We start from the raw sequence: 230,686 nt of genomic DNA on the forward strand, positions 1-230,686 counted from the left end.
CGAAAAAGAAAAGTAGTGACCACCAATTCAAGGCATTGGATGCATAAATACAACAATCTAATTAAAAGACTGGTAGTTAACGGGCCTGAGCAGGTATGGGTAAGTGATATCACTTATATCCAGCTTAGAAAGCAATGGGGATACCTGAGCCTGATCACGGACGCCTATTCGAAGAAGATCATGGGCTGGGCTTTCAGGAAAGATCTGTCTGCACAGGGCTGCATAGATGCCCTGCGAATGGCTATAGCTGATCGAAAATATCCTCAGAACAAACTGATTCATCATTCTGACAGAGGATCGCAATATTGTAGTAAAAGCTATGTAGAGATACTTACAGATGGAAATATTGCTGTAAGCATGACTGAAAATGGAGATCCGTATGAGAATGCCATAGCGGAGCGGGTAAATGGCATACTAAAAGCAGAGTTTGACTTATATGGAGCACAAACAGGGCTAAGGGAAACCACGAGAAAGATCAGAGACAATATCCAGGTATATAATCAGATAAGACCACATGCCAGCTGTGACTATCTTACACCTGAACAAGCCCACCTTAAACAGGGAGAACTGAAAAAAAGGTGGAAGTGTAAAAAATATAAATCAGATCAAAACACAAATGTATAGTTCACACAGAATTACCAAATTTGGATGTATAGTCAATTCAAAATTAAATCAATAACCTGTATAGCTATATAAGGATAAGACACAGTTAATAACTAAATCTGGTCTTGTTCGTGTCTTGTTCATCTCTCGTTCGTCTCTTGTTCGGCAAGCTGCAATTAATATATGGATGAAATACGATCGAAAGATGTGTGAATTGTAACGTAGTTATAGCTTAATAAACTCTTTACCTTTTATATAACAGCTGCAATGTAAGCCCAAATAGAATTTAGGATCAGAAATTTAAGAAACGACACTAGATATTTGAACTAGAGAATAAAGCTATTGAAGCTAAAAGTGACTGGAATTGTATTCTACAATATATACCTAAAACTAAGTATTGTAGCCTCGTAATTTCCTAAAATTTGAGTGCAATCATTTAAAAAATTAATAAAAAAAATGTATAAAATTCATCTCAGGTTTGGATTTATGCTTTAATTATAGCTTTATTTGCACAAAAACGTATTCATGGCCAAAAATTTATTAATCGTCGAATCACCCGCAAAAGCTAAAACCATAGAAGGCTATTTAGGAAAAGATTTCCTTGTGAAATCTAGCTATGGCCATATTCGGGATTTAGCCAAAGGCGATATGGCTATCGATATTAAGAATAATTTTGCCCAAACCTACGAGGTGCCTGCCGACAAGAAAAGTATGGTTGCCGAATTAAAAAAATTAGCCAAGGAAGCCGAAATGGTATGGCTAGCATCCGATGAGGACCGTGAGGGAGAAGCCATATCGTGGCATTTATTTGAAACTTTAGGACTTAAAGCTGAAAAAACAAAACGTATTGTTTTTCATGAAATTACAAAACCAGCGATTTTAAAAGCCATTGAAAGTCCTAGAAGTATAGATTATAATTTAGTAAATGCACAACAAGCTCGTCGTGTTTTAGATCGACTTGTTGGTTTCGAACTTTCTCCAGTTTTATGGAAAAAAGTAAAACCGTCACTTTCTGCTGGCCGTGTACAATCTGTTGCGGTGCGCTTAATTGTAGATAGAGAAAGAGAAGTTCAGCAATTTAATGCGGCTGCCGCTTATAAAATAACAGCACAATTTTCTACTGGTAAAGGAAGGGAAGTTGTAAAAGCAGAATTACCACACCGTTTCGAAAGCGAAGTAGATGCAGAAAAATTCCTTCAGGATTGTGCTACAGCAAAATTCAACATTACCAGTTTAGAAACTAAACCTGCTAAACGAAATCCAGCTGCTCCATTTACCACCTCGACATTGCAACAAGAAGCTTCTCGAAAATTAGGTTTTTCGGTTGCCAGAACCATGCAAGTTGCGCAAAGATTATATGAAGCTGGAAAGATTACTTATATGAGAACGGATTCGGTAAACTTATCGGATACGGCTTTATCAGCTGCAGAACAAGAAATTAAATCGGCCTATGGTAATCAATACCATCAGCCAAGAAAATATAAAACGAAATCTGCTGGCGCTCAAGAGGCTCACGAAGCCATTCGCCCTACTTATTTCGACAGACACACAGTTGATGGTGATATTTCGGAAAAACGTTTATACGATTTAATCTGGAAACGTTCCATCGCATCGCAAATGAGCGAAGCATTGTTCGAAAAAACAACTGCTCAAATCACTGCATCGACCAGAAAAGAGCATTTAGTTGCTGAAGGCGAAGTGTTAAAATTCGATGGTTTCTTAAAAGTTTATTTAGAATCTACGGATGATGATGAGAGCGAAGAGAAAGAAGGTGGCTCTATCCTACCACCTTTAGCCAGAGGACAAGAATTATTTTTAAATGAAATGCAGGCGACAGAGCGTTATTCTCGTCCGCCAGCACGATATACAGAGGCCAGCTTAGTTAAGAAATTAGAAGAACTCGGGATCGGTCGTCCATCTACTTATGCGCCAACAATTTCTACGGTTCAAAATCGTGGATATGTGGTTAAAGAAGATAGAGATGGTAAACAGCGTAAATTTACAGCTATCGTTTTAGCAAACGGAACAGTTAAAAAAGATTTAAAAACTGAAATTACGGGTGCTGAAAAATCGAAGCTCTTCCCTACGGATATAGGCGAAGTGGTTAACGATTTCTTAGTTGAACATTTTAAAGGGATTGTCGATTTTAACTTTACGGCAAACGTTGAAAAAGAATTTGATGAGATTGCACAAGGTTTACAAGAGTGGACAAAAATGCTGCACTCTTTCTATAATCCTTTCCATTTAGAAGTAGAAAACACATTAGAAACCGCTGAACGTGCTACAGGCGAAAGGCTACTTGGACTAGATCCTGCAACTGGTAAAAACGTTTACACTAAAGTTGGTAAATTCGGACCGCTAGTTCAAATTGGTGAACAAGATGACGAAGAAAAACCACGTTACGCTAGTTTAATGCGAAGCCAATCTGTAGCAACCATTCAATTGGACGATGCTTTAGAACTATTTAAACTTCCATTTCCTCTGCCTGATTTTGAGGGTAAGGAGGTAATGATTGGGGTTGGTCGTTTTGGTCCATATGTTAAATGGGGCGAAAGCTTTATTTCTCTACCTAAAAACGAAGAACCATTATCGGTTACTTTTGAAAGAGCTGTAGAAATTATCAAACAAAAAATGGATGATGATGCACCAATTGCACATTACCAAGGCTTGGGTGTAACAAAAGGTAAAGGTCGTTTTGGCCCTTTTATTAAATGGAACGATTTGTTTATCAATATCCCTGCTAAAGGTTACGATTTCGATAATTTATCTCAAGAAGATATTGAAACTTTAATTGGCAAAAAAGTAGAAAAAGAAGCTAACCGTTTCATTAAAGTTTGGGATGCTGAAAAAATCTCTATTGAAAATGGCCGTTGGGGACCGTTTATCCGTTTTGGTAAGTTGATGCTAAAATTAAGAAACAACGAGTTAACTAAACAAAAATATACAGCAGAAGAGTTAGCTGATGTTGATTTGGAAATGATTAAAAAGATGATTGTAGAGCAAGTACCCAACGCTTTCGAAACCAAGAAAAAAGCGCCAGCTAAAAAGAAAGCACCAGCTGCTAAAAAAGCTGTGGTGAAAAAGAAATAGATTGTCGGTTTTTTAGTTGTTTGGTTTTTTAGAACATAATATATCTAAAAAACCAAACAACTAAAAACTAAAAAACAAATATGAAAGCCGATTTACCAGAAAATACAGTTGAAGATATTGCGATGGCCGTTGTGCTGATGGGCGAAACACCAGAGGTAAAAAACTGGACGGTTTATTTAGTTAACCTGAAAAACGAACCAATCAGTAATGTTTTAATTAGTTCCAAAGGTTACGGAGAAAAAGATGGGAAACAAGTTAAAACATCTGTTTTAAGGCATTTTATTGGCGATATGGCCGCTAATGATTTTAAAGGCGTTGAAGCAATTGACCCAGAAGTTTTCGGTTTAACTAATGAATACTGGCTAAGCTATTATATCGGTTCTACCATTTACGATAAGAAATTTATATTCCTGCCAGAAAGTATTGTTGATACCAATTTAATTAAAATCCCCTTGGTAAACAGACCTGGTGTTATGATAAAGTAAGTTATAAGTTTTAGGTTATAGGTTTTGAAAAACGTAAAACTTATCACTTAGAACGTACAATGTTAAAGCACCTTAACCGCTTGTCTGCCTAATAACTTCCAACCTGCCTTCTCTTTACTCCAGATTAGCAAAATATACAATTTAACATTTCCAGGAACATTTTTATCGTTAGTTTTCGCATTTAATGTATGGCGGACCAAGGCTGTTTTATTTTGAATAATAACTGTTTGATCCGTTAGATTAATATCGACAAAATCAGATTCAGCAGAAAGTAAAGAATGTAAAAACTCTTGTTTGCTCTGAATTTTTCCGCTCGAATGTCCATAACTTAAGTTAGGCAGAATTAACTTGTCCAGCGCCAAACTATCTGGTTTAATCATCAAATTAGTTAATTTAGTTACTGCCTCTTCTACTCCTGCATTCTGAGCAAAAGAAAAATTAGCACAAAAAATTAAGCTCGAAAAAATTAATAGCTTCTTGATCATATCTGGTTGAATTGGGTTGATTTTGTAAACATATCTAAATCAAAGCAAATGCGCAAACTCAATTTTAGATAAGTCTTATCATTTGGACTTTAGCGGGGTTATTCGAAATTAGGATTTGTATATTGACGAATAATCAAAAAACAGTTACGTATATCGTTTCTAACCTAGCAAATAGCAATCAGACATTTGTAGAATAAAAATATTTAACAGATTTACACATCCATTTAAATCTAAATCTATTGAATTCTTGAAGAAAAATGATATTTCAAACCAAATCTTCACAACCTCCTAATTTTCAACATAATTAATTTTAATGCAAATTTTAGTTAATTTTCAACCACATCTACTTTAAAATTTCAAAAATGGAACAACCATCTACTTACCAATCGTCCTCCAAAAAGAAATTTATTTTCATAGGCTTACTTGCAGTTTCAATTGCTGCAATCGCCTTTGTTTTTTTTAATCGAAAGAAAAAAACAAATGAGGATAATCAAGCTTATGCAAAATATATCGAAGCTTATACGTCTGGAACGATTTCAAAAAAGAGTTTTATTCGCGTTCATTTAGCCAACGCAGCAACGGGAATGCAAGATTTAGGCAAAGCCGATTCTCGTGATCTGTTTGATTTTTCGCCATCTATTTCTGGAAAAACGTATTGGATTGACCCGCAAACAGTAGAATTTAGACCTGATGAAAACTTAAAACCAGGTAAAGAATATGAGGCGACTTTTAAACTTTCTGATGTTTCGGATACAGAAAAAGGCTTGGAAGATTTCGATTTTGAATTCAAAGTGATTACACCTGGTGTAATGCTTTCGCAAAATGGTTTGGTGTCGCAAAACAATACTTCTTTAGATTATATGAAATTAACTGGAGAAGTGGCAACTGCTGATGTGGAGGAAACATCAAAGATTGAGAAAATTATTGAATTAGATTTTGACCAAAAATTAAAGGTAAAATGGCAACATGATCCTGCTAAAAACACCTCAAAGTTTACGATCGATAGTATTAAGAAAAAAGCATCTGATCAAAACTTAAAATTAAATTGGGATGGCGATGCCATTGATGCTGAACAAAAAGGTGAAGAGGAAATTCGGATTCCAGCTTTAAATAAGTTCGAAATTTTAAACATGAAAGCTATCCAGGGTGAAGAAGATTATGCTTTGGTACAGTTTTCTGAACCGATTGGTGTTGGTCAGGATTTAACAGGTATGATAACGCTTGGAAACCTGGGTGATTTGCGCTATACCATTGATGGCAGTCAGGTTAAGGTTTATGCTGCCGAAAAACTGAAGGGCAATTACACGTTAAATGTTAACAATGGTGTAGAAAATATCAATGCTAAAACCTTAACTGGTGGCAAAACAGCTAATCTTGTTTTCGAGGATAAAATTCCATCGGTTACCATTGCAGGCGGTGGAACAATTTTACCAAATTCGGGCAAATTGGTTTTACCTTTCGAAGCCATCAATTTAAAGGCTGTTGATGTTACGGTAATTAAGATTTATGAAAATAATATCCCTCAATTTTTCCAAACCAATAGTTATAAAGATGGTAACGAATTGCGTCGTGTTGCAAAGCCGATTCTACAGAAAACGGTACGTTTAGATGAAGATAAGGCATTAGACCTGCATAAAAAGAATCGTTTTACCTTAGATTTAGATAAAATGATTCGCACAGAGCCTGGCGCAATGTACCGCGTAACGATTGCTTTCAGGCAGGAATACAACGCTTATAACTGCAAAGTAAACGATGAAAAAGTGGAGGGTGATGACGAAGGTTATTATGACGAAGAAGGTGGTAATTACGGCGAAAAGATAGATGAAGATGATGATTTCTGGCAACGCTACAACAATTATTACCCACAAAATTACCGTTGGAATGATAAAGACAATCCTTGCACACCTTCGTTTTACACTAATGAACGTTGGGCAAGTAGAAATCTAATCGCATCCAATATCGGGTTAGTTGCAAAACGTGGCAACGACAACAGTATGCTTATTGTCGCTACCGATTTATTAACCGCAAAACCTTTGAGTGGAGTTAATTTAGAGCTTATGGATTACCAAAAGCAAATTATTTTCACCACAAAAACCGATGGCGATGGCTTTGCAAAATTTGATTTGAAACGTCAACCATTTTTATTAATTGCCAAAAACGGTTCAGAACGCGGTTATCTAAAATTAGATGATGGAAGTTCGTTACCATTAAGCCGTTTTGATGTTGGTGGTGATGTTGTACAAAGCGGTTTAAAAGGTTTTATTTATGGAGAACGTGGTGTTTGGCGTCCAGGAGATAGTTTATTTGTTTCTTTCGTTTTGGAAGATAAATTAAAAAAACTTCCCGCAAACTATCCAGTTACTATGGAATTTTACAATCCGAAAGGACAGCTTTATAAACGTTTAATAAATGGAAAGCCTGTAAACGGATTTTATACTTTTAAAACTGCAACCGAAAATACAGCGCCAACTGGTAACTGGATGGCTAAAGTTAAAGCTGGTGGCGCAACATTTACCAAAACATTGAAGATAGAAACGGTAATGCCGAACCGTTTAAAAATTGATTTTAATGTTGGTAACAGAACTTATTTAACCGTTGGGACTTCTGCATCTACCCTATCCGCAAAATGGTTATTTGGTACTCCTGCACAAAACCTAAAGGCTAAAGTTGATGTAAACTTAAATACTACCGAAACGAAATTTAAAGGTTTTGAAGGTTTTAGCTTTGATAACCCAACCGTTAATTTTGAATCTCAGGTAAAAACCATTTTCGAAGGCACATTAAATGGCGCTGGAACTGCTCAAATCAACACCAATTTAAACGAAAATAATACTGCTCCTGGTGTATTAAGAGCAAACTTTACCACTAAGGTTTTCGAACCTGGAGGCAACTTCAGCATCGATAACTTTAGTATACCTTATCATGTTTACAGTAGCTATTTAGGTATTCGTCCTGAAAAAGGTGATAAATTAAGTGGTATGCTGGTAACAGGCAAAGACCATAAAATTGAAATTGTAAATGTTAACACTGATGGAAAGCTTTTAAGCGGAAGTAAAACGGTACAAATTGAAGTTTACAAAACGCAATGGCGTTGGTGGTGGGAACAAGACAATCAATATACGTATGCAAATTTCACACAAAATCAATACAACAAACTTGTAGAAACACATCAGGTAAATTTATCAAATGGTAAAGGAAGCTGGAATTTACGTATTGATGAGCCAGAATGGGGGCGTTATTTAATCCTGGTTCGCGATTTAAATGGTGGGCATGTTACTGGAAAATCTGTCTATATAGATTGGCCAGGTTGGGCACAACGGGAACAAGGCGCTAATCCTACCGAGGCATCCATGCTATCGTTTACAGCTAACAAAGAGAAATTTACCGTAGGTGAAGAAATTACACTAACCATCCCAACGGCTAAGGATGGTAGAGCTTTAATTTCTATCGAAAACGGCAGCAGAGTTTTAAAAACATTCTGGATTGATACCAAAACTGGACAAACGCAATACAAATTTAAGGCAGAGAAAGAAATGGCGCCAAATGTATTTGCCAACATCACTCTGCTACAACCACATGCACAAACGGTTAACGATTTACCAATCAGAATGTATGGCGCAATTCCACTTTCAATTGAAGACCCACAAACAATTTTAAAACCAACCATTAAGATGTTGGATAAAATTAAGCCCGAAACTGAAAATACTATTACCGTTGGCGAGCAAAACGGCAAAGCCATGACTTATACAATTGCTTTGGTTGATGAAGGATTATTGGATTTAACACGTTTTAAAACACCAGACCCACACAGTGCTTTTTACGCCCGTGAAGGATTAGGCGTTAAAACCTGGGATTTATTCGACTATGTATTAGGTGCCTGGGGTGGTAATTTGGAACGTATTTTAAGTATTGGTGGAGATGGAAGTATCAACAAAAACTTAAATCCTGCTAAGGCAAACCGTTTTAAAGCCGTGGTTAAATTTATGGGGCCATTTACAGTTGGCAAAGGCGAAAGCAAAACACACAAATTCAAATTGCCACAATATATAGGGGCTGTAAGAGCGATGGTTGTTGCTGGGCAAGATGCGGCTTATGGTTTTGCAGAAAAATCTGTTCAGGTTAAAAAGCCTTTAATGGTTCTGGCTACGCTGCCTCGCGTTATTGGCCCTGGCGAAACTTTTACTTTACCTGTTACGGTTTTTGCTACAGAAAATAATCTTAAAAACGTTTCCGTTCAGCTCCAAGCTAGTAATTTAATTGTCCAAGGAACGAATAAACAACAGCTTTACTACGCAAAAACTGGCGAGCAAATGGCCTATTTCGAAGTGAAAGCTCCTAATACTGTTGGTATTGCAAAGGTTAAAGTAATTGCACAAAGTGGTGCTGAAAGAACTGATTACGATGTAGAAATGGACATTCGAAATCCAAATCCTTATGTAACCAATGTTGTTTCTGCAACAGTTCAACCTGGTCAAAAATGGGCGATAAATTATCAGCCTATCGGGATGACAGGAACAAATTCAGGGACCCTTGAAGTTTCTTCTATACCTGCAATTAACCTAAAAAAACGTTTGAGTTATTTAATTCAATATCCTCATGGATGTGTTGAGCAAACAACTTCGGGCATTTTCCCACAATTGTTTCTTGACAGACTAAGTCCACTAAACGAACAGCAAAAGGCGAAAACTGAATCGAACATCAAAGCAGGAATTACCCGATTAAAAGGTTTCCAGACTACAGATGGTGGGTTATCATATTGGCCTGGTGAAGGAAGCTCTGATGAATGGGGAAGTAACTATGCTGGTCATTTCTTGGTAGAAGCACAAAATGCAGGTTACACTTTGCCTGTCGGATTACTGGATGAATTGTTGCGTTACCAAAAAACAAAAGCTACAAATTGGGCACCGAATAGCAACAATTTTTATGGTGGCGATTTATCTCAAGCTTATCGTTTATACATGCTTGCACTAGCTAAAAAGCCCGAAATGGCGGCGATGAACAGGTTAAAAGCTTTCGAATATTTATCGGTAGCGGCGAAATGGAGACTGGCAGCCGCTTACAAACTGGCTGGACAAGGTAATGTTGCTCAAAATATGATTAGTGGTTTAGATACCTCCATTCAATCTTATAGGCAATTGGGTGGAACTTACGGATCCGATGTTAGAGATGAAGCCATGATTTTAGAAACCTTAACTCTTTTAGGTCAGAAAGCTAAGGCAGCAAGCTTATTGCAACCTTTGGCGGCTAAATTGGGAGAAACTACCTGGTATAGCACTCAAACGACAGCTTATAGTTTATTGGCTATTGCGAAGTTCTGTGGTTCAAATCAATCATCTAATAAATTGCAATATCAATATGTTTTGGATGGGAAATCAGCTCCTGTAAGTTCTAATCAATACATTAATAGCACTGCTGTTAACTTTAAAGGAGGCACGGCATCGGTTACCAATAGTGGCAGTAATGTACTGTTTGTACGTTTAGTTTTAGAAGGACAACCAGTTGCTGGTCAGAATAATTTCTTACCAAACCGCCCTGATGTTTTAGATATGAATGTGGCTTATAAACGTTTGAATGGTACACCTTTAGATCCAACAACTTTAAAACAGGGAACCGATTTTTATGCAGAAGTTACGGTAAAAAATCCTGGCAGAATGGGCTATTATGAACAAATGGCACTAACACAAAGTTTCCCATCGGGATGGGAAATTATCAATACCAGAGTAAATGATAACCAAAGTATGTTAGCATCCTCCCCTTTTACTTATCAGGATATTCGTGATGATCGTGTTTTCACTTATTTTAATATCCGTGAGAATGAAAGTTTGGTTTATAAGGTGTTATTGAATGCTTCTTACACTGGCAGGTATTATTTATCTGCTGTTCAATGTGAGGCAATGTATAACAATGATATTTCTGCTACGCAGGATGGAAAATGGGTTCAGGTGGTGAAATAAGATAAATTGACCTGCGGAGCTTTCATAAATAAACTTCGCAGGCTTCTCTAAGCTTATTAGAATTATTGTCATACTGAATTCGGCAACTTGATAATATGGTAAACTATAATAAACACAGATTGCTTCGTACCTCGCAATGACTTATATAACGGTCGTCATTGCGAGGCACGAACCAATCTTAAAGCGAATTACCTACGTTTTTATATACAAATAAAGAAATATAAATGCGAGGTTGAATACCAAAATCCACCGGCTCGGTTCTTTTCCTCACTAACTGAATTATAAAAAGAACTTACTTAATCGTTCGTGATGAGGAACTGAGATAAAAAAGTATTAAAATCAATGAATAAATCAACTGCCTCGGTTCGTGCCCTCACGAAACGAAACATAAACCACATTTAACTTAATTGTTCGTGAGGACACGAACCATGGCGGCACAACAAAACTATGCCACCAGAGTACGAAGCAAAATTTACAATCGCCTCGGTTCGTGTCCTCACGAAACGAAACATAAAACTAAGTTTAATTTAATGGTTAGTGAGGACACGAACCATGGCACATAACAAGACAATGGGCAACAGAGAGTACGAAGCAAAATTTACAACCGCCTTGGTTCGTGTCCCCACGAAACATAACATAACCAAATTTAACTTAATGGTTCGTGAGGACACGAACCATGGCACATAACAAGACAATGGGCAACAGAGTAAGAAGCAAAATTTACAACGCCTCGGTTCGTGTCCTCACGAAACGACATAAACCAAGTTTAATTTAATGGTTCGTGAGGACACGAACCGGTAACATAACATAACAACGGCAACAGAATACGAAGCAAAATTTACAACCGCCTCGGTTTGTTTACTCACGAAACGAAACATAAACCAAGTTTAATTTAATGGTTGTGAGGACACGAACCATGGCACATAACAAAACAATGGCAACAGAATACGAAGCAAAATTTACAACCGCCTCGGTTCGTGTCGCCACGAAACGAAACATATAAAACCAAATTTAAATGTTCGTGAGGACACCAACCATGGCAGCACAACAAAACAATGGCAACAGAATACGAAGCAAAATCTACAACCGCCTCGGTTCTTTTCCTCACGAAACGAAACATAAAACCAAGTTTAATTTATGGTTCATGAGGACACCAACCATGGTAACAAAACCATGCCACCAGAGTACGAAGCAAAATCTACAACAGCCTCGGTTCGTGTCCTCACGAAACGAAACATAAACCAAGTTTAATTTAATATAATTGTTCGTGAGGACACGAACCACGGCGGCATAACAAAACCATGCCACCAGAGTACGAGGCAAAATCTACAATCGCCTCGGTTCTTTTCCTCACGAAACGAAACATAAAACCACGTTAATTCAATTGTTCGTGATGATACGAACTGAGATAAAAAAGCACCAAAATCAATGAATAAATCCCCAAAAGCATTCCTTATTTCAGATATTTCTTGCGTTGCACTGCTTTTGGTATTTTTATTTTTACTTCCTGCGAAGCTTTTCAAATCACCAACTTCATTTATTATCGAAGCAAGTAATGGTAACTTACTAAGTGCCGCAATTGCGAGCGATGGACAATGGCGCTTTCCTGTTGCAGATTCTGTACCTGTAAAATTTAAAGATTGCATTATTGCTTTTGAAGATAAAAGATTCTACAATCATTTGGGAGTAGATTTTTTGGCAATGAGTAGGGCCATGCGACAAAATCTCAAAGCTAAAAGCGTAGTTAGCGGTGGAAGTACGTTGACCATGCAAGTTATTCGATTATCACGAAAGCAAGACCGAACCCTTTGGCAAAAATTGTATGAGATTATTTTAGCTTTTAGATTAGAATTAAAATATTCAAAAGAAGAGATTATTGGCCTTTATGCTGCAAATGCACCATTCGGCAGTAATGTTGTAGGCTTGGAAGCAGCGAGCTGGCGCTATTACGGACGTGATGCAAAAACACTTTCCTGGGGCGAAATGGCAACATTAGCTGTTTTACCAAATAGTCCGTCGCTTGTACATCCAGGTAAAAACGCTACTCGGCTAATTAAAAAACGAAACGATTTACTGGATAAACTCGTCAAGCTCAAATACATCGATCAATCTACAGCTAACCTATCTAAACTTGAACCTGTTCCGGGCAAGCCATTGCCCCTACCACAAAACGCACCTCATCTGTTGAACCGTTTTAAGGTAGAAAGAGCAAATTTAAAAATCAATTTGACCAGAATTAAATCGACTTTAAATGAAGATATACAACTAAAAGTAAATTCAATTCTGAAAAGATATAATAACCGTTACCGAGCAAATGATATCAATAACATTTCGGCTTTGATATTAGATGCAAAAACTGGAAATGTGGTTAGTTACGTTGGCAATATCTATCAACCAGAAAACGCAGATTTGCAGAGTCATGTAGATATGATTAAAGCACCGCGAAGTCCTGGTAGTACGTTAAAACCACTTCTTTACGCCAGTATGTTAAACGATGGTTTTATTTTACCACACACTTTGATTCCCGATGTGCCTACTCAAATTGCAGGCTACTCGCCACAAAATTATGACTTAGGCTATGATGGAGCAATTGCTGCAGATAAAGCTTTAAGTCGTTCGCTGAATATTCCTGCGGTTAAAATGCTGCAACAATACAAATATGAAAGGTTTTACGATAAACTTAAAAAACTTGGCATTGGAACTTTAAATCAACCCGCCGACCATTATGGTTTGTCGTTAATTTTGGGTGGTAGCGAGGTTACCATGTGGGATTTAGCCAACACCTATATGAGTATGGTTCGAACGCTAAACCATTTTAATACATACAAAGGTTTATACAATCCGGAAGATTATAAACAAGCTACCTATTTTGAAACCGATAAAAAAGAAAGCCAGGATTATCAGCGCAATTCGTTTTTAGATCATGGTGCAATTTGGGCAACTTTTAATGCTATGGAAGAAGTGATGCGTCCTGGCGATGAAGGGTTGTGGGAACAATTTTCATCATCGCAGAGGGTGGCTTGGAAAACAGGAACAAGTTTTGGCTTTCGCGATGCCTGGGCTGTTGGTTTAACGCCAAATTACGTGGTTTGCGTTTGGGTTGGCAATGCCGATGGAGAAGGTAGACCAGGTTTGGTTGGGATTGAAGCTGCCGCTCCTGTTTTGTTTGATATTTTTAAATTATTACCTAACGGAAAATGGTTTGAAACACCAAAAACTAAACTAAAAAAAATTAAAGTTTGTAAGCAAAGTGGTTATAAAGCTGGCGAAAATTGCATTGATATTGTAGAGGAATTGGTGCCCACGGCTGGAGAAAAAACCACTGACTGCCCTTTTCATAAACTAATACATTTAGATAGAACGGCCACTTACCGAGTTACCGACCAATGTGAAAGTGTAACCAATATGCAGCACAAAAGTTGGTTTATTTTACCACCAGCTATGGAGTATTATTACAAAATTAAAAACAGCGATTACAAGAGCTTACCTCCTTTTATGGCGGGTTGCGATATTTCTGGGGGCAATAACGTAATGGAACTTATTTATCCAAAAAATGGGGCAACTGTTTACATTCCTTTAGAATTGAATGGTTCGCGTGGCAAAATTGTATTAAATGCAGCGCATCGAAATCAAAGCTCGAAAATCTACTGGCATATTGACAATGAATATGTAGCTACAACGACAAACTATCATCAACTGGCAATTAGTCCACCACCTGGAAAACACACTTTAACGCTCGTGGATGAAAATGGAGAAAGGTTAGTGCAGGTTTTTACAGTTTTGGATAAGGAAAGAAAGCAAAAAGACTAAAGTATTAGAAATAACCACGCTTGAACACCGAAAAATTCAGATTTGGGTAGGTTAATTATACCTGGGAGAACAGTGCAGGGATTATCAGAGTTAAACATTATATCCAATCACCTAAGTTGAAAATTGGCTGTAGGGAATATGGAAGACTAACCAACTTGCGATTCATTGTCGTTGACATTAATAAGCGGTATCCGATATAGCATTGAGTTTCTTGCAAAAACTTGAGTTTAATAAACCTGATAGAGTGAAAATACTTTTAAATAGCAGTAACCTTGCATGCACGATCATGCTGAGGCACGAAGCAACTGCAACCTATAGAAAAGTTGCTTCGGGTTCAGTATAACAGAACTTTTTAAAAGATTGAAACGATAGCAGGACTGCTGTAACCGATTATTGCAGAACATTGCTTTCCAAAAAATCAGCAAGCTAAAAAAATTAAATCTCTGTTTTTGTTACCACCAATTTTCTTTCAATCGTGCCATAAACAATTAAATATTGTGCAATCATATAGGTTGCCATAATTAAAACGCCAGCTTGTGGAATGGGCTGTGCAAATTTATTTATTGCCAAAGCACTATCTGATAACAGAAAAAATAATGCACCATATAATATAAGTTTATAACTAAAAATATTCACCTTACCATAACGATTTGCAGCCATTATGGCCATAAAAGTGATGATAATAGCATAAATTAAAACTGCAAATTGCATTGCTCCTAAAAATGGTTGTAGATAAAAAAACAAGCCTACGCAAAATATAATTAACGCACCAACAACCCACAAAAAGAAGGGATTTTTATAATTTGGATTTGATTTATGGTCGAGAATGAATGCCCTAATGTAAAAAATATGGCAAAGTAAAAATGCAATTAAGCCAAAAATAAAAAAACTTGGTTGGCCCGATTGTAGCATAAGCAAAACATCGCCAGCAAGCCCAAAAATTAAACCTGTAAAAATACGTTTATGAAATTTTCCTTTTAAATTGGTACTGCTGTAAAGCCACACTAAAAGTGTTACTACAATTAGTGGTTTTGAGAAATTACGTAGCTGACTGTTTCCAGCGGCCTCAGCATATAGCTGAATGATGTAAACAACCGCGAAAATAAAAGAGAATAACTTAGTTTTCATTAGAATTGGGATTTTCCTTTTGCAAATTTACAAACCAAATTACAGATATTAACTGAATGGCGATGAATATTACCTGATAACCAATCGGGAATTTTAAAATTACAGCCAATGCTATGGCTAAACTTAACCTCGAAAATTCGAATTTAATTTGCCACTTTTTTTCTTCAAGCAAACCACCGCAGGTTATTAATGTTAAAATTGTAAATACTGTTCCAAAAATTACTGGAATAGTTTCCATCTGTGTATAAGAAAACAATATAGCCGAACCAGCAGCCAATGCAACAATAAATTGCACTAAAACATAACCAGTAAGTTTAGATTGATATTCGGGATTGTACTTTTTATATAGCTTCGCATTAATTTCTGGTGCTTGCTGAAAGCCTCCTAAATGTTGAGGAAACCATCCTGGAGGTTTTATAAATACTTTAATCTTATCGCTAATTTTTGGCGATTGTTTGGCTGTTTTTATTAAATCATCCCAATAATGCAAGTTGGCCCAAACAGGATTCCAGCTAGCTAAAGGTTTAGTGATGCCATAGTAAACTTCTTCTTCTTCCTTTTGAAAGGTACCAAAAAACCGATCCCAAATTATAAGCGTACCCGCGTGGTTTTTATCAATATATTTTGGGTTAGAGCCGTGATGAACGCGGTGATGTGATGGCGTGTTTAAGATGTATTCTAAAAACCCCATCGATTTTATGGCTCGGGTATGAATCCAGAACTGATATAATGTATTAAAAGAACTTAATGTTAAAAACATAATTGGGTCGAAACCAGCAAAAGCCAATGGCAAATAGAAAACCCAGCTAAACCAACCTTGAAACCAGCTTTGTCGCAAGGCTACAGTTAAATTATATTCTTCCGATTGATGATGAACGATGTGTGCCGCCCAAAGTGCGTTAACCTGATGGCTCATTCTATGAAACCAGTAATAGAAAAAATCTACGCCGATAAATAAAATAATCCAAATCCATATCGTTTTAGGCATATCGAAAAACCGCCAATGTTCGAAAATGTATTTATATCCAAAAAACAGTGCTGTTTTCATGAAAATACCCGTTAGCTGCTGCCCTATTCCCTGACTTAAATTTGCAATACTATCGTTTAAACGGTAATAGTTTAGTTTTTTATAAAAATTGTAAGCTAATTCTATCCCAATCAGGATAAAAAATACAGGCACAGATAACGCAATGTAATCCACTTTCATAGCAACAAGAAATATATTTGGTTAGAAATATTATTGTACAATTTAATAAATATCTGCCTAAGCCCAAACATTCTTCTTTAAACATTGTATTAGCATTGTTCATTTAGTTAATTAAATATAAATATCAATTGAAAAAGGTACTGGTTGTAGATGATGATCCCGATATTTTAGAAGTTTTTCAGCTTGCTTTAGAGTCTGAAAATTATACTGTTTACCCGCTATTATCGCCAAGATTTATTTTTAAAACCATTAAAGAGTTTAATCCAGATTTAATAATTCTGGATATTATGTTAAATGGAATGGATGGAAGAGAAGTTTTTAAACAGTTGAAATCTTCTCCAGAAACGGATAAAATCCCTGTAATAATGGCTTCGGCCAGGTATAAAGAAAGCTACATTTCATCGCAAAAGCATAATCCCGATGATTATCTAGAAAAACCTTTTAATATGACAGAGATGCTTCAGAAAGTAAACAGATTAACAGAAAATTAGAAAAACACATATGAAATTAAAATTATTAACGCCGATTGCGATACTATTAATAGCCCTATCGTTAAATGTTAAAGCGCAAACTGGCCGACCAGATAAACTTTACTCCTTAAGTGGAATCGGTTTCGCTTTTCCAATGGGAGAAACTGCTGATTATCTTAAACCTAAATTCTCCACATCTTTAGGTTTAAATTTAGGTTTAGGAGATGGAGGGTTGTTTCTCTATCCGAAGGTTAGCTTACATGCTTTCGAGTTTAATCAGATTACACCAGATGCAGGCTATACATATAATATAGAAAAAGGAAGAGCCACCACTTATTTACTAAACGTTGCTTTAGGTTATAGAAAAATTGTAGATAAATGGGCCTTTTATGGTTTCGCTGGTGGTGGTGGTGGTTTTATTCTAACTCCACAAGCAGCCGTAAATGCACAATCTTTACAAGTGACAATGGATAACAAAACCAACGGCATGGGGATGATCGAAGCAGGTGGCGGTATAGAATATAACCTGGGTGGTGCCAATTTGTTTGCTGAGGTTAGTTACATGTACGGATTTACTAAAATCCAAAACAGAACTTTTAATACCTTACCCATTAGCATTGGTATTAAACCTAATTTAAGCAAATTGTTGAGCAAACTTTAAGCTACAAGGACTCAAAATGATAATAAGCGATTACGGTAATACGTTGTCGCTTTTTTTGTTTTAAAAATATATTGAAAACACTTTTATTACTAATTATTTTAGCATAAATTTGTATTCAGATCATTTTGATGTTATACGCAATTGTAGATATAGAAACCACAGGAGGCCATGCTTCGGCAAATGGAATAACAGAAGTTGCCATAAATATTCATGATGGTAATCAAACTGTAGAGCGCTATACTACCTTAATTAACCCTAAGCGTGATATACCTGTATATATTACAGCATTAACAGGTATTGATAATGAAATGCTTCAAGATGCACCTATTTTTGAGGATGTAGCCTTACAAATCTATCAGTTGTTACACAATAAAATCTTTGTAGCTCACAACGTTAACTTCGATTATTCTTTCTTAAAGCACCATTTGGCAAACGCAGGTTATGATTTGCAATGCCGAAAACTTTGTACTGTACGCTTAAGTCGGAAGGTATTTCCTGGTAAGATTTCTTATAGTTTAGGGAAACTTTGCAATGCCTTACAAATTCCCATTAATAACAGGCACCGTGCATCGGGAGATGCAGATGCAACAAGCATACTTTTTAACTTATTGTTAGAAAACGATTCGGAAGGTATAATTGCAGAAATGCTAAAAAAAACATCAAAAGAACAAGTTTTACCTCCGAATTTAGATAAAGCCGCAATTATGAAGTTGCCTAATCAACCTGGCGTTTACTATTTTAAAGATAACAAAGGGAAAATTGTTTATGTGGGCAAAGCGAAAGATTTAAAGAAAAGAGTAACCAGTCATTTCACGGGCAACCAACCAAACAGACAAAGACAAGATTTTTTAAGAACCATACATCATGTAGATTATGTTACCTGTGGAACGGAATTAATGGCTTTAATTTTAGAAGCCAATGAAATTAAGCGCCTTTGGCCCGAAAATAACCGAGCCATGAAACGTTACGAGCATAAGTATGATTTATATATTTTCGAAGACCAGAATGGTTATTTGCGATTAGCCATTGATAAGCATAAAAAAAACAATAAAGCGTTTCAAAGTTTTAATAACTTATTAGAGGGTTACAACTACCTAAATATGCTGGTCGAAAAGTATCAGCTTTGCGCTAAACTTTGTTACTTGCAAAAAACGGCTTCTAAATGTATTGCTCATGAAAATGGACAATGTTTTGGTGCCTGTAGCGGTATAGAAACGGTTGCAGTTTACAACAAACGGTTAAATGCGGCTCTAGATGATATTCAGCGGTTACAACCTAGTTTTGCTTTGGTAGATGAAGGCCGAAAAGAGGAAGAAATGAGTTGTTTGGTTGTTGAAAAAGGAATATTTTATGGGATGGGTTATTTTACGGATAAAAACTATCTTAGTGATGGCCTGGCTCCAATAAAGGAGAGCTTATCCATTTATCAATCCAATAGTTATATTATTAACCTAATTCTGAATCATGCAGAACAACATCCGCAGAAATTGTATAAATTATAATTTTTGATAAATGTTTCTGTATTTCTAGTTTCAGAACAAGGATAAATAGGTGTAAATTTGTCGAATGAAATTTTCAATAGCAGCACTATTGAGACATTAATTTAAAATTATGAATATATTTAGTACAGAAGCATTCAGAGAACTTGCACTATCTTTTGATGAAGTAACAGAGGCACCAAACCTTGGTAAAAACACATTCAAAGTAGACGATAAAATTTTTATTACTATTGATAATACCAATGCAAAAGCCATTTTTAAGTTATCAGTAGCCGATCAAAATTTATTTTCTGATTATGATCCATCTGCCATCTACCCTGCTCCTGCAGGTTGGGGTAAGCAAGGCTGGACAATTTTTGAAATTAACTTTATCGAAGCAGAAAAATTAAAAGAAGCCCTTACTAAATCTTACTGCAGTGTTGCGCCAGAAAAATTTGCAAAAAAATACAGTAAATAGTAAAATCGTTTTGTCTCAAATACCCCTTTAAGTTTTCTTATTTTAGTATGCTATCCAAAAATCGGATGCATATCTTTACATACAACAAAATATAAAATGTTATGACAAAATCGCTTTGGATAAACCTTCCTGTAAAAGATGTAAATAAATCAAAAGAGTTCTTTACAAAAATTGGCTTCACTCCAAACGACAGGTATGGCGTTAGAGAAGACTCGGCCTCTTTAATGGTTGGAGAAGGTAATTTGATCATTATGCTATTCGAGAAATCACTTTATGAAACTTTTGCAGGATCTGAAGTATCCGACAATATTTCGGGAACAGAAGTTTTATTCTCTTTTGATGCAGAAAGCACCGAAGAAGTTGATGAACTGGCACAAAAAGTTTTAGATGCTGGAGGAGAGCTTTATGGCAAACCTGGCTATAAAGATGGTTGGATGTATGGCTGTGGTTTCGTCGATTTAGATGGACAAAGATGGAGTATTCTTTATATGGATATGGCTAAAATGCCATTGGGTTAATCTACCCGAATATTTTATTTTTAAAACAAAGTATGCTTAGTATTTGCTTGTTTTATTAAGAAACATCCGAAAATTTAGAAATAAATATCATGGAAAAGAAACCCTTAATCGTAGAAAGCATATATGATGTACCAACTGAAAAAGTTTGGAATGCATTAACAGATAACAGTGAAATTAAAAAGTGGTATTTTCAATTGCAGGATTTCAAACCTAAAGTTGGTTTTAAATTCGATTTTTTAGGTGGCCCTGATGAAGGTCCTCAGTTTTTGCATTTGTGCGAAATTACCCAAATTGAAGAAGGAAAAAAGATTGCTTACACTTGGAAATATGACAATTATCCTGGCAATTCAGAAATTACCTGGGAACTTTTTGAAGCTGGAGATAAAACCAGATTAACTTTAACGCACATTGGTTTAGAAAGCTTTGCCGAAAACGGAAAAGACTTCAGCAAGGAAAGTTTTAAAGGCGGCTGGAACTATTTTCTAAATGATGCTCTAAAAAAATACCTGGAACCAGTAGATTAAAAATTATTTAGGTCGCAGTTTATTAACTGCGACTTTTTTTATACTTCTCTACGAATCTCAAATTCGACAAAAACTTCTTCTACAGGCTCTACCTTCTGTTTTCTAATTAGCCAAACCAGATATAAAACTAAAATGAAGGTGCAGATAACCGAGCCTTCTATCCCAAAGTTTCCGCCAGAAAATGTTGCGTTTCCAACTGGCCTTGATACCATTAAGCCTGGAGCATCTATACCGCTAACTTTAAAACCTAGTAAAGTTCCCTGGCAAAAATTCCATCCAAAATGCATCCCAACACTCCACCAAATATTTCTTTTTTGCAAAGTAATTAATGCGAAAACTATACCACATAGTGTAATATTTATCATTGCAAATACAGAAAAATTGGGGTTTGAAATGTGAATTAAACCGAAAAGTAATCCGTTTAGAAATATTGAAACCCAGATTTTGTACCGCTCTGCAAAAACCACCAATGGAAAGGTTCTAAAAACAAATTCCTCAGAAATGCCTACAAAAATAAAAAATATTAGATAACTCAAAATTGAGCTCACTTCAAATTTGGTATAAAAGAAATCTACATTCCCGTTGATAAACATTAGGCCAGTACAAGCCAGAATTAAAGCTAGGCCGATTCCAGTACCTTTTAAAAAGCCTGATAGCAAATTGTTTTTAACGACAAATACACGTTCAAAATTTCTGGTTGGATAAGTTTGAAATATCATAAACAATGCTCCAATCGCCATAAACGTAAGTGATATTTCGCTAAAGAACAAACTCGGCAAACTTCCCTCTTGAAATTTAAAAAGCGGCAATTGGGCTAAAAAACCAACGGGTATCGCCCAAAGAAATAAGTAGAAAACAAAAAGTAAAAGCCTTAATATTGGTTTCAGAAGATAGATGAATTTATGCTCCATTTGAAGAGAATTGTTTTTTCAAAAGTTCGACAACAGTTTTGTCGGTTTTGAATGTAATTTCATCTATTAATAAATTTTCTATTTTAACCCAGCGAAAAGACTGTAGAATTTCACCCTTCTCATCAAAATCATAAATTTTTGTTTTAAAGGCAAGCTGAAGTGGCGCTTTCTCTTTAACCAAATAATAAACGCTAATAACCTGACTATCGTTAAATGAAGATTTCTCGAAAAAATCGGTAGTGTAAAAATGAGCGGTTACATCAATCTCTGCATTACATTCTTCAACAAATTCTCTTTTTAATCCATCAATTAATCCTTCACCAAGTTCCAAGCCTCCACCAGGAAATTTACTAAAGCGAAAGCCATACTCCTGTTCATCACTAACCAAAACTTCATTATCTTGATTAATTAGCAAACCATAAACCCTAACGTTAAAGTAACTCATTTTCGAAATGCTTTTTGTTTCTAATTACAATTTCTGGCGTCCAAACAATTTCATTTTTAAAAGCCTCGGCTCTTACAGGGCATTCGCTCATGTGGCAATAATGGCAGCATTCTGGCAAGCAAGGATCTGCATGAATAAACAGTTCTGCCTTACGAACGCCATTTTTATTAATTAATTCATCAATTTGAGAAATCTCTTTATGCACTTTATTCAAATCGAAATAATAGGGCAAGGTAACATGACAATCGATGTGAAATTCAGGTCCATATTGTTGTGTACGAAGGTTATGAACATCTATCCAAGGTTTATGTCTGTTTTTTTGTAAAACATCAACAACCTCCTCTAGCAAAGTAAAATCACTTTCATCCATCAAGCCACCAACAGAACCACGGGTTAATTTATAACCAGAATACACGATGTAAAACCCTACAATGAAGGACAATACACTATCAAACCAAATTATATTTGTCAGCTGAATTAAAATTAAGCCTATAACAATAGCCCCACTTGTATAAGTATCAGTAAGTAAGTGTTTTCCATCCGCTATCAAAGTTATAGAATGCTCGTCTTTACCAACATTAATCAGGTAAAATCCAACAATCATATTCACTAAGCCTGTGATCCCAATGATTAATGTTCCCTCCAGCAATTGCCCTACGGCGTGAGGATAAACTAAATTGTATGAAGATTTGAATATAATAATTACACCAGCAATCAAAATTAAAATCCCTTCTACAAAAGCAGAAAAGAACTCCACCTTGCCATGTCCGTAAGGATGATTTTCGTCTCTTGGTTGCGTGCTTAAATAGATGCTGTAAAATGCAAAACTGCCAGCTATAACATTAACAATACTTTCTGCAGCATCCGTTAAAATAGCGTTTGAGCCTGTTATAAAATAAGCTACAAACTTTGCAAGCATTAATACAACACTCACTACCAACGAAATAATTATAGCTTTCTTTTTAACTGTCACGAGGATTTTTTTTCAAAAATACGGTTATCATATAAATTAAATGATAAAAACTATTGCTTTTTTAGTGCAGAATAATATTTGGTTTATATATTTGCGCTCAAAGTAATTAACCATGAGCACCTTATCCAAAAGAATCAACAGTCTATCAGAATCTGCAACCTTAAAAATGACCAAATTAGGTCGTGAATTAGCTTCAAAAGGAATTAATATAATCAGTTTGAGCGTTGGCGAGCCAGATTTTAATACACCAGACCACGTTAAAAATGCTGCAAAAAAAGCATTAGATGAAAATTATACACGTTATTCGCCAGTTCCAGGCTATCCAGATTTACGCCAGGCAATCGTAAACAAGCTTAAAACCGAAAACAATTTAGATTACGACATTTCTCAAATTGTTGTTTCTACGGGTGCGAAACAATCACTTTCTAATGTGATCCTTACTTTAATCGATCCTGAAGATGAGGTAATTATCCCTACACCATATTGGGTATCTTATTCGGAAATGGTTAACCTTGCAGAAGGAAAGTCGGTTTTTATTGATACGGATATTGATAGTAATTTTAAAATTACACCAGCACAATTGGAGGCTGCTATAACCCCAAAATCAAAACTTTTCATGTTTTCATCGCCTTGCAATCCTACAGGTTCTGTTTACAGTAAAGATGAATTGGCAGCATTAGTAGAGGTTTTTGAAAAACATCCAAACATTTATATCCTATCGGATGAGATTTATGAACATATCAACTTTGTTGATAAACATGAATCTATTGCGCAATTTGACAGTATCAAAGACCGTGTAATCATTGTGAATGGTTTCTCTAAAGCATTTGCTATGACTGGCTGGAGATTAGGTTATATCGCAGCAAACAAGGAAATTGCAGCAGCTAACGATAAGCTACAAGGTCAAACTACCTCTGGAACTTGTTCTATAGCACAAAGAGCAGGCATTGTAGCTTACGAGCAAGGTTTAGAAAGTGTTTTAATAATGAAGGAAGCATTCCTTCGTCGTAGAGAACTTGTTTATAATTTATTAAATGAAATACCAGGTGTAAAAACCAATCTTCCAGATGGTGCTTTCTATTTCTTCCCTGAAATTAGTTCTTTCTTTGGCAAAAAAGATGCTGAAGGAAATGAAATCAAAGATTCATCAGACTTAGCTTTATATTTATTAAATGTTGGTCACGTAGCAACTGTTGGTGGCGATTCATTTGGTAATAACAACTATATCCGTTTATCATACGCAGCATCAGACGAGAGTTTGGTTGAAGCACTAAAAAGAATAAAAGAAGCATTAGCAAAATTGAAATAACTAACAGTTATTCTTAATAAAAGCCCTTCGTTATTGATTAGCGAAGGGCTTTTTTTGGTAATCATATCTAAATCGCATTAAAAACATTACTTTAGCAAAGGATTCCCTAATAAAAATGCCCGAAATTAAACCAAAAAAGCCCGAACGTTCTGGTTCACTAGATTTACTTAGATTTTTCGCTGTATTTATCGTTTTTTTTGCTCACTATGTTGATACGTTTAATTATGTTTATAAAATAGTTCCTGCCAATTTAAAGTGGCTACCGATTTCTTGTTATTCAACACTAGCTCTCTTAGTTTTTTTTATTGTAAGCGGTTATGTAGTTACTATGACTTCTTTGAAAAGGAATTTAAGGGAGTTTACAATAACGAGATTATCTAGAATTTATCCATTATTTTGGATAAGCTGCATTGTAGCCTTTGTTATTTCAAGGCTAATGAATCATTCTTTTTTACCTGTATTACCATTTAAGGCTTTTTTGATCAACCTAACAATAATGCCTTCAATTTTTGGGTATGAAATGTTAAATCCAGTTTTCCATACTCTTCTTTTAGAAATGGTGTTTTACTTCTTTATAGGGCTAGTAATAGGCTTTAAACTTTGGAATCGTATCATGATCATAATAAGCATGTTACTTACCTATTGTATATATGCTGCATTCAAACAAGTCGTTCATGTTAATTTTGTTATTCTTCCGTTTACAGCTGGCATGCTTTTTTATTTCATATATAGTAAATATGCTAGCAAATGGAAACTATACATTTTGCTTTTGATAAATTTCTTATGCCAGCTGGCTATGTCACAACCCTTAGAAAAACAGTTTGCACTTTTCTATAAAGAATCTGGAATTGTAAATATGTGGGTAATCGCAGCCTTAATCGCATCGATGTACTTAATATTTTTACTGATTTCTACGCGTAAACTACATATAAAGGGATCAAAATTACATCAAACCCTCGGAGAAATAGCTTATCCATTTTATCTTTTTCATATATATTTCCTATGTTTCTACTGGTTTTTTAGGGATAAGATTCAAGCCGATTTATTATTATTCTTAATTTTATTAGCCATAACATTAACTTCATATATTATTAATAAATTGGTCGAGAAACCATTATCAACATTAGCAACAAATATTTTAAATACAATATTCAATTTTTTTGAAAGGAGTGTTAGAATCAAAAAAATTAAACCGAAAACTAAAATAGGAATTTGATCTAAATCTTATGATCGTAGATTAATTACCTTTATACTTAAATCATCCTCCTTCAATGATAAAAACATTTACCCAAAAAGTACACAAGCTCAGCACTAATTTAAACATACTGAGAATTGTTAAATTGATCCTAGCAGCATCTAAAAAATGGGCTTTTATTTCAATTTTATTCATTGTAATTGAAAGTGCTTTATTCTATTCATCCTTCTACATGGTAAAGGTTTTGATTGATATGGTTTCAAAACATGGGGTAGGCAATTTAAAAGACGAACCTTTAGTAATTAAATATGTTATCCTTGCAGCTGTATCAACAATTGCTTATGTTGCATTAAAATCTATTTCAAGCTATATAATTGAAAAACAATCTGCCAAGGTAACAGAGTATGTAGATGACAAAATTCATAGAAGTGCAATCGAGCTTGACTTGTCATTTTATGAAAGCCCAGAATATTTTGATATATTAAAAAGAGCCAGAGACATGGGAAATGACAGACCCAATCTGATTGTTGCTACAATAATTGATATTGGTAAAAACTCCATTAATCTGGCTTTAATAACCTCAATGTTAATAACAATTGATTGGAGATTATTCCCCATTATGGCATTATTTATAATCCCTACACTATTTGTAAGAATTAACTTTGCCGATACTCAAAATATCCTCCGATTATCTCAAACAGCACTAGAAAGAAAATCTAGTTATTTTAGTTCTTTGCTTACCCTTGATACGCACGCCAAAGAAATTAAAAGTTTTGGTTTAGGCCATCATATACGAAAAATCTACGTCGATATTAGACTCTCATTATTAGATGCCAGATTAAAAATTAGTAAAAGAAAAGTATATCAGGAGGTTGCAACTTCGATACTAGCTACATCTGGTCTTTTTTGCTGCATCGCATATATTGTTATTGGTAGCATGCACGGTTCGACAAGTATTGGAGACATAACTCTATTTCTAATTATCTTACCACAATCTTTTACAGTAATGCAGACACTTTCTACAGGAATTGCAACACTTTATCAAAATAACGTTTATGTAAAAAGTATTTTTGAACTATTTGATTTAAAAAGTTCTTTATCCGAACCTCAGAACCCCCAATCAATACCAAATGATAAAAATATAGATTTAGAGCTAAAAAATATATCATTCACCTATCCTCACTCAAATCGACCTACTTTAACCAATATTAATTTAAAACTACCTGCTGGAAAAATAATCGCTGTTGTGGGCAGTAATGGAGCAGGAAAATCAACCTTAATAAAATTACTTTGTCGACTTTACGACCCTACCTCAGGATCAATTCTTTTTTTTGGTAAGGATATTCGAAATTTCATTAGTAAGGATTATCAAAAACAAATCTGCGCCGTTTTTCAAGATTTTGGAAAATATAACGTTTCAGCAGCAGACAACATTAAGTTTGGAGATATTGATGGAAAAAGCAGACCTGAAATAGATGTAATAGAAGCTGCAAAGAATTCAGGAGCAAACTTATTTATTGATAAATTTTCAAAGGGATACGAAACAACTATGGGTCGAATTTTTGAAGATGGACAAGAAGTGAGTATCGGCCAATGGCAGAAACTTGCCATAGCGAGGGCTTTTTACAGTCCATCAAGATTTATAATTTTAGACGAAGCAACAAGTGCTTTGGATGCTACATCAGAAAAAGAACTTTTTAATTCGTTAAGGGATAGAATTGGCAATAGGGCTGCATTAATTATCAGCCATCGTCAATCTGCAGTAAAACATGCCGATTATATATATTTTCTTTATGAAGGACAAATATCAGAGCATGGAACTCATGATGAGCTTATAGCACTAAAAGGTGGCTATTTTAATTTATTTAAAAATACATCTCTATAAAATTCTATGCGTAAAATATTAATTGTAACCACTTGTATAGATGATTGGGGAGGTAGTGAAGAGCTTTGGGGAAGAAGTACTCCTTTTTTACAAGAGGCTGGCTTCGAAATATCGATTGTTAAAGAAAATATTAATAAACAGCATCCAGAGTATATTAAACTAGCAGAAAATAATATAAAGTTAATAGAGATCTTTCCTAGAAAATCAACTGCTTTTAGGATTAAGAAAAAAGCAGGAAAACTATTCACCAAAATTGCTATTGGATTAAAAATGGCTCAATATGGAGGCGAAGATTTTAGTAATTATATTAAAATTTTAAAAAATAATACGCCCGAATTGGTAATTATATCTCAAGGAATTAACTTTGATGGCCTTAAATTAGCATATCAATGTTCGAAATTGGAAATTCCTTATGTTGTTATTGCTCAAAAAGCTGTTGATTTTTATTGGCCATATTTTACCGATCGGGATAGCATGTCTGAAGCCCTATCAAAATCTCAAAGAATTTTCTTCGTTTCAAAACATAATTTAAGGCTTACGGAGGAGCAATTTGGCAAAAGATTAACCAATGGTCATGTCATCTTTAACCCAATGAAGTTGTCAGGAAAGGTTGTACCTTTTCCTAAATCTGAAAAAATATTTAAGCTTGCTTGTTTAGGAAGACTTTTCTTATTAGATAAAGGTCAGGATATTTTGATTAGGATCATGTCCGAACAAAAATGGAAAGAAAGACCTATTATGATTTCTTTTATTGGAAAAGGAAATGATGAAAAAGCGTTAAAAGAAATGGCTGCACTTCTTGGCGTAAGTAATGTAGAATTTAAAGGTCAAATCGATGATGTAGAAAGCATGTGGAAAGACTACCATGCCTTAATTTTGCCATCTAGAAGTGAGGGTTTGCCCTTATCCATGGTAGAAGCCATGTCAGCAGGTAGACCAGTAATTATATCTAATGCTGGCGGAAATGCAGAACTCGTAGAAGAAGGAAAAACTGGTTTTATCGGGTATCCAAACGAACAGTCATTTTCAGATGCAATGGAGCGAGCTTGGGACGAGCGGCATAATTGGGAAGAAATAGGCTTAAATGCTGCAAAACACATAGCGCAAGTTGTTCCAAAGTTACCAGAAAAAGATTTTGCAAAAATTATTATCAAAATGCTTAATGTGAATTAGAATTGCAGATGTATGATTAGAACTGAAGATATTGACCAATCCATATTGAGAGGAGTAGATTACCTTCATCAACATCAATTCCCTAACGGCGAATTTTGTGTTTACATGGGTTTCGACGATAATTTAACTCATACCATTCCGTATAGCAACGTATTTCCTACATCGTTAATATGCTACTCTTTACTTCATTTAAGGCATTTATCTAAGGTGAAACAAATGTTGGAACTATCAAGTTTCTTCCTTCAGTTTCAATCGATGAGAGCTGGCGTATGGAATAATTTCACGTCATGGAATCCCCTATTCAAAACTTGTCCAGCGGATGTAGATAATACTTCTTGCGCATCTAAAGTTTTACAAGAGCTTGGAAAAAATTATCCTGAAAACAAAAGTATAATTCTGAAAAACCGAAACAAACTAGGTTTATTTTATACTTGGTATACACTTCGACCAAATCTTATTTTCGATAAAAATTACTGGTTACTGATCCTAAGAGAATATAAGAACCCTATTAAATCATTTATGTTTTGGCATAAGTTTGAGTGTAGTAGAAATGACATTGATGCAGTTGTTAATGCAAATGTCCTATTTTACCTTGGCCTTGATGATAATACAAAACCACTTATTAATTATATGATCAATATAATTGAGCAAAATAAGGAGAACGATTGCGATGAATGGTATCGAAATCCATTTTCTATTTATTATTTTTTTTCGAGAAATTACAAAAAGGCAATTGTTGAACTAGAGCCATTAAAGAAACCACTAATTGACCGAATTATTGAAACAGTTAAAGAAGATGGCTCAATTGGTGCAAGTATTTTAGATACCGCTTTCGGTGTAATATCCTTATTAAACTTAAACTACTACTCACTTATTATTGAAGATGCTGTTGCGTATCTAATTAAAAACCAACAAGATTATGGAAATTGGCAAAGATGGGTGGTTTATTACGGGGGAGCAAAAAAGCTAAGTTGTTTTGGTTCTGAAGAATTCACTACAGGTTTTTGTCTTGAAGCTTTAGCACTCTACAAAGAAACTCAAGATAAATGAAAATATTTAACGTTATAAGGTCGCATGAGTGGTGGGCATATAAATTGCCGCCTTTATTAGCTATAGGCTATGCTACAACAATAATGACAGATACGCCGCTATATAAAGTTGCTTTATGGTTAATTTTTCTTTTATGTTCACTGATAATTGGAGCAATTTACGTTAGTGTCATTAACGATATAACTGATATGGATGAGGATATTGCAAGTGGTAAATCTAATAGAATACAGCATTTGCCTAAACAATATAGGTGGATAATCCCTGCTATCTGTATTCTTTTAGGTATTTTTTTTGGATATTTTCTTTATCCTGATGTATTATCATGTTTTCTGTATTCACTTTCGTGGATTGTCTTTAGCCTATACTCGATAAAACCTTTTAGGCTAAAAAACAGAGGAATACTTGGTGTTATTGCTGACGGTTGCGGCTCGCATCTTTTTCCTAGTTTACTTATGGTTTCCAGTATGAGCTATGTTTCAAATCAACAAATAGATTACATCTGGTTTGCAGCAGTAGGTATATGGGCATTAGCTTATGGTTTAAGGGGTATTTTGTGGCACCAATTTTCAGATCGTGAAAACGATATTAAAGTTAATTTGAATACTTATGCAAGCGGAGTTGAGCCTACTGAATTTAACAACAAAGCCAGGTTTATTTTCATTGTCGAAATTTTTGCCCTAACGATCATGCTGCTTAAAATCCACCTAATCATCACCATAGTAGCATTGATTTTTTACTTTATTCTCATATTTCTTAGGTACAAGATAAACAAAACACAAGTTATTATTGTTTTAAAAAGCGATGATAGGCCCTATCAAATTATTATGGCAGACTATTATCAAATGTTTTTACCTATTTCTCTATTATTTGCAGCAATATTAATAAACATAATTAATGTAACAGTTTTAATAATACATATCTCCTTATTCCCATATTTGTTATGGTTAGCTATTTATGATTATGCCTTTTTTGCCAGAGCAATAGTTTTCAAAAAACACCGTAACTTTTAGTTTAAAAAATTAACAGGATTATTTAATAATGTAGTGGATATTGTTTCATTTAGTGTTTTTATTTACAATGCAAAATTCTATCTTTAGTTCATCTTTAAAATCTTCCATTCCCCCTATATAATATCAATGGCCAATCAAAAGTTAGTCACCATAATCATCCCGACTTATAATAGAGAAAAGAAACTTCCTGATGCCATTGAGAGTGCTATTAATCAATCATATAAAAACATCCAAATTGTTGTAATAGATGATGGTTCGATAGATCAAACAGCAGAATTAATCAAAAAATATCCTCAAATAGAATATCATTACAAACAAAATGGAGGTCAGGCCTCTGCCCGAAATTTAGGATTATCTTATGCAAAAGGCTCTATTATTGCCTCGCTTGATTCGGATGACATTTGGCATCCTGACTTTTTGGAGCAATGCATATCTAAATTGGAAGAAGAAAATCTTGATTTTGTATTTGCAAATTGGGAACAGGAAAGTAAAATTGGTAATCCTTGGGATTTTTTAAATAACGATCCGTTTTTAATCCCATACTTCCCAAAGGAACAGGATAATTGGGTTTTACTAGAATATAATGAACTTAGAGACTTATATCTAAAATCGTGTCCTTCGCCATCCTCGTCTGTTGTTATTAAACGTTCTTCAATATTAACAGGTTGGGATGAGGAAATGAATATTGGCGACGATTGGTGTATGTATCTAGAACTAATTTTATCAAAACCCTGCCGTGCTGCCTTTACACTGCAAAAATTATGGAAAAAGCGTGTTGATGAAATTAATATTTATGATGGCAGAAAATGGAGCGAGGTTTTAGAATTTTTATATATAGCTGATGTAAAAGCTAAAATTTTAAAATTTGAGAAACTTTTAAAACCAAATGAACGTAAAATTCTTGATGAAAGGTATATGAGTGGTTTAGTTGAATTTGCTAAGCACAATCTAATTCGGGAATTAAATTTTAAATATTCTCTTAATTTAATGGTAAAATCGTTTGCGATAAATATTCCATTTACATTGGGGCAAATTCCAAAAGTTTTTATGAAAGGTTTACAAAGAAAAATAAACCCTCAACAAAAACTCAATCCTTAAACCATTATCCGCATTCTAAGCCATAATTATTTCCTTTTAGAGTATTTTTATAGCTTAGAATATATCCTATCCTCTCTAGCTTCTAATTGCTTCAACAGGATCTAATCTCGATGCCGAATATGCAGGCCAGAAACCTGATATTGTGCCTATTATTACAGATATGCCAATGCCTAGTGTAATGTTATTTAAGCCAAGGATAATGTGAAAATCGGTTATAGCTCCTATTGCCAGGGCGAGTAAATAAACGAGTAATAATCCAAGCAAGCCACCCAAAATACATAGCGAAATTGCTTCGAATATAAACTGTAAAAGAATAAAATATCTTTTAGCACCAAGCGATTTTTGAATACCTATAATATTAGTGCGTTCTTTTACCGAAACAAACATAATATTAGCAATACTGAAACCACCGACAAGAATAGAGAAACCTCCGATTACCCAGCCAGCGATATTAACAACATCAAACATTTTATTAAGCTGATTAGAAAGGATTGTTGTTTTATTCAAGGCAAAATCATCTTCCTGGTTGGGCCTTAACCTGTGAATTGATCGCATTAAACCCTGCAACTCACTTTCTACTTCTTCTAATGATACATGATCAGATCCTCTAACTGTAATCTGTGGATTATAGCGCTCATTCTGTACATCCAAAATTCCCTTAGCAAAATTTATAGGCAGGTTAACACTTTTATCTAATGAGGTGCCTAACATATCTTCGCCTTCTTTTACGAAAACCCCAATTACGGTAACTCTCCTACCTAAAACTTGTACTTGTTTTCCAATAGGTTCTTCATCACCAAATAAACCTTCTGCAATTTCGGCTCCAATTAAGCAAACTGGCGTACCGTTATTGCTTTCATTTTCAGTAAAATAACGTCCAGATTGCAGTTCAAAATTCCATGTTTTATTAAAATCCTGAGAAGCTGCAGAAATAGAAACCCCTTCAACTGAACCACTTCTATATTTAATAGTTCTATTACCTGTAGAAATTTCAAAAGTTATACCATCAGCATTGCTCATTCTTTCTTTTAAGGTTTCGAAATCCCTAATTGATGGTTGCGGACGGTTTGCGTATTTCCACCATGGATAATTATCGCCAAAGCTCCATGGCCATTTCTGAATGTAAATTGTGTTCGAACCAAGCTTATCAACACTCGATTGCAATTTACCACGAAAGGTATCCACACCAGAAAACACAAAAATAATTACAAAAATACCAATAGTTATCGCCAGGAGCGATAACATTGTACGTAACTTGTTTTGGCGTAATGCATCAAATGCAAAACGAAAACTCTCGCCTATTAGCCTGAAAATTATCATAATTATCTGTTAGATGCAAAGAATTGAAAAAGGTTACAGTTCATTATCAAAACTAATTAATTTTATATCTATTAAACATTTTTTTAATTGTATAAGCATATTAAAACATAATACACTATAATTGCGTTTGATAAAATACGAAAAAGAAGAATTAAATTCGTATTTTTGCACCTCAAAAAATTCATCAAGAATGAAATTATCACAATTCAAATTCAACTTACCAGAGGCACTAGTGGCTAACAATCCAGCTGAACAACGCGACGAAGCACGTTTGATGGTTTTACACAAAGACAGCGGTAAAATTGAACATAAAATTTTTAAAGACGTTTTAGGTTATTTCGATGACAAAGACGTTATGATATTAAATAACACAAAAGTTTTCCCTGCTCGTTTATATGGCAATAAAGAGAAAACTGGTGCTACAATCGAGGTTTTCTTACTTCGTGAGTTAAATAAAGAACTACGTTTATGGGATGTTTTAGTGGACCCAGCTCGTAAAATCCGTGTTGGTAATAAATTATATTTCGGCGATGACGATTTGTTAGTTGCTGAGGTTGTAGATAACACTACATCTCGCGGCCGTACAATCCGTTTCTTATTCGAAGGAACTGATGAAGAATTCAGAAAAAACGTTGAAATTTTAGGCGAAACTCCACTTCCTAAATATATTAAACGTAAAGCTACTGCTGAAGATAAAGAACGTTATCAAACAATTTTCGCGAAACACGAAGGTGCAGTTGCAGCTCCAACTGCAGGTTTACACTTTAGTCGCGAATTAATGAAGCGCCTTGAACTTAAAGGTATAGAATTTGCCGAAGTTACCTTACACGTTGGTTTAGGAACTTTCAGAACTGTAGAAGTTGAAGATTTAACTAAACACAAAATGGATTCTGAGCAATTTATTATTGAGCAAAAAGATGCTGATATTGTAAATAAAGCTTTAGAAGAAAAAAGAAGAATTTGTGCCGTTGGTACAACTTCAATGCGTTCTATCGAATCGGCTGTTTCTGCAAACAGAACTTTAAAAGCTGCTAACGACTGGACAAGTAAGTTTATCTTCCCTCCTTACGATTTCAGTATTGCAAACTCGATGATAACCAATTTCCACACACCTGAATCTACTTTATTAATGATGGTTAGTGCTTTTGGCGGTTACGAAAACGTAATGAATGCTTACGAAGTTGCAGTAAAAGAAAAATATAAATTTTATAGCTATGGTGATGCCATGCTAATTATCTAAAATCGATTCAAGTATTAAGTATCGAGTATCGAGACTAAAGTCTATACTTGCTACTTGATACTAAATACTTGATACTTTTGATGATGAAATATTACGCTGTAATTGTAGCAGGAGGTTCGGGAAATCGAATGCAAACTGAAACCCCAAAACAATTTCTACTGCTTAATAACCTTCCGGTTTTAATGCACACGATAAAAGCTTTTGCGCAAAGCGATTCTCAACCAAAAATTTTAGTTGTATTACACACCGACCAGCACAATTACTGGCGAAGGCTTTGTAATGAATTTAATTTTAACATACCGCACGAAATTATTGCTGGTGGCTCAGAGCGATTTAATTCTGTTCAGAATGCCATTAAAACAATTAACGAAGATTGCTTCGTCGCAATACATGACGCAGTTAGACCATTAGTTTCAAAACAGCTTATAGATTATAGTTATAAGCAAGCTACTGAATTAGGAAATGTAGTTGTTGCAATACAATCTAGCGATAGTGTTAGGCTTTTAAGAAATGGCGAAACATCTGCTATTAAAAGAAATGAGGTTTATCTGGTACAAACTCCTCAGGTATTCGATCTATCAGTTTTGAGAAGTGCATACGAGCAAGACTTTGAATTAGCCTTTACAGATGATGCAAGTGTTGTAGAAGCACTTGGAGAAAAAATAAATATTATCGAAGGAGAAAGAAACAACATAAAAATAACCTACCCGATCGATTTAGAATTGGCAGAAATGTTAATTAATAAAAATACCCTTTAAATTATAAAGGGTATTTTTATTTTGTTTAGGCAGCTCTGCCTATAACCTTAAGTAATATTGCTATAACAGCTATTACGAGTAGAACATGAATAATTCCACCTACATCACCAAAGCCGTGAAATACAAAACCTATAACCCATAGTATTACCAATACTACCGCTACTAAATACAATAAATTCCCCATAGTGTTAATTTTTTAAGTAAATATTGAAGTATTAACACACACGATAATCTTTTGTTTAAAAAATGTAAAGATTTATTTTGATCTCACCATTTGCCTCTATTTTCATCGCTTATAAAATAAAATGCAAAAAAAAGCTCCCGATTTTCATCGGGAGCTTTTCAGGCTTTCTTTAGTATTCATCCTCATTAAAGAAGAAATCTTCTTTAGTAGGATAATCTGGCCAAATTTCTTCTATTGTTTCATAAGGCTCGCCGTCATCTTCTAATGCCTGTAAATTCTCGATAACTTCTACAGGTGCTCCAGAACGGATACCGTAATCAATTAACTCATCTTTTGTTGCAGGCCATGGTGCGTCTTCCAGGTGGGAAGCTAATTCTAGTGTCCAATACATATCTTCAATTCAATTAAATTCTTATTCTTAATATTTCGCAAAGTATATTAAAATTTCTGAGCAAAACAAACTTATTTTTCCACCATTAAACACGAGGTATCCAAATGTTTTCTTCTGCTCCGAAATCAATATTCAGTTTTCGTGCCAAAACAAATAAATAATCGCTCAAACGGTTTAGATAAACTGTTACGCGTTCATCTACAAAACTATTTCCTGCAAGTTCTACAGTTAAACGTTCTGCCCTTCTGCAAACACATCTGGCAATATGACAGTAGGAAACTACCGTATTACCGCCTGGTAAAATAAAATGCTTTAATGCTGGCAAGCTTTCGTTCATAGCATCCATTTCGTTTTCAAGCAAAGTAACGTCGCTATCATGCAAATCAGGAATCTTCATTTTAGATTTTTCAGGGTCGGCTGCCAAAGAAGAGCCTACCGTAAATAATCGATCCTGAATCTCTTTAAGTAATTGCTGATGATGGGCATCGATGTTCTGGCACATAATTAACCCGATGTACGAATTTAATTCATCAACGGTTCCGTAAGCTTCAATACGTAAATGATATTTTGCAACACGAGTGCCACCAATTAATGATGTCTGGCCTTTATCGCCAGTTTTTGTGTAGATTTTCATACCCTTAACCCCTAAAAGGGAAATTATTATATAAAATCCTAAAAGTCCCCGGTGGGGATTTAGGGATTAATTTATTTTTTCCCAATCGCTTCCGCTTTCTTTTAAAGCCTGCAAGCGTGGCGAAACATTTTTTATATCGGTATTCAAGTAATCATTCTCTATCAAACCATCACGCATACGTACAATTCTGTGTGCATGTTGAGCAATATCTTCCTCATGCGTTACCAAAATAATTGTATTTCCTTTGCTATGAATTTCTTCGAGCAAACCCATAATTTCGATAGAGGTTTTGGTATCTAAGTTGCCCGTTGGCTCATCGGCAAGAATAATAGAAGGATCGTTAATTAATGCTCTCGCAACAGCTACACGTTGACGCTGACCACCAGAAAGCTCGTTGGGTTTATGATCCATACGATTTCCTAAACCTACATTTTCTAACGCCTTAGCAGCGCGAGCATCTCGATCCTTTTTACTGTTTCCTGCGTAAATTAGCGGCAATGCTACGTTATCTAAAGAAGTGGAGCGCGGTAAAAGATTAAATGTTTGAAAAACGAAACCGATTTCCTGATTGCGAACTTCAGCTAAAGCATCATCCGTCATGTGGCTTACGTCAGTTCCGTTTAATATATAAGTTCCACTCGAAGGTGTATCTAAACAACCCAAAATATTCATCAACGTAGATTTACCTGAACCAGAAGGACCCATTAACGCCACAAACTCACCTTTGTTTATATCTAAACTTACTGATTTTAAAGCATGAATTACCTCTGAACCGATAACGTATTTACGTCCAATTTCTTTAATGGTGATGAGTGGTTGCGACATAGTTTTTATTTTTTAGACAAGGGTAATGGGTAAGATGTTACAAGCGATTTTAAAAAACATCTATTATGTTACTAAACGCAGCTTAAATTTTAACCAATTAATTGAAGCTTATTTCTCAATGATTTTTGGAACCATAAAAAACTCATCTGTATGTTTTGCTGCATTTTTCAAACCATCGGCAGTAGAAATTTCTTGTTTAAAAACATCCTCGCGCCACACATTTGTAGCTTCATTCATATAAACCAAAGGTTTAACAGCAGAAGTATCTAGTTCGTTTAATTTTTCCATAAACGATAAGATCTTATTCATTTCAGGAATGAGGGTTTCAACCTCTTTTTCATCAATATGAATCCTTGCCAAATCGGCTATTTTGTGAATGGTCTTTGCGTCTAAATTCATATTATAAAAGTTTGCTATCAATCAATTTAAAAACCTTTTCTTTTAATCCATCTGTATCACCATCTGTTAGCTGAGATGTATTAATTGGTTTGTGGACGTAAATATCGCAAATTCCAGGCTTACTTCCATACTTAGCACCGTCATCCCAGTTAATTTTCCAAACATTGGTTATACTTACTGGCACTAAAGGAATATTTTTTTCTATTGCAAGGCGAAATGGACCATTTTTAAACTCGCCAAGTTTTGGTGGGTAGTGATCATCTATTTTTCCCTCTGGAAAAATGATTAAACTCATCCCCTTTTCTAAATTTTCGCCTGCTTTTTTAAAAGCCCTGAATGCTGATATTTTACTATCTCGTTTTACAGATATATCAATAGTTTTAAAAAATATGCCTAATACAGGGTTATTTAATAATTCATCTTTGCCCATAAAATGATACCGCCCTTTTGCCAAAATGCAAAATATCATAATATCTAAATTAGATGTATGGTTGGCGCAGTAAATATAAGTTTGCTTGTTATCTAATGGCTCTTCAAATTTATAAGAGAAAAATACCCCAGCAAATAAACTACATAGAAAGCTATTTGCCATTCGGCAAAAATTTAATATCCCATAATACTTCGGATTTTTAGACGTAATTATATAAATCGGATAAAAGAGTGCAAAGAAAAACAGTATCCAGAAAAGGTACCAAACGCGATGTAATTGCCTAAAAAATTTTATCATAGATTGTCAAAAATATAAAATAGTTTGATAATTCATTATGATATAAGCTCACGATCTCAGTGCTGATCAGATCATAATCATTTTATTTTCAATTACATTAATCACATCAATAAAAGAGCACATTACTATAATAACTATCCGTAGTAAATAATATCTGTATCCAGTACTTAGCCAGGTGTTCGCCAGTATAAACCCAGTTCCTAACACCGACGCTAACCCAGAGATGACCTTAGAAATATTTGACGATAAAATGGATATGACCACAAGGTGCAGGTATTGATTAACCTAGGAGAAGATATTTTTTTATGATATAAAATTGAATCTATACTATAGTTTGATGGCTTTTTATTTTTAATTTCGTGCCATTATGAAAGAAACAGTGGTGAGTGGCATCAGGCCAACAGGAAAGCTACATTTAGGAAATTATTTTGGCGCAGTAACTAACTTTGTAAAAATGCAGTACGATTACAACTGCTATTTTTTTATTGCCGACCTCCATTCTTTAACTACACATCCAGTACCTGGTGATTTGCATGGTTATGTAAGACACGTTTTAGTAGAATATTTAGCTTGTGGCATTAATCCTGAAGAGGCAACAATATATATCCAATCTGATGTTCCAGAGGTTTCTGAGCTTTATTTGTACCTGAATATGAATGCTTATTTGGGCGAATTAGAACGCAGTGCATCTTTCAAAGAGAAAATTAGAGCAAATCCTGATAATGTTAATGCTGGTTTATTAACCTATCCGACCCTAATGGCGGCAGATATTTTGATTCACAAGGCTACAAAAGTTCCTGTTGGTAAAGATCAGGAGCAACATTTAGAGATGACCAGGAATTTTGGAAATCGTTTTAATAGAATGTATAATACCGATTTATTCCCAGAGTCGTTTGCGTTTAGTTATTCTGAAAATTTGGTAAAAGTGCCAGGTTTAGAAGGTAAAGGTAAAATGAGCAAATCTGACGGTGATGGAAATTGCATTTATTTGTCTGATAGTCCAGAAATTATTCGCAAAAAGGTATCTCGTGCGGTTAGCGATAGTGGCCCGACGGAAGAAAACCAGGCAAAGCCCGAAGCTATTCAAAACCTATTCGATTTAATGAAAATTGTTTCTACCCCAGATACGGTTGAGCATTTTGACGGTTTATACAACAAAATGCAAATTAGATACGGAGATATGAAAAAACAGCTTGCAGAAGATATGATTATTTTTAACTCACCAATAAGAGAACGAATTGAAGAGTTATCTAAAGATGATTTATATTTAAGACAGGTTGCTAAACACGGTGCTTTAAAAGCTCGAGAAAGTGCGCAGAAAACCATTAAAGAAGTTCGTAACTTAATTGGGTTTAAAAGTTTTTAATTTTATTTAATAGATTTGAGATAAGAGACTTTAGATGAGCGCTTAAAATCCTTCATTTTCCTTCTTACATATTTCACATCTTACATCATTATATATGCACATAGCAATAGTAGGAAATATAGGCGCTGGTAAAACAACTTTAACTGGTTTGTTGGCAAAAAATTATGGATGGGAAGCTTTATATGAAGCTGTTGATAACAATCCGTATCTCGAAGATTTTTATAGCGACATGAAACGCTGGAGCTTTAACCTTCAGATTTATTTCTTAAACAGTCGTTTTCAACAAATTACAGACATCGAAGTAAATAAACGTAATGTTATTCAAGACAGAACGATTTATGAAGATGCACATATTTTTGCTGAAAACTTACACGATATGGCTTTGATGACTACCCGTGATCACGATAATTACCGTGCTATTTTCGATAATATTACATCGTTTATTAAACCTCCAGATTTGCTGGTTTATTTACGTGCTTCTGTGCCAACGCTTGTAAATAATATACAACGCCGAGGCCGCGAATATGAAGCTGGTATTCGTATCGATTATTTATCTAAACTGAACGAGAAATATGAAGCCTGGATTAAAGGCTACGATCTTGGTAAATTATTAATTCTTGATAAAGATAAATTGGATTTCACTAACAATCCTGAAGATTTAGGTACGGTAATTCAATCTATAGAAGCCGAAATAAACGGATTATTTTAATTTTTTTAGCTGTAAGAAAAAACGATTCAAAATTGTTACCCTGAACTTTGTAAGAAATCTAAACTTTTATTTCACTTTAAAATACTCTTTATCAAACTCATAATTATGAAGAGTTGTATAATCAGTTAAGGTTTTTTTAAGTAAAATTATCAATCTATAAACGATGGAAAAAGATTTCGAACATGATAAACCAGAAAACTGGAAATGGGGTATTTTCTATTTTAATAGAAACGATTCAAGATTCATCATCAGAAAACGAATTGAAGTTTTGGGGTGGACACTTAATTTTGCACATCCAATTTCCTATATTATTTTGGGGTTAATTTTTGCTTTTGTAGCCTACAGGCTCTATCAAAAAAATATATGATAGATAAAAAATCAGTTATCGGGATAATTCCTGCTCGCTTTGCCTCTACCCGATTTCCAGGCAAGCCATTGGTAGATATTGCTGGCAAAAGCATGATACAAAGGGTGTATGAGCAGGCATCCAAAGCAGAAAGTTTATCGAAAGTTGTAATTGCAACCGACGATGAACGTATTGTTGAAGAAGTTAAAAGATTTGGTGGCGAGTATGTAATTACAGCTTCAACACACCAAAGCGGAACAGATAGATGCGCTGAAGTTATTGAGCAGCTTACTGGTTTTGATATTGTAATTAATATTCAGGGTGACGAGCCTTTTATAGAACCTGCACAAATAGATTTGCTTACCAGTTGCTTTGTTGAAGAAAAAGTTCAGCTGGCAACCTTAATAAAACCGATAGAAAGTCAGGAAAGTATTTATAATCCAAACAGTCCAAAGGTGGTAATTGATGTAAACGGCAGGGCAATGTATTTCAGTAGAAGCCCTATTCCTTTTATTAGAAATGGAGAACCAGGTGTTTGGGCAGAAAAACATCAGTTTTACAAACACGTAGGTATTTACGGTTACCGAACAGAATCTTTAAAAGAGATTACAAAATTAGCACCATCCTCATTAGAAATTGCTGAAAGTTTAGAACAGCTTCGCTGGATTGAAAACGGATTTTACATCCAAACAAAAATTACAGATTTAGAAACTGTTGCTATTGATACACCAGAAGACCTTAAAAAGTTGAATAAGCTTTTAAAGGCTTTGAAATTAGAGTAAATGGTACGAAGCAATTTCTTTATTTGAGATTGCTTCGTACCTTAAAATAGGGATTTTAGCTTACCACTAACTCCATTTGGATATTGCAACGCGTATATGGCGTAGGTTTGCCAGCAACCTTTTCAAAACCTAGTTTATGGTAAAGGTTAATGGCGGGCTTGAGGATAGTATTACTTTCTAAATAAATTTTAGAAGCACCCAATTTTTTTGCCAATTCTATAATTGCACTAGAAAGTAAAAAACCTATATTTTTTCCTTGTGCTTTCGGTGAAACAGCCATTTTTGCCAACTCGAAATCGTATTCCTCATCATCCATTTTAATCAACGCACACACACCTAAAGGTTCGCCATTGTAGAGCGCAACTAAAATATGTCCACCATTATCTAAAATATAGCCTTGCGGATGATCTAAAGCTTTGTAATCAGATTCTTCCATTTTAAAATACGCTGATATCCACTCTACGTTTAACGCCCTAAATACTTCCTGGTATTTTGGCTCATAAGCAACAATTTCAACTTGCTCGCTATCTCTAAGTTTTTTCTTGTCTTCCACTCTTTTTAATAATGTTTTTTGTTCTAATAAAAATTCCCACTCACCTATCGCTTCCCAAAGTTTGTTTTGCGTTTGTGCCGATAATTCTTCAATAGCCGCATTAACATCAATTAACTGGTTAGTAACCTTATCCGAAATGATCAAACCTTGTTTAGAAAGGCTAACTACATTCCGTCGCCCATCACTTTTATCTTTCTTTTCCAATACATAACCTTTCTTCAACATCTCGCTGATTATTTTGCTTACGGAGGGATGTGAATGACCAATCTCTTTAGCTAACTCCGTAATGGTTTTCTCCTCTCCTTTTGATAGAGAATAAAATACGGGGAACCATTTGGGTTGCATATCTATATCGTAAAGTTTATAAATCTGTGCTGCGTCTTCGGTAACCTTGTCTGTTAACATTCTTAATCTACTTCCAATAGCAACCTTACCTGTTTGTTCAAAAAAGCTCATATATTAAATTAATTACGTAACTGATTACGCAATATTACAAAAAAATGTTTTCAATTGGATAAATTAAATTATTTTTAGAAAACGATATACTATGAGGAAGTTTTTATACTTATTGCTTTTCTTATTTATAGCCAAAAACGGAATAGCTCAAAAGCCATACGGAATCTTTTTAAAAACAAATTTATTAAATCTGATTGCTAAGCGACCATCATTTTCTACTGAGAAAACTATCGCACTAAAATATGGCCTGGAACTTTCTTATAACACAGGAGTATTAAACTGGGGAAGAGATTATGAATATAACGGATTTTTACTGCGGGCAAAAATGTATGCTTATGAAATAAAACAACATGAGATTACGCCTTTTTTTGGAATATATACAGGAAACTTAAACAAAACAATTGTATCAAATAATGCCTACGTTCATCCTACTGGATATTTATCTTTTGGAAATGATAGAAACTTCAAGGCGAATTCCATCCGTTCGGGTATTAATATTGGGTTTCTGTATATTCCAGCTAAAAGATTTTTGCTCGAAACAACTACTGGAATAGGTTATGGAAAATATTTCAACATAGAAACATTTCAAGGAAGCGATGCTCCAAAAGGATATTTAGATTTTCAATTAACTTTATCAATAGGTTATTCTCTATAATTCGAACTAAAAATTTGATAAAACTCTAAAATTCGTATTTTCGACCATGAGAAAATTATCATTACTTATCATTACATGTGTTGTTGTTCTATTTGCTTGTCAATCAAATCAAAAAGAGAAAGCAGAATCCATAGAATTTAAGAATGTAAATTCGAGCATAGGTAAATCATTTTCAAATTTAAAGACATTAGATACATTTAAAATTGAATTAACTGGCAGAAAGCCAGAAGATATGGTTTTAAACTTCAGCATCAAAAATGCTGAAGGCATCGAAATTTACAATGCGAAACTAAAAGGTACTGAGCTTTTGGGTAGTACAGATCCCAACATCGATTTATCGAAAGAAAAAGATCAAATTATTTTTCTTAAAACAATAGCTAACGACTTTTTTAGTGATGATAATTTTCTAGAACCTGCAGTTATGCCAGATGATAAAGCTGATAATTACACCCCAGATAAAGCGCTTTATGAGGAATTAAAAAAATCGGGTTTAAATGGCTTTAAGTATCGTTTAGGAAAAGAGAACAACATTTACATTGCCTGGAGCGAAAAAGAAAAGAAGGTAAAGATTTATTACAATTGTTGTTAATTCACTTTTTATATCTACTAATTATCTTCTTAACCCCCATCACAAAAAGCACAAATTATCATCATAATTTAAAGCGAAAAACGAAACTGATCTTAATAATTGTTATCGACTAAGCTTTACCAAAAAAGATAATGCAACAAAACAATTTTATAATCCATTAAATAACATTGCTTTATCATTTTTAAAATTACCGAGTTTTATTTCTGCTTGAACGACTAATTTTACTACCTTTGTACCCCGTACAAAAAGCAACATTTTTTGCCTTTGTTGCATAAATTCACAAACATGACTAAGTATATTTTTGTTACGGGCGGTGTTACTTCCTCTTTAGGTAAGGGCATCATATCCGCTTCTTTAGCTAAACTCTTACAGGCACGAGGTTATCGTGTAACCATTCAAAAATTCGATCCGTACATTAATATCGATCCAGGAACATTAAATCCATACGAGCACGGTGAGTGTTTTGTTACGGAAGATGGTGCTGAAACCGATTTAGATCTTGGTCATTACGAACGTTTCTTAAATGTTCCAACTTCGCAGGCAAACAACATTACAACAGGTCGTATTTACCAAAACGTAATTAGCAAAGAGCGTAAAGGTGAGTATTTAGGTAAAACTGTACAGGTTGTTCCGCACATTACCGATGAAATTAAACGTAATATGCGTATTCTTGGTGATAGCGGTGATTACGACATTGTAATTACGGAGCTTGGTGGTACGGTTGGTGATATCGAATCTTTACCGTTTATAGAAGCTGTTCGTCAGTTTAAATGGGAAGAAGGCAATTCGAATGCAATTGTAATTCATTTAACTTTAGTACCATATTTAGCGGCAGCTGGAGAGTTGAAAACAAAACCAACACAACACTCGGTTAAAGCCTTGTTAGAATATGGTATTCAGCCCGATATCCTGGTTTGTAGAACCGAACATCACTTAGGCCCTGATTTGAGAAAAAAAATCGCCTTATTTTGTAACGTTAATATCAACGCAGTTGTCGAATCAATGGATGCATCTACAATTTATGATGTGCCTTTGCTGATGTTAAAAGAACAATTAGATAAAACTGTTTTAGCGAAATTAAAATTACCAACCAAAAACGATCCAGATATGGAAAGCTGGAAAGATTTTCTTGGTCGTTTAAAAAATCCTACAGCTGAAGTTAAAATTGGCTTGGTTGGAAAATATGTTGAATTACCTGATGCTTATAAATCGATTATAGAATCTTTTGTACATGCTGGTTCTAAAAATGAATGTAAAGTAAAAGTAGAATATATTCACTCTGAAGGCATTTTCCCTGATAATGTAAAAGAGAAATTAGGCCATCTACAAGGTGTTTTAGTTGCACCAGGTTTTGGTAGTCGCGGTATTGAAGGTAAAATTGATACAATTAAATACGTTCGCGAAAATAACATTCCTTTCTTTGGTATTTGTTTAGGTATGCAATGTGCCGTAATTGAATATGGCCGTAATGTTTTAGGCTTAAAAGGCGCACATACGGTAGAAATTGAAGAAAATGCTGAAAATCCTGTAATCAACATGATGGAGGAGCAGAAAAAAATAACAAATAAAGGCGGCACAATGCGTTTGGGTTCTTATCCTTGCGACATTAAAAAAGGCACAAAGGCTTTTGCTATTTACGGTAAACAACATATAAACGAGCGCCACCGTCATCGTTACGAATTTAATAATGCCTATTTAAAACAATACGAAGAAGCAGGAATGATTGCCTCTGGTATTAATCCTGAATCGGGCCTTGTTGAAATTGTAGAATTAAAAAGCCATCCTTTTTTCGTGGGCGGCCAGTTTCACCCAGAATTAAAATCAACAGTAGCAAATCCTCACCCACTTTTTGTTAAATTTGTGGCCGCTGCAATGGAGTATGCTAAAAAGAAAACTAATTAACTGCAGCATAAAAATAAATAATGGATAGAAATACCTTTACAGGATTATTCCTGATTATGATCATTTTGGCAGGATCATTCTACTTCTTCAAACCAAGTGAAGCAGAACTTAAAAAAGCCAAAGAAACAGAGAAAATTGATTCGCTTAAAAAAGCAGGTGTTACTGCAACTACATTAAAAGATACTGTAAAAAATACAGCTGTTGCAAATCCTGCAGTTGATTCTTTAGCGCTTAAAGGCCCTTTCGGAACCGCTTTAGCTGGAACAGAATTGAATACAGTTATAGAAAACGAAAACTTATTAATTACCTTGAGTAATAAAGGTGGTAAAATTGCATCGGTGCAAGTTAAAGGCCAAAAAACTTTTGATGGTAAACCTTTAATTTTGTTTAGTGGAAACAACAATAAGTTTGGCTTAAACATTAATGCAGCAGGAAAAGTAATCAACACAAACGATTTATACTTTACACCTGTTAAAAATGGCAATAGTGTAACTATGCGTGCTAATTATGGTGCCAATGCTTATGTAGAATTTGCTTACGATTTAAAAGCAGCAAGTAACAAGGTAGCATTTAATGTTAATTTGGTTGGTTTACAGCAAGTTATTTCTGGCAACACAATTAATTTAAACTGGGATGCAACGTTATTGCAACAAGAAAAATCTATTGAAAGTGAGCACCGTTATTCTGCTCCATACTACAAATATTTAGATGGTGATGTAAACCACTTAAGTGTTTCAAAAGATGAGAAAGAAGAATTAACTAAAGGAAAAATCCAATGGGTTTCATTTAAGCAACATTTTTTCTCTGCTTCATTAATTGCTAAACAAGCATTTGAAAAAGGAAGTTTAGAAGTTAAAATTCCAACAACTCCAGGTCAGATTAAATTCTATAGTGCAAATATGCAATTGCCTTACACGCATCTTGCAAATCAGGCTTACGAAATGGAATTCTATTTTGGCACCAACAAATTCTCGACTTTGAAAGCTCAAGGATACGATTTGGAGCAGCAAGTTGATATGGGTTATTGGCCGTTAAAATATGTTAACCGTTTTATCGTATTGCCAGTATTTAATTTCCTTAACGGTTTCGGTTGGGGTTATGGCCTGATTATTTTTGCGCTTACCATTTTATTAAAACTTGCATTATCACCATTAACCTACAAGTCATACTTATCGATGGCTAAAATGAGGGTTTTAAAACCTGAAATGGATGAGATTAAAGCAAAAGTTGGTGAAGATAATCCTACTTTAGTTCAGCAAGAATATTTGAAACTCTATAAGAAAGCTGGTGTAAATCCACTCGGCGGGTGTTTGCCGATGGTTTTACAATTACCATTAGTTATGGCTTTCTTCTTCTTCTTCCCTAACTTGTTCGAGTTAAGACAAGAAAGTTTCCTTTGGATGAAAGATTTATCTACTTATGATGAGTTTATCCGTTTCGGTGTTAAAATTCCTTTCATAGGCGACCACTTAAGTTTAATGTGTGTATTGATGACGATCTCTACATTAATTATGACTTACTTTAACAACCAGGTTTCGGGTGCAACAGGTCAAATGAAATACATTGGCTACATTATGCCAGTAATTTTCTTGGGTGTATTAAATAGCTATCCTGCCGGATTAAATTATTACTACTTCTTAGCTAACTTAATGACATTCGGACAGCAGTTCTTAATCCGTAAAATGGTTGATGATGATAAAATTCATGCTTTAATTCAACAAAATAAGGCGAAACCAGCTGATGAGAAAAAGAAAAAATCTAAATTCCAACAGCGTTTAGATGATTACATGCGTCAACAACAACAGCAACAAGGTAAAAAGTAATTGCTTATTTATATATCAAAAGCCTCGATTGTTTAAAAGCAATCGAGGCTTTTTGGTTTAATATCCCCTGATTAATAAAATCGCTTTTGGCGTTAAGGAATTGAGTTAGTATATCAAAAAATAAATTTATTCAACATCCCGAATTGAATAAAGACTGCGTTTATTTGTAATATTTGACGTACATCTTTTTTATTAAGACAAAATTTTGCAATTTTTAAGGATTGAATCTCAACCAACAAATTAATTTATTCATAAAATGCAAAAAGGACTAACAATTATTCTGTTTTTCGTTGTCAGCTTTGCCTGTGCGCAAAAAAAACCATTGGATCATAAAGTTTATGATACATGGGAATCAATAGGTACAAAGCAACTATCAAACAATGGCCAATTGGCTTTATACAGTGTTTTACAACAAGAAGGTGATGCAACTTTATATATCACAAATTTAAAAACAAACGCAAAGCTAACGGTACCGCGAGCTTCTCTGGGCCAGTTTAGCAACGATTCGAAATTCGCTGCCTTTCTAATAAAACCTTTTTATAAAGATTTACGCCAGGCAAAAATTAAAAAAGCAAAACCCGATGCAATGCCAAAAGATAGTTTGGGTATAGCAAATCTAACTTCGAATACGGTAACTAAAATTGCAAGAGTAAAGTCTTTTAAATTTCCAGAAACTGGCTTTGGCTATATGGCCTATCAATTAGATAAATTAGATACTGCAAAAAAAGCTGCTACTACTACACCTAAAAAAGATTCGGAAACGGATTTTGCTGACGATGAACCTGCTGGCGGTCCTAAAAAAGACGAAGGAACTGATCTGATTGTCAAAAATCTATTAACTAACGCTGATAAAACCTATAAGTATGTTACTGACTATGCGTTCAGCAAAGATGGGAAACAACTGGTTTTCGCTTGTAGTGGTTCCAAAAAAGATAAATCTGCACCTCAAGGTGTATTCCTTTTAAATACAGAAAAAGGAACGCTTAAGACTTTGGTAAAAGGTAAAGGCAGCTTTAAAGGATTTACTTTTGATGATGAGAGCGAGCACCTGGCGTTTGTAGGAGAACAAAGTCCTGAAAAACAAGAAATTAAAGATTTTAATATTTACTACAATTCTTTAACGCTTGATACTGCACAAACTATAGTTGATTATGATATGCCAGGTTTACCAGCTAAATGGTCGGTTAGTGGTGATGGAAGAGTTTCATTTAGTAAAGACGGAAAAAAATTATTTTTCGGTATTGCGCCTATTAAAAAGGCAAAAGATACCACTATTGTAGATTTCGAAGTTGCAAAAGTTGATGTTTGGAATTACAAAGACGATTATTTGCAACCAATGCAACTTAAAAATGCAGATAGAGACGGTAAAAGAAGTTTTCTTTCTGTTATAGATGTTTACAGCAATGATCCAAAAGTTATCCCATTAACGGATTTATCTTTACCTGATGCAAATATGGTGAGCGATGGTAATGCAAACTTTGTTTTAGCTTCTACGGATTTTGGTCGCAGAGTAGAATCTCAATGGAGCGGTTCTACTTTAAGAGATTATTATTTAGTTGATACCAAAACTGGTCAGCGTAAAAAAATTATTGAAAAATTAAATGGTAATGCTTCGGCATCTCCAGCGGGCAATTATGTAATCTATTTTGATGAAAATACTTCGAACTGGTTTACATACAATGTTGCTACTGGAAAAGTTTCTCAATTAAATAATGGCATGGCGATTAAGTTTGCCGATGAGGAAAACGATGTTCCAGATACGCCGAAAGCTTACGGCATTGCTACGTGGACCGAAGGTGATAAGTCTGTTTTAATTTACGATAGATATGATATCTGGTCCTTTTCGCCAGACGGAAAAAGTCAGCCAAAAAATATTACTAATAACTTCGGCAGAGATAATAAAATTGCATTGCGTTACGAAAGAGCGCAACAAGACAATCGTTTTGAACGTGGTGCAGATACTAAGTTTGTAAAAGCAAATGAGTTGGTTTGGTTAAGTGGTTTTAATACTTTAACAAAAGAAAATGGCTTTTACCGCAAAAATGTTGGTGTAGTAAAAAATCCTGATTTAGTGGTGATGGGCAAAGCTAAATACTCTAATTTATTGAAAGCTAAGGATGCTGATGTTTATATTTTCGATAAAGGAAATTATGTAGCCTCGCCTGATGTTTATGTTACAAACGATTTCAAAACTGAAACAAAATTAACAAGCACTAACCCACAACAAGCAAGTTACAACTGGGGAACAGCAGAATTAGTAAAATGGACTACTCCAAAAGGTTATCAATCTGAAGGTATTTTATATAAGCCAGAAAATTTCGATCCTTCAAAGAAATATCCAATGATTGTATATTTCTACGAAAAACTTTCTGATGGATTATATTCTTATCAGGCGCCAGCTCCTACTCCATCAAGATTAAATATTTCATTTTTTGTGAGTAATGGTTATTTAGTTTTCGCACCAGACATTTCATACACAACTGGTCATCCAGGTCAATCTGCAGTAGAATTTATCAATTCGGGAGTAGAAAATTTAAAGAAAAACAGTTGGGTGGATGGTAGCAAAATTGGTATTCAGGGACAAAGCTGGGGTGGTTACCAGGTTGCTTACCTAATTACACAAAATAATATGTACGCTGCTGCATGGGCAGGTGCGCCAGTTGTAAATATGACATCTGCTTACGGTGGTATTCGTTGGGAAAGTGGTATGAACCGTCAATTCCAATACGAAAAAACACAAAGCCGTATTGGTGCTACCCTTTGGGAAAAACCAGAGTTATATACCGAAAACTCACCCTTATTTATGTTTCCTAAAGTAAATACACCTGTTGTAGTTATGGCAAACGATGCCGATGGAGCTGTGCCATGGTATCAAGGTATTGAAATGTTTACAGGCCTGCGCCGTTTGGGTAAACCAGTATGGATGCTAAACTATAATGGTGAAGCTCATAACCTGGTTCAACGCCAAAACCGTAAAGACATTCAAATTCGCGAGCAACAATTTTTCGATTACTATCTAAAAGGTGCTAAAGCGCCAGCATGGATGACTAATGGTATCCCTGCAACCGAAAAAGGTAAAACCTGGGGATTTGAATTAACCGACGATAAACCTTAAGTCAAATTAAAAGCTAATTTCAAAAGTCCATAATTGATAATTTTAAATTTATCGATTATGGACTTTCGAGTAAAAAAGGTATTTTCAACTTATAAACTAAACAAAACAAATAAATGGCATTAAGCAGAATTTGGTCTGGATTTATAGTTATTGCGATTCTTGTAGCTGCAATTAAATGTATCTTTTTTGGGCAAACTGAAATTTTTAGTTGGATGGTGATTGGTAAAGCAGATGATCCGACAAACCTAACAAAGGTAAATGGCATAATAGAAACTTGCTGGACATCAGTGGAGTTATGCTTAAAATTGATTGGTATACTCGCCTTATTTATGGGTTTCATGAGTATTGCAGAAAAAGCTGGAGGAATTCGTTTACTATCGAGAATTGTAGGCCCTTTTTTTTCAAAACTTTTCCCCGAAATACCGAAAGGCCACCCATCAATGGGTCACATGATCATGAATTTTTCTGCAAACTTGTTAGGCTTAGATAATGCGGCTACGCCTTTTGGCTTAAAAGCAATGGAAAGTTTACAAGAACTTAATCCTAATAAAGAAACAGCCTCTAATGCTCAGATTATGTTTTTATGTATTCATGCTGCAGGCTTATGTCTTATTCCAGTAAGTGTGATTGCTATCCGTGCCTCTCAAAATGCTTCTGACCCAACTGATGTTTTTATTCCTTGCTTAATTGTAACATTTGTTGGCACCATGTCTGCGATGTTAATTGTTGCATTTAAACAAAAAATAAATTTACTCCAACCTGTAATTATTGGTTGGGTGTTAAGCATTTCAATCGTAATAGCTCTACTAGTTTTTTATGTAACTTCTTTAAATGCAGCTGGAATTAAATCGTTTTCAGGACTTTTAAGTAACGGGCTTATTCTTTTTGTTTTTCTCCTTATTGTTTTAGGAGGAATTTATAAAAAAGTTGATGTTTTTGATGCCTTTATTGATGGGGCTAAAAATGGTTTTGAAACAGCAATCAAAATTATTCCATATTTAGTTGGCATGCTGGTAGCAATCAGTATGTTACGCACCAGCGGAACTTTTGATGTGGTAATTATGGGTATTAAAAATTTATTTGTTTTCCTTGGAGCAGACACACGTTTTGTTGAGGCCTTACCAACTGCTTTAATCAGGCCATTAAGTGGCGGTGCAGCCAGAGGAATGATGGTTGATACGATGACGGCTTATGGTGCTGATTCATTCGCAAGTAAATTATCTGGTGTTTTTCAGGGTGCTTCTGATACCACTTTTTATGTAATTGCTGTTTATTTTGGTTCGGTAAGTATCAAAAATACCCGATATGCAGTTGGCGCAATGTTACTGGCCGATTTAGTTGGCGTTTGTACTGCCATAGGTTTAGCTTATTTATTCTTCGGATAACACAAGGATTTCTATCATAACAGATTTTTTTTAGAAGATATTGATGCAAAACAAAAAATGCTTGCTCGAATAATCGAGCAAGCATTTTGTTTTATAAATCGGTTGACTTAAAATTTGTTAAGTAATTAAGGTTTATCCCACCAAACTCTAGTATTTAAACCATCTGCACCACCGTAAGGAAATGCTGCAACAGCTGCATTATAATTTGCACTGTTATTAGATTGTTCCTGAGTTGGATAACCATCTCTGCGAGGCATAATTCCACCGTTTATTCCTACTGGCAAGGTTAATACAGGGAATCCAGTTCTTCTAAATTCTGACCAACCTTCGTAACCATTTAGAAATAAATGAACCCACCTTTGATATCCAATTTTCCTTAAACCATCAACAGCATCATACGCTACACCTGGTTGCGCCAAAAATGCTGGCACTGTAGTAATGGAACCAGTCCATTGTCTTACTGACTCGGTTATTGCGCTGTTGTAATAAGTTTGAGCTTGGGCATCTCCACCAGGCAACCAGGTAATTTTTGCTGCTTCGGCCATAGCAAATAATAATTGCGAATAGGTTACAAGCGTTACAGGTGAATTTTGTTGGCGTAATGCAGTTCCTAAAAGCGACGAATTATTAATATCAGCAGTAGTTGGCGAAGCCTTGCCAAATTCTAATCCCCCGTAAGTTCCAGAACTATTTAAATTTCCATAAACGGGTAATCGCGGATCATTCAAAGGTTTCATATAATCGACCAATGTATTACTCAAAGCGTACCAGTTTCTTCCTAAGCGACTAAAAGAATTAAACCAATAGTTTTCATTCGCTTGCTCAGCAAGATGATTATAAACCAGATTATCTGTATTGGCAACCATTGGCCCATTGGCCATTGCCTTTAAAAACTCTGCTTTCCCTTTAACAGCATCTACCTTTGATAAACGCAGCGCCATTAACATATGAATTGTATTACCTAATTTCTTCCACTTCGTAATATCTCCATTGTAAACAATATCATTTTTAATATTACCGTTAGTTAATACAATTTCTGCATTGGCCTCATCCAACAAAATAAACAATTGGTTATAAATATCTTGTTGTTTATCGTATTTAGGTGTGTAGTTCGCAGAACCTTTTAAAGATTCCGATGAAGGCAAGTCGCCCCATCTATCGGTTAAAAACCACATAAAATAAACTTTCAATATTTTCGCCACAGCCTTTTGGTTTGCCAATGGTCCATCACTCAAATTTTTAGCGTTTGCAATAGCTTCTTCCAGATTCTTCAATGGACCTGAGTACCAACTATAAAAATTAAAATTTGTAGATACAAACCGACTATTATCTGGGAAAGCAGTTAAGGATAAATGCTGAGCATAATGTACCCCATACGGTGAGGAACTAATATCAGGTAGCGAAAACTCCGCATTTGCGATCAACTGAACGCTGGAAAGTGTAGCAGGATTATTTGGGTCAGTACTTAAACTAGAATCAAATTTCTTACATCCATTAGCCATTAAGGCTAGAGAAAGTAGGGCTAAATATGTTTTTTTATTAAATATTTTCATGTTTGAGAAGATTAAAAAGTAACATTCAAATTAAATCCAAAAGAACGAACCGTTTGCAGCTCTCCTTTTTCTATCCAGCTAATGGATGCACTACCAGCTGAAAGCTCCGAAGGGTCTAATCCTTTTGGTGCTTTTTGATAAATCATTATCGGGTTACGGGCTATAGCAGCTACTCTTAACGATTTAAATGGCATCTTTTTAAAGGTTGCTTTATCAAAAGTATAACCTAAGCTAACTTCTCTTAGTTTAATATAAGTTGCGTCGTAAAGCCATTCTTCGTAAATCTGTGTAGCAATTTTATTTCTGAAATATGTTCTGGCGTCTACATAATTCGAAACTGGCAAACCTGTAGCTTGTGAAATACCACTTACTAAAACACCTCCGCCATTAGCTAAAGGCTCACGAACATTAACACCGTTCCCGTTTAGGGCAACAGTTTCTTCAGCCTGCCCTGATTTTACTGATAACATTTTACTCCAGCTAAAGAATTTTCCGCCACTTTGGAAATCAATCATTGTACCCAGATCGAATTTCCAGATTCTAAAGTTGTTAACAAAACCTCCCGTAAATTTCGGCACAACCGTTCCGAAATCCTTATTTAATTCTTGTACAGGCAAATTATCAGCCCCGATCAACAGTTGTCCATCAGCGCTACGTTTATAGCCTGGACCAACTAATGTGCCGAACTGTTGTCCAACGGTTGCATTTAAAAATACAGTTTGGCTCGAATAAACATTCGCATCTAACTGGTAAACATTAATGCCTGGATATAATTCATTAATTCTACTTTTATTTCTAGCATAATTAATCGTTGCATTCCACTCAAATATTTTCGAAACAATTGGTTTACCTGTTAAAACCAATTCAATTCCCTGGTTTTGAATATCGCCAGCGTTAACAACTGTACTGGTAAAACCACTTGCTCCTGAAACAGATAAATCAATAATTTGATTTTTGTTTCTTTGTTTGTAATAAGTAAAATCTAAACCAACCCGGTTTTTAAGAAATTTCAATTCTAAACCAGCTTCAAATGAATTTGCAAATGAGGGCTTGATATTTGGATTTTTCAGTTTATCAGGTACATAACCTGTAGTAACTGTGCTAGCCTGAGCTTTATAAACCGTTCCTGTTGTGTAGTTTATGGCTGTTTCATAAGGTGATAAATCAGAACCTGCGATAGCATATGATGTTCTTAATTTACCAAAGGAAAGTGTATTTGATTTAATCAGATTACTAAAGACAAAACTTCCAGAAACTGATGGGTACCAATATGAATTATTATCATCAGGCAAGGTCGAAGAAATATCATTTCTAATTGAGGCATCAACAAAATAAGTGTCTTTGTAACCAAAAGATCCCATTGCATAAACACTTCTCACTTCTTTTTCTCTCAAATACGAATAACTTAATGGGCGATCGATAGATGCTTCAATACTGTAAAATCCAGGAGAAGATAAACCTCCACTCGTTGTTGAGGTTACATAATCATATTTTTGTGTTAATAAGTTTGCACCTGCATTTAAGTTGAAATCAAAATCATTCCACTTTTTGCTGTATTGCGCTAAAAACTCGTAGTTAGTTTCTATATTTTGATATTTCCCTGTACTATAGCTTTCATCTAAACGGCCACCAAGTGCATTTCTTCTATTAATATTCTGAGTATATCTATCCGATCTGATAAATCCACTTAGTTTTAGTTCGGGTAAAACCTGATAACCTAAATTTATATCGCCAAATAAACGATCACGATTATCAAGATTTAAATTTTCGTAAGCATCAAAATAAGGGTTATTCCAATCTGATGGTCGGTTTGAAACAATGGTACCTAAAGAAGTGCCCGACGTACTTGGGTTTACATTCCAGTTTAATATTGTTCCATCCGCATATTTATAATTTTTTAATCGGTTGATATCAATATTACGTTGAAACCATTGACTAGCCCCTGTAAAAGATCCTTGATAACCCTGAACAGGACGCTGACCGTTATTATTTGCATAATTTACATTTGCACCAACGGTTAATTTTGAGGTAATATCAAAAGAAGAACTTAAACTAAAATTATTTCTTTTTAAGAATGAGTTAGGATAAGTTCCATTTATATAGGCATTGGTATAACTCATTCTAAACACCGAACTTTCGTTAGAACCTGTTAGCGTAATACCATTATTTGCGTTAAAGCCAGTTTCATAAAAATCTTTAATATTATTTGGTTGAGGAACAAACGGAGTAAGTTTTCCAAAATCTGGATCTTGAGGATAAAAGCTATAGAACATTCTTACTGGCGTACCATCCATTTTTGGCCCCCAGCTCTCATCGTTACCATTTACATACTTTTCTCCGTTTGAAAAAGTTAAAAAGGTTTGATTATTACCTACCCCATAAATGTTTTGAACTGGCATAAAGTTGGCAACATTTTCTACCGACAATGCCGAATTTAAACTTACTTCTACACGTTTAGCGCCTTTTTTGCCTTTTTTTGTAGTAATTAAAATTACGCCGTATTGCCCTCTTAAGCCATAAAGTGCTGAAGCAGCAGGTCCCTTAAGCACATTAATACTTTCTACATCATCGGAGTTTATGTCTTGGCCAACATTTCCATAATCTACACCGTTACCATTTGAGCTACTAAAATTGGAATTAGAAATTGGTGTTCCATCTACAACCATTAATGGCTGTCCGCCTCCAGTTACGGAGTTAACCCCTCTTATTTTAATTTTCTGTGTGCCACCCATACTTGCTCCAGATGAACCCGTAACCTGAGCGCCAGCTATTTTACCTGCCAATGCGCTAATTACGTTGGGCTCTTTTGTTAGCGACAAATTGTTTCCATCAACTTGCTGGGCAGAGTAGCCTAACGATTTTTGTGATCTTTTGATACCAAGAGCGGTAACCACAACCTCATCAAGATCATTGTCTTTTGAGGCTAATTTAACATCAATTTGAGTTTTACCTGCAATAGCAACCTCGCGAGTAGCAAAGCCTAAAGAAGTAAATACGAGCGTAGTTGCATTTGCAGGAACGGATATAGAATACGTTCCATCATTGCTTGTAGAAGCACCAGTGGTACTTCCTTTTACCATTACGCTTACACCAGGAATTCCGACGTTTGTATCATCTGTAACTTTGCCTTTTATCGAAGTTTGGGCAAAGGAAACAGAATGGCACGTCAAAATCCCTAACAGAATTAGTAAAAATTTGTTAATCATAATGAAAGATTTAGGTTAGTGATTTGTTTAAGTTGCCTTAAAATACAAATTTTAACCTAATTGCAGTCTATTAAAACCTACATAACAAACTATAATCATTCTTTTAGAGAAGAAATTACTGCATAATACCGCATAAACCTGCTGAATAACTCAATAATTATTCGGCAACTTTTTCGTTACAGAAATTTAAGATGTTTGCGGTGGAAATGAAATTCTACTTATAATTTCATCGATAGCATCAGGATCGATCGCTACATTCTTTGAAGCATGCCATTTTGCTGACTTATCATCTAACCAAACACAGAAAGAGTGATAACCATCTAAAACTACAGCATAAGTTTCATGAAAATCATCGTTAATACGCATGCAAAATCCCTTAAAAATTTTGCCTCGAACAATAAATTGTAGGGTGGAATAATTTTCTAACATGGCTCATTATATTTTTGGTTAATTTATAACAAATTTAAAACGAGAATGTTTCGTTAATTTAAAGGAATTAATAACTTTTTACCTTATCATTAAAAAAAGCTTAACCTATGTTTAACATGTTGGAATAGCCTTTAGCAATTAAACGCTTTTTTGACGGTAAAAATATCTCGCACTGAAGATTTAAGATTGTTTTCCCTCTTTTTACGATTGCAGTTTCAGCAATAACCTCATCGCCTTCTTTTGCTGGCGCAAAATAATCTATGTAGTTATTAACTGTAGTAAATCTATCGTTCAGGCCCATAGTAAAAACGGTAGCGCCAATTAAATCATCAATTATACCTGCAGTAACACCGCCATGTAAAATTTGATAAGGGTTTGTCATCTCCTTACGGATGGTGTACTTACAAATCAAAATACCGTTTTCTGCTTTAACCAAAACTGGAGCCAGCCAATTCATAAAATTAGAAGGCGAATTTGAAATAACCTTTCCGATTGATTGTCTTAAAAAATTTAGCCTTTGTTCGCTTAACGATTCTTCCATAAGATAAAGGTAATAAAAAGAAGGAAGTGCTATGGAGGAAGAATGCTTTCAGTAGAGGATATTTTTCGCTAACACATTTACTGATGTTCCATTCTTCCAAATTACGTGTTATATGTATGTTTAAAAAGGTATAATCGCTTTAAAACTTATATTTCTACCCATATTGTAAATTCCAGAACGGCCGTTGGGCGATGAATTGTAATATTCGAAATATTTTAAACGGTTTAAGTTAGACTGATAAGCCGTATTAAAAATATTATCGCACTGAATAAAAATATCTAAGATGGTTTTACCCGATTTCGATCGGATTCCAGAACCTAACCCTGCATTAAGTAAGCCATATCCAGCGGTAAAACTTTCCGTATCATCTAAAGCATAAAATCTATTCTGATCTGCACTAAATACCGCGTCAAACTTAATATAAGGCTTATCAAAAGTTCCCTTTGTGGTTTGAGCTGTCAACTTAATTTCAGAACGAATTTGTAAAGGCGGTATAAAAGGCAGGTATTTTGCGTCTTGGCCATGTTGATTTAACAAAGATTCATCTTTATTTAAACCAACTACATAAGCAAGGCTGTTGTTAAAAGTTAACCATTTTAATTGCGATGGATGTAAATTAATACTCAATTCGGCTCCATACAGCCTCGCCTTTGCTTGTTGGTATTGATATGTTAAATTCCCTGGCACAATAACAACTGGATTACCAGCCGCATCGGTTAATCGCGATTGATAGATATAATTCTGGATGCTATTATTAAAAACCTCTATACTTATATCAGCATCCTTTAAATAAGCAATAATGCCGAGATCTTGTTGTAAATTAAATTCGGGCTTAAAAGTTCTGTTTCCTAAATAAACAATGTGTGCACCAGGATCTAAACCATTAGAACCAATTTCGGTAATATTTGGTGCACGGTAGCCCCTTGCTAAATTTGCCTTAATCAACAATTTCTCTGAAAGATTATAGGTTAAGCCCACACTTCCTGATAAACCGTAATAGTTTTTATTAAAAGATGGAAACTGAAGCTCTGCTCCAGGAGTATTGGCTGTAACTTGTTGACCAAAACCTGTTTGTGCATTTGTTCCAACATAAAAATTATTCCAATTGATGTTTCTTCTATCTATACGGATGCCACCAGAGATATCAACTTTTCCAAGAGATTTTTTAGCAAAGTAGAATGCGCCAATATCAAACAAATCGTAGTCTGGAATCGGGAAATCGGTTGCTGCCTTACTCCTGTTGCTCTGAAACATTCCATTCACTCCAAAAGTGCTTTCAATTCCAGCAAAATCTGGCAGGTTATATTTCAAATCATAATTTAAAGTATTTAACACAACATACAAACCCGCCTGTGCTGGAACAGTTGGATGATTATATTCGCGTCTTACACTTTGTTGTGCTCCAATTAAAACATTTAAATCACTATTCCCTAATTTAAACTGACTGGAATTGTAAAACCTATAATGTTGAATGTGCTGATGAAGGGGATTTAGGGTGTAGCTTTTCAACTCATCCTCTGGAACAATTGGTCGGTTTTTAATATCATCTCCATTATCAAAAATCTGTCTGGTAAAACGTCGGCTTAGCGAATCGCGACTCCCATCGGGAATTTCCATTAGGTTATCATAATATGTAAGTGCAGTTTTTGAAAAGCCCCATTTTTTATCTATTCTGGCACTCGCCGATAAATTATATTCTCTAAAACCTGTTCCATAAACATAGCCATCAACCTTGTTGTAGTAATTGTGTGCAGCTTTACCAGTTGCCCTAAATGTATATTTCCAGTCGTTTTTAATATATGCCAAACCCAATGAAGAACCCGCCATGCCATTATTGCTTTGATAATTTAGTGTAAAATCACCTTTCAGTTTTCCATCATCAAAATTAGGATTATAGGGAATCATATTAATAACTCCTGCCAATGCATCAGAGCCGTAGGTTAGGCTTGCCGGGCCCTTAACTACTTCTGCTCGGGCAATTCCATACTCATCTACCTCTATTCCGTGTTCATCGCCCCATTGCTGTCCTTCTTGCCTTAAACCATCATATAATGTGAGTACACGGTTATAACCTAATCCTCTGATAAAGGGTTTCGAAACATTTGGCCCAGTTGTTACGGCTGATACTCCAGGAATACCTTTCACAATTGCATCAATAAGATTCGTACTTACACTCTGATTCATGATTTTTTGTGAAAGTACGGCAATGGGTACAGGACTTTTTCTCAATTCTGTAGCACGGTTAACGCCCGTAATCACAACATCATTCAAACTAGATTCGCTTAGCAAAATTTCTATATCCAACAGCTGATCATCCTTATCTATAGTAACCCGCTCCTTTTTTGATTGATAACCAATTGCACTAAAAACAACCTCATAATTACCTACAGGAATTTGCTCAAAGGTATATTGCCCTATCTGATTTGTTTTTACAGATTTATTCAAACCCAGGATTTTAACACTAATGTTTTCTTTGGCTTCTGTAGCAGATGTTACCCGACCTTTTAAAATCCCAACCTGGGCATTTGCCAGCCCCGAAAGAAATACAATTAGAGAAAGGCATAAGAGATATTTAAAGGGATTCATATTTATCTAAATTTATTTTTAGACAAATCTAAATTTAATTTTAAACTTATCAAATTAAACTTGATTTTTATTATTCTCCACAACTTTTATCTTCGAAAAATATGCTTAAAGCAGAAAAAGCGTTTAAAAGCATTTTTACATTTAGAAACAGCAAAAAAAAGTGTCTAGGTAATTAATTAGTTTTGAATTACTTATAAGAATTCTTGGTTTTTTATCCTGAAATAGGCTGAAATAATTAAAATTTATTTCTCCTTATTGAATAGAACTTCTATATTTGCACACGTTAAAAAAATGGGCCTCGGTAGCTCAGCTGGATAGAGCGTCGGTTTTCTAAACCGAGGGTCAGGGGTTCGAGTCCCTTCCGGGGTACTAAAAACCCTCTTTAATTAATTTTAAAGAGGGTTTTTTATTTATAAAACGATCACTACAAATTCAGCAATAGTTTTCTCACTCGTGCTTATTTTGCTAGCTTTATTAAGCTCTCAAGCATTCTCATCTTTTTAGTTAAAAATATCTATTGTTCTTTGTTGCAATTCAATATTCATTAATAGATAAATAAATATCTGTAATACAGAATTTTAATAAAAATCTGAAGCATAAAAAAAGGCAAGATTTTATCTTGCCTAATTTGAGGCGTTAACTTAAATCCTTGCAATAATCATTAGCTGATTATGGTTAAGGATTGCTAACAATCAAATGTAAAAATTATTCCTTTTGGTATTTGAAGCTTTATGCAAAGCGTATAATTTATTATGCGAACGCTTTCCATGGCAAATTTTGTCTAGGCTCAATTAGCTCTGTTCGATATTACTTAATAACCCCAATTATTCCTGGATTCAATCGGAAGTTTCTTCAAGAAGAAAAAAATAGTTTTATAATGTGCAAGAAAGCTAATCTGGTCCTTAACGGCGGGTTTCTTTTTCGGGAAATATCCATCCAAACCTTTTCTTTTCAAATTTCATGATCATTCCTTCTAAAGGAATTTTTATAAGAATGCCTGTTCCTTTGTAGTTTTCGATAATCAGACTGCCCTTTAACCTTTCTATTCGGAGCTTAATATTACTTAAACCCATTGCATTTATTTTCGTAACATTTGGATCAAAGCCAATCCCATTATCTTTTATAGAATAAATAACTAGACCATTACTAATGCTTATTCCTAAATGGACTGTGGTGGCTTTCGAATGTTTAAGCGCATTATGCACAACTTCTTTTATCAGCAAGTAATTATTTCTTCTGATTTGGCTTGTAATGATTACATCAGGAATATCATTTGGCATCGACGCCGTAAATGTAATGCTCGAATGTTCAAATAATTTTCTAGACTGTCCTTCTATAAAATCGAAAAGGCTTTCTAAATTGTCACTTTCAGCATTAGTACTCCATATAATTTCATTTATTTTATCAGCCATTTCATTAATCATAACATTAATCTGCCTGATTTCATCAACATCTTTTCTGTTTTTACTGGCTACTTCCGAAAAAAGCTTTATAGCGGATAAACCTGCACCAATTTCATCGTGCATTTCACTACTTATTCGCTGTCGTTCTGCATCTATGTATTTTTTTTGTTCAATATAGTTTCGGTGTGAATAATGGTTAATTGTAGAGTTTTTAGTGAAATAATAAAATATGATAATACCTAGTGCAAGTAAAAGAATAGATCCAATAATCCATTTATTTGATATTGAAGAAAATACATTATCACTTAGAATAAGTAAACCTAAATTACCAAAAACTGGAGAATTAACAATAAATTGAGATTTTGTATTAGTAATAACACTTTTAACAGTATTTAAATGATTTTTTATATATTTAAAACTGTGTAAACTTTGCAAATAAATAGCTAATTTGCTTGGGCTTTGCAGGCGAGCGGAGTTAGCTTTTAAAAGGACATATATATTTTTAAAAGGATAATATTTTTCTAATACATTCGTATTGATTAAGTTATCATTTTTTCCAAAAACAGAATATAAAGATTCCTTTTGAGCTATTTTATTTTCTCTATGCAACCCATTATTAGTTAAAGGGTGATGGATTAAGAATAAATAAACTGCTGATATAGTTAATAAAACAAGTTTTAGTTTATAATTTTTCGTCATAGTTTGTTAATACGCAGATGATTTACGAATATAACACAATAGTACCTTTTACTTAAATCTAAATTAGTTGAATAGTATGATTTCTGTTTCCATTGTTGAAGATCATGATAATTATCGTAACTCTTTGGTTAAAGCTATTGAGGAAAATGGATTATTCACGATAAATGGAGCCTATTCATCAGCCGAAGAGGCTCTTATTAATTTACCGCTTAACCCACCCGACATAGCTGTAGTTGATATAAAATTAAAGGCTTTATCTGGGATCGAACTTATTCAACAAATAAAATCACATTTACCTCTTACACAATTTCTTATGTGTACAGGTTATCAGAATAACGAATATGTATTTAGTGCATTAAAAGCTGGTGCATCTGGCTATATTGTTAAAGGTTCTTCTTCTTTCGAAATTCAAAATGCAATTGTAGAACTTTATAATGGAGGTTCGCCAATGAGTCCGTACATTGCCAGAAAGGTTATAACATTACTTCATCAAAAAAGCGATGAAAACAGCTTTGGTTTGAGCAGTAGAGAATTAGAGGTTTTATCACTTTTGAGTGAAGGACTTTTATATAAAGAAATATCTGATAAATTACAGATTAGCCAAAATACCGTTAAAAACCATTGCAAAAATATTTATAAAAGATTACATGTTCAAAACAGAGTAGAAGCTTTAAATAAATTTAGCCAATACAACTTGCATTCAAACGAGAATCAAGAATAGCTTTATACTCTATCCAACAAGCTAACTGACTCATCGTTTTCATCAATTTTCTTTTCGCTATCTTCAATAGCTGGAAAATCATAAACTTTTTTAAGCAATTTAGCAGGATTACCAACCATTACAGAATTATCTGATACATTTTTAGTTATAACTGCTCCTGCACCTATTGTTACATTATTACCAATTTGTATATTTCCGATAATTATTGCGCTAACGCCAATATCTACATTATCGCCTATTTTTGGGGCACCGCTAAATGTATTATCTATTAGCTTTTTACGTCCTACTACCGACAGCTGACGAAGTGTGCAATTTATTCCAAACTCAGCTTCATCATCAATAAAAGTACCTCTTCCATTCTCAATCCTAAAATCCTTTCCAATTTTCGCAAACAAGCTAATTTGAATTCCAGAGATCCATTCGATAAAGATTTTATACAAAATAAGGTACCAGAAAAAAAGTATTGTTAAAATAGTTTTATTACGAGCCCATTTAGCAATCCTATAACTTATCATGATGACTTGGCTATTTACATTTCCACTATTAGCCTTCCAATCTTGAAAGATATTATAAGAAACCCCGTTGCTATCAGAACTGTTCATTTAGTTTATTTATTAGAGGCATAATTTAACAAATCGTGAGAACATTTTAAAGACAGATTTATTTATTTTAAAAAAAAATAAATAAAGTTGATTAAGATCAAAAACAAAAACTCTAAATCGTAATGAGGTTAACGTAAAATAATAGAAATTATTTAAGTAAATATTTAGGCTAGTTTCGCTTATTTTTCAAATTGTTTACCGAAAAATACTACCTAAATTTAAAAAATAAGTTTTAACAAGAAAATAGCCCTTAAAGGCTACTTTACTTTATTATTTTTATTACAACCTCGTATTTAAATATTGTATTTTACTGTAAATCAGGCATCTTCCCCATTCCAAACATCGTCGTCTGCATTTCTAAGTTCGTCGTGACTTCCAGTTTCGCTTTTAAATTCTTCGTGATGATAATTTCTTTCAGGATTTTCGGGTAGCATATCATCCTCGTTGGATGATGCTTTTCTAAGATGCTCTGGTTTTTTAACTTCTGGTAAGTCATCATGAATTACTGAAGGCTTTAGAATTCTTTTACTGGGATTTGTATTTCGTTCCATAAATCAAGATTTAACCTAATCAAAGGTCAACTAAAATATTGAGACTAAAACAATCTATTTTAATCTTTCCTTAAAGAATTTGGAAAATAATTTATCCTGCCAGCAAAATTAGCTGGCAGGATATTTTTTAATAGTTACCTGTTACACCAAGCTCAAGTCCACGTAATTCGGCTAAACCGCGTAAACGCCCAATTGCAGAATAGCCAGGATTACTTTGTTTAGCTAAATCATCTAACATCTGGTGGCCATGATCTGGCCGAAATGGTATAGATTTATCGCGTAAAGCATTTTCTTCTGATAATGCTTTCATAATATCGTACATATTTACATCGCCACCTAAATGATCGGCTTCGTAAAAACTTCCATCTTCATCTTTAGTTACGTTTCGCAGATGCGCAAAATAAACTCGGTGTTTTACAACATTAAAAATCTCCAATGCATTATTATCAACCCCTGCTCCTAACGAACCTGTACAAAAACAAACGCCATTGAATGGCTTATCAACATTTTTTAAAATATAATTAAAATCGTCAATTGTACTGGCAATACGTGGCAAACCCAAAATCGGATAAGGTGGATCATCAGGGTGAATAGTCATCTTTATGCCTTCTTTTTCGCAAACATTTGCAATTGATGAAAGGAAGTAAACCAAATTATCTCTCAACCCATTAAAACCAATGGCTTTATATTCATTTATACTATTTCTAAGCGTTTCCAGTTCAATTTCTTTTTCATTAGGAATACCCATAAGTACATTGATTCTTAAATCATCAAGCTGATGCTGATTTAAAGTAGCAAATTTGGTTTTTGCACGTTCTAAAACCGAATGTGGGTAATCATTTTCGGCATCAGTTCTTTTTAATATGTATAAATCAAAAATAGCTAGATCAATCCAATTAAAATATAAAGCTTTTGAACCATCAGTCATTTCTAAATCTAACTGCGTACGTGTCCAATCCAAAACTGGCATGAAATTATAGCACACCGTTTTAATACCACAAGCCGCCAGGTTCTGAAGCGAAATCTTATAATTTTCGATAAACTTATCCGCATCTCCCCTTCGGGTTTTAATGGCCTCGTGCACTGGAACACTTTCAACTACAGACCAGGTTAAACCTGCTGCTTCGATAATTGATTTTCTTTCTTGAATATCGGCCAATGGCCAGATTTCGCCATGAGGAATATGATGCAACGCGGTTACAATTCCTGTAGCGCCTGCCTGTTTTACATCTTGCAAACTAACTGGATCGTTTGGACCATACCAACGCCAGGTTTGTTCTAATTTTTTAAATTTCGTTACCATAAATTACACACCTGAAAAAGCACTAAAACCACCATCAACTTTTATATTTTCGCCATTAACAAACTTTGAAGCATCGCTTAATAAATAAACCAAAGCACCTATCAACTCATCGGGATTACCAAATCTTTTAAATGGTGTTTTAGTAATTATAGATTGTCCTCTTGCGGTAAGAGAACCATCTTTATTGGTTAATAAATCTCGGTTTTGATTGGTGATAAAAAAACCTGGAACTATTGAGTTCATTCTGATTTTATCGCCATAGCGATTTGCTAATTCGATTGCCATCCATTTGGTATAGCTATCGATAGAAGATTTAGCCAGCGAATAACCTAAAACTCTTGTTAAAGCCTGCGTTGCGGAAACAGAAGAGATATTAACGATACTTCCACCCTGTTTTGCTATTTCTTTACCGAAAATTTGCGTTGGTAAAATGGTGCCAAATAAATTTAAATCGAACGCTTGTTTTAATGCAGAAATATTTAAATCGAAAACATCATTTCCTGGTTGAACAACTGCTTCTGCAACATTGCCACCAGCAGCATTTACTAGGGCATCAATTCTACCAAATTTTGATACAATTGATGCTTTGGCTTTCATTAAATCTTCTTCGCTTAATACATCGGCAAGAATATAAATTGATTTGCAACCTGCAGCCTTAGCATCTTCTGCTCTTTTCTTTGCAACCACTTCATTTCTTCCGATGATAATTATAGTTGCATTTGCTGAGGCAAGGCCATTAATAAAAGCTTCACCTAAAACGCCTGTAGCGCCTGTTACTACTACAACCTTATCTTTTAACGAGAAAAGGTTAAATTCTTTTATCATTAATTTAGTATTATTCGATTACCAATGTGGTTATAGAGCGAGGTAAACTTGTTGTTGTTGCAGCTTCTCCTTTGATCCATAAACTATATTTTAATTTTTCGTTAGATTGATTCATAACCACAACAGCAATTTTACCATCAGTATTAATGAAGGCGGTTGCTTCTAATTTATCGCGGCTTGATGCCGAACCAATTCTCTTTGCACCTGGACGAATGAATTTAGAGAAGTGCCCCATGTAATAAAAAGCATTTGTATAAATTAATTTATCTGATTTTACATCTGCATGAACTGGTGCAAAACAGAAATTACCAACGTGATTTGGTCCACCGTTTTCATCTAAAAGAATGTTCCAGTCTGTCCACGCAGCCGTTCCACTATTAAAATCGTTGATCATCGAATTACCGTAACGTTCTCCCAAAGTCCAATCATCAAGTTTAGTTACGTCGTATTTTTCTTTACATCCTTCTGTAAAAATTAAGGCTTTATCAGGATAAGCCTCATGTGTTTGTTTAACGTTTCCGAACTGCATGTTGCTACCTGTCCAGGTTTCGTACCAATGAAAACCAATCCCCCAAACATATTTCGCCGCGTCTTTATCGTTTAATATGGTCGAAGCTCTCTGAAAGATCTGATCGCGGTTATGATCCCATGCAATTAGTTTTTTTGAAGCTAAACCAGATTTGTGAAGCGTTGGTCCTAAGAAATTTTTAATAAAATCACGTTCTTCTTCGGCAGTGTAAATACAAGATTCCCACTTTTGTTTTGCCATAGGTTCATTTTGAACAGTTAAACCCCAAATAGGCATGCCCATAGATTCGTAGGTTTTTATAAATTTCACATAATGATTTGCCCAACTTTGACGATATTCTGGAAGTAAATGCCCGCCTCCAAGTACGTTATTATTGTCTTTCATCCACGATGGTGGCGACCATGGGCTTACATACAATGGAAGTTTACCGCCAGCAGCTTTAATAGCTTTCTTAATTAACGGGATTTTAAATTCCTCATCGTGTGCAACACTAAAAGTTTTTAATTCTTTATCGTTATCCTGAACGTAGCTATAACTACCGCTTGAGAAATCGCAACTTGCAATATTAGTACGTGCTAAAGTATATCCAATCCCACTATTTGGATTGTAGTATTTCTCCATCAACTCATCTTGATTTTTCTTAGATAGCTTTGCAAATGTTTCGGCAGAAGCATCGGTTAAGGCGCCACCAATACCAACCAAAGTCTGGTATTTTACTGTAGGATCGATGAATATACAAGGCTCAGTTTCAAAAGGCTGTTTATTTGTGGCGAAATTTAAGGTTTCTGTTTTGCGGATTCTTAAATCAGAATTTTGAGCGGTAACATACACCGATACTTTTTTATTACCTACTGTATAAGCCTGAACAGGTTTAGCTGCAGAATTATTAGCTTTTTTTGTTTGAGCGCCAGCGGTAAACGCCGTTGCCAAAACTAAAATTAGACTTAGATTTTGTTTCATTTTCATCACTCGTTTTATTTCTATAATGTTCTGATGCAATATTATTAATTTATTGTAATCGTTTTATTTTAAAGTTTTATTAATTTGATTAAGCAAATAGTCATTCATATCAGAGCTATATTCCCAAAACATTACACCGCCCATATCATTTTTAAGTACGTATTTACACTTCTCCTTTACCGATTCTTCATCATCAAAAGTCATATATTCTTTAGTTGTTTTATTAAAAATATAGGGTGCTTTTGCTTCTTTATCCCGATAAAATATCAAGCCATTTTTATTAATTAAACTATCTTTTATAAAAGTATAACCTTTTCCATATCTACTACTTAGTACAGAATCACCTAAACCATTAATTGAGTTAGGTTTTAAAGTAAAAGCACGACTATAAAATGCTATTCCCATTACCAATTTATTAGCTGGAACCCCAGCCGCTAAAAATTCTTTAAAAGTTTTATCTGCGCTATGTTCAGCAGTTATTGTTTTTGAAGGATAAAGATTTGTGTGGTGTCCTGCAATAGTTGCACTGTAAAAATCGTAAGTCATCAAATTTACGTAATCGAGATATTGTTGCACTTTATCCATCTCCGTATGCTTAATGAAATTAGTGAAACCACCAACTGCAATTGTTAATAGCTTTTTTGTATTCCGACTTTTCTCTAAAGTATCGAGTTCCAATCTCAATTCCTTTAGCATTAACGTAAAATTCTCTTTGTCTTCTGGTCGATAAACATTTCCTTCTTCACCAGAAATACCAGGATATTCCCAATCTACATCTACCCCATCCAAATTATACTTTTCGATGATTTTGACCGCACTCGAAGCAAATGCTTTTCTAGAGGTGTCTGTTAATGCAGCATCAGAAAAGTTCTCACTCCACGACCAGCCACCAATAGAAATCAAAATTTTAATATCAGGGTTAACTTTTTTAAGCTTATTAAGGTTTTGAAAATTTACGGTATCTGTTGCTTCTCTATTTAAGAAGGCCCTATTATTTTTAACATTGATAAAAGCATAATTTATGTGTGTTAGTTTATTTGCATCGATTTTACTTAAATCGGCCAGGCCTTTATAACCCCCAACATAGCCTATAATAACTTTTTTTCGAATTGCGACATTATCGGAGCGCATAGACATAAAAACAAATGCACCTAAGAACGTAAAACCAATTAAAATTTTAACTAACCTCATATTTCCTATTTTTTACTTCTTAATAATGCCTCAAGGTAATAGTAATCTGCGTAATTAATCGGTACGTCAATTTCAGATTTCGCAGGTAAGTGGCCTGTACTGTGCTCTAAAATAAAACCATAATTATCGCCAGGTTTACTTATATATTTCGTGCTTAACGAAAGCAAAATTTTATCGGCTGCTGCCTTATATTGCTTACCATTTTTACTGTATTTTGCTAGTTCGTATAGCGCTGAAGCCGTAATTGAAGCAGCTGAAGCATCTCGTGATACATTCGGTATTTTTGGATCGTTGTAGTCCCAATAAGGAATACCATCTTCAGGCGTGATTTTTGAACTTAAAATAAAGTTTGCAATTCCATCAGCCTGTTCTAAATAGGTTTGTTTTTTAGTTTCTCTAAAACACATGGTATATCCGTACAATGCCCAAGCTTGTCCGCGTGCCCAGGCCGATTCGTTTGAATAACCCTGAGCGGTTAATTTTTGTAAAACCTTACCATTTTGAGTAGTATCGTAATCGATAACATGGTAAGAACTGAAATCTGTACGGAAGTGATTTTTGATTGTGTTATCGGCATGAGAAATAGCAATTTTATAAAATGATGAATCGCCAGTAAACTTAGTCGCTTCAAAAAGTAATTCCAGATTCATCATATTATCGATAATAACAGGAAATTTCCATTTATCGCCATTATGATCCCAAGATTTCAATACACCAGCAGTTTTATTAAACCTTGTTGATAGTGATTTAGCCGCCTGAATGATAACGGAGCGATAGGCTGTATCTTTTGTAATTTTGTAACCATTACCAAATGGACAGTAAATCATAAAACCTAAATCATGTGTCCCTTTATTAAATTGTTCCTTTTTAATATCCTGCGTATATTTTTTTGCTAAATCAAGCCACTTTTTATCCTTTGTGTATTCATAAAAGTACCAAAGCTCTGCAGGAAAAAAGCCGCTGGTCCAATCTTTAGAAACGACCATTTTAAACTGACCTTTTTCTACTGTTCTGGGCGAAACCAGATTAGGTTTTAACTTTCTGGCTGAATCTACATTTTTAACTAATAAATCTGTCTGTTTTTCAGCCAGTTTAAACGCTTTTGCAACATCAGTCTTTTGTGCATTTACAACACTAAAAGACAATAACATTAAGCCAGATATTTTAATCCTTAAGTTCATATAATTACTTTTTACTTTCTTCTACTTGTTTTAAATAAAGAGATTTAGGATTTAAACCATCTTTGTTTTGCCCTTCCCAAACACCATTTGGTCTTTCTGCTAAACGACCATCATATTTCTTAGCTTTTAATCCAATTGCATAGTTTTTACCACTTACGTATGGACTTTGAACTACCGCCTTAACTGCCGTACAATTCCATAGTACTTGATTAACACCAGACCAACCATGACCTGTACCCCAGTTTCCTCTATCCTGAATATTAATTTCGCCATCGGTAACAACATTATCGTAAAGTGTAGCAACTGCCCAGCGATGATGTGGACCAATATCTGCTTTGGCATTTTCAGATTTACAATTGTAAAAAACATTAGGTCCACAAACCTTTGCACCCGTTACATAATCGTGCCTACCTTCTGATGCGAAACAGTTCATAAAAAGATTAAGCTGTCCGTCATTGTTAAAGGAATACCTCCTACCGCCAATAATTTGCGACTTTGGCTCAAGACATTTACTATCCTGAACCGTAATTTGCTTACTGTCGTTACCTAAGTTAACGCAAGAATATCCAAAATAACGACTTGTCACATTCTTAATCCAGCTGTTTTCTATTTTGTTAAAAGAAATGGCATCCCAACCGTGTTCTTCATCTATGTCGCCTTCATATTCAGATTCGAGATATAAATTCTCAATCCCGACTTCAGCAATGCGACCATTAAAATTATACTTGTAAATTTCTCCTCCTCCATATTGATCCTCCATTGCCATTACAACAGGATTATCTATTGTAATTTCATTGCCTTTAATTGCCGTTATTACTCTTTCAAATTGCAAATTATAATCTGCGGCTATCCATTGAACAGTACCTGTACCAGGTTCAATCTGATCCATTTTTAGATCCTTAATCCATTTGTCGGTACCTGGCCGATAAACTATAATTTGATCGCCGACATTTAAACCTTGTGTTGACGCGATTGCAAAACTTTTCGCCCCAACTGGAACGTAATGATTTGTAATCTTCACCCGTGTATCCTTAATTTCATTTACTTTTCCATTTCCAGAAGCGATGATTGTTTTTCGTTTACCTCTTCCAGTAGCTATTAATCTTGTTTCTTCGCCTTCACCACGAAGTACAATTCCACTGGCTAATATTTTTAAACTTTCGGGGATTTTATAGGTACCTTTTTTTAGTAAAATCGCTCCCCGAATACCATTTTTGTCAGCTTGTTTTTTTGATAAATCATCTATGGCCTGTTGAATTTTTTGCTGATCAGAGTCGCCTGTTGCCGAAAGCGTTAAAACCATCTTTACTTCTGGTATTGCTTTAGTATTTTGATGATAACCTACTCTGCTAAAATCAGGTATAATATTTCCCATTTCATCAGCAATATACTTTAAACGGCCATTTGATTCAATTTTCACAAATTGAGACTCCCATTTTTGTGCGAATCCTTGATGTGTAATAAACAGCATCATTATACACAAAACCACAATATTAACTTTTCCTTTAAACGCCATTTTTATAACCAAATTAAAGGATTACGGATTGGCAGATTTCTAATAACTTCTTCTACCTGTGGTTGGTGTTCTAATCTTTTCCATGTATTTAGCCAGCTTGTTTCGTTATATGCATTGGCACCAAAAAGCAAGAAAGGTTGTGCAACTGGCCAATTATTCCAATACATAACATCTGGTGCTAACGTCCATTTGCTTTTATCAGCTATAAAAGGATATAAAAATGAAATCCCTTTTTTTATTGATTTTCCATCTGCAGTACTAAAATTCCAAAGATTTTCTTTTGGGGTTGATAAAATTTGACAAAGCATGGTCATCGCATCTAAATTAAAAATAGCGTAACCATAAGGCTTAGTACGTGCCATTTCCAAAGGAAAACTTCCATCAACTGCCATTTGGTTTGGGAGTAAGTTGGTTTTGAAATTGGTTTTAATGGAATCGAGCATATTTTGATCTCCACAAAGTTTAGCGAATGAGGCAACTTGCATTGCCCAACAGGTGGCGTGGTTGTTTTTAACTGTTTTCTCTTGAATACCAGGTTTACTCGTATTTAACCATAATATATAGTCGGCAAACCATTTTATAACTCCCCTTGCAGTTTCATTATCAAAAGCTTTTGCCTTTTCCATAATTAATGCACCTTGCGCAACTTCCATTAAATGTATAGTATCGATAATACCATAATTACGGCCAGTAAACTTACCTTTAACCGCCTGTGCATACAGTAAGTTAGGATTCATTAAGGTTTCAGGATTAATAAACCAGGCTTTTAAATGTAAAACAGCTTGCCTTACATATTTCTCGTCGCCAGTAATTTTATAGGCAGAGGCCAGAACACCAATAATCTTGCTTAAGCGAACCATAGCTTTTCTGTGCTTCAGAAAGTTATCAGGATTGGTTAAACCATCTCTATTAATGTATGGCCCATCGGGGTTTTTAGGATCTGGCCAAAAATAATCAGCCTCCGAAAAGAAATCGTGTTTTCCACCTGCACTTCTTGGCGATGATGACGCTGTTACCGTTATAGGTTTTTCTTTTAAAGCCCAATTTGCTTCTTTTAAAATTTGTTTTTTCAAAACGGCTTCCGCTTCCTGCTCTACAGTACCTTTGGATGGACTTAAAGCCGAAAAAGATGTTAACATTAAATAAAATAAGCTAACTAATGTAATTGATAGGGTTCTTTTCATAATTTAAAGCTCTGTAAATACGGTTGGTAATCCTTCTGACTTAACAGAAACAACACTTTTACCTTTATTTAATTTTATACTGATTATTGCTCGTCCGTTGTAAGCCTGAACTTTTCTAGATCCTGAAGATGTTCCAAGGTTATCGAGTAATTTTCCATCGCCAGTTAATCCGAAATTGATCCAGTTAATGGCATCCAGGCATTGTACGCCTTTGTTGTCATATAATTTTACTTCGACAGTTGCTTCGTCTCCTTGTTGGCTTATCTTTTTCAATTCCATTTTTGTAGGTTTTTCCCACTTCTCTGTTTGGTAATTGAATTTAATTTCATCCGTTACCGTTTCCTTTCCCTTTTTACCAATTACCTTTACTATGTTTTCGCCTTTTGCGAAAGGTAAACTCCATCTCAAGCCTGCTGCAGGGTAATCCTGGCTATTACGTTTCTTGATTCCAAAGCTTTTACCGTTTAAAAACATTTCGGCTTCGGTGCAATTGGCATAAACTTTAACCATTTTTTCTTCGCCTTCATCACCCCAACGTACGGGCCAGGTATGACCATAAATGTGGATCATGGGTTTATCTGTCCAATAAGATTGAAAAACGTAGTAAGACTCTTTTTTAGTTAGGTCGCGTTCTACCACCCCTTTCTGGTTCATATACGGTACAGGATTATCAGGTCGAACAGGGGTCGAAAAATCTTTGAAAGGCCAATATGCAGTTCCGCTTAACCAAGGCATAGTTTCTTGCTCTTTTAAATGCCAATCTATCAGATTTGTTATGTACGATTCACTCCAATCTCCATCTTTTGAAATTCTTGCTGCCCCTCCATATAACGAGGCATCACCTGCACGTTCATCGGCGCTTCCGCCTGTTTTAATTTTACTTAAAGCCTTATCAGGATTTTCTGAATGGCGCATTGCATGGCTATCGCCTCCCCATTCTACGTGTAAAAAGCGTTTTACTTTCTTAAACTCATCTTCCGACACTTGTTTGTAATCGGTATAAACACCGCGGTACCAACCAGCCCAAATAGAAGGCGAATACACATCAACAATATCACTGCAGAAATCGCATCTTCTAATGGCGGTATATCGAGATGCATCCATTTTATGTGATAAATCATTCAGCTCCTTCATAAAGGTTCTGATTTTTTCTTTATCAAATTCGGGAAAATCTCCAGGCCAATCGTTTTCATTGCCTAAACCCCAAATCATGATGGATGGATGATTGTAATGTTGCTCAATCATATTTTTTAACATCGTTCTGGCTTGTTGCTTATAAATATCGCCACCTAAACCACCGCGGCACCAGGGAATTTCTTCCCAAACGAGAATACCCAAACTATCACAAAGATTTAAAACGATACGCGATTGCTGATAATGGCCCAAGCGAATAAAATTTACCCCCATTTCTTTCATCATTACCATTTCCTTTCGGATAAGGTCTTCTGTCATTGCAGCAGCTAAACCCGCCTGGTCTTCGTGGCGGTGCGTACCACGAAGCAACAACCGCTTTCCGTTTAGCTTAAAAGGCCCTTTTTCAACAAAATTTATATTTCTGAAACCGATTTTTTCTTCGCCTTTATAATTACTTTCTGAGGAGATGATTTCATATTGTACTGTGTATAGTGCGGGCTTATCTGGTGACCAAAGTATTGGTTTTTTAACTTCTATGTTTAATAACTGTAAATCTTCACTTATTTCGAATTTCTTATATGTTTCATTAACAATTTTTCCACTCGGATCAATCAGTTTTAATCGATAACTACCTCCTCCGTAATGATTTGGATTATAAAACCTGGCTTTTACGTTGAGCTTACCCAATTTACCGAGAGAATCTACCTCAGCTTTTGCAAACATTTTATCTATAGAAAGCGCTGGTAAATAAACTAAATTGAGGTAACGATAAATACCGCCATAAACATTGAAATCTGATAAATTAGAAGGAATCATTTCTAAATCCCTCGAATTATCGGTTCTTACCGAAATTGGAACTTTACCTTTGAACTGTTTTTTATAAACATCACTTTTCTTGAAAGCTTCAACAGCATCTGTAATATCAACTGTCCACTCATCGTAACCACCAACATGCGCTCCTACTTTTGTTGTATAAATATAAACCTCGGTTTTTTGTCCTGCACCTTCAAAATGTAGAATTGTTCTACCTTTTTGATAAGGATTTTCGACAGCCAACTGTGTTCGATACCAAGCTGGCCCTTGATAATAATTAACATCGGGATCTACCGCATCTTCTGCATTAACGGAATGCGGTAAAGTAACGTTTTGCCACAATGGAACAGATTCGGGGTTACCCAAACCTACTGGGCGAACAGACTCCCAAATGCCACCCAAATCTTGCTTAATAAATTCCCAGTTATTATTTAAACGTATACTTTGCTGTGCCAACGATAAATAACTGATAAACAGAAAGCTTATTAAAAATAAATATTTTATTTTTTTAAACATATTTTAGAATTAAACCTTTAAACGCAGTCGCTTTTTTTCTAAATAAGAAACAATACCAATTACCAAAAAAGCTATAAAAAAAGACCTTATTATACCACCAAACCCATTACTTAAAAATTTAGGAAAATGAAAATGTATCAGCGTGAAAACGGAGTAAAGTAAGTAAGGGATTAGGTAACAAGTTAAGGTGCTTGTACCTGCAGGCTTGATCACATTAAACCAATTATTTTTTCCTTTAATGTCAACCAGAAAAATTAGCAATTTAAAAACCAGAATGGTTATGCCCATGCAAATAAACACCCATGCAGGAGTTGCATATATTTTTGAAATTCCACCAGCATAAGGGCGGATAAACATGCCAAAAGCAATTGAAATTAAACCTATTAATGCAAGCTGTATCCAAAAATCCCTATAATCCTTATTATTAACAAACCGAGTATATAGTAAGGAAATAATAATCCCACCTACCATTAAGGTAATTGATGAGGCATCTCCAATTATCCATAAGCGAAGATTTAATAAATTCATGTGAACACTGATATTTATTCCTGCAAACACGAAGAATGCCAAGATTAAAGCCATTAAATTTCCTTTACTAAGTAGAAAAACAAATGCAGATACCAAATAAGCCCATCCAATTATACCTAAAATACCCCACCAATGTGGTTTTAATCCTTCAACATGTGCTGCATTCCCCCCTCGATATATTAATGCGAGAATTGCTAAAAGCAAAACACCAGTAATAATAAACGCCAACTTTTTAACTTTTGAAAAACTTTGAGGATAATCTAACCATATCATAAAAAAAGAAATGGTAATCAGAATTGTATAAATTGAATAAGGTAAAAGTGCAGCTTCGTTATTATAGTTTTCTAGATTAACTTGAAAAAATCCCATTACTATAAGCGCTGTAGACCTTAACAGAATATACATGGCGATTGAAGAAAACGGCTTTCCTTTATCTATTCTGCCTTTTATTGCAAATGGTAATGATAAACCAACAATAAACAAAAATGCTGGAAAGATGAGATCTGAAAAGCCCATACCGTCAACTTCTGCTTTAGTATGTTCTATCCATTCTGGAATATTTCGTACGCCTGCCACGTCGTTAACAAAGATCATTAAGAACATTGTTATCGCTCTTAATACATCAACTGATAAAATACGTACAGGTAAATTTTTCATGTTTGAGAATTAATATATCTTTCTTAACTGTATCGCGTTTAAAACAGGTTTTCCTATAATTTCATTAAATTCGACTGAAATACCTTTTCCGTTTTGAATGGTTAACCTTGTTTTTTTCTCTACTGCTTTTGTATATCCGAAATCTTTGGCCAGATTTAGTTGCTCGAGAAAAAGAACATTGTTAATTGTGACATTGAAAATGCGTTGTTCTTCTATCTCTTTTTTATGGTTATTATCTAAATTATAAGCTAAAGCCTCCTTGGTTTCACCACCTACTAATTCAGCGAAATGCAGAACCAGTTCGTACTCTCCATCTGGCACATCTAATTTAAACTGCTTAATTCCTACTTGTTGGGTTTGATATACCGGATCATTATCTGTTTGAAGAATATTTTTATCGCTTCCATATAAAATCCTATTATTGGTTCCTTTGTACGCTTCTCCGCCTATCCAACCCCAACTACCTGTTTTGTAAGGTTGATCTGGTAACCATAATTGCTGATTTTTCTCATCAATATAAAAGCGTTTTGAACCTAAAAGGATGTTAATATTCTCAAAAGGGATTTTATCAGAAAATTTATAAGGTTGCAGCTGGAAATCAATATCAGCTTCATCGGTATTAAATCCCGAAACAACTTTAATCTGATTCATACCATCAATAAAAGGAACCTGCCATTCGCAAATATGATCGGTTGCTTCTTTAACTCCAAGGCTTTTACCATTCAAAAACAGCTCTGCACTTTTTTGGTTTGTAGCCACTTGTAGAGGTTGTGTGCTGGTTAACTTTAAAGAGTCGGCTATGCCTGCTCTGGTTTTCCATTGCGCAGAAGTGATTTTTAAATAAGGTTTATCAGAAAGATAAGCCTGATAAAGGAAATAAGTATCTTTCGGTTGGCGACCAATGGTTAACAAACCCTTATTATTAATATGTGGCATGGTTTCCTCGCGGGTTTCAGAATTAAAATCGGCTAAATTCCAAGCCATTCCTCCACTTACAAATGGCCGCTCTAGCATTGCGTTTAAATACGTTTGATGAAATTTAGTAGCATATTCTACGCTTTTATCAAATCGAACTGGTTGAAAAGAACGAATTCTTGGATCAGCATCAGCACCGTATTCTGTAACTAAAAATGGTTTATCAGGTAATTCTTTATGATGGCGATCTAAAAATTTTCCGAAATCAGCTGGTATTCCAGAGTACCAACCTGAATATAAATTCCATCCAACAATCATTGGTATCTTCGTTAATCCAACTCTATTGTAATTATCAAAAGCCCCGTGGTTAACCAACATTGTATATCTTGATGGATCAAGTTTTCTGGTTAAGTTTTCTAATTTTTGAGCCAATTCGCGGATATGATTGAAATAGATTTCCTGGCGAGGCTTATCATTTGCAAACTTTGGGCGTAATAAAATTTCGTTCATGTAAGCCCAAATTACCACGCTTGGATGATTAAAATTTTGTTTAATCATTTCAGTTTGCATATTCAGGCTGTTGGTTGTAAAGGCTTCAGATTCGGTAATGGTATTAACCAAGGGCACTTCTACAGATGCCAGAATGCCTAACCGATCGCAGGCCTCCAATATTAGCGGATCTTGCGGGTAGTGTGCTATTCTTAAAAAGTTACCGCCCATTTGTTTAAGCAATTCCACATCTTTAGTTTGTAGTGCATCTGGAACAGCATTACCTAAACCTTCATAATCCTGATGGCGACTCACACCAATGATTTTCAATGGTTTATCATTCAGAAAAAAACCTTTCTCTGCATCAAACTTAAACCATCTAAATCCTAATGGATTTGAAATCTGATCTAATACAACTTTTGAACCAGCATCACTTATTTTTGTAATAATTCGATACAAATAAGGATTTTCTGGCGACCAAAGTTTGGGTTGTTTAACAGTTTTAAAATCCTGAACTATTATTTTATTTTCTCCAGAAGCAATGCTAACAAGTGAATTTTGTGAAGCAATTTCCTTACCGTCTGCATTTACTAAACGATTATTAATTTGAATCTTTTTAGTCGTTGATGACGAATTATCAATTAAACTTTTAACCTGAATGCTTGCTAAATTAGCTGATACCTGTGGTGTAGTAATATATACACCCGAACTTCCACTATCATTTTGTGTAAAATGAACAGGTTCGGTAATTAACAAATTTACATTACGATATAAACCACCAAAAAAGGTAAAATCTGCAGTTAAAGGTGGAATATTTTCGTTAAAACGATTGTTTGCTCTAACTTCAATTACATCATCCGTAAAATTTAAAAACTTCGTAATGGAAACTGTAAATCTTGTATAACTCCCAATATGCTTACCCGCACTTTTACCGTTAATTAAAATTTCAGCCTCTTGAGCAACACCATTAAAAACAAGAAAAATTTCTTTTCCTTTTGATGATTGATCTAATTTAAGTTTTCGTTTATAAATACCTAATCCACGATAATAACCTGGTGCATCGTCTAAAACATCTTTATCATTCCATGTATGCGGAATATTAACGTTTATTGATTGACCGTTTTCTTTTTGAAATGCCCAGCCATCGTTTAAGCTGATGAGCTGCCTACCTGGATTTTGCGAAAAAGAATTTAAGGCAAAACTTAATATTGCGAACAATAAAAGTGTATTCTTTTTCAGTTTTAAGCTTTTTAACATGGATGATTTAAATGCTGATTATTTTATTAACCGATGTTTTAGTTCGTTAATGTGAAATCTTTTTCTAGTTTAATTTTATCTGATGCGGTACCAATCATTAGTTTGAAATCGCCTGCTTCTGCACCCCACTTTAATTGTTGGTTGTAAAAGGATAGTTTTTCTTTATCAATAGTAAAACTTATGTTTTTAGCTTCTCCAGCCTTTAAACTAACTTTTTGAAAATCTTTAAGTTCTTTTACTGGTCTAACTACTGATGCAAACTTATCTTGCAAATACAATTGAACAACTTCTTCGCCATCATATTTACCTGTATTTTTTAAAGTGAAACTCACGTTAATTTTATCGTTCATTGTAAGTTGAGTTTTGCTAAGCGATAATGCGCTATAATCGAAAGTTGTATAACTTAAACCATGGCCAAATGCAAATCGAGGACTATTTGGCGAGTCCAGGTATGCTGATTTATAGTTTCTATCTTTATCGCTATTTGAAGGACGACCTGTACTTAAATAATTGTAATAAAGTGGAATTTGACCTTCGCTACGAGGGAAAGTCATTGGAAGTTTTCCTGCGGGATTATAATCGCCAAACAAAACATTTGCCATTGCATTACCAGCTTCGCTACCTAACCACCAGGTATACATTATCGCTGGAACGTTATCGGCTGTCCAGTTAAAAATTAACGGACGACCCGCCATAAGCAACACCACAACTGGCTTACCTGTAGCTTGGATGGCTTTTATTAAATCTTCCTGAACACCAGGAATATGAATATTAGTTTTGCTTTTTGCTTCACCACTCATATCCAAAGTTTCGCCTGCAGCAATAATTACCACATCAGCTTGTTTAGCTACCTCTACGGCCTCTGCAAAACCTGTTTTTGAACTATCAGAAATTCCACAGCCTTTGGCGTATAAAAGTTCTGTTTTATCTCCTACTTTATTTTTTAACCCTTCGTACAAAGAAACCAGCTTATCGTTTTCCCATGCTATAGACCAAAAGCCCTGCATATCTTTCTCTGATTTTGCTAATGGTCCGATAACGGCTATCTTTTTTAAATCTTTAGAAAGAGGTAATGTTTGTTTTTCGTTTTTTAACAGTACTATACTTTTCTCTGCCATTTTTAATGATGCGGCTCTATTTTCAGCTGAGTTTAATTCCTTTTTTTCACGTTCTACATTACTGAAACGATAAGGATCATCAAACAGCCCCAATTCGAATTTCTTACGTAAAATTCTTCTAACAGCATCGTCTATCAATGCAACAGATACTTTTTTATCCTGAACCAGTTTAGCAAGAGATGGTAAATAGCTTCTACTTTCCATGTCCATGTCACTACCTGCTTTTATGGCTAATTCTGCTGCTTCAGATTTATTTTTTGCGTAACCGTGATTAATCATTTCCCCTATCGAACCCCAATCACTCACCACAAAACCTGTATACTTCCATTTACCTTTTAAAATATCGCGTTGTAGGTAAGTATTTCCTGTAGCTGGTATACCATTTAAAGTATTAAAAGAATTCATAAAAGTTGCCGCACCAGCATCGAGCGCAGCTTTAAAAGGAGGTAAATAAGTTTCCCACAAAGTATGTTCGCTCATATCTACGGCGTTATAATCTCTCCCTGCAATTGCAGCACCATAAGCGGCAAAGTGTTTTGCGCAAGCCATAATGGCATCAAGGTTTCCTAAACCCTTTCCCTGAAAACCATGAACGCGGGCTTTTGCTATTTGCGAACCTAAGTAAGTATCTTCTCCTGCGCCTTCCATTACCCTGCCCCATCGCGGATCGCGGGCAATATCCACCATCGGTGCAAATGTCCAATGTACACCAGATGCAGCTGTTTCTCTTGCGGCAACCCGTGCTGCATTTTCCATTTCAGCCAAATCCCAGCTTGCAGCTTCTGCTAAAGGAATAGGAAAAGTAACTCGGTAACCATGAATTACATCTAAACCAAAAAGCAAAGGAATTTTCATCCGCGATTGCATTGCAGCTTCTTGTACCTTTCTGGTTTCGGCAGCTCCTTTTACATTTAACAGGGAGCCAAGTTTACCTTCTTTTATATCCTTTAACTTATTTGGATTGTTGGTAATTGGACCAGTTGCATCGCCTCCAGTATATTGATTTAGCTGACCAATTTTTTCATCCAAAGTCATCAGTTTTAAAACTGAATCGATTTTCTTTTCAATTTTTTTATCCTGCGCTAAAGCATCTGTAAAGGGAAATGCTAAAAGAAGTGCAAACGGAAGATATTTTTTCATATTTATTTATCTTGAAATTTGGAAAGCCTTATTTATATTTTTCTTGCATTTGATTGTAAAAGTTTTTAAGCACAAAATAGGCTTTCTTCTTTTTGCCTGTTTCGGTCATAACCCCTTTACGGTTCCAAAAATTTTGGTAAACTGGATGTTGTCTTCTCGGAGAGCGGAAATCAGCTAAAATCCATGGAATGATACCACGAAGTGACGATATTTTGCTTAACATAGTCAGCTGGTTTTTATATAACGCTTCCTGATATTCTTCACTCCATCGTGTGTTTTCATCAGCATGAAAACCGCCTAATGCATCGCCCCCAAACTCTGTAATTACTACTGGCTTATTGTATTTAATATTAAAATCATATTTGGTAATTTCGCTTGGTACACCGCCAAAATACCAGCCAGCGTATTCGTTAAAGCTTACCAAATCTATCTTTTCACCAAGTGGATCATTCAGAATCATGGTATTTCCTTCACGGTGAACTTCTAATGCCGCAGCAACAAGTCTTGTATCATCTAAAGATCGTGCAGTTTCTGCCAGATTACTCATAAAACTAAGTCTAGGTGCGCTTAATGGTGTTTCGTTACCAATTGACCAAACTACAACACTGGCTCTGTTTTTATCACGAGAAATTAAATCGGTTAACTGTTGTTTTGCATTTGCATATGTAACTGGATTTTCCCAGCTGATGGTCCAGTAAACAGGAACTTCAGCCCAAACCAGTAAACCCATTTCATCGGCCAGGCGAATCATTTCTTCGTTATGAGGATAATGAGCCAAACGAACGTAATTACAGTTCAAATCTTTAGCCCATTGCAACATCATACGCATATCGCCTTGCGAACGTAAACGTCCCTGCAAAAGCGGATTCTCATCATGCATAGAAATTCCGCGAAAGAAAACCGATTTTCCATTTAGTAAAATACTATCGCCCTTTACTTCAATAGTTCTGAAACCAATTTTATCTTCAATATTTTCATTTGCAGATTTAATATTTACTGTATAAAGCTTAGGGTTTTCTGGCGACCAAAGGCTAAGGTTATTCCAAATAAAAACCTCACTTATTTTACCTTCGCTATCTGTTTTATAATCTTTTTTAAGATTTAATTCGGGAATAGAAACCGAAACTTCCTGACCGGCAAAAGCATCAGCAAGTTTTAAAGAGAAGCTAATTGAATTGTTACTGCCCTTTTCAAGCTGCATTTTGTAATCAGCAATAAAATGCTCGGGTAATTCTGCTAAATAAACATCGCGGGTTATGCCTCCATAGTTCCACCAATCGGTATTAACAGTTGGTATTTCATCAGGTTTCCTTGTATTATCGGCCTTAACAACCAATGAGTTATTTCCAGATTTTAATTTCCCTGTTACTTCAAATTGAAATGGTGTAAATCCCCCTTTATGGATACCTAATTTTTTGCCATTCAGGTAAACATGAGCTTCATAGTTAACAGCACCGAAATAAACAAAATAACGCTTGCCTTTTTCTGGCTGTGCATTAAATTTTCGTCTTAACCATACAGTGCCTTCATAAAGTTCGAGTTTTTCTGATTGAGAGTTCCAGTCGCCAGGAACATTCATTTGAGGCGAACCATCAAAATTGTATTCTATTAATTCACTTTTATTTACCTGTTCTTTATCATCAAAAAAACCTCCCGTACCAGTTTTCGATTGGTCAAATGGTTCGTGTCTGTAATCGTAAAATCCATTTTCATACGGATCTACAATATAATTCCATTTACCATTAAGGCTTTGAATTTTACGGGCCTGAATATTTTGAATAGAGCTAACCTGAGCAAAACAAATTGAAGAAAACAGTGAGAGGCAAATTACAAAAACTCTAGAAATAGATTTAAGCATAACGTATTGTTTTAAAAAATGATTAATAACGTAAAACTAATAATTAATTAGTGGACGGTATTGCCACCGCCCACTAAAATTAACCTAAATTTAATTTAACAATTAATAACCAGCATTTTGACCTAAAGCAGGCGCCCTATTTAATTCATTTTGAGCAATTGGATATAAATAGTTTTTTGCAGTAAACACTCTGTTTTCTACAACAAAAGGTGTGTAGGTAAAGGTATTTGTACCAGTTTGAATAATACGCATTCCGCTTACAGCTTTATTGAAAGTCGATTCTCCTTCCTTCCATCTTCTAACATCAAAAAAGCGGTGTTCTTCAAAACATAACTCTACTCTACGCTCGTTACGTATACGCTTACGTAGCTCAACCTGAGTAGGTGCTACATAACCGTTTCCTGCTGGATTAGTTGTTTGCAATGCAGGCATAGCTACACCACTACGGGCACGAATTAAATTAATTGAAGAAAGTACTTGTGGCATTGCGCCAACACCTTGTGCCTCGTTTAAAGCTTCGGCATAATTTAGCAATATCTCTGCATATCTAAAAAATATCCAAGGACGACGAATATTAGTTGTAGTGCCTGCCCAAGATGCGCTTTCACTCAAGTATTTACGCATATAATAACCAGTTTTTGTTGCATTTACATTTAAATTCAGTCCATCTTTACCACCAACGTAAGTGTCAACTGTTTTACCTTTAAATGTAGAGCCATTGTACATAATCGCAAAATTTAAGCGAGGATCGCGATTGGTGTAAGGAGCACTAGCTACATATCCTGAAGCAGCATCCGTAATCGCTCTGCCAGTTCGCATTTCAAATGCATCAACCAAATCTTGTGTTGGGTTTGTTCTGCCGTTTGCTGCGTCGTAACTAATTGGCGCATTGTTAGTTTCAATTGTAACGGTATTCAATGTACTTGTTGCAAAAATGGTTTCTGCATTAAATGCCCCCACGTTCCAAAGCCAAATATTTGGATAAGATGTGTAAATGCTGTGTTTACCGGTATCCATAACTCTTTTAGCAGCATCAGCCGCTAATTGCCATTTTGTTAAATCATTTGATGGATTGTATTGTGGACTAGCAGCGTACAACAATAATCTTGCTTTTAAAGCCATTGCTGCAGTTTGTGTTGCTCGTCCTCTATCTGTTGTTCTCCATTCTGTTGGCGATAAAGGTAGTCTTGAAATTGCCTCTTCACAATCATCTGATATTTGCTTTACACACTGATCAAATGTATTTCTTGGTAAATCCAAGTTATCATCTACAGCCAGCGTACGTGTAACAATTGGAAAAGAGCCATAGCGTTTTAGCAATTCAAACTCAAAAAAAGCTCTCAAGAATAATGCCTGCCCTTTTAAACGGGCAACTTGAGCTTCATAGGTTTGATTTACTGGTACGTTTGCTGGTAACAACTCATCAATTGGGATAATTGCACTTCCATCAACTTTCTCTAAGAACATGTTCGCCTTACGGATGCCTACATACATATCAGAATAAACATCATCAAAAGTTCTTACAGGACTCCATGTTCCGTTATTATAGGTATTAATTGTGGAGTTTAAGTTTGAGTTAACAGCTTCATCACTCCCCGAGGCTAAAATTGCACCATCGGTTAAGTTATATCTATCGGTTAAAACCGAATAAACATTATTTAAGAAGTTTCTTGCATAATCAGGATTAGCCCAAAGTTGTGCTTCTGTGATATCATTTGTTCCACTAAAAGAACCATCTTGCAAGAACTCTGATTTTTTACATCCAGCGAAATAAATTGCTGTTGTAAATAAAACGATATAGAATATATTTTTTTTCATTTTCTGCTCAATTAAAATTTCAGATTCATACCGAAAGAATAAATTTTCATATATGGATAAGAGGCACTATTGATACCACCAATGCTTGATGCATAACCCGATTCTGGCAATTCTGGGTCGACTGGTAAACCATTAAGTTTATCGAAGGTAAGTAGGTTTAATCCACTAACAAAAAACCTAAGCTGGCTTATTTTTAATTTTTTAAGGGTTGAAGCAGAAAGACTGTAGCCCAACTCTACATTTTTCAATCGAATGTAATCGCCTGAACGGATCCAAAAATCTGAGTTGGCTGTGTTGTTTCCACGATCAGATAAAAGTAATCTAGGAAATTGTGCATCCGTAGTTGTTGGTGTCCATCTATCCACACTAAACTGATTTAAGAAACCGTTATTGGTAGTTCCAGCATTTACAAGCTGCTGAATGTAAATAGAACGGCCACTTGTTCCCTGAAACAAGAAGTTCATATCTAAATTCTTAAATGCGAGTGAAGCTCCAAAACCAAAGTATGCTTTAGGTACAAAATTGAAATCGGTTCTAACTCTATCCAAGTCGTTAATAATTCCATCACCATTCTGATCAACATATCTGATATCGCCTGGCTTTACATCTCTTGATAAAAGTTGTTTCGGTGCAGCATCAATTTCTGCCTGACTTTGAAAAAGCCCCTTTGATATTAACATGGTACTAATGTATCCAGGATTTGTTGATGCGGTAGCAGAAGGCGCAATTACACTGGAGATTGGATGACCCAAAGCTTTTTGATATTCAGGTAAATTTGCGGCTTCGTTAACCGCTAAAATTTTACTGGTATTGTAAGTAAAATTACCAAACACATTAAGATTAAAATCACCTAATTTTTTACCATAATTTATCCCCGTTTCAAAGCCTCTATACGACGCTTCTCCTTCATTTACATAGGTTAAGGTTTGCCCTAATAAACTTGGTAACTGAGAAGCAGTTGCTAGATTTTTTCTATCTTCATAAAAATAATCGGCACTAATTGATAAAGATTGTTTTAACAATTTGGCATCGAAACCAATACTGGTTTTATATGCTTTTTCCCAGGTTAAGAAAGGATTTGCCGCAGCCAGCTGTGCCGTACCACCTACACCAGTAAAGCCTGTTCCAAAAGTATAACCAGTTGCGCTTCTGCTGTAGAAATTATTGAATGCAAATCTTCTGGCAGAACCAAGGGCATCGTTACCAACCAAACCATAAGATGCCCTTAGTTTTAAGAAGTCAAGAACTGAAGCACTTCCTTTCATAAAACTTTCGTCAGAAATGATCCATCCTCCAGATATTGCTGGAAAAAAGCCATATCTATTTCCTGGAGCAAAGTTTTCAGATCCAGAAAAAGATCCAATTACATCTACAAAATAACGCTCTTTAAAATTATACGATAAACGGTTTGACCAGCCTTCACGTCTAATATCCAAGAAGCCAAATTGCGAATAGTTTTGTCTAGATACTCTCGTAGAAAACTTAATGCCATGTTGACCAAAAGTTCTGTCGTAATCTAAGCCTGCCCAAAATTCACTTTTCCTTAAATTACCAGAGAAAGCATTAGGTAAATAATCTACATTTTGTGCCGTTCCGTAAGTTTGATACACATTTGTTGGTAAAAGTTCTTGCGTTGCATAAGATTGCGTAAAACCCGAACGGTATAAACCAGCAATATCATAAGCGTAGTACACTTCTGCGGCTAAACCTTTCAATACGCCATCCATCTTCTGCCTGGCACTAATGGTCGCAATCATATTACGGGTTAAATCTGTACTTGCACCTGCCGACTCTAACATTGCCAGCGGATTGCTTGATGTAAAAATCGATGTACCACCATAAGAGCCATTTGCGTTAAGAACTGGAAACGCATTTGGAGGTGTAGAATAAACAGCACTTAGAAAGTTTCCAGTACCTGCAGCAGGGAAATTTAATGTACTAATCCGACCGCCAATATCTAAAGCTACATCTAAATTTTTATTTACATGCAGATCAATATTTGTTCTTAAATTATAACGTGAGAAATCTGTATTTGCATCGTAAGTTTCATTGTTTCCGCCCTTATAAAATCCGCCTTGATTAAAGGCACTTAATAAAGCATAGTACTTAATGAACGCATTTCCTCCAGAAACTGATGCTACATAACGTTGGGTTGGAGCTACAGTTTTTGTAAAATCACGTACAAAGTTATTGTTGGGATATTTGTATGGATCACTTCCGCTTTGGTAGGCTTGTAAAGCTGTACCATCGTAAAAAGATGTACCACCACTATTTATCGAAGCTTCGTTATATAAATTAGCATAGGTGTACGAATCTAATGGTTTAGTTACCTGTAAAGGAGCTTGTAAGCCTACTTGAGCATCAAAAGATACCTTAGTAGAAGTTGCACTTCCTCTTTTCGTTTTAACATAAATTACACCGTTTGCCGCATACATACCATACCAAGCTAATGTTGCAGCATCTTTTAAAACACTAATACTTTCAATTTCGCCCAAATCCATTGATCTGAAATCTCTTTCAATACCATCTACTAAAATTAATGGGTCTTGATTGCTATTATATGATGATCGCCCGCGGATTAAGAAACTCGCAACATCATAACCTGGTTGTTGAGAACCACTTGGGTAAATTGCTAAACCAGGCATTCTACCTGCAAAAACATTGGTTAACGATGAAGATGGAATTTGAGGAAGTGCATCAGCAGAAACTGTACTAATTGATGCTGTAATTTCTCTTCTTTTTCTTACTCCGAATGGAATGTAAACGTTATCATCATCACCAGCGTCAACCAAAGCTTTAGATAAAACAACCTGATCTTTGTTTACTTCGGTAGCTGGCTTTATAATCATTTTATAACCGATAAATTTAAATACCAAAACATCGCTGGTACTTGCATCTATAGTAAATGAACCATCGGCGCCAGTAGTTACCGATTTATTCCTTTTATCTTCTTGAATTGTCACCACAACACCAGGAAGTGGTTTTTTATCCTGATCGACAACTTTACCTTTAACAGTTATGTCGGCATCTGGATTTTGTGCATATACATTGATTGTACCTACAAGGAAAAACAGTAAGCACGCTATATATCTTATTTTTGCTAAATTCATTATTAATAATCTTTTTAAAATAACACTAATAGATAACTATTCCCACCCTGGGTTTTGGATTAATACGCCTTTACTTTTGTAAATTTCTGTACGGGGAATTGGGTATAAATTCTGTTTCTCTGTCCACGACTTTTGAAAACCAGCAGCTAAAACAAATGGTGTATAAGTAAATGAACCATTGGTGTTTCTGATTACTTCCATGCCTTTCATAGGCACAGCAATGGTTTGGGTTCCATTTTTCCAACGCATTATATCGTACCAGCGATGATCTTCAAAAGCAAGTTCAATTGCTCTTTCGTGTCTAAGTACGGTGCGCATTTCATCCTGAGTCATGTTGGCTTTTAATCCGTAAAGATTATCTGCACCAGGATCTATTCCTGCTCTTTTTCTTATTAATATTAGCTGATCGTAAACAGAGGCATCTGGTCCAACTGCTTCATTTTGAGCTTCAGCATAATTCAACATAATTTCACCATATCTGAAATAGATATAATTTAACAATGTTGTGCTACCCCCCACAGTTCGGTAAACTTCTGGCCAGTATTTTTTACAGTAATATCTGGTTGCAGTGTAAGTTATGGTTGTATTATAATCTAATGCTCCTGCTGGAGTAGACCACATTTGAATTCTACGGCCCTGCCACGGTCTGTCGTTGTATATTATATTTGCATAAAAACGTGGTTCTCTGTTTAGATATGGCTGTTGAGGATTGTAACCAGATGTTGGATCTGTTATCGCTTTTCCGTTTGCCATTTCATACATATCTACATGGTTTTGAGTAGGATTCATTTGTCCTTGTGCACCACCAGAACCTGGCGACATAGAGAAATCCTGCATCATTTCACCTGCTAATGGTGTATTTCCTTTAATTCTTATCATAATGTACTCAGGAGATGAAGGAACGTTTAACAAGTCTTCGTAAGAAGATTGCAGCGAATATCTTCCATCCATTAAAACAGCAGCTGCATCTGCTGCCGCTTTCCATTTTGCTTTATCTCCAGTAGCATTATTAAGCGGGCTGGCAGCATATAAGAGAACTCTTGCTTTTAGGGCCTGAGCAGCACCTTTTGTTGGTCGGCCATACATCGAAGCAGTGTAATCTGCATCGTTACCTAGTTTAGCAACCGCTATCTCTAAATCTGCTAGAAGGTATTTCGTAACTTCATCAAAAGAACTTCTTGGCAAATTAAGTTCATCATTTACTTCGTAAACCTTATCTACTATCGGTACTCCGCCAAATCTTTTTGTCAATTCAAAATAAGAAAGGGCTCTCAAAAATCTCATTTCGCCCTCTACCCTTACTGGATCGAAAATTGAAACTGTTGCTGGTGGTGCTGGAGGAACACTTGATAGTTTTGCCAGCATTTTCGTTTCAATTGCTATACCAGCATACATCAAATTCCATATGGCCCCAATATCATTTAGAGATGGACCAGTAGAATGTTCGTGATATAAACCTCTGTTTAAAGATGTAATTGAACCTTCAGAGTTACCTGAAACAGCTTCATCAGAAGCCTGAGACGTGCAACCACGATGATCATTAAATCGCACGTATTTATTAATTACATAATTATATGCATTATCGGCAAATTTAGCCGCTTGTGCGGGATCTGCAAATATCTGTTCTTCATTTAATGCTACTCCAGGTGTCCTTTCTAAAAAGTCCTTTTTACAAGAAACACTAGAAAGTATTAAAGTAAAGATGATTGTATATTTTAAATAGTTTTTCATGTTCTTAAAAAGTAAGATTTAAACCTAAGTTGTAAATTTTAGAGGTTGGATAAAGCGCTTGTAGTGGGAAAGCTGTATTTATCGTATTCACATTTTCGGGATCTATATAGAACTTGTATTTTGTCCAGGTGTAAAGATTTTGTCCTTGTAAGTAAATCCTTGCATTTGCTATTTTAATAGCCTCAGCCCATCTTTTTGGTAGAGTCCATGATAATTCGGCGTTTCTAATTTTTAAGTATGCAGAATTTTGTAACGTAAAATCATTTAGAGCATAATTTAACGATGCTGTACCTCGAGCGTGCAGTGCTGGCCACGTGGCAGTAGCAGCTGTTGCTGGGGTCCAGGCATCAAGCATAAACGGATACATTTGCTGTCCGTTATTTTGCTCATTTAAAATTACATTTGAGCTAACATTCGCTACGCCTTGAAATAAAATGGAAAATGAAAATCCTTTATAACTTAATCTTGGGCTAAAGCTGTAAACATACTCTGGTGTATTGCTATAGCCTATAGCTTTTTGATCGAGCGTAGTAATTTGTCCGTCTCCATCCAAATCTTTCATTTTCAAATCGCCTGGAATCGGACTAAAACCTTGCTGTTTTGGTGATGCAGCGATATCTGCGGCAGATTGATAAAAACCATCTGTAACGTAACCGAAAAACTGTCCAACGCGTGTTCCTTTTCTTACCGATGCTTCAGGCATTCCATCTGGCTCGTCGTTTTCAAGAATTTTATTTTTAGCAAAACTGATTTGAGCATTTAATCCAACGGTTAATTGTCCAAACTGTTTTTGGTAATCCATCTCAACCTCATACCCTTTGTTGTACACAATACCTTTATTTAACTTAGGGTAAGAGTGACCAAATAACGCAGAACCACTTAATGAATTGGTTAGGATATCACGACGAGTTTCATCAAATATATCCACATTCAGTTTTAAGGAATTTTTAAAGAAGATACTTTCTATTCCTAAATTTCGCTTTGTTCCTGTTTCCCAGGTTACCGCGTTATTTCCCAAGTTTGTGTCTCCGATAAAAAGTGTTGGAAAATTACTTATCGATAAAGGATTACCAAAGGGTGCCTGAGTATTTGCAGAATAACTTGTTAAATAGAGAAAACGTAAATCTGATATCTTATCGTTACCTACTAAACCATAACTACCTTTAATTTTAAAGTAATTTAAAATGTCGTTTTTCTTCCAGAATGGTTCATTGGTGAGTGCCCATGCTGCAGAAGCCGCTGGGAAAAAACCATACCTTAAACCTTTTGGAAAATTTTCTGAGCCGTTATAACCTGCGTTAAACTCAGCAAAATATCGTTCCTCATAATTATAGGCAACACGAGAAGCTAAACCTTGAACTGCTCTTGGCGGTGCGGTAAAAGCCGTTTCTCCAGTAGTTCGTACTAGTTGTCGAGTTCCTAATAATAAGCCAGTTACGCTGTGTTTACCGAAATGTCTATCATAATAAAAACCTGTTTGCAGGTTCATGTTGGTACTTCCCGAAGTTACCCCCCCACCTTGAACAGCACCAAGAGGCTCATCACGATTCCTCGTATCGGTTGATAAAGTTGAAGTTCCTGTTGCTGCATTATAAACATAAGCTGCCCAGTTTGCATTTCTTCGCTCAACGTTGTTATAGTAAGAATCGTAACCAAAGTTAGTTTTGAATGACAAACCTTTGGTAATAAAACCCAACTTATAATCAATATTAAAAGTACTTTCAATCGTATTTATATTATCGTTACGGGTACCAAAACGGGTTAGTATCGCGTAAGGATTCCAAATGTTGGTTCCAATATTTGGATTTGCCGTAATTCGGCCATCGGGCAATGTTACAGGATAAGCATAAGCTGGGACCTGTAAAATACGAGAAATCATCCCCTCAATCGTATCGTAAGAAAAAGCAGACGAGGATAGAAGACCAGCTGGCTGATAACGATCTGCAAATCGACCGCCTAATTTTAAACCAACAGTTAAATCTTTATTTAAATTAAAATCTAAATTTGATCTGAAATTATAACGATTGTAATTAGGAACCGTATTGATGCCATAAGGCGATTCAAATTTCTTAAATATACCATCTTGAAAAGAATAGCCTGCTGATACGAAGTATTTGGCAATTTTTGTTCCTCCGTTTATATTAATATTATGTTGAGTTTGGGTATAATATTTTTTGGTTAAATAATCGAACCACCTCACGTCAGGATGCCCAAGTGGATCAGAACCATCAGCAAACTTTTGTAAATCATCACTTGTAAAAAACGGTGCCTTCCCATCATTTGTATACGATTGGTTTAGCATAACCGCACTATCATAGGCTCCAGATCCAACAGCTAAACCAGTATAAGTTTGTTGGGCCAAGTTGCCTGTATAAGTAACCTTTGGCTTACCGATTTTACCCACTTTGGTGGTAATAACAATAATACCATTTGCACCTCTAATACCATAAATGGCGGTTGAAGCCGCATCTTTTAAAACTGTAATGGTTTCAATCTCATTCGGATCTACATCAGAAAAGCTTGGTCGCTCTATTCCATCAACCACTACAATTGCCGCATTGTTACTACCATAAGTAGCCACACCCCTCACTTTTAAAGATGCACCATCAGCCCCTGGCTGACCGCTTGTTTGCACCGCGATTAATCCAGGCAAACGTCCAATTAAGCTATTTGTTGGATTTGGTGTTGGCGATTTCATAATTTCCTCAGAATTTATTTGAGAAACAGCGCCTGTTAACGTAGATTTTTTCTGAACGCCATAGCCTACAACCATTACCTCTTCCAAGCCTTGGGTATCTTCTTCGAGACTTGTATTTATAGTTGTTTTACCTCCCGTTTGAAGTTCTTTTGTTGTATATCCGATACTTGCGAATACAATTGTTAAATTACCATTAGAAACACTTAAGGAAAATTTTCCATCCTCATTAGTAGCTGTGCCGTTTTGGGTTCCTTTAACCCTTACACTTACTCCAGGAATAGTTTCTCCTTTACTATCTCTTACTGTTCCTGTTAATGTTGTTTGTGCAAAAATTTCGGAACAATTAAAAAAAAGAAAAAATGCTAACGAATAAAGAATTTTCTTTCTTAAATCAAGCTGGTAGATAAAGAGAAGTTTTTCTTTAAAAATGTATAGTTTATCCATAATTAATTATATTGTTTATTTGGTTTTATTTTTCTGTTTTATAAATACCTGCATAGAGATTTCTTAGCAAAAAAAATGCAAAAAAATAGCCCCTTGCAGTTTATAACCGCATTTCTTTTGTTAAAGAATTTTAAGAAATCTGTTTTTTGTGCGCTAAAATTAAATCAATTGGTAGAGCCAAATGATGATGAATTTAACGGACTTTTTTTCTAGTGGGAAGTAGTGATTTGTGCATAGTTATTTGGTTAGTTGTGATTATTAATAACGAATGTATAAAACGGAGGATTATAAAATCACTCTTAAATGGCTAAAAACAACGAATACTCATTGCATATCTATTTCAAACGTTTGAAATAATTTCCAAAATTTTTCTTATCTATGCAATGGAGATTGGAAAAGAAGATGAATAATACGCCCGTTACGTTAAAATTTTTGGCAGAAAAGCTAAAAATGTCAGTATCAACAGTATCTAAAGCGCTTAATAACTACCCTACAATTAATGAATATACGAAGAAACGTGTTCAGGAAATGGCTCGCGATTTGCATTTTACGCCTAATAAATCGGCCATTAATTTAAAAGAACGTAAATCGAGAATTATAGGTATTATTCTTCCTAATTTATTAGACCATTTTTTTACCCGAAGTATTTATGGCGTTGAACAATTTGCTATGCAGCATGGGTACAACGTTATCATTGGGCAATCTCACGATGATTTAGAGAAAGAAATTCAATTGGCCAATATGCTTTTAAAAAGTAGGGTTGATGGGTTGATTGTAGCAATTTCGAAGAACACCCAAGATTTTTCTCACTTCGATCAGTTTGAGCAAATTGGTTTGCCTGTTGTTTATTATACCCGTAACCCAAGTTTTAACTTAAACTGTCATAAAGTTTTAGGAAATACTTTTCAAGGATGTTACCAGGCTACAAAGTTTTTAATAGATAGAGGCCACAAAAAAATTGCTTATTTAGGTGGGCCAAAAATGATCAACTTTACACACGATCGGTTTAATGGTTATATTAATGCCTTAAAAGATAATAATGTTTCTTTTGATGCCACTTTAGTTGCGTACACAGATTTTGATAAGGAAAATACAATAACAGCCATTAAAAACTTATTTGCCGATCAAAGCAATATGCCTACGGCTTTGGTTGCTTTTAAAGAGCCTATATTATTTGATGCTGTGAAATACCTGAGAAGTATTAATCACCCAAAATTTAATGAGTTTGAATGCGTTGGTTTTGGAAACAATTCGTTTATCAGCTATTTGGATTCCCCCCCTATTGCATCGATAGAAGAAAATCCTGAATCAGTTGGTGAAAATGCCATTAATCTGCTTCTAAAATTAATTAATAAGGAAATTGACATGGAAAATTATCAAAAAATAATGGTTGATTGCAAACTAGTTATTCACGATTCGAACTAAACTTTACGGAAAGTTTTTGTCATCGCAGCAAATTAGCCCTATCTTGCAAACTTAATGGCACTATATTTTACATCTATAAATTCTGGAAGCAACGGTAATTGTTATTACATTGGTAATAAAGAAGAAGCTGTTTTAGTTGATGTTGGTTTATCTTGCAAAGAAGTAGAAAAAAGGATGGCAAGACTTGGTTTAAGTCTTCAGAAAGTCAAAGCTATTTTTATTTCGCACGAACATAGCGACCACATCAGAGGTTTAGCTGTATTATCAAAAAAATACAACCTTCCAGTTTACATTACCACAAACACTTTAAAAAGCAGTAAACTGGTTTTAAATACAGATAATGTTTTCACATTTACACATCTCGAAACCATTAGCATTGGACAATTAAAGGTCTGCGCTTTTTCGAAATTTCATGATGCGGCAGATCCATTTAGCTTTACCGTTGAATATAAGAATACAAGAGTTGGAATTTTCACTGATATAGGATCGGTTTGCGATAGGTTAATCTCGCAATTTAAAAATTGCCATGCAGCATTTTTAGAGGCAAATTATGATACCGATATGCTGGAAAACGGACGATATCCCTATCACTTAAAAAGAAGGATTACAAGTGGAAAAGGACATCTTTCGAACAAGCAAGCTTTAGAGTTATTTCTTAACCATAAGCCAGATTACATGAGCCATCTTTTACTCAGTCATTTATCAAAAGATAATAATGACCCTGTTTTGGTAGAAAAGTTATTTAAAGACGTTGCCGATAAAACTTTTGTAACAGTAGCCTCTCGTTATAACGAAAGCGATATCTATTTCACAGCTCATCAAACTGATACAATAAACGAATATAACTTCGACCCACTACTTTACAAACCTACACAACTTAATCTATTTTAAATTGAAAAATACCAAGTATTAGGTATTGTTTTAGCCTCATTATTTATAGAGGTTTGTTTCGTTAGAAATAAATCAACGGGACGATTTAAAATTAACATCAAAAAAGGGATTAATTAATTTTAATCTCTTTTTTTTGAAACAAATTTATTTCTTGATGGTTATATTAAAACTTCATAAATAGTTTGTTTGGTTTATTGGGGCTTATGGATTTAAGCCCCTTTCTCTTTTCTACGCAACCATATATTTATATCTAAACTAAAACATTTAATAGTTTGCTAGAATCAGTCCCAAACTGTGTATAATTAAACCATTGTAAAACTGAAATATGAATATTCCTTGTTTTAATATTTAGTGAATGTAATCGTTACAATTAGTCTGATATTTTATATAAAATATGCATACGATTTCATTATATTTGAAATGTATTTAAATACAACCAAACAAACGATTAATTACCAAATAGACCTAAGTTGTTTCATAAACAGCAACAATTATCCTATTTTTTAAAAAACAAAAGCTATCATTTATTTGATAATTTTTGATGTGAATTTAAGTCGACAACTCTCGATCATGACTAACAAAAAAAACAATTCAAGCCATCCAGTCGGGCAACTTGCACGAACTTTTTTCTATACTTCTGCAATAATCAGCCTATCATTATCTGACATGGTTTTGAGAAAAAATTAAATAAAATATGTTAAATTTAATAGTAGTCATATTATGCTATTAAATTGCAAAATACAGTAATCATCATTTTTTTATTATAAAGCTTTATTATTTAAGCTATTGCAATATTTAAAAATATGTTTTCAACCCAAAAAGACGCATCGGAAAGCGACATTATCATAATGCTTAATACCTTAATCTACAATACTGTTGAGCAGTATGGTAACGAGGTTGCCGTAAGCTTTAATGGTATCTCAATTTCTTATGATCAATTAAATAAAAAAGCTAACCAACTTGCTCGTTTTTTAATTCAGAAAAACATTAAACCGAATGATAGGCTAGCATTATCTACGGAGCGTTCAATAAATACAATCATTTCTTTACTCGCTATTATTAAAACTGGGAGTGCCTACGTACCTGTAGATTTAAGCTATCCAAAAGACAGAGCAAATTTTGTACTCGCTAATTCTGAAGCAAAATTCTTTTTAATATCGAGCAAAAACGTTTCAAAATTTGATGATTCAGACTGCGAAACTTTAATAATAGAAGACATCTTAAATTATTCAAAAGACTTATCGGATGAAAATTTAGATGTAAAAACAGAAAAAGACAGCCTAATTTATATTTTACATACTTCTGGTACCACTGGTATACCGAAAGGTGTTTGCATGGGACAAATGGCAATGGTTAACTTATTGCTATGGCAAAAGGAAAAATCGATAGCCGTCCCTAAAACTAAAACTTTACAATTTTCTCCTCTTAGTTTCGATGTTTCGTTTCAAGAGATTTTCGCTACTTTAACAACTGGCGGTCATTTAGTTCTTATCTCAGAAGATTTAAGATTAGATGCTTACATGCTTTTAAATTTAATTAAAGAACAAGAAGTAAACAGAATATTTCTTCCGTTTGTTGCCTTGCAATCTATTACAGAAAGTGCAATTGCAAATGATATTTTTCCCTCATCGCTAAAAGAGGTAATGACTGCAGGCGAGCAGTTAAAAGTTACGCCTCAGGTGATTAGCTTTTTCACAAAAATACCAGGTTTAATATTATATAATCAATATGGGCCTACTGAAGCACATGTTGTAACTGAGCTTAAGCTTACTGGAAATCCTTCTGAATGGCCAAATCTGCCAAACATTGGCAAAGCCATTTACAATACTAAGATCTTAATTCTCGACGAAAACTTAGAAGAACTACCCAGCGGACAAATTGGCGAACTTTGCATTAGTGGTGTTTGCTTAGCAAACGGCTATTTAAATTCGGCAGAAATGACTGCCGAAAAATTTGTGTTTATACCAGAATCGAATACCAGAATATACAAAACTGGCGATCTTGCTTTAATTCTTCCTGATGGGAATATCGAATTTTTAGGAAGAAGAGATCTTCAAATTAAAATTAGAGGTTACAGAGTTGAACTTGGAGAAATCGAAGTTGCTTTAGCTCAACAAAAAGACATAAAACAGGTTGCTGTTGTTTTAAGAGAGGATTTACCAGGAAGAAAGGTTTTGGTAGCTTACTTAATCGGCGAAAAGGAGAACTATGAAGGAAATAAACTTCGTGAGTTAATGGCAAAATCTTTACCAGATTATATGCTTCCTGATGCATTTGTGTGGTTATCAGAATTCCCTAAAACAACAAGTGGAAAAGTTGATCGCAAGTTGCTCCCAAAACCAGATAGTAAAAGACCTGAATCGAACGTAATCTTTAAAAAACCATCAACCCAAAAAGAAATTGAAATTGAAAAAGTTTTAAAAAACATTTTCGGTTATGATAAAATTGGCGTAAATGATAATTTCTTTGAATTGGGTGGCAACTCTTTACTGGCTCAAAAAACCGTAGCCGAATTAAAGTCTTCATTTAACTATAGTTTACCTGTTACCAGGCTTTATCAATTTCCAACCATATCTGGAATAGCACAATACCTTGATAAAGTTAATTCTAAACAAAAAACAAGCAACACTAAAAGCACATCCACTACTACAAAAGATGTAGCGATAATTGGTATGTCGGGCAGGTTTCCTGGTGCCGATACGATTGAAGAGTTTTGGAGTCTTCTTTCTGAAGGTCGCGAAACCACAACATTTTTTTCTGAATGCGATTTAGACAAAAGCATACCCGACGAATTGAAAAATGATTCGAATTATGTTAAAGCAAGAGGAATTATAAATGATGCAGATAAATTTGATCCTGCTTTTTTCGGAATAAATGCAAAGCTTGCCGAACTAATGGATCCACAGCAACGTGTATTTCTAGAAGTTTCTCATGAGCTTTTAGAAAAAACAGGATATCTATCTTCTAAACACAAATCTAAAATTGGCGTATACGCAGGCAATGGAAATAATACCTATTACGAAAACAATGTTTTGGGTCATCCAACCTTAATTAATAATCAAGGTAAAACGCAGGTTTTATCTGTTAATGATAAAGATTACCTCGCTTCGAGAACTGCTTATCACTTAAATTTAAAAGGTCCTGCTGTAAGCGTAAATTCTGCGTGTTCAACTTCTCTTTTAGCTGTTGCTACAGCGGTAAATAGTTTACGTGCAAATCAATGTGAAATTGCCATAGCGGGTGGAGCTAGTATTACTGCACCTATAAATAGCGGCCACATTTATCAGGAAGGCAGCATGTTAAGTGCCGATGGCCATTGTACACCATTTGATGATAATGCAACAGGAACGGTTTTTAGCGATGGTGTTGGCGCTGTTTTATTAAAGCGACTTGATGATGCTTTAAATGATGGTGATAAAATTTATGCCATTATAAAGGGTGTTGGAATTAATAATGATGGTTTTGGCAAAGGTAGTTTCTCTGCTCCAAGTACGGAGGGACAAGCGGGCGCTATAAGTGATGCAATTGCAGATGCGGGAGTAGAACCTTCTGAAATTAGCTACATTGAAGCACACGGAACAGGCACGCCTATTGGCGATCCAATTGAATTTGAAGGCTTAGTTGAAGCATTCGGCCCACAGGATAAAAATAATTTTTGTGCTATAGGTTCAGTTAAAAGTAATTTTGGCCATTTAACGCATGCCGCTGGTGTAGCAGGTTTAATAAAAACATGTCTGGCTTTACAGCACAAAAAACTTCCAGCATCTTTAGGTTACACTAAACCAAATCGCAATATTGATTTTAAAAACAGTCCATTTTATGTTAACAATACTTTTTCTGCCTGGGAAACCGATAACAAAAGAATTGCAGGCGTAAGCTCTTTTGGCGTTGGCGGAACAAATGTTCATGTAGTGCTCGAAGAATATGATAATATTATCGAAGAACCTGCAGAAAAAATGCCTGCTGAGCTTATTACTTGGTCGGCGAACTCAGAAAGCAGCAGAGAAAATTATGCAACAGCGCTTAATGTTTATTTAGATAAAAATCCTGATGCAGAACTCTCAGATATTTCTTATACCCTGCAAAAAACCAGAAACGATTATCGATACCGCAGGTTTTTAGTTGCTGATTCAGCTAATCAGTTTAAAGAATTACTAGAACAATCGAATGTAATAAACGATAATACACTTAATGAATTACCGAGCGAATTGGTTTTCACTTTTCCTGGGCAAGGTGCACAATACTTAAACATGGGTTTCGAACTTTATAAGCAGGAACCTGTTTATAAAGCTGCAATTGATGAGTGTGCTGGTATATTGAAAAAGTATATCGATACCGATATCAGAGCGATAATCTATGTAGAAAATACCTCTGAAGAAGCAAGTAATATCTTAAAAGATACGAAATATACTCAACCAGCCCTCTTTGTAACTGAATATGCTTTGGCTAAGCTTTGGATAAGTTGGGGAATTAACCCAACCATGTTATGCGGTCATAGTGTCGGAGAATATGTTGCAGCCCAGCTTGCAGGAATTTTTTCTTTAGAAGACAGTTTAAAATTAGTTGCTAACCGAGGTAGGTTAATCAGCGGATTACCTTCGGGTGCTATGCTTTCGGTACGAGAGAAAAGTGAAATTGTTGCGGATTTATTATTTGGTGATTTATCAATAGCAGCAATCAACAGTCCGAGGGTTTGTGTAGTAGCTGGACCTTTTGATCAAATCGAAGAATTTATAAAGCTTTTAGATAAAGCTGAAATTGCTAATAAGCAACTATTTACGAGTCATGCTTTTCATTCGAGCATGATGGATCCAATATTAGATGATTTTAGAAAAATTGTTTCGGAAGTAAAATTATTCTCCCCTGCTCTACCTATAATTTCTACCGTTACTGGAAAAATTTTAACTAACGAAGAAGCAACCGATACTGATTATTGGACGTTACAGTTACGAAAAACAGTTTTATTCTCTAAAGCAATAGAAAATATTATTGATGGAGATTTACCATTATTTTTAGAGATTGGACCAGGCAATGTAACTGCTACTCTAATTAAACAAATTGCCGCTGTTAAGGCAACTAAAGTAACTTCGGTATCGAGCTTAGCGACTAAAGAGCACGAATACAGTTCATTGCTAAACGCATTGGGTACAATATGGGTTAATGGAATTAGTCCGAATTGGGATGATTTTTATGCAAACCAAAACCGAAGAATTGTAGATTTACCAGGATATCAATTTGATAAAAAGAGATATTGGGTAAGTGCTGTAACCTCGAAACCAACTGAAACAGAAGTTGTACCAGAACAAACCAAACAAAGTATACCATTAAATATTATTGTGATGAGAAAAAATAACCTGACAGAAAAAGTTAAGCAAATATTAGAAGATGCTTCAGGTATTGAAATGAGCAATATTGATCCGAAAAGAAATTTTCTTGAATTAGGACTAGATTCATTATTATTAACTCAAGTTGCTATTTCATTAAAAAGAGAATTTAATTTACCTATTACATTTAGAAAGTTAAACGAAGAATACTCTTCTATAGATACTCTAGTTGATTACTTAGATACAAATACACCTGCTGATGCAATACAAGAGCAACAATATGTAGCTCAAGCAGTTACACAACAACCTCTTGTTGCACCACAAGCTGTTCAATATATACAACAAAACGTAGCTTCAATGCCTGTTAATGATAGTGCACTTAGTTTAATTGCGCAGCAGTTAGAAATTCTATCTAAACAAGTTATGCTTATGCAAGGTGGTGCACCTGTATCTATCCAACCTACACGGGTACAAGCAGTTGCTACGAATAATACTGCAAAAACACCAGAGTTAAATAAAACTTCGGATAATAGTCTATCTGCAGAAGAAAAAGCAGAAATTCAAAAACCTTTTGGTGCCACTCCTAAAATTGAACGTCAATCTTCGGATTTGAATCAAAAACAAACAGATTTTATTAGCAATTTAGTTGAACGCTACAACAAAAAAACCTCTAAAAGTAAAGAATATACCAAAAACAGCCGTTCTTATATGGCAGATCCGAGAGTTGTTTCGGGTTTCAGACCTGCAACTAAAGAACTTATTTATCCGATCGTTATAAATAAATCGAACGGTAGCAAGTTGTGGGATATCGATGGCAACGAATATATTGATGCTTTAAATGGCTTTGGATCTAGCATGTTAGGTTACCAACCTGAAGTTATAAAGGCAGCAATGCACGAACAAATTGATAAAGGCTACGAAGTGGGCCCTCAACATGAATTGGCTGCAGAAGTTAGCAAGCTAATTTGTGAATTTACGGGTTTTGATAGAGCAGCGCTTTGTAGCACTGGTTCTGAAGCTGTTTTAGGTTGCATTAGGATAGCAAGAACAGTAACAGCCCGATCGCTTATTGTAGCATTTACAGGCTCCTATCATGGTATTATTGATGAAGTTTTGGTTAGAGGAACAAAAAAACTAAAATCATTCCCAGCAGCAGCAGGAATTATGCCTGAAGCTGTGCAAAATATACTCGTTTTAGATTACGGAACTGATGAATCTTTAGCAATAATTAAAGAAAGAGCAGACGAAATTGCAGCTGTTTTAGTTGAGCCTGTACAAAGTAGACGACCAGAATTTGTTCCAATAGAATTTTTAAAGAAAGTAAGAACAATTACTGCTGAGGCGGGTATTGCATTAATTTTTGACGAAGTAATTACGGGATTTAGAATGCATCCAGGCGGCGCTCAAGCTCTATTTGGAATTAAAGCCGACTTAGCTTCTTATGGTAAAGTTATTGGTGCAGGCGTGCCAATTGGTGTAATTGCTGGTACCAGCCATTTCATGGATGCGTTGGATGGTGGAAATTGGGATTATGGCGATAACTCATATCCAGAAATTGGCGTAACCTATTTTGCAGGAACATTCGTACGCCATCCTCTCGCTTTGGCATCGGCAAAAGCATCACTTAATTACATGAAAGAAAAAGGTCCTGCTTTACAGCAAGAGCTAAACGAAAAAGGCGCTTATTTAAGTAAGGGTATAAATGATGCTTTCGAAAAAAGACAACTTCCTATATATGTGGCTAATTACGGCTCGCTTTGGAAAGTTAAATATCATGAAGAAATTCCGTACAGCGAATTAATGTTTGCTTTAATGCGAGAAAAAGGCATTCATGTTTTAGATGGTTTTCCTTGTTTTATAACAGAAACACTAACTTATCAGGATATTGATAAAATTATCAATTGCTTTACTGAAAGTATGGATGAGATGATTGAAGCAAGTTTTTTCCCTTCGCTAAATCAAACTAATAATAATTATGTTGCAAGTGATGTAGTTGTTGATGGAAATAATCCTCCTGTAAAGGGTGCTAAGTTGGGAAAAGATAAAGAGGGAAATCCTGCTTGGTTTGTTCAAGATCCTAACCAGGAAGGAAAATATCTGCAAGTTAAACTTACGTAAAAGTGTTTATGACAGAGGCTAACTTTATTGAGGTTGATTATAATCCTTTCGAAGAAGGAAAGGAAATTGAGAAGGTTATTACATTAAATGAATCGCAAAAGGAAATTTGGCTATCGTGTGTCATAGGTGGCAACCCTGCAAGTTTAGCATATAACGAATCTGTTTCGCTACAATTAAGTGGTAGATTTAATTTAAGAGCATTTCAAGAGGCAGTTAAGCTCGTTACGGCTCGTCACGAAGCATTAAGGGCTAATGTTTCTAAAGATGGCGAAAATTTAATCGTATATAATCAGGTAGATAACGACATTATTTTTGCTGATTTTTCGGATATCGATCAATCATTAATTAATGCAAAACTTAAAGACTTTATAACCGAAGAAATCGGTATACCTTTCAACCTTTATGATGGTGCACTTTTTAAAATATTCGTTCATAAACTTAACGAGGAAACGCACTATTTTACTATTATCATCCATCACATTATTGGAGATGGCTGGTCGTTAGGAATTATTCTGGAAGATTTAAGTAATTGCTATAACATTTCACTTAGCGGACTAAATTCTACGCTTGTTTTACCAGATCAAATCAGTAAATATGCGTTGGAGCAGGTTATTTTTAGTAAAACTGATGAATATTTTGAAACGCAACAATTTTGGTTAAATCAATACAAAGATGATATTCCAGTTTTGGATATGCCTTTAGATTTTAGCAGACCAACAACCAGAACTTACGAAGGCAAAAGGAATGATTACATTGTAGATAGTGCATTATACGATTCCGTTAAAAATCTATCTGTTAAAGCTAAAAGCAGTGTTGTATCAACATTAATTGCGGCGTTCGAAGTATTTTTATACAACCAAACAGGGCAAGAAGAAATTGTATTAGGTTTACCATCGGCTGGGCAATTGGCATCCGAAAATTTAAATTTGGTTGGCCACTGCGTAAATTTATTACCACTTCGCAGTAAAATCGATCCAAATGCTTCATTTTTAGATTATTTACTGAAACGAAAAAACGAAATTTTAGATACATACGATCATCAAAGATTAACGTTTAGTGAATTACTTAAAAAGCTTAATATAAAAAGGAACAAAGCAAATATTCCTTTAGTGCCTGTAGTTTTTAATGTTGATAAAGGAATGGACGATGCTGTTAATTTCTCTGGCTTAACACATAAAATCATTTCTAACCCAAGGGTTTGCCAAACTTTCGAAATTTCGTTGAATGTAAATGGATCAAAAGATTCGATGATTTTTGAATGGGCTTATAACACTCAGCTTTTTAAATCTGAAACGATAAATAGAATGATGGGCGATTTCGTTTCATTATTATCAAAAATATCTTCAAATCCTCAGGTCTTAATAAGTGATACGCAATCTCACCTTAACCCCTTTCCCGAAATAACGCCTGCTCATTGCAATTATCCTAAAGAAAAAACAATTGTTGATTTAATTAACGACAAAGTTGGCGAATTTCCAAATCAAACGGCAGTTGTTTTTGAAGGGAAATCTTTATCGTATGAACAGCTTAATATCCAATCGAATCAGTTAGCAAATTACTTAATTGATGCTGGTGTAAAAAAAGATACGTTAATTCCAATTTGTATAAACCCATCTTTAGAAACTGTTGTTGGTATTCTTGGAATTATAAAAACTGGTGCGGCGTATGTTCCTATAGATCCTGAATACCCATCGCAACGGATAAAATTTTTAACTGATGAATCGAAGAGTGACTTTGTTATTACCGATAAAGCAAGCCATAAAAAAATATACGAATCTTTTAATGGCAATATAATTTGCTTGGATGATATTAATCATCAGGTTTGGCAGGCAAAAAAAGAAAAGCCACCAATTTCTATAAATTCAGATGCTTTAATTTACGTTATTTATACCTCTGGATCTACTGGAAACCCGAAAGGTGTTATGATTCCACATAGCGCAATTGTAGATTATTTATTTGGTTTAAAAGCAAAATTAACGAAGTTAGAAAGCTGTAAGAGTTTTGCTTTAGGTTCTGCTATTTCAACTGATTTAGGTAACACAACACTTTTTAGTGCTTTAACCTTAGGTTCTTCACTACATCTTTTTGCTAAAGACAGATTTAATAATCCAGAATACATTCACGAATATTTTAATCAAAATGAGATAGATTTTTTAAAAATCGTTCCCTCTCATTGGAAATTTTTAAACTACAAAAGCAAACTTCTCACCGCTTGTAAAATTTTAATGTTTGGTGGCGAGGCTTTACCAGCAGAATATATAAAACAGATTAAAGCGCTAAATGCATCGTGTGAAATTGTAAATCATTATGGGCCAACAGAAACAACAATAGGAAAATTAGTACATCTGGTAGATAAAGATTACGATTATCCTGTTATTATACCTATTGGAAAACCTTTTTCAAATACATCAGTTCACATTTTAAACAAAAACTTAAAATATTGCCCAGTAGGCGTTCCTGGAGAATTGCATATCGGCGGAGACGGGCTTGCTAAAGGGTATCTAAATAACGAAGAATTAACTCAAAAATCGTTCATTCAAAATCCTAACACCAATTTAGAAGACAGTAGAATTTATAAAACAGGCGATTTGGTTAAATGGTTGCCTGATGGCAATATATTATATTTAGGCAGAATTGATGATCAGGTAAAAATACGAGGCAATCGTATCGAACTAGGTGAAATACAGAATATTTTACAAAAGCACCCAAACGTTAAACAATCGGCTGTATTAACCACCGATTCGGATGGCGAAGAGAAAAAACTAATTGCTTATTTGGTTACTGAAAATGCACTTGATAAAGAAAATATAATTTCTTTTCTAAGAAGCCAGTTACCAGAATATATGATTCCTAGAATATTAATTGAGTTAGATAATATACCACTAACATCTAACGGTAAAGTTGATAGAAAGGCGCTTCCGCAATATGATGTTAGTGAACTAGTTGATAAAAATACTTTTATTGAACCAGAAAACAAAGAGCAGGAACTTATAGCAAAAATATGGGCAGAAAGTTTAGAGCTAAATCAAGTAAGTATTACCGATGATTTTTTTGAGCTCGGCGGGCATTCTATGATTGCAATTAAAGTAATGGTTGAGGTTGAAAAACAAACTGGGCTACGTTTACCGCTTGCCATTTTATTTGACAATTCTACTGTCGAAAAATTCGCATTACAATTAAACAAATCAAAACACGAAATAACTTGGGATTCGTTAATTCCAATTAAAAAATCTGGAAACAAACCTCCGCTATACATCATTCACGGACAAGGAATGAATATTATCATTTTTAAAAGCCTTGCGGGAGTAGTTGATAAAAATCAACCAATATATGGTGTTCAGCCAAAAGGATTAAACCCTGATGAAGAGCCATTTACCACCATTGAGGAAATTGCAAGTGGTTATATTCAAGAAATTTTAAAAGAAAATCCAAATGGCCCATATTTAATCATGGGTTACTCTTCGGGCGGAGTTATCGCTCTAGAAATGGCAGATCAGCTCCAAAAAGCAGGTAAAAATGTTTCCTTTTTAGGCTTGCTTGATACTTATTACGATGGAGACAGTTATACAAAACTGATGAAAGACGGTAATTTTTCAGCAATTTTTAGCCATATTTTTAAAACCGTTGGCTCAGCTTTTTTATATCTATCTAAATATCCGAAGGCATACATAGATCATAATATCAGCTTTACACTTGGATCGATGTATAATTTTTATAAAAAATTCAATCCAATTAAAGCAGATTTATCTAATCCAAAATATGTGTTAGATAAGATTCAGAAGACTCATGAAATTGCCTTAAATAATTACAAGCTTAAAAAGTATGATGTAAATGTTCATCTTTTTAGAGCCAATGATAAAAAAATGAATTATGTACCAAATATGGATAGTAACGGTTGGTCGCCATATATAGGTAAAGAATTAAACATAGTTGATATTCCTTTAGAACATTTGCAGTTTTTTGATCCAAAGCACGTACATATCTTTTCACAAAAGCTACAAGAAGTTCTTAATGGCATTCAAAAATAATTTTGCTGCATTAAATTGAATAACTTGATAACCGATAATATTATTTGGGAAGACTATTATGGCGAGAAAATGCTGGCAACAGATTGTATTCACGTTTTTAAAATTTCGATTAATGCATATAACGAAATAGAAAAATCCAGTAAAGAAGTTCTTCAAGCTGATGAATTACAAAAAGCTGAAAAGTTTAGGCAATACGACGACAAAAGAAGGTTTATTGTTGGAAAATTCTTTTCTAAAATGTTATTATCGAAGCAAGCGGGCTTAAATGCATCTGATATTATTTTTTCTTTTAATGAAAATAAGAAGCCATGTTTTAAAAATTACCATTTTAATATTAGTCATAGCGGTAATTTTATAGTCATCATTTTAGGTCCTTTACCAGTTGGTGTAGATATCGAATTGATTAAAGAAAATTTTGATTTCAAATCATTACTACCTGAGTGCTTTAATAAAACAGAGATTAATAAAATAAATAATATAACCGACTTTTATACTTTTTGGACTAAAAAAGAAGCACTTTTAAAAGCGACTGGAGAAGGTTTAGTAGATAACCTAAATTCTATCGATTGTTCTGAGGAATTTGTAACAAGATTTGATTCACTTTACAAACTGATTAGTCATCAAATAGAAGATAATTATCTGTTAAGTTTAGCTACAACAAACTTAAATAATCAACATAAATACTGGGATTGGAAATTTTAAAAATTAAAAGAAAATCATTTAAAATAGCTAGTTATCTCACTAAATAGCATATCGTTAAGACAAATTTTATAATTATAATTGTATTCTAAAATAACCATTAATCCCCATGGAGATTCAAAGAGTTGACAACATTTCTCATCAGGAATTTATAAAAGAATTTTATGAACCTGGCATACCTGTAGTTTTCAAAAATGCCGCCAGTGTATGGAAAGCCAAAGGCTTATTTACGCCCGATTGGTTTAGAGCAAATTACGGAGATAGAAGGCTAGAAAAAGGAGGACAAACATACACCATGAAAGAGGTAATGGATTTAGTTGAAGCCAGTACAGAAAGTAACCCCGCTCCTTACCCTTTAAAATATAATATTTCAAAAGAATTACCAGAGTTATTGCCTCTTATAGATCCATTGAACTTAAATTATGCGCTTCCTAATTGGTTGGAAAGTAAATGGTTTAAGAAAGGGTACTGGGGAAGTGCAACCGAACTTTTTATTGGTGGGCCAGGTGGTAAATTTCCCTATCTACATCTTGATTACTATCACTTAAATGCCTGGATTACACAATTATATGGCGATAAGCAATTTACAGTATTTCCAAGAGGGCAAGAAGAATTTCTTTATCCAAAAGCTGATGATCCTTGGCGATCTGAAGTGAATATTTTTGAACCCGACTACGAGAAATTTCCTTTATATAAAAATGCGACCCCAATAAATTTTACTGTTGGTGCAGGCGAAACTTTGTTTATTCCTTTTGGAACCTGGCATTCGGCATATTCTTTAACGGCTACAATTTCAGTTGCTTTTGACCAATTAAATGCTAAAAACTATAAACCATTTTTAAAAGATGTTTGGGACTTTAGACGGCGTGAAAGTTTAATGAGAGCTGTAGTTATGCACGGTTACGCTTGGGTTGGTTGCCAAATGGGCGATAGCCTAAAATAATAACATCTAATCTTTTGTATGACTTAAAGCTTATAAAGCTCAATCATAAAAAGTAAAAAAATTAAATCTCTTGTTAGAATATTGACTTTAATCTCATCAATGTTCTAGTAATCATTCTAAATATTATGAAGGCTATAAAGGAAATTGCAAAAAAAATAATCAAATTCCATCCTCAATCAGATGTAAAACCACTCAAAAATTTAGTTCATATAGGTTCAGAACATCATGGCTATAAAGTTCCTGATGGTTTTCTGAATAAACATTCGATCTGCTATTGTATTGGAGCGGGTGAGGATATCTCATTCGATACAGAACTCAAAGTTTTATACGATTCGAAGATTTTCATATTCGATCCGATGCCAGAGGGCATAAACTATTTTATTAAGCTTAAAGAATTCGTTGCCAGAGGCGAAACCTTCGGCGTATTTGACGATGAAAACTTTATGTATCGTGCAAACATTAAACAATTAGATGAGATTACGTACGTTAACAGAGGTGTTTGGGATGAAAATACGATCTTGAAATTTTACGCTCCTCAGCTGGACAACTATATTTCTCATTCTGTTTATCTTTTTCAGGATTCAGGAGAGTATATAGAAGCACCAGTAGACCGCTTATCAAATTTCATGAAAGAATTTAAACACAATACTGTTGATTTAGTGAAAATTGAAATTGAAGGTGCGGAATATACAGTGATTGATACGATCGTTAAAGATAAGCTTGATATTAAAATAATTTGCATAGAATTTGATGAAGTTTACCACGCAAAAGGCTTATCTCATAAGATGAGAATTAAAAAATCTTGTAACCAGCTTTTAAAAGCAGGCTATGTTTTAGTTCATTCTACTTACATGATGAAACGAACATTTGTTAGAAAAGATGTTTATGAATTATTAAAATCGAAAGAGTAAACTTATAATCGAAATAATTAAAAAACGATTAGGATTTTCTTTGTGATTTTTCCCAGGCTGCACTTTGATTTTTACGATAAAAACGAATAATTCCTGCAACTACTGCATAGTTCATTACACAAAAATAATATGGGATAAAGAATGCCTTTATCCTGATATTTTTTCTCTCGAAGAACATTCCTAATAGGCTTAATATATAAAATAAAATTTGCGCTGTAAACAAAGTTTTATAGAAAAAAACATCGGTTTTATAAGCAATAATTCCATTAAGTACTAATGCAGCGATAAGTAGAAAAGGTGTAACAGTCCACCTTAAAACCCTATGCGATATGTATTGAAATGTTAATAAGGGATAGTAAAAAGGATTGGCAGCTTTTTTAAGCCTTAATATAGATTGTATCCCTCCTGCTGCAATTCTAACTTTTCTTTTTAGTTCTTCCTTTGTATTAGCCGAAGCTGTTTCCATCGCATAAGCTTCTGGCTCATAAGCTATTAAATATCCCTTTTCAGCTATTCTCATTGCAATCATATGGTCATCGATAATAGTATCGCTTTCAACAGGTTGGTAGAGCTCTGTTCTAATACTAAACAACTCTCCAGCTGCTCCCACATTAGAATATAATTCGTAATCCCACTTCTTTAACAACGATTCGTATTTCCAGTAAAAACCTTCACCTGCAGAACTTGCGTCGGCAAGTTCCTCTACCATAATTCTTTTCTCCCCAGCTACGGCCCCTACTTTCTCATTTTGATAATGCTTTACTAATTCTTTAATGGCTGATTTATTAAGGAAAGTATTTGCATCAGTAAACACGATAATCTCATTAGTTACAGATGGCATTGCTCTTTTAATGGCAGCCATTTTACCTGTTCTTAAATCTTTATGAAGCAATAAGACATCTTGATAAGCGGCAATTTTATTTGGAGTAGAATCGGAAGAACCATCTGTAATAACAATTATTTGAGTTTTATCTTTCGGGTAATCCAACTCAAGTGTATTTGTAATTTTTTCCTCTATTATATTTTCTTCGTTATATGCAGCTATTAATACAGTTACGGTTGGTAGTTCTGCACTATCGCTAAATAAATAATTCTTTTTAAAGATTCTTTTTATTCGCACCAAAAAAAACAATAAAAAACCATATCCTACAAATGTGTAGATAATTATGAATAAAGAAATCCAGAAAGCTATAATCATTGGGATGTTTTAAATTTTAAAACCTAAGTTTTTACTGTTTTTAGAATTTTTAAAATTCCAAAACAGTCCCCTAAAGGTCCATTTTACTAAATCTTTTCTACCTTTTAAGAACTGTGTAATTACCTGTTTACTACAGGCTATGAAAATATAATAAATACTAAATATAAGCGTATTAAAGGCCGAAGTATTTCTTCTTATAAATAACATTCGATTGCGGGTCATAAAATAAGTTTTAATAGCACTTTCTTTGCCAACACTAATCGATTCTTTGTGATAAATTTTAGTTTTGCCTGTAAACCAAATCTTTTTACCAGCCTTTTTAAATCTTTCGCACCAATCTAATTCTTCGTAATACAGAAAAAACTCCTCTGCCATTAAGCCAACTGTTTCAAGATCAGTTTTTCTACACATCATTGCCGCACCATGGCAATATCCAGTTTCACTACTGTCTAAACTATACTGTCCCTTATCAATTTCCATAAAACCTATTGCGCTGTTTCTGCTAGTTTTATAATTCATGTTTGTAAAACCAGCATATTGAATGGTATCAGGTTTATCAAAATATAAAATTAAAGGAGAAACTATGCCGATTTCAGGATTTTCTTCCATTTCAGAAACTAATGAATCAATTAGGTTAGCGGTAATTTCGGTATCGTTGTTTAGCAGCAATAAATATTTGCCAGTTGCTTTCTTAATACCAAGATTATTTCCACCAGCAAAGCCTAAATTTTCTTCCGATCGGATATAAATCAGTTCAGGCAAAATCTGTTTGTATTCTTGCTCATATTGTTCTCTGCTTCCATTATCAACAAGAATAACTTCAACTTTAGAACTTGAGGGATAGGCTTTAATTGATTTTAAAAAATCAATATTAACCTGATGTTGATTGAAATTAACAGTGATGATTGAGACCGAGTTCATTTATATGTAAAAGTAGTAATCCAATTCTATAGTTCTGCATATACACGAGATAAATCTCTCTAGTTATGCACATTCATAAAATGGAATTGAATTCGAGTATTTTATCGTTGAGGTATTAAATTATGGATTCTTTATTGTTGCAGGAGGGTAAAGTGTGTAAGCAAATGGATTTGGTACAGGACTTTTATACGGGCTGTATTGGCCCAAATATCTAACAACTTTGCTTTCATCCATTTTATTTATAAAGAAATCGGTCGATAATAAATAATATTTAATCAGTTCTTTAAGATGATTAGATTTTTCCCAGTTGATATTGAGATAATACATTGTTTTGAATTTTAATCTCGAAACTGCATCATTGCTATTTTTAAAATAATCATCTACATACTTAATTACGCTTCCTGGCTCTAGCTTAAGGTAGGATAGTTCTTTTTCTATTAACAATACGGCAAACTTTTTAACTGATCCAGAAACAAAATAAACCGATGCTGGAATTATTACAGCTCCAGTTGTTACGCCTGTTAAAAATAAAAATTTTCTGCGGTTCATGCTTAAAATGTCTTATCTGCTGCTAATAAAGATAATGCTGAAAGTGTTAACGTAGGATTTGATGCGCTATAAGTAGTAAATGCTCCAGCTCCTAAAACCATTAAATTTCTGTATTTATGATGCATAAGATGTTTATCAACCACACCAAGTAGCGGGTCGCTGCTCATTCTCGTACCACCAATAATATGCCCTTCATTCGGAAAAGGCTCTAAGTACTCTAGTTTTTCAACTGGAAGGCAAGATAAAATGCCTGGAAGTTTCTCCTTCATATTTTCAATTGCCTTTAAAGTATAAGGAGATCTTTCTACATGATGCACATCAGGAACTAATTTATTAGAAGTTTTGTTTACATAATTAACATCTAACGGAACATCTTCAAATAATAATCTAATACTTGCAATGTTTAAATACTTTCCTCTTTCTAAACGTATGTAATAAGGCGCATTACTTACCTCCATTAAGCAAGCTGCGTAATCTTTTCTGTGTTCCCCATCATACAACATGTATCCGTTAGCATTAACCCAGGTACTTCCGCCCACGTTACTCATTCCATCCAGGTAAATCAACACTTGCATGCCAAGTTGCTCACCTACTCCTTTTCCCAACAGGCTCGATGTATCTCCAGAATTTAAAAGTATATTTGAATTAAAGAATGGATTTGCGCCTAAAACAATTAATTCGCCACCAATACTTTTTTCTTTTCCATCTTGAATAAAGTAAACTTTCTTTACAACGCTATTCGCGATTTCTAAACTATAAACCTGAGCACCATAGACTAATTCTACTCGTTCATCTTCATAAACGCCTATCTTAGAATTTTCTATTGTAAACTTTGCATTAACTGGACATGTATCGCAGGTGCTCGAAGTCATACACTGATTTCGGCCTTCGGTTGCTCTACTTGCTCTTGCCGTAGGCTGACTGATGTATTTGTTGCCATAAGTTTTATGCAGAATTTTATCTACCAAACTAAACTCATGTGGTGGTAAAGGATATTTTCCAGTTCTTGGAAATGGCGTTCCTTCTGGCCCCGATACGTGCATTAACTCTTCAGCTTCGTAATAGTATTGATCTAAATCATTATAATCTATTGGCCAATCCTGTTCGATACCATATAAAGATTTCATTTTAAAATCAGTTGGCATAAAACGCGGTGTACAACCCCACCAACAATTAGAGCAGCCTCCTAAACCTGTTGTAAAAGGCCATTTTTTATAAGGGCTTAAATTATTGATGGCCTTTTCCCACGGCTCTTCATATTTTTGATATGCTGATTCCTCTCCTCTTTTTGTTTTTAAACGTTCTTCGTGAGGATAAAAATGTCCGCGCTCTAAAACAAGTACATTCTTATCATTACCAACTTTTGAGAGATATTTCTTTAAAAAAAAACTCGAGGCAAAGCCTGTCCCCACAACTACTAAATCATAAAAATCTCTTTTCATCGCAATAATTTAAGATTTATGATTTAATAATTATTTGCATTTTTCAAAAACCAATGTAACCATGGAATATCGATAAACATCAGCGTACATAATAATGCTGTAAATAATACCAGATAGAGCATAAACCATTTTCTTGTGTAAAGTTTTTCTGACCCCTGAACAGGAGAATCATTTAATAATCCAATTTTTAAATACCATGAAAATAGCAAAGCAAAAAATGGAAAACTAACCAGTAATTCTATTCTATCTTTTACCAGAAAAATACCCATAAAGAAGGCACAGGTAATTGCGTAAAAAAACATAGATACTAGAAGGCTGTTTTCGGTATAAACCTTAAATGATTTTCGATATAAGCCTGCAACATGAGGATTGTCGATTAGCCTAAATTCGGCAAAACGTTTGGTCGCCATTAAAAACGCACCGCCCATCCAATAAGCAATAATAATACTAACTGGCGGAAAAGTGTTTATCCAGTTTAAATCCCATTTACTATTTGGAATACCTAAAGCTGGACTAAAAATAAACCAACCAGCGGCAAATCTTATTGGGTTATTTATAGATTCTGTTAGTACATCCATAAAAACTCTATCCTTACTTCTAAATGGCCTAACATTGTACATTACGCCCATAAATAAGAGAAAAGCAGCTACGAATAAAAACTTTATAGATACTAAAAATGCGCATGACAAGCCAATAACTGCCAGTATTGCGTATTCGGTATATACTATTTTTGGATTTACAATTGAAACTACCGAAGAGCGTTTGTTTTTTAAAGGATGAAATTTATCGAAACTGGCATCTAAATATTCGTTAATAACATAATTTGCTGATGCAACCAGACAAATACTAATTAAGCCAAAAACAATCTTAAATATAAGTGCTCCATTAAACGGAGTATGGAATATAGATAATGCAAATAGCATTCCAGGAACCATAAAAAGGTTTTTAACCCAGTTGTCTGGGCGAGCTATAGCAATATATTCTTTAATTTTAGCTGGTCTCAGCTCGGTTTGGGATGTGTTATCTGATGATAAGGGATCATTAGGTAACGTAATTTTGTCTATCATAATAATTCGACTTAATTTAAATTAAGCCAGCTTGTTTGAGAGTGATTTATAAAAATTGTCATTTGCGTTATCATTATCAATTAATAAGAAAGGAATTCCTGCCCTTTCGGCACATATTCCATCCAACTCTTGCCTATCTCCTATAAATAAGCATTTACCTTTATCTTCTATATTAAGTTTTGCGAGTATGTAATTTAAGCCATCTGGTAATGGTTTCATGGCATTAATATTTTCATCAGTTGAGCTAACAAGTAGATTCGCCGATAAGTTCATACTATCAAGCTTTAACTTAGAATCATAATCTGAATATATAGCGGTTAAAACGCCGTTTTCCTTTAGTTTAGAAAAGAAATAATTTACATCTGGATAGGCAGATTCTTTAAGGTATTTGATCGGGAATTTAAATATCCATTTATCTACTACCTCTTTAATTCTATTTAGCGGAGCATTAATTTTTGCTGCACACCATTTAAATTGTTCTTCCTGAAGATTGTTAATTTGTTGCCCAGCCTTTTTTTCTCGTTCTTTTCTAAAATGATAAACGATAAGTAAATCCTTAAATCTCCAAGGCTTAAATATGTAATATCTGATTAATTCCACAAGCATTTTTTTTCTTAATTTAGATTGATCATACAATGTTCCATCTACATCAAAAATGACTAGTTTTATGTTATTCAGATTAATATTTTTCACAGAAGGGATTAATTACAGTAAAATTATTAAAAAATCCGATATTGTGAAGCGTTAGTTTTTAAATAATGTACTCATCAAGCAGTAAAAGTAAAATTCAGTCAAACGGCTCAAATACAGCAATATTCTTTGCGATCTTTGTTGCTGGTGTCACAATTAGATTATTTCACTTAATCTACAATCGTTCTTTATGGATGGACGAGGTTTATTTGTCTACCAGTCTGGTGAAAATGAGCGCCAATGAGCTTGTATCTTCACCACTTTACTACCAGCAAAAAGCACCGATTGGTTTTCTATTGGCAGTTAAGTTTTTCGTTTATCAATTTGGAAATAAGGAAATCTTTCTTAGAATTTTCCCTTTAATTTCAGGTATTCTATCAATGCTAATATTTATTCCAGTATCAAGATATTTCCTTAAAAATCAAGCTGCTCTACTAGCTTTTACAATATTTTGCTTTTCACCTGCATTAGTTTACCACAGCGTAGAAGTAAAGCAATATTCTACCGAGCTTTTAGGTACAATGTTGTCGCTTTTCTTGTTCATCAAGTTTAAAGACGAAAAATATATAAACAGCTTAATCTTTTGGGGCATAACTGGAGGTATTATTTTATGGTTTTCTTATGCTTCTGTATTTATACTTGGTGGTATTGGAATTGGTGTAAGTATATATCACTTATTGAAGAAAAACTGGAGTGTCTTCTTTATATCTCTAATACCATTTTCTATATGGTTAACTAGTTTCGCTATCAATTATCTCCTTTTTACACACAAGCACGCTGAATCTCAATGGATTGTTTACTGGTTTAGAGCATATGATAATTTTATGCCTTTTCCTCCTAAATCTATAGGAGGTCTGAAATGGTTTGCGATGAATTTTTACCGAATGCTCGATTATCCGCTTGGCTTATTGTGGAATTTTGGTGCTGTAACAAAATATCAAGGCTTAAACATGATTTTTAAGATGCCTTTATTGCCAATGTTGCTATTGATTATTGGTTTTTGCATTACAATTAAGAAAAAGAGCGCCGAAACATCTTTAATCTTACTAATACCAATCGCCTTAACTTTTTTAGCTTCAGGATTGGAGTTATATCCACTTACTGAAAGATTTTGGGTATTTATAGCACCAGTTTTTATAATAATTTTGGGAATTGGTTTTGAATACCTCAGCTTTAAATTCAAGTCTAAAGTACTATCAAACTTAATTTTTGTATTGTTAATCATCGGGCCAGTGTTCGGTTCTATCGGAAGTTTCATAACTGCTGAGAATTTTTACCTTCATAAAACATCATCTCAAAGAGAAGCATTATCTTATATAAACAAAAATTATAGTAAAGATGATGCTGTATATGTTTACTGGAACAACTTACCTGGATTTAGGTTATATAACAATATGTATAAGTATAATTTTAAGGCTACTGAAGGAACAGACCAAAGATATAGTTCAAAAAACTACGAAGAGTACTACCACAATTTACATAACGATTTTAGCGAAATTTCTAAACATAGGCGGGTTTGGCTTGTATATAACACCAAATTCTTAACAGATATTGGCGATAAAATTGATACTCCAGATTGGTATTATACTAAAAATCTAAGTCCAACAGATCATTTATTAAAAGAATTCCTTAAAACTCATAAACCTTTAAAAAAATATGTTACTAAAGATATTGCTGTTTATTTATTGGAATTTAAACCAAAAAAACGATAAAATAGTGTATTTTTAACACACCAAATAGTTCAGTACATTTATTGCATTCTTCACCCCTATAATATGCGCATTGCACATATCGTTATGACTCATAAAAACCCAGCTCAATTGGCTAGGTTAATAAAAAGTCTGCAACATAAAGATTTTGATTTTTATATCCATTTGGATAAGAAAATTTCAATTGATGATTTTCTTTTCTTGGAAAAATTAGATCAAGTTTATTTTATAAATAATAGAATTAAATGCAACTGGGGTGGCTGGAGTTTTACTCAGGGAATAATAAATTCTATAAATGAGATAACTGCTTTAAATAAGGATTACGGTTTTATTAATTTACTAAGTGCACAAGATTACCCGATAAGTTCGATTAGCGATATTCATAGTTTCTTTAAAGAACGACCAGGACAGAATTTCATAAACTTTGCAAGTAGCAAGTCTGACTGGTGGGCAGCCGCTCCAGAACGCTATGAGAAATACCACTTCACCGATATAAATTTTAAGAGCAAATATTTTTTTCAAAGAATAATTAACAAAATTTTACCAAAAAGGAAATTTCCTGAAAATTTAGAATTATACGGCGGAAGCGATTCTTCATGGTGGACTTTAAGTGCCGAATGTGCTCAGCACGTAGCTGAAGTAATAACTAAAAATAAGAAGTTAAACAATTTCTTAAAATATTGCTGGGGAACAGATGAGTTTATTATTGCAACATTAGTTATGAATTCAGAATTTAAAAATAAAACTAATAATAACAATTTACGTTATATTGATTGGTCAGAAGGAAATGCTCACCCAAAGCTTCTTGGAATAGAAGATTATTCAAAGCTAAAATCTTCGCCAATGCATTTTGCCAGAAAATTTGATGTAGAGTTCGACGAAATAATCCTTGATAAGGTAGATTCCGAACTTATTTCCTAAACTTTAACAGACTTAAAAATCATAACTATTATTAAATGAAAATAAGTGTATTAACTCCTTCATATAATTCAGGCAAATACTTACAAAGAGCGATTGATAGCGTTTTGAAACAAAGCTATACAAATTATGAGCATATAATTTCAGATGGTGGTTCGACAGATGATTCTGTTGAAATTATAAAAAAGCACAAAGATATCATTTACGTTTCTGAAAAAGACAGAGGACAATCGGATGCAATGAACAAGGCATTTGATATGAGTAGCGGTGATATTATTGTTTATCTCAATGCAGATGATGAATTTAGTCCTGGAGCGTTTGAAAGTATAATTAACGCCTTCAAAAAGGTTCCAAGTGCAGACATGGTTGTTGGCGATTTGGTATTTCTTACGGATGAAGAAAGCGTAAAGCGAATTCCTTCAAATAAGTATACGCACATTTTACAATACTGGTTAAACGTTTTCCCTAACAATCCAGTTAGCTATTTTTACAAAAGAAAAATACAAGAAAAAATAGGCCATTTCCCAATAGATGATCATTACGCTATGGACATTTGGTTTCTTTTACGTGTTTACAAAGATTTTAAAATCATAAAAATTGATCAATTATTGGGGGTTTTTCACTCAGACGGATTAAATAAAACTGCTGTTGCAGATACAGGATATCATTTGCATCAAACTATAAAGCAGCATTTATTCAAGGAAAATCCATTAATGCTACCTTATTTCTATACCAAGTTGGTAATTGCTAAAACAAAAGATTATTTTTTTCGATAAGGTTTTTCTTAAAAGAAATCTACGAAAAAGCCCAAAGACTAATCAGCGTATTTAATACTTTAAAATCTACAGGAAAAGTTTTTCTAATAGATATAAGATTGCTAAATATTTTATTAATCTGAATTAAAGAATTTTCAAGTGAATTTCTAGCTTTGGTATTTTCAAATTTCTTGCCAGCATACATCTCTTCTAAGGCATTTAAAATGCTTTCCTTTTGCAAAGGATTAATATAAATTGCACTATCGCCTAGACTTTCTCTGTGGCCAGGAAAATCGGTACATATTACTGGGCAGCTTAATGCATTAGCTTCTAAGAGTGGCATGTTAGTTGGCCCCAATAAAGTTGGCATAACCAGCGAAATTGCATTTTTATAAAATACGTTAAGCTCTTCATTGGAAACAAAACCTCCAAAAATAACTTTGCTTTCTATTCCCAACTTCTTAACTAAATCTTTAATATAAGATAAATTTCCTTTATCACTTCCTGGTAAAAGAAGCTTAACTTCAGTATGTTTTCTAGCAAATTCTTCGAAAGCTAAAATCAAATTGTAGTGATTTTTATGAGCCCAAAATTGCGCAGGATATAGAAAAAACTGAGATTTTTTTATTTCAAATTTTTCAAGAATTTTTTGCTCTTCAACCTCGTTTAACTTTAAATTAACCATGTTACCAGCAAACATAGATACAATAAATACTTTATTTGGATTGATATTTTTGTAAGCGCAAAGTTCTTTTTTACCCGCTTCCGATTCGCACATTATTGCGAAAGATTTTTGAAGATACTTTTGATAAAAAAGCTCTCTAAATTCATACCCATCGTTATACATTACTTCTGGAAATGAGAATGTACTCTTGTGGCCAATATCCCAATGTGTTACTACAGTTGGGTAGTTTAAATCGTTATAATATGGTGTTAATGAGTAGATTAAATCAATCTCATTTTCAGCAAGTTTCTTCTTAATTTCTTTATTAAACCTTAAGCAATAAGAATCTTGTATTTTAATTGATAAAGGGAAATAGTTTATTCCTTTTAATCTAGATATTTTTTCAAGGAAGTAGAAAAACATATGTTTCCTCTTCATAATTTTTTCGATATCAAAAAGAAAGCTTTTTTCAGGAGCAGATGAATCTATTGATTTACCAATAGTTATAAAAACAAATTCTAAGTTTTCATCGAATTTATAATCTGCAATTCCTTCTACTAAAGTGTTATAATAAGAATGAGCTCCGCCCTCTTCTTTTTTGTAGTTTTCTAATAAAACACCAACTTTTAATTTATTAATATGCATGCTCGATCACATCTACTACTCTTAGCAATTCTTCTTCTGTTACTCCTAAGCCTGATGGTAGGTAAAATCCATTTCTGGCAATTTTTTCTGAATTTGGATATTCTTCATCAGCAAAAAGTCCCATTTTTTTAAAAACAGGTTGCTCATGCATGCACCAAAAAAATGGTCTGGTTGCAATTTTATTTTGACTTAAAATATCAATTATTCTATTTTTTTCTTGCTCGCTTGGCGCAACTAAACCAAAAACCCAGTAAATATTTTCAGCATATGGGGTGCTAACTTCTGGTAATTGAAAACCTTTAGCCTTTAAAAACTGTAGTTTCTCGTTATAAAACTGACCAATTTTTCTCTTTTTCACTAAAAACGAATCAATTTGTTCTAATTGAGCTAAACCTAATGCAGCCTGAAGGTTTGTCATTCTGTAATTCCAACCAATTTCATGGTGTATAAATCTAGGCCCATCAGGTTCAAAGCAGAGATTTCTCAGCTTTTTACATCTTTTAGCCAATTGATCATCATTAGTTAAAATCATCCCTCCTTCGCCTGTTGTTATATGTTTATTTGGATAAAAACTGAAAATTGAAATATCTCCAAATGAGCCGCATTTTCTATCATTATAGGTTTGTCCGTGCATTTCAGCTGCATCCTCTATAATTTTTAAGTTATACTTTTTAGCTAAATCGACGATAGGGTCTAAATCTACTGGTAAGCCATAAATATGAACAATAAGGATCGCTTTCGTTTTATTGGTAATTTTAGATTCTATTTCTGAAACATTCATATTCCAGGTAACAGGGTCGCAATCGACTAAAATTGGGATAGCGCCAGCGGTAACAACAGATTGTGCTGGAGAAATAATAGTAAAACTAGGCATTATAACCTCGTCGCCTGCTCCAATATTTAATGCTTTGATGGCAATATCTAGCGCAGCTGAACCATTGCTAACAGCTATACCATGTTTTTGTCCAATATATTCGGAAAATTTATCTTCAAATTTTGTAATGAATGGACCTTCGCTACTGATCCAGCCAGTAGTAATGCATTCTGTTAAATACTTTAATTCGTTTCCTTCTAGAAGAGGAACGTTAACGGGGATAAAATTCATGAGAGTAAATTACGTTAATATATTAATGCATTAACAAAGGTTTCAAATGTTTATAAAGATCCTTGTTAATGTTTAGGCAAATATCAAGATTATACTTTAAATCTAACTTTATCTTCGTCGCCTATATAAGGTCCTTGCTTTATTTCAATCATTTCCGTATCATCAAGCATTTCGAATCCATGTCCGCCACTTGCTAATAATATTACATCCCCTTTTTCTAAAATCCTATTCTCTAAATATTGTTGATCATTATCATAGAAATTAATTAAAACTTTTCCTGTTTTAATGTACAGAACTTCTTGAGTAAGCGTAACTTTTCTTTCTACAATTTTATGTACGTGTGGCTCGATAACATAACCCTTGCTTCTATTCATATACCCAAGTTGCTGGGAGAAGTCTCCTGGTGTGAAGAATGCTATACCCTCTTCCTTATAATTAGCTCTAATAATTATTGCCAAAAGGACGCTATTATGCTCGATTCTTTCAATCATTACTAATATAAATGTAGACTTGTTTTGGTTTAAATTATTGCACGCAATTTAGCTACTTTAAGTTTAAAAGAAAAATAAGATTTGGTAACTTTAGTGAGAGAACTTGTAATTCGTGGTTACAATAAAAGTTGGCCGATAAATATGAATTCAAAAACCTTTTCTAAATTAGGCTTCTTCTATCCTTATTTAATGTCAACGAAACTGAAATAATGCATAATAAGCATATTTTTTAACTTTTACAACAACTTTCTTTCGATCTGCATTTTTAATCATACAAATCTTGTAACCACAATGTTCGAACTATTAGCAAAACCTACGTTATCAGCTTATTAGGTGATAATTTCAAATCACTCCGATTGTTTGTCATAAAATAGTCATAAAAAATAATACAACCCAGTCGAATATAGGTCAGTCATGTATCAATAATGTTGCCTCAGAGGATATTAATCGAATATTTTTCGCAAAAATGGGTTTCTAATGCTAAAAACACATAAAAATGGTATATCGTAATCTATATAATATTGATTAAAATTGTCGTTTAAGAAGCAACAAACAATTTATCACTTATATTTAAAAATATTTAATGAAAAGAAATTCGAAAATGCAATCCATCCTTTTTGTGCTAGTTATTTTGTTCGCTGCTTGCAAGAAAAATACGACTATAGCTGATCTAACTACAGAGACTCCAGTTAGCACTACACCACCTACTACCACCCCAACTCCTACACCAACACCTGTTGTACCATCTTACGAAGTTGGAACAGGATCGGGTAACCTAACAATTGACGGTAAATCTTTAGATTTAACTAAAATTAAACTAATAAAAGTTAAAGCAGGAACTTACAAAACAATTACTGTTCTTAATATTGCTGGTACTGTTGATCAACCTATTGCTATTAAAAACAATGGCCAGGTTAATATCTCAGAATCATTATTAACAGACAACATTAGTAATCTACAAATTTCTGGAGATTATACTGATGGAATTACTTACGGCTTCAGCTTTAATAATATTGGATACAGAGCAATTAGTTTACATGGTAAAATGAATGGGTTAACATTGAAAAACATGAGTTTTAAAAACGTTAACGATTATACGATATCTGGCGACAGCGGTAACGATAGTAATTTAAAATACAATGGTACCGCTGCAACAAGAACCGAAGGCTTTAAAATTTTAAACTGTTTATTTGACAATGCTGGAACTATTACTTTTGGCGGAAACTTAAATAAAGATTCTGGAGAAGATAGTGGTTTCTTTAAAGATGTTGAAATTGCTTACAACACTTTTCAAAATACAAATGTTGGTAGCTTATGTACTTTTACTAATGTTCAGGATTACAACATCCATCATAACGTTGTAAATAATGTAAATCCTTCGAACAATAACCACAACGGTGTATTTTCAATGCAAGGAAATGGTAAATTTCATGATAATAAATGTACAAATTACCAGGGTAATGCTATAAGAATGTGGTTATATTCAAGAGGAACATCTCCAGCTACTAATGAAATTTATAATAACATTTGTTTTAATACTAGAAAATACGGAGGTTTTGAACTTCAAGCATTTGATAGAAATATGTATCCAGGAAAATCGACTTATGCGAATGCAAAAGTATATAATAACACGGTTGGCCAAATGAATACTTCTAAAGATTGGGAAGGACAAGTTTTAGATTTGTATAACACTGGGGGTTCACTTGAGTTTTACAACAACCTTGGATTTAATTTATTTAGTAGTACAAAAACAATTACTAATATGATTAATAACATGAGTGATACTAAAATAATTAAAGAAGAAAACAATAAATACACAACACAAGCAAGCGCTATTATTGATCTAAACAGCTTTGGTTCTTTATTCTCAGGAATAGGCGCTGCTTTATAAAAGAAGAGCTTTAGATTTCTAAAAAGGGTTATGAATTAGCATTCATAACCCTTTTTAAATTTATGATAATTTTATACTTATCTAATGGCTTAAAATTCGTAATAAGATATTAGACACACAAGCTAAAAAATATGAATACGATTTTTGCTTGACATTTTTTTTGTAATCAAATCTTAAAAACGAAGAAAATAATAAGATAGCAAGATTGAATATCCAAAGCGATGTTCATTGGAGTTTCAAATTATATTGGTATTGTTTGTATGGATCGTTATCCGTTTGAAGAAAACGAGATATTAATGCCCCGTTAACCAAAAAGGGTAATTGCAGAATTTCAGTGATTAACAGAATTCGGTAACTTGGAGAGAAACGGTTAAATGTATTGGTATGCCCAATTATGGCAAAATCATAACATTATTTATAATACATACACACACTTAAAATACCTTTATTTTTATGGTAACGATTAAGTACTGAGTAATTTTTAACGCTTTTTACAGAACTTTTCCCAGTAAATCATCGACATTCAAAAGATCGTTTTATCTACTTTCAAATGCTAAATTGGCATTTATTAATTAAATATTCTAGTGCAGAACATCCATCTTAAAAATTTAATGTTAAATATTAAAATGAAACAAATATATGTTCGTGTAAATAATTACAAAGCCAAGATGGCTAATTATATTTGATGATTTTTAGATACTAAGAGGCCAGGCTATTTATATGTAAGGTTGTTATGAAAACGAAAACTCTGACTAATTTGTAATATATTTTGAGGAGATCAGTAGCAATAAAATACGGTCTGCTTTAGCTTCCTCATAATTTTCTTTGAGCAGCTGGTTGATATGTCTGTTTTTTAATTTTACGGCTGCCATTTGTAATATCTGAAAAGATGCCATTTCTATACTTTCTATATTCTGCAGGTAGAATATAATAGACAGATCACGCATTTCAGGCTCTCCTGCCTGTTCTTCAATTGCTTCGAAGGCATCTTGAATTAAACCCGTCAGGCCATGAATGCTGCCCTTTGATACCTCAGCATCCAAAAGGGAATAGATAACTTCCATTCTTGCAATCTGTTTCTCAACATCTCCGACTGTGTCTTCAATGGCAGACTTAAGATCGTCGAATCCTACCTCTTTAATTAAACTTGGTAACCTTGACACAAGATGCAGTTTGGCACCGTAGATGCGATTGAGGTGCTTAACGAAGAAAATCTTAAGTTTCTCAGAACCTAAATTGATTTTTTTCCATGACTTGGACTTATCAGGTTTTTCGGACATTAATAGCGTATTGGTCCGCTAAGTTATAAATTCTTTTACCTTTTCGAGAAGTTTGTTTATATCAAAGGGCTTACTAATATAACCATTAGCTCCGCAAGAGCTTGCACGTTCATGGACATCAAACTCAGCAGAAACCAATAGTACGGGGATTTTCTCCATACTTGCTTCGCCCCTGATTTCCTCACAAATTTTATCGCCTGTTTTATGATAACCAGCAATCCTGACATCTAATAAAATCAAATCGGGGTTAAAAAGTTTTATATGGTCTGTATCAGTACCTGTATTCTGCAAAACCACATCATATCCTTCCTCGGCAAAAATGATGTCCAAAATAGAAAGAATATCCTCATCATCATCAATTACAAGTATTCGTTTCGCCATATTCTTTGCTTTTGTTTTTATTACTGCAATTATAAATTCAGCCTAACTCTAAAGTAGTTCTGCGACGGGTATCCCGTAAACTTCAAAGAAGAGCCTGCTGAAATGGTTTCTAGACCTATAACCTGCGATATTGGAAATCTCTTTGATTGTACGATATTTCCCTGAAGCAATGGCTTCCCAAGCCAGCTGCAAACGTATTACCCTTACAAGCTTATTTGGTGTAATACCCAATATGCTATGAACCCTCCTGAATAACTGGCGCTGACTGAGTGCCAGCCCATCGCTGATTACTTCTAGGTTTAGATTTTCCTTTCCCGCGTTTTTACGTACGATTTGCTCAAAGCTGTTCAGCCACAACTGGTCAGATTGTGAAGGCTCTTCTAATGGTATTTTGTCATCATCAGATTTCCCTAGTGCAAAAGTGCGATCAACTGAATCTTTTTGTTGTCTGAATCGAGAATGATGGTCATCATTTATCATTCCAAGAATCGATGAAATGCGATCATATTCCTGTAATTGCCTTTGAAAAGTGATGTCCTTTGCAATTGCAAACACAAGACTGTCCTTTTTAATGGGAACGGACGTCCAGGTTAGCCATACAACAGCGCCGCTTTTGGTCAGGTATCTGTTTTCAAAATTGAGAAGTGAATGCCCTTCCAACAATGCCGATCTTTTCTCTGCCGTCCTTATCCTGTCATCAGGATGGATAAATTCATTAATTGGTCTGGCAAAAAGTTCATCTTCTGAATATCCCAACACCTTTACAACTGCAGGATTTATCTTTTTAAAATATCCATCAAATCCGGCAATACACAAAAGATCTGGTGCCACCTCGAAAAAATACTCCAGGTCGAAGGCCTTCTTTGAACTTAACTTGACCATCTTGTGTAGTGATTCATAATCTAATTCCTTTAACTGACTACTGGATATTTATATTGGTTAAATACAAATGTTGCTTAATTTGTTTTCAATTCATGAGCTACAGATAGATAATGTCACTTTTGAATGCACATTAGGCAGTTATGTGAGCATAAAGCCATTATACATAGAACTTGTTACCCACTTAACCCACTCCCAAAGAAGCCTAAGCCATAATCAAAATTCTTAAAAAAAACTTCTTCTTTCAGCATACAGAGCCGCTGCAAGCATCTGTCTTCAAGGATCAAAACAATAGCACCTTACAGACAAATATTTAATCCTTATGCGTTTGCTAGTAAGAGAAACTGAATTGCGGATAAAACTCTGGGTGTTGAAGATTTAAGTGTTATGGCTTGTAACAAATCCATAAAAAATGGGAAATTATGAAAGCGCCTTAGCAAATTACAAGCTAAGTTTTTCAAAATGAACCAAATATCCAAATCTCTGCTCATCGCTGTTACATTTCTATTATACCTGAATGCTGTCTGGGCCTTGCAGCATGGAAAGCCAGTCAAAGTTGAAATCCGTGAAACCAAAACCGGGTACGAAATTTTACGCGGGGGAAGGCCTTATTTTATAAAAGGTGCCGGGGGAACTTATAACATGGAAAAGTTGCAAGCTTCAGGCGGAAAAGTTTCTGGCCACCATTAATTCACCCAAGCCCCGGCCAACCTTATCGGTATTATACCTGACTGCAGCGAAGCTAGCCGATGAGCTGAGTATCTTGACAATCATATCGCTTGAGATTTTGATATCTGGACAACTTCGTAGAGCTTATCAGATACCGCATTATAGAAATAGCAAATAAACTTGTTAAGTATAGATCAGGCTCGAAACTGATCAGGCTGCTAAATCATCGAAGAGCAGCAGCACTAAATATCTAAAAAACAATATAGCCACCAATCATGCAACCTAGTGAGCAAGCTAAATAACCAATCAATTAACTGGATAACTGAAGAGCAAAAAGAACCAGCTACGCTGATATTCAATTGGCCAGCTCAAAAAGTAGCCAAGTATCAAAATGACAAGCTACCAGATCAGCTAGCTAGTCAGCAACCTGATAAGCTTTCTCATCAATCGCTCCAGATCCATCTTGATTTTATTGTATTTGCAGAGTTCCAGCAAAAGCCTGTCAACCAAAACAGCTGAAAGCGCCCATCGCGGTTTAAGATATTGGCATATCTGGCCAGCTGGTTAATATTATTTCCGGCCCTTGAAAGCTCCAGACCAACCAAATCTAAATTACCCATTAGCGATTTAGCGTCCAGAAGTATCCTTTGTCCTTCAAAGAGCAGTTTTTTACGGATCAGATCCGCTTTTTTCAACACCGATGCTTTTTCCATAGCATGAACCAGATCAAACTCATCCTGGGTAAACCGGACATCTATTTTTTTGATGCGTTTGCCTGAAACTAATGTTGGCCCACCTATATCTCATCTGATACCCTCCTAATTCAACTTCTGCAAACTATACTAGACTTCAAAAAGGAAACGAGTTGCGAGTTTCCTTCACCCTTTATATTGAGCGGATCCCGCGAAGAGATAAAGGCAAGATTCTTTTCGTCCGACAAAAAGACATCTTGCCAATAAAAAAACAAAACAACACCACTTCCTTAATATATAGCTCCCATACTTACCCATAAGAAAAAAAAACCTCAGAAGAAACGAAGAATCACGCACCAAATCAAGACAAAAAGGGGCCTTTAGTCCCCCTCTACCTAACCAAAACACACACAAACCATGCGTAAAAAAAGGTAATCCGGAATTACTCACATCGGTCCATGCAGACCGGCTCCTCACCTGCCCCTGCGCTTCACCATATTGAAATAATCTCAGCTTCGCAGGATTTTCCGCTCCTCGCAGAATAATGTTTCATTCCCAAATGTCAAAGATCTTGAAGACCATCTCGCTTTTAAGGCAAAACCTTGATAAACCGATAGATCAGTATCCACCTAGCAGCAAAACCAGCTAACTGAATTCCATTGAGGCAAACCTATTGAGGAACCAAGAAACAGAAAATTTTTGAACTGAGTTGGGCTGAATTTGCCAGTATATGGACTAATACCGAGCCCATAAAAGATAGAAATGAATTTTAGTGATCCATAACCCGCAGTATTCTGGTGTGCTGATAAATCCCGATGTTTGATCATTCAAAAATCACCCCGTATTGACAAACCACTATTGGAAGAAAAATTATATAACTTAGATTTGTTAAATGAAAGCAGTCCTTTTACAAAGATTTGGTAAACCAGAAGCATTACAACTTAGTGAAATAGAAAAACCTGTTGCCAATGATGATCAGGTATTGATTAAGGTCATTGCGGCCGGGATAAACCCAGTGGATGCCAAAATCAGGTCCGGATTACATTCATCCTGCAAAGACCTTAAATTACCCGCTATTCTTGGGAAAGATGTAAGTGGGCAAATCGAATACGCTGGCGGTAATGTAGTGGATTTCAAAGTCGGGGACGAAGTTTTTGGATGTATAAACGGCAGCTATTCTGAATACGTGGCCGCGAGCCCAGAAACTATTGTAAAAAAACCGGCAAATACTTCATTCACCGAAGCAGCTGCGATATCACTTGCTGGACTTACAGCTTATCAGGCCATCCATGAACAGCTCGGGCTTAAAGAAGGGCAAAAAATATTAATACAATCCGCTGCCGGAGGCGTAGGTCACCTGGCTGTGCAATTTGCTAAACTCCGTGGTGCATTTGTCTACGGAACCGCATCCGCAAAAAATGCAGCATTTCTCAAAGAACTGGGCGTGGATGAAGTGATCAATTATAAAGAGCAGAAATTCGAAGACATAGCTACCGATCCAGACGCGGTATTAGCCACCATGGGCGGCGAGATACTTTATCGTGCCATCAGCATTGTTAAACCAGGCGGAAAAATTGTTTGTTTACCTTCCTCCACAAAAGATGATCCTGTTGCCATAAAACTAGCTAAAGAAAAAAACATCGAATTGATCTGGCCAATGATGCGCCCCGACAAAGAACAATTGCAGCTCTTTGCCACTTTACTGGAAAAAAAGGATTTAAAAGTAAAAGTAGAAAGCGTTTACCCATTAAATAAAATCGTCAGTGCCCACAAAGCCATAGAATCCCACAGCGTCAGCGGAAAAATTGTTCTCCAGATTGCTGGGGATCTGTTACAAAACCGTAAATCCGGTTAGCTTTTACAAGAACAAGCTCAACAAGTAATGATGAGCTACGGGTCGGGAACCATGCAGCGCTGCCTGAGCAGTCCCTAAAGCATTTTACAACGTAACTCCAGAACTTCCAAGATTAGATATTCTTCGGTAGTCTGATTTTGATTTAAGCGGTAGTTTCCTTTGCTGAGTTCGTGAAGCACCCAGCTTTAAAGCTTTATTCCGCCACTCCACAATTCCAGTTCCATCGGCAATCCATCACCCCTGATGGATTTGACAGATATTTGATAAAATCTAAACCAAACACCTGGCCTTTGTCAAATATCAGTGTCAAAGACTCAGTGACATTGGGTTCCAGAACCTCTAAACGGGTGAATATCCAACTCAACTATCGAATGAGTCAAGAAATGAAGTTCAAGAAGCATATAACAAGGTAGGTATTGATCTGATCTAAAGTAAAATATATAACAATAAAACCTGTGCGTTGAAACCTCTTTTCTTCAAAAAGGAGCTGAAACATAAGACAGGCTATATGTCTGGTCATTAATATGAAAAATAATTTTTAGTGACTAACTAATTTTAGCGGTACATAACTTACATCTTTACGAAAAAACGTCCTGAAAACGGAGCTATCAGGATGAAGTTTGATCTTAATGTCAGCCTGTATTCGATTCATACTTTGTTCAGACAAAACCCAGTTCATCGGGATCTTCTTCTCCTCTGGCGATAATGGTGCCTTGATAAAAATCCCACTGTCTGCTTTAATCCTTTTCTCCAGCATTGCTGAAGACCATTCGCTACGTCCAACCCGTGTATTGTAAAGGCCAAAAAAGATCTCAGTTAATTCGTTCAGCGCTTTGAGATCAGTTGTATCTTTAGCCACTTCACTGAACCGTAAAGAAATAACAACTGGCCTGATCATTTTGTAAGCATCGGTACTGCGCAATTCATCCAGAATTTCCAGCATAGCACCAGTTCCGGTATTTTCCACATAGCCTCCGTCTAAATAATGCAAGCGATGCCCGTGGGCCAAGCTGATTGCTGCTCCAGGTGAGAAGAGAGGAAAGCGGCTGCTGAAATTGATAGCAGTACTGTAACGAGTACTGCTAACTTTATTTGCCAGCAAATCACGTTGGGTTGCCAAGAAAGCTGTTGGCAGACTCGCCCCGGAAACCCAACATTGCCGCCCAGTTTCTACCTCAGTTGTGTTTATCAAAAGAACGGGTTTAGCACGCCCGGTATCGGGCAAAATAAATTCATCCCCATAAGTGTTGCGTGCGCCGTCGACAAATTTCCCATATGCTCCTTCCCATGATTTCTCAAGCGCCACCGCTCTATCAAATCTGTCGGCCATCTTCCAGTAAAACAAATTCAGGAATTCGCCGAAAAACATCTTGCCGATGAGCGGGGAAAGTGAATCGTTCATAAAAAATTTCCTGGTCTTCTCAACCGTCACCGTATCCCTGAAAGGAATATTAGACCTGAAAGCCGCGGCATTGTAAAACCCAAGACCAACCGAACCGCCCGACACCCCTGACATGGCAAATATAGAATGCCTCAAATCAACATTCCGCCTGATCAGTTCAGCCTCCATTTGAGTTAAGAACAGCGCAGTATAAGCCCCCGTACGAAATGCCCCACCCTCAGCACATACAAAAACTACGGGATACTTTTCAGGTGAATAACCTAAGCGTTGATCTACATCTTTTTTATAACCAGCGAACCAGTCGCTGAAGTGAACACGAATGTCATTGCGGTTTTCTTTTTTTCCATAGATCCGCACTGGATGGTCCTGATTTATAAAAGACATAATGACCACCCAGATCAATAAAAGCTGACGAATTCCAATAGGCGAACGAGGAAGAATGACCTTGTCTACAAATAACAATCCTGCATACAAACCAGTATAACATGCAAACGCCAGGCAAACCAGTCCGGCAGCCCCAATATGATCATAAACTGGCCATTCAGCTGGAATAATGCTGATCATAATCAACAAGATCAAGGCCGAAAGTGCCATTTTGTAAACCTGCTTATGAAAGGCCGGATAGACCAAAAAAGGAGGTAAACGGTAAACCCACTTTAATACGCCAACGCTATCTTGTATTCTATCCCTGTTTTCAAGATGAAATTCCAAAGGAATGAGATTATTTTTACTAAGTACGTTTTTATCCTTTGGCATTTCGTTAGGATCACCCTTTGGACTGCTTTTATAAAAATTAACTAAGCCTTGAGTTTCCTTTCGATATCTGCCAATAAAGTTTGTCGGTTTGGGCAGACTGAATATATGATTGTTATAAATTCCATAGAGTTTATTGATCCATTTCTGCTCCTGGGGTGGTAAGGAACGGTGTCCAAGCTTAGTGCGTCTTGGGCCTTTTTTATCAAGGGGTTCAAATTTGTGGAAATACAAAAACGACAAGGCGAACAACATGCCGATAATGATCAGGATTGAAATACCAAAGTACACTAATCTGTCTGGCCAGGAAAGATATTCAGCGTTAAACATGGTAACAAAAAATGCTATGATTACCAATATTCCAGGCCAAAGCAGAAAAGAACCTGCCAGGAGTTTTTGCACTGTTTTTCGCCACAATACCCGTTCATCGCTCAGGTTCATACCTGAATTATCTGAAATGCTGATTGCATATCGTATGGCCAGTTCAGAAGCCATACTCCATAGTAAAACCCCAATGACAAGCCCAAAAAATGGCCACCAGTTGTGTGGAGATGAAAGCATTTGCTCTATTAAAACCAACAGCGTATCACGTCCCTGTGGAAGGATAAGAAAAATGAAACCAACCAGAAATGCCGGAACGGAAACAAAACCAATACTTCCCAGTACAGAAAAAAAGTCAGCAACAAAGTCCCGTATCCTGAGCTGTTTCCAGCTTAGTCCAATAAGAAAAATGCCTTTGCGTATAATCTGAAGAAGACCATTCGACTGGAAGTCCTGGGCTTGATTAAAAGCCTCCTGGTTATTAGGTATAGAGCGCTTACTCATAAGACGGGTTAAGATTTTATAAAAAATTAATTTATAAACATCAAATAATTAACAAGTTATCATTTTTAAACAAAAAAACAATGACATAATTACCCAATGATATTTGAAACATGGTGTCCGCAACCTGACAACCAGTAACAATCGTAATTAACAGGATATTAATACGATTCTAACTGCACTACTAAAGATAAGGTAACGCTTAAAAAACCCGAAAATTCAAGTTCGAAGTCAGATATAGCAGCTTAAACCTCTGAAAAATGTGCGCTGCTATATCTTTTTAATCAATGGAAATCACTAAAGCATTTCTATTCTATTAACAATAGAATCCGCAAGAAAAATATAAAACAGAAATGATATCAGTTTATCCAAGCTTTTTCAAAAAAGGGATACTTGGTGTAAAAAAGTATTCACCTCCCTTCATTTTCACAAAGCCACTAAAATTAAAAGGGTTACCCTGATTAGCACTGCCCCATTGCTCAGGAAGCGTCCTTGACTGCTCAGTACCCTGCATGATTATGCTGTCCTGTCCTTTATTAACCGGAGATGGCGCAATATTTCCTTGCGACCAAAACCCCTGCAACACTTCAAAGGCATTCCCGATAGAACTTTGATAACACATAAAAAGCAATCCTACACCATCCGACGGTTTATCCCTGTCCTCAAGCATTTCTTGGGTAATGGCAAGGACTTCCTGATCATTCAGGCGTGGAGGCACTAAATCATCGTATGGCATACCTCTTCTGGTGATGCGGTGCAAAAGCAGATCCGCTGGACCAGCCTCAGGATCGCCCTTTCTGGGATTCATCAGCCTGACATGCGCGTAAAAGGGACATTTAAGCCCAGGATCATCCTCATAAGAGAAATCATTAGTCGGATTATGAGGATCAGGCTGAAAAGCACCGTCTTTCATTGTGACCGGAGTGCCGTTCTCAAACCGTCCAACAATCATCGCCCCAGGTAATTCATCATCATCCGTTCCTGAAGAATTCACAACTTTCGGCAAACCCATTCCAGTTCCGATACTGTTTTTCTCCGCCACCTTAAAACCTTTCACATCCTGTTCCAGCTTCCTAAATACCAGGTAACTACCGAACAAACCTGCTTCCTCAGATTTTTCTTCAACCAAAACCCTGCCGAGCGTAGTCTCATCATCCCATGCCCTGGGCTGAGATTGCCCGTTTATTTCATCCGATAAATACATAGGCTGGCTGATTCCATCCGCATAACCAAAATGCTCGATACCAACCCCTGTAGTCATTTTAAGCACATTTCCCCTTTGCATTTTAACTAAACTGGCAAAGCCCGAAACAGCAGTAATGAGTTTGTTAGTTTCATTTTTCGCATTAAAGTCATGATCATCAGCTATTATGACAAGCATATCAATCTCCTTCTGAAACCCAGCTTCCCAGCTAGAAGGTTTGTCATGGAGCAGATCAGCACTAGCCTTCATCCCGGAAGCAAAAGATTTATCCCCAGGCATAGAACCTGAGAGCTCCAGTTTTTCAAAACCATATTTACTGAGCGATAAGGTAAACACCGGTCCACCATCACCAAGCTTACCGCATTTAAAATCCCTGGCATCCGTTAACTGCCGCTTAGCACTGGTTATAGAAGAAGAGGCAAAATTTGAAATCCATTTTCGGGCGAGTGTCCCCCTTTCCTCCTGGAATTTAAAAAATAGGTGATAAGCAAAATTTCTACCATGAAACTTTAAGATATTGGCCTGCAAATTACTCAGCAGGCGATCGAATTTCGGATCATCCAAAGAGATCCCAGAAGATTGTTCCAGATTCATTTTAATTTAGTTTTGCGCCTACTCTTGCTTACCCTTTTCGGCATCCGGGCAGCCTACTATTTTCTTAAGGATTTTCGGCCTGGTTCCTTCAATGTATCTAAAATCAACACCGGATAAAACAAACAGTCAATCCAGGATTATTATGACCTTATTTTTTAATCAGCTGATCGGTGTAAACCGCATAACGAAAAGCAAACTTTGCCCCGTTTTCGCTTCTGTGCGGCATATCCCCGCCATAGGCAAAGCCCGCCCAGCCCCCAAGTTTTGGGATCTTAAATTCAGCCACCAGCGCCAGGTGTCCCCAGTTTTCATTGAAGCTCTTTTGCCTGTAGTTAGAAAAGATATGCGCATATTCACCAGAGATGGCAAACCCCCGCTTATTAAAATACCTGGCCCTGGCTCCAATCACGTTCCGGCTACGCTCAGTTGTATCCGATTTATGGCTCACCATCGCCGTCTGAGCGCTTACAACCAGCTGCCCCTGCTTCCAAAGCTTAGTAGAATAGGCCGACCAAAGTCCCACCCTGTCTTTAAAAAGACTATCTTTTTTCAAAAAGCCATTTGCAGCTAAAGCGGATGCCCCGAAGCCTAAATCCAAGCGCGAAGCGTTCCAGAACCGATCGGTAAAACTTTCCCTTACCGCCACCACTGTTGAATCAGCTGCTGCTGCATCAAGCCTTTTTTGGAAATCAGCAGCTGTTTCCCCGAACCTTGGCTGAACCTTTCCCAAAGCTTTTAAATAAGCATTTCTAAGTTCGTCGATATAAGCCCGGTTGGTCCTTGGGTCAGCCTTGTCTATAAGCGTAAATCGAAGTCCTGCCGCTAAAAACACATCCTGGGCATGATCACTACCAGGCGAGGAACCCAAAGAAAACGAAGTCCTCCAGAGCAGCCGCTTGAAATAGTTATTCTGATAATCCCCCAGTGAACCTGAAGCAAAAGCAAAAGGCCGTGCATCAACGGCCAGATCAGACTTCAGCCTTTTTCCCGAAATAAAAGTTCCGAAATTAGCATACAGGTCATGCGCACTGGTCAGGTGCGTAACCTCACTTACCTTTCCAGGTAAGAGCTCCAATGCCGGCGAGGAGGCCACCCCATAATTGATGCGCGTAAGCATCTCTTTAATCACCTTTTCCTGAGCAAGCGAAACCTGAAAAGAAAGACTAAAAAATAAAACGGACAGGAAAATCAACTTTTTCATGTAGTGCTCAGTTTAAAATGGTATACAAAAGCAATATCCTTATCCAAAAGACTTCCTTTGCCCCCATCTGAAGGCACTTCATTTTTGAGCATCCGACCATCCTGAAGAATAGTAACCTCAATTTCATAAGGAGAAGGCAGCGGATCATTATGGTTAATGATAACCCCTTCGATTAGAAAAAGCTTACCGTCCAGTTCAGCTGCTTTACCCAGCGGCACATCTGGCTCATCATTGGTATAATTCCCTGATTTAATATCGGGGGATTCATCGGAATTATACCGCCATACCATGCCCAGGTAAACCTGAGGAGACCTAGGACAGGTAATCCTGGCCGTTACATTTCCATTTTTGCCATTCAATACTATTGCTGTAGTGCTCATATCCTGTTGATTAAAGAGGTCGTTGTATCAGAAAACAAGGGAGATTTTAAACCTGACAAGCGGCTCATGACCTGGCTGGCACGCCTCTGCACCTGAAAAGCAGTAGAAGAAGATTTCTGTTGAAGGGTATTGATTTGCTCCTGCTGGTTTTGTTGAACCTTAATATCCCGAACCGCTTTGGTATAACCCAAAAGACTCGTCCAAAATGCCGATCCCCCACTAGCCAGGAGCCCGAGGAAAACAGCAGGCAATTTGGAAAACTCCGATTTGGATGAGGCCTCAACGCTTTCTTTCACCAGCTCAGCCGTCAGCCAGCAGGAAAGAAAAGCCAGCAGCATCACAACCGATTTACGCCAAATCTCCGGCCTTTCCGTCGAGGACTTTTGTGCATTGGGATCATCGGCCAGCCAGGGAATCATGGTCTTTAACAGCGTGACCAGCCGCTCACCCGCAAGGCTAATAGCCATAATCAGAGTGATAAGAGAAATAACAGGGTCCATAATCATTTTTTTAATCAAAATTGCCTGCTCAGCCCTCCCTTATCAATACCCCTGTAGCGGTATTTTGCATTACGTTTGGGGTATTGATAAAAATTATATAAGTTTATATACTAGTAAGTTAACAGCCCTCCATCCCTTAATCAGACCAAAAGAAAATACCCCTTGGGTGGTATGGTTTCGATGGTAGAGAGTATTGAAATTTGTTATAATCAATCTTTAATAACCATCAAAAAAAATGACCATGTCAGAAACCAAAACCACAAACTCACCAGAATTCGTTACAGTCACCTGTGATAAAATGAAAGTAAACCTGGCCAATGCCGGAGAGTTCATCACCGTAGAAGCTGCAGCCATATCCCTTGGGAAGTACCTGTCGGATCCATCTACCCCCGCTACAAATGAACAGAGCCACATTTTCGGCCACGTATTTGGAATCAATAACTTGAAAAAGGTGTTGCTGGAAATCGATATCTACAATTCAAAGCAAGGCGACAAGGACCCAAAAATCGCCGCCATAAAATGCTATTACGGTATCTCAGAGAGACATGACCCCGATTTCCCGCTTAAACCACAAAACGGGGAGTTCAGGGACCTGATTTTGATGCCAGTGCTCGACAATGGAAAGGACAAACATAACATAAGCCTAAGGGGAGATGAAATCCTATCGGGATCCAGACCATGCCCAAACCAGTGCGGCGAAGATAGCTTCCTGAACCAATAAGCCAATGACCTCATTTAAGGATATCAGCTTTGCAGTTTCCAACCTCTCGGATATCTCCGAGATTATGCCTGCATTGATATGGCTTAAATGGGGAAATCATAACAAGCCCTATTTAATATTGGGCTTGTTTTTTACCTTTTCAGGTGTCCTTAAACTCATCACCCTGATAACGGCCATCCAGAACATCCACAACATGCCACTTTACCATTTGCTAGCATTTATGGAAGTAGCCGCCGTGTATATCTTTTACCGCCAGAGCAGTGCTTCAAAACCAAATCCAATACTTTTGGCAACCCTGTTTTGTATTTATGCAGCCAATACGATGCTGCAAAACCTGGATGCCCAGTTCAACTCCAATACCTGGACCCTTACCGTGCTAATCATCCTGTTTATGGGATTATCCTTCTTCTATCAGATTTATAAAAACGAAGATAACATTACACTCAAGAAGATGCCCCAGTTCATCATTACCTGCGGCTGGCTGATTTACGCCTCCGGATCCCTGTTCACCTATCTGATGGGAACAGACATACTTTCAGGCAAACCAGAAGGTTTTTTTAATAATGCCTGGATATTTCAGTGCCTGAGCAACCTGATTAAAAATCTGATCATCAGTTATGGATTTTACCTGTCAAGCCCCCTATGTCGCAGGTAAGCTACTTCATATTGGGGACCTCAGTCATGCTGCTGATGATCAGCGTTATCATCTGGTTTGTCTACATCTACCAGCGTAAACTAACCTTGCGCAATAGCCAGTACAAAGCAATCGAAGAGCTCATGCACCGAAATGAGCTGAAATCCGCGTATGCGGTGATCGAAGGACAAGAAAAGGAGCGCAAAAGAATCGCTGCAGAAATGCATGATAACATTGGAGGGCTGATCTCCACCCTACACATATTCAGCGACCTGGCGGCTAAAGAAACTGAAATCGGACAGATCAAAAGGCTATGTGTGAGGGTAAACCAGGTAAGTACGCAGTTAATCAGTGAAACGAGGAAACTTGCCTATGAACTTGACCTCAAAACCCTATCCGGCTTTGGGCTCAGGGTCGCCCTGGAGCAATTATGTGAATCTATAAATGCGATGGACAAGCTAAAAGTAACTCCCTTAATAGAACTTAAATCACCTATTGAAGAAGTCGTTTCGATAAATTTATACCGGATCATCCAGGAACTTTTTACCAACACCCTAAAACATGCCGCTGCCACGCAGGTCAGAATAGAACTCGCTGATATCGAAAACGAGCTTACCCTGATCTACGAAGACAATGGAAAAGGTTTCCACATCGACCAGGTCCCCCCAGGTATGGGCCTGGATAATATCCGCAAACGGAGCGATGCGATACAAGCAAAACTTACCGTAGATTCTTCCCAACACGGCAGTACATTTATTATCGAACTTAAATTATGAAATCAATAAATTTATATCTGGCCGATGACCACGTGATGATGGTCGAGGGATTAAAGGAGATCCTTCGTGCACATACCCATCTAAACATTTTAGGAACAGCCTCAAACGGTGAAGAAATCATGGCCCTGATGAACAACCGCCCGGCGGATGTCATAATAATGGACATAAACATGCCAAAGATGAACGGCATCCAGTGCACCGAATGGGTAAAAAAACACCATCCCAAAACCAAAGTAATCGTACTCACCATGTTTCCCGAGAAATCCTATATCGACCAGCTCATCACAGCCGGCGCAGACGGATGTTTACTGAAAAGCCGAGGGAGCATCGACCTGATTGAAGCAATAAACCGGGTTAGTGCAGATAAATCCTATTTCGATACCATAAAAGAATTCAGCAAACCAAATGATCACCCTGTATATAACTTAAGCGAGCGGGAAATTGAAATCATCAGGATGGTCGTAAACGGGATGACCAGCGCCGAAATCGCAGATAAACTATTTCTCTCTGAACACACGGTGAAAACCCATCGCAAAAACATTTTCCGCAAAACCGGAATCAATACCGTCAGCCAACTCACCTCCTTCGCCATAAATCAACAGATGTTACATTAACCTGTAAATGGACTTTCATTCAAAATAAAATATTAAAAACTCAAACCCTCCCCCTTCTTTTACTCTCTTTAAATTCAGCCAACAACTCACTTTTATAAAATTTATCCCCGCCTGGAAGCTTAAGCGGTTTCAGCTTACCCTCTTTAACCTTTCTTTTATAAGTGCTCTCACTAATCCCAAGATAATCCTTTACCTTCTGGCGATCCATCTGCGGATCCTCATCAAAGACCAGATCACCATGATATTTACTGTTATAAACGAGAACCAGAACCTGATATATCTTAGACAAAATATCCAAAAGTGAATCAATCTTATTCATAAGCAATGAACTTAAGTTTTAACAAAAGGCCAGATTGCAAATCCAGAGAGATAACCAGTGCCATTTCATTTTCCAGCTGCCTGAGCAACCTGCTGCCAAATTCCTGTACCATAATTAATTTATTTATCACAGTCAAAGCTAACGGAACAAATTTCAACGGTACTATTTTGAACCAAAACGGGCTAAAGGTGAGCTATCCAGGCTCATCGCCAGAAAAAAAAATATCAGATCCGTCCACGGCGAACACTTTCCTTGAGTTCATCTTCCAGTTGATACCGGTAAAACCGGTCACCCCCAGGCATTTTAAGCGGAGTCAGTACACCTTGTTTCACCTTTCTTTTATAAGTACTTTCACTGATCTTTAGATAGTCCTTAACTTCCTGCCTGGTCATATGGAGAGAATCCCCAGGGCTTTCCTCAATCGACTGCTGATGTTGTAAGTACCTGAGAATTTCGTAAATCTTGCGGAGGATATCCAGTAGCGAGTCAATCTTATTCATAAAAAAGGATTTAAGATTAATAAAGAAATGAATTATACAAAAAAAGCCTCCAGATGCGTTTTTGTCAAGTTTCACTTAGGTGGCTTTTTTTGCCACCCAAGCTCATTGCAAACAATGGATAGTAATCTTTGTCACCATAAACCACCGTTTTCATCCTTCAGGAAATATCGCTGGTGTAATTGTTTTTGACACTATTTTTTTGCCCGTTAAATTCAATGTGACGCTAAAATCATCACCATGAATTTTGAACTGGAATATCTCTGGAATCTTTGCACTCAACAATCAGCCAGACAGCAAAACAACAAGCAAAAGCAAAGCCTTATTAAAGAGTTGATGGCTGAATCCGAAAGGTTAAAAAAGGTATATCTGTTTTTTTCACCCTACCAGGAAGTATCCCTGGCCTCATTCATCCGTTTTCAGCAGCACAGTCTGGCCCGGCTTCTGTCAGCGGTTGAAACAGGGTTCGAATTCCTAAAATCACTGCAGGCAGACCATCAGCAGCTTATGGCTGAACTGCAGTTACCAGGGATGCTGGATGAACTTCTCGATTTTATAAATTATAATTTCCCGCTCGAATTTGATTTCAATGCGGCCATATCGGCAACCTGTTTATTAAAAGAACAAAAGTCGCAGCAAGCCCTCGCAGAACTAATTGATAAAAAGCTCAGAGAAAAACAGATCAGTCTGCAACTGCGGAATATAATCCTGGATGCTGTAAATTTATCGGACCGGGCGGATTTCACCTATGGGGATCTGAGATACATCCATGCAATTTCTGATCAAATCCTTAACAAACTCGATAATCTGGATTCCGAGCAGGCAATCGTAAATCTGCTGTCGGCCCATAACTTCAATAAGCCACAGTTTTTCGAATACCTCAAAGTACGGATGCAGGCGGATTTAGAAAGTGCGCCGGAAATTTCCGAAAAATACAAGGCACTGCTGATCCTAAAAAAAGAAAGCAGGCAAAATGTATCCAGACAAACCAGTCAGTACACCCTGCTGCATCCCCCGCTGTCTGAATCAATCCTCGGATATCTGGAATCCGAGCGCCTGTTCTTAAAAGAAATGGAGCTGATAACCACAGAATGGGTAAACTCCGGGCTACTGGATGCGAACTATAAGGTTTCACTAACCGTGAGACAACTGGCATTTTACATCTACCTGAACGTGGAATGCGGCATAATCACAGAACAGCGCGCAAAAAAAATCCATCAATATGCAATTACCCATCTCGATACCCAGGAGAAAAGCGGAATATCTGAAAAAAGCTTTAAGAATGCCTACTATCTCCACCATGCTGAAGATATTAAAAAGGTCATGGAAAAATTGGCCAAGATGCTTGCCATAGCACGTGAGCGTTACTGAATAGAATTCAGAATGAATTAACAGGTAATAGATACATCAACCTAAACCATAATCAAATCTTTTGCAGCACCATAATGGTGGTCAGCGGTGGCCGTTTTAGCCACTTGACAAAGGGAGCAGGAAAGCTTTCTTTACGCTAAAAAAAGAAATGAACAACAACCTTATTTACAATTACCTGGAAAAAATATTTCCGGTTAGCTCTGGCCTAATGGCCTACATGGACGTCGCTTTAAAGGAATTCTGGTTCGAAAAAAACCAGTTGATCGCTGAAGATTTTTTCGTGGACAATCCGCTGGTCTATTTAGTCCAGGGAACCATCAAAACACAAATAGACGGGCTCAAGGAACCCGGGCAACACCTGGTCAGGTTTCAATTTGAAAATTCCCTTCTACCAGGCATCGGCGAACTTGATACAAATGATTATCTGAAAACCACCACAACAATCGAGGCTTGTCTGCTCAAGACGCTCCCGCTAAAACACGAATATAATCTTTATAAACTTTTCCCCGAGTACCATCAATTAATGAAAAGACTGCACCAAAACCAGATGGCAGAAATATGGACTTTCTTGTTTAACCTCAGGTTCGAGGAGGGTAACCAGCGATTAACCAATCTTTTAAAATCCAGCCAAAGTTATTTCAGATCGCCTCGGTAAATGATATTTCCGCAGCAGTGGGTGTACATCCCCATACGTTAAGCACATACCGTAAGTAAATCCTAAAACAAGGTCAATTTCCCGCAGACGAGCGACAGGAACCCTATAACCCCATCTTTCCTCCGATACATCCGCCCTGCGGGAAATGTCCAGCTCTCAAATTTGCTTCATGGAAAGCATATTCAGAAAAGATCACCAAAAGGAATACTGGATTCCGTTCATCATCAATGCACTGATCATCCTCTGGATATATACAGCGGGATCAAAACTTATGGACCTGGAAGATTTTAAGCGCCAGTTATCCCTTCAGCCATTTGGGACTAAGGTTAATAACTCCTTACTGTTCCTGCTTCCAGGCGTTGAAATTTTAACCGCCCTGTTACTGCTGATGAGAAAGACCTTACGTACAGGACTATGGTTATCCGCAGGGATGCTGACAGCTTTCACAGCTTACGTCTTACTTGTTCTTACCGGTTATTATACAAAAGTACCCTGCAGTTGCGGAGGAGTCCTGAAATTTTTGAGCTGGAAAAACCACCTCATTTTTAATGTCGTATTCCTGACCATCAACGGATTTGCGCTCTATAAAATCAATATAAAGAAAGGAGGAAACGGAACAGAGAAAATATAAATGGCCCGCATTGAAGAACAGTATTTGCCGGCTAAAGATAAATAACAAAAATACCTTAAACTAAACTTTTTCGCTTGCTTTTTCAAGGTAAAAAGCAACCAACAATATGAAAAATTTAAAAATTAAATCAGGCTTACTAGCCTTAGTATTCGGATTGGCAATTGTTTTTTCTCAGTCCGCCTTTAAGTATGTCGAAAAACAAACCGGGAAAAGCTTCGATACCAGAACATTTTATTACCACGGTCCCTCAACCTATACACAAGCCCAGGTTGAAGACGAGGCCAACTGGAGCACAGTTCCTTCCGAAGACTTGTGTGATCAAACCAACCAGGTCGCCTGCAGAATTGACATTGACCTGAGCTTCGTCGATAACCCGTCATCTCCAGCACCAACATTGAAATCAAGTGCAAACCTGGTTGCAGCTTACAACACATCAACTTCTTCAGCATATATCACCGGGTCTGCAGATCCCAACATGGCTAAAGAAAATAATACCAAACCGTAGTTACAGGCGGTTGATAACAAGGGCAAGGCTATCCAGCCTTGCCTTCTTGCCTCAAAAACCTATTTCAATCCTATTTAATTCTGCGGTATGCCACTCTGCTCAATAATATCAACTGGCAAGGGCAAGGCGTAATATGGAGCATCTACCTCAAGCCTGTAAAACTGCCCCTTGTAGAAACGGGCAGGAATAATATTTGCCCCCTCCTTATTGAGCCGTTTGATATCGGCCCAGCGCAGATTACGCATCAGCAGTTCTTTCCTTCTTTCCGTCCTGACTTTCAAAAGCGCTTCCTCCCTGCTCGTTGCCGTAAGAGGAATATAAGTGACGGCGTTTCTCCAACGCGTTTTAAGCAGTAAATTAAGGTCTGCCATGGCTCCTGGGATATCTCCTGTCCATGCACGTGATTCGGCACGGGTCAGGTAGATTTCATCGACGGCTAATCCACTAAACAAGGTAAATGCATTGGAAGCATAACTCCCTTTGAAAACCTGGTTACCCCCGTTAACCCTGAAATAAGCACGCCTCCTTAAGTCATTCACGTTGTAACTTGAATATAAGGTAGAATCAACCCTGGCCAAGCTGGGTGCGTGTAAACCCATACCCGGAAACATTTCCGCATAAAATATAGTTTCCTTGTTAAATCTCCTGAAAGGAACAGTGATATCCAGCCCCAAAACATCAGGATCACCATTGAAATCCATTAATGAAGCCTGCAATTTCAGACACTCACCAGAAAACTTTAGCGCGTTCGGATAATCCCGCATATAAAGGTACACCCTGGAAAGTAATGCGTATGCGGCCGCCTTTGAAGGTCTGGTTGTGTTCAATGGCAACTCCGGCAGGTACTGTACCGCATCAGCAGCATCACTTATCACCCTTTCCAGACAGGCCTGTACACTCGACCGGGTCGAAGGGACATTAAAGTCACTCTGAAGACGAAGCACAATCCCTAAATCCAGCCCAGAGGTATTCACATCATAGGCTTTACCAAACTGCATGGTCAGCGCAAAGAAGTAAAAGCTCCGGTAAAACAATGCCGAACCTTTAATATTATCCCAGACTTTACTATTAGCCGGGATTCTCTCCACACCACCAAGTCCTTCCAAACATAGGTTTGTATTATATATCGCCAGATAAGCCTCAGACCAGTCATTCTGATACCGGTAATCTACTTTCCTCCAGAAGTATGTGTCCCTGGTGAGATCAGAAGCAGCGTTAATGGTTGCTTCAGGCCAGAAATAGTCATCAGATGAGGTCTCGCCAAATGAAGGGCTCCGCAAAAAATTCATCAGTGCAGCATCATCCAGGATACCCTGAAAATCATTTAAAGTTTCCGGCACGACCAGCCTGGCATCAGATTTCAATTCCAGATATTTCTTACAGGAAAGATTGCTTATTAATAAAACGGCAATGCCCGCAATAAGCATTAAAATTTTTATTTTCATAACTACTAAACATTTAAATTATAAACTGCCCCGAACACCAATCGTGTAACCTTTACTGATACCCCAGGTTCTGGGATAATCCGGGTCAAGACCAAGCTTATTAGCCCGCCACAACACCCCCAGATCAGAAGCGTTCAAAAACACATCCAGGCTCCGGAAAGGAAAGTTCCATTTCGAAGTATTCAGGCGATAAGTCAGGTTTACATAATCAAGCCTGAGGTGGTCAGCTTTAATCACGTTTTCGGTAGACCCACCAAAGAAGGTATCCCGCAAACTGTTTAACGGATAAACGAAAGAAGGAATATTTGTGATCCGCTCATCACCTGGCTTCTGCCACCGGCTGGCATAATCCCCATGCCCAATTCCCGAATTTACCAGCGAATTATAGCTGATTGAGGATTTGGTGGTATAGTAGCCAAACTTATAACTTAAGTTAAAGGACAGGCTAAAATTCCCGTACCGGAATGAGTTGACTAGTGATCCAAAGTAAACCGGGCTTGTAGGTCCCATAAACTCGATATTATTCCCTGAACTGCTCGCTTCGGCAAAGATCGCGTTATAATCCGTACTCAGCTTTCCATTGACAAAACCCTGCGGATTCCCGCTACCATCCAAACCCCCGAATCTGTATGCAGCCACAGCATAAAGGGGCATGCCAACGATCGGACTTATACCAGTCCCGCTGTTAACCAGATTGTACATCGCCGCTGTAGATGACTGGCTATAATATTTCAATGTTTTGTTCCTGTTATAATTGAAATAAAAATTTGTATTCCACCCGAACTTAGCACCTTTAAGATTGACCGAGTGCAACTCCGCATCAATACCATAACCTTCCATATCAGCAACGTTTTTCACAATCGTTGCAGCCCCGCCCCAGGCGGTATAATCGAATGCAGCCGGAGCATATAAATCCGTACCACGTTTACGGAAATAACCTACCGTTCCGCGCAGGCGGTTCTCCCTCGATGCGAAATCAACCTTGAAGTTCAGTTGGGAAAGCTGCTCCCACCTCAAATCCGGATTGTTAATGGTCCTTACCCTTGCATATGGCAGCCCGGTAACCGTATTGGTACTATATAACGCAACAGCTGATGCCGTCCTGGATAGATCCACGTTACCACTATACCCAAAAGTTCCCGTCAGGTTCAGCACCGGCAGCCAGTCAATATGGTAAAAGCTTTCATCCGAAAGGGACCAGCCAAGCCCTGCTGACCAGAGCGGGTTCCATTTATCATTTGTATTAGCACCAAAAATATTCGAACCATCCCTGCGCAGGCTACCCGAAAGCCTGTATTTACCTCTAAAAGTATAGGATGCATTCCCGTAAAAACTCAGAAAACGGTATTTTGTACTCGTTAGGGAATTCGCAGAAGACGGAATCAACGCGGTACTGCCCGTTAAAAAATTAGGATATCCTGTTGTAAAATCCACATTCCCAAAAGTCAGCGGATCAGGCTGATAACCGTAAACAACATTTCCACTTCCCAATGTTTCCACCTGCCGCCCCTCAAAACCAGCTATCGCATTAATGGAATGTACACCGATATTCTTGTTTAAGTCAAACTGCAGTCGGGCCGTCTGTGAGCTGACCTCATCTCGCGAAGTGGAAAGACTCCCTCCATTGGGCACAACATACCGGATTGCGCCAGTCGAACGGTTGATCTGGCTGAAGCTGTTGATAAGGTTCCTGGCCTGATACCCCTGGACATCAGCATGTGTTCTGGAGTTGCCATCCTGAAACTGATACTGGTAACTTAAATCCGCGCTTAAAAACGAAAGGATTTTATAATTTAAAGCCAGTGAACCAAATATTTCCTTTTGCTGCCTGGATACCGTAGTATGCTTATAATCCTCGGCCGGATAGTATTTCCAGTCCAGCAATTTCCCCATTCCCGCGGTATCCGTATAAGCACCGCGGTAGCCAAAAGCAACCGGCAACGGAGTACCGTCCGCATTCCTGAAAGAAAGATAGCTCGGAAGACGGCCACCACTTGTTATCGAATTATAGGCAGGCGCACCTGAACTGGTAGACAAAGAAGATAAACGTAAACTGGTAATCGCCTTTAACCTCTTCGAAATCCGGTAATCCTGGTTCAAAATCAGGTTAACCCTTGTTGAGGAATTTTTCGTTTCCCCCTTAACATCATCATAAGTCCCGGAAAGATAATAGTTATGGATTTCTCCACCACCCCGAAGGTTCAGTCCATACTGCTGCGTCAGGGCATGGCGGTAAAATTCGTCCAGGTAACTTTTCCTGGCATCGACTTGCTTCAGCGCATCCAGCTGCGAAACAGCCTGCGCAGCACTAAGACTTCCCTTGCGCCGGGCGAGCAGAATCTCAACCGCAGGGGTCAGCGCCAAATATGGCGTATTAATCCTGCTGTCGAAATATCCCTTATCAAACAAAAACTCCTCCACATCTACATAATCAGAAGCGTCCATCTGCTTATAGCTGTATAAATCAGGTAAGGCGCGGATCGTCGAGTTCGCATTGAAAGACACGATAAGCTTCTGATTATTCTTCCCTTTGACCGAGGTTAAAACAATTACCCCGTTCCCCGCCCTTGCGCCATAAATCGATGAGGCAGCAGCATCCTTAAGGATGGACACACTTTCGATATCAAAAGGGTTGATGTTACTGATATCACCCTCATAGATAAAACCATCAAGCACAATCAGCGGGTCCAGCGGGCCATTAATGGTACCCAGCCCCCTGATGGAAACACCTGTTTTGTTCTGCGGGTTGCCACTGGTTTTACCAACATTTAACAGGACACCCGAACTCTGTCCCAGTATCCTGTCCAGAATATTCGTCCCTGTCCGCTCATTGAGCATCTTTTTATCAATCACCGAAACCGTTCCATTGATTTCATTCGCCTTAACCCTCTGGTAACCGGTATTGATATCAACAATACCCAGATCGTACAATACAGGAACCAGCTTTACCGAAAACGCCCTGTCCAGGTCTGCCAGACTTTTAATGATTCTCGTTGTCGGCACATAACCAGTAGAACTAATGCGGACCGTATCCGGAAATTTTTTAATGTTCACCACAAAGCGCCCCGCGGAATCTGTACCGGTCATTCCCCCGCTTGCCCTAACCTCAGATAATCCCTTATCTCCATAATCAGCCAGGAGAATCGTCCCTTTGAGTTTTCCAGATACCGGCTTTTCACCCTTAACCTGGCTAAAGGCCGTCAAAGTCGACAAAACAAGAATGATTATACTCGCTAAAACAAGGATCAGCAGCCTCCTGCCCTTTTCCATTACATTTGTATATCTCATATTACGGCTGCTTAACTGGAATGTGAATGTCAAGACCCGCAATCAACCGCTCAATACTCTCCTCCTCCAGTTGTTCCGCCCTGGTAATTGCCTTGATACGGCCATCCGCAGAAATCCACACATAGTGCGGATAGTGCCTGTGCGGGAAAAGTTTTCTGGTCACCTTGGAATGCGTGAATATCACCGGCAACCTGATCTCCTGATTCTCCCTTTTCCTTTTCTCCAGAAATTCCCTCACAATATGCAGCGAATCCGTTGCCGAATCATTAATCAATAAAACCTGCACATTTTTGCCATACTTATCCTGAACCTCCTGCGCATGCGGAATCGCCTTCAGGCAGGCCCCGCACCAGGTACCCCAAAAATCCAGGATTAATGCTTTCCCCTTAAAATCAGAAAACCGGAGTTTACCACCAGGCATATTCAGCGCCTGATCAAATTCCAGATCAGGCACCTTTTCACCAATGTTAAGTGGTTTAAGTTCATCAATATTTTTAGCTAATGGTTTCAGACCCTGCGCAGAAACACCTAAAAAAAGGCAAAGCACAGCCATGACGATCAAGATCATCGATTTTTTCATAAAAATTTAGTTAGTTGATTAAAAAAATAAAGCCCATCCAGATCAAATGAGCAAAGTAAAAAACAACGGGACAGCCGAACCTATACCCAATTTACAATTCAGATATAACCGCCCCGTCGTCACAGGAAAAAATTAAACAGGATTTTTAGGCTTCAAGGCATACAACCTGTCGAAAGGACAAATTCGCGGAGCCAGAGGAAGGAAACAGAGAAAATTCGGGAAACCAGACACAAAGCAATCCCCACCATTAAATTTAGATATTAATGGTTTGAAATAATTCCGAAAGCAATGTTTTTGATCCATACCCGTATTGGTTATACGAGTCTTGTATTAAGGGCACTATAGCAGGGCTCTAAATACCGGATTGCAGGTTTCTGACGACCCATGAAACGATATACAATAGAGCCCACAACTCTATAGTGTGTACGAAAGTACGCAAAATATAGTCATGGGCATTAATCTATTGTCTCTTTCAATTGGCAACTTGTCAGAATTTGCAATCGAGACTCTTGAATAATACCACGTTAATTTTATTAGCAATCGCTAATTATCTTACAATGATGTAAATATAACAAAAATTAAATATGTGGCAATATTGCCACGATATATTTTCCTCAAAACTTCGACTTTCAGTTAATGAGAATTCAGTATCGAAATCTTTATGAAGTCATAGGAAAAAACGTAAGGTATTACAGGTCATTGAAAAAAATGTCTCAGCAAGCACTTGCAAACAAATGTGATAAAATTGATAGAGCCAAGATTAGTGATATCGAAAATGCTAAAGAGGACTTTATGTTTTCAACTTTGCTTGAAATTTGTACTGGTTTAGAAATAAATTTAACTGAGATTATGACAGATCTCGGTGATGAAACTTATAAATTACAGTAGGAAGTTTAGAATAAAGATTTCCAGCACAATTTATAAATGATAGGTTCCTAAACTTTAGTTTAAGTCCACTCCTCTATTAATCATTTCCTTTAATCTTTTATTTATTTCTATGATATAAATCGTCCATTTATTAACCAAACTCTCCCAGCTTATGAAAAATAAGTTAAGGTGTGTTATCATTGATGATGAAAAACACGCAATTACCCTCCTTACTGGATACATCGAAACAATTCCAGCACTTGAACTTGTAAAGACTTTTACAGACCCCCTCAAGGCACTTTCAAGCATTTACCCAGAAGACAAAATAGATATTATATTTCTAGATATTGAAATGCCCCACATAGATGGTATTGAATTGGCGGTACAATTAAAAACTAAATCAAAGGCAATCATATTTACAAGTGCATATCAACAGTATAGTATTGATGCTTTTGATTTAAGAGCCACTCAGTTTCTCGTCAAACCAATAAAGTTATCCAAATTCACAACAGTTTTAATGAATATAATTGACACCGACTTCTCTAATACCGAAAAGCCTGGAAAAAATATTGTTTTTATAAAAACTGGTGAGAAAGGGAAACTAACCAGAGTACATAAGCAAAACATCTTGTATTTTGAAGGTGCTAAAAACTATGTAAATATGGTCACAACAGAATGTGAACAATTGGTTTACTTAACCCTCAAAGAAGTAGAAGAACTATTGAGTTCAGACTTATTTTATCGGGTTCACCGATCCCATGTTATCAATGCGCGTAAAATCGAGAAGATTGTGGGCAACACCATAAATTTAGGAAGCGGTTACCAAGTGCAGATGGGAACATTTTATAAGAATGGTTTAATAAAATTCCTGGAAGAAAAAACATTAATGTCCGGCCGAACATAATCTTTAATAACTCTTACTTTCTGTTAACGGCATGCGTGCCTGTAGAAATAATAATTATACTCGTTGCTGTAGGGTCTGTGCTCAGACGCTCATGTTGCGGTGCTGATCGATAAACAAATACTGTTCTTTTGACCAGCTTTTTAGGGCTTTGTTTCATGTTTTTTTTCTTGAAACTAGCCTGTTCCCTACTGCTAATAAAAGTTATTACACTGCGGGTAGCGGTGTTTACACCAAAGCGAATATTGCCTACATGAAGAAAATATTAGAAAAACTCAACACCTATAAAATACACATCAGGAGCTGGTTGATTTTCATACCGATTGAAATTACAGTTGTTGGATTGGCTTCTGGGGTTTTCGGCACGCCTGGTATTTATTTTGTGCATTACATATTAAACATCTTGCTGTTCTATCTCTGTGGAGACCTTGTTTACCCATTAGTATTTAAAAAGAAATTTGCTTGGTTTTGGAAACTCCCAATATCCTTGTTCATCATTTACGCATGTTATCTGGTGATCAACTACTTTGTTGACTATTATATAAATAAGCATACTTCATGGCTACTTTTTGATGAAATCATACTAAACAGTCGGTATGCATTTGGGGTGTTGTGGCGAGTTTTGCAGTTTATGGGCTTCTCTGCATTCTATTATCTTTTCAAAGAGTACAAAAAGTCCATTTTATCACGAGCACAATTGGAAGAGGCCAGGCTTAATTATATGCTGAAACAAAAGGAAACAGAAGTTAAACTCAGTCATGCAACTAATGCTTATTTAAAAGCACAAATCAATCCTCATTTACTCTTTAATACTTTGAGCGCAATTTATACAGATATTCATATTATTTCACCTCGAACCGCCGAAGCGGTTATGACACTTTCAGATGTAATGAGGTTCAGTGTAAACTGCGAAAACACAGATGATTTGATATTATTAGGCGAGGAAATCGACCAGGTAGAAAATCTGATCAAGCTTCACAAAACAAGGTTCGACGATGAATTAAATATTAGCTTTAGATATGAACAGAAAATAAGAGCAGTAAAGTTCGTGCCTTTGATTTTATTAACTCTTTCAGAAAATGTCTTTAAGCATGGAATTTACACAGACCGAAATCATCCAGCCGTTATTAGTTTGTCACTAAAAGAAGAAAAATTGACACTCACCTCATGGAATTTAATAAATCGAAAGAAGTAGAACAATGGTTTTGGTACGGGACTGGAAAACATTCGGCAACGGATTTTACTGGTATATCCAGCTAGTTCAAAGTTTGAAATAGAAGATAATAAAGATTTTTTTAGGTTAACAATTGAAGTTGAAGTTTCACAAACCAATGCAATCCAGTATTTATAAATAAAAGTAGGGCTTTGCCCAACTTCCGCTCGCTCTGCCCCGAAAAGGGGACTGACTGCCTGAAACGCCTTTCTACCGCCAATCTCGGTAGCCCTAAAAGCGCCACAACCTTTTGGCTGCCCTGAATTAGCCGGCTGTGCCAGTGTTTTTGTTACACATAGTATTTTATTATACAACCACAGCTAAGTAAAAGCCTGCTTACTTAAATGCTTTCGAAATCCGATTCCTCAAATTTATTCCAACTCGACGCAAGTGAACATCCACTTTTCTGGATTGTTCCAGTTTTTACCTGCAAATTTCCCAATCGGTACTTTAACTAAAATTTTATTCAAGCCTCTTTTAAGCTTAACCAGTGCTGGTGTTCTATATTCATAACCTTCGTCTATTAGCGGAATTTCAAGGTTTCCTTTTTGTCCTGCGTGTAGCCAATTTGGTGGTAGAATAAGCTCACCATTAATCCAGATTTGAGACTGATGATTATCCCATTGTCCCGCTGGTGGCGTATCTACAGCTTGCGACCTGGAGAAATTATTAAAGCCAATCCAGAATTTTTTAACGCTATCCCTCTCTGACCACACATTGCAAGTAGCATACCAGGTCGTATTCTCCTTTGGATCTTTTAAAACACCTTTTATTTTAGGTGCCCACCAATGCCGAAGAATAATTGTGCCTCCTATAGCCGTTTGTGAAACATTGCTGTCTAATTCAGATTTTTTTAGTTCGGGGTTAAATTTCTGACTGAGGTTTGCATTATTTTCATAAGGCCCATAAAGCTGCCATTTTAGGTCGCTTTGTTTTAAATAAGGAAAAGGAAGTTCAATAAAAAAAAATCTTTTATGATCCATCAAACGTTTTTCGAACGCTTTGAAATCATCGAGTGCTTGTTGTCCGTTCAAACCAATGTTGGCAACCCAGTCTTTATATCCGTTTCCCACCCAACACCGTTCTGCAAAAGCTAACATGGCAGGAAAAACCCCGTTCATAGAAATTAAATCTTCCTGTTTCTCTACAGCCCGGTCAGGCCACAGGCATAATGTTGCACCCAAAGCCTGTTGACTACCCGTATCCACACCAGCCAGCTGCCTGTTGAATATCGTGACTACACTTTCCAGCGGGTCCATATGATTTAGGTACAAATGGCGAGAATCTATGTATTGAATCTTTCCTTGATCGGATGTTACGGCTGCATCATCCATCCACAGCTGGCGAATTGTAGAAGGCGCAAAATTGCCTCCAGGCTCCCATCCGATGACCTTTTTATTAAGTGATTTCAGAAAAGCGGAAATTGAAGGAAGAAAATCTTTATTGGTAATCTTGACTTCATCCGCTCCAATGTGGATGAACGGAAAATCATAAGTTTCGCAGATTTCCTTTAAAATATTTTTAACGATGGCAAGTCCTGAATCACTTTGCATATCGGTTTTCATTGCCCTTTTGAATGCTGCGCTATGCCCAGGCATATCAATTTCAGGTACCAGTAATATATGTCGTGCTTTAGCGTAACTGATGAGGTCCTTAATTTCGTTTTGCGTATAATACATCCCTTTATTTCTTTCCATAAACTCCGGGCGGGTTAACTCTGGGTATCGTTTAATTTCGAGTCGCCAGGCGATATCCTCAGTCAGATGTAGATGAAAAACATTCAATTTGTAAAATGCCATTTTATCAATCTGCGTTTTAAGCAGCGCAATAGACTGATAATTTCTTCCGACATCGACCATATATCCTCGCCATTTGAAAGCGGGCGAATCTTCAATATCCACAGCTTCGACAAAATCACCACCGCGCATAAGCTGAATCAAAGTCTGAAGGCCATAATATATGCCAGCTTTTCCTGCTGCGCTGATTACCAGATTCTGAGCAGAAATATGCAGATGATATGCCTCCGGATCTTTATTATACTTTTCACTGATTTCCAGCCTGATAGCAGGCTTGGCATCTGCGCGTATATTTTTATTCAGGCTGACAGATATTCCTCTATGACTGAGCATCTGTTTCATTGCTGCAGCCTCATTAAAAAGTGAGTCATTCTGATAGTAAATTGACTTAACTCTAAAAATAGGAAATGCCCCCTTCCCTTTTGTTAATTGCTTTGGACGTGGGATCAGAGCAGGCTCTGCTTCCAGCCCGCGAAGATGTGGATAGATTAGATTTTTCCACAGTATATAACCAGCACCCGTTAGATGCAACCCGTCATTTGTAAAATCAGAGTTCAACCTACCTTTCTCACCGACAAAAGACGGATAGAGATTTAGAAATTGATAATCTAAAAACTCAGCGCTATCAGATAATTTCAAATTTAATTTTTCAATGGAATATCTTTTGGATGTATGAGCGGTAAATGTTTTAAAAATATCATTAACAGGGAGCACACTTTGTACAAAGATTTCTGTCCCTGGAGAATTCTCTTTAAGGTATTTAATAATCAGGGAAGTATTGAAAAAAATACTATCCACAGATATTTCTCTTGAAAGGTCATTTATTCCAATCATTAGAAATATTTTACTTGGGCGTCGTTTAACGATTTCCGGCATGCGATTAATGATCCCAGCGCTTGTTTCTCCGCTTATACCAAAATTCAGTATATTTTCATTTTCAAAAAGGGCGGACCATTCTCCTCCGTCGGTGAGACTGTCTCCTACAAAAAGAACAGGTTTTTCTTTATTAGGAAGCAGTTGAAATTGAGTGCTTTTTTGCCAGTAATAGGTCGGAAAAGTAACCTGCGGATAAGAAGGCAGAACAACCTGTGCAAATCCGGTAACTGAAAAAACAAGTAACAACAGTGCTAGTGAATATTTTAACATTTCATTATCGTTATTGGTTAATAACCCAGACCTTGCAGTAATTGCGCACAATACCATTCCTGGCGGGGAAGATGAAAAGGCCCTTTGAACATGTTTCCTTTAGCCGTTTGTGCTAGTGAACCGTCCCTGTGTAAATACCCAAACCACTCTCCATTTTCTTTATCGTGGAATTTTTCATAGGAATAATTATGAACGAGTTTATGCCAGCGAGCATACTTTTCATCACCAGTTAAGGTGTAGGCAAGTAAGGTTGCAATTATCGTTTCATTGTGCGGCCACCAGAATTTCATATCCTGCCAGTATTCCTGTACAGGCTTGTCATATACATCCTTAAAATATAGAATTCCACCATGCTGCTTATCCCAGCCACGTTCCCACATATAATCCAGCATTTTGCAACCAAGCGCGATTAGCTCGGGATCATTATTACGGTATTTAGCTTCATGTAGAATGAACCAGGCGCCTTCGATTGCATGCCCCGGGTTTAATGTCCTTCCATCAATATGATCAACTATCGACCCATCGGGCGCCACCTGTTCCATCACACATTTTATATCATCCTTGACGAAGTCATTTTTTATTTCTTCTATCCAAATAGAGATCCACTCATCACAACGCGGATCGCCAATGGTCTCTCTTAATTGCTGGGCGGTATTCATCATAATCATCGGCACACCTATTCCTTTTGTAGGCCGGGTTTTGGTAAATTTTGCCGGCAACAAGCCAGGAGTGGTTGAATACTCAATACACTTTCCAAATAAATACCTCGCCTTCTCGGCCGCTTGCTCATCGCCACTGGCTTTGGCATAGGCGGCATTGGCAATGACAGCAAAGGTTTCCGAAAAATAGTATCGCCTTTTACGAATCGGTTGCCCACTGCGGGTAACGTGGAAAAACATCTGCCCATCGGCATCAAAACCATACTTGTTTAAGAAATCGATACCAGACTTTGCCCAATCGAGCCATTCTTTTCTATGTTCAACCGTATTGCAAAGTGTAGAAAGCAACCATGCGCCACGGCCTTGGATCCAAACAGCCTTATCATCATCGATTAAGCTTCCATCAGCATCCCTCATAAAAAGATAACCACCATATTCTTCATCAATCGACCTGGGAAACCAAAATGTTATCGTATTATTTAATAATTGATTTTTATAAAATAAAGAAAGACCTTTCAGTTGCTCGCTTGTGTAACTCATAATAATTTAATTTATAGTAATGGAAAATGTTGAAGCTGGAAGACCAGCCTCATTAACTAAATTCGCTCTAGTAAATGGTTGCCAGGCGTATAAAACCCTTGCTATTGTCACACCAGCAGGAACCGCTAAATGAACTGTATTTTTTAAAACACTCGCTTTTACGGTAAGGTGATTCCCTTTTTCATCCTCAATCTCGAAGCCTTGTAAAACCAAACCACCACTAGGTTTTAATCCTTTAGCATCATTAAAAGTGATGATAATGGTGTTTTCCTTTTTGATGGCCTTTAGCGCTACCGGGCCAGAGGCTATAATATTATGATGATAGGTATTCTTTAAGGCCAGCAAAGCCAATCGCTCGCCAACTTCCTTTTTATGAGTAGGATGAACATTCAGGGAATCGCCTAAATCAGAACTCACCGCCATTGCAATATTGGGAATAACGGATTGCATTTTTCGCTGCGCATCTCTAAAATAAGGCCAAGAGGGCCGATCGATGGCAGAAAGCTGAACATAATAAAATGGAAAATCAGCATTCCATTTGTCACGCCAGCTTTTAACCAAAATTGGGAACTCATGGTTAAAAAGTTCTACATTATGTGCATTGCTCTCGCCCTGATACCAGATTATCCCTTTAATGGGGAAATCCGTTAAATTTGCAATCCCTGCTTCGTAATTATAAGCCGGTTCGTAAGGATGCCTTTGTTTTGAGTTGGTCGCATTTTTTAGATTTAGATCTGCCCTGCCCCTGGCCCAATCCTGAATAAAATCAGATTTCCGCCAGTTACCTAATATATCAACAAGTAAATCATCGTGCTCAATTGTTCCTCTATCCATCCAGGATTCAAGTGTAGACCCACCGACAGCCATTTGAATTAAACCCACCGGGATATTTTCTTCCATAGCTAGTTTTTCTCCAAAATAATAAGCAACGGCCGAAAAATCGGCTAGGGATGACTGATCCAGTTCAGCCCAAGTCCCTGAAAAATAATTCAGTGCATTTATACTATCCAATATTGGTTTACCCCACGATATATTATCGGTTTCAGCCAGAGAATTATATTTTAAAAGTCTAATTGGAAGTTTTTTATCTAAAGTTTTTAAAGTCGCTTTGCCAGTGGCTGAGGATTTTAAAGGAAAAGCCATGTTTGACTGCCCGGAGCAGAGCCATATATCTCCGATCAGCACATCGTTTAATAAAACTGTATTTTGATTACTGGTTACTTTAATTTGATAAGGTCCGCCAAATTTCATCGCAGGAAACTCAACTTTCCATTTCCCGTTGAAGTCAGTTTCAGTGTGAAGGTTAATATTATTAAACTGTACTTCGATCCGATCGCCTGCATTCGCCGTTCCATAAACTGGGATTGGTAGATCACGTTGCAATACCATGTGATTGGAAAATATTTTATTCAATTTAAAGCCATCGAAATTGCCCGATAAATGTTCAAAGACGGTTTTAGCTATAATGCCTGCACCCGTAATATCGGGATGCAGGTTATCTGCAAATAGGTCTGGACGATTACCCAGCCTGGCATGAAGATCGATCAGTTCAAACTGGTTTGCTTTGGCAACCTGCCCTATTTTATCCTGAATTTGCCAATACCAATCTCGGGTTCCGGATTTAAACCTCGGATGTCCGCTAAATATGGGTGAAAGCTTGCAGATATAAATTTTAAGCTTAGGGTTTCCCTGCTTTAAACTATCAATAAGCCACTGGTAGTCCGAGCTAAATTCATCCTTATAATTTGGCCAGTTTCTCGGATCGGTATCATTTAAACCAAGAGCGATAATGGCGATATCAGCATGAAAAATTAATGCATCGGTAAATTCCTTGTTCTTATAATAAGGATTATGGCCTTTTTTTAAAAGCGTTGCGCCACTATGTCCAAAATTACCAACCTGATATTTATCCCCCAAAAGCTGTTGTAACTTTGAGGGGTAAGCATCTAATTTTGGATTGGCTAACAAATAACCTGCTGTTACGGAGTTTCCGATACAGGCAACTTTTATTTTTTGCGAATGCGCATTATTGCTAATCAAAAAGCTTAAGCAAATAATTAATCTGAAAACAATTTTCATTTTAATTTATTTAACGATCTCATTTACCGGAATACGAACAAAATATAAGTCTTTAGCACCTTCGTAAAAAAAACCAACTGTTTTATCATCAACCATAGTCAATGAAGAATAACCATAAAACCTGCGCTCATCTATCAAAAGTTCATTTTTTTTAATCCAGCTTTCGCCCAAATCCAAACTTGCTTTAATTGTTAAGTTATAACGGTCAGACTGGGTATTATCATTTCCGAAAAACACAACATCTTTTTGTTTGCCCTTAATGCTAACCTTTGCTTTGATGAAACTGGCCATGCAAACCGGATCCTGCAATGCCTTATATGAAGTATGGTGTTCGGTCCAGGTTTTACCCATATCCGTTGTAGTTGCCACGCTTCTGTAACGCCCTCGGTTATCCCGCATATTTAGCATCAGTGTGCCTTGTACAGTCTCTATAAGCTGCGCCTCGGTAGTGTTCGATTTTGGACCGTACTCTGTTTTCCAGGTTTTACCATGGTCGGCACTATACACCAATGTGGAGTGCGGCATTGCATTTTCATCCCAATATTGAGCGGCAAAAACGATCTTACCATTTGCCATGGCAATACCACTGCCCGGGCCGTTAAAAAACAGGTTCCATTTCGGATTTTTAGTGGTCGATGTTATATTTTTGGGCGATGACCAGGTCAGTCCATCATCATCACTACTGACCAGTACCATTTGCCCGGTAACATCTTCGGATAAACCTGGTCTTGAACCTGCGATAGAACGATTTCCTTTACTCCACAATGCAATTACCCATATTTTTTTTGTAACAGGATCGAAAAGTACGGCAGGATCTCCAATACCATTATTTTCATTTGGTTCGCCCATATCCATTATAACTTTCATTGGCTCCCAGGTTTTTCCTCCATTCGTACTTCTACTCAAGCCAACATCAATATTTCCAGGCAGATCTTTTGAGTTTTGATAACGAATATCATATACTGCGATAAGCGATCCCTTATCAGTTGTCACTATACCAGGTATCCGATAAGTATTCACCCCATTATCTCCTGCCCTTAGCACAGCAACGCCTATTCTTTTAATATATCCATCACTTTCTTCTATTACTTCATATTTTTTTGAGTCAGCATCTTCTACTTGGCTAACATGGAATTCGATTTTGGAGTCGATATCTGCAGTTTCTTTAAGTTTCGCACTAAGCCATAGATAGTTTACGCCAGGTTTTAACTTCAAATTAATTGGCAAATTCAGCTTTGAAGAAGTAGGATTAATGGAAGCCAGTTTATTCTTGGTTGCAAAAAACGGCTCATTTTGTGTAAAAAAAACATCAATCTTTTCAATCGATTTTAGTCCGTCCGGGTTTAATATGGAAGAAATATTCGTAAAAGATATCTCCTTTTCGCCAGCAGGAACATAAATCCGTAATGAAAGTAATTCGTTTGACTCCATTCCCTTCAGCACAGGTATCACGGGTGAAGATGCGGTAATTGTTATACCAACGGATGAAAAAGTCCTCAATGTAAATAGTGTAAATACAATAAGTAAGCCTAAGCTCATTTTTATTTGTTTCATGTTTTTTTTTGTTGATTTAAGCATCTTCAAAATCATTAAATTTGGGACGGAGAAAATATAGTTGGATGATTAATGCGATGAAGACAATGATGGATAGCATGGCAAAATCTTTACCCAAACTACCCGAATCAGTCGATTTCCCTAATAAATCTGTTATGAAGGCACCTGCGAAGACACCAGTCATATTCATTATTCCATAGGCTGTAGCTCTGGATTTTGGCGAAATAAACTGACAAAGTATTGGCATATTATTCGCATCGAACATGCCAAAGCCTACTCCGAAACATACTGCCGCTCCTACCACATGGAATAAAGAGTGCCCAAAACCAATTAACAACAGTGAGGGAATGGTTAGGCTTAGGCCAATTGCACTGGTATAAATACGTCCTTTAAGGTTTTTTTGCACCCATTTATCAGATAAAATACCACCGGAAATAACGCCAATAAATGAGGAGAATGCTATTGTTATTGTTGATAGTGGGCCAGCTTGCTCCATTGGCAAATTTAAATTTTGGGCAAATAAAGTTGGTAGCCAATTTTTTACGCCCCAACCTGGCAGACTTGGAATGGCAAAATAGAATAAGATGATCCAAAAAGAAATATTGCTAAACAGCAATGCCAGCGCTTTAAAAATCGGCACTTTTGGTGTAATCAAAATTTTATCTGATGTAATTTCTTTTACAGCATTTTTTTTATCCTTTAAAAAGAATACCAGGACAATTGCATAGGCAATACCAACGAAGCCAAAAGAATGAAAGGTGATCTGCCAGGAAAACCTAGATGCAATTGTGGCTCCAAAACCACCAAGGGCCTGCCCCATGTAAAGTCCAGTCATGTGGATGCCAATAGCCAAAGATCTGGTTTTCGAGCTGTGGTAATCTGCAATCAAGGATAAACCTGCGGGAATATACAACGCTTCACTAACACCCATTAATGCCCTTAACCAATAAATTTGATTAAAAGTTGTGGCATAACCCATTAAAAAGGTCACAAGTGACCAAACCATTAAACTGCCAACAATTAACCACTTTCGATTTAATTTATCCGCGATTATCCCAGATATAGGGCTCATTAATCCGTAAATCCAAAGAAATATAGCCATCAGGTAGCCAAAATTTGTTGCTGATTTTAACTCTGAAATATCCATCTGCATGGCGGGCTTCATGGTCGAAAGCATTTGGCGGTCCATATAATTAAGCAGGGCCACAAACCAAAGCAAACCAACAACCACCCATGTGTATCTGTTTGAATTTTTCATTGTATAAATTTCATTTTACCACGTAAAATATTCGGGGTTCTTACCCCCGCCTTAATTTCCCCTCCCGCTATAAATACATTATCATTAAAAAGGTTCGCATTCACCGTAACCGTGCCGTAAGGCATTTCATTTTTCAACAATGTCCACGTCTTACCAAACAAATTATATTTCAAAACTTTTCTGCTAAAACCAGGATGGGAGGATTGAACCTCTATTTTTTTCTTATTTAAAACTTCTTTTTTTTGGGCATCCCTCTCCTGCTCCATAGCAATTATTAGTTTCTCTGCTTTATTAAATGTTTCTCCTTCATCTCCGCTAAAAATCAAAATATCATCTCCATTAATAATACCTGAAGCAGCAGAAAGTGGAAAGGGGAGCGTTGGCATTTCCTTCCAAAAATTCTTTTTAATATCGTAGGCGTGAAAGGCATTATATATTTCACTAACCTGTTCAACTTTTTTGCATCTGCCACCAATAAGATAAACCTGACCAGTCTTTTCATCACCCAACAGAACAGCGTGAGAAGTGGCTAGCGGTAAATTTGACAAAGTTTTCCAGCCTTGAGCAGGATCTTTTAAATCCAGGGATAGAAACTCATCCCTGGCGCCAGAAGGTACCTCGCCACCAGATATATAAAGAATATTCCGAACTACTGTAAGAGATGCATTTGTCACTCCAAATGGTAAATCTGGCAAATATTCTATGCCTAAAATTTCTTCTTGTTGCTTCCATTTCAGTAAAAGTACTTTTTTGCTCAAGCCCAACTCATTCTCTCCGCCAGCAACAACAATACCTTCTTTAGTATTACAATTTGCTGCATAGGCTAGTTTAAAAGGTAATTTATAGCTAACGACTGATGGCGTTAAAGTTTTTTTTGAGTTGATATTTGGATAAACAATAGCATTATCGTAAGACTTTTTAGATCCACCAAGCCATGGCATTTTATCAGGAAAGTTTGTTCCTCCTGCAACAATAAGGGCATCGTTATGAATCCCTGAAATTGCTCCAGCTAATCCGATAGATTTAACCTGGTGTAATGCGGGGGGAATCGATGCCACGATTTTCCAATCGATAAGATCAACCGTGCGGTTCTGAGCCATTAATACTGGCGATAAAATTGAAGTTAACAATAAAGTAAGGTATATGGTTCTCATTAAAATTAATTAAAACACTTTTTATCCTGGGCCCAATAAGCGAGCCTTATGCGTATCGGTTGGTTAAGCTTTTGAGCGAAAATCTTCAAATTCAAGCGCATTTACATCGCCTGAAAAATTTGGAAACTGTTCTGAATTCATATTTCTTACAGGAAGGCGGAAATGCCCACAATCCATATCTATCAATTTCATGTATGATTTTCCTGTCGCTATCCCTCCATACTTCCCCAACAAGCGAATAAAATCGATTGACTTTTGTTGAAACATGGCCGCAGTTTTGAAGTCATTTTTTTCAAATGCAGCAATAAGCTGGTGATATACCGGTGCGATGTAGTTAAAAGTACTGCCAACGGATGCTTTGGCCCCCAGAACCAACGCAGATAGCATATTTTCATCCCTTCCCCATAGCATATCGTATCGGCCATTGTCAAAATTCATGCAGGAAAGAAAATCCATAAAATCTTCATGCGTATATTTTACACCAGCAAAGTTTTCAATCCCTTTAACCTCTGCTAAAAGGTCAATCATTGCTATGTTCGCCCCTGTTAATACTGGAATATGATAATAATAAAATGGCATTTGAGGAACTTCGGCGGCAATTTCTGCACAAATTTCCGCTAATACCGCAGCATTAGCGGGTTTGAAATAAGACGGGGCTGTAAATGAAACAGCATATAAACCAATAGATTGTGCATGGCGAGCTAGAACTTTACAATCTTGAATACACGTTCCGCCTAACAAAGTCATCACTTTAAAATCAGCATCTTGGTTTGTTGCATCTGCCCAAGCTTCTGCTACGAGCATTTTTTCTTCTTTAGTTAAAGATACACCTTCTCCGGTTGAACCGCAAATGAATGCGCCAGTGACCTCATTGCTTTTTAATAATTTGTAGTACGAAGGGATTAGTTCCAGGTTCAGTTTACCATTAGAATCAAAAGGGGTAAAAGGAGCGGCAATTAACCCTTCAAGTGGTTTGAAGTTCATTTCTATGAATTAAGTTTTATTAATATTTTTTTTTGTAAAAAATTGATTCAGAATTATGTCGTAAATAAGAAATCTGATAACTATTCTTTGTTTTTGATAATAAATATTACAGACTGTAAAGATTAATTTTCACAGTCTGTAATAGCACCTAGGTTTTAGGCAACCTATTTTGGTTTAGTAGTAGTATAACCTGGTGTTTGATTAACCAATGGATCATTAGTCCATATTCCTGGTTCAATTGGCCAAAGAATTTTATATCCTTGAGTTGCTTTATCTAAAACACCATATTTATGACCAGCGGATTTAAATACCAATGGCTCACTTCCGAATTTCATCCTTCGCAAATCATACCATCTCTTACCTTCGAATACAAATTCTTTACTTCTTTCAGAAAAGATTGCTAACTCATTTGCATCCTTAGTACCATTTACAAATGGTGTTGGATCAACAGCTGGAGAAAAAGCTCTATCTCTAATTGATTTAATATATGAAGAAGGATCTGCCCCTTCCGCATTCGCAATTTCAGCAAGCATTAATACTCTATCTGCCTCACGGTAAACCGGCCAATCATCTGTAAAATACTTTTTATTTGTAGTTGTAGCGGGATCTGGGCCAATAAATTTAACTAATGCAGTATTTCTTATAGTTGGTACTCTTGGTGTAACAGCAGTATTAACCTTATAATAATCATAAAAAGTTGCATCTCTCCTATTATCTGTTACTTGATAAGTTTGAAACAACTCAAAAGTATATGCATAACGCTGTATAACTTGTTGAGAATTTGTCAATGCTAATTTTAATGGATCAATTAAAAAATTTCCTACACCAGCAGTTGCTAATGAATCTTTATAATGCTGCCCATCAAAATTGAAGGTAGAATATGTAAATGCACCAATATTAGGCATTTCAGCTTCACCTACTGCATATCGAACTGCAAAAATAATTTCTGCGTTATTTTTAGTTTTGAAAACATTTGCAAAACTAGCCGCAGTACCTGTCAATAAGCTTGATCCTGTAACCGCATTAAGAGCAGTTTTTGCTTCGGCTAAATCTGCAGTTGCACCATAAACTTTGGCAGACCATAAGTAAACTTCTCCTTTTAGCATTAATGATGCATTTGGCGACCAAAGAGTTTTATCTGAACTGCTTATACCACTATATAAACTTACAGATTTATTAATATCGGCTTTAATTGTAGCTAATACTTCAGCCTCTGTAGCTCTGGCTTTACGCAATTCAATAGGATCAGTTTTACCATTCGAAACCTCTGGTTCTAAACGAATTGGAACACCTCCATAAGTACGCAACAGGTGGAAGTAATAATATGCTCTTAACCCGTAAGCCTGGCCTAAAAATGCTTTTTTTCTTGCATCAGAAAGAAATGAAATTGCTTCAACTCTCTGAATAAACAAATTAATTTGCAACAACGGACCATAAAAACCTGCCCAACTACCTACACCAGTCGAAATTTCTGAAAGGTCCTGTTGTATAATAGGGAGTTCATTCAGAGAGGTGTTTTGTCTATCAACATTACTAAAACTTCCGCCCCGCATTTCACCTAAACGTTCGAACTGTAATTGATTGTTTCTAAACTGGTTATGTATGCCAGCCATGAAATTATTTACTTGTGCTTCATTTTGCCAAAAGTTTCCATCTCCAAAGTAATCCTCTGGTGTTAGATCTAATGCTTTCTTGCAGGACATGGTACTTATTATCAGCGTAAATACCAATGCTATATATTTTAACTTATTCATAATAATTCTTTTAAAAGGTTAAGTTAGCGCCAAAAACAAGTTGAGTAGGAATTGTGTAAGCACTATTTTGTGAACCAGTACGTTCAGGTAAGTTAAGTTGCTTATTGGTTATATAACCCAAATTTTGTCCTGTAACTGTGAATGTTAAGGCTGATATCCTTGCTCTTTTAAGTAAGTTGGGTGGAATTGTATAACTTAACGATACTTCTCTAAAGTTCAGATAACTGGAATTTACCCAAAACATATCACTTGGCCTATCAAAATTCTTTGCATTTAATTGATCGGCCCATGTGTATCTTGGAAGTGAAGCATTAGGATTTTGAGGAGTCCAAGTATCTTTAACAGCTTCGGTTGCGTTAAACTCCCCTTGAAAACTTCCTAAAGCCCACATTTGCATAAAGTCCATTTGTTTAAACCCAATTGCAAAATCTAAACGTGCGAATAAACTTAAGCCTTTCCACGAAACCGAGGTAGTAATGCCGCCCGTCCAACGAGGTAAAGTATTCCCCAATTTAACCATGTCTCTGGTATCGATAGTGTCATTTTGATCAATATCCTTCCATCTCGCATCACCTAGTTGGGTTGCGATAAATGTTGGAGCAGCAGCATTTGGATTTAAATTTTTGCTGGCAATCAACGCCTGACTGGCTACTTTTTTTCCTGCAGAAGCACCATACCATACTTGTCCAGCAGCTAAATCTACTTTATTGTAAGCAGCAAGGTCAGCAGAATTTCTTATAATACCATCTTGAACAAAACCATATATTGCACCCGGCTCCTGTCCTTCCTGAAGTCCTCCTACCCAAATCAGACGATTTGTTGCTGGATCGTATATTTGTTGTCCCCCTTGTCTATTGTTTTCATTTCCGTTGTAAGGAAGTTTAATTACTTTATTCTTATTCCAAGAAGCGTTTGCTCCAACTTCCCATTTTACTGCGCTTTTCTGTAAAATTTTATAATTTGCTTCTAATTCTACACCCGTATTCCTAAAGCTTCCATTATTTGTACGTATCTGCGAAACACCTGAAGAAGTTGGCGTTTGTACGAAAGTGAGCTTATCTGATGTAATTCTATTGTAAGCTGCTGCACTAGCAGTTAACCTGTTCTTAAAAAAGCCCATATCAAAACCAGCCTCTAAAGTTTTACTTATTTCTGGTGTTAACTTTGGATTTGCAGGCGTATTTAAGAAACCAATAACTCCGTTGTAAGCACTTTGAGGTCCATAAGCACCTTGTAACTCATATAAGCCGATAGCGTTTGAAGTTCCAATTCCAATATTTCCACTTTTACCATAACTTGCTCTTACTTTTAAGAAAGATAACCAGTTTTTAGTAGACTCCATAAAATTTTCTTTTGAAGCAACCCAACCCACAGAACCAGCAGGGAATATACCATATTGATTATCTCCGATTAATCTTGAAAAACCATCTCTTCTAGCGGTGATCGAAGCTAGATATTTGCCATCCCAATCGTAATTTACACTCGCAAATTGCGACATAATGCGTTCTCTTTGATGATAAGAATCAATACTCCTTGCACCGATACCAGAAACATCGTTAACCGTTAAACCAAGGTCTTGAAAATCATCTGTAGGAGCTAATTTCCCGCTTGCAGAAAGTCCTTTAGCATAAGCATCAAAATATTCTGCACCAACTAAGGCATTTATATTATTTTTACCAAACTGTTTTTTATAATTAAGGACAGCATTGTAAGTTTGATTCGTTGTACGACCAAAAGATGCAGCCGATGCGCGATCTCTGTTCCATCCTGTAGCAGAATTGGTTAAACTCATAATACCTGTTCTATAATCTTTATTAAAGCTTTCATAAAAGCCTTCATCATAAAACAAAACACCTTTTACCCTAAGAAATAAATCTTTAGTAAAATTCACTTTTAAAGCTTGACTAAAGGTAAATTTGTCTGTTTGATTATTTACTTTATACTTATCAATATTAATTATTGGATTACCGTCACTGGCATCACGACCTAAAATTAAATCGCCATTTTCGTTCGTACCACGCATAGTTGGAGGTGCGGAAAGCATACGTCCCCAATAATTACTCTCACCATTTGTAAGCGATTGATCCCTCCAATTGGCTCTAATAAATTGCACACTACTTTCTGATTTTAACCAATCTTTAATATTATAATCGCCATTAACGGTAAAATTTAAACGACGATAAAATGTAGCTAGAGAAAGTCCTCCTTCATTATAATATCCTAAAGTAGCGTAATATGCACCTTTCTCATTTCCACCACTCATGCTAACATTATAGTCTTGAGTAAGTGAACTTTTTTTCAAACCATAATCTCCATAGTTAAAGTCTTTATAGAGTAAATCAGCATAAGTTCCATTTGGATCATAATTTCCAGCAGCATTTGTAGGTACTGCATCTTTCATGGTTTTCCAACCTGGTTTACCTACCAATTCCTGGTTAATAGAGTTTAATCGCATTGTACTCCAAATAGCAGCACTATTATAATTACCATCTAATATATTACCTGCAGCGTCTTTGTATAAGTTACCAGTACTTCTGGGTCCTACAGCAGATAATGCTGTGTTAGAAGCAACTGTACCCAATGTCCCATTCCTTATCGCTTCTACCACCCCTAAACGTGTCCAAGTAATATAGTCTTCCGCATTTAAAAATTTATAAGGGGTATTTAAATAATTTATTCCTGTTTGCGATTTTAATGAAATAGAGGAAGAACCTGCTTTACCCCTTTTTGATGTAATTAGAATAACACCATTGTTAGCTCTAGCACCATAAATAGCTGTAGCTGAGGCGTCCTTTAATACTTCAATACTTTCAATTTCTTCCGAATTGATGTCACTAAGAGAACCCCTAACCTGACCATCCATTAGAATTAATGGACTTCCACTTCCATCAAAGTTAGTTCCACCCCTTAAAGTGATACTGGCAGCAGACCCTGGTCTGCCTGTTGCTGTAGAAACTCTCAAGCCCGGAATTGTTCCAGCCAATGCTTGCGCAGGATTAGAGCGAACACCCGTTTCCAAAACCTTGGAATCTAATTTAGAGACTGAACCTGTTAATTTTGATTTTTTAATGGTGCTATAGCCCACTACCATTACTTCATCCAAATCTTTGTCATCCTCAACTAAGGATACATTGATGGTAGTACTACTACCCACTGTAACTTCTTTAGATGTAAAGCCCGTAATAGAAAACACAAGAACATCTCCACTTTTAGCTACGATTCTGTAGCTTCCATCATTACCGGCGGCAACAGCAGTTTTCGTGCCCTTTACGCTGACTGTTGCACTTGGAATGCCTGCTTTAGAGGCATCAGTAATTTTACCCGATATTGTACCGGACTGGGCAATAGCTGTAAGTGTAGTTAAGCATACAGCCAGACTAAGTATAAAATACCTAGTGAATGTTTGGTAAATTTCTTTCATTTTTAGTTATTAGGTTAGATTATGTTATACATAATAAATCGAAATAACATATTATTGTGTTTATTTGCAAATAATTAACAATTTATTTTTAAACCTTAAACTGTGGCTTTTACTATATTTGCTTCACAGAAGCATAAAAAGCCCTATTCGACTAATAATACATAATAATGGATTCCATACTTGATTTTAATAAAGTAGACACAAGTTCACTTGTTGACCGCGTTGAGGATAATCTTGTACAACTATTGCAAGAAAAAAAACTCAAAGTAGGCGATAGTATTCCAACGGAACTCGAACTTTGCAATATCTTAGGGGTAAGCCGCACCGTTGTACGAGAAGCACTGCTTCGCCTAAGAATGATGGGGTTAATAGATTCAAAGAAGAAAAAGGGCGCTGTCATCACCTCGCCAGATATTTTTGGTGTACTCAGCAAAAGCATGAATCCGCACATTCTGGATCAGGAAACACTTAAAGAAATTTTTGAAATTCGACTTGTCTTAGAAATTGGAATGGCAGATTTTATATATAATAAGATTACTGCTTCGGATATTAACGAATTAAAAGTAATTGTTGCCAATGAACCTGCTGGAGCAAGCGATTTCCTTTTTAATATTGATCACGAAATTGCTTTTCATGGCAAGCTGTATGAAATTACAGGCAATTCAACGCTTAAAAAGTTTCAGAATTTACTTTTGCCAATTTTTGACTATGTTAATAACAGTGGCTTATTGAAAAAGAATGCCAAGCTGCACAAATTTGTTTCTCATAAAGGTCTTGTTGATATTTTAGAAAATGGATCACCTGAAATCTTTCGCAATGCGATGAGAAATCATTTAGAGAATCATTTTGCCAGACTTTTTTCAAACGAATAGCATTTATATTTTTTAAATAAATTATTCGATAACTTATTTTAAGGTGGGCGCAATTAAATAGCTTCCCCACCTTAAAGACTTGTATTTTATAGAGCACATAACTAATTTTATTCTTGGGTATTAATCGGCAGCCCTGTAAACCCGAACCCAATCCACTTCCATTACAAAAGGTAAATCTGCTTTATCAACACTTCCTGGCCAGCCCGCTCCTCCAGATTGATTTAATATTAAATAAAATGGCTTGTCAAATGGCCATTGTTTCGAACCACCGTCGGCATCTCGCTTATAGGTATATTGATGGACGCTATTTACATAGAAAGCTATCGAATCTTGCGTCCAGCTTACGCTGTAAGTGTTATACTCCCGCTCCTTGTAGGCGGCTTTATGGGTTGCAGAGCTTCCCCCCTGCGCATCAGTTACATATCCATTGTGTATGGTTTGGTGAACAACGTTTTCTTGGTTGACATGCTCCATGATATCAATTTCGCCACTACCAGGCCAGTTCCCATATAAAGGATTTTCGGGCATCATCCAAATTGCCGGCCAAGACCCTTTGCCTTTATTAAATTTCGCCCTGACTTCAACCTTTCCATAAGTTAAATTAAATTTTTCTGAACTTTGTATTCCTCCCGAATGGTAAGGAATTTTATCGTCACTAATGCTTTGGTCATCCATTCGAAGAATCAGTTTTCCACCTTTTTGAAAAACATAATCAGCAGAGGGTGTTAAAAACTTTGCCCAGGCAGGATTGCCCCTAGGAGAAAAGGACCATTTACTTTCGTCAAACTTCCCTGATAAACTAAAGTGATCTGAAAAAATAAGCTTCCAGTCTTTCTTTTGGTTTTTATCCTTTACCCCTTTCATGGGAACATTTATAACAGCCGCAGAAGAAGATTGCGCCATCGAATACAGATGAATTGAGAAAATAATCGCTGCAGTAAATAGGCATTTAATATATATATTTATCATAATTTTTATTTTTTTTATCTCAAATTAAATCAAACCTAAAATTTGGTCGGCTTATTTGACATCTAAAGCGAGCGGATTACTTCCGCAGTTAAAACCTGGTTATACACGGCAAGCGATGCAAAACTTCCGGCAAAACTATTAAGGGGATCACCAATATATTTTAATGGAAAAAATAAGGTTTGCACAGTTGCCATTTTATCTTTGGTATTTTTAAAAATCTGCATTTTTCCTTCCAGGCGTTCTACAAAAATTCCGTTCACATAAAGCGAAGTTCCTTTGCTATCACCACTGATGGCAATTTTTGTCCACACCTCTTCTGGCACAACATAATTAAAATTATAATCATAGCCATCTCTAGAAAATCCTAGTTTATTAGTATTAAGTTGTTTAAGTTTCACAGATGAACTTGGAGATGAAAAAAGCACCGCATTGTTTTGGTTTCCCTTTGATGGTTTTACTTCAAAACAAACCGTATATCCATAACCAATCTCATTTATTGGTGTTTGAACAAAACTTTTCCCGCCTTTAAAATGAATCATTTTCTTCATCCCATTTAAAGGCTCGGTATTTGCGTTTGTAAGCGGCTGTTGTTTGTTCCCACTTATATCTTTAAACTGATTTCCAGACGACAGATAATGTAAGACTAAATTACTTTTGCCCAAGTGCTTTCCACGAAGATTAATCCCCGGACCTTCCCCTATTTTGCTGCTAAGCGATTGAAATTTATCAAAGGTTAACAAACTATCTGCTTTATTGCCTATCCACATTTTCTGAGCCAGCACTTGCAATGCAGGGAAAACACGATCTGTAACATCATTTTGCGAAATTCCATTTCCAACATGGTCGTTCCATACGGCGAAAGCACCTCCTTTTATTTGAGGCATATTTTCGGGAAAAACTTTATCCCCAATTACATTTGGCGCCCATTTTTTATAAACGTTATTCAAATTCAAATAATCAAAATAATAACCAGCTTTTGGTACAATGTATAACCATTGATCGGGGGTACTGATTCCGCTATATCCTAATGCAAACATATCAGCTGGCTCGGCAAAGCCGTTGTACCATAAGTTCATGGTTATATTTTCAGATTTAACGGGCGTTTTCCCTTTAGCATGCGTAAGAGCGCCCCATAACCTAACTTTTTTATTATATTTTTCTACAAATTTTATAGTGCTATCAGTAAATTTTCTAAAATTTTCAGCTTCTTCTTTTGCATATTCATCGGTACCAATATGAACTTCTTTGTTAAAAAACACAGGATTAGAACCCTGTAGGTATTCTTTAAAAATATTGTGCATTACTTCGTAACTTTTTGGGTTACTGATATCCAAATGATCGGCTCCATATTTCTTGCTGGCTAACTCTGAAAACACCTTAGTAATGGCCAACGCATGCGCAGGGGCATCGATTTCCGGTATAATATTTACGCCGTAAGCATTACCGAGTTTTTGCAAATCGATAAACTCTTGCTTACTATAGCTTCCATCTTTTGCGGTAAGCGTTGGGTAAGTGTCATTTTGCAATCGAAATGCAGAGTAAGTTTTACTCCAGTCATCATTAAAAAACTGTTTAAAGCCGTTATCGTTTAAATGAATTTGAAAATCATTCAGCTTGTAATAAGACATAAGCTTTACATAATCTCGAAGAAAATCAATGGTGAAGAATTTTCTGGCCACATCAATAACAAAACCCCTAACTTCATATTTGGGTGCATCGAATGCAATACCTTTAGGTATTTTCTGATGGGCAGGATCCTGTTCTAAAATCTGAAGTATAGTACGCGTTGCCCAAAAAGAACCGATTGGTTTTGTTGAATTTATAGTTAAATAATCATTTATTCGCAGTAAGTAACCTTCTTTGGCATTTGGTACCTGAGCGGTATCAGAATCAAAAAATATATCACCTTTCGAGGGAGCTCCTATTTTAATACGAACTTCCTTTCTAGGATAAACAGCCTTTAAATCGTTCGCAAACGTTTTAATGTAACCATTGAGTTCTTCATTTGAAATAGGCTTGGCGGTTACCAAGTTAATGGTGTTTTTAAGTGCAAAAAAACCAGTTTCGCCCGACCATTTTTGAAGTTTAGGAATTACAAACGGCTCACTGTTTTGTGCATAAACCTGACAGGATACCCCGAGAAATAAGATGGTAGTAATTTTTTTAAAGTTCATTAATTGCTGTTTTACTTAAAGCTAGAAAACTAGCTCTTGTTTATTAAATTTTAATGTTATAGTTGATAAAAATAGCCTCTGCAACATGTATTCGTATTACAAGGAAGAGCATCCATAAAAATAAAACCATAGATTGGTTGTATTTCATGGATACTCTTTGCAAAAATTTACTGTTTTTCTAAATAAAAATCATCACCATATACTGTTCCTGTAGATGGTTTATAGAAATATAATGTTGCACTAGTATTGCTCACGCCTGTAGTAAAAGTTACAGAACCAAATGAATATGTTGTGCTGGCAATTGGGACAGCAACTGCCGAGCCTCCATAATTTTTAACCCCAATGGAAACGCTTTCACCTGCAGCAGAAACTTTCGCATAACCCCCAAATTTATAAGTTGTATTAGGAGATAAACCAGTAATAACCTGTTCTAATGAACTTTCTGCTCCAGTTTCTTTAATAGATTTTGTGCCTGTTCTGGCATTACCTGTTACTGCTGAAACGGTTCCACCCCAGCTCGTCCAAGGTGCAATTGAGGTATCTTCAAAACCACCATTTCCTAGTAAAGACAGCTTGTATACCCTCACGTAATCTACCTGCATATTGAAGGGAAGATTTGAATCCGTAATAGCACCTGGCCAGCCCGCTCCTCCAGCCTGATTCAAAATTAAGTAAAACGGGACATCAAAAGGATATTGTTGCCATCCAGCGGACGAAACTTTGCTATAAGTATATTGCAGGGCACCATTTACATAAAATTTAACCGCAGAAGGATCCCATTCTATACTATAAGTATTAAATGCGGCTGTATTATATGCTGCTGCATGAGTTGCCGTACTTACACCATTAGCATTTGTAACTGTACTATTATGGATGGTCTGATGAATATTCGCTTCGTTGTTTACATGTTCCATAATATCTATTTCACCGCAAGCAGGCCAACCGGTAGAATGTGCTGTTGCTGGTTCTGGCATCATCCATATTGCTGGCCAGGAACCTTGTCCCTGTGTAAATTTTGCCCGAACTTCAACTTTTCCATATGCAATACTAAATTTCCCCATAGATCGAACTCCTCCAGAATGATAGGGTACTGCATCACCTGCAATTGTAGCATTATCCATCCTTAATAAGAGGTTACTTCCATCTTGAGATACATAGTTATTAGATGAAGTGAGATATTTATTCCAAGCTACAGTTCCTCGCGGAGCATACGCCCAACGGGCAGTATCAAAAGAGCCTGCTAAATTAAATTCATCTGACCATATCAATTGATAATTTGGTGCAGCGACAAAAGAGACCGTTGCAGCTGAAGCCATGATTAAATTAGCAGTAGGCTTGCTAGCACTTTCTGCATTATCCATTTTTACATCTTCTTTAGTACATGCCGAAAAAATGGCACAGATGGTGATAACCTTGGCCGAGTTTAGTGCTAGTTCAATTTTTTTTCTCATAGTGGTTTATATTTATTTAGGTTAATAATTGAATATAAAATTTTAAAAATTCTAAATCGTTGATTTAGAGAGGCCACTTTAAACCTGTTCAAAAAAGGTTACAGAAATTGGGTAATCCCTTTTCTACAACTTTTTTTTTGTAGGCAATGATATTCGCATGATTAAAGAAAATTAATAGAAGCTAAAGTGAAGGATATTCCTCCACAATAGCTTCAAACCAACCTAATCATACTTTTTAATCCTTAGGTACACACATCATCTATTGATATTTGCTTGTTAATAAGCTTTAACTTATTTATCCTGGGTAACGTTTATTAAAACAGGTGGTAAACTACTATTTGTTGAAACTAGTTTAACCGTAGTAGAGCGCTGAACACCTGTTGTATTTGCGTTTAAGGTTACGCGAAGTTTGTAATCGCCTGCACCAAAGTTCTTATCAGCAACAAGCAATGCGTTATTGGTGCTTTGTGTAAGCGACCAACCATTGGTACCTGCAATAATATTGATAAATGTTATGGTTTTAGCGGCTGGAAATATAGCAGATGTATCTTCAAGCTTTGCTGAAAAAGTAGCACTTTGCTCGGGTTTAAGTGGTATATCTTGTTTTTTGCAGCCAAATGCGCTGATTAAAATCATGAGCGCTATAATTGAATATATCCTGATGTTCATTTGAGTCAATTTAATTTTATAAATAATTACCATCCTGGATTTTGAACCCATTTACCCTCTGTTAACTGCAGCATTCTTTGCTGTAGTGGCAACAGATAATCTCTCAAAGTATTGAAACGCGAACCTGTCGGCAAAACGTTTTTATGTGGATCGATGTATCTAACTGCATCGCCTGGATTTCCAGAAAGATATAAGTTAATTGACTTTCCGGCAGGTGCGGTATCGTAATAAATTGCACCCTTATAAAATCCAATTGTAGTATTCTGGTCGTTCAAATCACTTCCGGTAAAAAGAGTTCCTAATTGTCTTTTATTTACAAGAAGAAGATCTGCTGCTGCCCATCTAAAAATATCATCCATTCTAAAACCCTCGCAAGCAAATTCTACACGGCGTTCTCTTCTAACCGATTGAATTACTGGAGATAAATTTCTAAAAGGATAATCTGCAGAAGTATTATATTCTTTTGCAAAATCTACCTGCGGCATACCAGCTCTATCTCTTAATGGCTTAAGTGCACTTGCAATAAGCGATTGATCGCCACCAAGTTCTGCCACAGCTTCAGCATAATTTAATAATACTTCTGCATAACGCATTGCGATACCCGGAGCCATACTTTTAAAATCATCTGTTGTAGCTGCTGCAGTGTTATATTCTAAGAATTTATGCATAGGATAACCTGTGGTATTTCTATTAAACCCTGTTTGATCTATTGGTGGATAACTTGGAACCAATACATTTACAGGCTTCATGGGTTGCCCCGGAACACCTGCAGTTTGAGATAAACGTGGATCACGTACAGTTGGCAATAACTCCTGAGCATATTTACGTTGTGCATTTAAGCGCTCTATCCCTGTAAAAGGAGTACCATTAATGGTTAAATAATCATCAACCAAAGAAAGTGTTAAACCTAAATCGCCACCATCTGAAGAGATATATTTTGAAACACTATGACCGATATTATCTCCGGTATTGTATTTACGCCAAAGCATAACCTCCTTATTGCTAGAAAGATCTGTAGTTATAAACAGATCAGAATAATCTTGAAGAGGTTTACCTGTACTATAAACGGACCATCTGCCACTACTGATGACTGATGAGGCAGCATCTCTGGCCTGGGTAAAATAACCACGTATTTTATCTTCAGTAATATTTGCTGTAAAAAATGGATCTGCTTTCTGTTGATGGTATCTCTGCCAGGTACCTTCATATAGGGCTATCCGGGATTTATAAGCTGAGGCAACATCGCGGTGAATACGCATACTTGCACTATTTGCCGCCGTTGGCAATAATGATATGGCTACATCAAGATCTTTAAGTACCGAATCAATGACTAAAGTTCTGGGATCTCTAGGCACTTTCATAATCTCCGGGTCTTCTGGTAAAACCTGATTTACCCAGGTAACATCGCCATAACCTTTAACCAAATTGAAATAGTTTAGCGCTCTAAAAAATCGAGCTTCTCCTACATATTGGTTAATTAAAGTTTGATCTCCCTTAGCATTTTTATAATTAGCTAAAAAATAATTAAGGCTTCTAATTGTTGTATATCCACCTAAACTCGAGGCATTACTTAAAGCGAGTTGTCCGGATAATCTGGTATTAACCGATGAAAAGATCATGTTATCTGTACCGGCATCATCAAATGCAATTCCTGTACCGCCAACATTAACCGGATGTACCGGAAATAAATTATAAAACTGATTAACGTATAACTTGAGCTCGTTAGGTGTGGCTAAAGGATTTGCAGTACTTAAAGCATCTAAAGGTTTACGGTCGAGCAAATCTTTTTTGCATGAAACCAATGTCAATAATATCCATATAACCGACAAAAATTTCAATGTATTATATTTTTTCATTTTAATAGTATTATAGTGAGACATTAAGGCCAAATGCATATACTTTACTCAATGGATAAGCTTTTCCTGTACCAACTGATCCCGTTAGTCCTTCAGGGTCAAACATTTTAGCTAGATTTGTAATTACGAATAGATTTTCTCCACTTGCAAACACATTTATTTTATTTAGTTCTATTTTATTAACCCATGCTTTTGGCAATGAATAATTTAGTGTTAAGTTTTTCAGTCTTAAATATGCAGCACTTTGGAGGTATCTATCTGAAACTTGTTGCGTTTTATTTGTAAAAGAATTTTGTGAACCAGCTGGAGCTGCGTAAGGATTTGGATAGTAAGCATCAGGACTCTGCGGTGTCCAGTAATCGAGGTGTTGCTCAAATAACGTTACTTGCGCCAACGCACCAGCTCCCCAGAAATAAACATCACCAATACCAGGTGCATAATTCTTTTTGCCAATTCCCTGAAAAAGGCAAGATAGTGTAAACCCTTTCCAACTAAGACTACCATTTAACGAGTAAGAATAGCGTGGGTTAGTATTTCCAATGACTGTAAGATCGCCCATATCACCAAGCTTGTTACTACCATTATTTATTTTACCGTCATTATTCAGATCAAGATATTTTACGTCTCCAGGTTTCCAATCCAAAGGAGATAAAAAGCTTCTGTTAAGCTTATTATAATCAGCAGCTTCAGCAGCATTCTGTATCAAGCCATCACTTTTATAACCCCAAATTTCACCAATATCCTTACCCTCATAGAAAGTACCTGCAGGGTTATTAAATGTTGGGTTTTGATAACGTGTTACAACTGATTTATAGTCAGAAAGTGTACCACCTAACCTATAACTAATTTCTTGTCCAATAGTTCCTCTCCAGTTCAAACTAAGCTCCCATCCGCGGGTTCTTAAATCGGCATTATTACTAGAGGGCACAGTTCCTCCAAACATATCTGCAATATCAAATGAAGGACCTAGCATGTTACGGGTATTCCTTTGATAAATATCGGCACTACCTGTTAATCTGTTGGCCAAGATTTCAAAGTCTAAACCAATGTTACCACTTAATACTTTTTCCCAGGTTAACGATGGATTATATGGTGCCGGAGCGAGAATATTGGCTTCTCTTCCATTTTGAAAATACCATTGAGGCCCTGCACCACTTGCTCCAGGTACATTTGTCCTCATGGTTTGCGCATAAGAATAAATTGGCGCACCAGCCTGATTCCCTAAAGTTCCGTATGAAGCTCTGATTTTCAGAACATTGATTAGCTTGCTACCGTTTTTGATAAAGTTTTCTTCTGCCAGGTTATAACCTACAGACATTGAAGGAAAGAAGCCCCATCTTTTGCCTGGCGCAAATCTCGAAGAACCATCATACCTCGCATTTGCCTCAAACAGATATTTATTTTTATAGTTATAGTTTACCCTTCCGAAGAAACCTTTAGTCGCCCATTCATTTCTTACTTCACCAGATACTGCAGGTGAAGTAGTAAGGGTTAAACCCGGTGTGGCAAAGCTGATCAAATCCTGAGCACCAGAAGATAAAGATTCGTATTGGTTTAATTCCTGCTGATAGCCGCCTAAAAAGGTAAACTGATGACCGCTCGCTAATTTAAGATCATAAGAACTGTAAATATTTGGTGATAGGTAGGTGTTAGTGGCACTTGCTCGAGAATAGGCACCAGAAAGTATTATACCATATTCGGATCTGTTTACAAATTTGGGCGTTCCATCAATACCATATGCGATTCCAGGAATTAACAATGCCGCATCATCGTTATTTGTTCTAAGAATATTAAAATCAATGTTAATATTCCAATTTTTTAATGGTGTAATTTTTAAGCTTGGTGATATGCTTATTGCATTCTCGCGGTTAATATTTTCTGAACCAGATTGAAGATAAGGTACACTGGAAATCTCATTAAAGTTTCCACTCAGATCATAAGGTGAAATATTTGGGCGCATTCTAAGCATATTATGAAAAAACAAATTTTCAAAAGCACCTGAAAACGGACTTTTATATCGGCTTTGAGAAAACTTAGAGTTTACTGAAGCTTTCATCCATTTAGTGATGTTTGCACTTACGGATATATTGAAATTATAACGCTGAAAGTTGATGTCGGCATAGCGCAATGATCCGTCTTCATTATTGTAGCCTCCAGAAATATAGTATTGTATATCCTTTGAGCCACCGCTAACATTTAAATTATGTGTTTGTCTAAGTGCAAAAGGCTTGTAGTTAAAGTCAAGCCAGTTGGTATTGGCAAGTCCATTTGATGTATTTTCCCAGTTGCTTAAATAGTTATCGTTTGCTTCGGGCAAAACCGGAAAACCAGATGGATTTTGAATATACTGTTGAAGTTGGGCAAGTTTTTCGTCTGAATATTGCTTTGTTCCTGTTGCATTAAAAGTAGCAGCATTAAAGTATTGCGCAAAACGGTACGAATCTAATACCTGAGGAAGTTGAGTTGGCGAGGTCAGACCTACATTATTAGAGTACGTTACGTTAGTTTTTCCATCTACTCCTTTTTTTGTAGTTACCAAAATTACACCATAGGCAGCTCTTGCGCCATAAATAGCAGAAGCAGAGGCGTCTTTTAACACCGAAATCGATTCTATATCATCCGGATTTACCCTATCTAATGGCATTGGCGTGCCATCAACCAACACAAATGGATTATCTGTTCCACTTAAGTTTCCTACTCCCCTGATGTTCAAACCATAACTCTGACCAGGTTTTGCATTTCCGGTAGCATTTACATTCAAACCCGGAACCAGGCCTGCAAGTCTTTGTGTAGCATTAATAACTGGTCTGTTTTCTAGATCAGCACTTTTAATAACAGAAACCGCTCCGGTAAGATTTACTTTCTTTTGCGTTCCATACCCAACCACAACAACATCATTTAACGAACTCGAAGCAGTTAAAAGCTTTATAACAATTTCTTTAACATTGTTTACCTTAATTTCTTTCGATTCGAAACCGACACTACTTACAATTAAAGTTTGTCCTTCTTCTACACCCTTGATAATAAAATTCCCATCCACGTCGCTCATTGTACCCTTTGCCGTTCCAGAGACTTTTATTGACGCTCCAGGAATGCCTTGTCCGGTATCATCAATAACCCTACCCGCCAAATCAATCTTTTTTTGATTTTCCAGTATAGGCATAATTGATTTCTCTTTTACAATTACTGTTTTTTCGGAAATTGTAAATGTAAACGGCTGGTTGTTAAAGCTTGTATTTAACACACTTGACAAATCGCTTTCTTTTACGTCTAAAGTAATTGGGTTTGCTTTTTTGATAAGCTTAGAATTGTAAAAAAAGTCATAATCAGTTTGCTCATGTATTTGGTTAAATATTCTCTCTAATGGAGCATTTCTTACTTTTAAGGTAATTTTTTGCGCAAAACTTGTTGCGCTTACTTGAATAATTCCTACAAATAATATGGTAGTAATCAATTTAATTACACGCAAGAATTTTGGAACGCAGTAGTGGTCACTACGCATTATTTTCTGGTAAAATTTATACATTTGGATAGTTAGTGGTTAGTTTATTAGTAATATTTTGGCACAATTGCCATAATTTTTCAAATCCTAGTTCAAGTAAGAATTCATTTTAGTGAAATTATTTCAAGACCGTTACGCTCCTTCCTGAAACACTAAAGCGCACATCGCCAGTCTCTTCTATAATTTTCAGAATACTTGTTAAACTTTTTTCTTGAGAAATTGCACCCGCAAAAGTTAATTCCGGATTTTTCTGGTTTCGATAAATCACATCAATGCCATACCATCTTTGCAGTTTTCTCATTATACTTTCCAGATCTTCATTATTAAAAATGAAATATCCACTACGCCATGCCAAAGCTGTTTCAGTATTCACTTCCGCAACAGTTAAATTTTGATTTTCTAACACGGCTTGCTGCCCAGGAAGTAGTATGGTCGATTTACCCAAAAACTTAGGCTTTATCTTTACGCGCCCTTCCACAAGCGTGGTTCTGCTGGCAGCTTCATTTTCGTAAGCATTAACATTAAAGTGGGTACCTAAAACTTCTATATCCTGATTGGCGGTTGAAACTATAAAGGGTTTGGTTTTATCTTTCGATACTTCAAAATACGCCTCTCCAACTAAACTAACCCTTCTGATGGCCGATTGAAATTGATTAGGAAACTTAAAGGACGAACCTGCATTAAGATGAACCTTAGTGCCATCTGAAAGAAAAACAATTAACTTTTGACCGACAGGCGTTCGGATTTCATTTAATATTTTATCATTTGCAGCTCCTATTTTATTCTTTGTGATGGTGTAAACTAAAGTTCCATTGTTATCTTGTTGAACATTAAAACCATTTTGAACGCCTGAATGCTCAGCATTACGTAGTTGGACTACACTACCATTATTCTGAATTAAAATTGGTTGTTTTTGTATTGGATTTTTACTTACAGGAAGCTTTCTTGATTTGACCAGTTTATGGCTTTGGGTAGAATTTATTTTAAAATTGATTAACACCGCAGAAAGGATGAAAACAACTGCAGCGGCACCAGACCATAACCATAAACGCACAGAAGAAGTCCGTTTTATTTCTATCCTGTTACTAATTTTTTTATAAAGAGCATCCCTGTATAAATCTTCATTACCATTAAATACGATAGGAATTTCGACCTTATTGGCTCCAAACTGCTCATAATATTCAAATAATTCGGTTTGTTCCGCGTTAGTACAGGTTCCCTCCTGCCATTTGTTGGCAAGTAGTTCATACTTTTTTTGCTGAGTAATTTTTTCCATCTTTGGTTCTATATATACAGTTCCACAAGTTGGCGTTTACCCTTAGTCAACTAGAAAAAAAAGTTCATAAAATAATTGCGAAGGTTAATTCTGAGCATTTTAAGTGCTTTATTTATATGTGCTTCAACCGTTTTTTGAGAGATGCCCAGCTTATTCGATATCTGTTTTTGTGATAATCCCTCTTCTCTGCTCAGTTCAAAAACCAAACGACATTTTTCTGGTAAATCTGATATTGCTTTTTTAAGCTGACCATTCAGTTCTTTGTATTCAATTGAATTCGAGGACTGGTATTCATATTCGAAGATGCTTGATTGCTGTATTAAAAGATATTTTTCGATCCTGTATTTTTTTGCCCATATTTTTAAAACCTGATTTCTTATCGCTCTTTTAAAGTAGTTTTGTAACGATAGAATTTCGGGCCAAGCATCCCTCCGGTTCCACATGGATACAAAAAGATCATTAACTAAATCCTCTGCATCCTGAATATTATCCAGTTTTTTAGCTGCAATTGTGAGTGAAAATTTCCAATATCTATCATAAATTTCACGCAAAGCATGCTCATCGCCCGCTTTGAGTAAACTCAATAATTCAATATCCGTAAAAGATTGATAAATCATCGGTGAAATTTATTAGTCGTTTATATTATCAGACGATTAAGCAAATTAAGAGCTGGTTGGAATTGACAATAAACTGTTGACAACAGAATTATACCACTTCCTTTGGCTTTCCATGACTAGAAACTAACTAGGTTTAACCACTCAAAAATTCTAAGCACTATAAAGACCAGAACCATTTGAGGAATACCTCTAGCAAAATTTATTATCCTGACTCAACTAAAAAAACAACGTAAAATCAGTTAACATGCTTTAGCAGCATTCGCATGCAATTCAAGTAGGATATATTAATTTGTTAAACGGCCTCACGAGTTATTTTCTAATCGAATTGAGGTCTAAGATATAGATAAAATATAATTATTTTATTATGTATGACAATAAAATATTATGTATTATTGCTGTCTTAAGCTTATAGAAAATGAAATTGATTGCTGATGGTGGCTCCACCAAAACTTCCTGGAGCATTTTTAATGGCCAGGTTTTACAGAAAACCTTTGAAACTGAAGGCTATAATCCCTTCTATGTTAAGGAAGAGCACATCATAGAATCTTTAATAACCAGATTTGGAGCAGATTTCAATTTTCAGGAGGTAAGTTCAGTTTTTTTCTATGGCGCTGGTTGCGAGGGCGACAAAGATTATATATTAAAAAATGCACTCGCCGCTGTTTTTCCTAATGCCACATCAGAAGTGCGCTCCGATTTAATTGGCGCAGCAAAAGCTTTAATTGGTGATGGTTCTGGAATGGTATCTATTTTAGGCACCGGAATGAACACCTGCGTGATGGATAACGGTGTTTTGATTCAACAGATTGATGGTCTAGGCTTTTATCTTGGAGATGAAGGAAGTGGAGGTTATTTAGGAAGAAAATTACTAAAAAAATACGCAAGAAGGGGCTTATCGAAGGAGATTTCTGAAAAATTCCAGACAACTTACGGTCTATTACCCTCACAAATTTTAAAGAATTTTTACGATCATCCGCTTCAAAATAAATATGCAGCATCATTTACCACTTTTCTTTACGATAACCTTCATGATGAACAGATTATGGGAATAGTAAATGATGGTTTTAATGATTTCTTTAAAAATGTGATCACAGAGTATAAAAATCATGACCGCTATGAATTAAACTGTGTCGGCTCAATTGCTTTTGTTTTTCAAGATATACTAAAAAATGTTGCCTTAATTCACAATATATCACTTGGTAAAATTTTAAAATCACCAATGGATGGGCTGTCATTCTACCATTTCCCGAAAACAAATTAACGTCTCCCTTTTCGAATGAGAACCACAAGCAACCGTATTCCTTTGTTATTTCTTGCAAAATCTTGGAAAAATGATGCAAAAGTAAAGTCATTTTATAACGTAATTTGCTGATGGTTTCCCCCTTAAAAGCTTAAAAATAATAGCAGTTACTTGTTTTAATTTTCATACAGCTACATAGATAACGGATGTCTTATTCAATTAAAGCCATAAAACAGACAGGCTTGAACATTTCATAGACAAATTAGAAAACCACATCTGCATTTTAGCGTTAAATTTGGTATATATAGCATAACCAAAAGGATCACGATGAGGTATTCTATTTGATAAAATGAACAGAAACAGAACTTTAAAATTGATGTTACTCCTGGCCTTTATCACTTCTTTAACATGTACAGAAAATACTAAGCAGTCCCTTAAAATGAAACCAATACAGAAATAAGTGCATACAAGTTCTTTAACAAATAAAATATTTATGATTACACAATGAAACGCATTATTTTTCTACTGTTAATGGCAAACTCCATTGTGGGTTTAGCTCAAAAATCTTCAAAAATTAACAAGCTTAAACCTAATGTAATTTGCATTTATGCCGATGATTTAGGCTATGGAGATTTGAGCTGCTATGGAGCAACCAACATCCAAACACCCAACTTAGATAAACTTGCCGCCGAAGGAATCCGCTTTACTAATGGACATGCTACTTCTGCAACATGCACTCCATCTCGTTTTGCTTTTATAACGGGGCAATATCCTTGGCGTACCGAAGGCGTGAGTATTTTACCTGGCGATGCCGCATTGATTATCCCAACCAACAAACCTACTTTACCTAAACTTTTTAAAGGTGCAGGTTATAAAACCGCAATTGTTGGTAAATGGCACTTGGGTTTAGGAGACAAAGTAGAAAAAGATTGGAATGGGGAGGTAAAGCCTGGGCCAAATGAGGTTGGTTTTGATTATTCTTTTATTTTCCCAGCAACTGCCGATCGGGTTCCAACAATTTTCTTAGAAAACCATAAAGTTCTTGCCCTTGATTCTAACGATCCCATTCAGGTAGATTACACTCAACAAATTGGTACTTATCCTACTGGTAAAGATCATCCAGAATTATTAAAGTTACAATCTTCTCCTGGTCATGGGCATAACCAAACCATAGTAAATGGGATAGGAAGAATTGGTTATATGAGTGGTGGTAAACTAGCCCGATGGGTTGATGAAGAATTGTCCTCAACTTTTTTAACTAATGCAAAATCATTTATGGAGCAAAATCAGAAATCTCCATTTTTCTTATATTTAGCACTAACTGAACCTCATGTACCTAGAATGCCAGCCATACAATTTAGAGGAAAAAGTGGTTTAGGATTAAGAGGCGATGCAATTTTACAATTAGATTGGACAGTTGGCGAAATCGTGAAACAGCTTAAAGCGTTGCATTTAGAACAGAATACAATAATTGTTTTTACGAGTGATAACGGACCTGTTTTAGATGATGGCTATGTAGATAACGCAAAAGAAACGTATAAAAATCATCCACCGGCAGGAAAACTTAGAGGCGGAAAGTATAGTGCTTTTGAAGGTGGTACACGGGTTCCATTTATCATAAAATGGCCAGCTAAAATAGGTCCAAAAGTTTCTCCAGCGTTAGTTTCTCAAGTAGATTTATTAGGAACATTTGCCTCGATTTTAAATCAGCCAATCCCTAAAGAAGCTAGAGATAGTAAAGATTTAACGAAAGCTTTTCTTGGTCAATCTGATCGGGGGAGATCTGAATATATTGCACAAGGTGGATCGCTATCTTTAATTAAAGATGGTTGGAAATACATCTCTCCTTCTAACGGCCCGGCATACAATAAGTTGGTACAAATAGAAACGGGCAATTTAGCTACGCCTCAGTTATATAATTTGGATGACGATATAGGAGAACAAAATAACCTGGCGGATAAATACCCTGAAAAAGTTAAACAAATGGCTGCGTTGCTTGTAGAAATGAAGAAATAATAATTACTTCATTAAGAAAATAATTTTAGCTGATGCCGGAATCAATTTAGAGTTAGGCATCAGTTTCCATACAATATGATGGTTTGTTAATTAACTTATTATTCCTGAGCCACACACCTGAACCCCATATTACTCATTCCAGAATCCTTTGAACTTTTCATTCTTCTGGCTACGCGGTAACCAGAGCAATAACTATCGTTACACATAAATGAGCCACCTCTAGCTACTTTTTTTGGTGTGTATGGATCGTCTGGATCAAAACTTTTTGATGGCCCTGTAGGATTAATGGCTCCATTTTTTATTTCCTTATAATAATCATTACCGTACCAATCTTCACACCATTCCCAAACATTCCCGGCAATATCATAAATGCCATAGCCGTTTGGTAAAAAAGAACCTACAGGAGAGGTTCCATAGAAGCCATCTGTCTTAGTATTCAAATTTGGGAAGTGGCCTTGCCAAAAGTTGGCTCTGGGTTTTCCTTCGCCAATGGACTCATTTCCCCAGGGATAAATTGCGTTTGATAAACCGCCTCTGGCTGCCCATTCCCATTCTGCTTCAGTAGGAAGTCTTTTCCCAGCCCAGGTTGCGTAAGCCTTCGCATCATCCCAGCAAACCTGCGTAACCGGGTAATTATCCTTACCTTTAATATTGCTCGTTGGTCCAGATGGATGGCGCCAATCCGCTCCTGGCACCCAGCTCCACCAACTGCTATAATCATTAAGATCCACAGCGCTTTTAGGTGGAGTAAATACCAAACTGGCTGGAACAAATGTTTCTGGCGCTGGCTTTTCCGTACCTGGGGGCAACTGTTTTTTTAACTCGTTCCAATCTGGAACACGTTCGGCTACTGTTTTATAATGTGTTGCTTCTACAAACTTTCTAAACTGCCCATTGGTAACTTCATATTTATCCATATAAAATGCATTTACAGTTACTTTATGCTTCGGATATTCATCTTCAACAGCCTGATCGTTATCCCCGCCCATCATAAAACTACCTCCAACAACTTTAACCATTCCTTCTTTAGAAAAAACTTTTCCAGAAGGTTGAATGGTATCACCTTGTGTAGCTGTAGCAAAGCGCTTTGGAATTGATGAATGACAGGTTACGGCATCCGTTGCAAACTTATGCTCGCTTTTGGCAACAGAGGTTGATGATTCTTTTTTTTGTTTACAACCTACAGTCATTAAAACTATAATTTGTAGAAAAATAAATACTATTGATTTCATTCAAGATGATTATAAAAATATGATGGAGCAATCCGGGAGCAAGTTATAATTTTTCTTTAAAAAGCCCCAATTCTGATATTGTTGGGTTTAAACGAGATTTACTAATCCTTAGTTGCACTTTATTTGTGCTCACCACTGGAAATCTCAGCAAACGTTTATAGCCTATTGTAGTGCCTTGGGTTGCAATTTTCCAATCCTTTCCGTCCCAGTATTCTAATGAAAATTCCTCTACACGCTGCCCAATGCTGATATTTTCTTGTAGAGATAATACATTAAATACTTTGGTCCCTTTAAGATCAAGGGTAATTGTCGCAGCTGTATCTCGATTGATTGTTGTCCAACTGGTTTCGAGACGATTATCCAAAATTGCCTTACTGTTCTTACCATTTGCTGAAGTTATTTTAGCGCCATTAGCCAGGTTAACTTTGAAAATTTCTGATCTAAGCTTGGTCCAGCTTCTTAGGCTTTTGATATCTTCATCGGATAACAAACCATCGGTATTTGGTGGAATATTTAATAGTAAAACGCTGTTTCTACCAACAGAACTAAAATAAATATCATTTAACTTCTCTGGAGACTTTACTTTATCATTTTCTTTCGGGTGGTAGAACCATCCTGGACGAATGGAAACATCCGCTTCTGATGGATACCACACCAATCCCTTTGCATTCTTGATTTTTTCTCTACTGCCAATATCCTGTCCTTTTACAAACCCAGAAGGCTTAATATTCATTTCCTTTTGGGAATTGGATGAAATGCTGTTTTGATCTATGTTATCGGCTGGCAGCACACTCCATTCTGTTTCTCTGCCATATCCGGTTTCGGTTCCAACCCAGCGTACATCTGGTCCCATAACTGCTATAACGGCATCTGCCTGAAGCTTTCTGATGTGTGTATACCACCTATTGAAATCATACGACTGCTTTTTTCCATTTGGTCCTTCTCCGTTTGCACCATCAAACCACACTTCATCAACCTTACCATATTTGGTTAGTAATTCTGTTAATTGATTTAAAAAGAAATCGTTGTAAGCTTCCGTCCCGTAAGAAGCTGCATTCATGTCCCATGGAGACAGATATACTCCAAAACCAATCCCATACTTTTTGCAGGCCGTGGCAACTTCGGCAACAACATCTCCTTTACCAGCTTTCCAAGGACTATTCTTAACCGAATGCTCGGTGGTTTGAGTTGGCCATAAGCAAAAACCATCGTGATGTTTAGCGGTGATTATAACTTGTTTAAAGTTATTTTCTTTAGCTACTCTAACCCATTGGTCGGCATCTAATGCTGGAGGATTGAATATTTTTGGATCTTCCTTTCCTGTACCCCATTCGCGGTCAGTGAAAGTGTTAACTCCAAAATGAAAAAATGCCGTAAGCTCTAGTTTTTGCCACCTGAGCTGTTTGGCCGATGGGGTGGTGTTAGCTGCCTTTGCCACAACAGAAGCTAACGGCTCATCTTTAGCTATTAATGTATAATTTTGCTGCCCAATTGCGAATTGACCAGATAGCATCAGTAAGCTTATTATAATTTTTGATTTCATAGTCTGTTTATGAGATTTAATTTTTCTGCAAAACTCCCTTTGCGTCCTGGTCATCATACTTATCAATCTGGGTATTTAACTCTTTTTTTAAATTAGCTGTAATTTTCCCAAACCCCTTTTCTCCATATATATTATGCATTTCATGAGGATCATTTTTTAAATCATAGAGCTCCCAGCCATTTACGCGTTTGTAAAAACGGATAAGTTTGTATCCTCGGGTGCGAATACCAAAATGCGGAGATACAGAATGCTCACCATTTTCGTAATAATGGTAATACAATGCTTTTCTACCTTTTTTATGATCCTTAAGCGCAGATAACATGGATTCTCCCTGAATATCTTTTGGGATATTAACTTTTGCGATATCAAGAACTGTTGGAGCAATATCCAAATTCATAACAAAGTTTTCTGAAACAGAGCCTGGTTTAATGACATCTGGATAACGCATTACCATCGGGGTGCGGAAAGATTCTTCATAAATCCATCGCTTATCAAACCATCCGTGTTCTCCTAAGTAAAAGCCTTGATCTGATAAATAGACAATTACAGTATTCTCTTTAAGATTATTCTTATCCAGATAATCTAATGTCCGTCCGATATTTCGGTCCAGAGATTTTGCCGTGCTTAGGTAATCACGTAAATATCTCTGAAATTTCCATTCAGTTAAAGCATTTCCACTCAGCTTTTGTTTATTAAAATCTGTTTGAATGGGTTTGTAATACGCATCAACCGCAGCTCTCTGCTTTGGATCCATTCTTTTAAAGTTGCCATCTAAACTTTCTGCATCATCGGATCCAAACATTTTAAGATCATATCCCATGATCATCGTCTTTTCTATTGACATATCCTGAATTTTAGCAGCTTCCCTGCCTTTATAGCTATCGTAAAAATTAGCTGGTAAAGGAAACTTTACCTGATCAAAGCTGCCCAAATCTGCAGTATCGGGCAACCAAACCCTATGCGTAGCCTTATGTCCAATAACCAAACAAAAAGGCTTAGTTGTATCTCTCTTATCAAGCCACTGCTCGGTTACATCTTCAATAACGTTAGATACATAGCCCTCAATACGTTTTTTAGAGCCATCCATCATATTGAAATTGGGGTTATAATATTGCCCCTGATCTGGTAAGATTTGCCAAAAATCGAATCCTTGAGGTTTACTTTCGAGGTGCCATTTACCAATCCATGCAGTTTGATATCCCCCGTTTTTAAGTTGTTTGATAAAAGTATCCTGATCGCCATTAAAAATGGAGCTTTCATTATCTTTAAAGCCATTCTTATGACTGTATTTTCCTGTCAGGATTACTGCTCTACTCGGTCCGCATATTGAATTGGTAACGTAGGCTTTGTTAAATTTTACACCTTCGTTTGCAATGCGATCTATATTTGGCGTTTGCATAAGCTTGCTTCCATAAGCACTAATGGATTGGTAAGCATGATCATCGGAAACAATAATAATAATATTGGGTCCTTTTGAAGCATGCTGTTGCGTTTGGGCACTGCTGAATAATGACGAACTGCAGAGAAGCGCAGCTATTAGCGATCTAAATTTATACGATTTCATCTCTATTTAATGGTTTTTTAATTCTAAAATACTGTTTTTTAATCCTTCAGTTGCGGCCTTTAGTTTCGTTAATTCCTGAGTTTTTGATGTCCAGATAATTATCTGAAACTTTACATTAAACAATCTTCGTTGCCACCACCAATCAAAAATTTATCTGGCTTGCGGTTGGGTGGCTCCTTGCCAATGCCAGCAATTGAACCATCACCCAACAATTCTAATTTAACATAACCCTGTATATCAATCACTTATATTCATTTTTTATTAAGTAAAGATACACTTATGCCACTCATCCTCCCCATCGGCATTTTCAATTAAGTTCATGTTTTTAAATTATTATACTTCGAATTATGGCTTAGCCAATACTAAAGGATTATTGATTTCCGCTGAGAAAAAGTTTACACCTGCTTCTCCAAGCCTGTTCAAATGGCCATCCAGACGTTTACTAAAATCTTCCCAGTTCTTAAGTTTTACAGGTGACCACATAACTTCTGAAAGCGCAATCATTCGTGGGAAAGTCATTTGCTCCAATTGATGTACCGAAGGAATAAATTCTGTCCACAAGCAACCCTGGCTTCCCAAAACATAAGGACGGCTGGAAATACTTAGTTCTTTAGGTATAGGTTCATAATCGTAAACATTTTTAAGGGTATTAATAGAAAACCTAGCTGCTAGAGGTTGTTGGTAGCTTAGTGTATCGGCTTGGTAACGATTAAAGTAGAGAGGTTTTACTGGTGTCATCACGACATAATGGTTCAATTTTGAAGCTGCAATACCCCCTTTTTCACCCCGCCAGCTCATCACAATAGCATCGTTTGGTAAGCCACCTTCCAAAATTTCATCCCAACCGATGAGTTGTCTGTTGTTGGCTTTTAAAAATTTACCCATCCTGCTAATGAAGTAACTTTGAAGTTCATGCTCATCCTTGAGAGATTCGTTTTTCATTCTTTGCTGACAAAGTGTGCAGTTTTTCCAGGTGGTTTTGTCAACCTCGTCACCACCAATATGAATATAAGGAGCTGGAAAGATCTTAATAACTTCTTTCATCACATCTTCAAGAAAAGTAAAAGACTCTTCTTTACCAGCACAATAGTTTGCCTGTGCCCCAGAAAGTACCCCCATTGAGGTTCTAACTTGTTGGGGTTGCCCACTGCAGGAAAGCTGAGGGTAAGCCGCAATTACCGCTTGGGAATGACCAGGCATTTCAATTTCTGGAATGACGGTAATATTGCGCTCAGATGCATAAGCGACAATTTCTTTAGCCTGCTGCTGCGTGTAATATCCACCATAAGTAAAAGTATCTGCTTGATTAAGAACTTGATTTTTTTTATAAAAAACACTCCCTCTGACTTCCTTTCTCCATGCGCCAATCTGAGTAAGCTTCGGATATTTTTTAATTTCCAGTCTCCAGCCCTCGTCATCAGTTAAATGCCAGTGAAAAACATTTACTTTGTACATTGCCATCAGATCTATATAATTTTTTATAGCCACAGTCGAGAAAAAATGTCTGCTCACATCCAACATCATACCTCTCCAGCCAAATCTTGGATAATCGGTTATTTTAAGGTTTTTAACGATAAGTTTTTGGTTGGTGCGTATGCCGGGAAGCGCCTGTAATAAAGTTTGAATCCCATAAAATATTCCCTTATCTGTGTTCGCTATGATTGATATCCCTGAGGGATCGATTGTTAAATGGTAGCCTTCGGCACCTATTTGGGTAGATTGACCGATTAATAATCTAATCCTATTTACCTCCAGATTTGTAACGATTGCGGGATGAATGCCGGAAATAGATTGAATAGCGGTGGATAAATAAGTAGCGTGCTTTAAAAGATTTGGGTGTTTATTGTTATAATAGATAGCGGTATTAGCAGAAATTTGAAACGACCCTGGTAAGATTTCCATCTTAACCGGCAAAGGTATGATTTGTGGTACAGGTGTTTGTCCAAAAACTTTTCCCAGAACAACAAACGCAAAAAAGGTAACAATAAAAAAAATGGTGCGCATTTTAGTATGAAAGAACTCGTAAATGGATGGATATTCTTTTCTATCCTTTGAAACAAACGGCATAACTAACAGATTTTAAGTGTTTTTTCATATTTAGTGAAGAAAATTTGGTATTATGGATATAACGAGAGTAATAATTATACTGTTTTTTTACTAAGCCTATTACTTACTCAAAAATATTTTAACCCTGGCCAGTTAAATTAACCAAGGTTAAAATTTATATATAATTAGTAGCCAAAATTTTGGTCTGAAGCCGTAAGACTTTCATTAGTATTAAGTTCTGATTGCGGAATAGGCATAAGCAAATTCTTTTTTAATAAGTCAGGGGTATTGGGTAACAACCGGTCTCGAAAAGCGGTAACATTATTAATGGCTTGTGCAGCAGCTACAAAAGCCTTCGTAATATTATGGTTGTTATGTCTATCTACTACAAATTTGAAAAAATCCACCCCTCTGCGACGGACATCGACAAACATTTCATATTCTCCTGCCAGTTCAAATAACCGTTCATTAAAAATTCTAATCCGCAGATCATTTTGAGTGATTGGATTTGTAATACGTTGAGGGTATACAGATACCGCATTTGCAGATGTACGTGCCCTTGTTAATACAGAATTCATATACTCTAAGGCTTTCGAATTATTACCAAGTTCGTTTTCTACATCAGCCATAAGCAATAAAAAATCTGCATAACGGTAAAGCATTACATTTTTGTTACTGTTTTGTGCAGTTGAGGCTACATCAATTTGCTTGGCAAAATATGGCCAACCTTGATGATCGCCCGCCCTGGCCGTAAAGGCATTTTTTACTGCTGTAGAAATTTCATCCATTCTGGGATTGGTCGGATCGCCAAGGGCGTTATAGCGAATAGAATCGGTTACTGCAGTAGCTAAACCACTCGTACCGGCAACATAAGGATAAGCGTATATTTTAAAATTATTCGTTTTTATCTGAGTAAAACTCGTAGCAAAAGTAATTTTCAACCGGGGATCATCAGGATAAGTTCCTCTAAACTGATCGTAAAATGCTTTAGAAACTTTTATCCTGCCAAAAGAAATACCAGCGGTTGAATTGGCTGGTGCAAAAATCCAATTAGCCCTGTTGCCTACATAAGCAGAGCTATTCGAGAAGTTTAGCTGGAATATCGACTCGCTTGACCCATTAGAATTATTTACAAAAAGACTAGCAAACTTTGGCACCAAAGCATAGTTTCCATTGGCGATAACCCTATCTCCCATTTCCTTAGCCTTAATCCAAAACGGTGAAGTTGAAACATTGTCATGGCTTCCCAATATCCAATAAAGTTTTGCCAAGTACGCATAGGCCGCATATTTAGTTGCTTTGCCACTTGCATTAGCCCCAAGCTGTTCTTTTGTCGTTAAGCCATCAGCAGCTTCAAGCAAATCCTTTTCTACTTGCTTATACACGTCAGATACCGATGCTCGGGGCATTTTGATGCTCTCTGAAGTGGACGGATCGATTCTTAAAGGTACACCACCAAATACATTTGCTAAGTTAAAATAGCATACCGCTCTTAAAAATTTAGCTTCAGAAATGCTTTGTTTTTTGAAAGCAGCACTTAAGTTACTCTGCTCAACAGCAGCAATAAAGAAGTTGCTTTCTCCAATAACCTTATACCATCCTGCCCAGGAAAGACCAACCAATACATTGGCTGGCGGGGTAACCATAGAATTGTAAGTATCCTGGTCTCCCCCATTTGTTTGCGCCCAGCCTAATCCCGATGCGCCTACCATTATTTCTGGCACAGCCTGCCCATAAGCACTATAGGTTGTCATATATCCGTAACATCCAGCAAGGGCCAAACTTGCTGTAGATTCAGATTCGAAAGCCGTTTTATTATTTATTGTATATTTTGGGTCTTCTTGTAGTGCTTTTTTACACGAACCAAGCGACAGTGCCATTAATAAAAGGCATACATATTTATAGTTATTCTTTTTCATAAACCTGGTAATTTAAAATGCAATATTTAACCCAAAAACAAATTCGCGGGGGTTGGAAAATGAATTCAGATCTATTCCTGGTCTGAGACCATCAAAAGAGAAACTTCTCATTTCTGGATCATATCCAGAATAACCTGTAATAACGAAGGCATTTTTAACAGAAGCGAATAAATTAATACCGCCAATTTTATTTTTAAAAACCTGTTTTGGAATGCTGTAAGCCAAGGTGATATCACTGCAACGCAAGAAACTTCCATCTTCTACATAACGGTCGTAAACCACATTTTGAAGTGTGCTGGTAACTGCAGGATAAAGATTGCTTTGTGCATTTGGTCTCCAGGCGTTTGCAAATGCAGTGCTTGTTAAGTTAGCAGTCTGTATAGAAGGCGTTTGTTCGTATCTAACGTTCCCATTTAATACCTGACCGCCATCCACACCGTAAAAAGTTGCTGATAATTTAAGTGCTTTATAACTGAAAGCTGTTTGAAAGCCATAATTAAATTTGGCATTTGGATTACCAATAATCGTTTTGTCATTTTCGTTAAGTACTCCATCTCCGTTAACATCAACAACTTTAACATTACCTGGTTTTTGTGTAAAAATGGTTGATGTTGGTAGGCCGGTATCTTCGGTTTGTATTACTCCATTAGTTTTGTATCCCCAGAATAGACCCGGTGCCTTACCCACAATAAATATGTTGGCAACACCAAATTGATCGCCAATTGAGTTCCCTAAATATGCCTTGTATATTTCGTTTCCAAATTTTACCTCAGGCAAACCTAAATCTAAAATTTGCGATCTATTGACGCCTACATTAGCAGAAAGAGACCAGGAGAAGTTTTTACTGCGGATAACTTCACTATTTAATGCCAGTTCTAGTCCCTTATTTCTAAGTGATCCTTGGTTTAAAGTAAGGGTATTGAAAGCTGTTGATGCCGGTAGATTTTTCTCAATGAGTAAATCGTTTGTTGTTTTAACATACGCATCTACTGTACCACTTAACACGCCTTTCCAAATCGTAAAATCTAATCCAGCGTTATAGGCTGTAGTTGTTTCCCATTTAAGATCGCTGTTCTGCAGGTTATTTACTGCAATTGCAATCTGCTTTGTTCCCGTGGCAGAAGCATAATCTACAATTTGTCCGTAATTATAAAAACTATTATACGGAGAGATAGATTGGCTACCAGTTTTACCATATCCCAAACGGAGTTTAAGTTGATCAATCCAGGGCAAATCCTTAATCCATTTTTCCTGATCTAAACGCCATGCAAGGGCAGTTGAGGGAAACAATGCCCAACGATTACCCGTCTTAAATTTACTGCTTCCATCTGCACGAGCCGTTAAGGTAGCTAGATATTTACCGCCAAAAAACGAAAAATTAACTCTCGACAGATAAGATAACAGCTGATAATCTCTTTGTGCAGGTTGCAGTTCATTTATAATTGAAGCCATTTGGAGTCCGTTAACTCGTAAATCTTTGAACTGAAAATTACTTGCGGAAGTAGACTTTGCCAACCAGTTATAATCATCGTAAGTTAAGCCAGCAGTAGCATTAATGTTTAAAACTTTACCAACTTTTCCATTATAATTTACAAGATTTTCTACTGTGTAATTGCTACTGTTCGTTTTGCTTAATGCAAGTAATCCGTTAGCGTTTAATCCTTGAAATAACTGAACGCCATACCAGCGAGAACGTTCCTGCAGCAATAAATTAGCCCCTGAACGAAGGGTATAAGAAAAGTTATTTGAAATTTTCCAGGTTAAATCGGCAGATGTACGTCCACTTTGTTCTTTTGAAATATCATCATAATCAGTTAACCAGGAGAGTGTAGTTGTTCTAGCCTCCTCATTCGATGCTAAGGTCGGGTCGTTTGACGGAATTTCAAATGGGGCTGAATCAATAGCAGTACGTGCAATAGATCCCGTTACGCCACCTCTGGTATTTCCTCCGCTCATCATGTTATTTTCCTTGAAATTCCCGCTCATTGAAAAATTAAACGCCAAACGTTTTGATAAATCGCCGCTTAAGTTTAACCGAAGACCACCTTGTTTAAGCCCAGTTTGCTTAATTAATCCATTAATGTTTTTATAATCAGCAGATAAGTAATATTTTACCGTATTTTCTCCACCATTAACCGTTAAATTATAGCTTTGCGAGGCTGCATTTCTGTAAATTTCTTTCTGCCAGTTGCGCTCAGTTACTAAATTGTAACTCGCCGGGTCATTTAGATCATATACTCCTCCTGAAAACACGTAACGCACATCATCACCTACGGTAAAAAACTGTAAGGCGCCTGTACCCGTTTTTTCGTTACGGAAAGAAGCATATTCTGAAAGGCTTAACATGTCCCTGAAATTGGTGGGCTGTGCTATACTGAAATTGGTATTTAAGGAAACTCTAGCTTTTCCTTTTTGTCCTTTTTTGGTTGTTACGATAACGACACCGTTTGCTCCTCTGGAACCATAAATCGCCGTAGCCGAGGCATCCTTTAAAACCTGAATATCCTCTATATCATTAGGATTAAGATTGGTTAAAGGGTTTGTTGCAATTTGAAAATCGCCACCGCCAACAGCACTCGATGCAAAATTACCCGTTGATCCCTGTGGTATGTTATCAATAATATATAACGGCTGATTATCTCCACGTAATGAATTTGCACCACGGATATTTACCGAGACGGCTGCGCCAGGACTTGACGAAGAGTTGCTAACAGCTACACCAGCAATCTTACCTTGAAGGAGACTTTCGACGGAAACCGCTTTCGAGGCTTCAACCGCATTTGGTTTAACAGAAGAAATAGCTCCCGTTACATCGCTTTTCCTTACAGCGCCATAACCTATAATTACAACATCGTTCAAAAGTTTAGTATCTTCCTGGAGTGTAATTGTAAAAAAAGCACTATTACCAATCGTAATTTTTTGGCTAGTGTACCCGGTGTAAGAAACGGTTAATATATCATTAGGCAAAGCATTTTGGATTAAAAAATTACCTTGTTCGTCCGTTACAGCATACCGTTTCGAATCTTTAATGATAATGGATGCACCAGGAATCCCCTCCTTCGATGCATTTGTAACCTTCCCTTTAACTTGCACCTGGGCCAATGCATCGAGGTGTAGAAATAAAGCAAAGATAAATATCCCAGAAATGTTAAACCAGGATCGGTTATAAGTAAATTTTACTTTCATAAATAAAAAGAATTAAGTTATTTGGTCAGTTAATCGCTCCTTGAATAGCAGCCCTTTGTTAGTTCAAATATAGCGGCAGCATGTATTCTGATGTGTTCAATCCTATCTGAAAAAAATCCGTTTTTGTCTATATCTGTAATTAAAAGCTTAAAAAAAGTCGATTTAGTCACCCATAGGTTTCAAGTGCAGGTGATGTTGTTTATATTTAGCTTCCTAATCTTGATGGCGTGATTTATCAAAACCAGAAAAGCTTTTTCTTTCTAATTATTTTTTCAATGCTATTTTTGGAATCAGCGGTTGCCGAGCAGGATTATTATTACAAACAGATTTCCTTAAATGAAGGACTAACACAGTCTACAGTGCGCTGCATATTAACCGATCACAGAGGTTTCATTTGGATCGGAACCAAATATGGTCTCAATCGTTTTGACAGGTATGAACTTAAAAGCTATTTTTATAATAAAGAACGCCAAAGGTCACTTCCCGGAAACCAAATCAATTTTATTTTAGAGGACAAGGCAAAAAATATCTGGGTTTCTACAGAACAGGGTTTAGTCAGATATAATGCCGATACGGATGATTTTACACCAATTAATTATAAAGGCAAGCCCATTATTGTGGGATCTGCTGTAGAAACCTCAGATGGGGTATGGTTTGGCGGCAATGGGGCGATTTACAAATTTACCTTCAACACTACGAACGTTCCTGAAATGCGCCTTGCTGCAAAAATTCAATCTAATGATGCTTTTACGGGCGTCAAAATCTGGACAAAAAACACTATTTTGCTATGTACAAGAAGAAATGGCGTGTGGCTGTATAATTTAGTGAGCAAAAAATTAATTAGAGCAGGCTTCACAAAAGATCTTGAAATCATGTCTATGCACGTTGACAATAAGGAACGAGTCTGGATTTCTCCATATGGCAATGGCATTAAAGGTTACGATCAAAACGGTGTTCAGTTTGCGCACTATAATAGCTCAAATTCAAACCTCAATAACGATATAATCCTTGATATGGAAGAAAAGGATGGCAGAATCTGGCTTGGAACCGATGGTGGCGGAATAAGTATATTGGATGAAAACAAAAAACAATTTACTATTCTTAGTCATATTCCCGGGAATGCTTCTTCCTTACCGGAAAGCTCTATCCTTACCCTATATAGAGATCCTCAAAACAACATTTGGGCTGGCAGCATACGGGGGGGGCTCATTGCAATTAAACCTGTATTTTTCCATACCTATCGCGAAGCGCCATTAAATAGTAGGTACGGGTTAAGCGAAAAAACAGTCTTGAGCTTATACGAAGACGAAGAAAACATACTATGGGTTGGAAACGATGGTGGGGGTGTAAATAAGTTTGACCCTAAAAATCAAACTTTTAAGCATTATCCTTCTACGTATGGTTTAAAAATAGCGTCCATCACAGGCTTTGGAGCTAATGAATTGCTGATCTCTGCATTTAGCAACGGCTTATATGTATTTAACAAAACTACTGGAAAAATAATTCCTTTTATGCCTAATTTTTCGGCGGTTAAACAGTATAAAGGACTAGCGATTAACTTAAACAAGGCCACAAGCAATCGCCTTTATTTATTCACAGATGAAGTTTTTAGCTATGGAATAGCTGATAAGAAAATGTCCTTTTTCACTGAGCCTGACAAGCGACATGGCAAAGGCTCACTACTAAAAATTTATTCAGATCAAAAGGTTACTTTTTTATTTAATTCCTACGGAATACTTCAACTAGATCATTCGACTAACAAGCTAAAAACGATTTTTACACTTAAACAAAGGGATAATCCAATAACGGCCGTTACCCGAGATACGACAGGGATGTTCTGGCTGGCAAACCGTGACGGTTTGATGTATTACGATGCTAGAAAAAAAGTACTGAGAAAAATTAAGACTAGTTTATTCGAGAGTGTTTCGAGTGTGGTTGCAGATCATGAAAATCGACTATGGATTGGGGCCAGAAACATGATATTTATGTATTTAATTGACGGAAATAAATTTGTTTCTTTTGGAGAATCAGATGGCATTATTCCAAATGAATTTTTATCAAAACCTACCTTGGTTACCAAAAATGGTGACATATATATGGGAGGGGTTAAAGGCTTGCTGTATATCAACAAAAATATACCTTCTCTATCTTCTGCATTGCCAGTTATTGAACTCATGAACCTGGAACTAAACGGCATGCCGCTAAACGCTACAAAAGAGGGATTGCGTCGAAAAGCATCTGTTCCTTGGAATCATTCATCTTTAATCGTTAGCGTTATGGCACGAGAAAATGATGTTTTTAGAAAAAAAATGTTCCGTTTCGAGATTAAAGGCATGGATTTTAAGCCTGTAGAAACCTATGATCATGCCTTCGCGATTGGTTCTCTATCCCAAGGTAAATATAGGATAATTGTGTCTTGTAGCTTAAAGAATGGAAGTTGGAGCAAACCTGTAGAGGTTTTACAAATTACTGTTACCCCTCCTTGGTTTTTAAGCTTTTGGTTTATTTGCTTCATTGGTATACTCCTTGCTTCAGTTTTACTTATTATTTATAAAGTAGCCATTGCCAAAAAAGAACGCAAGTTGCAGTGGGATAAAAAAGAACATGAACAGCAGACTTACGAAACGAAAATCAAGTTTCTGATTAATATCAGTCACGAGTTAAGAACTCCATTAACTTTAATATATTCTCCGCTTCGAAGAATTTTAAATGGAAAAGATATAGATGAAGAGCTTTCTAAAAAACTCAATGGCATTTATAGTCAAGCCAACCACATGAAAGAAATTATCGACATGGTTTTAGATGTAAGAAAAATTGATCTCGGCAAGGAAAGACTACATCTGGAATCTTCACAACTAAACAAATGGGTTGTTGAGATTGCTGATAAATTTTGTGATGAGTTTGAAGTAAAGCGAATTCAGTTAACTTATAATCTGGATGAAAATATTCATGAAATTAGTTATGATCTCCAAAAATGTGAAATCATACTTACCAACCTTTTAGTTAACGCTTTAAAATTTAGCCCCGAAGATACTCTGATTACTCTAAGCACACAAGTCGAGGCAAACTTTGTGCGTGTGGCCATTCGCGATCAGGGCATTGGTTTAAAAAATGTTGATTTAAATGATCTTTTTAAAACTTTTTACCAGGGTCCACATCAATTTGGGGGAAGTGGCATTGGCCTTTCTTACTCAAAAGTACTAATAGAAATGCATGGCGGGAATATTGGTGCAATCGACAATGTTGATGAAGGGGCTACATTTTATTTTGAATTGCCATACCAAATTTCAAACGCAAATAAGCAGGCAGTTGATAGCAGATATTTAGCACTTATCCACGGCGAATCTGACCCTACTTTAGATTTAGAGGAGTCTTTAATAACGAATAGTTACTCGCTCTTAATCATAGAGGATGATTTGAACCTTCGAACTTTTTTAAAGGATAATTTGAGTCCTCATTTCAAAACAATTTATCAGGCCAGTAATGGCAAGGAAGCTCTGGATTTGCTCGAAAAATCATCTGCCGATTTTATAATCAGTGATGTAAGAATGCCAGAAGTTGATGGGTTTGAATTCTGTAGGCGTTTGAAAGAAGACTTACGTATCAGCCATATCCCAATAATGTTGCTCACCACACAGGGTGATCTGGAAAGCAGGCAGATAGGCTATAAACTTGGGGCAGATTCATACTTATCCAAACCATTTGATCTAGATTTCTTATTGATCAGAATTAATAATATCATAAAAAACCGCGAGCTCGTTAAGACCAGGTTTAAACATAGTTCCAATTTCATTGAACCTCAAGATCAAACCTACAGCCGTGCTGATGAAAGATTCATGAACAAAATTAATGCGCTCATTATTGAAAATTTAGAAAAACCAGCATTAGATGTTGATTTTTTAATCGATAAAATGGCCATGAGCAGGGCGAGTTTATATGGAAAACTCAAAAGCATCGGCGACATAGGCGTAAATGATTACATAAATAAGTTGCGACTAGAAAAATCCACCTATTTATTGACCAACACAGACAAGACGATATCGGAAATCACTGAACTGGTAGGATTTGCCAGTCAAAGATATTTCAGTACCGTTTTCAAACAACAATACAAGGTTACGCCTAGCACTTACAGGAAAAACAAAACAATATCCGTAACGAGCTGATACTTATTCACTGATATCAAATAACCAACATCGAAAATCATCGCTCATATATTTTACGCAAGTTGTAACAGAAACTTTTGTTATACAGCCAATTAAGCAGCTGTGATTTGGTTATTCAAGAACAACTATCAGAAACATATTAAAATCAATTTTTATTAAAGGGAAAAGTTTTGTTTTCTAAGTGTTCAGTTTTCATGACGATTTTAATTTCATCTACTATATCAGGATATGTAGAAGCAAGATTTTTGCTTTCTTTAGGATTAGAATCAAGGTCATACAATTCAATGGGAGCATCGGGATTGCTTATAATTTTCTCCTTAATCCCTTTCCAATGACCTAATCTAGCAGCCTGTCTTCCTCCATCTTCGTGAGATTCCCAATACAAGAAGTCATGTTGGTTTCTTTGTGGTTCGCCAAGCAGTAGTGGCAGCATCGAAATACCGTCTGTAGATCAATACATTTTTTGTGCGGCAAGGTCGGCGAGCGTTGGAAAGAAATCCCAAAATTCGCCCACATGTTCAGATACTTGAATATCCCGAGAGCTGAGATACTCTTTCCACCTTATTGAAGGTTAGGTTTCAAGTATTGTCAAATCCGGAGCTAAAAGAAGAAATTATTTAGTGGGGGAAATACTGATTTATGTAGAATTAATTTTTGATAAAAAAGGAGATGTTTGCATATGTTACTCAATGCATGCATAAATTAAGATTGCAATATTTTCAAAACCTCTCTTTGGTAGAGCTTTCCGATAGGCAGCTCTACTTCGGAGAGCTGAATGTTACTTTGGGAAAACGAACGGATCTTTTCTATAGAGACCATAAAACTCCGGTGAATACGCAAAAATCGATCACCAGGCAACATCGCCTCCATTGCAGACATGGAATTCTTGGTAATAACAAGCTCATTTATAGTCGCAATCTTCACGTAATCTTTTAAAGATTCCACAAAAACAATATCCTTTAGTACCACCTTGACCATCTTTCGATCGACCCTAAAATAAAGAAAGGCATCCGTTGCGGCTAGCGGATCGGTTCCCAAAATCTGTTGAGTTGTGGAAGATATTACCTTTGAAGGAAGAGCCTTATTTACAGCTTTTACAAATCTTTCAAATTCTATAGGCTTTAACAGATAATCCACTGCATCGAGATCATAACTCTGCAGCGCATAAGTCTCATATGCTGTGGTGAAAATCACTTTGGGTGGCTTGGTCAGTGTCCTCAACAGTTCCAGACCAGTCAACTGCGGCATATGGATATCCAAAAATATAAGATCGACGCTCCCGCTTTGAAGAAAAGAAATGACCTCAAAAGCATTACAACACTCACCCGATAGTTTGAGCATAGGCATTTTTTCAACATAGCGCTTTAACACCGCCCTTGCAGGTGGTTCATCATCAACGATCAAACAGTTATAGCGCAGCATTGGGATGAGTGGTTATTTCCAGGATTACAATATAAACATCTTCTTCTGAAATAATATCCAGGCGGTACGTATCAGGATAAAGAAGTTCAAGCCTTCTCCTCACATTTTCAATCCCGATGCCACCTGTATTTTCCGATCCAATCTCCGACTTACCGTTAATGAACTTCATTAGCAAACGTTTCCCTGAAAGCCTCAGTTCGATACTGATCCAGGGGTGGGAAAGAATAGTGCTTGTTCCATGCTTAAAGCAGTTTTCTACAAAAGGCAAGATCAACAAAGGGGCAATGAAATGTTCACTTGTTTCATTTCCAGGAAATTGCAGAGATATCTCAAGTCGGTTGCCATAGCGCTTCTTTTCCAGTTCCAGATAATTCCTGATCATCGATATTTCCTGCGAAAGGGGTACCAGAGGTGTATTGCAGGAATATAGGATATAACGTAACAGGGAAGAAAGCTGAAGGAGCATATCTGCTGCAACGGGCGCTGTTTCCTGCGCGTGGGAATAAATGTTGTTAATCGTGTTAAAGAGAAAATGCGGATGGAGCTGCGCTTTGAGTGAGTGAAGTTCTGTAATTGCATTCTGCCTTTCAAGGGCGAGGGTCTGCTCCTGCTTGAGGTAAAAATATTTGGTAAGCTTAATTGCTGCAGCCAGGCCGCCAATGGTAATACTTGCCCTCAGACCCGAAATTAAGCCCTGGAATAACTGGATTTTAAAAGGTGTTTCCGGCAGTGCACCATTGAATAATTCAGCGTGGCTTTTAAGATATTCGTGCCGCATCCACTCGATAATGCTCAGGGATAAGGCCGCAGAAAAAAATGCAGTAAGAAAAATGAGTACGATAATGCAAAGGGTAGCCTTAAGGTACTTTGCCAGAATGATTAATTTCGGAATAACCAGATACATCACCGAGTAGGACAAAAACAGGTTTGGCAGGATGAACCAGAAACTCTCTCCCAGGTTTATACGGATACGTTCCAGAAAATCGACACGCATTAAAATAGGTGAAGGGGTAAAAGAATACAGGTACACCTGAAACAGATACCAGCAAAACCAAAAGCTGAAATGCCTGAGAATTTTCCAGGCAGGCTTCTCTGAGAAAACAAATTGTAGTCTGTTCAATTTTAAATTTTAACCAAGATACAAATTAGCTAAAAAAACCACCCCATTTATCGACATAAGCTTTTCGTCGTCGATAAAAAGAGATAGAACAGATTTTAAATATTTATGTACTCTCAAAAATCCATCCTGGCTATTTTGAAAAAAAAAGTCAATTATCTCCTATAGTTTTAGACAAACAAATCAATAACGATTATGAAAAAAATATTAATCATCTGCGCTCTAATTACTGGATCAGTAAGTGCTTTCGCTCAGCTGGACACACTAAGTTATCCCAAGGAAAGAAAAGAAGTGATCGCATTTATGCATGACCCAGAATTTAAGGTTCAGACGCAGCACAACTGCAATGACTTTGTATCGGTTGGCCCCAAAGGCGACATCAATTACTCGCTGCCACAATGGAAGAGCACCCAGGAAAAAGAAAAACTGGTTTTTAAATCCGTAAAGGTTGTATCCGGAACAGAGATCATCAGGATCTATACCGCTACCACAGCTGTAGTGAACTGGCTGGCCGATGTACAGATCAGTGTTCAGGGACATGATATCTCCCTTAAAGTAAGAAGACTTGAGGTGTTCATCAAGAAAAACGGGAGCTGGTGCATGGTCGCGGGTCAGGGAACACAGGTAGATGAAAAGCTCTTCCCGCTTCCAAAGTGATGCGTTTCCGGCCAGGATGATCATGTACGAACCAACTTACTTAACCCCGTCTCATCAATCTTTAATTATTTATAAAGTCATTAATAAACTAGACATTAGGATAAAAAAATATTTTGGTGAGAAGGGGTCAATTAGGTTCAGCTTATTCAGTAGGCCAGTGATATATGCGGGAGATAACTGGTAACTAAACTAGAGGACAACGTGCCACTTAGATATAGCTATATAAGAAAAAAATTTTCTTACTTACTTTAAAACCGTATCATAAATCGTGTTCAAAAGATTTTGTCTCATTTTCGAATTCCGATGGTCCAGTAATATTACAACACCCCAGTTTTTAACCCTGTTATAACAAATAATTGAAGATTGTCCCATAGAATCCCCTGATTTTAGGTAAATCGTGTTTTTTTCATCAGTTGAAATATTTGTGCCCATTCCCATTTCCCTGTTTTCATCTTTATAGAATATTTTTTCAGTAATTAATCCAGCCTTCCCCACCTCGGTTTCCTGATCCAATATCGCTTTTAAAAATCTGACCATATCAGAAGTACTGGATTTTACAAGCCCGGCAGGCGCGGTAACATTCCATTTAAGGAATTCCTGAGTTCCTCCTTCAACGTTGTGAGCGGTTGTTCTGTTCTTTACATCAAAATTCTTTGTCAGCGTATTCCTCATTTTTAAAGGATCCAGCATCTTTTCACGAATAATTTTATCGTAGCTACTGCCATATGCTCTTTCCAGTATCTGACCCAGCAAAGTATATCCAATAGTTGAGTAACGGTATTTGCCATAATCTTTCAGTTCACTACAACTATTTATTACCGCACTCAACGTTTCCTGGGTAACCCCATTTAACGGCTGTTTAGGATCCGCCGCTATGAGTTTCGCAAAATCTATATCGGGCAGACCAGATTGGTGCGAAGCCAGATCTGAAATTTTTATTTTGTTCCTTAAGTTTTCATGCAGCACATACACCTTTGGAAGTAAGTTATCTATATAATCATCCAATTTTATTTTATGTTCAATAACCGCCTGTGCAATTAAATTCGAAGTTAAAATCTTGGTGATCGAAGCAATTTCAAATATGGAATTTTTATCGATCTGTGTCTGGGTTTCTTCATTCAACTTACCATATGCGGTAAAGAATTCCTTATTATTTTCAATGTAGCCAACGCTTATCCCTACCTGGGGATTTTTTTTGTAGTTGTCGGTTATTATCGAGTCTATCCTTTTGGTGACATTCTGTGCAAAGGAAAAGCTGCTTATCAAAAGCGCCGCTAAAAATGTAATAGAGGTCTTCATTGTATCTTATCTTTAGATTAAAAATTATTTCGATACAAATTTGTACAAGAATTCAAGTTCCTGCGACCGAGTAAAAGCATTCGAACGCATTTGTTTTGAAAAAAGAGTACGAGTAATTAAAAAAAGAGGTACGGGTAATTACAAAGCTTTGTTCTACAGCGATTTACGGTAAGCAGTGGGCGTCTGGCCAGTGTGCTTTTTAAAAGCCGTATTAAAAGAAGATTTTGAATTAAAACCGGCTGCATACAGAATTTCTAAAACCGTTACCTTGTTTTGTGACGCATCTTTTAATAAATCCATGGCATAAGCTATCCGGTAGTTATTAACGAAGTCGTAAAAATGCTGCTCCAGATTATGGTTAATCAAAACAGATAATTCACGCACGGGAATTTTGATATCTTTCGAGACTTCCTGTATCGTTAATGAAGGATTAAGAAATGGCATTTCTTCTGTCATGTATTGCTTTAGCGTTAACAAGGTCGAGTTATGCTCTTTTTCTCTTATTACCCCCGGGTTGATGTTCTTATCCTCAAAAATGATTTCAGAAACCAGCTTTAACCTTGAATCTATATTTCTAAACAGTGCTGGATTATTTAATGCTTTATACAGATACCAGAAAATGATAACCAGCTCAGAGAGGATCAGTCCAACTTTTAACCATTCGGCAACATCCGGGTAGGCAGTAAACTTAAAGATGTTCTTTAAAAGTGCAATAGAAAAGAAAATCGATAAGGCTAAAGTAAACTGGAATAACCAGTTAAGCGATTCCAGACTTGCTCCGGTGTAATTTTCAAGGTAAATCTTTTTGGCTTTCCTTAAGATCAGAAAAGCTGCCACAATATAAAAAACACATTGAACATGCATTAAAATATGGTTGAACTGCACTTCTACCATACTACTACCTTTTTCGAGAAAGCTAATTTTAGCAGCCAGGTCGACTAGGTAAAAGCGGGGCAATAAGATTGAGTTTGCCAGCAGGAAAGGAATGGTATGAAGTAAGTGTATAGGTTTTAACTTAAAATCAGAATAGCAAACCGAAAGGATATATAAGTAAAAAACAGGGAGCTGCAGGAAAAAAAATGAGCTGATCAAAATTCTCCCAGTTAACGGGATTTCAAAAAGTTGACCCAGATTAACGCTGTGGTCAATCATCTGTAAAAGGAGAAAAAAAGTAAAAAGGCGGTTACTTAATTTATGTGCCGTTTTAACAGTCAGCAAAAAAAAGGAAAAAAATAATGAAATGGAGATTGTCACGACCGCGACTATAGTTAATAAATTCACTTTATCAATCAATTAGTTTTGGTGTAATTTTCCATTTTGTCTTTATCGATTTCGTCCGAAAACACTTGACCTGAAAATGTAGTAAAAGGGGCAAGATAGTTAATTTCATATTTTACGTTTGTATAGAATCCGAATCCTTTGGCAAGCTTATGTCCTCAATTAGATTAGGGAGCGAATATAGGAAACTGCCAATACAAGTAATCAAAAAATCAAGGTTAATAATTAACACTAGAAAACCATTTTATTATTTTCCGATGATAAATTCTGAAATGCACAAGACAAGATCTTATTCGAAATTCAGGCGACTGGCAGTGTATTACCAGCATCAATACGAATTCCCCTGTATAATTATATCTGAAGTTTGCATAATGTTATCCAAACAAAAACAAATGATAGTCCGTTAATGATTCAACTCTAAAACAAAATACAGAATGGATTTTACAATTGAGCTTGAGGATATGGTTGCCATGTTGGTGTCCATGATTTGTGGCGGCATAATCGGCTTCGAGAGGGAATACAGAAGCAAGTCTGCTGGATTTCGGACCATTATACTAATATCCCTGGGTTCGACAATTTTTACAATTGTTTCCCGGCATGGGGTGGGCACCGACGACCGGATTTCGGCTAATATAATCACTGGAATCGGCTTTATTGGTGCAGGTGTTATCTTTAAGGATAAGATTTCTGTGCGTGGACTAACAACAGCGGCCGTAATCTGGACTTCAGCCGCAATTGGGATGACTACCGGTATTGGCTATCACGCCTTGGCTTTGGCATTAACACTGATTACCCTATGCATGTTGCTGATGGTCACCAGAATTGAAAAACTAATCGCAGGGCTTCAGAAAGAAAAGTTGTTAAGCGTTACCTTTCGCGGACCAGAGTTTTCACAAATCACAAATCTGGAACAGTCGCTGCAAAGCAATTCGCTGACGCTTGATAGACTCGAAGTTGGTAAAGATGAAGACAGGCTTACCGCTGTATTCAAGGTTTCAGGCAAAAAAAATGATCTGATAAAAATGAATGAAAGCCTGGCGTCGATATCCGAAATCATATCGTTTAATTGAGCAACAAATTCGGGATCCGGGATAAATTGTTGTACATGGGGCTATCTCAGTTTTGAATTTACTTTCAACGAAATCATTGGTTATGCGTTCCGTATTACACGACAAAAACAGCATTATCCCCAGATCAGCAAGTTGAGCATGGTCTGGGACTTATGATCTTGATGATTTTCCATCTCCTTTTTTATTAACTACTGATTTACAGCACAGTAAATCATTCCGCTTATTTACTGGCGTGTATGCAAGCAACAATTTAGAAAAAATTTATTTATAACTGCCAAGTTATAATCAAAAGCTTTTTATAGGATGGTTCGGCTGGTATCCCGAGCGATCAACCGCTAAATACCATTTCTTATTGTTTTGAAAATATTTTTTTGATATAGTCTACTATAGTTGTCTGCGGCTTTTTCGGATTTTCGGGGCCAATCAGAAAACCGTAAGGCTGGAGGTGAGGATAACTGTCGCAGATGATCTTTGCCATTCCCAAAAGCGGTACCGCCAGGATCATCCCTGCTACCCCCCAAACCACTTCCCCGAGCACAATGGCCATGATGGTAAATAACGGGTTGATGTTAACCTGCTCGCCCACTATGATCGGCTCCAGAATGTAGGTCTGGATAAATTGCACTATAAAATAAGTGACCAGGACGCCAAAGACCATCTTGCCATCACCGCCCTGGGCCATTACCGCTAGTACGGTCAAACCAGTTCCCGTCAGATTTCCGATAAAAGGCACGATTTCAAGCAGACCGCAGAGCACCGCAAAAAAGATTGCGCTCTCAACGCCAACAATGCTGAAGCCAATCCCGTACATCACCCACAAAATTGCTATCATTGCCGCAAGTCCGCTCAAGTATTTTTGAGAAACTTTTCCCGTCTGATGGATCACCAAACTGGCATCAGCATTCTCTTTTTTTGGGAGCAGTTTCAAAATGAACTTTTTGATATGGCCACGCATCGAAAGAAACAGGAACATATATACCAAAACAAGTATCGTATTGACCAGAACGCCCATTAGCCCCGCTGCAAAAGCCAGTATCATTCCCCCAGATTTCCCCTTTGTTCCATCCTCAATAGCCTTCTGCTGTTCAGATTTTCTGATACCCACTGTTTCATTAATCCAGGATTTAAGCGACTCCAGCATGCTGACAATACGCTTTTCCATCCCATCCAGGTTCTCCGAAAGACTGCTTAGCTGAATGGATAACAATAGAACAACCAGAGCCATAGCTATCAAAAAAATCAGTATACAAATAAGCGAGGCATAGCCCCTGGACATTCCTTGGTGTTCAAAAAAACTGCATAATCTAATAAAGACCATAGAAAGCACTGCTGCTAAGGTCAAGGGAATCAAGAAAGGCGCAGCAAAATAAAGTCCTGCAAAGGCCAGCACAAAAAATAAGAGTGTGTTTACAGAGAGGCTAAGTTTTTCCATATGCCTTAAACAACACTTTCCAAGAATAGTTTAAAATTCAAACCTCATATAAAAAGAAAGGATAACAAATCCACCAAGTATGCCCTGCCCCCCCGTGGTCTGCGCAATGCCACCCCCAAGCAAATGGTATTCTTACCTCAGCAAATAGCTGGATTGATAAAACTATGAATTTAGATCTACAAGCTTAGTAAGAAGGCTAGCTTGGGCCGAATTAATCTTGATTAAAGCTTTCTTGTAGCTAAACCAATCACCCCTTTCCACTTCAGCAAAAGAAACCAGTTTTCCAGAACGCGGTGGCCACTCCAGGTCAAAAGTATTGCTGACAAGCTGCGAGGGATCAAGGTCAAACTCCACAGCGAAACAATGAACCCGCTTTCCCCCCTTCTGCACTATGAAACCCAGATCAATAAAATCCCCCGAAAGCTCGAAGCCAGTTTCCTCCAGAAACTCACGTTTTGCGGCAACAAGCAGATCTTCCTTCTCCTCAACAAGTCCCTTAGGAATTGTCCAGAACCCTACATCCTTTTTAACAAAGAATGGCCCACCAGGATGCACCAGAAAAAATTCCAGTGCTTCACCAGCTTTTCTAAAAACCAAAATACCCGAACTCAGCGCCATTTCTAAAAATTTAGGTCAGCTATCTCAACAAACCAAGAGCCCTGGAAATCTCCCTGCCAATTTGATCGACCATTATGTTTTCAGAAATCAAACCTTCACAATCCAGTGAAACATCACATGGATAGTCAGGATAATCGCCCTTAAGAAGTTCACTTGCAGAAACAGCACCCAATACTTTTCCCTGCTCATTAAGGAATACCTCCCCAACCAGGGAGCCTTCAAAAAGCACCATGTATTCCGATTGATTTTTAGGGTGGATATTTAGGCCAAGTTGCTTTCCTGCCCGAACGACTACAATATTAAATGGATCCATATCGAAAATTATGAAAATTAAATTGAATACCCATCAAGCGCCCATTGCATCATTTTATTAATTAAAACCGTGATTTAACCAGAGCACCGAAACCACAAGCCCGATACATAAAAAAGCGGTGCAAGCCGCTTCTCCTGTATCTGGTAATCCCATTTTTCAGGTAATTATATTAAGCTTGTTCAATTGAATCTATGACTGAATCCTTTACTTCTTGTTTAACAGAACCAGCTTTTTCTTTTAACTCTTCCTTTGCTGACTGGTAACTATCGGCGGACTTACTACCATACTCTTTACCCGTATCTACCAGACGTTCCAGCTCATCCTTTGCACGTTCCAAAACTCTGTCTTTAAGATCGGATAATGAACGTGAAAGCTTATCAACGGTTTCCTCACCTCTATCGGGTGCAAAAAGCACCCCCAAAGCAACACCTGCGGCAAGTCCGGCAAGCAATGCAACTACTGTTTTCGAATTATCGTTCATAATATTAAGTTTGATTTTTAATAAAACCGCTGATTTTCAGATTTGTTTTCCAATTCGATTCTTAAGTTATTTCGCTGTATCGCTGGCCATTATAAAATTATGAATTAAACGATCGCAACTGTTTATCATCAATTGTTCAAAAGATTATTTGCTAATAATTTTAGTATTAACAATATTTGCATATGATTACTAAAGCAGCTACTCCAGAAAGAATTTTAAGTATTGGTGAGGATTTGATAGTAATAAGCGAGGTTAAAGGTGACGGATCACTATTCAGAGTGACCACCAATGGCCAGTTCAAAGGATACATTCAGAAAAGATCAAAGGAATTTTTTCGACTGGACGGAAGCTCCATTTCAAATCACCTATTTTCTACTATCTGTATTGCACTCGAATAAGGATTCAATGTCAGTCTGTTTTCTGAGTTTTAAAAAAATATATTAAAAATCCTGACTTTTCTGGTAGAAATGTCAGACTATTGAAATAAAGAATATGATCTTTAAATAAATTGATATTCTGGTTCAGTTTTTGAAAACCCTGATCTAAATCAGTTTAACAATTATGAAAAAATTTATCCCTTTTTTCTTCGCTACAGCTATCTCGGTAATAGCCATATTCTCCTCATTTACGCTTGCCGACCCGGAACTAGGTATATCTACCGCACTTGTAAGCTGGGTAGCTTGTATCTGGATCATTAGTGCCCAACGAAAAAACCAAGGCTGCCTTTCTTAGGGCCCCAAATGAGGCGATTTATTACGTCAGCCACCTGACCTAAATTGCCTTGGTTAATTTTAACTACAACCATTATAGCTAAGCCCGATCGGCAACCGCTAACAAACTGATCTGTCTTAAAGAGGACCGGCTTGCTCTCTGAATCAATCTGGATTCATTTCGCTTGCCCAATACCTTATTCACTACATATAACTAAAAATAAAATAAACTGTGTTTAAAGCCATCAGCTTAAACACTCATTCAGGCACTAATTACGTTGAATCATGATATTATTATACCTAACCGAAAATTTTAGTCCGACCATAGAAGTAAGGCTATAACGGATGATAATGAAGGAATGAATCAAATCATCCCTTCATCCATAAAACTATAATAACCATAAGCTGATAAGATGATATGGTCATGAACTTCAACACCTAACAGCTTACCACACTCCACCATCCTCGTAGTCAACTTTACATCTGCCTCATGTGCACAAAGCAGGTAATATAAGTCGACAAAATCTTTAATACGCTCTCCACTTCCGACAACGGCATTCAATTTCATAGCAGCGATGTCCTGCAATGATGCCATTCGGATATTCTCCAGATTGTCAAGGGGCTGGACATGCGGATAGGGATGTGTGATAAAATCGACTTTGACCCCATCAATTAAACCCATCAGGGCACCCGTGCCGATCACTTTTAAATTTGAGCCATAATTCCACAGAATGTGATCTTGCAATAAGTTGGGATCAAAATTTTCCAAGGTAAATAAATCAATATCGATGGATATCCTGTGTCCAATCTTTAGCGATAATGCGGTTCCGCCTACCAGAAAAAACTGTTCCAGCTTTGGATCGTTCATCAATCGATGGATTAAATCCAGTGTTTCTGTTGTGACTGTGTTTTTGTATAACATTTCAGTTGATTTTTAGTCAACCGGAAATATTTACATACTTTGTCTATTATTAATTCAGGTAAGTAACCGATTTCATTTTTCAGCGTGCCAATTATTTTTTCCTTGCCGTAGAATGCTATAATTATACCCAAATCCTTTTCATCACCCCTGGTCAACACTCTTTCGATAACGATTCGGTAAGATTGTTGCCAGTTTATAGCCGCGTACTTGATGTCCCAGAATAAATTTGTAGGAAGATCGGGTCGCTCTAATTTGGTTAGAACGGGCTTTCGTTCAATCCTGATCTGATCATTTTCGAAAGGCTGTTTTTTTTTTGACAGGTAGTTGCTAAGGGTATGATAACTATAATCGGGATAACTGTCACAGAAATTTTTGAGACTGGAGAAAACATCCAACTCAATGCCTGTGAATCGCTTCCAGTGAACCAGTATCACTCGTGCTTGTCTCGTACCTTTCATCAATACAAATTTACCAAAAAACTTTGAATAGACTAATATACTGAAATATTTGCCGACTGAAGGTGAATGTGTTAGCTATATTGATAAAGTTTCAAAACTTTTACCTTTTCTTTTTTCTTCTTTTTCCGTCCCTTATCCCCGACTCTTTTAGACAGTTTTTCAGCGAGTTCAGACATATCATGTCCCGTTTTTGAATCCAATACCTTGGCATAATGCTGGGTGGTTTTCAGGCTATTATGCCCGAGCATTTTTGAAACAGTTTCTATCGGTACGCCATTGGAAAGGGTGACTGTTGTTGCGAATGTATGCCTGGCTAAATGGAAGGTCAAGGTCTTGATGATGCCACAGTGATCAGCGATTTCTTTGAGATAACTGTTCATCCGCTGGTTAGTGTACACGGGAAGTGCCAAACCTTTTATCTCGCAAACGGGATGGTCCTGATATCGGTCAAGGATTTCTTTCGCTTCAGCGAGGATAGGAATATGAGAAGGGGTTTCCGTTTTAGTCCTTGATGTAAAAATCCACTCCTTACCATCATCCCCAATCTGGATTTCACTTCTTTTAAGTTTTTGTACATCTATGTAGGCAAGACCGGTATAGCAACTGAAAACAAAAATATCCCTGACCAGGATATGCCTCTGCACATGCAGCCTTTTTGTCCGCATGGCATCTAGCTCTGCCTGAGTCAAAAATGTTCTTGGAGACGGCTTAGCTTTTAATTTATAATGCAGAAACGGGTTGGCGACTAACCACCCGCTTGCCAGGCTTAAAAATATGATCTTCTTTAAATGAACAATATATTTTTGTGCAGAGATTGCCATGCATTCTTTTTTAACCCGCAGATAGTGCTCATACCCGGTAATGAATCCAAAGTCTACCTTGATTAAGGGATAATCAGCTTTTTCATACTTCGCCAGAATGTAGGCAGAAAGATGCTTAATTGAACTCTTGTAGGTCTTGAGTGTATTCTTGCTGTAGCCGTTGTCAATGAGCTCAGCCACTTTTTCATTATGCTCCTGAAAAATTTCAAGAATCATTTTCGATTTTGTGCCTTTTCCAAGGTAGTGATTGCGAATGGTCTCTGCATCAATCTCTTCATCACGGTCTATCATGCCCGTGTGGATCTTCCTGATTTTGGAAATGATGCTACTCAAGTAATCATTTAAAGCACGGCTTTCCTGCCTGGTGCCCCTGGCTTTGTTTCGGCGGTTGTCCCATTGTTCAGGATCAATTTCTCTTCCGATTGAAATCTCAGAGCGTTTTCCGCATACGGTGATGCGCAGGTAAATCGGCAAAAGACCGTTTTCATTTTCTTTTTTTTGCTTTTTTAGATAGAAAAGCACACTAAAATTCTGGTTCATAAGCTTGAATTAACAGGTTAACAAAGTTAGATTTGCAACCTGATCAAAACAAGATGTTCAAAATTCGAACATACTGACAACCAGTTTTTTAGACTCAATCCGTGGTAGAAATTCGATTCTTTCCAAAACTCACGGAATTACTCACCAAAGTGCGTGAAAACTCACCGTTTTTAGTGGTTTTTGATAAAAAACAAAATCCTGTAACGTGTTGATTTACAGGTTTTTGAATTGTTTTAAAACATACAAAAGTGGTCCCGACGAGAATCGAACTCATATCTAAAGTTTAGGAAACTTCTATTCTATCCGTTGAACTACGGGACCAAGCTATTCAATTACCTGATTTACTGAATTACAACCTGGCAACAAACAATTATAAGAAAAACGCAGCATTTAGCTTCATTTATGCCTATGATCATGCCGCAAATATAATAAAACTTTTGGCCTAAAATTGGCGTATTTCAAAATATTGAATGATCTAAAAAAGACACAAAACTTTACTATTAATTAGTTTTATAATCAAATTTTAGTGCTTTTAGCGTTTGGTTTTTATATCTAATTTAAGACTGAAGTCCTGAGCATAATTATAGCTATAAACTTTAAGTTCAACATTAATTTCTTGATTAAAGAGGCGTGGTACGTGTTTGCAAAAAATAGATCGAAACGTAAAAAGATTTACCTGAGGTTTACAAATAATTGTGATTTCTGAATCAGATTTTTTTTCCGCACTGCTAATAATCCCTGGCCATCGATCTTTAATTTGCAATGGTATAGAATCATAATAATTCTGCTGAATATAAGCTCCAGCGCCACGGATGAGTTCTTTAGGCAATAATTCACCAGATAACTGTTTCCATGAATCATGAATCTTTGACAATCTTGCCAACAATACTCCTTCTTCATTTAAACACCATAAATCCTCAGGTGCAATTTGAGATAGTTGTAAAGTTCTGTAATGTCCATAAACATCTTTAAAGCGGTAGTTAAGTTCTATCATAAAATTTATTGGGTCACGAAATTAATTATCAATCTTGAAATCTTCAATTAATTCTCTCCACATTTTGTTGGCTTTTTTTTCAATAAACTAAGAATGGATGATAAAGCAGAACAGTTATTTGTTGCATAAAAACAACTTTCGAATTTTTATTTTTGACGGGAAAATTAGAGTACAAACTGAGTTAGCAACAGATATTATTAACACACTTAAATTGGATAAAAACAAGAAACCCTCTAAATAAATATTTAGAGGGTTTTAAGTCTTGTTTAGTCGGGATGGCAGGATTCGAACCTACGACCTCCTGCTCCCAAAGCAGGCGCGATACCGGGCTACGCTACATCCCGAACTTGGTATCTCCTTTTTAAATCCTTTTTTAAAGTGGATTTGAACTTTTGTCGGGATGGCAGGATTCGAACCTACGACCTCCTGCTCCCAAAGCAGGCGCGATACCGGGCTACGCTACATCCCGAACTTGGTATCTCCTTTTTTCCTTATTTCTAAGGGCTGCAAAGTAACGGATTTAAAATGATAATTCCATTTATTTTTGCAATTTTATTTTTCTTGCGGAGAGGGCGGGATTCGAACCCGCGGTACCGTTACCAGTACGACAGTTTAGCAAACTGTTCCTTTCGGCCTCTCAGGCACCTCTCCTATTCCTCTAAGTTTTTGTCCTACCGACGTTGTTTTGAGGTCTGCAAATATAGCAAAACAACCTATTCCACAAAAAAAAATTACAAAATTTGTTGATAATCTATTCGAACATGATAGATACTCATCAACATAGTCTTGAAAATCAATTTGATAGTCTCAATATCTTTTAATGTTAAATCGCAATTATCTAATTGATTTTGCTCCAATTTATAGTTAATTATCCGTTCAACTATGTCATTTATGTTCTGAGCATCGGGATTTTTCAGACTTCGGGAGGCAGCTTCTACCGAATCTGCTAACATTAGCACACCAGTTTCTTTACTAAAAGGTATCGGTCCTGGGTATCTAAAAATATTTTCATCGACAAATTTTTCGGGCGAATTTTTAAGAAATGACTGATAAAAATAATCGACTCTCGTATTTCCGTGGTGAGTTCTGATAAAATCGATAATCGCTTCGGGAATTTGATTCTTTCTTAAAATCTCAATTCCTTTATGAACATGCTGAATAATAATTTGAGCACTTTGCTCGTAAGGAAGCTTATCATGCGGGCTGACTGCCGTATTTTGATTCTCGATAAAATATTGGGGGTTATCTACCTTACCAATATCATGATACAAAGCACCAGCTCTAACCAGAACAGAGTTTCCACCTATTTTAAAGATAGCAGCTTCGGCTAGGTTTGCAACCTGCAGAGAGTGCTGAAACGTTCCAGGTGCTTTAAAAGCTAGCTCTCTTAACAATTTATTATTGGTATTAGTAAGTTCTATCAATGCAACATCAGACGTTATGCCAAAAACTCGCTCGAAAATATAAATTAAAGGGTATGCTAAAAGAGAAAGTAAAACACTAAAAATAAAGGGAACAAAATTGATCCACTGAATTTCCCTGAAAGACCCTTCTCTTAATAAAGCAATCCCTACAAATGAAACAAAGTATGCTGAAAGTATAAAAAGTGCAGAAACCAAAAACCTTTCTCGTTTCACAAAGTTTTTAATACTAAAAATTGCAACCATCCCTGCCGTAACCTGGTAGAAAACAAATTCAAAGCTATTTGCAACAAAAAATCCAGCAATTAATATCACCAACATATGCAAATAAAGCGCAAGCCTGGTATCGAACAGAATTCTAATTATTATAGGAACAACACAAAAAGGAATATAATATAAGCTGGCAATATTCATTTTCAAAGCCCATGTTAGCGCCAGAAGCATTCCTGTTGTTACAATTAAAATTAAAGAGAGCTGTCTATTATCAGAAAAAATATCTCTACGGAAGAGATAAAGAAAAGACATCAATATAGAAAGGATAAAAGCAACCAAAACAACCTGCCCTAAGTACACTAAAGTCCTACTTCCTATAGTTTTGGTTTGAGCATCATAAGTAGCTTTATAAGATTCTAATTTTTGATAAATTTCATCGTCAATAACGTCGTTTTTTGCCACAATAAGTTCTCCCTTTTGCACCATTCCCCTAGTGGTTGATACATTACTTACTGTATTTTCGCGAATAACTTCGGTTAACCTTTCGTTAAAAACGATGTTTGGTGTAATATGATCTTCAGCTAAATTATCGACCAAATCTTGCATAACTTGATTAGGCGCCTTAAAATTGGCTTTAAAATATTTGAGTGCTGTTTCCGCTGTAAAAATATCTTGTGTATTTTTCTGTTTGGAAATATTATTATCGAGGAAAGAAAAATCGTAATTCTTTCCACTTGTTTGATGCTTAACATTTAAACCAATTATTCCTTTTTGATAAATACCTTCTAATATTTTAAAGGAAATATTTTTGAACAAAATCTTATCCTTTTCATCTAATTGCCCTGATCGCCATTTTATATCAAATTCATTTAAATAACCTTCAAGCGCATCATTTGTTACTTCTTTATCAACTTGATAAACGGGTAAAATATCACGTAAAGCATCTTTTTTATCGGTGCTTACCTGCGGGTTAGTTTTTAAGATTGCAAATGGGAAAGGGGAAATCAAATCTTTATTCATCCAAACTTTCCCCTTTTCAAACTCATATCTGAAACGTGGTTGTTTAGGTAAAAAAAGTGTGATTACGAATACTGTAAACATCATCATTAAATATTTTAGATTCGATGAATACTTACGGTAAAAGATTTTGTGCGAATTTTTCTTGATTTTGGCCAAAACGATGTGGATATGTTGTTGTCAAAAATAACATTTTTATCTAATATACATTTTAACGATTTTGTTTGCAATTACCAAGTTTTATATTTTACTTTATGATATCAAATTAATATCAATTATGTATCAAGAAAAAATTATTAATCCACCATCGGGATATTTAACACTCGTTTTGTTTTTAGCACTATTGGGTGCTACCGTTTTTTGTTTTTTTACAGAAAATTTTGTTTTTGGTGGCTGCATTTTAGCTTTTAATTTTTTTCTGGTTTTACCTGGCTTAATCATTAATAATCCAAACGAATCGAAAGTTTTAACCCTTTTTGGCAAGTATGTTGGTACTGTTAAAACAGATGGTTTCTTTTGGGTAAACCCCTTAACCAGCAAAAGAAAAGTTTCTTTAAGGGCAAACAACTTAAATGGTCAGCAATTAAAAGTAAATGATAAGCTTGGTAATCCTATAGAAATTGCGGCTGTAGTGGTTTGGAAGGTTAATGAAACAGCAAAAGCAATTTTCTCTGTAGAAAACTACATGCAGTACGTAAACATTCAAAGTGAAGCAGCTGTAAGGCATTTGGCAAATATCTTTCCTTATGACCATGCCGAAGGAGAAGAAACAAGTATCACTTTAAAAGATGGCGCTGAAAAAGTAAGCGAGCTTTTAGAAAACGAATTAAATGAACGCTTATCGAGAGCGGGAATTGAAGTTTTGGAAGCCAGAATATCGCACTTAGCTTATGCTCCAGAAATTGCAAGTGCAATGCTACAGCGTCAACAAGCAACAGCCGTTATAGCGGCAAGAAAGCTAATTGTAGAAGGTGCTGTTGGAATGGTTGAAATGGCTTTAGAAAAATTATCGCAAAAAGGAATTGTAGAATTAGATGAAGAACGTAAAGCAGCAATGGTTAGTAACCTATTGGTTGTTTTGTGCGGAGATAGGCATGTGCAACCAGTTGTAAATACTGGAACACTATATAATTAAATAGAATACGGTATACAAGCAGTACAATAAGAATGGCGGAGAAAGATAAAAAGGCTTTTGTATTAAGAATTAGTCCTGCCCTATTAAAAGAGATTGAAACCTGGGCTGCTGATGAATTTAGAAGTACTAACGGACAAATTGAATTTCTATTAAATCAAGCAATTAAATCCAGAAAGAAGGGAAAATCGAAAGAAGAATAACTTCTAAAAAGCACAGGTAACAATACTTGTGCTTTTTTATTTTACGACCCGATTTATATATTTTGACAAAGCTTTGTGCTAAAATAGCTTTTACTGCGTTTATCCAATATCAAAAAATGCATAACTTAGCAGCCTAACCAAAAATTCATAAAATTTAGTTTACATGAGAGAAGTTGTAATTGTTTCGGCTGTAAGAACAGCTATTGGAAGTTTTGGCGGTTCACTAGCACAGTTTTCTGCTACTCAATTGGGTGGTTTTGCTATTAAAGCCGCTGTAGATCAAGCAGGTTTAAAAGCCGAACAGATTCAGGAAGTTTATATGGGCAATGTACTTTCAGCTAACTTAGGTCAGGCGCCAGCTACGCAAGCGGCAAAATTTGCTGGCTTACCAGATTTACCTGCAACCACAATAAATAAAGTTTGCGCCTCGGGCACTAAAGCAATTATGCTTGCTGCACAAAGTATTGCCAATGGCAATAATGATATCATTATTGCTGGCGGCATGGAAAGCATGAGCAATGTTCCCTATTATTTAGATAAAGCTCGAAATGGCTATCGTTTAGGGCATGGCCAGATTACTGATGGTTTAGTAAAAGACGGGCTTTGGGATGTGTATAATGATTATCACATGGGCTCAGCTGCTGAACTTTGTGCTACAGATTGCAATATTAGTAGAGAAGCACAGGATAACTTTGCTATAGAATCTTATAAAAGGGCGCAAGCTGCTCAAACTTCTGGAAAATTTGCATCCGAAATTATTGCGATTGAAGTGAGGGATAGAAAAGGCGAAATAACGCTGGTGGATACTGATGATGAGCCAACGGCTGTTAAATTCGAGAAAATACCTGGATTAAAACCCGTATTTAAAAAGGATGGAACGATTACAGCAGCAAATGCTTCGACACTAAATGACGGAGCTGCAGCTTTAGTATTAATGAGCGCCGAGCGAGCTGAAGCTTTGGGAATTAAACCATTAGCAAAAATTTTAGGTTTTGCCGATGCTCAACAAGCGCCTGAATGGTTTACCACCGCACCTTCGAAAGCGATTCCTTTAGCTCTACAAAAAGCTAATATCGATATCAAAAATGTAGATTACTTTGAAATTAATGAGGCATTTTCTGTAGTTTCAATTGCGAATAATCAAATATTAAACCTTAATGATAATCAGGTAAATGTTAATGGAGGGGCTGTTTCTTTAGGTCATCCACTTGGCGCTTCGGGCGCTAGAATTGTAGTTACCCTTTTATCTGTACTGAAACAAAATGATGGCAAAATCGGTGTCGCAGGCATCTGCAATGGCGGTGGCGGCGCTAGCGCTTTGGTAATTGAAAAATTATAAAATCCTTTTAATGAAAAACATCAAATTTTATTTAGCAATTTTAATAAGCCTTATAAGTTTTAAACTTCAGGCTCAGCAATCAACGAATAAACTTGATGTTTTTCAAGATAGTTTAATCAAAATATCGAATATAATTTATAAAACACAAAGTGATGAAAGCAAACTTACCGAAAATGGAAAGTTTGTTAAAACTTTGGTTGAAGCGTTAAAAGAACCGAATTCTTTTAATTATTCGTTCGATTCGTTAAAAACGGTTTCAGTAATTAAATCTCCTGATCAGGTTTTTAGAACTCTTTCCTGGTATGTACAATTGGAAAACGGAACTTACCGTTATTATGGTGCTATCCAAATGAATAACAAAGGTGGATTAAAGTTATTTCCACTAATCGACCAAACGGATAATATCGGCGATTCGAACATTATTACAAGTAACCAAAAATGGTTTGGGGCCAGATATTATGAAATCATTCCAGTTGTATCTTCAGGCAAATTGCCCTATTATGTTCTATTAGGCTGGAAAGGAAATACAGCAGAAACGACTAAAAAAGTAATCGAAATCCTTTCTTTTAATAAAGACAACGCCAATTTTGGAATGCCTGTATTTGACGGAAAGGATTTTAAAGGCAAAAACCGTGTAATTTTCGAATATAATAAGCAAAATGCAATGGTTTTAAAAACAGATAAAAATGCAGGGCTTATCGTTTTTGACCACCTTACTCCTTTTGATCCTGAAATGGTGGGTCGATTTCAATTTTATGGTTCTGATGGCGGCACCGATGCTTTCAAAGTAATTGGAGGCAAACTGAAATTTCAAGAAAATGTTATTTTAAAAAATGAGGCCAACCAAAGCGATGCATTATATGCAGACCCAAGTAAAAATGTTAAACCTATCAGAAAATTCTAATTTCTACTCAAACATAAATCCCTCATTACTTTGCACATAATTTAAAAATTTGTTAGAATGCGCACTCCTCACTATATTGCGAGCTGTTAAACTAACATAACAACACACAAATTCTGAATTCATAAACTAAAACAAACAAATGTTTTATGCAAACATCTATTCAAACTAAAGACGATTTCTTTAGCAGTAAGGTATTGGGTCATCCTGCAGGATTATTCGTGCTTTTCTTTACCGAAATGTGGGAAAGATTTTCGTACTATGGTATGCGGGCACTATTAGTTTTATTTCTTACATCTACTATTGCTGCTGGAGGTTGGGAATGGAGCAAGGCTGATGCTCTTTCTTTATATGGAACTTACACAATGGGCGTATATCTTACACCTGTTATTGGTGGTTTAATTGCCGATAGATTGTTAGGTTACCGATGGGCGGTAATTCTAGGTGCTTTAATTATGACTATTGGTCATGCAAGTATGGCGATAGAAACACCAACATTTTTATATATCGGTTTAGGCTGCTTAATGTTAGGTAATGGCTTATTTAAACCAAACATGACTTCAATTGTATCTAAAATTTACAAAGATCATCCAGAGAAGAAAGATGGAGCCTATTCTATCTTTTATATGGGCGTTAATGCAGGTGCATTTTTAGGTATCATGATTTGTGGTTATATAGGTGAAAAAATTTCTTGGAGCTGGGGCTTTGGACTAGCAGGTATTTTCATGTTTCTAGGAATGTTGCAATTTTATTTCACAAAAAACATTTTTGGTAGTATTGGCTTACTTCCTAAAGAAGAAAAAAAATTACAGGCATTACAAAATGCTGATTCAACAGAAATTAAAGAAGAAAAACTTCCGTCCAATATTGTTAGAGATCGTTTAATTGTTGTATTTATATTCTCGATCTTCACCGTTTTCTTTTGGGCAGCTTTCGAACAGGCTGGTGGAAGTATGACGATTTTTGCAAAAGAAAATACCACAAGGATTTTAACAGGAAGCGCTGGCTTAACTTTTAAAATAGTTGATGCCCTTTTAACTATTGTTCCGTTAGGTATTATTTCTTATGTTTTGATTAAACTCTTTTCGCAAACTATTTCAAAATATAAACTCGGTAATTTAATACTAGCTACTAGTTTCATAATTATATGGGGTATTGTATTATGGAAAGTTGAACGTGAATTTTCTGCCAACACTACTGAAATTGCAGCTTCGTGGTTTAACATTTTAAACTCTTTGTTTATTATATGCTTTGCACCTGTATTTTCGAAATGGTGGGAAAGTAAATACAATCTTCCTGGTCCTTTAAAGTTTGGATTAGGTTTAGTATTACTTGGTATAGGATTTGGCTTTTTAGCTTACGGTTCAACTGCAATTACATCACCCGATATAAAAGTTAGCATGGCTTGGTTGGTATTTGCTTACCTGTTTCATACTCTAGGTGAGCTTTGTATTTCTCCTGTAGGACTTTCGTATGTTAGTAAACTTGTTCCTGCAAAATGGATAGGTTTTATGTTTGGCGTGTACTATTTGTTCCTTGCAATGGGTAATAAATTAGCTGGCGTATCTGGAAGTATGATTGAAGAAATTACTCATAAATATAGCTTAACAACATTTTTCTTAATATTTACTATCATTCCAATGGTTGCTGGTTTATTAATCGCAGCCTTACATCCAATTATTAAAAAACTAATGCACGGGGTTAAGTAAAATGAATCTAAGTTCGGAAAAAGCAATTACAGTAGAAGAAATTCAGAATTTCGAAGGTAAATATCCAAAGCAACTATGGTATTTATCTTTAGTAGAAATGTGGGAACGTTTCTGTTTCTATGGAATGAGAGGTGTTTTAGCATTTTTCATGGTAGACCAATTAGGTTTAAGTGATCAGAAATCGAATTTGCAATATGGCGCAATTCAAGCTTTTGTTTACGCTTTTACATTTATTGGTGGAATATTTGCCGATAAGATTTTAGGTTTTAGAAAATCACTTTTCTGGGGCGGTTCTTTAATGATTATTGGAAATCTTATTCTGGCCTTTTCTCCTCACGATTTATTTTATATTGGTATAACGCTATCCATTATTGGTACTGGTTTTTTCAAACCGAATATTTCATCAATGGTTGGCGAATTGTATCACGAAAATGATAACAGAAGAGATGCTGGTTATGGGTTATTTTATGCGGGGATTAATGTTGGTGGCTTATTAGGTGGCGCATTGTGCATTTATTTAGGTAAATATTATAGCTGGCATTTATGTTTCTTATCGGCTGCACTTGTAATGGCATTTGGTTTAGGAACATTTATTTTCACAAAAAAACACCTAGGTCCGATTGGTATCTCGCCACTTTTACACCTAGCAAAAACTAAACAGAAAACTTACGAAATAGCTACTTATGTTGGCTCATTGTTATGTATACCATTAATTTTTATAATGGTTAGAAATACAGCATACACCGATTATTTCATGTACACAATTGGTGTTGTAGCTTTAGTCTATTTCTTATTTGAAACCATAAAAATAAAAGATAAAAAAGCACAATATAAACTATTGGCTGCCTTTGTTTTCATCTTTTGTTATTTCATTTTTATGGCTATATCCGAGCAAAGTGGCGGTTCATTGTCGCTTTTTGCAAAAGATAACCTTGACCATAAAATTCTATTCTTTAACATCGATCCTAATGTGGTTAACAATAGCGTAAACTCATTTTTCGTTATTGTATTCAGTCCGATTATTGGTATTTTGTGGTTAGGATTATATAAACGCAAGATCGAACCAAATACGGTTGTAAAATTTGGTTTGGGCTTCATTTTATTAGCAGCAAGTTTTTATGTTTTTTACGCCACAAGATTTTTTGCAAATGTGCAAGGTATCAGTTCTTTGAATGTTTTCACCTTCGCATATTTGTTGCTTACTTTAGGCGAGTTGTGTATCGGACCAATTGGAATGTCGATTATCACGAAACTTTCTCCAAAGAAAATGTTTGGTATGATGATGGGTTTGTGGTTTTTGTTTAGTGCCTTCGGACAACTAGCAGCTGGTAAATTAGGTGCAGAAATGTCGAGTATCGACAATGCATCCTTGCCAACTAAATTAATTGCCTATACTGAAGGTTACAAATCGCTTGCCTTATATTCTTTAATTGCTGGCTTGGCTTTAATTATCTTTTCTCAATTGATTAAAAAATTAATGGCTGAAGTAAGATAAACGCCATTTTAACAGATTTTAACCCGTATCAAGCCTATTGATACGGGTTTTTTCACTTTAAATATTTACTTTCGTGCCACTTTAAGCGAAAAGCGAAGCGCACAAACAAATTAAATTTACATCACAACGTGTCCGATAGTTTAGTCATCATACCCACTTACAACGAAAAGGAAAATATTGAAAAAATTATCCGAAAGGTATTTTCTTTAACTCAACCTTTTCACGTTTTAATTATTGATGATGGATCGCCAGATGGCACTGCAGATATTGTAAAATCGTTACAAGCAGAATACTCTGGACATTTATTTATCCAGGAACGTTCTGGAAAACAAGGTTTAGGTACAGCCTACATTTATGGCTTTAACTGGGCTTTACAAAGAGATTATCCATATATTTTTGAAATGGATGCTGATTTTTCTCATAACCCTGATGATTTAGTTCGCTTAAGAGAAGCTTGTGTTAATGGTGCTGATGTGGCTGTGGGTTCTCGTTATGTTAAAGGAGTGAATGTTGTAAACTGGCCGATGGGAAGGGTATTAATGTCGTACTTTGCATCAATGTATGTTCGGTTAATTACCCGAATTAACATTCAGGATGCTACAGCAGGCTTTAAATGTTACCGAAAAATAGTTTTAGAAACCATTCCATTAAACAAAATTAAATTTGTGGGTTATGCCTTTCAAATTGAGATGAAGTTTACTGCAATAAAATTTGGTTTTAAAGTTGTAGAAGTTCCAATTATTTTCACGGATAGAACAGAAGGAACTTCAAAAATGAGCACTAAAATCTTCAGAGAAGCTTTTCTTGGTGTTATCCAAATGAAGGTTAATAGTTGGTTTAGAAATTATAAAAGGTAATTACTTATTCGCTTTACTTTCTCTTATCATTGCACCAAAATCTTGCTTTTTATACATCGCAGTTACGGTCATGGCTAATCTTTTTGTTCTGGTTACTTCTGTTTTAGCCTCGTTAATCCATTTAATGAAATAATTTTGGTTCGATTTTGCAAATGATAAAAAAGTTGACATCAAATGCTCTTCGTCAATTAAGCACATTTCTAAATCTTCAGGCATATCAATTTTAAAATTCTTATCTTCTTCGAGATAGATTTCTACAGCAGCTCCTGCTTCTTTACCTAATTGCTTTCTCAGCTCGCTTCGAAGGGCAATTATAAAATCACCCTCTCCCATTGGCATCGTTGCCATTCCTGCGATTTCAACATTATCGATTTTGCCTTTAACCCTAAAGGATGTTTTACATTCTGGTTTAATTTGATTGGCTTTTGTTGCTGGAATAAAAACATAACTCCAGCCAGTTTTTTCGCCCATTTGCTCGAAACGTTCTATTTCTGCTTTAAAATGAATCATGCTTAAAAATAAATAAAAATATTTTATTCGTTTCAAAAACAGCTAAATAATAAGCCGATTAACTCCTCTAATCAGCTAATCAATTTTATTGAAACAAAGAAAGTTGTCCATCAACTGGTGGGTTTCCTAGAAAATAAAATTCATAGATAACTTCAAACTGTTTAATTGACGAATTTTATTTTCTAATCGCTATCTTTTCGCAGTTGAAATCTAAATTTACTTCACTAAAAATATGATTTGCAGCATCTATTTGAGTTGGATTTAATTCTCTCCCGATTGATATATGAGCCGCTGATCCATTAGTGACATTCATATACTTTAAACCTCTCCTAAAATTCTTTAATAAATCCCTTAAGTATACTTTTGACTCAATGGCGGGGAGTAAAATAAGCGCTTGGCTTTGTTCAGATAATAGTATTTTATTGAATAAAATATACTCAGGTTTTTGATAAAAGCAAAAGTTCTTTAGATAAAATTTATAAAAAATAAATTCATTTGGATCAGCACAAATTCTACAATAGTCATGTGTGCTTCCGAATTTCGACTTTTATAATTGCCTACACCGTGAGCCAATTTATCTTTCATGATTTTTACTTTACCAATGATTTCTTTGTGAGGATAAACAACTATTGAATACCTTTCCTTTTTCAAATTTATTTCCATATTCTATTATTTAATCAAAAGCTACAGGGTTTAAATGGATGTCGAGTTTAGCGAATTTCAAAACCTCAATGCTTGGAAAACTAAAATCCTCAACCACTTTCCCCAGAATCAAATAACATCCTTTTCCTTTAAAAGGATACATAGGTGTTGTGTTCGGAAAATGTGTGGTGTCGAAAAAATCGCCATTTGCATCTAAAAAAGTACCGAACCACATCTTAGTATTTTTAATGGTGTGCACCGTTTTTTCGCATACATAATTGCCAACCATTTTTACGGTTTCGCCAACATGATTGTTTAAATCAGCAGCCATTACATTACCTCGATAACTTGTTTTCAAAAAATCGAACATATTAAAATTTAAAGGATAACCTAAAAGCTCTAACTCATTATAAGCATCTTCTATTTGTGAGTTTTCTAAATGTGGCAAACTATACGATTTGTGCTCGATGTTAAATAGCTCGGCATGGTTAAGTTTCTTCTGCTTATGGCCTAAATAAGTGTAAATATCCCACAACAACATTTTTTTATCCTTTCCTGTAAATCTTAAAGCACCTAAACGAATTAGCAGAATAGCCTGTTCCAAAGTAATTTGAGTACGCTTTACAAATTGCTCTAAATCCAGATAATTACCATTTATTTCTCGTTCAGCTGGAATAATCTCGATGAACTTGCTTTCTAAACCTTGAATACCGATAAAACCCAAATAAGCTTCATCTCCCTTAATATTGACCACCACATCACTATTATTTACGCAAGGCAAATGTACCTTGGCGCCAGTTTTTTGGAGTTCGTGAACATAAACCCATCGACTATAGAAGCCGCCATAATTATTTAATACGGCTACCATAAATTCTTTCGGATAGTATGTTTTAAGGTATAAACTTTGATAACTTTCTACCGCAAATGATGCGGAGTGTGCTTTCGAAAAACTGTAACCAGCAAAAGAAGAAATTTGCCGCCAAACCTCAGTAACCAACTCATGCGAATGGCCTTGTGCTCTTGCCGAAACAAAAAATTTATTTACTAGTTCATCAAAAGCCAATTTAGAGCGATATTTCCCACTCATCGCTTTTCGTAAAACGTCTGAATCGGCCAAATCTAAACCCGCAAAGTAATGGCAAACTTTAATCACATCTTCTTGATAAACCATAACACCATAAGTTTCCTTAAGTTGCTCTTTCATCTCTTCACATAAATACACAACCTTATCGGGCTCATGATAACGTTCTATAAAAGCTTTCATCATCCCTGAACTGGCAACTCCAGGACGTATAATGGAACTAGCTGCCACAAGCGTTAAATAGTTTTCGCATTTAAGTTTTTTAAGTAACTGGCGCATAGCTGGCGATTCTATGTAAAAACAGCCAATTGGCTGTCCTTCTTTTAAAATACCATTTAATTTTGGGTCTTTTTTAAATGTTTTAAAATCGTGTATATCAACAATATCTCCTTTATTTTTTGCGATCAACTGAACCGCTTCACGGATGTGCCCAATACCCCTTTGGCTTAAAATATCGAACTTTTCGTAACCAATTAATTCAGCCTCATACATATCCCATTGCACAGTTGGAAAACCTTTTGGTGGTAAATCTAAAGCAGTATAATAAGTTATCGGCTCTTCAGAAATTAGAATTCCACCAGCATGAATCGAACGCTGATTAGGCATTTCACGCATTCTGTTGTGTACATTTTTTATCTTCTTATAAGTTGGGTTTTGTAAATTCTGCCATTCTTTTGTTTGGTCGCTAAAACTATCTATCTCATCTTTTGCCAAACCTAAAACCTTACCAATTTCGCGAATAATTGCCCGATCTTTAAACGTACTCATCGTACCCAAAAACGCAACATGCCAGTAGGGATACTTTTTAAAGATGTATTTCTGAATGGTTTCGCGTTCATCCCAAGAAAAATCGATATCAAAATCGGGTGGACTGGTTCTTTTTTCATGTAAAAACCGTTCGAAATACAAATCCAAATCAATTGGATCTACATCGGTTATACGCAGGCAATAAGCAACTATGCTATTTGCTCCAGAACCACGACCAACATGATAAAATTTACACCGACCCATTGCATAACGAACAATATCGAAGGTGATTAAAAAGTAAGCACAATATTTTTTGAATTCGATAATACGCAATTCTTTTTCCAAGCGCGCTAACGCAATGGTATTATCTTTTCCATACCGATAGGCTAAGCCTTTATAAGCAATTCTTCGTAATAAAACTTTATCAAATTCGGCACCTTCTTTTGTATAAGCAAAGCGATTTTTCGATTGAATTACAGGCTCAAAATATACTGACAAATCGCAATTATCAATCAGTTTCTGCGTATTTTCTAAAATGAATGAATAATCTTTAAAGCAAATCTTCAACTCATTTTCTGGAATCAAAAATTCATTTTTCGAACATTTAAAGTCATCAGGCACTTTGGTTAAAAGTGTGTTTAAATCTATTGCACGCAAGTATTCGTGCAGTCTGTAGGTAATTTTATCAGACACAGTAACTGGGTGCCAAACAACTAACTTATGCTTCTGTTGAAGCAACGAGTGTTTGTAAAGATGGTTTAATTGAGTATTTCGGATGCCAACAAATTCGTTAGAAGCTAATTTCCGATTAAAATCTTTTGTAAAAGGATACACAACAAATACATTCTTAAATTCTGGTGCGCTGTAGGGCAAGGGAACATTATGAATATTATGGTAACTTAAAAATTCATTAAGCTCACGCATTCCCTCTTTATTACTGGCAATTCCAAAATAAAGTAGCTGATTGTCTCTTCTAAATTCAATGCCAGCAACTGGCTTTAAGTTGTAAGGAATATTTCCTTCCTGCACATCATCAGCTTCTTTAAAAATACTTTGCTTTATACATTCTCTAATAAATTCTATAGCACCCGTAGAATTATTAATATCGGTTAATACCAATTGATGAATATTTAAAGCACGGGCTTGCGCTATTATGGATGCAATATTCATTGTACCATATTTTAAACTATACGATGAATGTACATTCAAAAACATTTAGCTATCGGTTGGTTTATTTACAGATGAAACATCGGAATTGATAAAAGTTCTGATTCTTGATTTTTTCCGTTCTTCTTCTTTATTATTTTCGTCTGGTCTTTTTTTACGAGGATTATATTTAATAACCTTTCCATTATCATCTCTTTGAGGTTTATTTACAATACAAGCCTTCACTACCGATTCTACACCATAACTCTGCCTCACTTTATCCATTGCCTGATATAAATCATACTCCTCCTCTGAAGTATGGTATAAACCAATTTGCTCGAAACCACTAACCAAATGAGAAAGTTTAACACCAATTAATCGCAGTAGCATTCGCTTACTATATAATTTTTTAAATAAATCATGAGCTTTCGTAATCAGAAAAGAATCTAATGCTGTATAAGGAATTCGGGCCTGTTGAGTTACCGTTTCGAAATTAGAATACCGAATAGTAACTGTAATACAGGCGGTGAGTTTCTGCTGGCTACGCAGTTCGAATGTTAAGTTAGTAACCATTCCCGTTAATATGGCTTTCATTTTATTAATATCCATACTATCGTTTTCAAAGGTAGTTTGTGTTCCGATCGATTTTCTTTCACGATAAGGAACAACAGGCGAAAAATCTATGCCATGCGCCTTTTGCAAAAGATTTAATCCATGATCACCCAAAATTTTAAACATTAATTCTTGAGGAATTTCGGCTAATGTTTCAATTTTCCGAACCCCCATTTCGCTTAACTTTCGATAAGTAGCCTGGCCGATACCAGGAATTTTATGTACAGATAAAGGATTTAAAAAAGGGCGAACTTCAGGAAAAGGAATTTCCATTTCTCCATTTGGCTTACATTCGTTAGTTACAACTTTAGCAACTGTTTTATTAACAGATAAGCCAAAAGAGATCGGTAATCCAGTTTCCTTAATAATGGTTTGCCTTAATTCTGACGCAAACTTCATACAACCAAAAAACTTATCCATGCCTGTCATATCGATATAATGCTCGTCGATGCTTGCCTTTTCAAATAGCGGAACACGTTGCGCTATGATTTCTGTAATTTCGTGAGAGGCTTTTGAATAATCATCCATATTACCTTTAACAAAGATCGCTTGCGGACACAATAGCTTTGCGGTTCGACCTGGCATAGCGGCGTGCACACCAAATTTTCGTGCTTCATAACTGCACGAAGTAACTACACCCCGATCAGAGTTACCGCCTACAATAACAGCTTTTCCAATAAGTTCTGGGTTTTTCTTTAACTCTACGGATACAAAAAAAGCATCCTGATCCATATGAATAATATGTTTATCCTGCTGCATAATCATCATAACTAACAAACAAATTTACTAAAATTATTAGTTTTTAATTTTGATTGCTAATTATTTTATCAACAAAATACTAACATTTTTAGTTATAAAAACTTTTAAAGCTTCCAGATTGTTTATTCTAATAAAACACATCAGTTATGGAAAATAAAAATCATAAAAAAGGGCAGGATAAAAAGACATCAGGAACCTCAAAAGAAAAGGCAACGTTTGATCAAAACGGCAAGGGTGCATCAGATAAGTTTGGTGAAGCAGGAAAAACACCCAATGAATCGGGAAAAGATGGTGCAGGAACTACGAACAAGAATAAAGAAAAATGATAATAAAATAAAAAAGAGCTTACTTTTGGTAAACTCTTTTTTATATAATTTAGGTGGAAATTATTTTTCGTAGATACTCATTTTTTCAGCTAATTCTATTATACTTTTAATTTTAAGTTTCTGAAAAAGCCTTAATTTGTATGTACTCACCGTACCCATTTGTAAACCCAACTGATTTGAAATCTCCAGAACGCCAATACCTTTGGTTAGCAATTCTGCAACCTCTAATTCTCTTCCAGATAATTTTGTGAAAGGATTATCTGCATCATTTCCCAATATGCTATTAAACATATTTTCTTTTACATTTCTGCTTGAATATCTGCTTCCAGCTAAAATTGTAGTAATTGCTGTAACAATTTCAGATTCTTCAGCATTCTTAGTCAAATAACCAGATGCACCTGATTTTAAATAAGGAACGGCGTATATATTCTCATTAAGTGAAGAAAACACTAAAATTTTAGCATTAGGTTGCACTAATTTAATTTG

Annotated in this window: 173 protein-coding genes and 5 tRNA genes (1 of these 178 cut by a window edge); 70 read left to right on the forward strand and 108 right to left on the reverse strand. The window is 36.1% G+C overall.

The features are described from left to right. From ABD692_RS00005 to ABD692_RS00015, 3 genes are all read left to right on the forward strand, one after another. The coding region (locus ABD692_RS00005; protein WP_344763957.1) for an IS3 family transposase at positions 1–624 on the forward strand (624 nt) is incomplete at its 5' end. Positions 625–1,128: 504 nt separating this feature from the next. Beyond that, positions 1,129–3,693 (forward strand): type I DNA topoisomerase, encoded by a 2,565-nt coding sequence (gene topA / locus ABD692_RS00010; protein ID WP_344763959.1) that lies wholly within the window; start codon positions 1,129–1,131, stop codon positions 3,691–3,693. An 80-nt stretch (positions 3,694–3,773) separates the two neighbouring features. Next, the gene (locus tag ABD692_RS00015) at positions 3,774–4,178 is read left to right on the forward strand and encodes a hypothetical protein (RefSeq protein ID WP_316758823.1); all 405 of its coding nucleotides are present in this window, start codon (positions 3,774–3,776) and stop codon (positions 4,176–4,178) included. Positions 4,179–4,240: 62 nt separating this feature from the next. On the opposite strand, the gene ABD692_RS00020 is transcribed toward ABD692_RS00015, so the two are convergent. Beyond that, entirely contained in the window at positions 4,241–4,663 is a 423-nt protein-coding gene (locus ABD692_RS00020) for a nuclear transport factor 2 family protein (RefSeq protein ID WP_316758821.1), read from the reverse strand. A 362-nt stretch (positions 4,664–5,025) separates the two neighbouring features. Between ABD692_RS00020 and ABD692_RS00025 the strand changes: the two genes are divergently transcribed. Next, positions 5,026–10,617, forward strand: a complete 5,592-nt coding sequence (locus ABD692_RS00025; protein ID WP_344763966.1) for an MG2 domain-containing protein — start codon at positions 5,026–5,028, stop codon at positions 10,615–10,617. Between the two features lie 1,428 nt (positions 10,618–12,045). Continuing rightward, positions 12,046–14,427 (forward strand): penicillin-binding protein 1C, encoded by a 2,382-nt coding sequence (gene pbpC, locus ABD692_RS00030; protein ID WP_344763968.1) that lies wholly within the window; start codon positions 12,046–12,048, stop codon positions 14,425–14,427. 435 nt (positions 14,428–14,862) lie between these two features. On the opposite strand, the gene ABD692_RS00035 is transcribed toward pbpC, so the two are convergent. Both ABD692_RS00035 and ABD692_RS00040 read right to left on the reverse strand, forming a co-directional pair. Continuing rightward, on the reverse strand, positions 14,863–15,555 hold the full coding sequence (locus ABD692_RS00035; protein ID WP_344763970.1) for a lysoplasmalogenase: 693 nt from the start codon (positions 15,553–15,555) through the stop codon (positions 14,863–14,865). Further along, entirely contained in the window at positions 15,545–16,762 is a 1,218-nt protein-coding gene (locus tag ABD692_RS00040; RefSeq protein ID WP_344763972.1) for a sterol desaturase family protein, read from the reverse strand. The genes ABD692_RS00035 and ABD692_RS00040 overlap by 11 nt, the downstream gene beginning before the upstream one ends. A 128-nt stretch (positions 16,763–16,890) precedes the next feature. On the opposite strand from ABD692_RS00040, the gene ABD692_RS00045 reads away from it, so the two are divergent. The 6 genes from ABD692_RS00045 (at position 16,891) to ABD692_RS00070 (ending at position 20,891) form a co-directional block, all read left to right on the forward strand. Further along, positions 16,891–17,253 carry a response regulator gene (locus tag ABD692_RS00045; protein ID WP_316758810.1) on the forward strand — a complete coding sequence of 121 codons (363 nt, stop codon included), beginning with the start codon at positions 16,891–16,893 and terminating at the stop codon, positions 17,251–17,253. Between the two features lie 10 nt (positions 17,254–17,263). Continuing rightward, positions 17,264–17,893, forward strand: coding sequence for a hypothetical protein (locus ABD692_RS00050; RefSeq protein ID WP_344763975.1), 630 nt, complete (start codon positions 17,264–17,266; stop codon positions 17,891–17,893). Between the two features lie 128 nt (positions 17,894–18,021). After that, entirely contained in the window at positions 18,022–19,395 is a 1,374-nt protein-coding gene (locus tag ABD692_RS00055; protein WP_344763977.1) for an exonuclease domain-containing protein, read from the forward strand. Between the two features lie 109 nt (positions 19,396–19,504). Next, on the forward strand, positions 19,505–19,849 hold the full coding sequence (locus ABD692_RS00060; RefSeq protein WP_344763979.1) for an MmcQ/YjbR family DNA-binding protein: 345 nt from the start codon (positions 19,505–19,507) through the stop codon (positions 19,847–19,849). Positions 19,850–19,950: 101 nt separating this feature from the next. Next, on the forward strand, positions 19,951–20,367 hold the full coding sequence (locus tag ABD692_RS00065) for a VOC family protein (RefSeq protein ID WP_316758801.1): 417 nt from the start codon (positions 19,951–19,953) through the stop codon (positions 20,365–20,367). An 89-nt stretch (positions 20,368–20,456) separates the two neighbouring features. Beyond that, the gene (locus ABD692_RS00070) at positions 20,457–20,891 is read left to right on the forward strand and encodes an SRPBCC family protein (RefSeq protein WP_344763981.1); all 435 of its coding nucleotides are present in this window, start codon (positions 20,457–20,459) and stop codon (positions 20,889–20,891) included. Positions 20,892–20,929: 38 nt separating this feature from the next. Here ABD692_RS00070 and ABD692_RS00075 read toward each other — a convergent pair whose 3' ends face one another. From ABD692_RS00075 to ABD692_RS00085, 3 genes are read right to left on the reverse strand one after another with little or no spacing between them, the layout of a single operon-like run. Next, the gene (locus ABD692_RS00075; protein WP_344763983.1) at positions 20,930–21,802 is read right to left on the reverse strand and encodes a CPBP family intramembrane glutamic endopeptidase; all 873 of its coding nucleotides are present in this window, start codon (positions 21,800–21,802) and stop codon (positions 20,930–20,932) included. Then, positions 21,792–22,247 (reverse strand): NUDIX domain-containing protein, encoded by a 456-nt coding sequence (locus tag ABD692_RS00080; protein WP_344763985.1) that lies wholly within the window; start codon positions 22,245–22,247, stop codon positions 21,792–21,794. The genes ABD692_RS00075 and ABD692_RS00080 overlap by 11 nt, the downstream gene beginning before the upstream one ends. Then, entirely contained in the window at positions 22,234–23,220 is a 987-nt protein-coding gene (locus ABD692_RS00085) for a cation diffusion facilitator family transporter (RefSeq protein ID WP_344763987.1), read from the reverse strand. Before ABD692_RS00085 ends, ABD692_RS00080 begins: the two co-directional genes overlap by 14 nt. A 112-nt stretch (positions 23,221–23,332) precedes the next feature. Here ABD692_RS00085 and ABD692_RS00090 point away from each other — a divergent pair, with 112 nt between their 5' ends. The 7 genes from ABD692_RS00090 (at position 23,333) to ABD692_RS00120 (ending at position 31,940) form a co-directional block, all read left to right on the forward strand. Next, complete coding sequence (locus ABD692_RS00090) at positions 23,333–24,529, forward strand: pyridoxal phosphate-dependent aminotransferase (RefSeq protein ID WP_344763989.1); 1,197 nt, start codon at positions 23,333–23,335, stop codon at positions 24,527–24,529. Between the two features lie 115 nt (positions 24,530–24,644). Next, on the forward strand, positions 24,645–25,745 hold the full coding sequence (locus ABD692_RS00095; RefSeq protein ID WP_344763990.1) for an acyltransferase family protein: 1,101 nt from the start codon (positions 24,645–24,647) through the stop codon (positions 25,743–25,745). 55 nt (positions 25,746–25,800) lie between these two features. Further along, positions 25,801–27,609, forward strand: coding sequence for an ABC transporter ATP-binding protein (locus ABD692_RS00100; RefSeq protein ID WP_316758788.1), 1,809 nt, complete (start codon positions 25,801–25,803; stop codon positions 27,607–27,609). 6 nt (positions 27,610–27,615) lie between these two features. Beyond that, complete coding sequence (locus ABD692_RS00105; protein WP_316758786.1) at positions 27,616–28,782, forward strand: glycosyltransferase family 4 protein; 1,167 nt, start codon at positions 27,616–27,618, stop codon at positions 28,780–28,782. Positions 28,783–28,794: 12 nt separating this feature from the next. Beyond that, positions 28,795–29,832, forward strand: a complete 1,038-nt coding sequence (locus ABD692_RS00110; RefSeq protein ID WP_344763992.1) for a prenyltransferase/squalene oxidase repeat-containing protein — start codon at positions 28,795–28,797, stop codon at positions 29,830–29,832. Further along, positions 29,829–30,842, forward strand: coding sequence for a UbiA family prenyltransferase (locus ABD692_RS00115; protein WP_316758782.1), 1,014 nt, complete (start codon positions 29,829–29,831; stop codon positions 30,840–30,842). The genes ABD692_RS00110 and ABD692_RS00115 overlap by 4 nt, the downstream gene beginning before the upstream one ends. 126 nt (positions 30,843–30,968) lie before the next feature. Next, positions 30,969–31,940 (forward strand): glycosyltransferase, encoded by a 972-nt coding sequence (locus ABD692_RS00120; RefSeq protein WP_316758779.1) that lies wholly within the window; start codon positions 30,969–30,971, stop codon positions 31,938–31,940. 75 nt (positions 31,941–32,015) lie between these two features. Here ABD692_RS00120 and ABD692_RS00125 read toward each other — a convergent pair whose 3' ends face one another. Further along, complete coding sequence (locus ABD692_RS00125; RefSeq protein ID WP_316758777.1) at positions 32,016–33,260, reverse strand: ABC transporter permease; 1,245 nt, start codon at positions 33,258–33,260, stop codon at positions 32,016–32,018. Positions 33,261–33,450: 190 nt separating this feature from the next. Here ABD692_RS00125 and queA point away from each other — a divergent pair, with 190 nt between their 5' ends. After that, complete coding sequence (gene queA, locus ABD692_RS00130; protein ID WP_316758775.1) at positions 33,451–34,500, forward strand: tRNA preQ1(34) S-adenosylmethionine ribosyltransferase-isomerase QueA; 1,050 nt, start codon at positions 33,451–33,453, stop codon at positions 34,498–34,500. A gap of 80 nt (positions 34,501–34,580) precedes the next feature. Then, positions 34,581–35,258 (forward strand): 2-C-methyl-D-erythritol 4-phosphate cytidylyltransferase, encoded by a 678-nt coding sequence (locus ABD692_RS00135; RefSeq protein ID WP_344763997.1) that lies wholly within the window; start codon positions 34,581–34,583, stop codon positions 35,256–35,258. Between the two features lie 25 nt (positions 35,259–35,283). On the opposite strand, the gene ABD692_RS00140 is transcribed toward ABD692_RS00135, so the two are convergent. From ABD692_RS00140 to ABD692_RS00165, 6 genes are all read right to left on the reverse strand, one after another. After that, positions 35,284–35,442, reverse strand: coding sequence for a lmo0937 family membrane protein (locus ABD692_RS00140; protein ID WP_109924584.1), 159 nt, complete (start codon positions 35,440–35,442; stop codon positions 35,284–35,286). Between the two features lie 169 nt (positions 35,443–35,611). Then, the gene (locus ABD692_RS00145) at positions 35,612–35,833 is read right to left on the reverse strand and encodes a DUF2795 domain-containing protein (protein WP_010603503.1); all 222 of its coding nucleotides are present in this window, start codon (positions 35,831–35,833) and stop codon (positions 35,612–35,614) included. Positions 35,834–35,918: 85 nt separating this feature from the next. Beyond that, complete coding sequence (locus ABD692_RS00150) at positions 35,919–36,467, reverse strand: cob(I)yrinic acid a,c-diamide adenosyltransferase (RefSeq protein ID WP_344764002.1); 549 nt, start codon at positions 36,465–36,467, stop codon at positions 35,919–35,921. A 66-nt stretch (positions 36,468–36,533) separates the two neighbouring features. Beyond that, positions 36,534–37,292, reverse strand: coding sequence for an ABC transporter ATP-binding protein (locus tag ABD692_RS00155; RefSeq protein ID WP_316758765.1), 759 nt, complete (start codon positions 37,290–37,292; stop codon positions 36,534–36,536). A gap of 108 nt (positions 37,293–37,400) precedes the next feature. Next, entirely contained in the window at positions 37,401–37,691 is a 291-nt protein-coding gene (gene gatC / locus ABD692_RS00160; RefSeq protein WP_344764005.1) for an Asp-tRNA(Asn)/Glu-tRNA(Gln) amidotransferase subunit GatC, read from the reverse strand. Position 37,692: 1 nt separating this feature from the next. Further along, on the reverse strand, positions 37,693–38,283 hold the full coding sequence (locus ABD692_RS00165; RefSeq protein WP_344764007.1) for a lysophospholipid acyltransferase family protein: 591 nt from the start codon (positions 38,281–38,283) through the stop codon (positions 37,693–37,695). Positions 38,284–38,785: 502 nt separating this feature from the next. Between ABD692_RS00165 and trpS the strand changes: the two genes are divergently transcribed. From trpS to kdsB, 4 genes are all read left to right on the forward strand, one after another. Beyond that, a complete protein-coding gene (gene trpS, locus ABD692_RS00170) occupies positions 38,786–39,784 on the forward strand; it encodes a tryptophan--tRNA ligase (RefSeq protein ID WP_316758758.1) in 999 nt (332 codons plus the stop codon). Between the two features lie 94 nt (positions 39,785–39,878). Then, positions 39,879–40,493: a deoxynucleoside kinase gene (locus ABD692_RS00175; protein ID WP_316758757.1), complete on the forward strand. Its 615-nt coding sequence runs from the start codon at positions 39,879–39,881 to the stop codon at positions 40,491–40,493. Between the two features lie 163 nt (positions 40,494–40,656). Next, the gene (locus ABD692_RS00180) at positions 40,657–40,860 is read left to right on the forward strand and encodes a DUF5808 domain-containing protein (protein WP_344764009.1); all 204 of its coding nucleotides are present in this window, start codon (positions 40,657–40,659) and stop codon (positions 40,858–40,860) included. Continuing rightward, complete coding sequence (gene kdsB / locus ABD692_RS00185) at positions 40,857–41,621, forward strand: 3-deoxy-manno-octulosonate cytidylyltransferase (protein ID WP_316758753.1); 765 nt, start codon at positions 40,857–40,859, stop codon at positions 41,619–41,621. The genes ABD692_RS00180 and kdsB overlap by 4 nt, the downstream gene beginning before the upstream one ends. A 55-nt stretch (positions 41,622–41,676) precedes the next feature. Here kdsB and ABD692_RS00190 read toward each other — a convergent pair whose 3' ends face one another. Continuing rightward, positions 41,677–42,630, reverse strand: coding sequence for a bifunctional helix-turn-helix transcriptional regulator/GNAT family N-acetyltransferase (locus tag ABD692_RS00190; protein WP_344764011.1), 954 nt, complete (start codon positions 42,628–42,630; stop codon positions 41,677–41,679). 91 nt (positions 42,631–42,721) lie between these two features. Here ABD692_RS00190 and ABD692_RS00195 point away from each other — a divergent pair, with 91 nt between their 5' ends. The 6 genes from ABD692_RS00195 to ABD692_RS00220 all read left to right on the forward strand — a co-directional run bounded on the left by ABD692_RS00195 (position 42,722) and on the right by ABD692_RS00220 (position 52,099). Next, positions 42,722–43,285, forward strand: coding sequence for a DUF3575 domain-containing protein (locus ABD692_RS00195; RefSeq protein ID WP_344764013.1), 564 nt, complete (start codon positions 42,722–42,724; stop codon positions 43,283–43,285). A gap of 46 nt (positions 43,286–43,331) precedes the next feature. Next, positions 43,332–43,874, forward strand: a complete 543-nt coding sequence (locus ABD692_RS00200; protein ID WP_316758747.1) for a hypothetical protein — start codon at positions 43,332–43,334, stop codon at positions 43,872–43,874. 285 nt (positions 43,875–44,159) lie between these two features. Beyond that, a complete protein-coding gene (pyrG, locus tag ABD692_RS00205) occupies positions 44,160–45,776 on the forward strand; it encodes a CTP synthase (protein WP_316758745.1) in 1,617 nt (538 codons plus the stop codon). 20 nt (positions 45,777–45,796) lie between these two features. After that, a complete protein-coding gene (yidC, locus tag ABD692_RS00210; protein ID WP_344764016.1) occupies positions 45,797–47,599 on the forward strand; it encodes a membrane protein insertase YidC in 1,803 nt (600 codons plus the stop codon). A 256-nt stretch (positions 47,600–47,855) separates the two neighbouring features. Next, positions 47,856–50,714 carry a S9 family peptidase gene (locus tag ABD692_RS00215; protein WP_344764018.1) on the forward strand — a complete coding sequence of 953 codons (2,859 nt, stop codon included), beginning with the start codon at positions 47,856–47,858 and terminating at the stop codon, positions 50,712–50,714. A gap of 113 nt (positions 50,715–50,827) precedes the next feature. Continuing rightward, positions 50,828–52,099, forward strand: coding sequence for a nucleoside recognition domain-containing protein (locus ABD692_RS00220; protein WP_344764020.1), 1,272 nt, complete (start codon positions 50,828–50,830; stop codon positions 52,097–52,099). A gap of 125 nt (positions 52,100–52,224) precedes the next feature. On the opposite strand, the gene ABD692_RS00225 is transcribed toward ABD692_RS00220, so the two are convergent. From ABD692_RS00225 to ABD692_RS00245, 5 genes are all read right to left on the reverse strand, one after another. Continuing rightward, positions 52,225–53,652, reverse strand: coding sequence for a SusD/RagB family nutrient-binding outer membrane lipoprotein (locus tag ABD692_RS00225; RefSeq protein WP_344764022.1), 1,428 nt, complete (start codon positions 53,650–53,652; stop codon positions 52,225–52,227). Positions 53,653–53,663: 11 nt separating this feature from the next. Next, positions 53,664–56,858 (reverse strand): SusC/RagA family TonB-linked outer membrane protein, encoded by a 3,195-nt coding sequence (locus ABD692_RS00230; protein ID WP_344764024.1) that lies wholly within the window; start codon positions 56,856–56,858, stop codon positions 53,664–53,666. A gap of 186 nt (positions 56,859–57,044) precedes the next feature. Beyond that, positions 57,045–57,224: a hypothetical protein gene (locus ABD692_RS00235; protein ID WP_344764026.1), complete on the reverse strand. Its 180-nt coding sequence runs from the start codon at positions 57,222–57,224 to the stop codon at positions 57,045–57,047. Positions 57,225–57,387: 163 nt separating this feature from the next. Beyond that, positions 57,388–57,828 carry a PaaI family thioesterase gene (locus ABD692_RS00240; RefSeq protein WP_316758731.1) on the reverse strand — a complete coding sequence of 147 codons (441 nt, stop codon included), beginning with the start codon at positions 57,826–57,828 and terminating at the stop codon, positions 57,388–57,390. 120 nt (positions 57,829–57,948) lie between these two features. Then, positions 57,949–60,414, reverse strand: coding sequence for a TonB-dependent receptor (locus ABD692_RS00245; protein WP_344764028.1), 2,466 nt, complete (start codon positions 60,412–60,414; stop codon positions 57,949–57,951). 295 nt (positions 60,415–60,709) lie between these two features. On the opposite strand from ABD692_RS00245, the gene ABD692_RS00250 reads away from it, so the two are divergent. Then, a tRNA-Arg gene (locus ABD692_RS00250) sits at positions 60,710–60,783 on the forward strand. A gap of 533 nt (positions 60,784–61,316) precedes the next feature. Here ABD692_RS00250 and ABD692_RS00255 read toward each other — a convergent pair. Next, on the reverse strand, positions 61,317–62,516 hold the full coding sequence (locus ABD692_RS00255; protein ID WP_344764030.1) for a sensor histidine kinase: 1,200 nt from the start codon (positions 62,514–62,516) through the stop codon (positions 61,317–61,319). A 76-nt stretch (positions 62,517–62,592) separates the two neighbouring features. Between ABD692_RS00255 and ABD692_RS00260 the strand changes: the two genes are divergently transcribed. Continuing rightward, a complete protein-coding gene (locus tag ABD692_RS00260) occupies positions 62,593–63,237 on the forward strand; it encodes a response regulator (protein ID WP_316758726.1) in 645 nt (214 codons plus the stop codon). Positions 63,238–63,239: 2 nt separating this feature from the next. On the opposite strand, the gene ABD692_RS00265 is transcribed toward ABD692_RS00260, so the two are convergent. The 18 genes from ABD692_RS00265 to ABD692_RS00350 all read right to left on the reverse strand — a co-directional run bounded on the left by ABD692_RS00265 (position 63,240) and on the right by ABD692_RS00350 (position 93,305). Next, on the reverse strand, positions 63,240–63,839 hold the full coding sequence (locus tag ABD692_RS00265) for an LbetaH domain-containing protein (protein WP_316758725.1): 600 nt from the start codon (positions 63,837–63,839) through the stop codon (positions 63,240–63,242). 317 nt (positions 63,840–64,156) lie between these two features. Further along, entirely contained in the window at positions 64,157–64,390 is a 234-nt protein-coding gene (locus ABD692_RS00270) for a hypothetical protein (protein WP_316758723.1), read from the reverse strand. Positions 64,391–64,517: 127 nt separating this feature from the next. Next, the gene (gene uxuA, locus ABD692_RS00275; RefSeq protein ID WP_344764031.1) at positions 64,518–65,693 is read right to left on the reverse strand and encodes a mannonate dehydratase; all 1,176 of its coding nucleotides are present in this window, start codon (positions 65,691–65,693) and stop codon (positions 64,518–64,520) included. 3 nt (positions 65,694–65,696) lie between these two features. Then, complete coding sequence (locus ABD692_RS00280) at positions 65,697–66,518, reverse strand: SDR family oxidoreductase (RefSeq protein ID WP_344764033.1); 822 nt, start codon at positions 66,516–66,518, stop codon at positions 65,697–65,699. Between the two features lie 10 nt (positions 66,519–66,528). Next, positions 66,529–68,007 carry a glycoside hydrolase family 30 protein gene (locus ABD692_RS00285; protein WP_344764034.1) on the reverse strand — a complete coding sequence of 493 codons (1,479 nt, stop codon included), beginning with the start codon at positions 68,005–68,007 and terminating at the stop codon, positions 66,529–66,531. A gap of 63 nt (positions 68,008–68,070) precedes the next feature. Beyond that, the gene (locus ABD692_RS00290; protein ID WP_344764035.1) at positions 68,071–69,198 is read right to left on the reverse strand and encodes a glycoside hydrolase family 18 protein; all 1,128 of its coding nucleotides are present in this window, start codon (positions 69,196–69,198) and stop codon (positions 68,071–68,073) included. A gap of 5 nt (positions 69,199–69,203) precedes the next feature. Beyond that, entirely contained in the window at positions 69,204–70,379 is a 1,176-nt protein-coding gene (locus ABD692_RS00295) for a glycoside hydrolase family 88 protein (protein ID WP_316758712.1), read from the reverse strand. A gap of 4 nt (positions 70,380–70,383) precedes the next feature. Further along, entirely contained in the window at positions 70,384–71,895 is a 1,512-nt protein-coding gene (locus ABD692_RS00300) for a hypothetical protein (protein ID WP_344764037.1), read from the reverse strand. Positions 71,896–71,897: 2 nt separating this feature from the next. Further along, entirely contained in the window at positions 71,898–73,079 is a 1,182-nt protein-coding gene (locus tag ABD692_RS00305) for an alginate lyase family protein (protein ID WP_344764038.1), read from the reverse strand. A gap of 3 nt (positions 73,080–73,082) precedes the next feature. Next, a complete protein-coding gene (locus tag ABD692_RS00310; protein ID WP_344764040.1) occupies positions 73,083–75,542 on the reverse strand; it encodes a glycoside hydrolase family 2 TIM barrel-domain containing protein in 2,460 nt (819 codons plus the stop codon). A 9-nt stretch (positions 75,543–75,551) separates the two neighbouring features. After that, a complete protein-coding gene (locus ABD692_RS00315; RefSeq protein WP_344764042.1) occupies positions 75,552–76,727 on the reverse strand; it encodes a DUF5009 domain-containing protein in 1,176 nt (391 codons plus the stop codon). A gap of 9 nt (positions 76,728–76,736) precedes the next feature. Further along, complete coding sequence (locus ABD692_RS00320; RefSeq protein WP_344764044.1) at positions 76,737–79,388, reverse strand: glycoside hydrolase family 2 TIM barrel-domain containing protein; 2,652 nt, start codon at positions 79,386–79,388, stop codon at positions 76,737–76,739. A 38-nt stretch (positions 79,389–79,426) separates the two neighbouring features. Beyond that, positions 79,427–81,646, reverse strand: a complete 2,220-nt coding sequence (locus ABD692_RS00325; RefSeq protein WP_344764046.1) for a glycoside hydrolase family 3 N-terminal domain-containing protein — start codon at positions 81,644–81,646, stop codon at positions 79,427–79,429. A 28-nt stretch (positions 81,647–81,674) separates the two neighbouring features. Next, positions 81,675–83,504, reverse strand: coding sequence for a glycoside hydrolase family 2 protein (locus tag ABD692_RS00330; protein WP_344764048.1), 1,830 nt, complete (start codon positions 83,502–83,504; stop codon positions 81,675–81,677). A gap of 102 nt (positions 83,505–83,606) precedes the next feature. Next, positions 83,607–85,322, reverse strand: coding sequence for a RagB/SusD family nutrient uptake outer membrane protein (locus tag ABD692_RS00335; RefSeq protein WP_344764050.1), 1,716 nt, complete (start codon positions 85,320–85,322; stop codon positions 83,607–83,609). Between the two features lie 11 nt (positions 85,323–85,333). Next, the gene (locus ABD692_RS00340) at positions 85,334–88,432 is read right to left on the reverse strand and encodes a SusC/RagA family TonB-linked outer membrane protein (protein WP_344764052.1); all 3,099 of its coding nucleotides are present in this window, start codon (positions 88,430–88,432) and stop codon (positions 85,334–85,336) included. A gap of 36 nt (positions 88,433–88,468) precedes the next feature. After that, positions 88,469–90,163, reverse strand: coding sequence for a RagB/SusD family nutrient uptake outer membrane protein (locus ABD692_RS00345; RefSeq protein ID WP_344764054.1), 1,695 nt, complete (start codon positions 90,161–90,163; stop codon positions 88,469–88,471). A 4-nt stretch (positions 90,164–90,167) separates the two neighbouring features. Continuing rightward, the gene (locus ABD692_RS00350; protein ID WP_344764056.1) at positions 90,168–93,305 is read right to left on the reverse strand and encodes a SusC/RagA family TonB-linked outer membrane protein; all 3,138 of its coding nucleotides are present in this window, start codon (positions 93,303–93,305) and stop codon (positions 90,168–90,170) included. 402 nt (positions 93,306–93,707) lie between these two features. On the opposite strand from ABD692_RS00350, the gene ABD692_RS00355 reads away from it, so the two are divergent. The 7 genes from ABD692_RS00355 (at position 93,708) to ABD692_RS00385 (ending at position 109,644) form a co-directional block, all read left to right on the forward strand. Next, positions 93,708–94,730, forward strand: coding sequence for a LacI family DNA-binding transcriptional regulator (locus tag ABD692_RS00355; protein ID WP_344764545.1), 1,023 nt, complete (start codon positions 93,708–93,710; stop codon positions 94,728–94,730). A gap of 54 nt (positions 94,731–94,784) precedes the next feature. Continuing rightward, positions 94,785–95,621 carry an MBL fold metallo-hydrolase gene (locus ABD692_RS00360; protein WP_344764058.1) on the forward strand — a complete coding sequence of 279 codons (837 nt, stop codon included), beginning with the start codon at positions 94,785–94,787 and terminating at the stop codon, positions 95,619–95,621. Positions 95,622–96,424: 803 nt separating this feature from the next. Then, positions 96,425–103,063, forward strand: coding sequence for an amino acid adenylation domain-containing protein (locus ABD692_RS00365; RefSeq protein ID WP_344764060.1), 6,639 nt, complete (start codon positions 96,425–96,427; stop codon positions 103,061–103,063). A gap of 8 nt (positions 103,064–103,071) precedes the next feature. Then, the gene (locus tag ABD692_RS00370) at positions 103,072–107,091 is read left to right on the forward strand and encodes a non-ribosomal peptide synthetase (protein ID WP_316758684.1); all 4,020 of its coding nucleotides are present in this window, start codon (positions 103,072–103,074) and stop codon (positions 107,089–107,091) included. A 24-nt stretch (positions 107,092–107,115) separates the two neighbouring features. Further along, positions 107,116–107,793, forward strand: coding sequence for a 4'-phosphopantetheinyl transferase family protein (locus tag ABD692_RS00375; protein ID WP_316758683.1), 678 nt, complete (start codon positions 107,116–107,118; stop codon positions 107,791–107,793). A 106-nt stretch (positions 107,794–107,899) separates the two neighbouring features. Beyond that, a complete protein-coding gene (locus ABD692_RS00380; protein ID WP_344764062.1) occupies positions 107,900–108,733 on the forward strand; it encodes a cupin-like domain-containing protein in 834 nt (277 codons plus the stop codon). Positions 108,734–108,858: 125 nt separating this feature from the next. Then, a complete protein-coding gene (locus tag ABD692_RS00385) occupies positions 108,859–109,644 on the forward strand; it encodes an FkbM family methyltransferase (protein WP_344764064.1) in 786 nt (261 codons plus the stop codon). A 28-nt stretch (positions 109,645–109,672) separates the two neighbouring features. Here the strand turns inward: ABD692_RS00385 and ABD692_RS00390 are convergent, their stop codons facing one another. The 6 genes from ABD692_RS00390 to ABD692_RS00415 form a co-directional block, all read right to left on the reverse strand. Next, positions 109,673–110,842 (reverse strand): glycosyltransferase family 2 protein, encoded by a 1,170-nt coding sequence (locus ABD692_RS00390; RefSeq protein ID WP_344764066.1) that lies wholly within the window; start codon positions 110,840–110,842, stop codon positions 109,673–109,675. 9 nt (positions 110,843–110,851) lie between these two features. Further along, the gene (locus tag ABD692_RS00395; RefSeq protein ID WP_316758678.1) at positions 110,852–111,763 is read right to left on the reverse strand and encodes a glycosyltransferase family 2 protein; all 912 of its coding nucleotides are present in this window, start codon (positions 111,761–111,763) and stop codon (positions 110,852–110,854) included. 120 nt (positions 111,764–111,883) lie between these two features. Next, on the reverse strand, positions 111,884–112,312 hold the full coding sequence (locus tag ABD692_RS00400) for a hypothetical protein (protein ID WP_316758675.1): 429 nt from the start codon (positions 112,310–112,312) through the stop codon (positions 111,884–111,886). A 2-nt stretch (positions 112,313–112,314) separates the two neighbouring features. Beyond that, complete coding sequence (locus ABD692_RS00405) at positions 112,315–113,754, reverse strand: GMC oxidoreductase (RefSeq protein WP_344764069.1); 1,440 nt, start codon at positions 113,752–113,754, stop codon at positions 112,315–112,317. Between the two features lie 23 nt (positions 113,755–113,777). Continuing rightward, positions 113,778–114,821 carry a UbiA prenyltransferase family protein gene (locus ABD692_RS00410; RefSeq protein WP_316758671.1) on the reverse strand — a complete coding sequence of 348 codons (1,044 nt, stop codon included), beginning with the start codon at positions 114,819–114,821 and terminating at the stop codon, positions 113,778–113,780. Between the two features lie 21 nt (positions 114,822–114,842). Then, the gene (locus ABD692_RS00415) at positions 114,843–115,514 is read right to left on the reverse strand and encodes an HAD family hydrolase (RefSeq protein WP_344764071.1); all 672 of its coding nucleotides are present in this window, start codon (positions 115,512–115,514) and stop codon (positions 114,843–114,845) included. A gap of 65 nt (positions 115,515–115,579) precedes the next feature. Here ABD692_RS00415 and ABD692_RS00420 point away from each other — a divergent pair, with 65 nt between their 5' ends. The 3 genes from ABD692_RS00420 to ABD692_RS00430 all read left to right on the forward strand — a co-directional run bounded on the left by ABD692_RS00420 (position 115,580) and on the right by ABD692_RS00430 (position 118,914). Beyond that, positions 115,580–117,223: a hypothetical protein gene (locus ABD692_RS00420; RefSeq protein WP_316758667.1), complete on the forward strand. Its 1,644-nt coding sequence runs from the start codon at positions 115,580–115,582 to the stop codon at positions 117,221–117,223. A 63-nt stretch (positions 117,224–117,286) separates the two neighbouring features. Continuing rightward, on the forward strand, positions 117,287–118,141 hold the full coding sequence (locus ABD692_RS00425) for a beta-1,6-N-acetylglucosaminyltransferase (protein ID WP_316758665.1): 855 nt from the start codon (positions 117,287–117,289) through the stop codon (positions 118,139–118,141). A 35-nt stretch (positions 118,142–118,176) separates the two neighbouring features. Beyond that, positions 118,177–118,914, forward strand: coding sequence for a glycosyltransferase family 2 protein (locus ABD692_RS00430; RefSeq protein ID WP_316758664.1), 738 nt, complete (start codon positions 118,177–118,179; stop codon positions 118,912–118,914). Positions 118,915–118,933: 19 nt separating this feature from the next. On the opposite strand, the gene ABD692_RS00435 is transcribed toward ABD692_RS00430, so the two are convergent. From ABD692_RS00435 to ABD692_RS00445, 3 genes are all read right to left on the reverse strand, one after another. Further along, complete coding sequence (locus tag ABD692_RS00435; RefSeq protein ID WP_344764075.1) at positions 118,934–120,202, reverse strand: glycosyltransferase family 4 protein; 1,269 nt, start codon at positions 120,200–120,202, stop codon at positions 118,934–118,936. Then, positions 120,192–121,307 (reverse strand): DegT/DnrJ/EryC1/StrS family aminotransferase, encoded by a 1,116-nt coding sequence (locus tag ABD692_RS00440; protein ID WP_344764077.1) that lies wholly within the window; start codon positions 121,305–121,307, stop codon positions 120,192–120,194. The genes ABD692_RS00435 and ABD692_RS00440 overlap by 11 nt, the downstream gene beginning before the upstream one ends. An 89-nt stretch (positions 121,308–121,396) precedes the next feature. After that, the gene (locus ABD692_RS00445; protein WP_316758660.1) at positions 121,397–121,681 is read right to left on the reverse strand and encodes a cupin domain-containing protein; all 285 of its coding nucleotides are present in this window, start codon (positions 121,679–121,681) and stop codon (positions 121,397–121,399) included. 700 nt (positions 121,682–122,381) lie between these two features. Between ABD692_RS00445 and ABD692_RS00450 the strand changes: the two genes are divergently transcribed. Beyond that, positions 122,382–123,689 carry a hypothetical protein gene (locus tag ABD692_RS00450; RefSeq protein ID WP_344764078.1) on the forward strand — a complete coding sequence of 436 codons (1,308 nt, stop codon included), beginning with the start codon at positions 122,382–122,384 and terminating at the stop codon, positions 123,687–123,689. Between the two features lie 752 nt (positions 123,690–124,441). Here the strand turns inward: ABD692_RS00450 and ABD692_RS00455 are convergent. From ABD692_RS00455 to ABD692_RS00465, 3 genes are read right to left on the reverse strand one after another with little or no spacing between them, the layout of a single operon-like run. Continuing rightward, entirely contained in the window at positions 124,442–124,969 is a 528-nt protein-coding gene (locus ABD692_RS00455; RefSeq protein WP_316758656.1) for a DUF892 family protein, read from the reverse strand. Between the two features lie 18 nt (positions 124,970–124,987). Then, a complete protein-coding gene (locus tag ABD692_RS00460) occupies positions 124,988–125,350 on the reverse strand; it encodes a response regulator transcription factor (RefSeq protein ID WP_316758654.1) in 363 nt (120 codons plus the stop codon). 48 nt (positions 125,351–125,398) lie between these two features. After that, complete coding sequence (locus ABD692_RS00465) at positions 125,399–126,232, reverse strand: PAS domain S-box protein (protein ID WP_316758652.1); 834 nt, start codon at positions 126,230–126,232, stop codon at positions 125,399–125,401. 459 nt (positions 126,233–126,691) lie between these two features. Here ABD692_RS00465 and ABD692_RS00470 point away from each other — a divergent pair, with 459 nt between their 5' ends. Next, positions 126,692–126,919 carry a hypothetical protein gene (locus tag ABD692_RS00470; protein WP_316758650.1) on the forward strand — a complete coding sequence of 76 codons (228 nt, stop codon included), beginning with the start codon at positions 126,692–126,694 and terminating at the stop codon, positions 126,917–126,919. A gap of 422 nt (positions 126,920–127,341) precedes the next feature. Here the strand turns inward: ABD692_RS00470 and mobC are convergent, their stop codons facing one another. Continuing rightward, the gene (gene mobC, locus ABD692_RS00475; RefSeq protein WP_316758647.1) at positions 127,342–127,611 is read right to left on the reverse strand and encodes a plasmid mobilization relaxosome protein MobC; all 270 of its coding nucleotides are present in this window, start codon (positions 127,609–127,611) and stop codon (positions 127,342–127,344) included. Positions 127,612–128,482: 871 nt separating this feature from the next. Here mobC and ABD692_RS00480 point away from each other — a divergent pair. Next, positions 128,483–129,445 (forward strand): NADP-dependent oxidoreductase, encoded by a 963-nt coding sequence (locus tag ABD692_RS00480; RefSeq protein WP_344764083.1) that lies wholly within the window; start codon positions 128,483–128,485, stop codon positions 129,443–129,445. Positions 129,446–129,983: 538 nt separating this feature from the next. Here ABD692_RS00480 and ABD692_RS00485 read toward each other — a convergent pair. The 5 genes from ABD692_RS00485 to ABD692_RS00505 form a co-directional block, all read right to left on the reverse strand. Continuing rightward, positions 129,984–132,425, reverse strand: coding sequence for a hypothetical protein (locus tag ABD692_RS00485; RefSeq protein WP_344764085.1), 2,442 nt, complete (start codon positions 132,423–132,425; stop codon positions 129,984–129,986). Between the two features lie 361 nt (positions 132,426–132,786). After that, complete coding sequence (locus ABD692_RS00490) at positions 132,787–134,220, reverse strand: Dyp-type peroxidase (RefSeq protein WP_344764087.1); 1,434 nt, start codon at positions 134,218–134,220, stop codon at positions 132,787–132,789. A 148-nt stretch (positions 134,221–134,368) separates the two neighbouring features. Then, entirely contained in the window at positions 134,369–135,421 is a 1,053-nt protein-coding gene (locus ABD692_RS00495) for a hypothetical protein (RefSeq protein WP_344764089.1), read from the reverse strand. Continuing rightward, positions 135,418–135,801: a hypothetical protein gene (locus tag ABD692_RS00500; protein ID WP_344764091.1), complete on the reverse strand. Its 384-nt coding sequence runs from the start codon at positions 135,799–135,801 to the stop codon at positions 135,418–135,420. Before ABD692_RS00500 ends, ABD692_RS00495 begins: the two co-directional genes overlap by 4 nt. Then, complete coding sequence (locus ABD692_RS00505; RefSeq protein WP_344764093.1) at positions 135,798–136,301, reverse strand: hypothetical protein; 504 nt, start codon at positions 136,299–136,301, stop codon at positions 135,798–135,800. Before ABD692_RS00505 ends, ABD692_RS00500 begins: the two co-directional genes overlap by 4 nt. A 241-nt stretch (positions 136,302–136,542) precedes the next feature. On the opposite strand from ABD692_RS00505, the gene ABD692_RS00510 reads away from it, so the two are divergent. Genes ABD692_RS00510 through ABD692_RS00525 form a run of 4 tightly spaced genes read left to right on the forward strand, consistent with a single transcriptional unit; the run spans position 136,543 to position 139,046 of the window. Continuing rightward, positions 136,543–137,022 (forward strand): hypothetical protein, encoded by a 480-nt coding sequence (locus ABD692_RS00510; protein ID WP_316758631.1) that lies wholly within the window; start codon positions 136,543–136,545, stop codon positions 137,020–137,022. Between the two features lie 4 nt (positions 137,023–137,026). Beyond that, positions 137,027–137,677, forward strand: a complete 651-nt coding sequence (locus ABD692_RS00515; protein WP_316758629.1) for a hypothetical protein — start codon at positions 137,027–137,029, stop codon at positions 137,675–137,677. Between the two features lie 26 nt (positions 137,678–137,703). Next, positions 137,704–138,432: a sensor histidine kinase gene (locus tag ABD692_RS00520; protein ID WP_344764096.1), complete on the forward strand. Its 729-nt coding sequence runs from the start codon at positions 137,704–137,706 to the stop codon at positions 138,430–138,432. Next, a complete protein-coding gene (locus ABD692_RS00525) occupies positions 138,429–139,046 on the forward strand; it encodes a response regulator transcription factor (RefSeq protein WP_344764097.1) in 618 nt (205 codons plus the stop codon). The genes ABD692_RS00520 and ABD692_RS00525 overlap by 4 nt, the downstream gene beginning before the upstream one ends. A gap of 40 nt (positions 139,047–139,086) precedes the next feature. On the opposite strand, the gene ABD692_RS00530 is transcribed toward ABD692_RS00525, so the two are convergent. Together ABD692_RS00530 and ABD692_RS00535 are read right to left on the reverse strand one after the other, a co-directional pair. Next, positions 139,087–139,365 carry a MerR family transcriptional regulator gene (locus ABD692_RS00530; protein WP_344764099.1) on the reverse strand — a complete coding sequence of 93 codons (279 nt, stop codon included), beginning with the start codon at positions 139,363–139,365 and terminating at the stop codon, positions 139,087–139,089. 224 nt (positions 139,366–139,589) lie between these two features. After that, positions 139,590–139,865, reverse strand: a complete 276-nt coding sequence (locus ABD692_RS00535) for a MerR family transcriptional regulator (protein WP_344764101.1) — start codon at positions 139,863–139,865, stop codon at positions 139,590–139,592. A 237-nt stretch (positions 139,866–140,102) separates the two neighbouring features. Between ABD692_RS00535 and ABD692_RS00540 the strand changes: the two genes are divergently transcribed. The 4 genes from ABD692_RS00540 to ABD692_RS00555 all read left to right on the forward strand — a co-directional run bounded on the left by ABD692_RS00540 (position 140,103) and on the right by ABD692_RS00555 (position 143,024). Continuing rightward, a complete protein-coding gene (locus tag ABD692_RS00540) occupies positions 140,103–141,233 on the forward strand; it encodes a hypothetical protein (RefSeq protein WP_344764103.1) in 1,131 nt (376 codons plus the stop codon). A 148-nt stretch (positions 141,234–141,381) separates the two neighbouring features. Beyond that, the gene (locus ABD692_RS00545) at positions 141,382–141,888 is read left to right on the forward strand and encodes a hypothetical protein (RefSeq protein ID WP_344764105.1); all 507 of its coding nucleotides are present in this window, start codon (positions 141,382–141,384) and stop codon (positions 141,886–141,888) included. A gap of 169 nt (positions 141,889–142,057) precedes the next feature. Next, entirely contained in the window at positions 142,058–142,519 is a 462-nt protein-coding gene (locus ABD692_RS00550; RefSeq protein WP_344764107.1) for a MauE/DoxX family redox-associated membrane protein, read from the forward strand. 106 nt (positions 142,520–142,625) lie between these two features. Beyond that, positions 142,626–143,024 carry a hypothetical protein gene (locus ABD692_RS00555; RefSeq protein WP_344764109.1) on the forward strand — a complete coding sequence of 133 codons (399 nt, stop codon included), beginning with the start codon at positions 142,626–142,628 and terminating at the stop codon, positions 143,022–143,024. A 74-nt stretch (positions 143,025–143,098) separates the two neighbouring features. On the opposite strand, the gene ABD692_RS00560 is transcribed toward ABD692_RS00555, so the two are convergent. From ABD692_RS00560 to ABD692_RS00570, 3 genes are read right to left on the reverse strand one after another with little or no spacing between them, the layout of a single operon-like run. Then, positions 143,099–144,469 (reverse strand): RagB/SusD family nutrient uptake outer membrane protein, encoded by a 1,371-nt coding sequence (locus ABD692_RS00560; protein ID WP_344764111.1) that lies wholly within the window; start codon positions 144,467–144,469, stop codon positions 143,099–143,101. An 18-nt stretch (positions 144,470–144,487) separates the two neighbouring features. Further along, entirely contained in the window at positions 144,488–147,739 is a 3,252-nt protein-coding gene (locus tag ABD692_RS00565) for a SusC/RagA family TonB-linked outer membrane protein (RefSeq protein WP_344764113.1), read from the reverse strand. Between the two features lie 19 nt (positions 147,740–147,758). Further along, positions 147,759–148,337 (reverse strand): TlpA family protein disulfide reductase, encoded by a 579-nt coding sequence (locus tag ABD692_RS00570; protein WP_316758609.1) that lies wholly within the window; start codon positions 148,335–148,337, stop codon positions 147,759–147,761. A gap of 636 nt (positions 148,338–148,973) precedes the next feature. Between ABD692_RS00570 and ABD692_RS00575 the strand changes: the two genes are divergently transcribed. The 3 genes from ABD692_RS00575 (at position 148,974) to ABD692_RS00585 (ending at position 151,300) form a co-directional block, all read left to right on the forward strand. Beyond that, entirely contained in the window at positions 148,974–149,225 is a 252-nt protein-coding gene (locus ABD692_RS00575) for a helix-turn-helix domain-containing protein (RefSeq protein ID WP_344764115.1), read from the forward strand. A 151-nt stretch (positions 149,226–149,376) separates the two neighbouring features. Then, positions 149,377–150,108 carry a LytR/AlgR family response regulator transcription factor gene (locus ABD692_RS00580; RefSeq protein ID WP_344764117.1) on the forward strand — a complete coding sequence of 244 codons (732 nt, stop codon included), beginning with the start codon at positions 149,377–149,379 and terminating at the stop codon, positions 150,106–150,108. A gap of 250 nt (positions 150,109–150,358) precedes the next feature. Continuing rightward, positions 150,359–151,300, forward strand: a complete 942-nt coding sequence (locus ABD692_RS00585) for a sensor histidine kinase (RefSeq protein WP_344764119.1) — start codon at positions 150,359–150,361, stop codon at positions 151,298–151,300. A gap of 389 nt (positions 151,301–151,689) precedes the next feature. On the opposite strand, the gene ABD692_RS00590 is transcribed toward ABD692_RS00585, so the two are convergent. The 9 genes from ABD692_RS00590 to ABD692_RS00630 form a co-directional block, all read right to left on the reverse strand. Next, positions 151,690–154,260 carry a family 20 glycosylhydrolase gene (locus tag ABD692_RS00590; protein WP_344764121.1) on the reverse strand — a complete coding sequence of 857 codons (2,571 nt, stop codon included), beginning with the start codon at positions 154,258–154,260 and terminating at the stop codon, positions 151,690–151,692. 17 nt (positions 154,261–154,277) lie between these two features. Further along, the gene (locus ABD692_RS00595) at positions 154,278–155,459 is read right to left on the reverse strand and encodes an AGE family epimerase/isomerase (protein ID WP_344764123.1); all 1,182 of its coding nucleotides are present in this window, start codon (positions 155,457–155,459) and stop codon (positions 154,278–154,280) included. A gap of 6 nt (positions 155,460–155,465) precedes the next feature. Further along, a complete protein-coding gene (locus ABD692_RS00600) occupies positions 155,466–157,538 on the reverse strand; it encodes a GDSL-type esterase/lipase family protein (RefSeq protein WP_344764125.1) in 2,073 nt (690 codons plus the stop codon). A gap of 6 nt (positions 157,539–157,544) precedes the next feature. Next, positions 157,545–159,092 carry an exo-alpha-sialidase gene (locus ABD692_RS00605; protein WP_344764127.1) on the reverse strand — a complete coding sequence of 516 codons (1,548 nt, stop codon included), beginning with the start codon at positions 159,090–159,092 and terminating at the stop codon, positions 157,545–157,547. 16 nt (positions 159,093–159,108) lie between these two features. Continuing rightward, the gene (locus ABD692_RS00610; RefSeq protein WP_344764129.1) at positions 159,109–160,350 is read right to left on the reverse strand and encodes an MFS transporter; all 1,242 of its coding nucleotides are present in this window, start codon (positions 160,348–160,350) and stop codon (positions 159,109–159,111) included. Next, positions 160,347–161,504: a tRNA wybutosine-synthesizing protein 4 beta-propeller domain-containing protein gene (locus tag ABD692_RS00615; RefSeq protein WP_316757029.1), complete on the reverse strand. Its 1,158-nt coding sequence runs from the start codon at positions 161,502–161,504 to the stop codon at positions 160,347–160,349. Before ABD692_RS00615 ends, ABD692_RS00610 begins: the two co-directional genes overlap by 4 nt. 63 nt (positions 161,505–161,567) lie before the next feature. Further along, a complete protein-coding gene (locus ABD692_RS00620) occupies positions 161,568–162,488 on the reverse strand; it encodes a dihydrodipicolinate synthase family protein (RefSeq protein WP_344764132.1) in 921 nt (306 codons plus the stop codon). Between the two features lie 164 nt (positions 162,489–162,652). After that, on the reverse strand, positions 162,653–164,242 hold the full coding sequence (locus tag ABD692_RS00625; RefSeq protein WP_344764134.1) for a RagB/SusD family nutrient uptake outer membrane protein: 1,590 nt from the start codon (positions 164,240–164,242) through the stop codon (positions 162,653–162,655). A 10-nt stretch (positions 164,243–164,252) separates the two neighbouring features. Continuing rightward, the gene (locus ABD692_RS00630; RefSeq protein WP_344764135.1) at positions 164,253–167,663 is read right to left on the reverse strand and encodes a SusC/RagA family TonB-linked outer membrane protein; all 3,411 of its coding nucleotides are present in this window, start codon (positions 167,661–167,663) and stop codon (positions 164,253–164,255) included. A gap of 167 nt (positions 167,664–167,830) precedes the next feature. On the opposite strand from ABD692_RS00630, the gene ABD692_RS00635 reads away from it, so the two are divergent. Continuing rightward, a complete protein-coding gene (locus ABD692_RS00635) occupies positions 167,831–168,535 on the forward strand; it encodes a FadR/GntR family transcriptional regulator (protein WP_344764136.1) in 705 nt (234 codons plus the stop codon). Between the two features lie 120 nt (positions 168,536–168,655). Here ABD692_RS00635 and ABD692_RS00640 read toward each other — a convergent pair whose 3' ends face one another. The 8 genes from ABD692_RS00640 to ABD692_RS00675 all read right to left on the reverse strand — a co-directional run bounded on the left by ABD692_RS00640 (position 168,656) and on the right by ABD692_RS00675 (position 181,049). Continuing rightward, on the reverse strand, positions 168,656–169,504 hold the full coding sequence (locus tag ABD692_RS00640; RefSeq protein WP_344764137.1) for a glycoside hydrolase family 16 protein: 849 nt from the start codon (positions 169,502–169,504) through the stop codon (positions 168,656–168,658). 62 nt (positions 169,505–169,566) lie between these two features. Then, a complete protein-coding gene (locus ABD692_RS00645) occupies positions 169,567–171,678 on the reverse strand; it encodes a family 20 glycosylhydrolase (protein ID WP_344764139.1) in 2,112 nt (703 codons plus the stop codon). Positions 171,679–171,845: 167 nt separating this feature from the next. Further along, positions 171,846–173,129 (reverse strand): family 16 glycosylhydrolase, encoded by a 1,284-nt coding sequence (locus ABD692_RS00650; protein ID WP_344764140.1) that lies wholly within the window; start codon positions 173,127–173,129, stop codon positions 171,846–171,848. A 291-nt stretch (positions 173,130–173,420) separates the two neighbouring features. After that, entirely contained in the window at positions 173,421–173,798 is a 378-nt protein-coding gene (locus ABD692_RS00655) for a BACON domain-containing protein (RefSeq protein WP_344764141.1), read from the reverse strand. Between the two features lie 26 nt (positions 173,799–173,824). Next, positions 173,825–175,654, reverse strand: a complete 1,830-nt coding sequence (locus ABD692_RS00660) for a RagB/SusD family nutrient uptake outer membrane protein (protein ID WP_344764143.1) — start codon at positions 175,652–175,654, stop codon at positions 173,825–173,827. A gap of 10 nt (positions 175,655–175,664) precedes the next feature. Further along, a complete protein-coding gene (locus ABD692_RS00665) occupies positions 175,665–179,180 on the reverse strand; it encodes a TonB-dependent receptor (protein WP_344764144.1) in 3,516 nt (1,171 codons plus the stop codon). A 94-nt stretch (positions 179,181–179,274) separates the two neighbouring features. Continuing rightward, positions 179,275–180,432, reverse strand: a complete 1,158-nt coding sequence (locus tag ABD692_RS00670) for a FecR family protein (RefSeq protein ID WP_344764145.1) — start codon at positions 180,430–180,432, stop codon at positions 179,275–179,277. Between the two features lie 50 nt (positions 180,433–180,482). Further along, complete coding sequence (locus ABD692_RS00675; RefSeq protein WP_344764146.1) at positions 180,483–181,049, reverse strand: RNA polymerase sigma-70 factor; 567 nt, start codon at positions 181,047–181,049, stop codon at positions 180,483–180,485. Positions 181,050–181,464: 415 nt separating this feature from the next. On the opposite strand from ABD692_RS00675, the gene ABD692_RS00680 reads away from it, so the two are divergent. Both ABD692_RS00680 and ABD692_RS00685 read left to right on the forward strand, forming a co-directional pair. Then, on the forward strand, positions 181,465–182,310 hold the full coding sequence (locus tag ABD692_RS00680) for an N-acetylglucosamine kinase (RefSeq protein WP_344764148.1): 846 nt from the start codon (positions 181,465–181,467) through the stop codon (positions 182,308–182,310). A gap of 483 nt (positions 182,311–182,793) precedes the next feature. After that, positions 182,794–184,305, forward strand: a complete 1,512-nt coding sequence (locus tag ABD692_RS00685; protein WP_344764149.1) for a sulfatase family protein — start codon at positions 182,794–182,796, stop codon at positions 184,303–184,305. A 98-nt stretch (positions 184,306–184,403) separates the two neighbouring features. Here ABD692_RS00685 and ABD692_RS00690 read toward each other — a convergent pair whose 3' ends face one another. The 7 genes from ABD692_RS00690 to ABD692_RS00720 form a co-directional block, all read right to left on the reverse strand. Next, entirely contained in the window at positions 184,404–185,537 is a 1,134-nt protein-coding gene (locus ABD692_RS00690) for a formylglycine-generating enzyme family protein (RefSeq protein WP_344764151.1), read from the reverse strand. A 43-nt stretch (positions 185,538–185,580) separates the two neighbouring features. Next, on the reverse strand, positions 185,581–187,080 hold the full coding sequence (locus ABD692_RS00695) for an alpha-L-fucosidase (protein WP_344764153.1): 1,500 nt from the start codon (positions 187,078–187,080) through the stop codon (positions 185,581–185,583). 16 nt (positions 187,081–187,096) lie between these two features. Then, positions 187,097–188,644 (reverse strand): sulfatase family protein, encoded by a 1,548-nt coding sequence (locus ABD692_RS00700; RefSeq protein WP_344764155.1) that lies wholly within the window; start codon positions 188,642–188,644, stop codon positions 187,097–187,099. 110 nt (positions 188,645–188,754) lie between these two features. Continuing rightward, on the reverse strand, positions 188,755–188,889 hold the full coding sequence (locus tag ABD692_RS00705) for a hypothetical protein (RefSeq protein WP_344764157.1): 135 nt from the start codon (positions 188,887–188,889) through the stop codon (positions 188,755–188,757). A 100-nt stretch (positions 188,890–188,989) separates the two neighbouring features. Beyond that, complete coding sequence (locus ABD692_RS00710; protein ID WP_344764159.1) at positions 188,990–190,711, reverse strand: beta-N-acetylhexosaminidase; 1,722 nt, start codon at positions 190,709–190,711, stop codon at positions 188,990–188,992. 164 nt (positions 190,712–190,875) lie between these two features. Then, positions 190,876–192,609 carry a RagB/SusD family nutrient uptake outer membrane protein gene (locus ABD692_RS00715; protein WP_344764161.1) on the reverse strand — a complete coding sequence of 578 codons (1,734 nt, stop codon included), beginning with the start codon at positions 192,607–192,609 and terminating at the stop codon, positions 190,876–190,878. A gap of 12 nt (positions 192,610–192,621) precedes the next feature. Further along, positions 192,622–195,795, reverse strand: coding sequence for a SusC/RagA family TonB-linked outer membrane protein (locus ABD692_RS00720; protein WP_344764163.1), 3,174 nt, complete (start codon positions 195,793–195,795; stop codon positions 192,622–192,624). A gap of 275 nt (positions 195,796–196,070) precedes the next feature. Between ABD692_RS00720 and ABD692_RS00725 the strand changes: the two genes are divergently transcribed. Further along, positions 196,071–199,958: a hybrid sensor histidine kinase/response regulator transcription factor gene (locus ABD692_RS00725; protein WP_344764165.1), complete on the forward strand. Its 3,888-nt coding sequence runs from the start codon at positions 196,071–196,073 to the stop codon at positions 199,956–199,958. 145 nt (positions 199,959–200,103) lie between these two features. On the opposite strand, the gene ABD692_RS00730 is transcribed toward ABD692_RS00725, so the two are convergent. The 3 genes from ABD692_RS00730 to ABD692_RS00740 all read right to left on the reverse strand — a co-directional run bounded on the left by ABD692_RS00730 (position 200,104) and on the right by ABD692_RS00740 (position 202,500). Next, entirely contained in the window at positions 200,104–200,391 is a 288-nt protein-coding gene (locus ABD692_RS00730) for a hypothetical protein (protein ID WP_344764167.1), read from the reverse strand. A gap of 269 nt (positions 200,392–200,660) precedes the next feature. After that, positions 200,661–201,380 (reverse strand): LytR/AlgR family response regulator transcription factor, encoded by a 720-nt coding sequence (locus tag ABD692_RS00735; protein ID WP_316758507.1) that lies wholly within the window; start codon positions 201,378–201,380, stop codon positions 200,661–200,663. Then, positions 201,367–202,500, reverse strand: a complete 1,134-nt coding sequence (locus ABD692_RS00740) for a sensor histidine kinase (RefSeq protein WP_344764171.1) — start codon at positions 202,498–202,500, stop codon at positions 201,367–201,369. Before ABD692_RS00740 ends, ABD692_RS00735 begins: the two co-directional genes overlap by 14 nt. 192 nt (positions 202,501–202,692) lie before the next feature. Between ABD692_RS00740 and ABD692_RS00745 the strand changes: the two genes are divergently transcribed. After that, the gene (locus ABD692_RS00745; protein WP_316758503.1) at positions 202,693–203,154 is read left to right on the forward strand and encodes a hypothetical protein; all 462 of its coding nucleotides are present in this window, start codon (positions 202,693–202,695) and stop codon (positions 203,152–203,154) included. Positions 203,155–203,397: 243 nt separating this feature from the next. Here ABD692_RS00745 and ABD692_RS00750 read toward each other — a convergent pair whose 3' ends face one another. Next, positions 203,398–204,453 (reverse strand): serine hydrolase domain-containing protein, encoded by a 1,056-nt coding sequence (locus tag ABD692_RS00750; protein ID WP_344764173.1) that lies wholly within the window; start codon positions 204,451–204,453, stop codon positions 203,398–203,400. 153 nt (positions 204,454–204,606) lie between these two features. Further along, complete coding sequence (locus tag ABD692_RS00755; protein ID WP_344764175.1) at positions 204,607–205,410, reverse strand: helix-turn-helix domain-containing protein; 804 nt, start codon at positions 205,408–205,410, stop codon at positions 204,607–204,609. A 755-nt stretch (positions 205,411–206,165) separates the two neighbouring features. On the opposite strand from ABD692_RS00755, the gene ABD692_RS00760 reads away from it, so the two are divergent. After that, positions 206,166–206,801, forward strand: a complete 636-nt coding sequence (locus tag ABD692_RS00760; RefSeq protein WP_344764177.1) for an MgtC/SapB family protein — start codon at positions 206,166–206,168, stop codon at positions 206,799–206,801. Between the two features lie 349 nt (positions 206,802–207,150). On the opposite strand, the gene ABD692_RS00765 is transcribed toward ABD692_RS00760, so the two are convergent. From ABD692_RS00765 to ABD692_RS00820, 13 genes are all read right to left on the reverse strand, one after another. Next, on the reverse strand, positions 207,151–208,233 hold the full coding sequence (locus tag ABD692_RS00765; protein ID WP_344764179.1) for an AI-2E family transporter: 1,083 nt from the start codon (positions 208,231–208,233) through the stop codon (positions 207,151–207,153). Positions 208,234–208,395: 162 nt separating this feature from the next. Next, positions 208,396–208,851: an NUDIX hydrolase gene (locus tag ABD692_RS00770; protein WP_344764181.1), complete on the reverse strand. Its 456-nt coding sequence runs from the start codon at positions 208,849–208,851 to the stop codon at positions 208,396–208,398. Positions 208,852–208,870: 19 nt separating this feature from the next. Next, entirely contained in the window at positions 208,871–209,164 is a 294-nt protein-coding gene (locus ABD692_RS00775) for a hypothetical protein (protein WP_344764183.1), read from the reverse strand. A 169-nt stretch (positions 209,165–209,333) separates the two neighbouring features. Continuing rightward, positions 209,334–209,645 carry a YtxH domain-containing protein gene (locus ABD692_RS00780; RefSeq protein ID WP_344764185.1) on the reverse strand — a complete coding sequence of 104 codons (312 nt, stop codon included), beginning with the start codon at positions 209,643–209,645 and terminating at the stop codon, positions 209,334–209,336. A gap of 1,074 nt (positions 209,646–210,719) precedes the next feature. Continuing rightward, positions 210,720–211,277 carry a nucleotidyl transferase AbiEii/AbiGii toxin family protein gene (locus ABD692_RS00785; protein ID WP_344764187.1) on the reverse strand — a complete coding sequence of 186 codons (558 nt, stop codon included), beginning with the start codon at positions 211,275–211,277 and terminating at the stop codon, positions 210,720–210,722. After that, positions 211,235–211,735: a DUF6922 domain-containing protein gene (locus ABD692_RS20900; protein WP_425567313.1), complete on the reverse strand. Its 501-nt coding sequence runs from the start codon at positions 211,733–211,735 to the stop codon at positions 211,235–211,237. The genes ABD692_RS00785 and ABD692_RS20900 overlap by 43 nt, the downstream gene beginning before the upstream one ends. Before the next feature lie 71 nt (positions 211,736–211,806). Beyond that, a complete protein-coding gene (locus ABD692_RS00790; protein WP_344764189.1) occupies positions 211,807–213,096 on the reverse strand; it encodes a site-specific integrase in 1,290 nt (429 codons plus the stop codon). Between the two features lie 249 nt (positions 213,097–213,345). Continuing rightward, positions 213,346–213,417: transfer RNA gene (locus ABD692_RS00795), tRNA-Arg, on the reverse strand. 211 nt (positions 213,418–213,628) lie between these two features. Next, positions 213,629–214,090, reverse strand: a complete 462-nt coding sequence (locus ABD692_RS00800) for a hypothetical protein (protein ID WP_316758476.1) — start codon at positions 214,088–214,090, stop codon at positions 213,629–213,631. Between the two features lie 270 nt (positions 214,091–214,360). Then, positions 214,361–214,434: transfer RNA gene (locus ABD692_RS00805), tRNA-Pro, on the reverse strand. 51 nt (positions 214,435–214,485) lie between these two features. Then, positions 214,486–214,559: transfer RNA gene (locus tag ABD692_RS00810), tRNA-Pro, on the reverse strand. Between the two features lie 95 nt (positions 214,560–214,654). Next, positions 214,655–214,741: transfer RNA gene (locus ABD692_RS00815), tRNA-Ser, on the reverse strand. Positions 214,742–214,821: 80 nt separating this feature from the next. Beyond that, the gene (locus ABD692_RS00820; RefSeq protein ID WP_316758474.1) at positions 214,822–216,828 is read right to left on the reverse strand and encodes an HD family phosphohydrolase; all 2,007 of its coding nucleotides are present in this window, start codon (positions 216,826–216,828) and stop codon (positions 214,822–214,824) included. 190 nt (positions 216,829–217,018) lie between these two features. Between ABD692_RS00820 and ABD692_RS00825 the strand changes: the two genes are divergently transcribed. The 7 genes from ABD692_RS00825 (at position 217,019) to ABD692_RS00855 (ending at position 224,377) form a co-directional block, all read left to right on the forward strand. Continuing rightward, complete coding sequence (locus ABD692_RS00825; RefSeq protein ID WP_316758472.1) at positions 217,019–217,876, forward strand: SPFH domain-containing protein; 858 nt, start codon at positions 217,019–217,021, stop codon at positions 217,874–217,876. Between the two features lie 32 nt (positions 217,877–217,908). Next, a complete protein-coding gene (locus ABD692_RS00830) occupies positions 217,909–218,076 on the forward strand; it encodes a type II toxin-antitoxin system antitoxin (RefSeq protein WP_316758470.1) in 168 nt (55 codons plus the stop codon). A gap of 163 nt (positions 218,077–218,239) precedes the next feature. Then, positions 218,240–219,415, forward strand: a complete 1,176-nt coding sequence (locus ABD692_RS00835) for an acetyl-CoA C-acyltransferase (protein ID WP_344764192.1) — start codon at positions 218,240–218,242, stop codon at positions 219,413–219,415. A gap of 10 nt (positions 219,416–219,425) precedes the next feature. Then, a complete protein-coding gene (locus ABD692_RS00840) occupies positions 219,426–220,319 on the forward strand; it encodes a hypothetical protein (RefSeq protein ID WP_344764194.1) in 894 nt (297 codons plus the stop codon). 146 nt (positions 220,320–220,465) lie between these two features. Then, positions 220,466–222,025 carry a peptide MFS transporter gene (locus tag ABD692_RS00845; protein ID WP_316758461.1) on the forward strand — a complete coding sequence of 520 codons (1,560 nt, stop codon included), beginning with the start codon at positions 220,466–220,468 and terminating at the stop codon, positions 222,023–222,025. A 1-nt stretch (position 222,026) separates the two neighbouring features. Then, complete coding sequence (locus tag ABD692_RS00850; protein ID WP_344764197.1) at positions 222,027–223,520, forward strand: peptide MFS transporter; 1,494 nt, start codon at positions 222,027–222,029, stop codon at positions 223,518–223,520. Positions 223,521–223,648: 128 nt separating this feature from the next. Next, positions 223,649–224,377 carry a polyprenol monophosphomannose synthase gene (locus ABD692_RS00855; RefSeq protein WP_316758457.1) on the forward strand — a complete coding sequence of 243 codons (729 nt, stop codon included), beginning with the start codon at positions 223,649–223,651 and terminating at the stop codon, positions 224,375–224,377. Here the strand turns inward: ABD692_RS00855 and ABD692_RS00860 are convergent, their stop codons facing one another. From ABD692_RS00860 to dinB, 4 genes are all read right to left on the reverse strand, one after another. Then, entirely contained in the window at positions 224,378–224,887 is a 510-nt protein-coding gene (locus ABD692_RS00860; RefSeq protein ID WP_344764199.1) for a YdeI/OmpD-associated family protein, read from the reverse strand. A 465-nt stretch (positions 224,888–225,352) separates the two neighbouring features. Beyond that, positions 225,353–225,550: a hypothetical protein gene (locus ABD692_RS00865; protein WP_344764201.1), complete on the reverse strand. Its 198-nt coding sequence runs from the start codon at positions 225,548–225,550 to the stop codon at positions 225,353–225,355. Between the two features lie 10 nt (positions 225,551–225,560). Beyond that, a complete protein-coding gene (gene dnaE / locus ABD692_RS00870; RefSeq protein ID WP_344764203.1) occupies positions 225,561–228,572 on the reverse strand; it encodes a DNA polymerase III subunit alpha in 3,012 nt (1,003 codons plus the stop codon). Further along, positions 228,573–229,883, reverse strand: coding sequence for a DNA polymerase IV (gene dinB / locus ABD692_RS00875; RefSeq protein ID WP_316758450.1), 1,311 nt, complete (start codon positions 229,881–229,883; stop codon positions 228,573–228,575). It abuts the gene before it with no gap. A gap of 137 nt (positions 229,884–230,020) precedes the next feature. On the opposite strand from dinB, the gene ABD692_RS00880 reads away from it, so the two are divergent. After that, a complete protein-coding gene (locus ABD692_RS00880; protein ID WP_344764206.1) occupies positions 230,021–230,200 on the forward strand; it encodes a hypothetical protein in 180 nt (59 codons plus the stop codon). 60 nt (positions 230,201–230,260) lie between these two features. Here ABD692_RS00880 and ABD692_RS00885 read toward each other — a convergent pair whose 3' ends face one another. Next, positions 230,261–230,686: the 3' portion of a response regulator transcription factor gene (locus ABD692_RS00885; protein ID WP_316758448.1), read on the reverse strand. 222 nt of this gene lie beyond the right edge of the window; the window shows 426 of its 648 coding nt (coding positions 223–648); its start codon lies beyond the right edge, outside the window; it ends in the stop codon at positions 230,261–230,263.

It is taken from the genome of Pedobacter ginsengiterrae, from assembly GCF_039537385.1.
GTDB classification, from domain to species: domain Bacteria; phylum Bacteroidota; class Bacteroidia; order Sphingobacteriales; family Sphingobacteriaceae; genus Pedobacter; species Pedobacter ginsengiterrae.

Coding starts and splice junctions, on each gene's coding strand:
- ABD692_RS00500 (WP_344764091.1), bottom strand. CDS start 135,801: ATGAGCACTACAGCAATAGTATTGAATGGCAAAAATGGAAATGTAACG.
- ABD692_RS00530 (WP_344764099.1), bottom strand. CDS start 139,365: ATGAATAAGATTGATTCACTTTTGGATATTTTGTCTAAGATATATCAG.
- ABD692_RS00355 (WP_344764545.1), top strand. CDS start 93,708: ATGAATAATACGCCCGTTACGTTAAAATTTTTGGCAGAAAAGCTAAAA.
- ABD692_RS00670 (WP_344764145.1), bottom strand. CDS start 180,432: ATGGAAAAAATTACTCAGCAAAAAAAGTATGAACTACTTGCCAACAAA.
- ABD692_RS00470 (WP_316758650.1), top strand. CDS start 126,692: ATGAACCAAATATCCAAATCTCTGCTCATCGCTGTTACATTTCTATTA.
- ABD692_RS00380 (WP_344764062.1), top strand. CDS start 107,900: ATGGAGATTCAAAGAGTTGACAACATTTCTCATCAGGAATTTATAAAA.
- ABD692_RS00235 (WP_344764026.1), bottom strand. CDS start 57,224: ATGCGTATTAACGATGATTTTCATGAAACTTATGCTGTAGTTTTAGAT.
- ABD692_RS00735 (WP_316758507.1), bottom strand. CDS start 201,380: ATGCTGCGCTATAACTGTTTGATCGTTGATGATGAACCACCTGCAAGG.
- ABD692_RS00685 (WP_344764149.1), top strand. CDS start 182,794: ATGAAACGCATTATTTTTCTACTGTTAATGGCAAACTCCATTGTGGGT.
- ABD692_RS00065 (WP_316758801.1), top strand. CDS start 19,951: ATGACAAAATCGCTTTGGATAAACCTTCCTGTAAAAGATGTAAATAAA.
- ABD692_RS00315 (WP_344764042.1), bottom strand. CDS start 76,727: ATGAAAAATTTACCTGTACGTATTTTATCAGTTGATGTATTAAGAGCG.
- ABD692_RS00050 (WP_344763975.1), top strand. CDS start 17,264: ATGAAATTAAAATTATTAACGCCGATTGCGATACTATTAATAGCCCTA.
- ABD692_RS00420 (WP_316758667.1), top strand. CDS start 115,580: ATGTACTCATCAAGCAGTAAAAGTAAAATTCAGTCAAACGGCTCAAAT.
- ABD692_RS00605 (WP_344764127.1), bottom strand. CDS start 159,092: ATGAAACAAATAAAAATGAGCTTAGGCTTACTTATTGTATTTACACTA.
- ABD692_RS00165 (WP_344764007.1), bottom strand. CDS start 38,283: ATGGCAAATAGCTTTCTATGTAGTTTATTTGCTGGGGTATTTTTCTCT.
- kdsB (WP_316758753.1), top strand. CDS start 40,857: ATGATAGATAAAAAATCAGTTATCGGGATAATTCCTGCTCGCTTTGCC.
- topA (WP_344763959.1), top strand. CDS start 1,129: ATGGCCAAAAATTTATTAATCGTCGAATCACCCGCAAAAGCTAAAACC.
- ABD692_RS00675 (WP_344764146.1), bottom strand. CDS start 181,049: ATGATTTATCAATCTTTTACGGATATTGAATTATTGAGTTTACTCAAA.
- ABD692_RS00840 (WP_344764194.1), top strand. CDS start 219,426: ATGAAAAACATCAAATTTTATTTAGCAATTTTAATAAGCCTTATAAGT.
- ABD692_RS00515 (WP_316758629.1), top strand. CDS start 137,027: ATGACCTCATTTAAGGATATCAGCTTTGCAGTTTCCAACCTCTCGGAT.
- ABD692_RS00090 (WP_344763989.1), top strand. CDS start 23,333: ATGAGCACCTTATCCAAAAGAATCAACAGTCTATCAGAATCTGCAACC.
- ABD692_RS00105 (WP_316758786.1), top strand. CDS start 27,616: ATGCGTAAAATATTAATTGTAACCACTTGTATAGATGATTGGGGAGGT.
- ABD692_RS00135 (WP_344763997.1), top strand. CDS start 34,581: ATGATGAAATATTACGCTGTAATTGTAGCAGGAGGTTCGGGAAATCGA.
- ABD692_RS00395 (WP_316758678.1), bottom strand. CDS start 111,763: ATGAACTCGGTCTCAATCATCACTGTTAATTTCAATCAACATCAGGTT.
- ABD692_RS00095 (WP_344763990.1), top strand. CDS start 24,645: ATGCCCGAAATTAAACCAAAAAAGCCCGAACGTTCTGGTTCACTAGAT.
- ABD692_RS00325 (WP_344764046.1), bottom strand. CDS start 81,646: ATGAAAAAATATCTTCCGTTTGCACTTCTTTTAGCATTTCCCTTTACA.
- ABD692_RS00680 (WP_344764148.1), top strand. CDS start 181,465: ATGAAATTGATTGCTGATGGTGGCTCCACCAAAACTTCCTGGAGCATT.
- ABD692_RS00535 (WP_344764101.1), bottom strand. CDS start 139,865: ATGAATAAGATTGACTCGCTACTGGATATCCTCCGCAAGATTTACGAA.
- ABD692_RS00175 (WP_316758757.1), top strand. CDS start 39,879: ATGCACATAGCAATAGTAGGAAATATAGGCGCTGGTAAAACAACTTTA.
- ABD692_RS00125 (WP_316758777.1), bottom strand. CDS start 33,260: ATGATAATTTTCAGGCTAATAGGCGAGAGTTTTCGTTTTGCATTTGAT.
- ABD692_RS00340 (WP_344764052.1), bottom strand. CDS start 88,432: ATGAATTTAGCAAAAATAAGATATATAGCGTGCTTACTGTTTTTCCTT.
- ABD692_RS00525 (WP_344764097.1), top strand. CDS start 138,429: ATGAAATCAATAAATTTATATCTGGCCGATGACCACGTGATGATGGTC.
- ABD692_RS00070 (WP_344763981.1), top strand. CDS start 20,457: ATGGAAAAGAAACCCTTAATCGTAGAAAGCATATATGATGTACCAACT.
- ABD692_RS00290 (WP_344764035.1), bottom strand. CDS start 69,198: ATGAGGTTAGTTAAAATTTTAATTGGTTTTACGTTCTTAGGTGCATTT.
- ABD692_RS00445 (WP_316758660.1), bottom strand. CDS start 121,681: ATGAATAGAAGCAAGGGTTATGTTATCGAGCCACACGTACATAAAATT.
- ABD692_RS00300 (WP_344764037.1), bottom strand. CDS start 71,895: ATGGCGTTTAAAGGAAAAGTTAATATTGTGGTTTTGTGTATAATGATG.
- ABD692_RS00595 (WP_344764123.1), bottom strand. CDS start 155,459: ATGAGTTACACAAGCGAGCAACTGAAAGGTCTTTCTTTATTTTATAAA.
- ABD692_RS00635 (WP_344764136.1), top strand. CDS start 167,831: ATGGATTCCATACTTGATTTTAATAAAGTAGACACAAGTTCACTTGTT.
- ABD692_RS00615 (WP_316757029.1), bottom strand. CDS start 161,504: ATGAGAACCATATACCTTACTTTATTGTTAACTTCAATTTTATCGCCA.
- ABD692_RS00550 (WP_344764107.1), top strand. CDS start 142,058: ATGGAAAGCATATTCAGAAAAGATCACCAAAAGGAATACTGGATTCCG.
- ABD692_RS00245 (WP_344764028.1), bottom strand. CDS start 60,414: ATGAATCCCTTTAAATATCTCTTATGCCTTTCTCTAATTGTATTTCTT.
- ABD692_RS00480 (WP_344764083.1), top strand. CDS start 128,483: ATGAAAGCAGTCCTTTTACAAAGATTTGGTAAACCAGAAGCATTACAA.
- ABD692_RS00055 (WP_344763977.1), top strand. CDS start 18,022: ATGTTATACGCAATTGTAGATATAGAAACCACAGGAGGCCATGCTTCG.
- ABD692_RS00825 (WP_316758472.1), top strand. CDS start 217,019: ATGTATCAAGAAAAAATTATTAATCCACCATCGGGATATTTAACACTC.
- ABD692_RS00820 (WP_316758474.1), bottom strand. CDS start 216,828: ATGATGTTTACAGTATTCGTAATCACACTTTTTTTACCTAAACAACCA.
- ABD692_RS00040 (WP_344763972.1), bottom strand. CDS start 16,762: ATGAAAGTGGATTACATTGCGTTATCTGTGCCTGTATTTTTTATCCTG.
- ABD692_RS00695 (WP_344764153.1), bottom strand. CDS start 187,080: ATGAAATCAAAAATTATAATAAGCTTACTGATGCTATCTGGTCAATTC.
- yidC (WP_344764016.1), top strand. CDS start 45,797: ATGGATAGAAATACCTTTACAGGATTATTCCTGATTATGATCATTTTG.
- ABD692_RS00440 (WP_344764077.1), bottom strand. CDS start 121,307: ATGAATTTTATCCCCGTTAACGTTCCTCTTCTAGAAGGAAACGAATTA.
- ABD692_RS00750 (WP_344764173.1), bottom strand. CDS start 204,453: ATGAAGACCTCTATTACATTTTTAGCGGCGCTTTTGATAAGCAGCTTT.
- ABD692_RS00850 (WP_344764197.1), top strand. CDS start 222,027: ATGAATCTAAGTTCGGAAAAAGCAATTACAGTAGAAGAAATTCAGAAT.
- ABD692_RS00345 (WP_344764054.1), bottom strand. CDS start 90,163: ATGAAAAACTATTTAAAATATACAATCATCTTTACTTTAATACTTTCT.
- ABD692_RS00660 (WP_344764143.1), bottom strand. CDS start 175,654: ATGAAAAAATATAATACATTGAAATTTTTGTCGGTTATATGGATATTA.
- ABD692_RS00505 (WP_344764093.1), bottom strand. CDS start 136,301: ATGGACCCTGTTATTTCTCTTATCACTCTGATTATGGCTATTAGCCTT.
- ABD692_RS00220 (WP_344764020.1), top strand. CDS start 50,828: ATGGCATTAAGCAGAATTTGGTCTGGATTTATAGTTATTGCGATTCTT.
- ABD692_RS00365 (WP_344764060.1), top strand. CDS start 96,425: ATGTTTTCAACCCAAAAAGACGCATCGGAAAGCGACATTATCATAATG.
- ABD692_RS00150 (WP_344764002.1), bottom strand. CDS start 36,467: ATGAAAATCTACACAAAAACTGGCGATAAAGGCCAGACATCATTAATT.
- ABD692_RS00655 (WP_344764141.1), bottom strand. CDS start 173,798: ATGAACATCAGGATATATTCAATTATAGCGCTCATGATTTTAATCAGC.
- ABD692_RS00255 (WP_344764030.1), bottom strand. CDS start 62,516: ATGACGAAAAATTATAAACTAAAACTTGTTTTATTAACTATATCAGCA.
- dinB (WP_316758450.1), bottom strand. CDS start 229,883: ATGATGATTATGCAGCAGGATAAACATATTATTCATATGGATCAGGAT.
- ABD692_RS00450 (WP_344764078.1), top strand. CDS start 122,382: ATGAAAAGAAATTCGAAAATGCAATCCATCCTTTTTGTGCTAGTTATT.
- ABD692_RS00585 (WP_344764119.1), top strand. CDS start 150,359: ATGAAGAAAATATTAGAAAAACTCAACACCTATAAAATACACATCAGG.
- ABD692_RS00120 (WP_316758779.1), top strand. CDS start 30,969: ATGGCCAATCAAAAGTTAGTCACCATAATCATCCCGACTTATAATAGA.
- ABD692_RS00155 (WP_316758765.1), bottom strand. CDS start 37,292: ATGTCGCAACCACTCATCACCATTAAAGAAATTGGACGTAAATACGTT.
- ABD692_RS00555 (WP_344764109.1), top strand. CDS start 142,626: ATGAAAAATTTAAAAATTAAATCAGGCTTACTAGCCTTAGTATTCGGA.
- ABD692_RS00800 (WP_316758476.1), bottom strand. CDS start 214,090: ATGATAGAACTTAACTACCGCTTTAAAGATGTTTATGGACATTACAGA.
- ABD692_RS00390 (WP_344764066.1), bottom strand. CDS start 110,842: ATGATTATAGCTTTCTGGATTTCTTTATTCATAATTATCTACACATTT.
- ABD692_RS00510 (WP_316758631.1), top strand. CDS start 136,543: ATGTCAGAAACCAAAACCACAAACTCACCAGAATTCGTTACAGTCACC.
- ABD692_RS00835 (WP_344764192.1), top strand. CDS start 218,240: ATGAGAGAAGTTGTAATTGTTTCGGCTGTAAGAACAGCTATTGGAAGT.
- ABD692_RS00385 (WP_344764064.1), top strand. CDS start 108,859: ATGAAGGCTATAAAGGAAATTGCAAAAAAAATAATCAAATTCCATCCT.
- ABD692_RS00060 (WP_344763979.1), top strand. CDS start 19,505: ATGAATATATTTAGTACAGAAGCATTCAGAGAACTTGCACTATCTTTT.
- ABD692_RS00295 (WP_316758712.1), bottom strand. CDS start 70,379: ATGAACTTAAGGATTAAAATATCTGGCTTAATGTTATTGTCTTTTAGT.
- ABD692_RS00075 (WP_344763983.1), bottom strand. CDS start 21,802: ATGGAGCATAAATTCATCTATCTTCTGAAACCAATATTAAGGCTTTTA.
- ABD692_RS00410 (WP_316758671.1), bottom strand. CDS start 114,821: ATGATAGACAAAATTACGTTACCTAATGATCCCTTATCATCAGATAAC.
- ABD692_RS00190 (WP_344764011.1), bottom strand. CDS start 42,630: ATGAGCTTTTTTGAACAAACAGGTAAGGTTGCTATTGGAAGTAGATTA.
- ABD692_RS00435 (WP_344764075.1), bottom strand. CDS start 120,202: ATGCATATTAATAAATTAAAAGTTGGTGTTTTATTAGAAAACTACAAA.
- ABD692_RS00830 (WP_316758470.1), top strand. CDS start 217,909: ATGGCGGAGAAAGATAAAAAGGCTTTTGTATTAAGAATTAGTCCTGCC.
- ABD692_RS00195 (WP_344764013.1), top strand. CDS start 42,722: ATGAGGAAGTTTTTATACTTATTGCTTTTCTTATTTATAGCCAAAAAC.
- ABD692_RS00265 (WP_316758725.1), bottom strand. CDS start 63,839: ATGAACAGTTCTGATAGCAACGGGGTTTCTTATAATATCTTTCAAGAT.
- ABD692_RS00570 (WP_316758609.1), bottom strand. CDS start 148,337: ATGAAAAAATCGATGATCTTGATCGTCATGGCTGTGCTTTGCCTTTTT.
- ABD692_RS20900 (WP_425567313.1), bottom strand. CDS start 211,735: ATGAAAGGTACGAGACAAGCACGAGTGATACTGGTTCACTGGAAGCGA.
- ABD692_RS00770 (WP_344764181.1), bottom strand. CDS start 208,851: ATGGCGCTGAGTTCGGGTATTTTGGTTTTTAGAAAAGCTGGTGAAGCA.
- ABD692_RS00490 (WP_344764087.1), bottom strand. CDS start 134,220: ATGAATCTGGAACAATCTTCTGGGATCTCTTTGGATGATCCGAAATTC.
- ABD692_RS00280 (WP_344764033.1), bottom strand. CDS start 66,518: ATGATAAAAGAATTTAACCTTTTCTCGTTAAAAGATAAGGTTGTAGTA.
- ABD692_RS00310 (WP_344764040.1), bottom strand. CDS start 75,542: ATGTTTAAAAAAATAAAATATTTATTTTTAATAAGCTTTCTGTTTATC.
- mobC (WP_316758647.1), bottom strand. CDS start 127,611: ATGGAAAAAGCATCGGTGTTGAAAAAAGCGGATCTGATCCGTAAAAAA.
- ABD692_RS00240 (WP_316758731.1), bottom strand. CDS start 57,828: ATGGAAGAATCGTTAAGCGAACAAAGGCTAAATTTTTTAAGACAATCA.
- ABD692_RS00035 (WP_344763970.1), bottom strand. CDS start 15,555: ATGAAAACTAAGTTATTCTCTTTTATTTTCGCGGTTGTTTACATCATT.
- ABD692_RS00115 (WP_316758782.1), top strand. CDS start 29,829: ATGAAAATATTTAACGTTATAAGGTCGCATGAGTGGTGGGCATATAAA.
- ABD692_RS00690 (WP_344764151.1), bottom strand. CDS start 185,537: ATGAAATCAATAGTATTTATTTTTCTACAAATTATAGTTTTAATGACT.
- ABD692_RS00645 (WP_344764139.1), bottom strand. CDS start 171,678: ATGAACTTTAAAAAAATTACTACCATCTTATTTCTCGGGGTATCCTGT.
- ABD692_RS00260 (WP_316758726.1), top strand. CDS start 62,593: ATGATTTCTGTTTCCATTGTTGAAGATCATGATAATTATCGTAACTCT.
- ABD692_RS00455 (WP_316758656.1), bottom strand. CDS start 124,969: ATGTCCGAAAAACCTGATAAGTCCAAGTCATGGAAAAAAATCAATTTA.
- ABD692_RS00590 (WP_344764121.1), bottom strand. CDS start 154,260: ATGTTAAAATATTCACTAGCACTGTTGTTACTTGTTTTTTCAGTTACC.
- ABD692_RS00285 (WP_344764034.1), bottom strand. CDS start 68,007: ATGAAACAAAATCTAAGTCTAATTTTAGTTTTGGCAACGGCGTTTACC.
- ABD692_RS00610 (WP_344764129.1), bottom strand. CDS start 160,350: ATGAAAAATTCAAACAGATACACATGGGTGGTTGTTGGTTTGCTTTGG.
- ABD692_RS00865 (WP_344764201.1), bottom strand. CDS start 225,550: ATGGAAATAAATTTGAAAAAGGAAAGGTATTCAATAGTTGTTTATCCT.
- ABD692_RS00640 (WP_344764137.1), bottom strand. CDS start 169,504: ATGATAAATATATATATTAAATGCCTATTTACTGCAGCGATTATTTTC.
- ABD692_RS00600 (WP_344764125.1), bottom strand. CDS start 157,538: ATGAAAATTGTTTTCAGATTAATTATTTGCTTAAGCTTTTTGATTAGC.
- ABD692_RS00580 (WP_344764117.1), top strand. CDS start 149,377: ATGAAAAATAAGTTAAGGTGTGTTATCATTGATGATGAAAAACACGCA.
- ABD692_RS00180 (WP_344764009.1), top strand. CDS start 40,657: ATGGAAAAAGATTTCGAACATGATAAACCAGAAAACTGGAAATGGGGT.
- ABD692_RS00465 (WP_316758652.1), bottom strand. CDS start 126,232: ATGGTCAAGTTAAGTTCAAAGAAGGCCTTCGACCTGGAGTATTTTTTC.
- ABD692_RS00540 (WP_344764103.1), top strand. CDS start 140,103: ATGAATTTTGAACTGGAATATCTCTGGAATCTTTGCACTCAACAATCA.
- ABD692_RS00700 (WP_344764155.1), bottom strand. CDS start 188,644: ATGAAATCGTATAAATTTAGATCGCTAATAGCTGCGCTTCTCTGCAGT.
- ABD692_RS00520 (WP_344764096.1), top strand. CDS start 137,704: ATGCTGCTGATGATCAGCGTTATCATCTGGTTTGTCTACATCTACCAG.
- ABD692_RS00860 (WP_344764199.1), bottom strand. CDS start 224,887: ATGATTCATTTTAAAGCAGAAATAGAACGTTTCGAGCAAATGGGCGAA.
- ABD692_RS00080 (WP_344763985.1), bottom strand. CDS start 22,247: ATGAGTTACTTTAACGTTAGGGTTTATGGTTTGCTAATTAATCAAGAT.
- ABD692_RS00560 (WP_344764111.1), bottom strand. CDS start 144,469: ATGAAAATAAAAATTTTAATGCTTATTGCGGGCATTGCCGTTTTATTA.
- pyrG (WP_316758745.1), top strand. CDS start 44,160: ATGACTAAGTATATTTTTGTTACGGGCGGTGTTACTTCCTCTTTAGGT.
- ABD692_RS00710 (WP_344764159.1), bottom strand. CDS start 190,711: ATGCCGTTTGTTTCAAAGGATAGAAAAGAATATCCATCCATTTACGAG.
- ABD692_RS00140 (WP_109924584.1), bottom strand. CDS start 35,442: ATGGGGAATTTATTGTATTTAGTAGCGGTAGTATTGGTAATACTATGG.
- ABD692_RS00215 (WP_344764018.1), top strand. CDS start 47,856: ATGCAAAAAGGACTAACAATTATTCTGTTTTTCGTTGTCAGCTTTGCC.
- ABD692_RS00330 (WP_344764048.1), bottom strand. CDS start 83,504: ATGCTTAAATCTATTTCTAGAGTTTTTGTAATTTGCCTCTCACTGTTT.
- ABD692_RS00780 (WP_344764185.1), bottom strand. CDS start 209,645: ATGAACGATAATTCGAAAACAGTAGTTGCATTGCTTGCCGGACTTGCC.
- ABD692_RS00405 (WP_344764069.1), bottom strand. CDS start 113,754: ATGAAAAGAGATTTTTATGATTTAGTAGTTGTGGGGACAGGCTTTGCC.
- ABD692_RS00110 (WP_344763992.1), top strand. CDS start 28,795: ATGATTAGAACTGAAGATATTGACCAATCCATATTGAGAGGAGTAGAT.
- ABD692_RS00370 (WP_316758684.1), top strand. CDS start 103,072: ATGACAGAGGCTAACTTTATTGAGGTTGATTATAATCCTTTCGAAGAA.
- ABD692_RS00720 (WP_344764163.1), bottom strand. CDS start 195,795: ATGAAAGTAAAATTTACTTATAACCGATCCTGGTTTAACATTTCTGGG.
- trpS (WP_316758758.1), top strand. CDS start 38,786: ATGAAAGAAACAGTGGTGAGTGGCATCAGGCCAACAGGAAAGCTACAT.
- ABD692_RS00430 (WP_316758664.1), top strand. CDS start 118,177: ATGAAAATAAGTGTATTAACTCCTTCATATAATTCAGGCAAATACTTA.
- ABD692_RS00775 (WP_344764183.1), bottom strand. CDS start 209,164: ATGGATCCATTTAATATTGTAGTCGTTCGGGCAGGAAAGCAACTTGGC.
- gatC (WP_344764005.1), bottom strand. CDS start 37,691: ATGAATTTAGACGCAAAGACCATTCACAAAATAGCCGATTTGGCAAGG.
- ABD692_RS00790 (WP_344764189.1), bottom strand. CDS start 213,096: ATGAACCAGAATTTTAGTGTGCTTTTCTATCTAAAAAAGCAAAAAAAA.
- ABD692_RS00485 (WP_344764085.1), bottom strand. CDS start 132,425: ATGAGTAAGCGCTCTATACCTAATAACCAGGAGGCTTTTAATCAAGCC.
- ABD692_RS00625 (WP_344764134.1), bottom strand. CDS start 164,242: ATGAATAAGTTAAAATATATAGCATTGGTATTTACGCTGATAATAAGT.
- dnaE (WP_344764203.1), bottom strand. CDS start 228,572: ATGTTTTTGAATGTACATTCATCGTATAGTTTAAAATATGGTACAATG.
- ABD692_RS00880 (WP_344764206.1), top strand. CDS start 230,021: ATGGAAAATAAAAATCATAAAAAAGGGCAGGATAAAAAGACATCAGGA.
- ABD692_RS00020 (WP_316758821.1), bottom strand. CDS start 4,663: ATGATCAAGAAGCTATTAATTTTTTCGAGCTTAATTTTTTGTGCTAAT.
- ABD692_RS00650 (WP_344764140.1), bottom strand. CDS start 173,129: ATGAGAAAAAAAATTGAACTAGCACTAAACTCGGCCAAGGTTATCACC.
- uxuA (WP_344764031.1), bottom strand. CDS start 65,693: ATGGTAACGAAATTTAAAAAATTAGAACAAACCTGGCGTTGGTATGGT.
- ABD692_RS00715 (WP_344764161.1), bottom strand. CDS start 192,609: ATGAAAAAGAATAACTATAAATATGTATGCCTTTTATTAATGGCACTG.
- ABD692_RS00145 (WP_010603503.1), bottom strand. CDS start 35,833: ATGTATTGGACACTAGAATTAGCTTCCCACCTGGAAGACGCACCATGG.
- ABD692_RS00350 (WP_344764056.1), bottom strand. CDS start 93,305: ATGGATAAACTATACATTTTTAAAGAAAAACTTCTCTTTATCTACCAG.
- ABD692_RS00015 (WP_316758823.1), top strand. CDS start 3,774: ATGAAAGCCGATTTACCAGAAAATACAGTTGAAGATATTGCGATGGCC.
- ABD692_RS00545 (WP_344764105.1), top strand. CDS start 141,382: ATGAACAACAACCTTATTTACAATTACCTGGAAAAAATATTTCCGGTT.
- ABD692_RS00270 (WP_316758723.1), bottom strand. CDS start 64,390: ATGGAACGAAATACAAATCCCAGTAAAAGAATTCTAAAGCCTTCAGTA.
- ABD692_RS00785 (WP_344764187.1), bottom strand. CDS start 211,277: ATGTTATACAAAAACACAGTCACAACAGAAACACTGGATTTAATCCAT.
- ABD692_RS00565 (WP_344764113.1), bottom strand. CDS start 147,739: ATGGAAAAGGGCAGGAGGCTGCTGATCCTTGTTTTAGCGAGTATAATC.
- queA (WP_316758775.1), top strand. CDS start 33,451: ATGAAATTATCACAATTCAAATTCAACTTACCAGAGGCACTAGTGGCT.
- ABD692_RS00320 (WP_344764044.1), bottom strand. CDS start 79,388: ATGTTAAAAAGCTTAAAACTGAAAAAGAATACACTTTTATTGTTCGCA.
- ABD692_RS00730 (WP_344764167.1), bottom strand. CDS start 200,391: ATGCTGCCACTACTGCTTGGCGAACCACAAAGAAACCAACATGACTTC.
- ABD692_RS00425 (WP_316758665.1), top strand. CDS start 117,287: ATGCGCATTGCACATATCGTTATGACTCATAAAAACCCAGCTCAATTG.
- ABD692_RS00460 (WP_316758654.1), bottom strand. CDS start 125,350: ATGGCGAAACGAATACTTGTAATTGATGATGATGAGGATATTCTTTCT.
- ABD692_RS00575 (WP_344764115.1), top strand. CDS start 148,974: ATGAGAATTCAGTATCGAAATCTTTATGAAGTCATAGGAAAAAACGTA.
- ABD692_RS00100 (WP_316758788.1), top strand. CDS start 25,801: ATGATAAAAACATTTACCCAAAAAGTACACAAGCTCAGCACTAATTTA.
- ABD692_RS00665 (WP_344764144.1), bottom strand. CDS start 179,180: ATGTATAAATTTTACCAGAAAATAATGCGTAGTGACCACTACTGCGTT.
- ABD692_RS00495 (WP_344764089.1), bottom strand. CDS start 135,421: ATGAAAAAGTTGATTTTCCTGTCCGTTTTATTTTTTAGTCTTTCTTTT.
- ABD692_RS00760 (WP_344764177.1), top strand. CDS start 206,166: ATGGATTTTACAATTGAGCTTGAGGATATGGTTGCCATGTTGGTGTCC.
- ABD692_RS00725 (WP_344764165.1), top strand. CDS start 196,071: ATGCTATTTTTGGAATCAGCGGTTGCCGAGCAGGATTATTATTACAAA.
- ABD692_RS00620 (WP_344764132.1), bottom strand. CDS start 162,488: ATGAACTTCAAACCACTTGAAGGGTTAATTGCCGCTCCTTTTACCCCT.
- ABD692_RS00765 (WP_344764179.1), bottom strand. CDS start 208,233: ATGGAAAAACTTAGCCTCTCTGTAAACACACTCTTATTTTTTGTGCTG.
- ABD692_RS00225 (WP_344764022.1), bottom strand. CDS start 53,652: ATGAAAATATTTAATAAAAAAACATATTTAGCCCTACTTTCTCTAGCC.
- ABD692_RS00335 (WP_344764050.1), bottom strand. CDS start 85,322: ATGAAAAAAAATATATTCTATATCGTTTTATTTACAACAGCAATTTAT.
- ABD692_RS00845 (WP_316758461.1), top strand. CDS start 220,466: ATGCAAACATCTATTCAAACTAAAGACGATTTCTTTAGCAGTAAGGTA.
- ABD692_RS00745 (WP_316758503.1), top strand. CDS start 202,693: ATGAAAAAAATATTAATCATCTGCGCTCTAATTACTGGATCAGTAAGT.
- ABD692_RS00360 (WP_344764058.1), top strand. CDS start 94,785: ATGGCACTATATTTTACATCTATAAATTCTGGAAGCAACGGTAATTGT.
- ABD692_RS00630 (WP_344764135.1), bottom strand. CDS start 167,663: ATGAAAGAAATTTACCAAACATTCACTAGGTATTTTATACTTAGTCTG.
- ABD692_RS00025 (WP_344763966.1), top strand. CDS start 5,026: ATGGAACAACCATCTACTTACCAATCGTCCTCCAAAAAGAAATTTATT.
- pbpC (WP_344763968.1), top strand. CDS start 12,046: ATGAATAAATCCCCAAAAGCATTCCTTATTTCAGATATTTCTTGCGTT.
- ABD692_RS00305 (WP_344764038.1), bottom strand. CDS start 73,079: ATGAAAAGAACCCTATCAATTACATTAGTTAGCTTATTTTATTTAATG.
- ABD692_RS00230 (WP_344764024.1), bottom strand. CDS start 56,858: ATGATTAACAAATTTTTACTAATTCTGTTAGGGATTTTGACGTGCCAT.
- ABD692_RS00200 (WP_316758747.1), top strand. CDS start 43,332: ATGAGAAAATTATCATTACTTATCATTACATGTGTTGTTGTTCTATTT.
- ABD692_RS00400 (WP_316758675.1), bottom strand. CDS start 112,312: ATGAACCGCAGAAAATTTTTATTTTTAACAGGCGTAACAACTGGAGCT.